Source organism: Plantactinospora soyae (genome assembly GCF_014874095.1).
GTDB classification, from domain to species: domain Bacteria; phylum Actinomycetota; class Actinomycetes; order Mycobacteriales; family Micromonosporaceae; genus Plantactinospora; species Plantactinospora soyae.
Genome location: NZ_JADBEB010000001.1, coordinates 7,458,685 through 7,689,370 on the forward strand (window position 1 = coordinate 7,458,685; position 230,686 = coordinate 7,689,370).

Below are 230,686 nucleotides of genomic sequence, written 5' to 3' on the forward strand. Positions count from 1 at the left end.
ACGGCTGCGGATCCTCGGCTACCAGGTGCGCTCCAGCACCGGCACGACCGGCGGGTACCGGCTCACCGCCGGGTCCGCGCTGCCGCCGCTGCTGCTCGACGAGGACGAGGCCGTCGCTGTCGCCGTGAGCCTCGCCGCCGCGGCCGCCGGCACCGTGGCCGGGATCGAGGAGCCCGCCGTACGAGCCCTGTCCAAGCTCGAGCAGACGCTCCCGTCCCGACTGCGGCACCGGGTGGACACGCTCCGGTCGGCGACCGTCTCCGCAGCCGGCGGTGGACCAACCGTCGACGCCGAGATCCTCACCACCATCGCCGCGGCGTCACACCACCACGAACAGCTCCGCTTCGACTACCTCAGTCACGACGGCGAAGCCACCACCCGCCGTGTCGAACCCCATCGACTCGTGTACACGGGACGTCGGTGGTACCTGATGGCCTGGGACACCGAACGAGAGGACTGGCGCACCTTCCGCGCCGACCGGATCCGTCTCCGCCCGCCGAACGGCCCGCGCTTCACGCCCCGCCAACCGCCCGTGGACGCCGCCACCCACGTCCTGCGGAGCGTCGGCTCACTCGCGTGGCAGCGCCAGGCGCGCGTACGGCTGTACGCGCCGGTCGAGACGATCGCCGAACGTATCCCCTCGACCGCCGGTCTGCTGACGGCCATCGACGAGCACACCTGCCTCCTGGAAACCGGCGGCGACTCGTTCCACGACCTCGCCGCGTTCCTGGGCACTCTCGACGTCGCGTTCACCGTCCTCGACCCTCCCGAGTTCCGCGACCTCCTGGGCCGGCTCGCCGACCGCTACCGGACCGCAGCCACCCTCCCATGACCGGGAAGGCCACCTGCCGGGATCGTGTCAGCAATGTCCAGGTCTCCGTTCACGTGGCCGTACTCACGTGTCTGCTGGGGGACCCGTGCGTGCGAGCGATGGTCACCACTGTCAGCACCGGTACCAGGAGCACCAGGACGCTCCAGGGAAGGACGTGGGCCCGAGGATGTCGAGAAGGATTCCGCCGACGACTCCGCCGCCGGCCATGGCCACGTTCCAGAGCGTGACGAGCATGGCTTCTGCCGCTGTGCTGCCGAGCGGCGTCGGTCGAGTCCGACCCGCCTCGCCCGCTCTGGCCCGGCGTCGATCATGACGGCACCGCCACCGGGTGGCGTAGCGCCAGCCGTTCGACAGTCTCCAAGATCACATTGTGTCAAGCCGCGTACGACACTCCGATCAGGCTGCCACATCTCGACGACATCGGGTTGCTCACCGGCACAACCTAACGGCCGGCCCACGGTAAGCGTCGCGGGCGGACATGCACAGCCGCCGCATGCTGCGCTTTGGGCGTGGGGATGCAGCCGTCGCACTGACATGCGCACGAAGATCACGTGCACGGATCTGGCCCCTCTTGAGCCACTCCCCGGGCGGTAGCCGGCGGGCGCATGCCAGATGAGAGTCACACCCTGGATGCGGATGGACCGCCGCGAAGGGAGCGATCCCACCGGCTACCTCGACCCAGCCTGGCCGGGCACGGGTCGTAGATCCAATTAAATAAGCAGCCGCTGAGCACGCGCGGCGGCCGGCTGCGCACGGGTCACAGAGCGTGGCGGCGTACGGCTGGTGCGCGGCGTCCAATCATGCCGATGTTGATGCGGCGTGGGAGGTCGATTGTCGACAGCATCACGTCGTCCCGGCAACGCCGTACGCGGCGAGCCATACCCGTACGGCTTCATCAGCCCAGCGGTGCAAATCGGCCTCGTCGTGGCGTTCGCGGACCGCGAACATCGCCTCGTTGAGCGGGATCGACAGGATCAGATAGTTCAGGTGCTGTGCCGCCATCAGCGGGTCCGGTGTGTGGACCAGTCCGCGCTCGGCGAGCCGGGCGATGGCGCGGGCCAGGGTCGCGGCGCCGCGTTCGGGTGCGCTCCGATGCCAGGTGCGGGCCAGTTCGGGGAACCGGCCGGCCTCGCCGACGATCATTCGCCGCAGGTGGATCAAGTGGGTTTGCGTGACGGTGCTGACATGTTCGCGGGCGAAAGCACGCAGGTCGCGGGCCAGGTCGCGGGACTCGGCCAGTGATTCGGTCAGCGGTGAACCTGAGCGCTCCGCTTCAGCGATCGCGTCGGTGAAGACGGCCTCGAAGAGCGCCTGCTTGTCGGCGAAGTGCGCATAGAGCGTGACTTTCGAGGCTGCTGCGCGAGCGGCGATCCGGTCCATGCTTGTACCCCGGTAGCCGTGCTCCAGGAACTCCGCCAGGGCAGCACCGAGAATCACCTGACGCTTCTGCTCTTTCCGCACCCCTCAACTGTACTATACCGTTCAGTTCATGGAGGCTGTCATTACGTCCCGGGACGGGACCCGCATCGCATACGAGCAGAAGGGTTCCGGCCCGACGCTCATCCTCATCGACGCCGCCGGACAATTCCGCGCCAACAGTCCGCTGGGTGAACTCGCCACCCTGCTGGCCAAGGACTTCACCGTCGTCCGATACGACCGCCGCGGCCGTGGCGCCAGCACCGACACCCCGCCGTACGCCCCCGCACGCGAGGTGGAAGACCTAGCGGCGCTGATCGACACGATCGGCGGACCGGCGACGCTCTACGGCTACTCGTCCGGCTGCCTCGTCGCGCTGCATGCGGCTGCAGCCGGCCTGGCCGTACGTCGTTTGGCCTTGCTTGAGCCGCCGATCGAGCCCGCAAGCGACAATCCAGAGCAACGAGCGTTCACCGCTCAACTGCGGCGCCTCACCGGCGCGGACGCGGTGGAGTTCTTCCTGACCAGCATCGGTGTGCCCGCCGAGGCCCTCGCCGACATGCGGGACACGCCGCACTGGTCCGCCATGGTCTCCGTCGCATCCACGCTGGCATACGACAGCATGCTCAGCGAAACCGTCGACGCAGACCTGCTTCGACACGTCACGACACCGACGCTGGTACTGGACAGCACGGGCAGCACCACCGATCTGACTCAGATGGCAACGGTCGTAACGGAGTTGCTTCCCCAGGCCGTCCACCGCAGCCTGCCCGGCGAGTGGCACGGCGTGCCTGCGGGGACCCTGGCCCCGGTGCTCAGCGAATTCCTTGGCTGAGCACCGGTCACGCCGACATCCTGCGAGAGCTTATCGACGAAGCCACCGGCCGATAGGAAATTCGAAGACCACCAACGGCCCGAAGGGTCGGCAAGGTGACGGTGAGGAACGCACGGATCTGCCGCAGCCCGCGCGTTACACGACGTCCGGCGCTCGGTCGGGTCGGCGTCCGGTCGTGCCGAGATCAGTGCGTTCATGGGGTCAGCCGAATCGCCAAGCGGCCGGGTCTACACCGCCGGCACCGACGCCGCCGAGTCGTAGGGATGCCGGGTGAAGACGAGGGTGCCGAGGTCGAGGTCTCCGGCGGCGTCGCGCTCGACCGCAGCCGCTCGTCTACGAAGTAGCCGCTGAACCCTCCCGCTGGCCCTCGCCCGTCGGGCACAGCCGGGTGCTGCGCCCGCCTCCGGACAGCGAGCCCAGCTCCAAGACGCCGTCGATCAGCCGTCGCCCCGTCCCGGTCTGCGGTGGTCTGCGCCACCGTGCTGGCCGGCCTCATCCGAGTGACAGCCCACCGACGACGTCGCCCTGCTGGCGATCGGCGCCGCCGAGGGCAACGCCGCGACCGGGTCCTGATCACAGCACCGGCCAGCGCTGTCAGCCGGGCTCGTGGTTCCGCTCCGGCTCAGACCTTTCTCTGCGTGGTGACCCGGGCTCGTCGTTCGGTCCCGGTCCGGCCCTGCCGGTCAGGTCCGGCCCACCCTGTTCGCCGGTCAGCTCCGCGTCGGGCTGATAGCGGTACGCCGCCTCCCGTACCGCGGAGTCGGACTCTAGTCCGGCGCCGAGCGCGCCGCCGACTGTCGCCAGCGAACTGGCCAGCCAGCCCAGCTTGACCTGGTGGGCGACGCCGGCTGGTCGGCCGGTGGATTCGGCGAGCAGGTCCCAGGGGACGAGGGCGATCGTCCCGATGATGGTCAGAGCGGCGAGCGCGGCGTACAGGGCGAGGACGCCGATGACGACGGTGAGCATGGTGACCACGTTGAAGAGGACGACCTGCTTCCGGGCGCCTGGGCCGCGCGGAACCCGTTCCCAGAGGCGCGCGCCGAGCACCATCGTCAGCACCACCGCCAGGACGGAGCCGGCTGCGAGCAGGGCGAGCCGCAGATTGCCCAGGGCCGCCGACAGCCGCCAAATATCGGCGCTCACCAGGGCGAGGACGGCGGTCGCGAAGGCACCGACCAGTACCCGGGAGAGCCGGACGGCCAGCCGCCACGGCCGGTTCGCCCGGAGCATGCCGAGCAGCAGCCGCAGGTTGCCGCCGATTACTCCGGTCAGCAGGCCGATGCCGGTCGCCTCGGGGTTCACGCGCGCGCCCAGTTTCCGGGCCCGTCGTCCGGTGGCCACGCGCCGACGGTGCGGGCCGGCCTGTACCGGGTCACCGACCGCGTCGGTATCGCCGAGCAGTGCCGCGAGGAGCCGGTCTCCGGCCTCGGCCATCCGCCGGGCCGCAGCGACGGGGCCGAGTGCGGGCATGGAAAGGACCGCGACGCCGTGGGTGGTGCTGGCGTGCGCGACCACGGGTCGCCGCGCGGTCTGCAATGGCAGGTCCGTCACGCAGAGGACCAGATTCCAGCCCTCGGCCAGCATCCGGCGCCGGGTTGCCTGGATGAGCCGGCCGAGGTCGGCGGGCCCTTCGACGAGCCGCGCCACCTGCAGGCGTACCGCCCAGTCGACCTGCGGGACCCGGCTGCGGAGCCGGTCGGCGAGCTCCGTGGCGGCCTCCCGTGCCAGGTCGGCCGCGGCCCCAGGGGCGGCCACGACACCTACGACGATGGACCCGCGCCCGGTCACCATGCTCTCGGCGCCGGCCCGGCCGCTCATCCGGGCGCGGCGCCGGTCTGTGGCGCCGTCGTCAACACTCAAGGCCGTCCTTCAGCTTGATCATCGCCGTCTTCAGCCGTTCGGTGTTGAGCGGCAGCAGGTTCCGGCCGGTGGTGACAGTGCTGGGCACGATCCCCGGCGAGTGTCCGGTTCTGGGGATGGCGTGGCTCAGGTCGAACGTCGGTGACGTACTCGAAGCCCTGGCCGATGGGAGTGTTGACGGTACGGGTGACCCGGGCGAAGTCGTCCCCCACCTCGGTTCGGTCCCTGTCGACGCTCATCGCCGCCTCCCGTCCCTGTCGACCTGGTCCAGCTAGTCCCCGGTAGGCGCCGATCCATTCGTCAGCGCCCGGGCGACCACCCCGGAACTGCCGGTCAGGGCTGGTACTCGCTGCGGGTGCGGGGTAGCCACTGGGGGTGCTGGTCGCGTAGGTAGCGGATCAGTCCCTCACGCAGGTCGCAGCGTAGGTCCCAGGCGCTGGCGCCGTCGGCGGCTGAGGCCTGCACCTGGATGACGACGGTTTGTGGGGTGGCGTCGACCATCTGGAGCACCCACCGGTCTCGATCCCACAGCGGTGAGGACTCGATTAGTCGGCGTGCCTCCTGACGCAGGTCGTCCAGGTCGGCGGTGTGGTCGACATGTAACTGGATCTTGCCGATCACCCGCGACTCGTTCCGGGTCCAGTTCTGGAACGGCCGGTCGGTGAAATACGTGGTCGGCAGGACGAGCATCCGGTCGTCCCAGAGCCGGATAACCACGTTGGTCAGCTTCACCTCCTCGACCCGGCCCCACTCGCCGTCCACCACCAGCACGTCGCCGACCTGCAGCCCGTCGGCGAAGGCGACCTGGATGCCGGCGAACGCGTTGCCGAGCGCGGTTCGGGCGGACAGACCGATCACCGCGCCGACAACCCCGGCCGAGGTCAGAATGGAGATGCCGAAGAGGCGTATCGGCCGGAAGGTGATCAGGATCAGGCCGACCGCGAGGATCGTGACAACGGCCACCGTGAGCCGCCGCATCGGACGGATCTGGGTCCGGGCCCGTCGAACCCGCCGGGTCGTGACCAGGTCGCTCGGCAGCCGGCTGAACACGACCGCTTCGGCGGCGTGCAATGCCTTGATCACCAGCCACGCACCGACGGCGACCAGGACCAGCAGGGTGGCGTGCCGCAGATCGCGCTGCCACCCGGCGGGTCCGGGCGGCAGCGCGTAGTACAGCGCCCCGACCAGCAGGACCACGGCCGCCGGGCGGCGGCAGGCGCGCCGCAGCGGCTCCAGCAGCCACTTGTAGCGGCCACGGGCAACCCGGCGGACCAGCACGCCGGAGACCAGGTCCACGACCACAGCCGCCGCCAGCGCGGCCAACACGATCAACGCGGTACGCATCAGAATTCGTCCACCGTGATCCCGATGCCGCCTCTCCCGGGCTCGCGACCGCATTCCCCGCGTTCAGGGTGCCATCAGATCCGGTGGCAAACCGCGAACATCGAGAAGGCCGGACGGCAGGAAGGTACAGGACGGTCTCGCCGAGAACCCGGCGCTGCCGGTGGGTCTGGTCTGCCGGTTGGTGCGCCATCGGCTGCGCCGGTTACGGAGCCGAAAGCCGCTGCTCGGCGCAAGCGGCGCCGTTCCGGTTGGCGGGACACCCGCCGGGCCGGGGCTCAGGGCCGGGCTGATCCGCCCGGCTCTGGGTCCCACCGGGTCAGGCTGTCGCCATCTGACGGATGTGTTTGCCCTCGGCGAACTCCTCGACCATTTTTGCGCAGAAGGCCGGAAGGTCGCTGGGGCTGCGGCTCGTGACCAGGCCGTTGTCGACCTGCACCTGTTGGTCCACCCAGTTCCCGCCCGCGTTGCGGATGTCGGTGCGCAGGCTGGGGAACGAGGTGACGGTCCGGCCGTTGACGATCCCGGTCTCGACCAACGACCAGGGGCCGTGGCAGATCGCCGCCACCGGCTTCTGTTGCTGGAAGAACGCCCGGACGAAGTCCATCGCCTGCGGGTTCATCCGGAGTCGGTCGGGGTTGACCGTCCCGCCGGGCAGCAACAGGGCATCGTAGTCGGCCGCATTGGCCTCGTTCACGGTCCGGTCCACTCGATAGCGGTTGGCCGGATTGATGTCCTGGTTCATCGACTGGATCTCGCCGGATTTCAACGAGATCAGGTGGACCTCGGCCCCCGCCTGCTCCGCGGCGGCCCGGGACTGGGTGTACTCCACGTCCTCCACCCCGTCTGCGGCGAGGCAAGCGACTCGCTTGCCGGTCAGTGGCTGCTGGCTCTGCCCCATTTCTGCGGCCTCCCTTCGCGGCGCCGCCCCGTCGCAGCGCATCGCTCGCTCGCTGTCGCCTTCCCGGTGCGGGCACCGGCAAACAAGCCAGCAAACACCACTCGACGGCGGACAATCCGGCCACATGTCCGCTGCGGGGCGACCGGGCCTGCGCGGAGAGGTCGCGCTACGAGGTGTGCTGCCGGTCGCCGCGGGTAACGCAGGGAAGAATTGGTACCGCAGACTCCCGGAAAGGCCCTCATGACCCGGACTGCCGACGCGATCGAGCTGCCGTCCGGCCAGACGATGCCCGTGCTCGGCCAGGGAACCTGGTACCTCGGCGAGCGCCCCGCGAGGCGGCGAGACGAGCTAGCCGCCCTACGCGCCGGGCTCGACCTGGGCATGACCATGGTCGACACCGCGGAGATGTACGGTGACGGCGCTTCCGAGGAACTCGTCGGCGAGGCGGTCATCGGACGACGCGCCGACGTCTTTCTGGTCGACAAGGTGCTGCCGTCCAACGCCAGCCGACGGGGGACAGTGCAGGCCTGCCGCCGCAGCCTGCAACGACTCGGCGTCGACCACATCGACCTCTACCTGCTGCACTGGCGTGGCACGCATCCACTCGATGAGACGGTCGAGGCGTTCGCAGAACTCGTCGGCGCCGGTGACATCGGGCAGTGGGGGGTGAGCAACTTCGATGTTTCCGACATGGCGGAGTTACTCGAGGCGGGCGGGAACTCCTGCGCGACCAATCAGATCCTGTACAACCTCACCCGCCGCGGTCCGGAGTACGACCTGCTGCCGTGGTTACGCGAGCACCGAATCCCGGTGATGGCGTACTCGCCGATCGAGCAGGGCCGACTGCTCGGCCACCCCCAGGTCGCGGAGGTCGCCGCCCGGCACGGGGCCACGCCCGCTCAGGTGGCGCTGGCCTGGCTGCTGCGGCAGGAGATGGTTGTGGCCATCCCCCGATCGTCCAAGCCCGAACACACCCGGGAGAACGCGGACGCGCGCAACCTGTATCTGGCTGAAGAGGACGTGGCGGCACTCGACACGGCTTTCCCACCGCCGGTCAGCCCGCAACCGCTGGAGATGTTGTAGCGTCACCGACCGTTTCGGTGGACGGCACCCGTCGAGGTCGGCGCCGTTTGCTCGGCGATCGGCAGTGGAGGGCGGTGAGCGGCGGCCTGACGGTGGTTATGGCGCTCCGCACTTGTCCGGGGAATCGTCCGAGCCGACCCGACCGCCGTCTTCGAGCCGGTCACCTGGCCGTCACCTCCCCGATGGCGGGGGGCGACGCGCACGCCGGTGAGTGAGAGGCACCTGGTACAGGCCGGCGCTGGTGACGGCGTAGAAGACCGGCAGTACGACGAAGATCACTAGACCGGCGAGCGGTGCGACCAGGTACCCGATGAGCCCTGCGGCGACATAGAGGATGACCCCGACGAGTGCCCGCAGCCGCTCGGTGGGAAAGTGCCGCTCACTCACCTCCTCCTTGAGCAGGTCTTTGCGCCGAGCCAGGTAGTGGAAGAACGCCAGCCAGCTCGCGCAGAGCAGCGCGCCGATCAGCGCATAGAAGGCGACGGCCACGCGTTGGTCCCGCTGGTCGTGCTCCTGAAGCGCGTGCGAGACGAGGGCGGTCGGAAACGGCAGCAGCGCGGTGCTGAACAGGACGAAAAGGTTCGCCCAGTGCAGGCCCCGATCACTTTCCTTCACCCGATTGAACGAGCCCTTGTGGTTCAGCCAGACGACGGCCACGTAGGCGTACGAGGCGAGATAGGCGACGTAACCCGGCCACTGCTCCAGCAGCCCCGACAGCAGGTGACCGGGGGGTACGTCCGGCACCCGGAGATCCAGCACGAGCAGCGTGATGATGATGGCGAAGACGGCGTCGCTGAACGCTATGGCACGGCTGGCGTCCGACCGGGTACCCATGTCGTCGGTTGGCCTGCTCACGGCGGGTGGCTACCCACCGGCGCCCACGCTAACCGGCTCGGCGCAACCGAACCAATAGCGCGAATCATGAGGTGGCGAAGCGGATTGCAGGAATTCGACTGCCGGACGGTCTCCGAGCCGCCGTGGGGGCGGAATCTTCAAACGGGGGAAGTTGACTGAAGGCAGTCGTGTACGACGGGCCACGGATACTCCGCCGTTCCGCGCCCGACGGCTGCCCTTACAGGAACTCCTCCGAAGTGCCAGAACCACGCATGTGAAGCCCGTCCTATATGAGATGGTTTGCATCTAAAGGACGCTGTTTATCGACGGCGCCCGCACGAGCAGGTCAAGCGACGGGGGCGGACATGAGGTGGCTGATCGGCGGAGCGGTCGCGTTGGCTGGCGGGATGGTCACCCGGCGGCTGCTCGGCGGGGCTGGCCGGGGCAACGACCACTGGCAACGGGGTCAGGCACGGCGGCGCGGGCCGCGGTGGCATGTGGCGACGGTGAACCGGCCGGCCAGTGACGTCGCTCCGGGCGGACAGTTCCCCGAGCCGCTGGCCGGGCTTGGTGACGCCGTCGAGGTCCAGGTCCGACCGGCTGCCGGCGGCCGGGGCACCGAGATCGCCGTACGGCTGCGCGACGGCGCCCGACTCCCTGTTGCCGCCGCCGCCCGGCGGGCCGTCGGCCGGGATCCTGAGCAGGCGATCCGGGCTGCGCTGCGGGAGTCGAAGCAGCTGATCGAGACCAGTGAGGTTCTCCACCCGGACTATCCGCCAACCACCGAGTCGACTCCGTTGAACAAACCACTGCAGATGGCCACCCGACAGGGTCGGCGGGAGGGACGGCTGTGAAGGCGCTGGTCTGGGAGGGAGCCAACGAACTCGCGGTGCGGCAGGTCCCGGACCCGCAGATCCGCAACGAGCAGGACGCCATCGTCCGGGTCCGTCGGACCGTGACCTGCGGGTCGGACCTGCACCTGCTCGGCGGGTACATCCCGTTCATGGAACGCGGCGACGTCCTCGGGCACGAGTTCCTCGGCGACATCGTCGAGGTCGGCCCGCAGGTACGCAACCACAAAGTAGGCGACAGGGTCGTCGTCTGCTCGTTCATCTCCTGCGGCAAGTGCTGGTACTGCCAGCAACAACAGTTCTCGCTGTGCGACAACGGGAACACGAATCCGATGATCACCGAGAACGTCTGGGGTTCCGCGCCCGGAGGCTGCTATGGCTACTCGCACGCACTTGGGGGCTTCGCCGGCAGCCACGCCGAGTACATCCGGGTTCCCTACGCCGACCAGGGCGCGTTCACTGTCCCGGACGCGGTGAGCGACGAGCGCGCGCTGTTCGCCTCCGACTCCGCCCCGACCGGCTGGATGGGCGCCGACCTCGCCGGGGTGAAACCGGGTGATGTCGTGGCGGTCTGGGGCGCCGGCGCGGTAGGGCAGATGGCGGCCCGGGCATCCGTGCTGCTCGGCGCCGATCGGGTGATCGTGATCGACCGACTCGACAACCGGCTCCAGATGGCCCAGACGCATCTCGGCGTGGAGACGCTGAACTACGAGCAGCAGGACGTCGGCGCCGAGTTGCTGGAGCGCAGTGGCGGTCGAGGCCCGGACGTCTGCATCGAGGCGGTCGGTATGGAGTCGCACAGCAGCGGCCCGCAACTCTGGTACGACCAGGTCAAGCAGCAGTTGCGGATCGAGTCCGACCGTCCGGTCGCCGCCCGGGAGGCGATCTACAACTGTCGCAAGGGCGGCAGTGTGTTCGTCCTGGGCGTGTTCGCCGGCCTGGTGGACAAGTTCCCGCTCGGGGCGCTGATGAACAAGGGGCTGACGCTGCGCGGCGCGCAGCAGCACGGACAGCGCTACATTCCCATGCTGCTGGACCGGATGGCCCGCGGCGAGCTGGTCACGGAGCATCTCGCGACGCACACCATGCCGCTGGACGAAGCTCCGCGCGGCTACGAGATGTTCAAACAGAAAATCGACGGATGCGTACGGGCCGTCTTCCAGCCCACCAGCTGACCGGCACCGCCGACGCCACCGTCACCTCTGCCGCCCGCACCGCCGGTAGCTCGACCTCACCGGGTGTCCCTCGCCCGGCCAGTCCGTTCGTCGATGGGATGAACAGCGATGCGGAAGCCGGTGACCACTGAGCCCGGACGTGATCCAGGCCGGCTGATTCTGGCCCCCGCCCGATCCGGCGGGTACCCCGGGCCGATCCGCAAGGCCGTACCCGGCAGCCAACTCCTGCGCCTACTGGCCACCACCGACGCCAAACAGATCGGACTGTTGTATCTGACCACGTCCTTCGGCTTCTTCCTGGTGGCCGGACTCGAGGCAATGCTGATGCGCGCCGAACTCGGCCGCCCGGGGATGCAGTTCCTCTCCCCGGAGCAGTACAACCAGCTGTTCACCTCGCACGGCACGATCATGATGCTGCTGTTCGCCACCCCGCTGGCGTTCGCGTTCGGCAACTACCTGGTGCCCCTGCAGATCGGCGCCCCGGACGTGTCATTCCCTCGACTGAACGCGCTGGCGTACTGGCTGTATCTGTTCGGTGGCCTGATGGTGCTCGGCGCCTTCCTCATTCCCGGCGGCGGGCCCGATTTCGGTTGGACGGCCTACCCGACGCTGAGCCGCTACGAACACACCCCCGGCATCGGCGGCAACCTGTGGGTCATCGGCCTCGTGCTCTCCGGACTGGGCACGATCCTCGGATCGGTCAACCTCATCACCACGATCCTGACCCTGCGGGCGCCGGGCATGACCATGTTCCGGATGCCGCTGTTCACCTGGGCCATGCTCGTCACCGCCCTGATGGCCGTCGTCGTCTTCCCGCTGCTGGCGGCCACCCTGCTGGCCCTGCTCGCCGACCGGGTACTCGGCGCCCACATCTACGCGGCCGAACACGGCGGCCCGCTGCTGTATCAGCACCTGTTCTGGTACTTCGGCCATCCCGAGGTCTACATCGTCGCGCTGCCGTTCTTCGGCATCATCAGTGAGATCATCCCGGTCTTCAGCCGAAAGCCCCTGTTCGGCTACAAGACCATGGTCGCCGCGCTCGTCGTGATCTTCCTCTACTCCCTGACCGTCTGGGCGCACCACATGTTCGCCACCGGCCAGGTTCTGCTGCCGTTCTTCTCCGCGTTCACCTTCATCATCGCCATACCGACCGGGATCAAGTTCTTCAACTGGATCGGCACCATGTGGAAGGGACAGCTCACCTTCGAGGCCCCGATGCTGTTCTCCATCGGCTTCCTCGTCACTTTCCTCTTCGGCGGCCTCACCGGCGTCCTGTTGGCCAGCCCACCGGTCGACTTTCACACCCACGACACGTACTTCGTGGTCGGCCACTTCCACTACGTACTCTTCGGCACCATCGTCTTCGCCGCCTTCGCTGGCGTCTACTTCTGGTTCCCCAAGATGACCGGCCGACTCCTCGACGAACGACTCGGCAAGGTCCACTTCTGGACCATGTTCCTCGGCTTCCACACCACCTTCCTGATCCACCACTGGCTCGGCAACGACGGCATGCCCCGCCGCTACGCCGACTACCTGCCGACCGACGGCTTCACCACCATGCACACAATCTCGACCATCGGCTCCTTCGTCCTCGGCGCCTCCACCCTGTTCTTCATCTACAACGTCTGGAAGTCCTGGCGGTTCGGACAGGCCGTGCAGGTCGACGACCCGTGGGGGTTCGGTAACTCCCTGGAATGGGCCACCAGCTGTCCACCGCCGCTGCGGAACTTCGACCGCATGCCCGCCATCCGCTCCGAACGGCCCGCCTTCGACGCCAAGTACGGTCCCCTCGTCGCCGACCTCGGCCGAAACCTGCCCCAGCGGGCCGCCAAACCACCCCAGCGGATGCGGGACGAGGTGCGTCCCGAGCATCAGGTGCCGGAGCCACCGACGGCGGAGGGCGCGCACGGCGCCGAGGCGGCCGTCGCGCACCATCCGCCGGAGCGGTCCGGCGCCCGTCCGGTGGAGGTGCCGGAGCCGGAACAGGTTCGCCGGCCGAGCTTCGAACACACCGACGAAGCCAGCGACAACCCGTTCGACGCAGACCGCACCGGGCCAAGTTCGGACCGGTGGCGAAACCCGAAGGGCAGTGAGGAAGAGAAGTAGCCGAGGGCCGGGCACTGGCTGGGCGCCGATCGACGGCCCGGAACGACCGAAGTAGGGGAATCAGTGTCGTGACGAGCCAAGAGTCGCGTCCGACCCCGGCGGACCCGATGCCGTCCGCCCGAACCGTGGGCGGCGCGCCCAGTGGCATGGAACGTGACCTGCCGCCGGTGCTCGGCCCGGACGCCGTCGGCATCCTCGAAGCGTCGACCTTCATGTTCTCCAACGCGGCCGGTGACGTCCCACCCCGATCGATCGGCGGTCTGGTCCACTACGACACGCGATACCTGAGCCGCTGGCAACTCACCATCAACGGCGCACCGCCGCTCGTCCTGTCCTCGTGCATCGTCGACCACTACTCCGCGGCGTTCTTCCTGGCCAACCCGGAACTGCCCGGCCCGGCCGCGAACACCATCGGGATACGCCGGCAACGGTTCGTGGGTGATGGGCTACACGAACGCATCGAGTTGCGGTGTTTCGGCCGCGAACCCAAGTCTTTCGAGCTACGTCTGGCGGTCGGTAACGACTTCGCCGACCTCTTCGAGATCAAGACCACGGTCCGCGACCGATCCGACCGGATCAGCCGGTCGCACTCCGCAGACGGCTCAGAACTGATGTTCGTCTACTCCAACGGCGCGTTCCAGGCCAGCACCGAAGTCCACGCACATCGCCAGCCAACCGTCTCGACGGTGACGATCTGGTGTGGGACCTGACCGTGGAGGCCGGCCGCCGATGGTCATGCGATCTGACCGTACCGCTACATTGCGGGCCCGACAGACCTGACACCCCGGCACCGCGACTTCGGGCCCGTCCATGCCGCAGGTGGTCGATGGGGGTGAGCTTGCGGTGCCGGGGTCCGGGACCCGAGGTTGCCGCCGGTCGACGGGACCAACAGCCGTGCCGGTCATACACGAAGTTGGACAGGCCCCAAGCTGGCTGCGCATCACAGCTAGTGGGGCCGCTCGTCCGTACCCGTCTCGACGGCCCGGCGGACCAGCCGGTTCGCCTCCATTCGCTCGATCCCACTGGCCCGGAGCAGGTCACTGGCGGTCGTGCGGACCTGCGCCACGACGACGGTGCCGGAGAAACCCACGCCGTCGGCATGCGCCCGGCCCGCCTCGCTCACCGCTCGGAGCGCCCGCTCGCGGGTCGCCTCCGGCTGCCGCCCGGCGCCGAGCTCACGGCGCAGCTCGCGCCCGGCGTCGGAGAGTCCGGCTACCGCCGATGGCAACGTCGGCGGAATCGGCTCCTCGTCCTCGATGGCGGTGACCGCGCGTCGAATCAGGGTTCCGCTGTTGGCGATGGCGTTGTTGATGTGTACAGCGCTCTCCACATACCGGGTCAGCGCCCCGCGGCGATTCCATCGCACCGGCGCGAGGGTCGCAGTCTCCCGCCCGCCCTCGAGCGCCTCCTGCAGCCCCTGCATCTGCTTCTCCATGACCTGCAGCCGGTCCAGCGCCCTCTGGGCGCGGTCGGGGTCCCGGTCGGCAAGCGCCGCCGCGGTCTCCGCCAACTGATCAGTCAGCGTCTTTGCCGCAGGACGGGCAGCCCGGTCCACGACCCGGAGCGGATCGAACGGCAGCAGCAACGCGACGGCCAGACTGACGAACCCACCGACCAGCGCATCGATCGCCCGGGTCAGCTCAAGGTTCGGCGTCTTCGGGGTCAGGGCCACCAGCAGCACGGCGGTCGCCGCCGCCTGGGTGACGACCGCGGGACCCCCGCCGAGGAAGATCGTCACGGTGATCGCCAGCAGGACGACCACAGCGAGCTGCCACGGGCCGCTGCCGAGGACGAAGACCAGCCCGCTGCCGACTCCGATGCCGACCGCGACTCCAATGATCAACTGAACCGTGCGGCGGATTCGCTGGCCGAAAGAGGCGGCGAGCGTGCCGACCGCCGCGATCGGCGCGAAGACCGGATCAGGGTTCCTGAGCAAGGCGCCAGCGACCCACCACGCCAACCCGGCTGCCAGGGCGGCCTGCATCGCAAGAATGAGACCGCAACGAACCCGGTACACCCGGTCGCGAAGCGTGGGACCCGACTCTCGACGTACATCGCCGACGGCTCCAGCCAGGCGGTGACCGTAAGGCCCGAGGTACAGACCGCCGACATCCCGCTCGGCCGGTCTGTCCCGCTTCGAGGCCATGGTCAGGGGTACCCACCGCGCGGGCGATGATTCATCTGCATAACGGAGCGTGATCTGCCGCCGGCGCTGAGGTGCGACCTTGTCCGCCGGGGGTTCGTGTCTTGGCCGTCAGTAGTGGTAGCGGCCTCCCTTGGCCCACAGGTCGTACTCGTAGCGGATCTTCGATTCGATCAGTTTGTGGTAGCTGTCGTCGCCTCGCTCCCACCGTGAGTGACCGCCCAGAGGCAGTAGTCGGCGGCTTGGAGGGCGACGTCGCTGGAGCACGGCCAGCCACAGGATGATCGACTGCATCGGCCGGACATCGGGCTGAAACTGACCAATCGAACACAATCACCAATGATCAACGGTGGTGTTCCCATGCCACCGGCAATCGCAGCGAAGATTAATTGACCTTGAGCCGCTAGGCGCGTGGCGACGCGCAAATTCCAGAAGGGACTCTCGGCACCACCGTAGCATCCTCGTAGGAGAATTCTCCGTGTGATCCCTCCGCAGCCGGACACCGACGAGCAGTACACGGTCTTGCAGGCTATTGGACGTTCCTTACCAACCACGGTAGGTGGCCGACATTCAACGACATCGACCATCGACACGATCGCTGGCACGATATCGTCGATGCCGGTGCCGCCCTCGCTGCTATCCCCCGGGGTCTTGTGAACGGCGTGACGCCTGGTCGGCCGGAGCGGCTGACGCCTACCCAGGAGATCGCGCTGACCGTTGCGGGTGCACTCGCCACCGACAAGGCCAGCGAGGAGTTGAGTTGTTCCGCCGCGCCGTCCGGCTTGCCGCCCAGTTAGAGCACGCCCATCAACCTGAACCTAACGGCGCTGGTGGGCTGAACCAGCCAGTGGTGCTGAGCGTGGAGGACTGGGCAGAGATCCGACGGCTGCGGCGGCGGAAGGCATGGCGATCCAGGCCATCACACGGCGGTTGAGGATGTCGCGCAACAGCGTGAACAAGGCCCTGGCCAGTGATGAGCCGCCCCGGTATCGGCGGGCGGCGGTTCCCACTGGTCGGGTTTTTATCTGTCGGGACGGCGGGATTCGAACCGACGGCCCCTTGATACCAACAGTGACAGTCTGATACTTGTCGCCAGTTGTCGATATCGCGCACTGACCTGCGAAGACGTCCTCTTGAGGTAAGAGCCCGTTGTCACTGGTTGTCGCTCTCGAGCAGGGGTTTTCGGGGGTAAACGGGGGGCGAGTTGATCACGTAAGCCGACGGAACGACCGTGACGCTGTTCGGAACGTGTCAGGTTGGCCGGGTAGCAGCAGCCCACTTCGGCTGCCCGGTCTAGTACGCACGGATGAACGGCTCGATCGTTCGGCGTCGTGCGATCGGGCCAAGTCTCCGACGAAGAGAAGGGGCCGGTGAACCCCGATTGAAGGGTGCCGGCCAGATCTCCGGCGGCTACGTTCCGTTACGGACATGCTCATCGGCCACCGTGATCAACTACCGGATCTGCCGAAATGAGGATGTTCGCCGGCGGGTGCTCGGGCACTATGACGGCATGTCATCGGACCATAGTGCGTACGTTCCCAACGAGTTGTTGGGTCGGCTCGTCGGGTTCCGTCTCTTCTCGGTCCAGTTCGTCATGGACTATGTTCAGCTGCGCTTCGATGGTCCGATGAAGGACATGCCGGTCCTCAACTGCGATGTGTTGCCGGTGGTGGAGATGCAGACGGGCCTGATCGCTCCCGGCCAGGTGGGCTACGCCGACGCCCTGCGAGGGTTCATTCCGGGCCACGTTGTTGCGACCCTGGAGCAGACAGGCCATGGCCTCAGGATCGAGTTCGACAAAGGGGCGATCGTGTTGCATCCCGACATCGAAGATGTTCTCCCCGGACCGGAGATCGCCTTGTTGGACGGCTTCGAAGACAGGCGTTGGATGTGCTGGCGCCCCGGAGAGGTGTCATTCGAAGACGTTGTCTGACGCACCCTCATGCCGCGGAGCGGCGCGTGCTCTTCTGCCGCGATCCGCGCGTCACGCAACGTGACGGCGAACGGCGCACCGCAGATGCCCGGATCTGTTTGATATGGAGGTGATCGTGAGGCTCCAAATTCTGGGCGCGCAGCGCCTCGAACACTCTACATATCAGGCGTTATGCGGCCCGCCAGGGCGAAGGTGATCGAAGATCACCCGCGTAGTATCGATGAGAGGATACCCGCAGGGTGCGGCCTCTGCGTACGATCCGTCAGTGATCAACGAGGACCGGGCGCTTCCAACCATGCTTGATCAGGCCCACCGGCTCTGGCTTTCGGTATTCCACCACTGGCACGACTTCGAACCAGGTGACATGTTCGAGTCCTCCGCCGAGACCACCGAGTGGTAGCGCGCAGAGACCAGTAATCAAGCTGCGGACGTGGCGCCGTTCAGGGTGTTCGGGCGTGATGGCACCGGCGGGATGACCGGTCTAAGATCGCTGAGGTGACGGCGGCCTTTGACTGGAGTGGGTTCGAGCAGGCTGTGACCGATGCCGTCGTGCGGACCGTTCACGGGTTGGTGGCCGAGCATTCGGAACAGCAGTTCTATGTCGCGGCGTTCGGTGAGATCTACCGCGAGCTAGATGGCCTGATTAGACTGCCGATGTTCGGGATGAACTCGCTGGAGGCGGTCCGCGAGTATCCGGCCGAGGACCGGGAGGATCTCCGCTGGAGTCTTGCGGACTGGGAGGACTGTGACCTCGACTGGCTGGCCGAGCAGGACCACCGGCGATGGCAGGAGGCGCTGACCGCCTTCGCCCGCCGCGGCAGCACCCGACAGTGGCAGGAGGCGTTCAGCCGGTACCTCACCGCCTTGGCGAAGGCGTGCCGGCAGGCTCGCAAGCAACTGCGGGCCGCGGGCGTCGTCGAGCGGGACTTCGTGGTTCTGGTGCTGGACCATGACGGGCAGGAGGCGCTGCTGCGTCGTGTCCTGCCTGAACGGGAACTGCACCGGCTGTTCCCCGAATACGACCGGCGACGCGCCGAGCTGGCGCGGCTCGCCGCACTGCCACAGGCCGAGCAGGCGCAGTACTACGTGTCTCGGCTCGGCGTGTTCGACGGTCCGGTCGACGCCGAGGAAGCCGCCCGAGCCCTCCTCACGCTCGGCCGGGCGGCTACCGCGGCGTTACTACCGCAGCTGCACAAACCCGAACGAGCGTGGGAGGCGGCCAAGCTTCTTGCCGACCTCGGACTGCCCGACGACAACGTGATCGACGAGTTGAGCGCGGCACTGCACCGGCTTGCCGGACCGGACCAACTCTGGACGGCGCGGGCGCTGTCCCGGCTCGGCCGGCTCGACGTGGTGCTCGCCCACGCGGACGAGCTTCCCGGTGAAGCCGTGGTTGTGGCCATTGCTGCCCCGTACGACAGTTTCCGCGATCACGGACAGCATCCACCGGCTTTGGACTACGGGCCGCTGGAGGAGGTGCTGACGCGCTGGCCGGCGTACGCCACGGCATTGGATGAGGAACTGAAACCAGGCGCCTCGCTGTGTTGCATCACCACCAATGAGGTCACCGAAGCCCTGCGGGGTCTGCAGTCCGAGCACGTCCTCATCCGCCGGCACGCGGTCACCGTCCTCGGCGAGCGCGGGCTCGGCCGAACCGCGGGCCGGCGGATACTGCCGGCACTCTGCCACACGATGGTGCACGACCCGGATCCGACTGTACGGCGGCTCGCGGTCCTGTCGCTGCAGTGGTGGCACCGTGATGCTCATCCATATGCGGACGCCGTCCGGTCAGTGCTGAACGACCCTGTCCGTGAGGTGCGCTCCGCGGCCACTGGCTGGCTCCAGGAACACAACGACTTGCTCACGGCCGCCACCGCACGCCCGGCCGCGGACCCTGTCGTCGACGTCGTATGAACCTGCGCAATGGCCGGGACGGTCGTTGGTCGCGTGCGCACATCTGGCACCCCTCTGTGTCAAGTGGTGATCAAGAGGGATGTTCTAGGCTGGGGTTCGGCGGGTCCGGGAAGTGACTTTTCCGAAGTGTCGATCTCGGGGTTCAGGTCGGCCGCGCTGGATTGCAGAGTCGCCCCCACGTGTCCTCCCGGACCCGTCCCGAGCTGCTTGGTGTCGGCGACCATCTGCCGGTAGACGATGTCGGACAGGCGCCGCTTGAGCGCCCGTAGGGCCTCCACCGGGTCTTGCCCGCGGCCAGTCTGCGCCGGTAGTAGCGGCGTCCTTCGGTGTCACGGCGCAGCTGGACGATGGCCATGATGTGTAGCGCCCGGTTTATGCGCCGGTTGCCGGCACGAGACAGACGATGGCGTTGCTGGTCGCCGGACGAGGCGTCGATCGGCGCGGTCCCGTTTCACGAGGCGAAGTGGGCACGGCTGGCGAACCGGGCGATGTCGCCGATGTCGCCGAGCAGGCGAGCCGCGCCGGACGGCCCGGTGCCGGTCAAATCCATCAGCCGGCTTCCGGTGCCGTCGACCAGGTCGGTGAGCTCCTGTTTCGCGATTTTGATCTTCTTGTCGATGACGACGAGCTCGCCGATCAACTCGGACGCCAGCCGCCGACGGGTCTTGCCGACCACATCGCGCGGACGCACGCTGCCCAGCACGGCGCGGGCCTGCTGGGCGGACAGGTCCTTCTTCGCGCCGCCGGGCACCAACTCCAACAGCAGGTGATGCAGCCGGGAAACCACTTCGGTGCGGGCCCGGCCGAGCTGGTCACGCCGGTCGACCAGCAGCCGCAACGCCACCGTCGTGTCATCGGTGACGACCTGCCGCAGACCCTCGGTGCGCAAGGCGACCACAGCGACGCTGCGGGCATCGACCGGATCGGTCTTGCGGCCCTGACCGGTGGCGAACACCCGGGCCCGGGCGGACAGCTTCGCGGGAACATCCACAACGGGTTCGCCGTCAGCGACCAGGCGTTGAGCGACGCGCCGGCCGATGCCGTTGCAACCCTCGATCGTCCAAAGGCGGTCCTTGTGTTTACGGCCGGCGCTCAGCATGGCCTGGTAGCCGTCGCGGTCGGTGCCGAACCGGCCCTGCCCAACCGTCTTCTCCCGCGCGTTGATGATCTCGATGGTGGCGGAACGCTTGTGCGGGTCCACGCCGATGATGACCTGAGCCATCGTTGCCTCCCTCGATCCGACAGTGTTCATCGACGGGAGGGCAGCGCTACCTTGAGCTGGGCAGTCCCCCTCTAATAGCTCTTGAACGGTCCGCCATAGCACGGAATGCCTACTCCATCGTCCTGAACTGCGCCGAGTCGATGCACTGGTTCTCCGACCGATGGGTGCACGGGCCGCACTGGCGCGAGGTCTTCACCCTCGGCACGCACGCCGCCGCCGCCCTCAACGACCCGGAACAGCAGGCCACCCAACTGAACTATCTCGCCTGGGTCCACCAGATACCGCCAGAAGACCCGGAGACCACGCTGCGGTACACAACCCAGGCGTTGGACCTCGCCACCCGCGCCGGTGCCACGGCGCAGATCGCCTGGGCCCACCAGTACGCCGCACATGCGCTTCGACGGCTGCAACGGCTCGACGTGGGCGCTGTGGCGGCAGCCGGGGCGGCGGAGATGTTCAAGGCCGACGGCGACATCGACGCGTACTGCCAGTGTATTGGCACCGTCGGCGACTGCCTTCGGGACGGCGGACGCTACGCCGAAGCACTGGACCAGTATCTCAAGATGAGCGACCTGGTGGACGACGAGGGGTCCGGTATCACACCGAGCATCGTGGAACTCACCCGGCCATCCCTACTGGTCCGGCTCGGTCTGTGCCTGGGAATGCTCGGCGACCGGGCCGAGGCGATCACCAAGCTCACCGAGGCGGTCAGGCTCATGGAGCTAGTGCAGTTGTCCGGCTCGGGCGCCCGCACCTTGGAGGCACTCGCGACCGTCCTGGCCGACGAGGGCCGGAACGAGGAGAGCCGCCGGACGTACGCACGGGCGGCCGAGGTGTTCGCGGCGACCGGTGACGCCGAGGGAAGTAGCCGCTGCCACGATCTGGCCACCGCCGCCAACTGACCCGCCGGCCGCGGAACCGCTGCCCGCTCGCCGGGCGCCCGGCGCGCCGGTGTCGGCGGTCGCGCGCCGTACGCGCCATCGACGCCGGCACCGAGCCGACCTTACGCGGGTTGCCGCCGTAACGCCGGTGGTGGGTCCGGGCGCACTGAAAGTCCGTGATCGACCGGTCCCGGCCGCCGCCATCCGGCCGTACGCCTCGCCGGGGCAGGCCCTGATCGAGCTGCCCGGCCCGGCCAGCAGCAGCCTGTGGGGCTCGAAAACACGCTCGGCGCCATGTCGCGATCAGCACCTCCACTATGCATCCTAGGAGGATAGGTAGTCGAGGACGCACTTGGTAAGCACGCCAGCCCGTTCTAGTCACCCACCGATCTCGGCATGCCCAAGCGCCGCGCCCTCCTTGCCGCGCCTACGCCCGCCGTTGCCCGCTGCCCGGACTTGGCATCTGGATACGTGTTGAACCTGCCGCCCGTCCGCCGGGGTATGCCGCAGCGGACGGGCAGACACCTTGGGACAACCCTTCGATGGGTGGCGTCGGCGAGGTCCGGCATTCAGCCGGGCAGAATACGACCATGATCGACAAGGTGTTGACGCTGCTCCCGGTCTGCGAACCGGAGTACGCGAGCGGCGTGGTGGGTCAAAACTACTTTCGGTCGGCAAACCGGACCGCGAGTCTGCGGCTGTTCGAGGCAAGCGTGGAGCAGCGGTCTGAGGAGGGCGATCGGGTGCGGGTGGCTGAGGTTGCACCCGCGATCGTCCCGGTCCTCGATAATGACTACAACAAACAGGCACTCGCGGTGGTCCTGCCGGAGGAGGACGGCTCTGTCCGGCTCGAGAACCAGGTCGGGTGGCTTCCCGACCGGCGATGCGCGACTCTTCAGCCACGTGTCGCATCGCTGATGCGCGCGACCAACGCCTACGTGGGCGCGGCTGGGACGGCCTCATACTGGTGGTCAGGCCGCAGATGGGACAAGTCGAACGCAGGGCTGCGTCTCCGCATCGCGCAGTGGGAGGACGTCCACAGGGCGGCCATCGAGATCGTCCATAGGGCCGAGCCCGACGTTGAGCAGCCGTGGGTGGGCCATTACGCGCCCCTGACCGACCTCGCCCGTAGGTTGTATTCGGAAGGGCGCGGGCGGAGCGAGGCGGACCTGCTGCACGTACGGTACGAAATCCTCGACGATGCGCTGGTCGCCACCGCGAACGAGGAGATCGTCACCGACATGACCAGAAGCGGTCGTGACTTCTTCGATCTGCTAAGGGCCCGGGTCGAGGAGCAGGGCGCTGTGTGGGGCTGGGTGCGCCTTTACCAGGGGGCGGTCGAGGTGCGGACCGAGGAACGACCGTGACCGTAGCTCGGCGGCTGGGCACGGCGTACTCACCAGGTAGCTGTGGCCAGGAACACCGAATGGCGATCTCAGCCACCCGGCGGCGGGATGTTGCGCCGGCTCACCGCCCCATGCCTCGGCCTGCCCGCCGCTGCGGGACCACTCGTTGTGTTGAGCACTCAACCACGGGTCTCCATGCACTGGGCGGGATGCGAGACTGAGCAGGTGATCCTCAACCGGCGCACCCCGGTTCAACACCAGACTCTCGTGGCGAACGAGGAGATTCGAATCAATGATCAGCCTGTTCAGCGGGCTGGAGTTCATCACGGACATACTGTTGGACCCATACCCGGCGCAGGACCTCGACCGCCGGGATCTGCCACAACCAGTCCGGAGTCCGTTTGCCGGTGAGGGTTCGTAGCAGCTGCCACCCGTCGTTGCCCATCTGGACCGCGAGGTCGCGGCGTTTGGTCTGCTCGCTGGGTAGTCGCCACTCATCGATCCGGGCCGCGTACCGTTTCGCCAGGTCGGCGTCGACCTGTCCGGCCAGCCAGCCCGGTGCCGCCGCAGCCAGCCCGGTGCCGCCGCAGCCAGGGCCTCCAACGCGGCTCGCAGGGTCTCGCCGACCATTTCCAGTCGGTTGAGGTCTCGCACCGCGGCCAGTACGTGGGTGGCGTCGGTACGTTGCCGCCCGCGAGCCTTGACCAGTCCCGTCTCGACGAGTCGCTCGAGGAGCATGTCCAGCGCCATCGGCTGCAGATGGTGAGCGACCAGCCGGGTACGGAACTGGGACAACACACTGAAGTCGAACCCCGGATCGGTCAACTCCAAACCGAGTAGATATTTCCAGTCGATCCGGCCGCGGACCGCGTCAGCGGCCTGCCGGTCGGTCAGGTTCTCCGCGAACTGCAACACGGTCACCATCGCCAACTGCCCAGGCGAGATTCCCGGCCTGCCCCGGATCCCGAACGCGTCCAGGAACGCGCCGACGAAGAACACCTCACCCAACTCGTCGCGGATCGCCAACGATCCGCTTCGAAACGCTGCCCCGGCGATCGTCGCCGTCTGTGTCGGGCACACCCGGCAGCGCACGCGGGCGCATCGACATCGAAAGCCCCGTCCGTCAGTCAGCTCAACGCTAGCGATCAACCGGAACGGCACCCTGCCAGGCCCAACGACCATTGTCACCCGACGACACCGACGCAACCAGAATTAGGCAACAGGGTCGTACAGGGCTCGAACCCCTAGCCTTCCAATCCGTAGCGTTCGAGGCGGCGGCGGGCCTCCTCGGCCCCGGGGTCGCCCACATCCTCGTAGATCCGCACGGCCTGGCGCCAGGCGGCAGAGGCAGCGGCCCGGTCGCCCATCCCTTCCCGGGTGTCCCCGAGCCGGATGAGGGTCTCCGCCTCGTGATACCGGTCGACGGATTCGCGAAAGAGTTGGACCGCCTGCTCGTAGCAGTCGGCCGCGCGGTCGCGTTCGCCGAGGCGGTCGTAGGCGAAGCCGAGGCTGTCCAGCGTTGCGGCCTGGCCGTTGCGGTCGTCGCTCCGTCGTTGCTGGGCGAGTGCTTCGGTGCAGCTCTCGATGGCCTGGACATAGTCGCCGGTGGTGGCCAGCAGCCAACCGATCGCGTTGAGCGTCCGGGCTTCCCCCGAGCGGTTACCGGCCAGCCGCTAGAGCCGCAGCGCCTCGCGACCGTGTGCGAGTGCCTCGTCGAGCCGGCCGTCCAGGTAGCAGAGCTCGCAGTAGTTGTGCAGCGTCTGGGCCTGGCCAGTCGGATCGCCGAGGCGTTCGTGTAGCTCGAGTGCGCGCTCCAGCCGGTACTCGGCGGCGTCGTGGTCGCCGAGTCGGGTCAGTGCGCGGGAGAGCAGCCGGTTGGCGGCGGCCTGGCCGGCGAGATCGCCGATCTTCTCGGCCGCGGCCAGCGCGACCCGCTGGGTGGCGAGTTGGTCCTGCCACAGGCCACGCGGTGCCAGGAAGGTGTTCAACGCCCAGGCGATCTGCCAGGCGTACGCTTCGAAGCCGTTCTCTGCGGCCTGCTGGACCACCCGGATCAGCACCCGGTGCTCCGCCGTGAACCAGGCGAGCGCGCCGTCGTGATCGGTCACCGGCCGCCTGGCGGGTAGGGGCAGCGGTGGCACCGGCTCGATCGGGGGCCATTGCGGCTGGAGCAGCAGGGCCGCCGGATAGGCGGCGTGCAGGTAGTGGTCGTACAGGTGCCCTCGGGCGGCCGCGCGTTCGTCAGCGCGCTCCGACGACTCCGCGAACTCGGCCGCATAGGCGCGCAGAAGATCGTGGAAGGCGTACCGGCCGGGCGTGTGCTCGGCCAGCAGATGGAGCCGGGTCAACTCCCGCAGTCGCGGCGTGACGGCCGCGGTTGAGACGCCAGCGAGCGCCGCGGCCGCGCCAGCGGTCAGGTCCGGGCCTGGGTGCAGCCCCAGCAGGGCGAACAGTCGGGCCGCGTCCTGCCCCAGGGCCAGGTACGACCAGGAGAAGACGCGTCGGACGTCGCCGTCGGCCAACGCGTCCAGCCTCGCCTCGGCCGAGTGCAGTTCGGCGGCGATGGCGCCGAGCGGGAACGTGGGATGGGTGGCGAGTCGTGCCGCCACTATCGACAGTGCCAGCGGGAGCCGGCCAGCCGCCTCGACGATGTCAGCCACCGTGGCCGGCTCGGAGGCGAGGCGACTGGCGCCGAGCCGGCTGGCGAGCAGGCTTATCGACTCCTCCGCGGTGAACACGCCCAGCGTCAACGGTGCGGCGCACTCGGCGGCGATCAGGCCGTCGAGCCGATCGCGACTGGTGACCACGACCATGCAGCCGCCGGCACCGGGCAGCAGGGCGCGAACCTGGGCCGAGTCGCGAGCGTTGTCGAGCACCACGAGCATCCGGCGGGAAGCCAGCAAGCTGCGGTAGAGCCCCGTCCGGGCCTCCGTGCCGGAGGGTATCCGGGCGTGGGATACGCCGAGCGCTTCGAGGAAGCCGGACAGGGCGTCGGGCGGGGACACCACGCCGGCTTCGTCGTACCCGCGAAGGTTCACATAGAGCTGGCCGTCGGGGAAGCGGTCAGCCGCCCGGTGCGCCCAGTGCAGCGCCAAGGCGGTCTTGCCGACTCCGGCCATGCCGGACACCGCAGAGATGACCACGGTCGTCGGCTCCTGCGCCCCGTCGTTCAGGAGCGCGTCGAGGCTGGCCAGTTCGGCTCTGCGGCCGACGAACTCCGGCACCGCACGCGGCAGCTGCTCGGGGCGCTGGACGAGTGGCCCCGACGCCGTGCCCGGCGCCGGCCCATCCGGCGCCGGTGGCGGGTGCGCTGCCAGTCCCAGGCGGTGATGCAGGATGTCGTCGTACAACCTGGTGAGTTCCGGCGCGGGATCGAGGCCAGTCTCCTCCGCCAGCACCTGCCGAGCCTGCCGGAAGGCATCCAGTGCGCCGGCCACGTCTCCGATGCGGTACAGGCCCACCATCAGCTGCCCCCACGCCCGCTGCCGTAGCGGATGCCGGTCGAGAAGGGCACGCAGCCGGCGCACCACGTCGGCCGGCGCGCCGAGCGCCAGCAGCGCCTCGGCGTAGTCCTCCTCGGCGAGCAGCCGGCGCTCCTCCAACTGCGCCACCCGCCGGGCCAGCGCCGGACGCAGCGGCAGGTCGGCCAGCGAGTCCCCACGCCACAGCCTCACCGCAGCGGAGAGTTCGGCCTCGGCCCGGTCCGCAGCTGAAGCGGCGAGAGCGTCGCGGCCCCGCGCCGCTGCGGCGTCGAACAGGTCCAGATCACGCTCGCCCGGCCCCACCCGCAGCAGGTAGCCGCCGGCCACCGAGATTATCCCCTCCCAGGGCGTTCCGCCGCCCAGCGACTGCCGCAGCCCGCGTATGTAGGTGCGCAGGTTCGCCGCGGCCGACGCCGGTTGTTCGTCGCCCCACAGCATGGCGGCCAACTCGTTGGTGCCGACGACCTCGTTCGGGCGCAGCAGCAGGGTGGCCAACAGGAGGCGTTGCTTCACCGAGCCCAGCGGAACTGGCTGGCCTTCGCGGTACACGTGGAGCGGGCCGAGGATATCGAAACGCACAGGCACCTCACAGTTGAGCGCTGTTACCTGTCCACCAGGTGCACCGCACCCGGATGACGGGGGCGGGTGGGTGAGCTATACGCCACTTGTGCGGCGAATGTACGGGGCCCACCGTACGGTTTTGCCGTCCACACTGCCCCCATCGGAGAGCGCCTCCATGCCCTGAATGCGCGACCACCCACGGGGCCCAGGCGGGACCGTCTACCCACACCCGCGCGGCCATCCCCGCCTCGTCCTGCCGGTCTCCGGCGGCGTGACCCGGCCCCGACCGGCCGACGTGCCTGGATCGTCCGATGCCATCGTGCCGACAACCTGACTCCGAAAGGGTCCAACTCACCATCATGATCAGCGGTTCGCGAAGGACGAGACGTCCGACGGCCGAACCTGCCCTTCCGAACTCGCCCTACCTGGAGGAACTCTCCCATGCACAAATTCATTGTGGCCGCCGCGAGGACGCTGACCGCTGTCGCGACCGGTCTCACCGTGACCGGAGTCGTCGTGCCCGCCCGGCCGGCGAGCGCGGCGCTCAGTGACGTTCCCTCGGACTGCCGTGTCTCCACAGCGGCGTACCGCTCCGATGGACAGCGTCTCACCTACGTGTACTCCGGCGGCGAGACCAGCACCAACGCCTACGCCAACGACATTCTGAGCTGGGTGCCGTCGGCGCATCAACAGATCGGCGCCTCCGGTGACGACACCAGCTTCCGCAGCACCGAATACGCCGCCCATCCAACCGACGGTCGGCTCTACAAGTTGAGCCGTCAGGGCGAGTTGATCGACGGCAACTGGCATGTGACGTCGTGGAGCACCAGCCACTTCGCGATCGGGTTTGCCAATACCCGCATCCTCGCGTCGGCGTCGCCGTACCTCTACCGGGTGGCGGGCAGATCGCTCTACCGCTACACGGAAACCTACGTGGACGGCGTGTTCACGCTCTCGCCGCCGGTACAGTTGGCCAGCACCGGCTGGGACGCGGTCAACACCCTGACCTACGAGCGCAGCGGCGGGACGGGCAGCGCCGCCGTGGACGTGCTGATCGGTACCAAGAGCAACGGGGAGCTCAAGGAGTGGCGCGTCAACCGGGCCACCCCGACAACGATCACCTCGAAGGTGTTGCGGACGAGCGGCTGGGCACCCTTCACCAGCCTCAGCACGGGCTACTGTGACGCCCACCCCAACGGCCGGCCGCTGCTCGCGATCACCGCCGCTGGCACGGCCTCCGTGCACTTCGACGCCAACAAGACGGACGGAGTCGGCACGGACATCAAGGGCGGCTCCCTCGGCTCGCTCGGCTGGACCGCGAAAGCCTACGGTCAGTAGCGGGAAGACCGCCGTGACTCCGTCCGAGACCAGCCGTACTCGGACGGACTCGTCCGGAGCTTGGTGCCGACGATCCCTGACCTGGGGTCGTCGGCACGGCGCCGTCGTGAGTTTGAGTGAAACGCCGTCCCACACATTTAGTCCGCGTCGATGGCTCAGGGATCGGGATCTGCTCGGGTACTCGACCACCCCGAACCTGGGGCCGATCCTCTTCGGGGCCGGTGCAGAAGCCGTGAGCCGGTTCGCCAGCGCCTTGGCGGGGGCGTCGACCCGGATCGGCGCGGCGGCTGCGGTCCGCACCGCTCCCACGGCCGGGGTGTGTTCGACGCGCACCGCGCGCTGGGCCGTCACGGACCCGATCATGGCGGTGCAGATGCCGGCGATCACGTCGAACGGAGTCGGGCGGCGTTGCCAGCGCGGCAGGTAGGACGCGACGAACAGGACCGCCATGGTTGCTCCCGGCAGGTATTCCTGCAGGTTCCGCCGGCGTTGAACTGGAACACCCCGACGTCCTTGGTTCCGTTGGTGTTCAGACCGACGGCGATGGGGTTGAACTCTGACTCGCACCGGGCGACCCTGACCGCCTTGTTCGCGATCGAGTCCGGGAACACGGCGTGGATCTGGCTCTCCACCGTCGAGTCGCAGCCTACGCTCAGCCCCTGGTCCGGGTTGGCGAGCTTCGAACGGGTCACCGACCCGACGTCCCCGGTCATCGTGATCCGGTTGCGTCCCTGAAACGCGAAGACCCGCATCCGGGTCGCCGCACCGAATGCGCCGTCGACACTGAGCTGATTGCCGCAGTCGGGGCCCAACTCGTTGAGCCGCCGCTGCAACCGCTCGACACAGCCTCCCGTTTCGCCGTATTCGGGGTCCACGTCGCACAATGCCGCCGCGCTTGTCTCTACGTCGGCGGAGGCGGACGACATCGGCCATAGCACGCTCGGAGCGAGCAACACGAGTGCCGCGCACATCACGGTCGTCACTCTTGCTCGAGACCGGCTATCTACCGGCTGCGGCGATCGCCGCACAAACGCCGCACTCATCTCATCCTCTGTCGCTCCGACAGTGCTCGCCCGGTTTTCCTGGCGGCTGCCGAAACGTAGCCATCGTCAGTGGCGGTGCCCTGCCCGTACTCCGCCCGTACCGCCGGGTACGCCTCCCGTACTGGACACGCGCCCACCGGAGACGGCGGAATCCTCTGCCGGCGTCACCTTTCGACCGGCGCAGATTGGCCAGGTCAGCGGCGCGTACGACGGCTTCTACGACTGCGGGCTGGTACGAGCTGCGCGGTCGTCGGAGAGCAGACGTTATACCGCACGGCGGCGGGAGCGACGCTGGCGGGCGTCCGTGACCGCAGGTACCGGGAGACCTCGTCCGTCCTGGCCGACCATCATGATCGCTTCAGTACGCCGGGCAGTCTTGAGCCCTTTCGGCCAAACGCCTGCCGGACGAACACCTCAGGGCGGCTCCCCACCCCAGCCACCACCTCCCGCAGGACGAACATCAGGAGACAGCCGTTCCGAGAACCGCCGGTAACCGACGGATTACACGATCAACCTTCACAAGACGAGGCACTAGGATCGTCTGGTGCCCCGAAGATCGCAGCTCAACGGTCTGGTCGCTCGGTGTAGGTACGAGTGACGGCGACAAGCTTCGGCGGACTGCTTCGAGCCTATCGCCGCCGAACCGGGATGACGCAACGGCAACTCGCCGGCCGGGCGGGCGTGAGCGCGGGCGCGATCCGCGATCTGGAGCAGGGCAGGACGAGAAGCCCGAAGCGGCACTCTGTCCAGGCCATCGCCACCGCACTCGGGCTGAGCGGGCGCGACGTCGAGCAACTTCACGCCGCCGCCGAGGCCCATCGTGCACAACGCGCCGAAGCCGGTCCGGTCCGTGGCGGCCCGCTGCGCATCCGTGTGCTCGGTCCGATCGAGGTCTGGCACGGCGACGTCCAGGCATCCCTCGGCTCCGACATACAACGCACGCTGCTCGCGCGGCTCGCGCTCGGCGTCGGCGCAGCCGTCGGCCAGGACGAACTCGTCGAACTTCTGTGGCAGCACAGCGAAACCCAGAACACGGCGAACCTGCTGCACACGCACGTCGCCAGGCTGCGGCGGCTGCTGGACGCCGACGGGCGAGCCGACAGCGTGCTCGTCAGCGGTCAGGCCGGGTACCGGCTCGCGGTCGGCGCCGATCACCTGGACCTGCTGACGTTCCGCGACCTCACCAGGCGGGCGGCGTACGAGGCGCCGGAGGATGCGTTGACCCGGCTCGCCCAGGCCGTCGCGCTTTGGCGCGGCGACATCGACGCGGAGCGGATGGTGTCAAGCCCGCTCTACACCGCGATAGCCACCGAGTACGCCACGACCGTCCAGACATTCGCCACGCTGGCGCGCGATCTCGGCAAGCCAGAACGGGCGCTTAAACCGGTGCGAGAGCTTGCGGATCGGCGCGAGCTGGACGAGCCGCTGCATGTCGAGCTGATCCTGAACCTGGCCGCAAGCGGCCGGCAGGCAGAGGCACTCGCGGCATACGACCGGATCCGGTCCGCACTCGCCGACCAGCTCGGCATCGATCCCGGCGAGCGGCTGCGGTCCGCCCAGTTCGCGGTGCTCCGGCAGCAGGATCGGCACGTCCGACGGACGATGGGGCGGACCGCGATCCAGCAGGCACCCGCCGCGCCACCGGACTTCGTCGGCAGGGCGGACGAAATAGCCAGGATCGAGGCTGCGCTCGCCAGGACGGGCCAGGAGTCCGGACCGACCTCGTCCCGAATCGTGCTGGTTGCTGGCATCGCCGGAGTCGGCAAGACCGCTCTCGCGCTCGCCGCTGCGCACCGGTTGCGCGCGAAGTATCCCGACGGTCAGCTCTACGCCGACCTGCGTGGCACCACCGCGACCGCACCAGAACCGATGAGGGTGCTCGGCCGGTTTCTGCGCGCGCTCGGCGTGCCGAGCAGGCAGATCGGGACCGACGAGAACGAGGCGGCCGCGTTGTTCCGCAGTGAGCTCGCCGACCGGCGGATGCTGGTGCTGCTGGACAACGCACATGACGCCGGCCAGGCCCGGCCTCTGCTGCCGGGAGCGGGTGGCAGCGACTCGATCGTTACCAGCCGACGCCGGATGCCTGGCCTTGCCGGTGCGAGCGTCGTCGACCTCGAACCGCTCAACCCGGAGGAGTCGATCGCCCTGATCGGCGCGACCGCAGGATCGCATCGGACCGACGCCGATCCCGACGCGGCTGCCGCGCTCGCCGAAGCATGCGCGCGGCTGCCGCTCGCGCTGCGCATCGCGAGCGCGAGGCTGGCCACTCGGCAGGCATGGACCATCGGCGACCTGACTCGCCGGCTGCAGGACGACAACCGCAGACTCACCGAACTGTCCACCGGTGAGTCGAGCATGCTCACCAGTTTTCAGCTCAGCTACGCCGACCTGAGTACTGTGGCCCAGCGCGCGTTCCGGTTGTGCAGCATGCACCCGGGTGACGACTTCGGCGCTAATGGCACCGGTATCCTGCTGGCGATGCCGGTGGCCGAGGCCGACCGCGTGCTGGAGGGCCTGCTCGAGGCGAACATGCTGATGCAGTACACGAGGGACCGCTACCGGTTCCATGACCTGCTCGGCCTGTACGCCCGCCGGCTGCTCGCCGACGATGCCGAGGGCGAACCGGCGCGCTCCCGGCTGTATACCTGGTACGCCGACGCGGTGACGGCCGCGATGGAATGGGTGTACCCGCAGCTCGTCCGGCTCGACACACATGCCGAGCGGGACACGTTCTTCGCCACCGAAGCCGCCGCGCTCGCCTGGCTGGACGTCGAGCTGCCCGCGTTGCTCGCCGTTGTCAGACAGACGGCTAGGTCCGCCGACCGTGCGCTGGCCTGGCGAATCACCGACCAACTCCGCGGCTACTTCCTGATCCACCGGCACATCGACGGCTGGCTGTCCGCGGCGGAGGCAGGTCTGGACGCGGCCGACAGAGCCAGCGATGACGTCGCGCGGACCGCGATGTTGATCAGCCGTGGCCAGGCGCTGTGGTCGGTCGGCCGGGACGAGGAGGCGCTGTCCGACTGCCTCGCCGGCGAACATCTCGCGGTCACCACCGGCTGGACGACGGCCGCGGCGTACCTGTCCCATCACATCGGGTGGCTCTATCTGGAGCAGGGCAAACTCACCGACGCGGCGGAGTGGCTGCACCGAGCGCTTGAATTGACCGAGGACGACCAGCTCGGCCACGTGCGGGCGGTCGCGCTCAACGGACTCGGGGTGATGCGGCTGTGCCAGGGCGAGCTGCGGGACGCCGTCGAACTCTTCAACGCGGCGCTGGAGATCAACGAGGCGACCGGCCGGGAGACGTCGGCGCTAGCCAATCGGGGCAACCTGGCGAGCGCGCTACGTCAGCTCGGTGCGGAGGCGCGTGCCTCCGAACTGCTCACCGAAGTGCTCGCGGCGTACCGGAACAGGTCGAACCTGCGCGGCGAGATGTCCACCTTGGACGAGTTGAGCCAGCTGCACCTCCAGCGCGGAGACGCCGCCACAGCCCTGGAGGTGGCGAGGCGGGCGCACGACATGGCGATCGCGGTCCACGACAGGAAGGCCACGGCACAGACCGCAGCCACCGCGGCACAGGCATACCTCGCGCTCGGAGACGCGACGGCCGCCGCCCAGTGGTTCGAGCATTGCATGACGATCGCGCACAACGCCTACCCGTTCGTGGAGGCACGGGCACTGGTCGGCTTCGCCACCGCCCGGCTCTCCGCCGGTGACTCGGCCTCGGCGAGCTACATCGCCGAGCAGGCCATTGCGATCGCCAGGTCCTGCGGTTTCCGCCTGCTCGAAGGGCGGGCATTGGCCGCGCTGCACGCGTCGAGACGATAAGCAGAACCAGTCGGCGGGTGGCGGAGATCTCCCGCCCCGGGATGAGCCCCTGCCCGAGGCTTGAATCGCCCCGGGCCGCCATCACCAGTTGCTGCTGCCCGAGGATCTGATCAAACACTTCAACGGTCAGCCTGATACTGAGCGTGGGGTGGTCCGACGCCGCGTCGCAGCTACCGACCCTGGCGCAGGAGTAGCGGCGGGTTCCGTACATGCCCGCTGACCCGGCCACCCTCGCCGCCGCCCGACACGTCCTGACCCAACTCGGCGTCACCTTCGCCGACCTCCAAGCCCACACCGATCTCGCAGCGAGACTGCCCACGATCGCCGAGTACCTCCCCCGCGTCACCGCCGCCGGCCAGGTATCCAACGCATCTACGGCACCTACTGGAACCGCATGGCCACCACCTGGCGCGACCGGCCCCTGGACACCATCACCGCCAGCGACATCGAAGCTCTCAATTGCTCTGTTAGTCAGGTAGCCGGTTGCAGGCCCGAGGCAGAGTTGGCACGTGAGGCAGTCGCGCCATCGTCGTCCGTGTCACCGCCGAGATCGGCGTTCGTCGGATTGCGGTTCCCAGCCGAGGTGATCATGGTCGCGGTCCGCTGGTACCCGCGTTACAGCCCTTCCTATCGCGACGTGGAGGAACTCTCGGTCGAGCGTGGTGTCGAGGTCGACCACGTCACCGCGTTCGGTCGTACCTCCAAGTGCTGTGGAGGTACGACCGTGTCCGCTCGAAACGTGCTCGCCGCCTGCCGGGGTCAGGGTGCCGCAGCGTCGGTGTTGTTCAGCGGAAGGTGCAGGGCCAGTCCGCTGGCCGGGGTGGTGTTGTTGGTGCGCAGCGCCTCGAGTTCGGCGGCTGACAGCGCCCGGGTGTAGATGTGCAACTCATCGAGGGCGCCGGTGAGCGTGTCGGTGCCGTCGAGTTGTTCGCCGAGGTGGATGCCCCGGACACCGTCCGTGTGACCTGCGGTCAGCGATCCCGTCGGGGCAGACGCAGTGCTGACGTCCTGCCCGTCGACGGACAGGATCAGTTGGCTGCCGGTGCGGCGCAGGGCGAGGAAGTGCCAGGCGTTGTCGGCGTACGTGTTGGCGGTGTTGACGCGGACGACGCCGTCGGGGGTTCTGGCCGATGCGGTGATGGTGTTACCTGCGGGGTCGGCCCGGATCCACAGCTGGCTGTTCGCCTCGTTGACGCCGTAGCCCCACAGCAGTGTCTGCCTGGCGGCCGCGCCGGAGTACCTGAACCAGGTGGTGATGGTGAACTGGGACGAGCCGAGGTTTGTCGCGTTGCTGTACGGGATGTGGATCCGGTCCTCGACGCCGTCGAAGGTCATCGCGTTGCCGAACTTGCCGGGCCCGGGCACCGCCTGCCGGACGAAACCGTCGTTGTCGTTGGCCGAGGCGTCGTCGGTGGTCTTGTAGTTCGGGTGGAACGGCAGCCGCAACAGCGCACCGGCGACGTCGACGGCGTTGGTGGCGTGGATGCGGTCGATCTCGGGCTCGGTGAGCGCCCTCTTGTAGAGCCGGACCTCATCCAGTGACCCGGCGAAGTGCTGGGCACCGTCGATTCGCTGTCCAATGCGCATCTGGAACGGCCGCGCAGGGCTGACCGTGCCGGTCGGACCGGTGGCGGTGCCGTCGAGGTTGCCGTCCACGAACATCCGCAAGGTGGTGCCCTGCCGCTGTAACGCGACGTGGTGCCACCTGCCGTCGTTGTGCGCCTTGCTCGACATCACCGAGCCGCCGTTGGCGCCACTCTGAACGCGCCCCTGGATGCGGTTGCTCCCCGGTTCGGCCCGCAGCCACATCTGGGATCGGTCCTCGCCGACGCCGTAAGCCCAGAAGATCGGCCGGTTGCCGGTGGTGGCGCTGTACTTCACCCACGCCATCACGGTGAAATCGGCGGCGTCGACCGCGAGCGACTCGGCGAACGGGACCTGAACGTAGTCGTCGACACCGTCGAGGGTCACGCCCCCGTCGAACCGGCCGTCGCCGCCGTGGGTCGTGCCCCGGATGCGGGCCGTGTTGCCCAGCCCTGAGGTGTCCGGGGTACCGGTGCCGCCGGAGTAGCTGTCGGGCAGGCCGAGGTCCGCCTCGGTGAACGTGGTGAACCGAACCTCGTGGTGGGACACCTGGCCCTCGTCGCCTGCTTCGAAGGCCAGGGCGATCCTGCCGTCGGGCAGCATCGCCATGCTGGAGTAACTGGCGGGGCCGGTGTGGATCGTCTGACTGTCGGAGTCGTTGACGCCCTGCCACGTGCGGCCCTCGGTGTAGCTCGACCGGATCACCATCCGGTGGCGGTCCATCGAGCTGCTCCCGGCCCGTTCCCGGTATTCGACAGGCGAGGAGAACAGCACGCGGTTGTACTGGTCGCCATCCAAGGTGGACCGCAGGCGCAGCACGGTGCCGTACACCTTCGGCGACACCAGGTTGTCGACGACCTGGAACGGGCCGCTGAACGTCTCTCCGCCGTCGGCGCTGATGCCATAGACCTTGGTGTCGCCAAGGTCCTCGGCGCCCTGGTTGCGCGCCATGACGTAGATGCTGCCGTCGTTGATGTCGCTGTCGGTGCGCTCGAAGATGCTCGGTTCACCCGCCCACACCGATCCGGTGGACGTGGCACCACGAGTCCAGCTCACGCCACCGTCGTCGCTGTAGATCAGCTGAATCGTCTGGGGTTTTGTGTCGAGCCACATGGCGACGACCAGCCGCCCGGCATGTGGTCCGTGCTCCAGTTGGATGCCATGACTGGGGCCGGGTCGGGTCACCCAGGGGTACCTGGCGGTCTCCGTCCATGACCGGCCGCTGTCGGTGCTCGTCAGCACGTATGACACAGACTCGTCGAAATCGGTGTCCGAACCATCCCGGACGAACAGCAGGATGTTGCCGGTGCGCTGGTCGACGACGGGAGTCGCGGAGAGCATCCTGCCATCGCCGACGGGGTTGGCGCGAATCTTCACCAGCGGACCCCAGGTGCCGTCCTGGGACCTCCGCCGCATCACGACGTCGGTGTGGGTCAGGTCCGGGCACTCCCCTGTGCTGTTCCGGTACTTCGCACTGCCGATGGCGATGAGAGTGCCGTCAGGGGCGGGCACCAGTTTGGCTCCCCGGATGCAGTCGTAACCCCCCATGCCCCGGGTGAACAGCACTGTCGGGTTGGGGATCGCCGCAGCGAGCGATGTCGGCGGTGGAACCACCAGTAACCCGGCGGCCATCAGTAGTAGTACGGACAATTTTATCCACAGCGAGCGGAACCTCACGGCAAGACCTTTCACAGCAGGGCGAAGCTTGCGAATCCGGCGCCGAGCACAGTTCTGAAGTCGTGTAAAGAACCGGTGTTCCCTACGTCGACGGCAGAGTAAGAATCGCCACTGGCACGGCACTGCCCGTACTCCGCCCGTACTGGTTTGCGCCTGTGCCGTGCTAGAAACTAGACGCTGCGGGTGCCGGAAACCTCGTCCGTCCTGCTCACCGGCCGTCTTGATCACGAGGGTGAGGTCGCGGGTGCATTGACGAGCGCCGTCCCGGACGCGGCGGTGATCGACACTTCGTACTGCGCGAGGATGGCTGGCTGTGCTGATGCGACTGGCCTACCTCGGTGTGACCAACGCTCTCGCCCTGCTACGGCTGTTGCCCATGAGCGATCGGGACAAGGATGCCGAGATTCTGGTGCTCCGGCACCAGGTCACGGTCCTCGAACGGCAACTGCGCGGCGAGCGAGTCCGGTTCACACGGGCTGACCGGGCGGGCTGGCAACTCTGCCGCACCGGCTACCCCGCGACATGCTACGCAACCCGCGGCTGCTGGTGCGCCCGGAGACCGTGACCCACCGATCCACCGACTCACCCACAGCGCGGATCTCGGCAACCGCCTCCCAGTAGTCTTCCAAACGACCCATGCCTCCCCTAATCCGCTATTGGCAGCGTCAATCCCTGATCAGCGGCCATGTGGGTCACCTCAGTGGCGAACCGCACCAACTCGGCCTCGTCGGAAGACCCGCTGCGGATCCCCGCGACCATGTGCACAAACCTGTCGTCCTTTGCCGCGAACACACTGGGCCTGACCCGGTTTGACGGACATCCGAGATCTGTGGGGCTGTGAGTCCCCGGGAGGACGTTCATCATGGAAGGCATGGGAAAGAAGCCGCGCCGGCCTCGTAGGGCGTTCACGCCGGAGTTCAAGGCGGAGATCGTCCAGGTGTGCCGGCGTGGGGACCGCACGGTCGGTCAGGTCGCGAAGGACTTCGATCTGACCGAGACCGCGGTGCGGAGCAAGCGCAGCAGGGCAACGTCAAGCGGGCCTGCGAGCTGTTGAAGGTCTCCCGGTCCGCCTACTATCAGCACCGCTCGGCCGGCCCCTCACGCCGGGATCGCGTCGATGCCGCCCTGACCGAGCGGATCATCGCCGTGTACGACGCCTCGACCGGCACCTACGGCTCCCCGAGAGTGCACGCCGAGCTCCAGGCCGCGGGGCGGCGGCACTCCCGCAAACGGATCGCCCGGCTGATGCGCACGGCGGGCCTGTGCGGCCGGACACCGAAACGGTGGCGTACCACCACCGTGCCCGACCCGGCCGCAGCGCACCGTCCGGACCTGATCAGGCGGGACTTCACCACCAGCGCGGTAGACGTGGACACCCGCTGGTGCGGCGATATCAGCTACATCAACACGTGGGAGGGCTGGCTGTACCTGGCCACCGTCATCGACCTGGCCTCACGCCGGGTGGTCGGCTGGGCCACCGCCGATCACCTGCGCACCGACCTCGTCACACAAGCCCTGGACAACGCGGTGGCATCATGCCACCCGACCGGGCCAGTGGTGTTCCACAGCGACAGGGGCTGCCAATACACCAGCGGCCAGTACGCCCGCCTGGCCGAGCAGCACGGCATCCGTCTGTCCATCGGCCGCAAGGGCCAGTGCTGGGACAACGCCGTCGCGGAATCGTTCTTCGCCACCATCAAGACCGAACTACTCGACCGCCACGCGTGGCCCATCCGCACCGCCGCCCGCACGGCGATCTTCGACTCGATCGAGGGCTGGTACAACACCCGACGCCGGCACTCCACGCTCGGCTACCTCAGCCCCGCCGCCTACGAGTCCACCGCGTACGCCGGAACACCATTCAGCAAGGTAGCGTGATCAACTTATCGACCCTGTCCGTCGAATCGGGTCAAGCCCACACCCGCTCGGGCGAGATCGCCGATCACCTCGACACAGCGTTTCAGCGCCAGGTAGCCGTCGCCGGCGGCGAAGGCGCTGGCCGCCGCACACTCCATGCTCCACCGACCACCGCCGGCAGACTGGACGACACCGCGTCGCACCTCGGCACGTCCGGGTGCTTCTCCCCCAGAGGACCCCACCGCAGCAAGCCGATCACCAGTACGGCGAGCAGGGCGACAACGCAGCCCCCGGCCCCGACCAACCATCGCGGGCCGCGGCGCGATCGCATCACCATCAGCCCACCTCGGCGGCGCGGCGCGCGCTGTCCACCTGATCCGCGCGGCGAACGTCCTCGGCATGCTGCAACGACGCTAGTGCCACCCGGACGGCGGCCCTGACCTGACCTGACGGGCCAGAGTGTCATCCGAATGTCGGTGCAGATCACGCACCTCGACCTCGACATTTCCACCGACCATCGCCATGATCCGTACAGACCGATCCGGCGAAAACACGTCCACATCCGCCCGCCGAGCCTCACCATGCGTCGTCCTCACACCCCCAAACAGTGAACACCCTAGCGACAACCGTCAACCTCTTCAGGAGCCCTCACGCTCACGCCGTCGCGCCGTGCTCCCCACGCCGGTGGGGGTGGTCCGACCTCACGTGGCGCCCGGTCGAGATTGATCGTGTGCTCACTGCGTAGCTCGCCGAGAGCCCCTCAGGCACGCTGCCGCCGGTTGTGATCACCGCGTCCAGGCTCGACAGCCCGAGGTGCACGTCACCGGCCCGCAGCATTCTGATGTTGTCGGTGGACGCTCCGCTCGGCACGGTGGTCACCGCGGCGCCCGGCACCTGCCTGGTGATGTGTTCGGCCAGCGCACCGCCGATGCGCCGGTACACCGCCCCGGCCGGGCCGGTGGCCAGTCGCAGCTGGACCTTGTCGACCTCGGGCTGCCGGGAGCAACCGACGAGCAGCCCGCCAGCGGCCAGGAGCACCGCCCGCCGGCTGAGCCGTGGCTCCAGGATCAGCACCATGCCGAGACGATACGGACGGCGGCGGCGGCGGCAAACCGTGGCGACCTACTCCGATGTACGGAATGCCGGCCCGAACCGCTCACCCCGCGGCCTCTGGCGTAGAAGTGCGGCGGGATCCCGTACGAAGCCGCTCTCTAGATCGCGACGTTTTCGGAGAGGATCGGGCTGGCCGTGCCGCTGCCGATGTTGAGGCCGGCACTGGTGGACCGCCAGCGGTTGCCGGTGACCGTCATGCCGGTGCCGCCGGTGATGTTGACGGCGTAGCGGGCGCCGCCGTAGATCGTGTTGTTGCGGATCAGAGCACGGTTGGAACCGTCGACGTTGATGCCGTCGGACTGCGCCGGGGTCGTGGTCCCGGCCTCGGCCTGACTGGCGTCCTGGATCATGTTGTTGCTGACCTCGACGATGTCGGTGCCGGTGAGCACGATGCCGTGCTTCTTGGCTCGGTAGATCCGGTTGCCGGCGATGCGGGAGCATTCGGCGTTGACGACGTGGATGCCGTAGTCGCCGGCGCGGGCGATGTGCAGGTCGTTGTCGGCGATGGTGACGCCGCTGAGCTGGTTCGAGGTGGTCTCACCGACGTAGATGCCCCCGATGCTGGGATTCGAGACGGTGTTGCCGGTGACCGTCACGCCGATGACGAGTTGATTCGTGTAGACGGTTCCCGCGGTGACGACGCGTACGCCGCGCTGTGGTGCCCGGAAGACGTTGCCGGCGATGGTGATGCTGCTGCTGTTGACGTCCCCGATGAACACACCGTCCTTGCCGCCGGAGGTGATGTTGCCGGTGATGGTCATGTTGTTGCAGCCCCAGCAGTCGATGCTGTTGTCGTTGAAGCCCACGATGGTGTTGTCCTGGATCCGGCTGTTACGACCCAGCCGATTCGAGATGCCCTGGCTACCCGCGAGGGTGTCGCTCAGGCAGGTGATCGTGTTGCCTCGGCAGGTGTAGAAACTGATCCCCGTGTCGTTCTCGGCGCGGAAGTACACGCCCCACATGCACTCAAGCAGCTCGTTGTCGAGCACCGAGCAGTGGTCGGCGGCGACCAACACGGAATTGCGGAGATTGGCCTGGCCTTCGGGTATGGCGGTGCCGTGTCCGCACCTGCGGAACCTGCAATTGGTGATCCGCACGCGGTTCGCGCCGTATTCCACGACGACGCCCGACCCGGCAACGTTGACAAAGGCGCACTCGTCGACCGAGGAGCCGGCCGCGCTGCCCCTGATCCGGATCGCGACTCCCCTGCCCTGGTTGTTGCCGTCGAAGACGACGCCGCTGACCGAGTGCCCGGCGTAGTAGAACTCCATCATGTCCGTGAGGGCGCCCGCCTTGATGCTGGCTCCATTGCCGATCAGCACCTGTGTGGCCGTCTTGTCGACCTTCAGCGACGTGGTGATCAGGTACGTGTTCTCCGGCCCGCCGAAGTCGATCACCCGGTTGGCATTCAGACACGCCTGTACCGCGGCCGTGTCGTCGACAACCCCGTTACCCACTGCGCCGTAATCCTTCGGCGACGCGGCTCCAGCGACCGCGACAGCCGCATCCACCCTTGAACCCGCGAGCAGGACCGAGCCCGCCGCCACCGCTGGCGCACCATAGAGCAACGCCCGCCGACCAGGATCCCTGACGCTCACATGCACCGTCCCCGTTAGCGATACCAAGCAACTCGCAGCACCGTACCGGTGTCTTTCCCGCCGTGGGGGGGGGTGGCTCCCCCCTCGGACACCGAGTTCTGTGGATATCCACGCGAGATTGCCGTGGCTCGCGTGGATATCTCTCTCAGTTTCCTGCATGCCTGTACGCAAACGACCCGGCAGCGCCTGACCATGCGCTGAATCGGTCGTGTTTCCGCTGCTGGTGGCGGTCGTGACCGGCGGTGGGTCGCCGTCGCGGTGGCCTGACGAGCAGCTCGTGGCCGCGCTGGTCCCCCGCCCGCTTCCCGCCGCACCCCCGCCCACGGCGCCGGTGCCGACCCTGCCCACTCCCCCGCCGCTGGACGGGGCGGACGCGACGCTGTTCGACGTCGCCCGGCCCGACGCCGCCGGCCGGGTCACCGCCCGCGGCCTGGTCCGCGCCCTGCGCTGGCCCCCCGGCCACCGCCTCCGCGTTGACGTCACCGACAGCACCGTCCTGATCACCAGCGCACCGGACGGCATCCACATGGTCGGCACCCGCGAGGAACTCCCCCTGCCCGCCGCCGCCCGGCACCTGACCGGCATCACCCCCGGCGAGACCGTCCTCCTCGTGGCCCTCCCGGCACACGACCTGCTCCTCGTGCACCCCTCGAACACCATCACCCGACTCCTGACCGGCTCTGGGGGTCTGTGGATCGAACGGCTCCGTCGCACATTCGGTGGTGACTGGACGTGGTCGATGTCGTTGAGATCGTGTGTGCAAGATCGGTGATCTGACGACGACGGTGTTCTCGGAGTTGTCTCCGCTGGTGATCGAGGATGTGGTGGATGAGGGAGAGCGCATTGTGGTGCGGGCCCGGACTCCGGAAGGGACGGTGGCGTGCCCGCGCTGTGCGGCGTTGTCGGGCAGAGTGCATGGGTACTGCCAGCGGACTGTCGCGGACGTTCCGCGGACTCGGCCTGGACCGCGACGCCGTCAACGCCGCCGTGACCCACCCCTTCCACAACGGCGGCACCGAAGGCGTCAACACCAAAACCAAACTGATCAAGCGACAAATATATGGACGGGCAGGCTTCGCCCTGCTGCGACACCGCATCCTGCTCGGCTAGCAAACACCCTCCGTCACCCCCGAATGTGAGACAGAGCCAATCGGTTGTCGACCTCATGCTCGCCACCGGCGCCCGCATCCGCGAGAACCTCACCCTGCGCTGGGAGGACCTAGACCTCGCCGCCGAACGTCCCACCCGACGATCTGCGGCACGCTGGTCTTCGTCAAGGGCAAAGGCTTCATCCGACAACCCTGGACCAAAAGCGACGCCGGCAATCGGATGGTCGTCTTGCCCCGGTTCGCAGTCGGCATGCTGCTGGCCCGCAAGCTCAACGCTGCCGACAACCCCCACGACGCGATCTTCGCCTCCCGACGCGGCACATGGCTGTCACCCAACAACGTCCGCCGTCAGTGGCGCCAAGCCCGCGCCGACACCGACCTCGCCTGGGTCACCCCACACACCTTCCGCAAGACCGTCGCCACCCTCACCAAGCACGAGGCGGACACCAAGCGCGCGTCGGCACAGCTTGGACACTCCAGCGACGAGGTCACCGACACCTACTACATCGCCAAGCCCGTCCAAGCACCCGACGTCTCCGAGATCCTCGAACGCCTCGGAACCGGCCTCGATGGCCAGCCCGAAGCTGTAGGGCAAACGATGCAAACGGATGACGAACCTGGTTGCCGACACCCATAAACGGGGGGTTTTCGGGGGAAGGTTCAAAACTCCATAGACAAGCCCTAAAGCCCTGACCAGCGTTTCTGCTGGTCAGGGCTTTAATGTTTGTCGAGACGGCGGGATTCGAACCGATGACCCCTTGGGGATGGAGCCTGACGGATGGCGGACATGGTCTGCGCCCCGTCAGGCTGTCGCTGTACGCCGTCCGACGCCACAGCACTACCAGGAGTTCCACGATCTGGGCCACGAACGGGCTGCAGCGACAAACATCGGCCGGGACCCGGCCGGCTTTCGCCGACCGGGTCCATGAACAACAGACCTGGTCCATGAGCAGTGGAACAGCCCAGAAACAGCCGATCGGATGCGATTGCCCCGATGTGGGTCAGGCGCAGGTCTGCCCGTTGAGGGTGAACGAAGCGGGGGTGTTGGGCGTGCCGGATGCGTTGAACCCGAAGGTGATCGCGCCGCCGGCCGGGATGGTCGCGTTGTAGGCCAGGTTGGACGCGGTCACCGTGGCACCGGACTGGTTGGTCGCGGCGTTCCACGGGATGGTGACGGTGCTGCCGGCGCCCAGGTCCCAGTTGAGCCGCCAGCCGTTGATCGCGGAGCCGGAGTTGTAGAGGGTCACGTTCACCGTGTAGCCGCCCGGCCACCTGTTGGCGACCTGGTAGGACACCCGGCAGGTGCTGGCGGTGCCCGAGTTGTCGACCGGCACGATGTCACCGAAGTCAGCGCGGGCCGTCGCGAAGTCCTGGAAGCCGATGCCCGGCCCGGCGCCGCTGGTGTGCGTACCGGCGGCCAACACCGAGCCGTCCGGGTTCACCATGTAGACCGGGCCGCCGCTGTCCCCGCCGTAACCGGACTCCAAACCGTCCAGCTGGGTGGCCTCGACCAGGTCCTGCCGGTCGGTGTAGTGGAACTGGACCTCGAGGTTGCAGATCGGGTGGCCGACCACCCAGGAAGTGGTGTAACCGGACTGGCAGAGTAGCTGCCCGGGGAAGACCTGCGTCCAGCCGACAACCGGCACCTTCGTCTCGTCGTACTGGCCGCCGACGTACATGTATTTACCCGCCGACTCGGCACTGATCAGTGCGGTGTCGTGGTCGACGTGCCGCTGCACCATCGTCCCGATCGGTTCGTTGACGCCGTCTGACCACAACGATCCGAGCTCACCGCAGTGCGCGGCGGTCAGCACGTACGGTGTGTTGGTGCCGGCGTGGCGAACCCCGAACCCGGCGGTGCAGTCGACGCCGGGTCCGTCCCGCGAGATGCCCGCGCCGCCGTTCCAGGGAGCCTCGTCGTCGTCGCGGGTGGCGTGCAGCTTCGGCTTCTTCGCCGCGACGCTGTGGGTCTTGACGCCGGTGTTCGGCAGAGCCGGCACTTTGGCACCGGCTGAGGTGTCGACCGCGACCTGCAGGCCGCTGCCGTCCGTCTTGATCCGTACGGTGTGTGCGGCGTCGGTCGGGTCGGAGGCGACGACGCGGCTCACCTTGGCTGCGGCGGTCTTCAGTTCGGTGCCGGAGTACGCGGCCGGTTCGACCTTGACCTCGGCGATCCGCCGGGCGCTGTCCACAGCCCGGGTGACGTCAGCTGGGACGGTGCCCTTCCACCACAGCGTGACGTGGCCTTTGACCAACCCGAGCCCGGCGTAGCCGCGCGGCTGGCCGGCCTCGACCACCGACCGGATGACGCTCGCCGCGTCGATCAGCGGCACCTGGGCCGCCATCCGGGCGCGAACCGCCGGTGACAGGCCGGCGGAGGTCACCGGCGGTGCGGCCGAGGCTGGCCCGCTGAACGCGACCGCGCCCACTGTGGACAGCCCGAGCAGGCCGGCAGCGACCACTCGGAGAGTGTCGCGAAAGATTGGCTTCATGCCCCCAGCCAACCGCCTGGTCGGACCCGCGAACAGGCAGAACAACCGGCAGCTTGATTGGTGCCGCCAGTCCTGCCGGTCTTGGTGCCACAACCTGTTTCGGCGGGCCTGTCTCGCTAAGGGTGTTTCCGGCGATCTTGGTTAGTAGGTTTCTGCGGCTGGGAATCGGTCGCTGAAGGTTATGGCGAAGGCGTTCAACGCGGGTTTCCAGCGCATCGTCCATCGGGTTCTTCCTGCTGGTGCTGTTGCATGACGGGCGCGGGGACGTGGTGCGCCCGGATTCTGGCTCCGGGTCAGATCGCTCGGGCGAGTTCGGTGAACGCTTCGGCGACACGGATCTTGGGTGGTGCGCCGTGTCCGAGTTCGTAGTGTCCGCGTCGCAGGTTCTGTATGAAGGCGTGTCCGGCGATGATCACCTGCGCGGTCCGGTCGGTGCGTAGCCCGCGCATCGGGCGTAACCGGTGTTTGAGCTGGCTGTGGTCGGCCTCAACCGGGTTGTTGGCGTACCGCTCGACGTGGTGCCAGGCCGATGGGACGAGGTCGTCGCGTACCGCCTGGTAGACCGGCGCGGCGTCGGTGACCACCTCGCAGGGTTCAACTTTCAGTGTCCGCAGGGCCCGTCGGAAGAAGCGGCGGGCCGCGGCGGCGTCCCGGCGGGCCGACACGAGGACGTCGATGACCTGCCCATGCTGGTCGACGGCACGGTAGACGTACCGCCATATGCCGTTGACCTTCACATAGGTCTCGTCGACAGACCACCGGTCACCAGGTGCGTGACGGGTGAACCTCGCGGCGTCGGCCAGCAGCGGGGTAAACCGTTGTACCCATCGGAAGATGGTGACGTGGTCGACCTCGATTCCGCGTTCAACCAGCAGTTCTTCCACATCGCGGTAGGACAGGTTGAACCGTAGGCACCAGCGGACCGCGACCACGATCGCCTCAGCCGGGAACCGGAGCCCGGCGAACGCCGACCTGGGCGGCGACCACGGACGACGATGGCCTGATTGCGTCGTCCCTCAACTCTGCCCGGACCTCCGACTGGCGACGCAACAGACCCCGGATGCAGCACAGGTTGCGGTCCTCACGACGAGCACGGTGCGGCCGTTAAGCCGCGAAGGCGGTTGATTGCCGCATGTCCCTCTTTATGGATCAAGCACCCAGGTCCAGCGCATTTCGGCCGCAGGTGTGCAGGGTGCTGGAGGCCAAGAAACCATCGATGATCGATGAGGAGTTGCTCGTACGCGCCGGCGGCGCCGCCCGGGCCGGCCCTCCGCGCCAGTACCAGCGCCAGGGCCTGGCTCGGTTGGTCCTGTTAGAATCCTCGTTATGGGTACGCTGGTTCTCTAGTACGGGACGCCGCGTTGAGTCTTCTCCGCGGCGGGTCCTACGCGCGCCCGGCGACAAGGCCGTTGTAGGCGCGAGGCCCCTGTACATCCGTGCGCCTCCTCAGGGATGCGTATGTGCCGCGACCGCTGGCGTTATCGCCCACGCATCGCGGAGAGGAACCCTGTGATGACTCATAGTTCTCGTTCCCCATCCCCGGCCCGGCTACTATCGAGCGCCACCGCAAGCCGCCCACACCGCGTCTGCGCGATCCGTGGCGGGGCCGTCCGCTTCGCCGAACGCACAGTACTCAGCGGTGTGGAGCTCGTCGTGGGTGCCGCTGAGCGTATTGCGGTGATCGGCGACAACGGCGCCGGCAAGTCGACACTTCTTCGCGCCATCGCGGGAACCGTCACCCTGGCGGCCGGCGAACGACTGGTCGAGTTGCCCGGTGGTTTCGCGCTCGCCGAACAACGACCCGACTTCGCGCCCGACGCGACGATCGCCGAAGCACTCGACGAACTGCTCGCTGACGTACACCGGATCGAGTCCGAGATACAGGAAACCGCCGAAAGAGTGGCGCACGCGGAGGTTGACGAGCAACCCGCCTTCCTCGATCGGCTGAGCGCGGTGATGGATCGTTTCGAGGCGAGAGACGGGTACCATCTCGACCAGAGAGTGGACGCGGCGCTCGACCAGCTCGGACTCGGCGGACTCGACCGTGCGCGGCCGGTCAGTGCTCTCTCCGGCGGCGAGCGTGCGCGGCTCGCCCTCGCGGCGGCGTTGTCGTCGGAGGCGGAGCTTCTGCTGCTCGACGAACCGACGAACGATCTTGATGACGCAGGCATCTCCTGGCTCGAAGAGCGCCTCTCGAGGCACCGAGGTGCCCTCGTGGTAGTGACACACGATCGCGTCTTCCTCGACAAGTTCGCCACGGCCCTCATCCGCGTCGAGAACGGCGTCCTACGGCGTTACGGCGACAGCTATCCGGGCTACCTCGCCGCCCGTGAAGCCGAGCGGCGGCGGTTACTGGAGGAGCACGAGGCATGGCGGCAGGATCTGGCGCGGAACGAAGCACTCATCGCCGCCAACGCGTTCCGCCTCGATGCGATCCCACAGAAGCGGGAACGGGCTATCTTCGGTCACGCCGCATTCCGCGCACGCAGCCGCGACCACGGCGCGACACGTCGGATCGGGATGGCGAAGGGACGCGTTGCGCGCCTCCGCGCCAACCCGGCACCGCGGCCAGCGGACCCGCTCCGCTTCCTGGCACCGTTCACCGGCGATCGGTCGCCGGAGGCTGGCGACGACTCCAGCACGGGTGCGCTTCTGCTCGCAGCAGACGCAGTGCGTCTCAGCGTCGACGGAACAGGACCGCGACTCGCACTCGACTCGATGGAAGTCCGCACGGGTGAGCGATGGCTCATCTCGGGGCCGAACGGCGCGGGCAAGACAACGCTACTCCGCCTGCTCGCAGGCGAACTCACCCCACTTCAAGGCACAGTCTGGCAGCGTCCCGACATCCGCATGGCGTGGTTGCGTCAGGATCTCGCGACCGGCTCCCGAAAAACTCTCCTCGATGCCTTCGCCAACGCCACCGACGCGTACCGCGACGACGCCGCGGAGTTGCTGCTCAGGCTCGGCCTGTTCCACCCCGACGAGCTGCCCCGGAGGCTCACCGACATGTCGATCGGGCAACGCAGACGGTTCGAGGTCGCCGTCGCGGTTACGGCGCCAAGTGACATTCTGCTGCTCGATGAGCCTACGAATCACCTGAACCCGGAGCTCGTCGAGCAATTGGAGCACGCTCTGCTCGACTATCCGGGTGCTGTGCTCACCGTGACTCATGACCGACGTTGGCGTGAACTCGCAACAACGGCCGGCCAGCTGCGCAGAATCCACGTGTCGCCCGGAGGGGAAGTCTCGGCGATGCCGTCACCAGGCTGAACCCGGACCGGGTACCACGGCATCGACCGAGGCGCCTGGCCGAACCTGTCCACGCTCGTCGCCCGACCCTGTACCGCTCGGAAAGTCGGTCGGGTCTGTGGACGCTTCCATGGACGGCGTGGCGTTCCACCCGGGAGAGATGGGTCGCCGCCCGGGTTCGGTGCTGGTGATCCTCACGTGACTCACGTTAGATCTGGCCGCGTCCGCGTGCCGTCGTGTGGACCTGTCCGTGGGATTGCCGGCGCCGGCCCGGCCCACCTGTTGGCCTGATCAGAAACCTGTCCGTGCATTGACGCGTGACTCATCACAGATATGTTGCCGGGTGCCCTCTTCCCAGGCCGACGCCCTACGAGTGTCGCCCAGCGAAGGGAAGCACCCGCAGTGCTGCTGGCAGAACAGGTTGAGTCGTCATCGGGGTCGACGCCCACACCGACACCCATACCGCCGCGGTGGTCAGCGCCGCCGGGGCGGTGCTGACCGAGCTGAAGGTGCCCGCCGACGACGACGGCGCGGCCGTGTTGCTGGTCTGGGCCAACGAGCATGCTGGTGCTCTGCGCCGACGGGCCAGCCGACCATGGTCTTGTACCTGATCATGTTCATCGTGGATCGCGGTGGCTCTGATTCGGCCAACTGGACCTGGTGGGTTGTGCGAACACGGTAGCGGGATTGTGGGGTGCCCAGATCGTCCGGTGGTCAGTCCGACGAGCCCGGATCGGATTCGGACTCATGCACCGCGATGGCCAGGCCCACCTCCTCCAGGACCTCCGCTGGAGTGTCGCCGCCACGGTTGGCGGCGAGCTGGGCAAGCAGGGAAGCCAGAGCTATCAGGCCACTTATGGAGGTGCCGGCCGTACGTTCGTTGATGAGGGGTGCGATACGGTCAGCGAGTGCTTCGCCATCGGCGCCGGCCTCGATTGCGAGGGTGACGAGGGCGATGGCGTGTTTGACTGCGTCGGCGGAGGTGGTCATCGGCCGATGCTACGGCTGATGTCAGGCGGCCAGGGCGGGGAATTGATGGATCGGGGCACCGGGATTAGCCGTCCTGAACGTCGAGGTCCTGCCCCCCGACGGTCCGCCGAGCGACCGGCGTGCCGACAGGCCGGCAAGTCGGGCCGGCAAGTCGGCTGGCCAACAGGCAGACGGCGACGGCGACGGCGACGGCGACGGCGACGGCGACGGCGCAGCGAATCACAGTGCGCCAGGTAATTCGATCGATGTTCCAACCGGGAGCCCCGATGCTGTCTTGCCCTGCCGCACCCGCACCGACCATCCCAGCGGCGACAAGGCGTACAGCTCCCGCCGTAGCCGCCGTTACCTCCGCAGACGCCAGATCAAGCACACCACTGCCGAACCGCGAAGCGAGCAGGTCAACCGACAACCCTGTGCATCGGGATCTACAGCGAACCGTGTGGACGAGTTGAGAGTGGCATGCGTCTATCGCTGCGCTTCGAAGTGCTCTTTCATCGCTGGGTAGTAGTCGTCGAAGTTCGGCGCCGGCCGGCCGTCGCGCGAGGCTACCAACGCGTCCAGGTAGTACTCCCAGCCCGGCCCGACGTCGCCGACGCCCTCGGTACCGGTCAAGTGCTGTGTGAACCGCAACTCGGTCACGCCCGCATTCTCCACCAGCACCATCTCCAGGTGCCAACTCCCCTGCTCGTCCACGGCGGAAACCGCCAGCCGACGTGGTGGCTCGCACGCGTCGATGGTCATGTCCATCGAGGGCTTGCCCTCCTCGTGCACCAACTGGACCTTGATCGTGCGTCCCGGCGCCGCGTCGCCCTGCCACGGGCCGAACCAGCGTTCCGTGCGCGCCGAATCAGTCAGGCTCGCCCAGACGTCAGCCATGGGCGCCCGGAACGTGCGGGTCAGCACGAGGTCTTTGCCGAACAGCCGGCCTGTGGGTGTCGGGCTCATGCGATCTCCTTCTGGGATGGGTGCCGCCCGGCGGCGGTGTGCCGCTCGCGGCGGGTGCGGTAGACCTCGGTCTCCAGTGCATCGAGGCGGTGCTGCCAGCCGGACGGGCGCATCAGCCGTCCCAGCCAACCGGTCAGTTCGTCGAGCGGCGCGGTGACCAGCGTGTAGACCCGTCGGCGTCCGTCAGCCGTATCGCGTACCAGACCCGCCTCGCGCAACACGCGAAGGTGACGACTGACGGCCGGCCTACTGATGACGAACCGGTCGGCGATCTGCCCGGCCGCGAGTGGTTCGTCGCGCAGCATCAGCAGGATTTCCCGCCGTACAGGGTCGGCGATCGCCTCCACCACTTCGTCCACGCCGGAAGCGTAACCTATAAGTTACGCTTCCGGCGTGGACACACTTGCTGTTCAGGACCCAGAGCCATGACCGGATGCACTGATCCGCCGCTGATCGTGTGCCTCGCACACCGGGGCCCTGGTCACTCTCCGTGCACTGTCGTTCGAGGTGTCGGACGCACGCCCCTGTCGATCAGCGATAGACGGTTCCGGAGGGTCACCCATCCCGCAGGAGCTATCGGCTTCCCCAGCGGCCGATCGGGCTACTGCGTCTGAACCGGTCGCGAAGGGACGCTGAGGATTACCTCGTACAGGTAGAGGTCGCCGTTGGTGCCTATCTGGCTGAACCCGGCACGTTCGAGGGTCCGCTGGGAAGCGACGTTGTCCCCGGTGGTGTCGGCGACAACTCGACACAATCCGTGATCGGCCGCCACGTTCAGCAGGGCGACGAGTGCCTCCGACGCATAGCCGTGACCACGGGCTGATGGGGCGAGGCCGTAGCCGACTCCGACACATCCGTCGTCCGGCTGACCCTTGAAACCGATTCCACCGATGGCTTTCCCGTCGGCGGTTCGGGTGATCCTGTAGTGCCCGAAGGGGCGCTGGAGCTGATCGCGCCCGGCCCGACGAAGCATCGAGCCGGGCGCGTCGAGTGAGCTATGCCACGAAGCGGGAACGGCGTCGGCGTCCGATCAGGTAGCCCGCGCCGCCGAGGAGCAGAAGCGCACCGCCAATGCTGGCGACGGTCGCGGTGTCGGCACCGGTCACGGCCAGCCCACCGCCCTCGCCGCCGGGGGCGCCCAGGCTGGCGGAGGAAGCAGGGGTCGGTGCAACGGTCGTCGTGGCGCTGGGCGTGGCGCTCGGTGTCGGTGTCGGTGTGGGCTGAGACGCGCAGTCAAGCGCACGTGCGGCGTACAGGCCGTCGTTCAGGTAGGCCAGGTAGGCATCGATGGTCCCCTCATCGAGCACCTTTTGCGTGGCCGCCTTCACGTTGGGACCAGCGCCCGTCAACGTCCGAACCACCGTGATCCGCAGATCCGTTGACCAGGCCTTCTGCACGTCCGCCTTGAGGAATGCGCGGAGATCGTCCGCGGTGCCTTTCAGCCGCTCCTGTATTGCGCGCGGCAGGACGGAGAACGAGTCGGCGTTTGCCGCGGCCAGGATCTGGGCGGCCAACACCCGCACCTGTACATCGGTGGCGGTATCCAGGTCGATGGTGACAAGCTCGCGGATATCCTTGTACACCTTGCGCTCGACCGTTTGGCAGGCCTCGTTCAGGCCGGGCGATTCGGTTTGAGCCGCCGCCGGTGTCGCCGGAATCAGAAAGGCCAGCGCCATTAGGACGCCGGCCGGGACCTTCCATCGCATGTAGGTCTTCCTCCCCGTTGCAGGCCAAAACATGGGGATACTACCGTCAGTGGGCGGAGAAGCAAGAAGGTATGGACGTCCTGGACTGTGCAATGAGCAAGACCGCGGCGCAGCAGCTGTTTATCAAGCCTGGCACGGCGGTCTGGGTCGCACCTGCAGCCGTGATGGTCCACACCAAGACCTTCTGCCATCGGCTGCATCGACTTACGCAGCCCGTCCAGAAGCAGACCACGCAGTTACGCCTCGCCTTCGTACGCTGGTCCGACCGGGCCGAGGGGCGGCGAATCCGTCGCCCACGCGCGGTCCCGCTTCGGCCGGGCGCTGCCGCAGCCGGTGAAGAACGGCGTCGGCGACGCCGCCCGGCGCGCCTGTACGACGAGCGGTCGCCGCTCGGATCCCTCCACAAGGGACAAAAGCAGGGCAGGCCCCGAAGTTTGGGAGAGCCGTCCCGCCGTGAGCGTGAAGGTCATCCAGGGTCTGTCGGCCGTCACCCATGACGTGCAGAATCGGCCGCATGACGGTCACCGTAGGCGAGCCGCCCACCCACAACACGCCCGTCGACCTCGCCCTGGGGTTCCTGACGGGCGGGGTGATCGGGGCGTCGCTGACCGCTTTCATCAGTGGGTGCGTCGTCGAGCGGGCGCCGTTGATCATCATGGGGCTGACCCTGCCCGCGGTCTACGGGTTCCTCTTCTTCCTCTCCACGCTGCCGCGTCGTGCCCGGGAGGCGGCCGTCGTGCCGCGCACGGCGCTCGCGGTGATCGAGAGTCTGGAGGCCGTCGGGGGCGAGACCAGCGACGTGCCGGTGCGCTTCGAGCTGTCCGTCGCGCCGGACGACGCGCCCCCGTTCCGGGTCCAGATACGGCAGGACATCAACCTCGTCGAGCTTCCCGACTACCGGGCGCGCGGGGTCGTGGTGGTGGAGTATCCGCCGGACCGGCCGTGGAAGACGCGGATCGTGAAGCGGCCAACGCCGGAGTGGGAGGAGCGGGCGGCCGTGGCCCGGGTGGATTCGGTGCCCGGTCCGGCTATGAAGAGCGATTCCCCGGTGGGCTGCGCCAGCGGTTTCCTCACGCTGTTCGGCCTGCTGCTCGGCGCGGCCGCCGTGCTCCTGCTGTTCCGTGCCGACCTGTTCGACTCCTACGCAGGCGAGAGCGGCCCCTCCGGAAGACCCTCCGTCTCCTCCTCGTCGTCCACGACCGCCGTGACGTCGGCGTTGGGCACGGTCACCCTCGGTCCGCGCCAGTCGATGCTCGACGAGGGTGAACTGCGCAAGGCCGTCGAGTCGTTGACACAGGGTACGAGCAAGCGCCTTGCTCTGACCGTCGTCGTGCAGGACCGCCTGCTGACGGTCGTCTTCGCCCCCACCGGCGTGGAGACCGCTGGGTTCGACCCGCGTTCCCTGCCCTACGATCGCGTCCCCGGTCTGGTCGAGGAGGCCAGGACCGGCCTCGGCTCGCCGCGGAGCTGGCAGCTGACCGCCGACGGCGTCACCGGCTCGCTCACGCTCACGGTCGTGGTGACCGGCGACGGGGAGGCGGGAACGCTGGAGGCGGACGGGCAGGGCAAAGTGCTGCGGCGCAGCGGCGGTTGACCGTACCCGGGGAGAGGAGTGCGCATGGGGTGGGACGAGTTTCTGGTGCTGTGGTGTGCGGTGTGGGGTGCGGTGGCGCTGGTCGGGTACGGCATGTCGCTGGCCGGGGTGACCAAGGCGCAGCGGACGGTGCGGCTCACGGGACGGATCAAGCGGGTGCGGGAGCCCCGGCACGGCGGGTCCCGCACAGGCGGGATATCGGTGGTCGTCTCCTACCGCGACCCGGCCTCCGGCCAGGAGGTCACCGTGACGAACGACGGTGAGCGCGGCGAGATAATCACCGCGGCGTGGGAGGGCCGGGAGATCGGGGTCAGCCACCCGCGGGGCAGACCGCACGCCTACCGGTTCTCCAACACTCCCGACGAGCCCGGCCGCGGGCTGTTCTGGCCCGGTTTCGCACTCTTCCTGGTCTACGTCGGGCTGGTGGTTCTCGCCGCGGTCGACCGGGGGTGGCCGTGGGCGCTGATCGGCTTCGGCGGGCCCTGGGCGATCGTCGCCGCCGCCCACCTGCCCCGGACGGTACGCGCCAAGAACGACCGCCTCGCCAGGCTGGCCGCGATGGACACTGTGCAGGGGCAGGTCGTCGCGGTCCTGAAGGACGTCAGCGTCGACCAGGACGATGGCCACACCCGGACCACCATTACCCCTGTCGTGTCGTTCACCACCCGCGAGGGCACAGCTGTCACGGCCCACTGCACGTCGCATCTCGCGGACCCCGCCGACGCCTACGGTCGTCACGTCACGGTCCACCACACGCCCGCTGATCCGGCCGACCTCACATTGGACCGCGCGGCCGAGCACCGCTCGGAGGGGCACGACGTGACGGTCAACGTCCTGGTGATCGTCGTGCTCGCGGCGACGGCCGTAGCGGGGGTGGCGTTCCTCTGAGGACCGAAAAGGTGCTGGCGAGGCCCAAGAGGAGGGCGCCGAGACGCCCGACAACCTGACCGACGTACGAACTGTTTCACCACTCGAAGGTCTTCCACTCTCGTTCAGGAATGCGGCCTTCGCTGGTGTCGTAGCAGCGGTCGGCCCATGCCGCTGCGACTATCACCGGGCGGCTCAGTACAACATCGCCTGCTCGCTGTGCCCGCAGCACCAACCCGAGTGGTGGCGAGCACAGATCGGCGCTCTGCGAGTACCAAGGTTCTCTGCTCTGGGCCGCGAGGTAGTCCCTGAACTCATCCTCCAGGCGTGAGGGCGTCTGCCCCACCAACCGCATCCCGTCCAGGGTCACCTGCGGGCCGCGTAGGGCGTTGACCGCAATGCCCGCCAGGCCGATCGAGTCGTCGTAATAGGTGGTGACCGCCGGCCCGGTGAACCTCGCGTCCATGCCTCGGTCAAGCCAGAATTCCGCCCACCCGTCGTTGCTTGAGGTGCCCTGGGAGACAGCGACGCTCATCGTGCCACGCACCGCTGCCGTGACCTGATCGTGCGTCATGCCGAATTCCAGTGGACCGACGCGCTGGAGAGGCGTGAACGCCCACGAGAGCCGCTGCGCCTCGACCACGACGTTCCAAACGTCAGTCGTCATGTTCCCCTCCGGGTGGAAGTGCCCTACCCCGCAGCCTGTGACGCGAAGATGGTAAAGGACAAATATCAGCTTCCTGGGCTACCCCGAGAGGTCTGAATCTGGCAGCCCGGTCAGTACTCCGGAACTGGCCGGGTTGAGGGTGTCGACCGTGCTCACTGACCAAGCGCTAACGCCCGGAGGCGCTCCAGTTGGCGTCGGGCTGTTGGATCGGGCCCGCTACCGGCTCGGGGCCCATGAAGGACAGGCACGAGCCGGTAGCGGGCCGCATGCCTACGCAGGGACGGAAGTGCCGAACTCCGCTTCGATGACCTTGAAGAGGAGGTCCCAGGTCTTCCATTCGGTGTTGGTGTGGAAGGCGATGGTGTGCTTGCCGTCGGAGGTGCCCACCGCGCAGAGGAAGGATCCCCAGAGGCTGCCACCCACGCCGCGCAGCGTCCGGCCGCCCGTGGCCTCCTTGTCGAACTCGAACAGGCCGAGGCCGTATCGAGCGTGCGGCATCCAGTAACTCCCCTCGGTGGAGACCGTGGTCCACATCTCGCGGTACTGGGCCGGCGGCAGCAGGCTGCCGCTCGCCATCGCGTTGATGAACCGGATCATGTCGCCGGTGGTGGAAACGACGTTACCGGCTGACCAGCCCGATGAGGTGTTGAACTCGGTGACGTCGAGGGGCTCGAGACCGGGTCCCTCGATCATCGATTCCCAGTTCTCCGGGGTGACCGTCGCCGGGTCGGCGCCGTCCTTGTAGAACAGGTTGGAGTACGCGCGCGGGTGCGGATGGGGGTATCCGGTGTCCTGCATGGGGCGGACGTAGGTGTTGGTCAGTCCGAGTGGCTGGATGACCCTGCGGTCGACCTCCTCGGCATAGCTGTTGCCGGTGACCTTCTCGATGATCGCCCCGGCGAGGTAGAAGCCGCCGTTGGCGTACTCGAAGCGTTCGCCGGGCTCGCCGACCGGCGGCTGGGAGACCGCCAGCCTGAGCAGATCTTCGGTGGTGAATTCGTCGAAGCGATGCGTGACGAACCCGGAGCGGGTGGCGTAGCGGTGGCTCAGCTCCGGTGCCAGGCCGGTGGAGAACAGGCCACTGGTGTTGTTGAGCAGGTGCCTGATGGTGATCTTGTTGCCGTCGTAGCCGTTGACGTTCAGCACGCCCGGTAGCCACTTCTCCACCGTGTCGTCGAGGCTGAGCCTGCCCTCGGCCTCGAGGCTCAGCATCGCGGCGGCGGTGAAGGCCTTGCCGCTGCTGCCGGTGTGCAGGTGCTCCCCCGGCTGACGCCGGGTACCGGTCTGGATGTTGGCTACTCCGGCGGTTGCGAACCAGTTTCCGTCCGCATCCCGGACCTCGGCCACGATGCCGGGTACGCCCACCTCGGCCACGGCCCAGTCGAGCACCCGCTGCAGCTTCTCGCGCCCCGCGTTGCCTTCATTGCCTGTCATGTTCATGCCTTTCGGAGGAAACCGGTCGCGTGTCCGTTGACGAACGGTCACGCGTTTCCGTACGTCCACAACGATGTCCACGGGCGCTGACAGGCCTCTTATAACGCTCTTACAGATGGCACGGCGCCACCATCGGGGCCTGTCACGTGCGCCGCACAGTGGCCCGTGCCCCATCGACACCCGGCCCTCATAGCCTGGTGAGTATGCGGATTGAAATGCTGGGGCCGGTCCGGGTCTATGCCGACGACGGCGCGCCGATCGACGTCGGCGGCGCCAGGGTTCGCGCGCTGCTGGCCCGGCTGGCACTGGCCACGGGGGAGGTGGTATCGCTCGAATCGCTCGTCGACGGTCTGTGGGGGGAGCACCCGCCCGGGGGAACCATCAACGCGTTGCATGCGCTGGTACATCGACTGCGCCGGGCTCTGGGCGGGGCCGGGGTCGTGGAGACGGCGGCCGGCGGGTACCGCCTGCACATCCGCGCCGAGGACGTCGACGCCTACCGGTTCGAGGAGCTGGCGAAGCGGGGCGACCGCGAACTCGCCGCAGGCGCCACGCAGCGGGCGGCCTCGCTGCTGGGCGAGGCACTGGCGCTGTGGCGGGGAGAAGCGCTGGCCGACGTACTCGATGTCCCCTTCGCCGGTACGGCTGGCGCGCGCCTGGCGGAGCTGCGCGTCGCGGCCGCCGAAGACCGGTTCGAGGCGGAGCTGCAACTGGGCCGCCACGACGAGATCCTGGCCGATATGGCGGCGCTGGCCGCTGGCCACCCGTTACGCGAACGGCTGGCCGGAATACGGATGCGAGCCCTGTCCGCGGCCGGCCGCCAGTCCGACGCGCTGGTCCTGTTCGAGGAGGTCCGCGGCACGCTCGCCGAGGAGCTGGGCATCGATCCCTGCGCGGAACTGCGGAAGACGCACCTCGCTGTGCTGCGGGGGAACCTCGACATCCCCGAGCCCCGGCAGGCATCGCCGGAAGCGGCGCCCGGACGTCTGCCGGCCCAGCTGACCAACTTCGTCGGTCGGGCGGACGAGCTGAGGTTACTGGCTGGGTTGCTGGAGACCTCTCGGCTGGTCACCGTCGTGGGGCCCGGGGGTGTGGGGAAGACCCGGCTGGCCGTGAAGGCGGTGAGCCGGCACCGCGCCCATCGCCGCGGCCGGGTCTGGCTCGTTCCCCTGGCCGGGGTGAGCACACCGGACGGGCTGCCCGAGGCGGTTCTGGGCACGCTCAACACCGCCGACGGCCGGCCTTCCAGTACACCCCTGGATCGAGTGGTCAACCTGCTCGCCGGCGGCGAAGGCGTACTGGTGCTGGACAACTGCGAACAGATCTCCGGACCGGCGGCGGAGTTCGCCCTGCACCTGCTCGAGCGCCGGCCGGACCTGACCATCCTGGCCACGAGCCGGGAGCCGCTTGAGGTCATGGGTGAGGCGCTGTGCCGGCTGGGTCCGCTCGACCTCCCCCCGGCACACGCGGATCCCGTCCGCGCCTCCGGATCGGCCGCGGTACGGCTGTTCCTCGATCGGGCGGCAGCCGTACGGCCCGACTTCGTACTGGACGCGACGACGACAGCCTCAGTCGTGGACATCGTGCGTCGGCTCGACGGGCTGCCGCTCGCCCTGGAACTGGCCGCGGCGCGGCTGCGGACCATGAGCGCCGACCAGGTCGCCCGGCGGTTGGATGACCGCTTCCGGCTGCTCAGCACCGGTAACCGGGCCGCCCAGCCCCGGCAGCAGACGCTGCATGCGGTCATCGAGTGGAGCTGGGATCTCCTCACCGAGCAAGAACGGACGCTGGCCCGCCGGATGTCGATATTCCCCGCGAGAACGGGTATCGCCGCGGTCGAGGCCGTCTGCTCGGATGAGACGCTCCCTGCGGGAGAGGTCCTGTACGTGCTCGAGTCCCTTGTCGACAAGTCCATGGTGGAGCCGGTCGGCGACGGGTACCGGATGCTGGAAACCATCCGAACCCACACGGCGGACAAACTCCAACTCGCGGGGGAAGACAGAACCGTTCTGCACAGACTCATCCGGCACTTCGCCGACCTGACCGAGGAACACGAGCCGCTGCTGCGCTCGGACAAGCAGGTGGAGTCGCTGCGGCTGTTCGAGGCCGAGTACGACAACCTGATGTTCGCCCTGCAAAAGGCCATCGACGGCGGCGACGCCGAGGCGGCGGCCCGGATCCTCGGCCCGCTGTACTGGTACTGGGTCATGCTCCGCTACGACAGTCGGGCCGACGCCTACCTGGCCAGAGTCCTCGAGCTCGGCGATGCGCTACCCGCGGACGCCCGGGCCGCGTTCACCGCGATCCACCTGGTGGCCGGTGAGAGAGGGCCGATCACAGATTCCGAGCGGCTGCGCGCGCTCATCGACGACTGCGCGCGCACGGGCGCACGGCGGCGGTATCCGATGCTGCTGACGATGCCACTGTTGATGGCGGCGATACTCGGGCTCGATGAGCTGGTCGATCGAGAGATCGCCCAGGTGCGGAGCGGCTCGGACCGCTGGGCGATCGCCTGCACCTTCGTGGTCGAAGCCATGCGATATCGCGAACGGGTCGACCAGGAGGGCTACGCGAGCGCGATGGCAGCGGCGTTGCACACGTTCGAGCAGGTGGGCGACCGATGGTGGACAGCGAAGATGCTGATCGGCATGGCGCAGATCCACGGCATCGGCGGTGACCACGACGAGGCGATCGCCGCCTACGAGCGCAGCGTCGCGATCGCCACCGACCTCGGCTCGCAGGACGAGGTCTCCACCCGGCTCGGCCTCGCCACCGAACGCATGCGCGGCGGCGACCTGACCGGCGCCCGGCACGACATCGACACCGCCGAACGAGCGGCCTGGGACCGCGGTCACCCCATGCTGGAGATCGAGGTCGTCGGCAACCTGGCCGAGCTGTACCGCCGCTCCGGCGACGTCGAACGGGCCGATCAAGAACTCGACCGGATGGAGACGCTCGCCCGTGAGCTGCTCGTTCCGGCCGAGACGATGCAGAACGCGCTGGTCCCCGCCAGGATGGCGAACCTCCTCACCGCCGGGGACGCCGCACGCGCACGCGAGCTGCTGCTCCGCACCGTCCAAGCGGCGCAGGCGCGCATGGACACCTCATCGGCCGCCCATCTCCTGGCCTGGCTGCTCCTGCTGGAAGGCGATCCGGCCGGCGCGGCCGGCGCGCTCGGCCTGAGCCAGGCCATCCGGGGCACCTTCGACCACGGCGACGTCGAACTACGCTCGCTCGTGGAGGCTCTCGTGGACCGGCTCGGCCGTACCGATTACGACAGGGCCTACCGCCGAGGCGCCGACATGACACGGCAAGAGGCCATCGACCGGCTGACGAATCCGCGCCTATGAGGCCAAAATTAGGATCACTAACAGTGGTGCCAGCACATTTGTCGTGACGGTGCAGAAGACCGGCATCCCCAGAACGATCGCCGAGGTCTACGAGGTCAGACGGTAAAGGTTGGCAAGGCCGAGGTTCGGGCCCGTCAGCGCGGCCGACGGAGTTTGTTCAATCGCCTGACTCGTTGTAGGCCACCGTCGTTGCCGGCGTGCACGGTGGCGCCGCGTGCTGGTCGCTCCGGCAGGCCCCGCCGCCGTCCCCGGCCCGGTGCGGACGGACCGACACCAGGAAGGTCACCGGGTCGGGGCGCAGCTCGTACTGCGCCAGCACGCCGGGTCCGCACGATCCGCTGCCCAACCCGTGCTGGGCGAGATCCAGGTTGACGTGGACCGCGTCGCGGGGCACCAAATCGATCGTGTGCCGGGCCGCGTCCAGATCCTCGCTGCTCCAGGGACGGGCGGTCAGCTGGAAGACCGGCCGGCCTTCGAAACGCAGGCCGGCGCCGTCCGGACCGGTCAGGGTCGCCCAGCGTACGTCGGCACGGCAGCCGTTCTCCTGCGGACGGACGTACGGCGTCTGCATCTGCTCCACGGTCATGGCGTACCGGCCGACCCGGGCGGCCTGCCAGGAGTCCGCGTACGCCTCACCCGGTCCACGCCCGTACCACTCGACGTCGCGCAGGGCGGCGGGCACCGCGAGACGCAGGCCGAGCCGGGGCACCGGGAAGGGCCACTCCCCCTCCGGCCGCACCTCGAGCCGCAGGAGCAGTCCGTCGTCGTCGGGCGCCCAACGGTAGGTGGCGAGGATGCCGAGATCGCGGCCGGCCGGGGCGACCCGGGTACGGACCACCAGCTGACCGTCGCCCGCATCGACACCGATGAGCCGGTGCCGTAGCCGATGCAGGCCGTACGCCCGCCACTGCTCGTGCAGGAAGCGGTCGTTGTCGACGGGTGCCCGCCACAGGTCCAGTTGTGGGCCGGTCAGGACGAGGTCGCCGAGTCTGCGCAGCCGGCCGGTGACCGCGTCGAACTCCGCCGCACCGAGGCGCGGGCCGGAGCCGGTGGTCGGCCCGAAGCTGGTGGTCGGCTCGGAGCCGGCTGGTGTATCCGGAACCCCGGCCGGCGGCACGGGCGGCGGGCACATCTGCGCCTGGCCCCAGGCGACCTCGTGCCCGGCCGGCGCCCACGGCTCGTCGCCGGCGAGCACGGCCGAGACGGTGAGGTACGCCTCCACGGCGCCGTGCGGCAGCGCCGGAGCGGCCACCAGCACCGTCTGCCCGGACAGCACCGCCGGCACGGGCAGCACTCCGGTGGCCACGGGTGTCCCCGCCTCGTCCCACCGCCACTGGAACTCCAGGTGGGACAGGTCCACCATGTCGTACCGGTTGGTGATCCGCACCTGCCCGGCGTCGACGTCGACGCGTACCGGCTCGATGACTTTCTTGTACTGGATCGCGCCGGGCGAGGGGGCGCGGTCGGGGAAGAAGAGCCCGTCCACGACGAAGTTGCCGTCGTGCAACTCCTCGCCGAAGTCACCGCCGTAGGCGAAGTACCCGCGCCCGTCCTCGTGCGTCCGGCGGATGCCGTGGTCGAGGTACTCCCAGACGAAACCGCCCTGACAACGGGGGTACGCGTCGAACAACGCCTGGTACTCGGCCAGGTTGCCCGGACCGTTGCCCATCGCGTGGGCGTACTCGACGAGGATGAACGGCAGCCCACGGCGGTGGGCGTCGGCGTCCGGATCGGACAGCGGCGGCTCGGCGCGCCGGCCGATCGCGTCGACCTCGTCCACCGGCAGGTACATCCGGCTGTAGACGTCGACGTAGCGGCTGTCGAGGTCGTGCTCGTAGTGGATCGGGCGGGACGGGTCGCGGCGGCGGGTCCACTCGGCCATCGCCCGCAGGTTGTCCCCGGAGCCCGACTCGTTGGCCAGCGACCAGATGATGACGCTGGGGTGGTTCTTGTCCCGCTCCACCATCCGGGCCATCCGGTCCAGGTACGCCTCCCGCCACCGCGGGTCGTCGCTGGGGTTGCCGCGCCAGCCGACCTCGCAGAAGCCGTGCGTCTCCAGGTCACACTCGTCCACCACCCACAGCCCCAACTCGTCGCAGAGCGCCAGGAACCGGGGGTGCGGCGGGTAGTGGCTGGTCCGGACGGCGTTCACGTTGTGCTGCTTGAGCAGCAGTACGTCGGCACGCATGTCGTCCTCGATCAGCGCACGACCCCGCTCGGGGTGCCACTCGTGCCGGTTGACCCCCCGGAAGACGATGCGGCGCCCGTTGACCGTGAGTATCCCGTCGACGACGGCTACCGTGCGGAACCCGACGGCGACCTCGACCCGCTCGGTGTCGGTACGCAGCGTGCCCCGGTACAGCCGGGGCCGCTCGGCCGACCACGGCTGCACGGCGTCGACCTCGTACGGCCCGGCGCCGGGGACGTCGACCAGGTTCAACTCGGGGATGCTGAGCAGGGCCGGTACCGGTGTGTCGACGCGCAGCAGCCCGCGTCCGGTCCGGTGGTCGTAGTCGGCCGTGACGGAGAAGTCCTCGATCCCACCGGCTGGCCGGGCGAGCAGGCTCACGTCGCGGAAGATGCCGGACAGCCACCACATGTCCTGGTCCTCCAGGTAGCTGCCGGCCGACCACTGGTGCACCCGTACCGCGAGCACGTTGCGGCCCGGGCGCAGGTGGGCGGTGACGTCGAACTCGGCGGGCAGTCGGCTGCCGGTGGACCAGCCCAGCGGCTCGCCGTTGAGCCAGGCGGCGAAGCAGGAGTCCACGCCGTCGAAGCGCAGTACCGCTGCCGACTCCGGCCAGGACGCCGGCACCTCGAAGACCAGGCGGTGGTCGCCGGTCGGGTTCTCGTCCGGCACGTACGGCGGATCCACCGGAAACGGGAACGTGCAGCAGGTGTAGATCGGCTTCCCATGGCCCTGTAGCTGCCAGTGCCCGGGTACGGTCAGCAGGTCCCAGTCCGAGTCGTCGAGGTCGACGGCGGCGGGGGGCGCCCCGGCAGCGGCCACGCTCGGCGAGAGCCGGAACCGCCACTGGCCGTTGAGGCTGAGCCTCGGGGCGTCGGAGGAGAAGACCGACCGTGCCGGCCGGCGGCCGAATCCCGGTGCGTACTGATGGTGGATTGGCGACACAGGGCTCCCCGTACTCACGTCGGTTGCGACCGGGCCGTCGCCGGCACCGATCCGGTCACCGCCGGCCTGTCCAGGTCCAGGAAGGCCAGCTCGCTCTGCAGTACCAGCACCGCGCCCCCGATCGCCGCGGCGTCCGACCCGCTCACCGACATCACCACCCGGACCGGGTGTGCCCGCCGGGCAAAGGTGCGCCGCCGCACCTCCGCCTCGATCACCGAGTGGTAGATCGTGCGGGCCACGGCCAGGCTCGGTCCGGCGAGCACGATCACGTCGAGGTCGAAGAGGTTGGTCATGGTGGTGGCGGCGGTACCGATGTAGCGCGCGGATCGTTCGATCAGGCGGCGGGCGGTCGGGTCACCGGCGCCGGCGGCGGTCGCGATGCGGCGGAACCCGGTCATGACGTCGGGGTCGTCCGGGTCGAGCCCCAGGCGTTGACCCAGCCCGGAGGCCTCCATCGCCTGCTTGACCAGCGCCGACGGGTCGGCGTAGTTGCCGAGGCAGCCGTGGTTGCCACAGTCGCAGGGGTCGCCGTCGATGTCGATGGTGATGTGGCCGATCGCGACGCCGTTGGAGGAGCTGCCCCGGTACACCTCGCCGTCGACGACGACACCGCCGCCGATCCCGCTGGCCATGTAGACGCATCCGAACGCCCGCTCCGCCACCGCCCCCAGCCAGTGCTCGCCGATCGCCGCGGCGACGGCATCATTGTCGAGCAGCACCGGCAGACCGAGGAGCCCGGACAGGAACGGCCCGACCGGGTAGCCGAACCACTCGTCCGTGGGCTGGTGGGTGAGCAGCACGCCCGCCTGCCGGTCCTGCGGACCATAGGTCGCCAGGCCCACCCCGAGCACCCGGTCCCGGTCGACCGCCGCCGTACCGAGCAGCGCGTCCACCCGCGCGGCGACCAGTGACAGCGCCTGCTGCGGCGGCATCAGCGCGGTGCTGGGAAACGACGTCCGGGCGACCTGCTGACCGGTCAGGTCGACGACGACGATGACACAGGTGTTGCGCTCGAACAGGATTCCCACGGCGTACCGGGCATCCGGGTTGACCTGTAGCAGCGTCGGCGGCTTGCCGCCGGTGGAGGCGCCGCGCCCCACCTCGACCACGAGTCCGTGGTCCATCAGCTCCCGCACGACACCGGTGATGGTGGCGGGCGTGAGCCCGGAGGTCGCGGCCAGCTCGATCCGGCTGACGGTGCGCGCCGACCGGATGTGGTTGAGCACGGTCCCGCGCGTCCTCGGCCTGCCGGCCCCGGTGGGGCTGGGCACCATCCGACCTCCCTCGCCGCCAACACGCCGTGGCGGCCGATCTCGTACGGCTGGGTCATCGGTCAACTGGCCGCTGATCCTCCCATCGATCGGTGTAGTGGTCGTAGCTGGCGGCCACGTCGGCGGGGGTGAGGGCGGTGCCGGGGTCGACCTCCGCTGGCCGGTGCCGGCGCTGCGGGTCGGGTGAGGCCGCGGCCAGCAACCGGGTGTAGGGGTGCCGGGGACGCAGGATCACCTCGTCGGCGGGACCGCGTTCCACCACCCGTCCCCGGTACAGCACCAGGACGTCGTCGGAGAAGTGCCGGGCGGTGGCCAGGTCATGGGTGATGTACAGGACCGCGAGACCCTCCTCGCGCTGCAGGCGGGCCAGCAGCCTGAGGATCTCCAACCGGATGGAGACGTCGAGCATCGACACGGGCTCGTCGGCGACGATGACCTTCGCGCCGGGGGCGAGCGCCCGGGCGATGGCGACCCGCTGGCGCTGCCCGCCGGAGAGCTCGTGTGGGCGTCGGTGCACCACCTCGTGAGCGGGCAGGGTCACCCGGTCGAGCAGTTCCAGCACCTGCCGCCAGGTCTCCGCCCGGCCCCGGGCTCGGCGGTGCAGCCGCAGTGGCCGGGCGAGATGATGCTCCACTGTGTGGTAGGGGTTCAGCGAGGCGAACGGGTCCTGGAACACCATCTGGACGTGGTCGCGGTGGGCGGCGGCCGATATCGGTGTGCCCTGCGGGCCGTGGAGCAGGACCTGGCCCGCCGTCGGCTTCTCCAGCCGGGCGATGATGCGGGCGATGGTGCTCTTGCCGGAGCCCGACTCGCCGACCAGCCCGAGAGTGCGACCGGGCGCGATGGTGAACGAGACGTGGTCGACCGCCCGTAGCCGGGATCGGCGCAGCCCGTCGCGAACGGAAAAGTCCTTGACCAGGTCCCGCACCCGCAACGTGGTGCTCACCGCGCACCCCCCGGCGACGTCGGTTCGCCCTCCGACCGGGCCGCCGGCTCCCCGGGACGGATCAGCTCGCCCCGCTCACCGGTCAGGCTGGGAAAGGAATCGAGCAGGTGCCGGGTGTACGGGTGGCTCGGCCGGGTCGAGATCTGCTCGGCCGTGGCGTGCTCGACGATCCGGCCGTCCCGCATGATCGCGATCCGGTCGCTCACCTCCAGCAGCAACGGCAGGTCGTGGGTGATGAACAGGACGGCGAAACGCAGCTCGTCGCGGAGCCGTCGGACCTCGCGGAGGATCTCCCGCTGCACCACCACGTCCAGGGCGGTGGTCGGCTCGTCCAGGACGACGATCTGGGGCTCCAGCAGCAGCGCCATGGCGATCATCACCCGCTGTCGCATGCCACCGGACAGCTCGTGCGGGTACGCCCGCAGCCACCGCAGGTCCACCCCGACCAGTGTCAGCGCCTCGCGGCAACGGGCGTACCGCTCCCGGCGGGACAGCCGTGGTCGGTGGGTGGTGAGCACGTCCGCCAGCTGGGCCCGGATCGTCATGACGGGATTCAGCGCGTTCATGGCGCCCTGGAACACCATGGACAGTTCGGCCCACCGGCTGGCCCGTAGCTGCCCCTCGGCCAGGGCCAGCACATCGGTGTCCCGCCCGGACCGGTCGTGCAGGGTCACCGCGCCGGCCGTGATCTCCGCCGGTGGGCGGAGCAACCGGCTGACCGCGTACGCGAGGGTGGTCTTGCCGCAGCCGGACTCGCCGGCCAGTCCGAGGATCTCGCCCCGGCCCAGCGTGAACGAGACGTCGCGCACGGCGCGCACCGGGCGTTCGACCTGGTACGTCACCGACAGGTCCCGCACCGACAGCACGGTGTCGGCGTCGGGGCGCGGAACGGGCAGGGGCGCCACCGGCCGATCCACCGGCTGGCGTCGACGGGGGATGTTCCGCAGCCGTGGATTGATGATCTCGTCGAGGCTGAAGTTCACCAGTGCCAGGCCGCAGCCGAACAGCGCGATGACCAGACCGGGCGGGACGAACCACCACCAGGCACCGCGCTGGAGCGCGAACCCGTTCTGGGCGTAGTTCAGCATGGTGCCGAGGGTCGCCGAGTTGGACGCGCCGAGGCCGAGGAAGGAGAGCCCGGCCTCGCTCAGGATCGCCGCGATCATGGCGAAGACCAACTGGGAGGCGAGCAACGGCAACAGGTTGGGCAGTATCTCCACCGCGACGACCCGCCACGGCCGCTCGCCGCCGAGCCGCGAGGCGAGCACGTAGTCGCGGTTGCGCAGGGACAGGGTCTGGGCCCGCAACACCCGCGCCGACCCGGCCCACCCGGTGACGGCCAGCACCACCGCGATGGTCCACGCGCCACGGGCGGACGCGGGCACGAACGCGGAGATCACGATCACCAGGGGAAGGCCGGGGATCACCAGCATCACGTTCGACAGCAGCGAGAATGCCTCGTCCACCAGGCCGCCGAGGTAGCTGCCGACGATGCCGAACAGCGCCGACAGGACGGTGGCCAGGACGCCGACCAGGACGCCGATGTACAGCGACCCGCGGGTGGCGTACGCGAGTTGCGCCAGCACGTCCTGACCGGTCTGGGTGGTGCCGAGCGGGTACGCCGCGCTGGGCCCGGTCAGGCCGATGTCGCTGATCGCCTCCGGGTCGCCGACGACGAGCGGACCGAGCAGGGCCCATCCGGTGATCGCGAGGATGAGACCACCGCCGACGAGCAGCTTCGGTGACCGGCGGGGTACCAGGTCCCGCCAGAAGACCCGCGGCCGGGCGACCACGAGGTCGGGGTTGAGGTTCGTCACCGTCGCCGCCTCAGCCGCCGGCCCGTACCCGCGGGTCGACCAGGCCGTACAGCAGGTCGACCAGCAGGTTCGCGCCGAGCACGGTGATCGTGATGACCAGGAAGATGCCCTGCATCAGGGCGTAGTCGTTGCTCTGCACGGCCTGCAGCAGCTTGGCGCCGATGCCCGGGTACGCGAACACCTGCTCGGTGACGATGGAGCCGGCGACCACGAACCCCAGTGAGATGGCGAAGCCGGCGGCGGTCGGCAGGACCGCGTTGCGGGCGGCGTACCAGGCCATGATGCGGCTGTCCCGCAGTCCCTTCGCCCGCGCGGTCAGCACGAAGTCCTCGGCCATCGTCGACACCATCATGTTGCGGGTACCCAGCAGCCACGCACCGGCCGAGGAGAGAACGATGGTGAGCGCGGGCAACACCCCGTGGTAGACGGCGGAGGACAGGAACGGCCCGTTCCACCCCGGCGTGAGGGTGACGTCGTACCCGCCCAGCAGCGGAAACCAGCCCAGCCCCGAGCCGAGGACCGCGACCAGGATCAGCGCCAGCCAGAAGTACGGCACGGCCGACAGCACGGTGGTCGCGGGCAGCAGGGAGTCCAGCCAGGTGCCGCGCCGCCATCCGACCAGCACACCGAGGCCGGTGCCGATCAGCACGGACAGCAGCGTGGCCAGGCCCACCAGTACGACGGTCCACGGCAGCGAGGTGGCGATGACCGACGAGACCGGCGCGGGAAAGTCGCTCACCGAGATGCCGAGCTGACCGCGTGCCAGGTTGCCCAGGTAGCCGACGTACTGGCGCGGCAGCGACTCGCCGCTGTCCGTACCGAGCAGCAGTTCGTACGCGCGACGGGTCGACGGGTCGACGGCGCCGCCGCGCTGCTGGAGCTTTGCCAGCAGGATGTCCACCGGGTCGCCGGGCAGCATTCGGGGAATGAGGAAGTTCAGGGTCAGCGCCGACCAGAGGGCGACCAGGTAGAACGTCAGCTTCCGCAGGTAGTAGCGCATGCCGTGGAGCCGCTCAGCTGCCCACGGGCTTGAGCCGCTTCATGACCTCCGCGTTGTCCGGCGACTGCCAGACCGCCGGCATGGCGTACGGGGCGTCCCCGGTCGGCCAGCCGGTGAACTTCGCGGCGTGGTACTCGGTCACCGTGCCCTGGGTCAGCACCGGGATGTACGCCATCGACTCCTCGACCCGGGTCTGGACGGTGTCGAGATGGCCCTGCCGCGCAGCCGTGTTCTTCGGGTCGAGCGTGGTCAGCGCGGCGAGCGCCCGGTCCACCTGCGGATCGGAGAAGCGGCTCCAGTTCGTGCTGGCCTTGCCGCCCACCTTGGCCGTGCCCTGCGTGCCGAAGAAGTAGCTGTACAGGTAGTAGGGGTCCGGCGCGGGGCCCTGGTTCAACGAGTCCATGATCAGTTGGAACCGGCCGCTCTGCCGCTGGGAGGTCCACTCGTTCCAGGACAACTGCTCGACGGTGAGCTTGATGCCGACCTGTTTGAGCTGCTGCGCCATCGTGCTCAGCGCGGTGATGTAGTCCGCCCAGCCGGCGACGGTCTTCACCGTGAGCGAAAGCTGACTGCCGCCCTTGGCGTAGACGCCGTCGCCGTTCCTGCGGTAGCCGGCATCCTCCAACAGCTGCCGCGCCCGGGCCGTGTCCGGCTGCATCGGCGCGACCCGGTTCCGCAGCCGGCTCGAGATCACGGCGTTGTCCCGGGCGAGCAGTCCGAAACCCGGCGAGATCTCGCTGGAGGTGCCCTCGAAGGCCAGCGTGTTGGTCTGGGTTCGGTGAAGGCCGTGGTAGATCGCCTGCCGCACCGCCGGATCGGTCTGCGGCCCGGCGCAACCCAGGGCCGGGTTGCTACAGGTGGCGAGCACCATCTGATTGAGTGGGGTGATCAGCGCCTTGTACCCGGGGTAGTTCTTCTCGATGTTCTTGACGTCCGGTACCGGTGCCGACTGCCAGTCGACCTGCCGGGCCCGCAGCGCCTGCTCGCCGGACTGGTTGCCCGACAGTGCCAGGAAGCGGACCTTCTTGACCGCGGGTGCACCACCCCAGTAGTTCGGGTTCGCAGCATAGGTGAACGCCTGCGGCTTGAACTCGGCCAGCGTGTACGGGCCGGTGCCGACCGGACTGCTGAGCGTGTCGGTCGCCGGGTTGTCGATGTCCTTCCATTTGTGCTCCGGCACGATGTAGATCCGGCCGAGGACCTGCGGGCCGCGTACGAAGGAAGGGCGGTCGAAGGTGACCACGACGTGGGTCTCGTCGGGAGCGGTGGCGTGGCCGTCGAAGCCGGCGCCGTTCATCTCCTTGTGCCGGGTCAGCAGGTCCAGGGTGAACAACACGTCCCGCGCGGTGAACTTCTGGCCGTCGGACCAGGCAACGTTCTCCCGCAGGGTGATGGACAGCTGCGTGCCGTCGGTGTTCCAGGAGTAGTTCGTGGCCAGGCGTGGTTCGGGTTCGGCGGCCCGCAGGATGTTGAAATAGAACAGCGGCTCGAAGATGGTCCCGATCCCGCCGATGCTGCTCGAATACGGATTGAAGTTGATCTGGTAGTCACTGGACTGGCCGGTGTACGCGACGAGGGTGGCGTCTGCGTCACCCGACCCGTCATCGTCGGACGACCCGCAGGCCGCAATGACCAGTGCCGCCGCGACCAGCACGGCCGAGGCACGTAGTCCCGACGCTCTTGTCCTGCACAGCATCGCCACGCCCTCCCGGGATATGGGACGAGGAGCCGACCAGCGTCCATCGATATCCGTCGTACTGACGGCGATGATTATTGAGCAAGTTAAATAAGTCCGTCAACAGCACCCGGCTCGGCACGCGAGCGCCCCGATCGAATTGTCACCTCATAGGCGTCTATGTCCATCCGATCGATGGCATCTCGGCCCCGAGGGGCGACGGGCCGGGCGGCCACCCATGGCCCCGACCCGGGCATATCAGGGTAAGACCGACACAGGCTCGCACAGTCTTTGCCTCGCGGACACGGGTATGGCACCGAGGATCGGCCGCCTGGGACGCTCCGACGACGGCAGCCCGGCCCTGAGCGAGACGACCTCTACGACTCAGCGTTCCCCGGAGATCCGGTGGGTGTGGTGGATCCTCGCCCTACCAGGAATCCAAGATCACGAGAATCCGGCGGCGGAAGGGCCACCCCACCGGCCGGTAGGATCGTCCGCGTGGATCTGGACGACACCGCCGCCCGGCTCGGGGTACCCGTCGAGGACATCGACCGCGTACACCGGCTCGCCGGCGACCGGCCGTCGGCCCCGCTGCCCGCCAAGGCCGACGCGCCCGCGATCCTCGAACGGCTCGCGGTACGGCCGGACGACGCCGCCGAGATCATGGCGGGCTGGCCCGACCCCGGCTCTCCACTCTGGACCATTGAGCTTCGCTGGCTGCTCGACCGCTCGATCGCCCTGGTCCGCGCCGATCTCGGCGGCCACGGCTGGCTGCCGCCCGGTCCGGAACTGCCCCGCGAACGGGGCCCGGCCTGGCGGCACCTCTACGTGTACGCGTACCTGGCCCTGGTCGACGTCGTCAGGAGCTATCACCGCGACCACGGCATCGCCGACGACGTGTCGTGGGCGACCCTCGCGGACCTGGGCCGCAACCTCGCGGTCGACCGGCGGATGAACCGTGAGGGCTGGCCGGTCATGCAGAGCTGGCTGACGCTGCACGCGCGCGGCGGCCTCTACGAGCTCGGCCGGCTGCAGCACCAGCGCGGCGGCACCGCCATCGACCTGCACATCTCCGAATCGGGGCCGCTGACCCCGGAGGCGATCACGGCATCGCTCGACCAGGCCCGGGCGTTCTTCCCACGCCACTTTCCCGACGAGCGCTACACGGCGTTCAGCTGCGGCTCGTGGCTGCTCGACCCGCAGCTGCTGGAGTACCTGCCCGGGGACTCCAACATCCTCCGGTTCCAGCGGAGGTTCGAGCTGGAGCCCTACCAGGAGCCGGACGGGCTGGACGCCGACGTCGAGGTACTGCGGTTCGTGTTCCGCACCCTGAGCACGCCGCTCGACCAGCTGCCGCGCCACACCGTGCTCCAGCGCGCGATCGTCGACCACCTGGCAGCCGGCCGCCACTGGCAGATCCGACGCGGCCGCTTCCCGGTCTGAGCCACCTCCCGCAACTCGACCGGGTGATGCCCGCGCTAGGTTCTCGGGGCCGGCCGGCCAGAGCGATGCCGAGAATTGCTCGATCCCGCCGGCAACGAGGTCTGCCTGGCCCGCGCCGAGCGGGAGCGGGAGCAGGACTCGTGGCCGGCGGAAGGCGAGCGCGTCAGTTCTGGATGGAGAACGTCGCGACGACACCGTTGTGGTCGGACCTGGTGTCGCCGACGATGTCGTAGCCGGTCATCCACATGAGCTGGTACTCCGGCAGCCGCTTCCAGAAGTAGACGTAGTCGATGTGCCGGTTGCCGTGCGTTCCGGTGCCCTTCTCGCCGAAGAGGTTGTAGTTGGAGCGCAGGTTCGGCAGCTCGTTGGCCTCGAAGACCTGCCACGGGAACTTCGCGTACCCGTAGCTCCGGTCGGCGCTGAAGTCGACGTTGAGGTCACCGCTGACGATGACCTGGCCCTCGCCCTGCTTGTCGACCGCCAGGTCCTTCAGGCCCTGGAACTGCGCCTCGGCGCACCTGGTGCGCGGCAGGTCCTCCGGCCGGCCGGCGCTTTCGATGCTGGCCACCGCGTGGGCGTTGATGTGTGTCACGTTGCGGCCACTGGCCTTGTGCCGGTACTTGACCCAGTTGTTGTACCGCGCGGGCGGCACCTCGCCCGGACCGTTGGTGTCACAAACGAAAATCGAGCCCTTGTCGAGTACGTCGAACATGCTCTTCTTGGCGATCAGCGCCTCGCCCGCCTGGTTGGTCCCGCCCGGCGCGTACAACCACCAGCCGTTGTCGGCGGCCCAGTTCTCCAGGAAGGCCTTGCGGTTGCCGACCTCGTTGAGACCGACGAGGTCCGCCTTGGACGCGATCAGATTCAGGTCGTGCACGAAGTCGGCCTGGTTCAGTCCGTTGTAGATGTTCAGTGCCGCCGCCTTGAAGGCCACGTTCGCCGCCGCCGCCGGAGTGGCCGGCAGCAGGGCCGTCACCAGCGCGACCGCGCCCGCGAGAGCGCCCAGGGCGCGGGCCGACCAGTGTGCTGTCTTGCGCATCGACTTCCCTTCGCACGAAACCGCCGTCAGTGGCGGCCACCGCACGCTACCGATTCGAGTCGACGCGGCACCGAACAACGGGGAACGAAAGATCGACAGGCTCGCGCCGACCGGCTCAGTCCGGCGGCCAACCTTCGACGAAGGCGGTGTACCGGCCCGGCGCGAGCTGGTGCGCCGTGAAACTGGCCATCGGCGTCTGGTTGCGGGCGAGACCGGCCAGCACGGCCGCGTACGCGGGAACGGCGGGACCGGTCAGGCGGCCGACGAGGGTCCCCCGGCCAGCTCGGACGGCGGCGTCCGGGCGGTCACCGCTTCCGGACAGGACGGGCACGACTCACTGACTCGTCGCGCCATGGCGAATCATTCCGAGTCCTTCATCACCGCCATGACCGCAGTGGCGATGGTGTACGAGTCGTCCCTGTGCAGGGTCCACTCGCGGTCTCCGGTGACGATCTGGACACGGCCGTCCGGGAGTACCCGGACGGTGAGGCCGAGTGTTTCCGCCTCACGCTCCGCGAAGACGGTGATGAGTGCGGTTGCGTCGGTCATGGTGTGCTGGCCTCCAGGCTAGCGAGCGTGCTGGACCACCGCCCGGGGTGCCCCGTCCCGCTACGCGGCGTACGGCGGTCACCCGTCTGCCGCGTGGGTGGTGGGCGACAGTTGCGTTCCACCAGCGACGATGCCAGGCCGACCTCAGTGCACCGAGTCTGGATGACCGGTCGTGGCGGCGCTACCACCGGTGCCGCCGGACGCGCCTCCGGCAACGCCCGAGTTGTCGTCCTCGGTGACGATGTCGGGTCGCTCGTCCGTACCCGATGGCGCCGGCACCGGGGTCTCGACGACCACCTGCGTCAACCTGGCCTGGCCGTCCTCGTCCTCAGCGTGGTCCGGATCGACCGGCTGCTCCCCCTGACGCGCCCGGTACCCCATGACCTGCCTCCCGATACGTTTTCGGACACAGCAGCTCGCCTGCTGTCGGCCCACCGCGGGCCCGCCCGTCCGGTGCGCTTACCCACGGCGGACCGCGAGTCACCCGCGTACCGGAAGGCACCGGACCGGCGGAACCGACGTGTGGCGTCAGACCTCGCGGCGAAGACGTTCCGGGTACGAATCGGTGCAGCCCGCCAGTCGCTGGGTCAGGTAACCGGCGGCGGGTCCGCCGAACACCGTTCAGCGGGTGGCGGAGGCCAGGAACATCGGGATGGCGACCAACAGCCGCCCGTGCTGGGCGCGGCGGGACTGCTCGCCGAGCCAACTCTCGGCCTGGTCGTCGCTGATGACCCCCGCCTCGCGTGCGGCGCCGGCCTGTCCGGTGAGGATCGGCAGCATCGTGGTGTCGGTGAACACTGCGGTGTGGACCTCGACCTCGACATCCTGGAAGCCCGCGTCGAGGAGCAGGGCGCGGTAGGCCCGTGCGATCCGGGGGTGGGCGAGGGTGTCGGCACGGGCATGCACGATGCTGCGGGTCAGTGCGGGTTGGTCGGAGTCGATCACCAAGGTGTCCCAGTCCTGGCCGAGCAGCACGATCCGCCCACCGGGGGCGAGGACCCGACGGGCTTCGGCCAGCGCGGCGTGCGGGTCAGGCAGGACGTGGTACACCTTGTCCGCCCGGTACCCGCGCGCCTGCCCGTCCGTCAGCGGCAGGTCGGCCGCGTCCGCGGCGCGTACGTCGAGGTCGGGGAACCGGGCGTGGGCGGCGGCCAGCATCGCCGGATCCAGGTCCACACCGATCGCGCTGGCGCCCCGTCCGGTCAGTTCGGCGACCGCCCGCCCGGCGCCGCAGCCGACGTCGACCACGGTCGCACCCGGCGCCAGCCGCAGCAGTTCATAGGTACGCGCGCGGAGTTCGGCGGCGCCGGGCATCGCGTCGGCGGCGTCGAGTACCCGGATCAGCGTCTCGGTGTCGGTGTAGGCGGTGTGCGTGTCGGCCATGGCCCGAGTGTGCGGCTTCAGGTTGACCTGAAGTCAACCCGCTCCGGTTAAGGTGAACCTGAACTGGGGTGATGGTGGGTGGAGTACACGATCGGGGAGTTGGCGGGCCGGTTCGGCCTGGCCACGCACGTGCTGCGGCACTGGGAGGACATGGGCTTGCTGTCCCCGGCCCGGCGGGTGGCCAACCGGCGGGTGTACGGGCCGGCGCACGTGACCCGGGTGGCGGAGATCCTGCTGGGCAAGGACGCCGGCTTCAGCCTCGGACAGTTGCGGGAGCTGTTCACCGCCCCGGACCGCGACCGGCGGCGGGAGGTGCTGCGCGGCCAACTGGCCCAGGTACGGGCCCGGATGGCCCGGCTGGCACTGTCACAGACGCTGCTGGAGCACGGGTTGCGCTGCCGGCACCCGGATTACCAGTCGTGTCCACACTTCCAGGCGATGGTGCTGGCCCAGCTGGACGGCGTGGACCTGGCCAGGGCCCTGGACCACCCCTGACCCCGGGGACCGCGGTCGCGGCACCCGACTCACGGGGCGGCACGGGACGCGGTCGGGGGGCGAGGTGCTTCAGCCCGATGGTCGCGACGTCCGCCGACATCGAAGTCGGGACCTTTTCCTACGGATAGCATGTGAGCGCTAACACTTATTCGTAGGACACTTCGCCGCATCCGTGAAGGCGGAAGTCAGGTACGCTCGGGTAGCCGTACGGCGCATTGCCAGACTATTTTTCGTCTTCGAGTGAGGCCGTCGGTGTCTTGCCAGAACCGACCGCGAACTACCTCGCTAATGCGCACTCTGACCCGACTGCGAATAGCAGCGGCCGATAACACTTTTCGCCGGAAGGACCGGTTGACCTACCAATAAAATCTCACATCATTTTTTTGTTATCGACACCGTCGCCGGACGGTCGCGACGCCAGGGTCGCCGGCTCGACGGTCCGCTGCCGCGCTGACGCCGGGTGGACGGCCGGCGACGCCCCCCGGGAGCGCGCCACCAAGGGCGACGGTTCAGTTGGCCAGCGGAGGCCGGGCCCGGAAGGACGCGTCGGCGCGGAATCCGGGGTTGGCCGTCAACTGGTCCACCCACAACTCGAGGTTGCGGTGGCGCAGGAACCAGCCGGGGTAGTTGGACGACTCCAGCGACACCGAGCCGGGTAGCGCACCCTCACGCACACAGAACGTCGCGTCGCCGCGGAACAGTTGGCTGCCCTCGTCCTCGGTCAACCGGAGCCGCCAGGACAAATGGCGCAGGTAGCGTCCGTCCTGGGAGCGGAAGGAGACACAGGTGCGGTCCGCCAGGCCCTGGACCGCCTCGAACGTCGCCTGCTGCCGGGCTGGCCCGTCGCTGCCCGCGCCGACCCGAACCAGCAGGCCGAGACCGCCGGCCGTCGTGACGAACAGGCCCACCTGGTTGATCGACTCCATCGACACGCTCCCCAGCGGGAACGGTCGCGGTCCGGCACTGGACGGGGAGACGCTGGTCGGTCTCGGGTTTCGCGGGACCGGCGCGGTCTGGCCGGGCGCCGATGTCGAGGGCACGGTCACCACAGCCGCCGATGTCGACACGGCCGCCGTGGGTGCCGAGGTCGGCGCGGTGATGACCACGGGTGGCCGTGGTTCCGGCGCCGGCCAGGTCGCCGTGGTCACCGTGGCACCGGCAACGACCGCGCCGGCAGCGACCGCGGCCGCGATGGGATGTGCCCCGATCACCTGGCCGAGCTGGCCGAGAAGCCCAGCCTTGAGGCCCGCGCCGAGGGCCCCGGAACCGCCGACCCCGAGCCCGCCCGCCCCGGACACCGCCGCCGCCGACCCCGCACCGAGGGTGGTACCCCAGATCGCGCCCTTACCCGTGAGCACCGCCGCCAGCGTCATGGGAACGGGTATCAGCGCGAGGCCGACGAGCAGTCGCTCGGGCGCGACCAGGCCCTGGCCGTGGCGGAGGCAGACCGGGCAGGACCGGGTGTGCCGCGTTATACGTTTACGCCACAGTGGGCTCGGCTCGCCGTTCCAGCCCGCCAGCACGGCCGGAAGTCGATCGCAGCCGGGTCGGGCGTCCAACGCGGCCACGAGCGTACGGCCGAGTTCCAGCTGGTTGCGCATCCGCTGGACCCGCACACCGGCGTGCGCCACCCCGACGCCAAGGGCTGCCGCCAGCTCTGTCCTGCTCAGCCGGCCGGCGGTTTCCAGCCACCACAGCGACAGCAGCGGCCGGTCCTCCGGGTCGAGCCAGCGACTGGCGCGTACCACCTGCCGACGTTGGTCGGACAGGTCCACCCGCAGCAACGTCAGATCCTCGAAGTCGGCGTCGGCATCCGGCTCCGCGGCCACCTCGTCCAGGGGCACGGCGCGGTCGGCGGCGACCTGCTGCCGGTGCAGATGCGTGCTGACCTGGCGCAACGCGATCGCCATCAGCCAGGGCCGGAAGCTCTCCGGCGTCCGCAGCATCCGCAGTTCCCGCAGGGCACGGAGCATGGTCTCCTGGACCACGTCGTCGGCGTCCGGATGGCCGCTCAGCGCCCTACGCACGATGGTGTACACGATCGGCAGGTACGCCACGGTGAGTTCGTCAAGCGCCTGACGGTCGCCAGCCTGTGCGGCGACGATCAGACTCGTCTCGTCTGTACGGGTAGCTCGCATGTCCCATCGCTGTCGCAGGTGCCCGGAGGGTGGTGGACCGGGGCCGGTGTCACCGGGCGCGGGACGACCCGGCGCGCGCCGGCACGACCGGTGTCGAGTCGTCGCACGCCGACCCCGCGCGTCCGGCGGAACGCAGGGGCCACGGTGTGGTGGTTGACTGTGATGGACGCCGGCGGCCGAGTCAAGAAGTAGCCGCGAATTCTCCGGCTACCGGCTCTGCGGGCGCCGACACCGAAGCAGCGCGGAAATGTCGGTGCCACTGGTTCGGATTGCCGCGAAGAATAGCGGGAGCTTCGTCGAACGACAGCGGAACGGGGTACCCGGGCGACGCGACCGGATGATTCTTTCGGATTACCCGTCCCCATTCTGGCCCAGATGCAAACGCACCTTTGCGATCCCCGACCTCGAAGCGACGTGTTCGCGCTCACATGGATGGTCGACCGCGCCCTAGCCGGTACCCGGATACCTCGCGTCCGCGTGGCCGAACGGCGGGCGAGGCTGCGCCGCAGGTGTCGCAGCAGCCGGTGGTGGCCGGGCCTGGACACGGCCCGGCCACCGCGGCGCTATCGGGCGGGGTACGTGATGTTCGGACGGGGCGGTGCGCTCATGCCGGCGCCGAGGAAGTAGTCGACGTGATGTGACTGCATGTAGCCCTTGAGGGTCATGGCGTTGCGGTAGGCCGGGTTGTGCGCCAGGGTGTACAGCCGGGTGTTGCTCGGCTGGTTGGTGGTGAAGATGATCAGCTCGTTGTAACTGGCGTTGGTGTAGACGGCCTCCTCGCGCCAGTCCCCGAGGATGTCGCCGACGAAGGTGGGCTGGACGCCCTGGCTGGCGTTGACCGCGCCGTAGTTCCACGTGCTGACCAGCCGGGGCACGCTGCCGCTGGCAGTCGGGCTGTTCGGATTCCACTTCTCGATCTTGCCGTCGTTGAGCAGTTCCATGGTGAGGTCGCCGTCCCACCAGAGTCCGAGCTGCGGCCACGGCTGCCGCGAGGTGTCGGGTTCGGCGAGGCGGTTGGTGGGTGCGTTGTAGAGGCCCGAGAAGGACCAGACCTCCATCCCGGGCACGCGTGGGTCGATGTCGCCGGCCATGCCGCGTCCGACGTCGCCGGTGCCGGACTCGACGTGCCGCCAGATGATGGAGCCGTTGGTCGCGTCGTAGTAGTACTGGCGCAGCCCGCTGGGATTGACCTGTTGGACGCCGTAGCCCTGCAGGCCCGGCCGGTTGGGGTCCAGCTTGGCGATGTGGAAGCGGTCACCGTGGATGACGCCCTGGGGTCCCAGCGAGTACTTCAGGGTGCCGTTGCCGTTCAGCACGAACCCGATCTCGGCAACCTCGTCCCCGCCGTCGCCGTCGACGTCGACGATCCGGGTGTTGTGCCCGTCGGGGGTGTTCTGGTTGCCGCGCAGCCACTTCCACTGCTGGGTCAGGGACTGGCCGGTGAACCGCCAGGCGACCATCATCAGGTTGAAGTCGCCGTTGCCGATCCGGTTCTTCAGGTAGGCCACCAGACTCGGGTTGACCCCGTCGAGGTGGCCGACGCCGAAGCGGGCGTACATGGGGCCGTCGGCGAGGTAGTCGGTCGGCACCGGTGCGGTCGCACGGGGCGCGCCGGTCATGCCGTCGAGGATGGCGATGAACTGGCGGTTGTTGTCGCTGTTGGTGAAGGTGGTGCCGTTGCCGAACCGGACGCCGTTGGCGATCCGCAGGGCGACCTCGGCGCGACCGTCGCTGTCGAGGTCGTAGACGGTGACACCGTCGTTGTGGCCGACGTCGATGGTGGCCGAGCCGCCCTCGATGTTGTCCTGGTCGGTGCTGTTCGGGCCCATGTTGACCGACCAGAGGAACTGGCCGTTGCTCCGGTAGGCCTCGACGGTCTGCGGGGAGGTCTGTCGGTCGAGCACGTAGTCGTACTCACCGTCGCCGTCGAGGTCGCCGACCCAGACGAACTTGACCGCGCCGCCGGCACGCAGCGGTACGCGGACCACCGGTTCGGTGGCGTGGTTGCCGGTCAGCGTGAATGCTCCGCTCGACGCCTGTTCCACACCGTTGATCACCGGCCGTACGTGGTAGGCGTTCGACTGGCCGAGGTTGGCGCTGGTGTCGGTGTAGTTCGTTCCGCCGGTCAGCACCGACGGGTTCAGCTTGACGGAGGCGCCGCCGCCGGTGGAGCGGTAGACGTTGAAACCGATGCCGGCGGGGTCGAGTCCGAGCAGCCGCCAGGCGACCAGCACCTGGGTGCCGCTCGATCGCACGGCCACCACACCGCGACCGAGACTCTCCATCCGCCGGGGGCCGGCGGCGTTCTCGGCCCCGTGCCGGGTCGTCGCGGCGGGCGTGCCGAGGGCGACCACCACCCCGGCGCCGGTCAGCAGGATCGTCACGGCGGCCACTACGGAGAGCTTCGTTCCTGGTCTCATCGACCCTCCTGTTCGGGTAGGTGGTCGCCGACCAGCGCCAGGCACTGGATCGCGGCCAGGCCGTACTGGGAACTCGCGTTGGTGGAGACGAAGGCGGCCTCGTCGACCGGCTTGAGCACGGCCGCCCCTTCGACTCGCGCGGAGCGCCAGTCGAGGCTCCGTGGATAGCCGGCGTGGCCGGTGTGGAACTCCTGCCAGGCGCGGGCGGCCAGCGTCGGGTTGCCGGTCCTGGCGGCGGCGTAGGCGGTGAGCCGGGCGTGGGCCTGGCGCAGGTTCAGGTTGCCGAACGACTGCCCGGTCTCGGCGATCTGCTCGGCGGCGGTGCCGTTGTAGAGCCGGCAATACTGCAGCCAGGCGTCGGTGAACTCCGGTAGGTCGAGCAGGTCGACGAGTTCGCTGCATATCTCGACGAGGCCGAACACGGCGCCGAGTGACCCGACGGACACCGCCGGTTCGGCGGCTGCGAACGCACCGGTGTCCAGGTCGTAGAGCCCGCTGCCCTGGATGAACCCGTTCGGCATGGCCGCGATGGTGCGGGCGCTGTTGACCAGCTTGCGTAGCGCGACCGGGTTGCCGCCGCGTTCCCACTCGGTCAGGAAGGCGGCGGCGAGCCCACTCCAGTCGGTGCCGGTGCCGACCGACAGCGCGTGCGGATCCGGCTCGTACGGCTCTGTGCGGATCTTGCGGATCGGGTCCAGCACCAGGAAGGTACGGTCGGCGTCGACCAGGTCCCGCATCAGGTCGCCGACCCGCTCGTCGGCGGTGAGGAAGTAGTAGAAGCGCCGGTACGCGGCGCTGCTGATCCGGAGCTGTTTGGCGCTGTCGGCCCAGTGCAGCACCCCGTGCCGGGTGCCGAGGTCGCGGTACCTGCCGAGGTGGTAGACGTCGACCTCGCCGGTGTGCCGGGTCATGGCCTCGGCGAAGCGGAACACGTCGGCGCGACCGGAGCGCAGGTACTGGTACCACAGCCACAGGTCCGGCGACAGCTCGGAGTTCGCCCAGGCGTACCCGCCGACGTCGTACCGCCACACGTGCCGGTCCGGGTCGTAGCTGTGCATGATGTCGCCGTAGTTCCAGAACCCGTACCAGGAACGCTGCTCCACCTGCTGGCGGTGGAAGTCGACGAGGAAGTCGAGCCGGTCCTCGATCTCCCGCCGCGCCGGGGTGCTCCGGTCGACCGGGCTCCAGTCACCGAAGACGCCGGCCGCGTGCAGGTGTGCCGGTGGGGCGACGACGAGCGGCGGATAGCGCACGGCGGCGGCGAGCTCGGCGAACCGCTCGGCGAACGGTGTGCCGTCGAGCGCCCAGAAGGACATCTCGGTGGTACGCGCTATCCCGTACGGGCTGCCGAAGCCGGGCTCGTAGTCCTCGTAGGTGATCTCGAGGCCCTCCAGCTGCTCCGGGTAGGTGTCCTGACCCATCCCGTCGTGGTAGAAGCGCAGGTCCATCGGGGTGGCGTCGGGCGACCAGAGCCAGACGGTGACCTCGGCGTTGTCCGTGGCAGCGCCCCGGACGTCGAGCTGGGTCGGGTGCAGCTGCCAGAAGTCCTTCATCCCGAACGCGAGACCGCCGGAGACGCCGCCGACATAGCCGAGGCCGGCGGCACGGCGGCCGGTGTCGACCTGCACCCAGCCGTGCCCCGAACCGGTGCGCTTGCGGATGTCGAAGCAGCCGTCGGTGAGCTGCCGCAGGCTGTAGTCGCCCCAGGCCGGCACGAGGTGCAGCCGGCCGCTCACCCGGGTGTCCCAGGTGGACAGCTCGGGCGTGCGTGCTCCGGCGACCTGCGCCTGCCGTACCGCCGGGCCGGGGTCACGGCGCAGGCCGGTGACGCCACGGACGGCCTCGCCGAGCACGCCGTCGCCGTCTCCGGCGAACCGTACGTGCCGGTCGTGCGGTTGGTCGGTCATCGGCACCTGGAATCGGACGCCCAGGCCGCTGATGAAGTCCTTGCGCTCGTTGCCGTCGAAGACGAAGGTGTGCACGACTCGGATGCCGTCGCTACCGGCGTAGAGGTACAGCCGGAGCGTGAACGGCAACCAGACGCGGCGGCCCCGGTCGGCGCGGTGCCGGCCCTCGACCCGGACCACCGCACGCACCGGGCCGCGCTGCTCGACCGTGACCGTCTGGATGTCGCTGGTGAACCGCTCCTGGCGCACGGTGCCCGCCTCCGGGTCTCCGGGGGCGTCCTTGCGCAGGCAGACCAGGGTGCCGTTCGCCGCGACGGTGCGGTCGCCCCGGATGATCGCGGGCACCAGCACGCGGCCCCGGCGGGCGATCCGGCAACGCACGACGCCGGTGTCCACCTCGATCGTCCTGGCGGTCTCGGTGACCCGCACCGGGCTCTCCGGTACGGCCGCCGGGCCGGGCCGGAGCAGGTAGTCCGCCGCGGGCGGGACGCTGGTGCCGATCGCGTGGGCGGTCCACTTGACCGTGCCGTCCGGCCAGAATCCGATCGGCCAGGACTGCACGGGTACGGCCGTGCCGGCGGCGGTGGTCAGGGAGAGCTCCTGGTCACGGCTCAGGGCGCCGCGCGGCCACGGCACGCCCCAGGTGGCGCCGATCAGGGCGCGGGGTGTGCCGCCGTCGAGCCAGCGCACCGGCACACCGGCGTCGAGGGCCGGGGCGGCACCGGCCCGCGCGTCGGCCGGGGCGACGGCGGCCTGCGCGGCAGCGGCCGTTCGGGCGCCGGGGAGCTGGGTCGCGACGCCGGCGATTGCGACACCCATCAGCAGGCTGCGTCTGGGCAGTTGAGGCATGGCGCACTCCACTTCGCGGGGGGATAACAGCCAGAGGCCGCTGTGGAAACGCTTACTATGTCGAGCAGGTAACCAGAGAGTTTCGTCGATGTCAATGGATGGGTTGCCGAATGATTCGGCTGGTCGAAGTGGATTGATCGTGACTGAAGCAGTGACCTATGCTGCGTCGCATTAGTACAAACGCTTTAACTACAGGCGCAACTGGCGATGGCTGGCACTCGCCCTACACCGGGTGGACCCGGGCGCACTGGGAGGCCGCCGCCGACCGCCTGCTGGACGCGGTGGTGCCCCACGCGGTGCCGGGCTTCGCCCAGGTCCGGCTACCCGGGCGGCCGAGCATCGCCGGGCTGTCCAGCGACGGCCTGGAGGGATACGCCCGCACGTTCCTGCTCGCCGCATTCCGGATCGCCGGCGCCGGCGGCGACGTACCGACGGCCCTCGTCGAGCGGTACGCCGACGGCATCGCCCACGGCACCGATCCCGGACACCGGTACGCCTGGCCGGCCCCGGCCGACTGCTCGCAGCAGCTCGTGGAGGCGGCCTCGATCGCCCTCGCCCTGCACGAGACCCGGCCGTGGCTGTTCGACCGGCTCGACCCGCAGGTGCAGGAACGGATCGTGGCCTGGCTGGCCGGTGTCGCCGGCAAGCGCACCTGGCAGAGCAACTGGGTGCTGTTTCCGGTGGTGGTCCAGCAGTTCCTGGCCAACGTCGGCGCGCCGCACGATCCGGCCGGGATCGACGACGGGCTGGACCGCATCGAGCAGTGGTACGTCGGACACGGCTGGTACACCGACGGCGCCGGTCGGTGCTTCGACTACTACGCGGGCTGGGCGATGCACCTCTATCCACTGATGTGGAGCCGGATGTCCGGCGACCGGGAGCGCGGCGACCGGTACCGGGAACGGCTGCGTACCTTTCTGGCGCAGTACCAGCACATGTTCGCCCGCGACGGTGCGCCGCTGCACCAGGGGCGGTCGCTCTGCTACCGGTTCGCCAGCGTCGCCCCGCTGTGGCTCGGCGAGCTGACCGAGGCCACACCGCTGCCGGCCGGCCGTACCCGGCGGATCGCCAGCGGCGTGCTGCGGCACTTCCACGAGCGGGGTGTACCGGACGAGCGGGGGCTGCTCGACCTCGGCTGGTACGAGCGGTTCCTGCCGTGCACCCAGCCCTACTCCGGCCCGGCGTCGCCGTACTGGGCCAGCAAGGCGTTCCTCGGACTGCTGCTGCCCGCCGGCCATCCCGTGTGGACGGTGCGCGAGGCGGCCGCCCCGATCGACGAGGCCGACCAGGTCGTCGCGATGCCCGGCCCCGGCTGGCTGCTGCACGCCACCCACCACGACGGGATCGTGCGGGTGGTCAACCACGGCAGCGACCGGGCCCGGCACCTCGCCGCGAGCGGGCTGGAGGACCCGCACTACACCCGTTTCGGGTACGCCTCCCACGCCGCCCCGGACACGGCCGAGCAGGCCCGTACCCGGGCGGTGGACGGCCACCTCGCCGTGGTCGCGCCGGACGGCACCATCTCCCGACGGCGCCGCATCGAGCCGCTCGGCGCGTACGACCGGTTCGCCGCCTCGGCGTACGAGGACGAACTGCCGGGCGGCCCGGTCCGGGTGGAGACGGCTTCGGTCGTACGCGGCCCGTGGGAGCTGCGGGTGCACCGGGTGACCGCGCCGCCGGGCTGCGGCGTACGCGACGGCGGGTACGCGCTGGCCGGTGCCCGCCCGCCGGCCGTGGACAGCGGGTCCGGGTGGGCCCGGGTGAGGCGGCCGGACGGACTGGCCAGCGTCGCGATCGCCCGGCACGGCCTGCGGGATGCCGCCGTGGCCCGCGCGCTGGACGCGAACGCCTACGGGGTCTGCTCCGCCACGCCGTACCTGACCGCGCCGGAGCATCCCGGTGGCAGCGCGGTCTACGTCTCGCTGGTCGCGCTCACCGGCGACCGGGTCGATCCGGTCGCGGTCGCCGAATCGGTCGACGTGACGGTCGACGGGGACCGGGTGGCGGTGACCTTCCCGGACGGAGAGCGGGTCGAGGTGGCGCTCGGCGCCGAGCCCGGGTACGTCCGCTTCCCCGCCGACGGCCGCGCGCCCGTGCGGTGGCCCCCGGATTGACGCGGTCCCGCGTTTCTGTAACCGTTTCCGGAACAGTTGCACAGGTCGGAGGACGATGGCGCGGCGGGCGGTTGAACCTGCGGGTGGTCGGCGGCGGTCCACGATCCGGGAAGTCGCCGATCGGGCCGGCGTGTCGGTCGCGACCGTCTCCCGGATCCTGAGCGGCAGCTACCCGGCGGCGCCGGCGACCCGGGCCCGGGTCATGCGCGCGGTCAAGGAGTTGGACTACGTTGCGAACGCGCACGCCCGGGCTCTGGCCGGCACACCCGGCAAGAGCATCGCCGTCGTGCTCAACTCGGTGATCTCCCCGCACTACGCCCACGTCGCGCAGGGCGTGGAGACCCAGGCCGCCGCCGAGGGTCGGCTGTGCCTGATCGGCACCACCGGCGGTGACCCGGAGCGCGAGTTGGCGATGGTGAAGTTCATGCGGGAGCAGCACGCCGAGGCGGTCATCCTGGTCGGCAACGTGGTGGCCGACGACAGGTACCGCGAACGGATGAGCCACTACGCGCACGCCCTCGCCGCGATCGGCTCCCGCCTGGTGCTCTGCGGTCGGCCTCCGCTCGGCCCCGACGTGCCGGCGGTGGTGGTCGAGTACGACAACGCCGGTGGCGCGTTCGCGGCCACCAGCCACCTGCTCTCGGCAGGCCACGAGCGGATCCTCTTCGTCGGCAGCCGTCCCGGCTACACCACCGCCGACGGGCGGCTGGCCGGGTATCGAGCGGCGTTGGACGCCCACCGCCTGCCGCACGACCCGGCGCTCGAGGTCGAGGGCACGATGGAGTGGCACGAGGGGTACCGGATGATGAAGGAGCGACTGGCCGCCGGCCCACCGGACTTCACCGCCGTCTTCTGCCTCAACGACCTGATCGCCGGCGGTGCGCACAAGGCGCTGGCCGAGCGGGGGCTGCGGGTGCCCGACGACGTGTCGATGGTCGGCTTCGACGATCTGCCACCATCGCTCGACCTCGACCTGACCACCGTGCACCTACCGCACGAGGAGGTGGGGCGCACCGCCGTGCGGCTCGCGCTGGAGCACGAGGCACGCGGCGGCATCCCGCCGCACGTCACCCTCGGCACGCACCTGGTCGTACGCGGCTCGGTCCGCCCGCGCTTCCGCTAACGCCGTCGGCCGTGGCCAGGGCTGATCCGCAGGTCGGTGGCCACCCGTGCGGGGTGGCCACCGACCCGGGCGTCAGCACCAGGTGAGCGTCGAGTTGGTACGGGTGACGTTGCTGACCGTGTTGTTGCTGCCGGTGCACGGGCTCCATCTGATGTTGGTGCCGCTGACCGTCAGGTTCTGGAACCGGATACCCGACGAGGGCGGGAACTCGGTCCGCGCGGCGATCCGCACCTCTCCCCCGCCACTGATCGTGCCGGAGGCACCGGCGAGGGTGACGTTGTAGCAGTTCTCGATCAACACCGAGTTGTTGCCGGTGTTCGCGATGTCGACCCGGTCGATGACGGCGCCACCGCTCTCGGAGACGCAGAAGATCCCCCGGCCGCCGCCCCGGGCCCGGACGGTGCCAACCCGGATGTTCGCCGGGTAGCTGCTGCCGACCCGACCGTTGCGGTTGGCCATCCGGAAGGCGGCGTAGCCGGTACCGGTGCCGGTGTTCTCGGCGTCGACGGTGCCGACCGTGGCGTTGATGGTGTCGTTGAGCAGGAGTCCGGACTCACCGACGTTTCGGGCGGTCACGGTGCCGACGGTGATCCCGTCGACGCCGTACGTCTCCACGCCCTGACTGGACGTGCCGGAGACGTACACGTTGTCGATGCGGATGTTGCGCACCTTCACCGCCCGGTCTCCGCCGTGGTTGTCGATGCGGACGCCGAGGCCGCCGCTCAGTTGCATGTTGATCTGACCGAGGACGAGGTTGTTGACGTTGCGCATGAAGATGCCGTACAGCGGTGCGCCGCGCAGGGTCAGGTAGCGCACCTCGATGTTGCTGGTACCCCGGGAGTAGATCGGGGCCTGGTCTCCGGACCCGCTGCCGTTCACGGTGATGGTGCCGCAGACGTCGAGGATCGTCTGGCTGGGCACCGAGATCCGGGATCCGGCGCTGATCGTCCCCGAGCCGCGTACCACGACCGCCTGCTTCGACGTGCGACCTGCCGTCAGGCTGTCCAGCGCGGCCTGGACGGCGGCCCGCATGTCCCCACCGGTGTAGACGGTGCGGCTGCCGTTCCGGGAGGTCCAGGTGCTGCCGCTGAGCACCGCCTCGGCGCTGAAGGAACCGTCGCCGCAGGCCGCGGCGGCGGGCGCCTGGTCGATGCCGACGACGGCGCCGGCCGCCAGGGTGAGGGCCACGGCCATGGTGGCCGCCCGTCTAAGACCTGGGGCCCAGCGGTGGGATGGTTCCTGGGTGGTGCTGGTCATCGCGCTCTCCTGGGTATCGGGACGGATCTGGTGGTGGTCGGCGTGGTTGACCGGAGTCAGCGGGCCCGGAGCGAGCGCTCGTGTTCGTCGAGCGGGCCGCGGTGGACGGTCTCGGCGACAGTGGCGCGCCAGGGACGCGGCGCGGGTGGGGCGAGTGGGAGCGTGCCGGCGACCCTACGACCCTGGGTCGGCCCCGGGTGGAAGGGGCGGCGGACGTGGGTGTGCGGACGCAGGACCGGTACGGTCGCGGCCTGCGGCATCAGGGCCGCCCGCACTTCCCCGGAAGTGGACGTTCACTCTGTCCTCCTGAATCTTCTCGCCGACGCGGAGGCTCGTCGGGCGATGGATGACAGGGATGGCGTTGTGAGCGCTAACACTAAGCCTTTCAGAGATTCATGTAAATATCTCTATGAAAGCGGTGCCCTCGGCTCCGGCAACGAACCCGAGCCACCGACGGCGCGGACCGGCCGCCGGTCCGTCAGATCGCCCGGGCCAGCTCGAGCCTCGGGGAACCGGCTGGTGGCCCGACGAGCCGGGCGCAGGTCGGGACCACCAGCCGGGGACCGTGGACGGGTGTCGTACCCCTGCCTCCTTCACTGCCAGATGGGGCGAGGATCGGCCAGCGCGGCGGCGTCCGGCTGAACGCCGAGCCCACCGTCGGCGCGAGCGTCGGCCCAGCCGGACCGGTCTCGCGGACGCTGGGTCGCCGCGGTGTTGGTATCGATGACAGTCATTCGCGAACGGCTTCCGAAAGCCTTTTCGGAAGGTAGCCGCGCCATCCCGGTGGCGTCAAGCCTTACCGGCCGGGACGGTGCGATCATCGCGGTCGAAAAATTTTCGAAATGCTTTCGACGAATGGACAGCACGGGACCGGGCCACGGTGAGCGGCGTGACCAAGGGTCGGCGGGCGGCGCGACGGGTACCCGGGGGCCGGGGCCCCCGGGTACCGGTGCGGTCAGCCTGTCGTCTCGCCGGACGGTACGGCGAGTTGGGCGCCCAGTGGCGCCGGTGTACCGAAGTTGGGTGTGCCGTCCGCGTTCCAGGTGAACTTCTGGGCCCGGGTGGAGCGGTTCATGTCGCAGCCGCCGCTGGCCGAACTGTTGGCGTGGTAGACGATCCAGTCCTCGGTGCCGTCGGGCGACTTGAAGAAGCCGTTGTGTCCCGGCCCGTACACGCCGTTGGCGTTGCTGCGCTGGAACACCGGCTGCGGTGACTTCACCCACGACGACGAGTTGAGCGGATCGCCACCGTTGTAGGTGAGCATGCCGAGCTTGTAGTCCGGCGTGGAACAGTGGCTGGCCGAGTAGACGATGAAGGTGCGGCCGTTGCGGTGCAACACCTCCGCGCCCTCGTTCACCGCACCACCGACCGTCTCCCAGCTCAGGGTCGGCGTGGACAGGATGCGCCGGGTGCCGCTGGCGGTCCACGGGTTGGAGAGCGGCCGGATGAACATCGGCTGCGAGCCGTTGTAGAACGTCCCCAGCAGGTACAGGTTGCCGTTGAGCTGCAGGATGCCCGGGTCCAGTTCCCAGGTGTTGTCCGCGGTCGGGTCGAGCATGTCGGCCTTGAACGTGTACGGCCCCATCGGATCCAGCCCCGCACTCTCCAGCACGTGGATCCGTTGGCTACCCAGATTGAAGGGCTCACGACCGGCGGTGTAGTAGAAGTACCACCGCCGTCCGCTCGGCCCATCCAGCAGATGGAACTCCGGTGCCCACATCGTTCCGGCACCGTTTGGCCGGGCCAGCGTGAACAGCAGGGTGTCCGGGGCGGTGGACAGGCCACCCAGCGTGCGCGACCGGCGCATCGTGACGGTGTTGTTCCAGGTCGTCGTGGCCAGGTAGTAATACCCCTCGTAGTACGTCAACCACGGATCCGGCCCACGCACCTTCAGCGGGTTGGTGAAGGTGGCGCGCGGCGGCGCGGTCGTCGGTGGTGCCGTGGTCGGCGTACCGGTCGTCGGTGGTGCGGTCGTCGGGGTGGTCGTGCCGGTGCAGGCGACGCCGTTGAGCGCGAAGTTGACCGGCGCCGGGTTGGTCGAGTTGTTCCACGAGGCGTTGAAGCCGATGCTGACTCCGGCGCCGGTACCGAGTCCGGCGTTCCAGGTCTGGTTGCGGGCGGTCACCTGGGTGCCGCTCTGGCTGACAATGGCGTTCCAGCCCTGGCTGACCTGCTGACCGGCGGCGAACGACCAGGTCAGGGACCAGCCGTTGAGCGGGTCACCGAGGTTCGTGAGGTCGGCGGTGCCGGTGAACCCACCGGACCACTGGGACCCGATCCGGTAGGTGACCGCGCATCCGGCGGCCGCGGCGGCCGAGCTGACGACGGTGATGGCACCGACCGCGCCGACGGCGCAGACGGCGACGGTGGCGAGGACGGAGCGCGGTTGGGTGAGGCGCATGGTGGCTCCCGAAGGCAGAGGATCCCGACGAAGACGGTCGCCCGGGAGCCGACTTCGCGCATCAACGTAGCCAGTCGGATTCATCGATGCAAGCCACTCCCCTGCATCGAGGACGATCGCTTGACAGCCCGACGCCCCCCGCTCAAAATGTGGTGGCTGGCCCCTCTACGCATCCTGATCCGGGCAGGGATCACGGCGGCCATACCCCGTACCTGCCGAAGACACGTAGGGATGCGACGATGAAATTCCGATCCGGATGGCGCCGCTGGCTGGCCGTGTTCGCGCTGGTCGTGCTCAGCACCGCGCCGGTGGTCGTACCACAGTCGACGCCGGCCGCGGCGGCAGCCGCCAAGACGGTCTGGATTCCGGAACGCTGGCAGAGCACCGGCGAGGTGCCCTGGGCGACGAACCGCACCAGGGAGTCGGCCAACTTCATCCTGCTCTGGGGCGAGAAGTCGGGCACCGACCCGAGGAGCGCGCCGAACGAGTTCCGCTTCGACCCCGACAACATCCTCAGCCAGCTCGAGACCCTGTACTCCTTCTACGTGAACACGATGAGATTCACGACGGAGACCGGGCTGCTGGCCCAACACAAGATCATCGTTATCGTCACGCGCACCTGGAACCGCACCGCGCTCGACGCCTGGGCCACCGGCGGCTCGACCGACGGCCGGGTCGGCGTCATCAACATCGCGCCCGCCGCCGCACAGCCCGGATCCTGGGGTCTGGCCCACGAACTGGGGCACGTCTTCCAGAACTACACCTTCCTCGGCCGCTCCGGCATGGGCTTCACGCACGCGTCATCCGGCACGTTCTGGGAGGCCAGCGCCGAGTTCATGGCGATGCAGGTCTATCCCAGGACGGCAGCCGGCGACCTCACCCGCTGGCTGCGCACGGAGAACCTGTACTACTCCTCGTCCCGGCACCACTACGGCGCCTGGATGCTGCCGCAGTACATCAAGGACCGCGACGGCATCGCGATGTTCAACCGGATCTGGAACGAGGCCCGGAACACCGAACATCCGCTGGAGGTGTACCGGCGGATCACCGGCATCACCCAGGCCGAGCTCAACCGGCGCATCGGCGAGTACGCCCAGCAGAACGTCACCTGGGACTACTCCAACCGCGCCGACTTCATGCCGTTCATCAACGGTGTGTACGGCGCCGGCTTCCTCAACGCGTACAAGGGCGTGCCGGTCGAAGCGGTCAACGCCGGCGCCCGGCACTACCGCATCTCCGACGCGATGGCGCCGTCCGACTACGGCTACAACAAGATCCAGCTCGTACCGGACAGCGACGGCGCGCTGATCCGCCTGCACCTGAAGGGGCACGCGGAAACCGGTGCCACCGGCTGGACCTTCGGGTTCGTCGCGGTGCGCAACGGCACACCCCGGTACGGACCGCTGACCCAGGGCACCTCCGGTCAGCTCAGCTTCCAGACCCAGCCTGGCGAACGGGAGGTGTTCCTGGTCGTCACCGGCACACCCGCCAGCGCCGTACCGAAGTACGCGTTCCTCGACGGCTGGCCGAAGAACCGCCGGTACCCGTACGAGTTCCGGATCTCCGGTGCGATCCCGTCCGGCCACGAGCCCGGGTACCAGAAGCCGGCCGCCACAAACGGCGGACGCTGGCACGCCAACGGCGGTGGCTGGGTCGCCGGCAACGCCAACGTCGCCGCGACGGCCTACGTCGGGCCGCGCGCCGCCGTCTACACCGGCACCGTCAGCGGCAACGCCCGCATCGAGGACCTCGCCTGGGTCAACGGAGGTACGGTCACCGGCAACGCGATCGTCAAGGGCAACGCGATCGTCCACGGCGGAGTCACCATCGGCGGCAGCGCGGTCGTCGGCGGCGACGCCGAGCCGCCGGCCGGGCCGACCGGAGGCAACTGCTCGTCGGGTACGTACCTGATGTTCAACCCGAGCCGGAGCTGCGACGGCGGCGGCGGTGAGGCGGACATCAACCCGTCACACGGCACCTTCACCTCCGACGAGCTCGCCATCACCGGCGGGACCGGCCCGACCACGCCGCCGCCCACCACCGGTCCGCCGACCACGCCGCCGCCCACCACTGCCCCGCCCACGACGCCGCCGCCGGGTGGCACCCTCTCCTGCCGGGTGCAGTACGCGGCCAACTCCTGGAACACCGGGTTCACCGGCGACGTGACCGTCACCAACACCGGCGCCAGCGCGGTCAACGGCTGGACGCTCGCCTTCTCGTTCACCAGCGGCCAGCAGGTGACCAGCGGTTGGAACGCCACGGTGACGCAGAGCGGATCGTCGGTTACCGCCCGGAACGCCGGTCACAACAGCACGATCGCCCCGAACGGCACCGCGTCGTTCGGTTTCCAGGGCAGCCACGGCGGCACCAACCAGCCGCCCACCGGCTGGACCCTCAACGGCTCTGCCTGCACCAGCTGACCCGCGTCGGGGTGGGCCGCGATCGCGCCCCACCCCGACGCCGTCCGGTGAACCGTCGGCAACTCGGCACCCACTCAGTGACCGCTGCCCGTCCGGCGGCGCCGACCTGGAAGGAAGCGACCATGCCTCGAAAGGCTCTCCTGTACGCGCTCCTCGCCACGCTCACCGCCGTGCTGGCCGTCATCGTGGCCAGACCCGCGCTCTCGGCCGCCGCCCCGGTCCGGATCATGCCGCTGGGTGACTCCATCACCGCCGGCCCCGGCTGCTGGCGTGCCCTGCTCTGGGACCGCCTCCAACGCACCGGATACACCAACATCGACTTCGTGGGTACCCAGAGCGGTGGCGGCTGCTCCGTGCCGCTGGACACCGACCACGAAGGGCACGGCGGCTTCTCGGCCACCGGCATCGCCGACCAGAACCAACTTCCGCCCTGGCTCGCGGCCACCAACCCGGACATCGTCCTCATGCACCTCGGCACGAACGACATGTGGGGCGGCTACATCCCCACCGACGCCAAGATGTCCGCACTCACCAAGCTGGTCGGCCAGATGCGGGCCAACAATCCGAGCGTGAAGATCATCGTGGCGCAGATCATCCCGATGGGCCAGAACGCCTGCGCCACCTGCCCGGCCGACGTGGTGGCGTTCAACAACCGGATACCGGGCTGGGCCGCCGGTCTGCGCACCGCCGGGTCGCCGATCGTCGTCGTGGACCAGTGGAGCGGCTTCAACCCGACCACGGACACCGGCGACGGGGTGCATCCGAACGCCGCCGGCTTCCAGAAGATGTCCGACCGCTGGTACCCGGCGCTCGCCCAGGTCCTCAACGGCGTCATCCCGCCACTGCCGACGGCGGGCCCGACCCGGACGCCCAGCCCCTCGGCCACGCCGTCGGCATCCCCGACCCCCGGCGGTGGCCGGTGCACCGCGAGCTACCAGGTGGTCTCCCAATGGAGTGGCGGCTTCCAGGGTGAGGTCACGGTGACCAACAGTTCCACCGCCACCGCCTCGGCGTGGACGGCGGCGTTCAGCCTCGCCAACGGTCAGCAGATCGCACAGGCCTGGAATGCCACCGTGACCCAGAACGCGGCGGCGGTCACCGCCCGGAACCTGAGCTGGAACGGCAGCCTGGCGGTCGGCGGCACGGCCAGCTTCGGCTTCCTGGCCTCCGGGAACGGCACCACCCCGGCGCCCGCCGTGAGCTGCACGCTCGCCTGACGGGTACGGGCCTGCCCGTGGCGGTACGAGCCAGCCGTCGGGCCGGGCCCGAGCGGCGGTCCCCTTGACAGGCAAGTGGCCACTTGCCTATAACTGTGCCCATGGACGCAGACCCAGACCTGTTCAAGGCCATCGGGGACGCGACGCGACGCATCATCCTCGACGAGCTGACCGACAGGGACGGACAGACGCTGTTCGAGATCTGCAGCCGGCTGACCATGAAGCACGGCCTGGCCTCCTCGCGCCAGGCCATCTCGCAGCATCTCGCCGTGCTCGAACAGGCCGGACTGGTGCACACCCGGCGGCAGGGCCGGTTCAAGTTCCACCACATCGACACGGGCCCGCTGCGCTCGATCGTCGAGCGGTGGCCCATCGACCGAGAGGAACCGGATCCATGATTCGCATCAGTATCACCAGCGTGCTCGTTGACGACCAGGCCAAGGCGCTCGCCTTCTACACCGAGAAGCTGGGGTTCATCAAGAAGACCGACGAGCCCGCTGGCGAAGCCCGCTGGCTCACCGTGGTCTCCGCTGCCAACCCCGACGGTGTCGAGCTGCTGCTGGAGCCGGACGGCCACCCGGCGGCGGGTCCGTTCAAGAGCGCCCTGGTCGCCGACGGCATCCCGTTCACCCAGTTCGCCGTCGACGACGTGTACGCCGAGGTCGAGCGGCTCAAGGGGCTCGGCGTCGAGTTCACCCAGGACGCGACCGACCTGGGGCCGGTGGTCACCGCCGTCTTCGACGACACCTGCGGCAATCTGATCCAGCTCGCCGCCATGAAGTAGTCGCGCTCCCCCACCGGCAGACATCGGGGTCGACGGCTCCGCCGTCACCCTGCCGCCTCCCAGCGCAGGTTCGGGCCATGCCGTCGACCCGGCCGCCGCGAACGTATCAGCGGCGCGGGCCGACGGCATGGGATCGAACGCTGACGGTCAGCCCGGTGTGGTCACCTGCGCCGGAGTCGACCGCTGGACGGAGGTGCCGTCGCCCAACTGTCCCGCCGCGTTGTTGCCCCAGCACCAAAGGCTGCCGTCGGTACGCACCGCGCAGTGGTGATAGCTGACGACAAAGCCGCTACTCCAGGTGGTGGCGTCGCCGACCCGGGTGGGGCTGTACCGGTGGGTGGTGGTGCCGTCGCCCAACTGTCCGGTGGTGTTGTTGCCCCAGCACCAGAGGCTGCCGTCGGTGCGGACCGCGCACGACGAGTCGTCACTTCCGTTGACCCTGGCCCAGGTGGTGGTCGTGCCGACCTGGACCGGTGAGCTCCGGTAGGTGCCGGTGACGCCCAACTGCCCGTACCCGTTCTCACCCCAGCACCACAGGGTCCGGTCGGCACGGACCGCGCAGGTGTGGGCGTAGCCGGCCGTCACGCCGGTCCACGTGGCGGTGCCGACCTGCGTCGGAGTCGTCTTGTAGCTCATGACGCCGACACCGAGCTGCCCGTTCGAACTGTCACCCCAGCACCACAGGGTGCCGTCGGTGCGGACCGCGCAGGTGTGCACGAACCCGGTCGTGACGCTCGCCCAGTTGGTCGCCGTGTCGACCCGTACCGGGGTGGTCGCGTCGTTGAGGGCGGCGCCGGTACCCAGTTGCGCATTACGGTTGCTGCCCCAGCACCACAGGGAGCCGTCGGTCCGGATGGCGCAGGTGTGGCTGTTGCCGGCACTGACACTGGCCCAGGTGGTGGCGTCGCCGACACGTACCGGGACGTTCCGGTTCGTGGTGGTGCCGTCACCAAGCTGGCTCCTGCGGTTGCTGCCCCAGCACCACAGCGTTCCGCCGGCCTGCACGGCACAGGTGTGACTGGTGCCAGCATCGATACTTGCCCAGGTGGTGGCCGTGCCGACGCGTACCGGGGTGTTCCGGCTCGTGTTGGTGCCGTCGCCAAGCTGACCACTGGCGTTCCCGCCCCAGCACCAGAGTGTTCCGTCGACCCGGACCGCACAGGTCTGCGAGTAGCCCGTGGCGATGCTGGACACCGCCGGGGCGGCAGCGGACGAGGCGCTCAGCGAGCCGCGCTCAGCGGGACTGACGCCTGCGGCAGCCGGGCCCGTCGTGACGCCAATGCCGAGCACGGCGATTCCGATGGATGTCGCCGCCGTGGCGATGACAGTCCTCGTTGAACGCCGCCATCGAGCCCACCGCCAACCAGCCAGATCTTCCTTCATGTACTTTTCTCCCCAAAAATTACGTCGATACCCAAACGGTGGAGGCGGCATTGCCCTGGTAGGTCGCCGGCGACCCACCAATTCATAGCATCGATCTTCGACATTGACTAGAGGCAATGTAAGACCGGACCGCGCAACGACTCCGCCGACGGGCAGGCCACGGACCTGAGCAGGCCGGCCCCGGGTACGGCCGACCGCGGGTAGGCGCGGACCAGGATCGGCGCGCCGTGCCGGTGGCCGTCGGAAACCTGCATGCGGGCCCGGTCGAGCACGGCGATGTGGTCGGCGGTGGTGTGCGACCCGGCCCGGTCTTCCCACGGCACCGGCGCGAGGCCTCCCGCGGGTGTTGTCCAGAAAACAGAAGGACGAATGGAAACCGAGGGCCTTTCTCCAGGAATTCTCTTTCGATAATCGGCCGCCCGATTCCTGCGGTAACGTGGCCAGGATTCGAATTCGGGACCTCTGGCCATGAATTCGGTAGGAGGTGTGGCAGCCTACACGCGAGTTCACGTTTGCCCAGCGCAACACATACGCGTCGGGTCGCCTCGGCCACGTCGCCACACCCGGCGGCGCTCCGTGCCACCGTGGTCGGCCCTGGCGTCCGAATGCGAGGATCAGGACCGTGCGGGATGTCTGGGACGTCGAAGGGCAAAGACACACGACGGCCGCCGAGCGGGACGTGATCACGCCGATACCGCTGCTCTTGCGGGACAACGCCCGGCGGTACGCGGATCGGACGGCGTACGCGGACGACCGGCGCGCCGTGACATGGGGCGAGTTGGAACGGCGTACCGGACGGCTCGGTGCCGGTCTCGGTGTCGAGCGCGGTGCCCGGGTGGCATTCTGCCTCGACGGCGGCGTCGACCTGGTGGAGGTGCTCCTCGCGGCGGTCCGGGCCACGGCTGTCGGCGTACCGCTGAGTCCACACTGCACCGAGGGCGAGTTGGCTGCCCTGCTCGCCGATTGCGAACCAGCGGTACTGGTGATCGACGAGCGACGCCTCGACCAGGTCGCCCGGGTGGTCGCGGGGCGTCGTCCGGTACGGCTGGTGGTCGCCGGGGCGGGTCCGCTGCCCGATGGTGCACGGCGGCTGAGCGACCTCACCGACGATGGCGACGACCCCGGGGAGCCCGTCGGGGACGCCCCGGACGACCTGAGCCTCGACGAGCCCGCCTTCATGCTCTACACGTCGGGAACGACCGGAGCGGCCAAGGGCGCCGTCTCGACCCAGCGGGCGGCCCTGTGGTCGGCGGTCAGTTGCTACGGGCCGGTGCTCCGCCTGACGTCCGACGACCGTCTGCTCTGGCCGCTACCGATGGCGCACAGCTTCGCGCACTCGTTCTGCGTGCTCGGTGTCACGGTGGCCGGCGCGAGCGCCCGGATCGTCTCCGAACCCGCTCCGGCGACGGTGGCCCGGCTCCTCGGCGAGGCGGCGCCGACAGTCGTCGCCGGGGTGCCGGTGACGTACCGCCAACTGCTGGACGCCGACCTGCCGGCGGTGTCGTCGCTGCGGATCTGTCTGACCGCCGGCGCGGTCAGCGACCCGAAGCTGCGGGCGGACGTCGAGGCCCGGCTCGGCGTACCACTGCTGGACTGTTACGGCAGTACCGAGACGTGCGGCATGATCGCGGTGGAGCCGGTCGCGGGACCCCGGACGCGCGGTACGAGCGGCCCGCCCGCTCCCGGCGTCGAACTGCGGCTGGTCGACCCCGCTACGGGCCGGGCAGCGGCACCGGACGCGGACGGCGAGGTCTGGGTCCGGGGCCCCAACCTCATGCTCGGCTATCACGGGCGGCCGCAGGCGACGGCGGAGGTGCTGCGGGACGGCTGGTACCGCACCGGTGACCTGGGCCGGATCGATCCGCACGGACATCTGAGCCTGGTCGGACGGGTCGGCGACCTGATCATCCGAGGCGGTACCAACGTGGACCCGGCCGAGATCGAACAGACGCTGCGGGGCCTGCCCGAGGTAGCTGACGCCGCCGTCGTCGCCCGGGCCCATCCGCTGCTCGGCGAGGTCCCGGTGGCCTTCGTCGTGTCGGCGGACCCGGCCGGGCTGACCGACCCGGCCGACCTGCTGCGGGCGTGTGCGCGGGCGTTGTCCGCGCACAAGGTGCCGGAGGAGATCGTCTTCACCCCGGTGATCCCGCGTACCACGTCCGGCAAACCCCGACGTCGGCTGCTGCGGGAGGCGCTCGCGGCCGGCACGTCCCCGGAGACGACCGCCCGGTTCGACGGCCTGACCGCCGGGGAACGCCGGGCCGCGCTGGCGGACCTGGTCCGCGCCGAGGTGGCCGCGATCTGTGGCCCGGTCGCCGACCTGGCCACGGCGTTTGCGGACCTCGGAATGACCTCGATGGCCGCCATGACGGTGTGGCACCGGCTCAGCCTGCGTACCGGGCTGCGACTGCCGACGACGGTGCTGTGGGATCAGCCCAGTCCCGCCGCCCTTGTGACCTATCTGGACGGTCGCTTCTCCGGCGGTGCGGCCGCCACCGTCGCTCGGCGCCCGAGAGCCGCCACCGAGCCGGTGGCGATCGTCGCCGTCGGCTGCCGGTACCCGGGCGGCGTGCGGTCACCCGAACAGCTGTGGCGGCTCGTCGACGACGGCGCGGACGCGACCAGTGAGTTCCCCACCGACCGCGGCTGGGACGTCGAGGCGCTGTACGACGCCGACCCGGACCGGATCGGTACGACGTACACCCGCCGGGGTGGGTTCCTGCACGACGCGGCGGACTTCGATCCGGCGTTCTTCGGCATCTCACCGCGCGAGGCCCTCGCCACGGATCCGCAGCACCGCCTGCTGCTCGAAGTGGCCTGGGAGGTGTTCGAGCGGGCCGGCATTCCCGCGCCGCGCCTGCGCGACAGCGACACCGGCGTCTTCGTCGGACTCATGCACGCCGACTACGCCAGCCGGTTGTCCGCCCACGAACTGGAGTCGCACCTGGGCATCGGCTCGGCCGGCAGTGTCGCGTCCGGGCGCATCGCCTACGTCTTCGGGCTGCGCGGCCCGACGATGACCATCGACACGGCCTGCTCGTCGTCGCTTGTCGCGATGGATCTCGCGGCGAAGTCGCTGCGATCGGGCGAGTGCTCGCTGGCCCTCGCCGGAGGGGTGACGGTGATGGCGACACCGGGGCCGTTCCTCGCGTTCAGCCGGCAGCGCGGCCTCGCCCCGGACGGTCGGTGCCGCTCCTTCGCCGCCGGCGCCGACGGTACGGCGTGGGCCGAGGGAACCGGGCTCGTCCTGCTGGAACGCCTGGCCGACGCGCGGCGTCACGGGCACCCGGTACTTGCCATCCTGCGCGGGTCGGCGGTGAACTCCGACGGCGCCTCGAACGGGCTCACCGCGCCGAACGGCGAGTCGCAGCGGGACCTCATCCGGCTGGCACTCGCCGACGCGGACCTCGAGGGAGCCGACGTGGACGTGGTGGAGGGGCACGGTACGGGCACCCGGCTGGGCGACCCGATCGAGGCGGCCGCGGTTCTCGACACCTACGGGCAGGACCGGCAGCAGCCCGTCTGGCTGGGTTCGGTGAAGTCGAACCTCGGGCACACCCAGGCGGCGGCGGGCGTGGCAGGCGTGATCAAGATGATCGAGGCGATGCGCCATCAGAAGCTCCCCCGGTCGCTGTACGCCGACGAGCCGTCGCCGTACGTCGACTGGACCGCCGGCGCGGTACGGCTGCTCGACACCGCCCGGCCGTGGCCCGCGCAGGGACGGCCACGACGGGCGGCGGTCTCCTCGTTCGGCATCGGCGGCACCAACGCGCACGTGATCATCGAGGAGCCGACCGCCGGGGTTGCCACGTCGGCCGTCGGGGCGGCGTCGGACGTCGACTCCGGCACCGAAGCCACCGGCGCGTCGCCGCCCGCCCGCGCCTCGGGTTGGGGCAGCCCACCCTGGCTGCTCAGCGGCGCCGACGAGGCCGGGCTGCGGGCGTACGCCGGGCGACTCGCGGGCGCGCTGCCGGACGCCTCCCCGCTGGACGTCGCGTACTCGCTGGCCACCGGGCGGACCGCGCTCGGACACCGGGCGGCGGTCCGGGCCGGGCACGTCGAGGCGGTACGCGACCTGGCTCGTGGAGTGCCGAACACCGGCGTACGTCGGGCGGTCGCCCGCCGCGATCCACGGTTGGCGTTCCTGTTCACCGGGCAGGGCGCACAGCGGCTCGGGATGGGCGACGAACTGGCGGCGGCCTTCCCCCGGTTCGCCGAGGCCTACGACGCGGTGTGCGCCGCGTTCACCCCGCACCTGGACCGGCCGCTCCGCAGCGTGGTCGACGGCACCGACGCCGAACTGCTGGACCGCACGGACTATGCCCAGCCAGCCCTGTTCGCGTACGAGGTGGCGCTGCACGCGCTGTACCAGGCGTGTGGGGTCCGGCCGGACCACCTCGCCGGACACTCGATCGGTGAGCTCGTCGCCGCGCACGTCGCGGGCGTACTCTCGCTGCCGGACGCGGCCCGGCTGGTCGCCGCGCGGGGGCGGTTGATGGCCGCCCTTCCCCCGGGCGGGGCGATGGTCGCGGTCCGGGCGACCGAGGGCGAGGTGGAGAAGCTCCTCGCCGACGGTGCCGGCCCGGTCGGGCTGGCCGCCGTGAACGGCCCGGACTCCGTCGTCCTCTCCGGCGCCGAGAACGCCGTGACGGAACTGGTCGCCCGGCTCGGGCGCCGGGCCAACCGGCTACGGGTGAGCCACGCGTTCCACTCGCCGCTGCTCGACCCGATGTTGGCCGACTTCCGGGCGGTGGCCGAGTCGGTGACCTACCACCGCCCGTCGGTGCCGGTGGTCTCCGGGTTGACCGGTCGGCCCGACCCGGACGCGCTGCGCAGCGCCGAATACTGGGTCCGGCACGCCCGCGAGACGGTCCGGTACGCCGACACGGTCGGCTGGCTCGACGGGGCCGGAACGTCCGCCTACCTCGAGGTCGGGCCGGACGCGGTCCTCGCCGTCCTCGCCGAGCGGTGCGTGGCGGCGGATTCGGACGCCGTCTTCGTACCCGGCCTCCGATCCGGGTCCACCGAGGTCACCGGCCTCCTCGACGCACTGACGACACTGCACCTGCACGGCGTGCCGGTGGACTGGCTGCCGGCGTACGCCGGCAGCGGCGCCCGGCGGTGCGACCTGCCGACGTACCCCTTCCAGCGGCAGCGTTACTGGCTGGACGCGACCCCGCCGGCCGTGGTGGCGTCCCACCCGATGCTCGGCGACCCGCAGCCCGCCGCCGACGGTCCACAGGTGCGGCACAGCGGGGTCCTCGCCGCCACCCGCCTGCCCTGGCTCACCGACCACGTGATCGGCGACGATGTCGTCGTGCCCGCCGCCGCGCTGGCCGAGCTGGCGTTCCAGGCGGCGGGTGCCGGCAGCGGCGCCGTCCGGCTGGCCGAGCTGACCATCTCCACCCCGCTGGTGCTGGCCGGTCCGGTGGACGTCCAGGTCGTCGTGGACGCGCCGGACCAGACCGGCGACCGCCCGCTGACCATCTGGGCCCGCCAGGACGGGTCCCGGGGTCCATGGTCCCGGCACGCCACCGCCACCGTCACGGCGCCGACCGGCCGCGCCCGGGCGACACCGACCGACTGGCCGCCGCCCGCCGCCCGGCCGGTCGCCGTCGACTACGCACGGCTGGGCGCGGCAGGATTCCGCTACGGTCCGGCGTTCCGCCTGGTCACCGGCTTGTGGCAGGATGCCGACACCGTCTACGCCGAGCTGACCCTGCCGGCGGACGGAGCCGGCGCCGGCCGGTACGGCCTGCACCCGGCATTGCTGGACGCGGCCCTGCACGCCAGCCTGCTGGCCGAACCACCGGACCGGCTACGGGTGCCGTTCACCTTCAGCGGAGTCGAGCTGCACACCCGCGGAGCCACCGCCGCCCGGGTGGTGCTCTCCCGGATCGGACCGGACGAGGTACGGCTCACCGTCGACGACCCGCTCGGTCGACCCGTCGCCACGATCGACTCGCTCGTCACCAGGGAGATCGACGCCGCGACCGCGGCCCGGACCACGGCCCGCCGGGCGCTGCACCGGCTCGACTGGGTACCGGCACCGACGGCCGGCAACGGCGGCCCGTACGAGCTGTACCGCCCGGCCGCGCCCGCCGACGGCGACCCGCCCGCCCGGGTACGCGCACTGCTCGGGAGCACCCTGCACCGGCTCACCGACTGGCTCGACGCCGACCGGCCGGGTCGCCTCGTCGTCGTCACCGAACGGGCCACCGGCGCCGACCCGGATCCGGCCATGGCGGCGGTCTGGGGGCTGGTCGGCAGCGCCCAGTCGGAACACCCGGGCCGGTACGGCGTCGTCGACCTGTGCGGCACGCCCGCGTCCGAGGCGGCCCTGGAGCGGGCGGCCGCGCTGGCCGAACCACGGCTCGCGGTCCACGGCGGCAGCATCGTCGCACCCCGGCTCGTTCCGTCCATCGCGGCCGACGGCCCCGCACCGGCCCTGGATCCGGACGGCACGGTACTGATCACGGGCGGCACCGGTGCCCTCGGCGCGATCCTGGCCCGCCACCTCGTCGCCGAGTACGGGGTCCGGCACCTGGTGCTCGCCAGCCGGCGGGGAGACCCGCCGTCCTGGGCCGACGAACTTCCGGCCCGGGTCAGCGTGGTCGGCTGCGACCTCGGCGACCGGTCGCAGGTCGACGCGCTGGTCGCCGCCTGCCGGCCGGGCCTGACCGCCGTGTTCCACCTCGCCGGTCTGCTCGACGACGGCGTACTCACCGCCATGTCGCCGGAGCGGATCGCCGCCGTACTCGCGCCGAAGGCAGATGCCGCCTGGCACCTGCACGAGGCCACCCGGGGGCTCGGGCTCGCGGCCTTCGTGACGTACTCCTCGGCGTCCGGGGTGCTCGGTCGGCCGGGTCAGGCCAACTACGCGGCCGCGAACGCGTTCCTGGACGCGCTGGCGCAGCATCGCACCGCCCGGGGATTGCCGGCGCAGTCGCTGGCCTGGGGCCTCTGGGAAACCGACGACGACACCGCCGGCATGGCCGGTAGGGCGGTGACCTACACGGCCCGTCGGCAGCTGACCGACGGCGGGATCCGGGCGCTCACCGTGGCACAGGGCACCGCGCTGCTCGACCGGGCGCTGCGCACCCCCGAGCCGGTGCTCGTCCCGCTCCTGCTGGACCTGCCGGCGTTGGCCGGCGCCGCCGTACCGCCGATCCTCAGCGCGCTGGTGCCGGCCGCCCCGGACGGCGCCACCACCGGAGCCGCCGACGACGCGCGTGCCGCGTGGCGTGCGACCCTGGCCGGAGTGCCGGCGGCGGACCGGAAGGCGACCCTGTCGACCCTGGTCCGGGCGGAGGTCGCCGCCGTGCTGGGCTTCGCGGACGCGGCGTCGTGGGACGCGGAGCGACACTTCACCGAGCTGGGCCTCGACTCACTCGCCGCGGTCCAGTTGCGCAACCGGCTCAGCACGTCCGCCGGGGTACGCCTGGAAGCGACGATCGCCCTCGATCATCCGACCCTGCCGGAACTCACCGCACACCTGTACCCGCTGCTGACCGAGGCGCTCTCCACCGGGGCGACGCCGATCGACGACGCGCCGACCGGGGCGACGGGCGAGGCGCCGCCGACCGGCGAGCGGATCGTGTCGGACCGGTTCACCGCGATCTACCACCGGGTCATCCGTGACCAGGGTGTGTCGGAGGCGATGGCGCTGCGGTACCTCGCCTCGTACGGGCTGCCGACGTTCACCGCCGCGCAGCGGGCGCGGCACGCCATCCCACCCGTACGCCTGGCCGAGGGTGACCCGCGCGGGCCGGTCCTGCTGTTCCTGCCCGGCTATCTCGCGCTCTCCGATCCGACCCCGGTCGGGCTGGTCCGGGCGCTCGCCGACGAATTCGACCTGCACATACTCGTCAATCCCGGCTTCGGTGCCCGCCGCGACGTCCCGGACAGCGTCGCCACGCTGGCCACCCTGCACGCCGACACGGTCCGTACCCTCGCCGGCGACCGGCCGGTGGTTCTCGTCGGCGAGTGCACCGGCGGCGGAGTCGCGCACGCCCTCGCCGGGCAGCTCGTGACCGACGGCGCCCCGCCGGTCGGCGTGATCCTCATCGACAGCCACCTCGGCCCGGCCGGCCGGGACGACAGGCGTGCGCTGGCGCTGGTGGCGGCGGATCGCAACCGCCCGGCGGAGCTGTTCCACGGCTTCTTCTCGGACGCCACGATGATCGCCGGCGGCGCGTACGTACGGATCTTCGACGGCTGGCAGCCGCAGGCGTCACCGGTACCCACGCTGCTGCTGCGCGCCGTTCCGACCCGGGAGATGCGGGACGCCGACCCCGGCGGGGACTGGTCGCCGCACTGGCCGCTACCGCACGAGGTCGTCGACATTCCCGGCGACCACTACACGATGGTCAGCGAGGACGCCGGGACGACCGCGACCGCCATCCGCGGCTGGATCCGCGACCTGCACGCGGCCCGGTAGCCGCCGGGCCGACCCCGGCGACCGAGTCCCACGAGCTCAGCTGGAGAGCGCCTCGGTCGGGGCCAGCCGGGCCGCGCGGCGGGCCGGGTAGAGCCCGGCGAGTGCACCGATGACGATCGACGCCAACACGCCACCCAGCAGCGCCTGCCCCGGCAGGGTTGTGGGCCAACCGCGACTGATCGCGTATCCAAGGCTGATGCCGACCCCCAGCAGCACGCCGACGGTACCGCCGAGCAGGGACAGGACGATGGACTCGGTGAGGAACTGCAGTCGTACCTGACGACGGCTGGCGCCGATCGCACGGCGTAGTCCGATCTCCTGGCGGCGCTCCAGAACGGAGATCACCATCGTGTTCGCCACCCCGACCCCGCCCACCAGCAGCGCGACCGCGCCGAGCCCGAGAAAGAGCCCGTTGAACGTCGATTTGGCGGCGAGTTGGGCGGTGAGCGCGTCCGACGGCCGGCTGACCGCGACATCCTGCGGGTTCTCGGGGTTGACTGTCCGGCCGAGGAGTTCCTGCACGGTCCGCACGTCCTCGTCGGCCGAGCGTTCGTACAGCCTCGACGGGTGGCCGTCGAAGTCGAACAGCCGCTGGGCGATGGGCCAGCCGATGAGCACGGCCCGGTCGATCTCCGGGGCGAAGGCGACCGGGTCGAGTACTCCGCTGACCACGAACCAGTGGCCGCCGACGTACACTCGGATGCCTGGCTGGTCCACGCCGAGCCGGAGCGCGGCGACGGCACCGAGCGCGACGGCCGGATATTCCGCCGTCGCCGGGGTGAGGAAATCTCCCGACCGCATCGTCCCGTCCAGCGTGCCCAGCAGGTCGAGCCGGGTGGCGAGCACCGCGATCCCGCCGGACTCCTGGGCCGGAATCCGGTCCGTTCGCCGAACGGTGGCGCCGGGTACGGTGCCGACCGCCGAGACCGAACGGACGGCGGGGATCCGGGCGACCATGGTGATCGACTCGGCGGGCAGCTGGGTGTTCTCGCCGAACAGCGTCTGGCCCGCCTGCACGGTCAGCAGGTTGGTGCCGAGCCGATCGATCTGTTCGAGCAGCTCGGCCCGGCTCGCCGCGCCGATGCCGAGGACCGCCACCATGGCGGCGACGCCGATGCTGATGCCGAGCGCGGACAGGGCCGCGCGCAGCGGCCGCCCCCGGACCCCGAGCAGACCTTCCCGGACGAGGTCCCGCCCGGCGAGTCGGGCCGGTGTGGGCAGTGCCGGCAGGTTCGGATCGCTCATCACCCTGCCTCCGATCGCCGCACGTCGGCCCTGATCCGCCCATCGAGGATCTCGACCCTGCGAGGCATACTCTCTGCCACCTCCCGATCGTGGGTGACGACGGCGATCGTCGTCCCCTGCGCGTTGAGGTCGCGCAGCAGCCGTAACACGCCGGCGCCGGAGACGCTGTCCAGGCTGCCGGTCGGCTCGTCGGCCAGGACGATCGAGGGCTGGCTGATCACCGCTCGGGCAATCGCCACCCGTTGACGCTCCCCGATGGACAGCTGGGTGGGGCGGTGGGTGAGTCGGTGTCCGAGCCCGACCCGGGTCAGTGCCGATGCGGCCCGCCGGAGCCGTTGCCCGACCGGCACACCGTGGTACAGCAGCCCGGTCGCCACGTTCTCGACCGCGCTCAGGTGCGGAGTCAGGAAGAACTGTTGGAAGACGAAGCCGATCCAGTTCGCCCGTACGGCGGCGAGCTGCCGGTCGTTGAGTCGGGCCGCGTCGTGCCCCAGTACCTGTACGGTGCCGGCGCTGGGCCGGTCCAGCGTGCCCATCAGGTGCAGGAGGGTGGTCTTGCCGGACCCCGAGGGGCCGACGATGGCGAGCAGCTCGCCTGGGGCGATACGCAGGGACGCGTCGGTCAGCGCCCGCACACCACCCCGATACGTCCGGCAGACTCCGGACAGGGCGAGGACGGGGATCACGGTGCGGGCACCTCGATCCTCATCCCCTCGACCAGGCCGTCGCCGCTCACTTCCACCTGGCCGTCGGCGAACGCACCGGGCCGAACCGGGAGCAGGCGCGGATCCGCGGTACCGTCGACGACCTCGACGGCGTACCCGCCCTCGGGATGGGCCACCAACGCGGTCACCGGTACGGCCAGCACGCCCCGGCGCATCGCGAGGGTGAAGCCGACGGTCACCGGAGCGTGGTCCAACCGGCCGGCGGCGGACGGGTCGCCCAGCCTTATCTCGACGGGGATCGTCGCGTTCTGTACGGCCTGACCGGGCTGCCCCTGACCGGCCGCACCGTCGGTGTCGGCATCCCCGCTGGAGGTGGCCACGGTACCGATGCCGGCGATCACCCCGCTCGTCGAGCCACCGGTCGGCAGCTCGACGACCACCTCGGCGCCCTCGACCGCGAGCTGCTGCTTCGCCGCGGGAAGGTCCACCGCGACCACTCGGCGGGTGCCGGTCGCCAGCAGCACGTTCCCCTGCGCGGGTCGGCCGAGCAGGCCGGGAACGCTGCCGACCCGGATCGCGTCCGGGGTGACGACGACCATCGCCGGGGTCACCACGCCGGTGCGGGGCAGCCGGGCGTCTTCCTGCCAGCGCCGCACGGCGGCCCGGGTCGCCTCGGTGAAGCGGTTGTCGACCGTCATGCCCCGGTAGCCGAGCGCCGCGAGGTTGCGTTCCACCGCCAGCACGTCCGCCCCGTTCGACACTCCGACCCGCAGGTCCCGCCAGAGCGGGGTCGGTCCGTAGAAGAGCCGGACGAGTCGGCCGTCGACCCCGTACACCTGTTGTCCCCGCCGGATCTCCCGCCCCGGCGCGGGTAGCCAGGTCAGTACGCCGCCGCTGCCGGCGATCGGGTACGACCCGGCGTACCGCAGCGTGCCGTCTACCCGCTCGCGCTCGATCAGGTCGGTGCGCTGCACGGTGGCGACGGCGCCGGGCGTGGCGGGCCGCTCAGCGGCCTGCCGTGGCGACTGCCGGACGACCAGGATGGCGGCGGTGGCGGCGACCACGGCCGCCGTACCGGCCGCCATCCACCAGCCCGTACGCCGGGACAACCGCGCCGACTGTCTCGACGTGTCCTCCCAGTCGGTGGAGGTGACCGGCTGCTCGGCCTGGTCCACGGCGTCGGGACCCTCCGCCGATACCTCTCGGCTCACCGTGGGGCGCCAGCGGGGCTGGAACCGTGGACGCCCGGCTTGCCCTTGCCCATCTGCGCCAGGCATTCGTTGGTGTCGCTCTTGAACTTGACCGGATCGCTGTTCACCCGGGGCGCGATCGCACGGTCCGGCTGCGGGTCCGGTACGTCGTAGCCACGGGCCCGCAGGCACTGCGCCAGCTTGAGCGCGTCGTCCATGGCCTGTGGGTTCTCCTGCTTGAGGTCCTGCTGCGGGGCGTGCTGCCGGCACGCCTCCTTGGCGGCCGTCATCTTCGCGTCGTCCTTGCCGCCATCGGTGTCCGCCCCGGCGGCGGGACTCTGGCCCGGGTCCGGAACGTTGACGCCCTGTTCCCGCATGCATTGCGCCCAGCGCAGCATCCGGTCGTCGACACTCGTGGTGACGGGCGCCCCGGCCGGGCCGCCCCCGCTGTTGTCGCTCCCGCCGCAGCCGGCAAGCACGAGCGTCGCCACGGACGCCAGCACGATCCCGGTCGTCGATGGAAGTCTCATCACCATCACGTCCTCTCGTTCGGGCGTTTCGGCCACCGTGGCCCGCCCAGACGCCAGGTGTAGCAAAGCGGACGTTGCGTCCCGGTTTCCTGCCGTGATAACTGGGACGAAACGTGCCGCGACATAGCATGACCACAGGTGTCATGGCGCATCGGAGGGTTTTTCATGCGGGTACTGGTGGCCGAGGACGAACGGGTACTTGCCGACTATGTGGCCGAGGGCCTGCGCCGCCGGTCGATGGCGGTCGACGTGGCCTACGACGGCATCGGTGCGCGGGATCGACTCGCGTACAACGACTACGACGTACTGGTGCTGGATCGCGACCTGCCGGGGATACACGGCGACGACGTCTGCCGTGAACTGGTCCGCGAGGGCGCCCGAACCCGGATCCTGATGCTCACCGCCGCCGGGGCGGTGCGGGATCGGGTGGAGGGGCTCGGGATCGGGGCCGACGACTACCTGGCCAAGCCGTTCGACTACGCGGAACTGGTGGCCCGGGTCCAGGCGCTGGGGCGCCGCGCCCAGCCGGCGGTACCGCCGGTGCTGCAACGGCAGGGAGTCATGCTCGACAGTGCCCGGATGCAGGCCTTTCGCGACGGGGTCTACCTGCCACTGTCCCGCAAGGAGTTCGCCGTCCTGGAGGTCCTGATGCGGGCGGGTGGAACGGTGGTCAGCACCAGCGAGCTGCTGGAACGCGCCTGGGACGAGAACGCGGACCCGTTCACCAGCGCGGTTCGGGTCACGATGAGCAAGTTGCGGGCGAAGCTGGGCGAGCCCAACGTCATCGAGACCGTCGCCGGCGCCGGCTATCGCATCTAGCGCCATGGCCAGACTCCTGCCGATCCTCCTGCGTCGCCCACGACCGACTGTCCGGGCACGCCTCGCCGCCCTGTACGGCGGGCTCTTCCTGGCCACCGGTACGACGCTGGTGGCGATCGTGTACCTGCTGCTGCGCAAGCTCGTCTACGCCAAGCACCACCGCATGATGCTGTCGGAGGAGGCGAAGCGCAGCCTGGCGGCCGAGAAGACGCCGGGCAAGACGCCGTCCACGAGTGGCGCCGAGGCCCAGCTGAATGACCTTGCCCAGGCCACCGCGGACGTCCGCGACGAGATGCTACGCAACCTGTTGATCGTCTCCGTGGTCTCACTGGCCGTGCTGGCGTTGCTGACGGTGCTGCTGAGCTGGTGGCTCGTCGGCCGGGCACTTCGGCCACTGCGCCGGATCGTCGCGACCGCCCGCCGGCTGTCCGTGGAGAACCTCGACGAGCGGATCGCGCTCTCCGGTCCCGACGACGAACTGAAGGAACTCGCCGACACCTTCGACGACATGCTGGCCAGGCTGGAGGACGCGTACGCCGGGCAGCGCCGGTTCGTCGCCAACGCGTCACACGAACTTCGCACGCCGCTGGCGATCCAGCGTGCCGCCATCCAGATCGGTCTCGCCGATCCCGCGCCGGAACCGATCGCCAAGGTCCGCGAGGAACTTCTCGTCGCCAACCGGCGCACCGAGCGGCTCATCGAGGGACTGCTCCTGCTCGCCCAGAGCGAACCCGAACTTACCCATCGGGAGCCGGTGGCTCTGGACCGGCTCGCGAGCGAGGTGGCCGAACGGCAGGCTGAGTACGCGCGGGCGGCCGGTGTCCGGATCGACGTCGATGTCCAACCGACCGAGGTCGCCGGTGATCCGGTTCTGCTCGCCCCGTTGATCGAGAACCTGGTCCAGAACGCGGTGCGGTACAACCGGTCGGGCGGCAGCGTACGGATCAGCGTCAGTCCGTACGACGGCGTACGGGTCCGCAACACCGGCCCGGCCGTACCCGAGGACGAGATACCCGAGTTGTTCGAGCCGTTCCGTCGGGGCGGGCTGCGGCGGACCCGCTCCGGCGACGGGGCCGGACTCGGACTGTCGATCGTGCGCGCGATCGCCAGGGCACACCACGGCACGGTGTCGGCTCGACCGAACCCGGGCGGCGGGCTGGAGGTCGAGGTACGGCTGCCGGTGTCGACGCCGGCCGCCGTCGAGTCGAAGGGAGTACTTCTTCGGTGATCGAATTCGTCGTGGTCCTCGCGGCGGGCGCCCGGTTCGCGGTCGGGTTCACCCTGCTCGCGTCCGGTGCCGCCAAGGCACGTGATCCGGTGGGCTTCATCCGGGGCGTCCGCGACTACCGGCTGGTACCCGACCGGCTCGGACCGGTGGTCGCGGTCGGCGTGCTCTGCGCCGAACTGGTGGTCGGGATGGCCCTGCTGGCCGGGATGATGCTGGCCTGGGCGGCAGCCGGAGCGGTGGCCCTGGGCCTGGTCTTCACGGCGGCGATAGCCGTCAACCTACGTCGTCGTCGACCCCTGCCGTGCTACTGCTTCGGGCCGGGCGAGTCCATCTCGGCGCGATCACTCGTCCGGGCCGCCGCTCTGGTCATCGCCGCCGCCGCCGTCCTGTCGGCCGGGTGGACCGGTGCCGATCTGACGGCACCGACGCTTCCCGCCACCCTGCTACAGGCCACGGTGGGGCTCGGCCTGTTGGCGATCATGAGCTGGCTGCTCGTCCTGCCCGAACTGCGGTCGCTGCGCGCGGCGCCCGGTCCGCTGGCCACCGCGGCAGCGTCGTCGTCCGAATCCCCTCGGTAGGAGGAACCTGAGATGCCGACCTCGACGCTCTTCTCAGTCAGCTACGGGGTGCTGTGGCTCATCGTGCTCGCGCAGACGTACGTACTGTTGAAGATCATCCGGGGCCGCGGCATCTCCGTCGGTGCGGCCGGCGGCGGTGCGGACCGGCCGGCCGAGCCGCTGCCGGCCGGATCTCCCGCACCCGACTTCAAGGCACCGCAGTTGGGCCAGGCAGAGTTCCTCAACAGCCACCGGTTGCGGGGCAACCGGGTACTGCTGGCGTTCGTCGGCCCGGACTGCTTCGTCTGCGCGAGGTCGACACCGGCGCTGCAAAAAATCTCCCACGTCACCGAGGCGAAGCTCATCCTCGTCTGCCTGGGGCCGGCCGACCGGTGTACCGACTTCGTCGCCCGCTATGCGCCAACCGCCGTCGCACTGCACGACGAGACCGGTGCGCTGGCCCAGCGGTTCCGCGCCTCGAAGACACCGGCCGCCGTACTGCTCGACGAGGCGTGGCGGATCCTCCAGTACGGCGCACCGGTCGACGCGGACGGCCAGTGGAAGTTCTCCACGCCGCCGAAGTCCACACCCGACCCTGTCGGTCAGCGTTGACCCGCGGGCGCCTGCGCGTACGCCGCCGCCTGCATGGTGAACAGTTCGGCGTACTCGCCGTCGTGCCGCATCAGCTCCTCGTGCGTACCCTCCTCGACCAATTGACCCCCGTCGAGCATCAGAATCCGGTCGGCTCGCCGGACCGTGGAGAAGCGGTGCGAGACGTAGACCGTCGTACGCCCCTCGGCCAGCTGCCCGAGCCGGTCGAACAGCTCGTGCTCGGCGCGGGCGTCGAGGGCCGATGTCGGTTCGTCGAGCAGCAGGACCGGTGTGTCCCGCATGAAGGCGCGGCTGAGAGCGACCTTCTGCCACTCCCCGCCGGAGAGTTCGACACCGCGCGCGAACCATTTGCCGAGCGGTGTGTCGAAGCCGTCCGGCAGATCGGCGAGCAGGTCGAGGGCGCCCGCCTTCCCGGCCGATGCCTCGATCCTGGCCCGGTCGTCCAGGTGCCGTACGTCGCCGAGCCCGATGTTCTCCGCGGCCGTGGCCTGGTACGCCACGAAGTCCTGCAGCATCACGCCGATGCTGCCCCGCAACTCGTCCGGATCCAGCTCACGCAGGTCGACCCCGTCGATGGTGATCCGCCCCGCGCTGGGGTCGTAGAGCCGGGCGACGAGCTTGACGACGGTCGACTTGCCCGCCCCGTTGCGGCCGACCAGGGCGACCGTCTGGCCCGACCGGATCTCGAAGCTCAGGTCGGTCAGTGCGGGGTGGTCCGAGCCCGGATAGCTGAAGCTGACGTTCTCGAACACGACATGGCCGCGCAGCGGGCTGGGCAGCGGGCGCGGATGCGCGGGCCGGGTCGCCACCGGGGTGGCCAGCAGGTGGTAGAGCGTGTCGAGGTAGAGGTTGTTCTCGTACACGCTGGTCAGGCCGCCGAACAGGCTCTGGACCGCCGTCTGCAGCGCGGTGGCGGCGGCGGTGTAGAGGATCAGGTCGCCGAGGGTGAGCCGACCGGACACCGCGCCCAGCGCCACGTACAGGAAGGTGAGCGAACCGGCCAGAACCGCGACCATGCTCCACGCGCAGCCGATCAGATATCGGGCGGTGACCAGCCGACGCTGCCGGGCGTAGAAGATCCCGCCGAGGAGGCGGAATCGGTCCACCAGGTACCCGCCCAAGCCGAACAGTTGCGTTTCCTTCGCGTACCTGTCCGTGGTGACCAGGCTCGACAGATACTCCATCCGCCGCCGGATCGGTGAGGCCCACAAGGTGACGAGAAATCCGCGTTGCCCGTAGCGGGCATCGGAAATGAACGCGGGAACCGGCGCCAGCAACGCGACGAGCGCGAGCCACGGACTCAGGCCGACAAGGAGTGCGACCATGCTGGCAAATGTCAGTGCGGCCTGACAGAGCCCGAATACGCTACCGACCATCGCCACCGGCCGGGTGGTCGCCTCCTGTTGAGCCTGGCGGAGCAGATCGTACGACTTCGAGCCTTCGAAGAATGCCAGGTCCAGTTTGCTGGCATGGGTCATCACCTTGAGCCGGATCGACAGTGTCATACGCTCCTGGAGCAATTGCCGCGTCATTGCGTTGACCGCCGTGGCGAGCGAACTCGTCCCGAAGACGAGGAACTGGGCCAGGGTGAGCACGACGATCGCCTCGGTCCCGGTCAGTTCCGGCGAGCGCAGCGTCAGTCCTGGCAGTGACACGCTGAGTACCTGCAGGTCAGGAAGTTGATCGGCGCGGGCCTGAAGGGTCCGCACGACGGTGTCGACCAGCATCCGCACCAGGTACGCGGCGGCCGCCGGCACCAGACCCGCCACCACCGTGCCGGCGGCCAGACCGAGAGTCAGCCGCGGGCTGGCCTGCCAGACCAGCGCGAGTACTCGCGGCACCCCACGCAGCGTCCCGCCGATCGTGGCGCCGAGCCGACGCAGTCGGGAACGGATGTCGCGGCGAGCCGGCTGAGGTGGCGATTCGGGTGCGTCGGATTCGCCGGTGAAGCCGCTCCAGGGAGAAGCCGAGGGCTCGTCCTTGCGGATGAAAAACTGCATCGACTTCATGTTGCCTCCACTGTGGTGAGCGTCGTACGTCGATGTGCAGCATTCGCAAAAGCTGCCCGGACAGGAACTCCACCGGAGGGTCGCCGGACGTCTGGCGAGACGGTAATGTGAAAGTCACTATGAAGCCTCCGGACCTCATTCCGCGTAGCGTCCTGTTCGCTAATCCCGCCCGACTCAGTCCGGCACTGTCGCCCTCCGGAAAACACATCGCCTATCTGGCGCCCGTCAACGGTGTACTCAACATCTGGGTGGGCGAATCCGATGGTGTCGACTACCGTCCGGTCACCGAGGACTCCGACCGTGGCATCAACGCCTTCTTCTGGGCGCACGACGGGCGGCACCTCATGTACCTCCAGGACCGCAATGGCGACGAGAACATGCACCTCTACGCCGTCGACATCGATTCGGGACAGGCCCGGGAACTCACCCCGTTCCCCGGGGTGAAGGCGGGTCTGGCCGGTCTCAGCCGGCGGGTCCCCGGGCACGTGCTCGTGACGATGAATCGCCGCACCCGGCACCGCTACGACGTGTACCGGATCGAGATCGCCACCGGCGAACTCGTCCTGGTCGCGGAGAACGAAGGCTTCGCCGGCTGGCTGACCGACCGCGACCTGCGGGTCCGCGGCGCCCTGGTCTGGGACGGCGACGGTGCCCGGTTGATGGTCCGGGACGACGAGCGGACACCCTGGCGTCCCCTGCACGGGGTCGGGCTCGAAGACGCGATGAAGATGCGCCCCCTCGGCTTCACCGCGGACGGAGAGAGTGTGCTGCTGCTCTCCTCGGCGGATGCCAACGCGATCCGGCTGCTGCGGCTGGGCCTCGCCGGCGAGGTCGAGGTGGTGTACGCCGACCCACGGCATGACGTGGTGAACGTGCACGTCCGGCCCGACACCGGCCAGCCGGACCTGGTCGTCGTCCGCCGCGAGCGTTCCCACCTGGAGGTGCTGGACCCGAGGGCCGCCGACGACGTCGCGCGGCTGCGGGACATCTGTCGTGGTGACGTGACACTGCTCGGCCGCGACGACACCGACCGGTGGTGGCTGACGCAGGACAACATCGACGACGGCCCCGCCGGCTACCACCTCTTCGACCGGACCAGCGGCAAGGCCCGTTTTCTCTTCAGCCACCAGCCGGAGTTGGAGCGGTACGAGCTGGCCCGGATGGAGCCGTTCTCGTTCCTCGCCCGGGACGGTCTGACCATCCACGGCTATCTCACGTTTCCACCGGGGCACCTCCGTCGAGGACTGCCGACCGTGCTGACCGTGCACGGCGGCCCGTGGGCCAGGGACGTGTGGGGCTTCCGAGCCGAGCCGCAGTGGTTGGCGAACCGGGGCTACCTCTGTATCCAGGTCAACTATCGGGGCTCGACCGGGTACGGGAAGGACTTCACCGACGCTGGCGACCGGGAGTGGGGCGGGCGGATGCAGGACGACCTGACCGATGCCGTGCACTGGGCGGTCCAACGCGGCTACGCCGATCCGGACCGGGTCGCCATCTACGGCGCCTCGTACGGCGGCTACGCGGCGCTGGCGGGCGCCGCTTTCACCCCGGAGCTGTTCCGGTGCGCGGTGTCCGCCGCCGGTCCATCGGATCTGCGTACCTTCATCGGCGCCGGCTCGTACGCCAGGGTCATCGCGGCGCAGATGCGTCGACGGGTCGGCGACCCGGACCTCGATGCTGACTTCCTCTGGCTGCGGTCGCCGCTGTCGAGGGTGGATGAGATCCGGATTCCTCTGCTGATCGCGCAGGGCGCCAACGATCCGCGGGTACGGCGCGAGCAGTCGGAGCAGCTCGTCGCGGCCCTGCGCGAAAAGGAAATCCCCCACCAGTACCTTCTCTTTCCGGACGAAGGTCATGCGCTGGTCAGGCCCCGTAACCGGCTCGCCTTCTACACGGCGGTCGAACGCTTTCTGGCCGAACACCTCGGTGGGCGCTGCGAAGCAACGCCCACCGAGGATGAAGGTCCGTCATGACAGGGTGAGGAAACCCTCCCGGACCAGCGTTCCGATGAGCACGAGCCGGCCGTGCTCATCGAGGCCGCCGGGGATGTCCTTGCCGACGAACTCTTCGGTCTCCGTGACGAAGTGCAGTTCCTCGGTCAGATCCGCGGGCAGGCGGACGGACTTGCCGTGGAAGTCCAGCCGCGCCTGACCGTCTTCAATGGTCAGCCGTGCCAGCAGCCCGGGCCGCTGCCGTACTCGCGTCTCGAGGTCGAGCGACCGCAACGCCTCGATGTCGAGCAGGTGCCCCTGGAGCACGGGCTGGCGTTCCAGCCGTGCCCGGCGAGCCGCCTCGGCGACCATGTCCGCCGGCGAGGCGGTGGCATGGAGCAGTTCCAGCAGTTCCGACGCCCGACCACGGGCGGATTCCTGGAGACTTTCATCCGAGGCGAAGCCGAGCGGGAGGGCCTGCCGGAAGCGGTGGTCGTCCATCACCATCTTCTCGACGGCGTCCTTGATAACGGTCGCCCACAGGACCGGAAGCACCCCGATCGTCACGTGCAGCGATGCCGTCTCCTCCGACGTCGCCGCATGCACGATTCCACGGGGCAGGTAGAGCATGTCGCCCGGGCGCAGGTCGAATTCCCGCACGGGCGTTCCGTGATCTGCCGCGGAGGCGCCGTGTACGTGTTCGTGCACGGGCAGTTGGATCGGTGAGTCGTACAGGCACCAGTGCTTGGTGCCGTACACCTGTATCACGAACACATCGTGCGTGTCGAAATGTGGTTTCAGCCCCTGCGCGTGGCCGCCGGGTGTCAGGTAGACATTTGTCTGGAAGCCCGCGCTGAGTTCTGCGGCGAGCGACTGACAGAGGTCACGGAGCGGCTTCCAACGGTCCTGCACGAACAACAGGTTCAGGGTGGCGCCTTGTCGATAGCGGTCGTACAGCACCTCCAGCCCGTTCATCAGGTTTCCCGACCCGGCGGAGGCGAGTTCGGAGATCGGGATCTCCTTGCCGTTGTCGAGGACGCGCAGGTCGGAGCCACGGGGTCGCGAGGTCGACAGGATGTGGTCGACATCTGCCAGAGTGAACAGGTCCCGGTAATGGTCTGGGTCCGCACGTTGGATGACCAGCGGCTGCTTCTCCCAGTAATCGGTCGCGAAGGTGGCGGGCTCGACGGGGTGAATCAGTCGGGAGAGGTTGAAAAGAGGCTGCGTACGGGACGCAGCCTCTTTCAGACCTCCTGGCGAGGCCTCGTCCATCGTCAGTGATCGCAGCAGTCGGTCGGGTCGGTGTCGTGACCGATGTGCGCCGGGTCCGAGGGGTCGTGGTCGTAGTGCATCGCGCCCGGCTTGGTGACCTCCGCCCTGACGACCTCGACGTCTTCGAGGCGTAGGGTCTTCTGCGTTTCCGGCATGTCCGGTCCTCCTCCGTGTAAGTGGCGTCCGGCAGCGACGCCACTGTTCTTCCAGACATCTAGAAACTACTGAGTAAGGAGTAGGCCGTCTTCAATGCAGTGATGGATTTCCGCGATCAACGTTTGTGGAAGATCACTCACTGGCCGCCATCAGCGATCGGGGTACACCCACAGCCCGAGGAGCGGAACATGCATTCGTGGCGCCGGACGAGACCATGCTGATAGGCGAAGACGACGGCCTGGACCCGGTCCCGCAATCCGAGCTTGGTCAGCAGATGGTGCACGTGTGAACGCACCGTAGCCGCAGAGACGCAGAGAATGCCGGCGATCTCCGCGTTCGACCAGCCCTGGGCGAGCAGGTCCAGCACACGGCTCTCCCGCTTGCTCAGCCGACGGACCTCCGGGGGAACCTCGGCGACCGCCGGCGGGCCCTTCGTCGCCCAGTCCAGGACGGCCCGGGTGGTGGCCGGCGTGAGGACCGCATCACCGGCCGCCACGGTCCGCACCACCCGAAGTACGTCCTCAGGAGGGCTGTCCTTGCGCACCTCGCCGCGTGCCCCGACCCGGATGGCCCCCAGCACGAGGCTCGCCTCGTCGAGTCCGGTCAGGAGGATGACTTTGACAAAGGAACCAAGGTCCTGGATCGCCGAGGACATCTGGGGCATCTTCGGTTGGATCCCCAGCAGCGCGATGTCGGGCAAGGTACGGCGAGCCAGGACGAGCGCCTCCTGGGCGTCCTTCGCTTCGCCGACGATCACCATGTCGGCCTCTGGCTCAAGGATCGCCCGTGCACCCGCTCGAACGAAGGTCTGATCATCGCAAATGAGCACACGGATCCTCACCGCCCCGTACCCCCGGTTTGCTCGCATCACGGAACGAATGACTCGGGAGAACGCTTGCTGACCTTGGCAAGCTGAACACGAATCTCCCACACCGTATGGGTATTAGCAAATGCCAATTCTTCAGCAGATCGTTAACAACGCCCTCTTTGCGACAAATCCGAACTGTGATGAATTACAGGTACGGAATAGCGGCCGCTAATGGGCGATCGATAGCCTGCCGAGCCCGGCGCAGCGGGCTGGCGCCGACCTACCCGCTTATCTGGTCGGCGCCCTCGGCGTCGGCGCGACCACGCACGGCGTGGCACTACGTCCGCATCAACACCAACAGGTGGTCCCAGAACCTTACACACGCCGTCGGGGGCCGGCGCGAGGACGGAGGTGTCAGCCTGCGGCGAGGCGGGCGTTGACGGCGGCACCGGTGAGCGTGCTGCCGACGCCGTCGACGAAGCCGCCCGACGTGCAGTGCAGGGTCACCCCGTATCCGCCCGAGACGGTGTACGTGCTCCGGCCGTCGCAGGTGTTGCCGGTGGCGGCACGCAGCAGGACGAGTTGCCGGGCCTCCTCGGCCGCGTCGGTCAGGGTACTGCCGAAGCCGACGATGAAACCGCCGCCGGAGCAGTGGATGGTCACGGCGTACCCACCGGTCGTGGTGCTGGTGGACCGGCCGTCGCAGGTGTTGCCGGTCCGGCCGCGCGTATCGGCGAGGAGCCGGGCGTTCTCGGCGGCGTCGGTGAGGATACTGCCGAAGCCGACGATGAAACCGCCGCCGGAGCAGTGGATGGTCACGGCGTACCCGCCGGTCGTGGTGCTGGTGGACCGGCCGTCGCAGCTGTTGCCGTAGTTGACGTACAGCTGGTTGAGCAGCAGCGCGTTGGTGTTCGCGGCGGTGAGCGTGCTGCCATAGCCGTCGATGAAGCCGGGGCCGGAGCAGTAGATGGTCACGTAGTACCCGCCCCTGGCAGTTCCCGAGGAGCGGGTGTCGCAGGCGGCGGCGGAGGCGGGCGCGGCGATGAAGGCCAGGCCCGTCAGGGTCAGCAGCAGGGCGGTCGCGGTGGCTCGTAGGGCGCGGGTCATGGCTCTCCCTCTGCGGGCGGGGCGACCCGGTCACGGCCGGCCATCCGCTCGGTGTCGGCCGCGCGGCGCCGCGGCCCGGTCACGGTCAGCAAACCCCATTCATCTCGCTTTGGCCAGACATCGCCATCGATACGATCTCAGGGAGTGGCCAGGCCGGGGCTCACCACTTCGGCTGCCACCTCGGCGGCCGGATCAACCGCGACGGCCGCCGTCGGATCTCGGATTGGGATAGTGGCCGCTGTGACGATCAAGGCGCTCATCTTCGACTTTGACGGCCTGCTGATGGACACGGAGACCGCGCTGCTGGAGAGCTGGCGCTGGGAGTGGCGGCGGCACGGCCTGGAACTCGATCCGGTCGGCTTCTTCGCCGACCACGGCGGCGACGCGAACGAGCCGCGTTACGCCGCGCTCGCCGCAGCGGTCGGACCGGCATACGACCGCGAGTCCAGCCACGCGCTGCGGATGGCGCAGCGGGCGAAGCTGAATGCGGCGTTGGAGCCGGCGCCCGGCATCGTCGGCTGGCTGGACCGGGCCACGGAGTTGGGGCTGCGGCTCGCGGTGGCGAGCAGTTCCCCGATCACCCACGTGGGCGCGATGCTGGATCAGGCCGGGCTGCGGGCGCGGTTCGAGGTGTTGGCGACCGGCGAGGAGGTGACCGCGCACAAGCCGGATCCGGCCGTCTACCTGCTGGCGCTGGAGCGGCTCGGGCTGCCGGCGGCGGAGGCGGTCGCGTTCGAGGACACGGCGCACGGCGTGGCAGCGGCACACGCGGCCGGGCTGCGCTGCGTGGCGGTGCCCAACCCACATGCGGACAACGTCCGATTCACGGCTGCGGACCTGCTGCTGCCCAACGCCGCGGACCTGTCCCTGGACGCGGTCCTGGCCGGACTTGCCCGGCGCGCGGGCCGTCTCCGCTGAGCGGAGGCCGGCGCACGCCGTCCGCGTTCCCCGTTGGGCCATGCTCAACTCGATGGCCGGACGCCCCACCCCGACGACAGACGCCGTCCGAACTCATGGCCCTCTCTCGACGGAGACTCGCGATCGGCGCCGCTGAGCGAGCCAGCCCGCACTGATCAGGAGCAGCGCCCAAGCCGCGCTGCTGATCAGCATCGTGAGGGTGAGGGCGCCACCGTGGTCGTCAACGGCGGAACGCTGCACGGCGGACGTGACCGCCGTCAGCGGCAGGAGACCGAGCGTGCCGAAGAGTGCAACCGGCTCGTCGTCAACGGCAGCGGCGAACCAACCGAAGATCGCGGCGAATGCGCCGTACGGCACCGCGACCATGACTGCCAGGGGCAGCACGGCGACAGCGGGCAGGCGGAGCAGGTACACGAACAGGGCGCCGAGGCCGACTCCGGCGATTGCCGCGAGCGGGTACGCCGCCAGCCCGGCGCCCACCACGTGTTGGAACCGGTCGTCGGCGAGCAGGTTGGCCGGGACGGATGCCGGATACCACGCGGATCCCCGACGGGTGTCAGCGGACAACTGCCAGGCGACCGCGAAGTTGACCCCCGCGAGGAGTACGCCGGCCGGCACGGCCACGCCCAGTGCCTGCGGCACGCCGCGCAGGCGTGAGGCGAGAAAGACACCGAGGAGCAGCGCGATGATCGGCCCCCAGAAGAAGCCGGAGGTGTGCGCCATGAACAGGTCGATCACGAACTGCTCGTACTGCTCTTCGCTGGTCTGCGGATCGTTGTAGACCCAGACCTCGTAGTAGTTGCTGTTGTGGGACACCAGGGCCGCCGAGATGGCCGCCACGAGGACGGCCGCGACGAGCACCGCCACCCACGACGACGACGTCCGCCACCGACGGGATGCCCGGTCGAGGGTCGCCGGTGGACCGGTCTGCTGCTCGGATGCCCTCACTTCCTCGCATGCTACGGCTTCGCCTCGACATCGAAGACCGCTCGGATCTTCCGGCCAGAGGCTGGACAGGAACTGTTAATAGTCCTAATAATTAACCATCCTGTCGACGGCCGTGGATGCCCAGTGACCCTCCGGAGGTCCCCGTGAAACGCTCCAGAACACTGCTGCTCGCCGCCGTCGCCGCGGTGCTGGCGACCAGCGGCGCCGTCGCCGTCGCGCTGCCCGCGTACGCCGCCGGGCCCACCGCCACGTTCGTCAAGACCGCCGACTGGGGAGCCGGCTGGGAGGGGAAGTACACCGTCAGCAACGGCGGCACCACCACCCTGACCTCATGGTCCGTCGCGTTCGACCTGCCGGCGGGCAGCGCCGTCGGCACCTATTGGGACGCCCTGCTGACCTCCTCCGGCCGGCGGTACACCTTCACCAACCGATCCTGGAACGGCACCGTCGCTCCGGGCGCGTCCGTCTCGTTCGGCTTCGTCGTGACCGGCGCCGGCACGCCGGCCAACTGCACCCTCAACGGGGCCTCCTGCGGCGGGACCGGCACGCCGCCCACCACCGCGCCACCCACGAGCACCCCGCCCAGCACGCCACCACCGACGACCACGCCGCCACCGACGACCACGCCGCCGCCCACCACCCCACCCACCGGCGGGCTACCGAAACGCGCGCTGATCGGGTACCTGCACGCGAGCTTCGCCAACGGCTCCGGATACGTGCGGATGGCGGACGTACCCGCCGAGTGGGACATCATCAACCTGGCCTTCGGCGAACCGACCTCCGTGACCTCCGGTGACATCCGCTTCCAACTCTGCCCGGCCGGCGAATGCCCCGGCGTGGAGACCGAGGCCGCGTTCATCGCCGCGATCCGGGCCAAGCAGCAGCAGGGTAAGAAGGTGCTCATCTCGATCGGCGGGCAGAACGGCCAGGTGCAGTTGACGACCTCGGCGGCCCGGGACCGGTTCGTCAGTTCGGTCAGCGCCATCATCGACCGGTACGGGCTCGACGGGCTGGACATCGACTTCGAGGGCCACTCCCTGTCGCTGAACACCGGGGACACCGACTTCCGGAACCCGACCACCCCGGTGATCGTGAACCTGATCTCGGCTGTCCGGGCCCTCAAGCAGCGCTACGGCGCCGGCTTCGTGCTCACCATGGCACCGGAGACCTTCTTCGTGCAGCTCGGCTACCAGTACTACGGGTCCGGCCCCTGGGGCGGGCAGGACCCGCGCGCCGGGTCGTACCTGCCGGTGATCCACGCGCTGCGCAACGACATCACGGTGCTGCACGTGCAGGACTACAACTCCGGACCGATCATGGGCCTGGACAACCAGTACCACACCATGGGCGGCGCGGATTTCCACATCGCCATGACCGACATGCTGCTGGCCGGCTTCCCCGTCGCTGGGAACACCGCCAACGCCTTCCCACCGCTGCGCGAGGACCAGGTCGCGTTCGGTACGCCGGCCGCCACCAGCGCCGGCAACGGGTACGTGGCCCCGGCCGGCGTACAACAGGCGGTGACCTGCCTGGTACGCGGCACCTCCTGCGGCGGCTACACCCCACGCAGCGGCACCAACCCGAACCTCCGTGGCCTGATGACCTGGTCGATCAACTGGGACCGCTACTACGGCTGGGAGTTCAAGAACGCCCACGAGCCGTTCCTCAACTCCCTTCCCTGAGCTGTCCCCGGCCGGCGGCACACTGCCGTCACCGCCGTTTCGAGGTCGAGTCGGGGCGCGTCCGAGCGGTTCGCGCGCCCCGACTCCTCGACCCGGTCCCACCGGTCCGGTGCGAGGCGACCCTCGGGGTCAGACGCGCGAGGTGGGGAAACGTTCCCACGACCGGTGTCCGGCCATCAGCTGCTGCAGGTCGCCGAAGACCTCGGCTCCGGAGTCGCCGGTGACGACCCCGGGCGTACCGGTCACGTCCGCCCGCCGGAGCACGTTGCCGCCGACGCCCCACCCGCCGATCGCCTTCGCGTGCCGCCAGCACTCCTCGATCAGGAGCAGGACGCGCGGATCCACGCTCAGCGAATCGGCCGAGGCCGCCCTGCCGTCGCGGGCCGGCAGGGCGTCCGGTGCCGGTGCCGGCGCTCCGGCCACCAGGACGGCGTCGAACTCGACCGACCGCGCGGTGGCGAAGGTCCGCTGCACCGGCATGCCGGCGACCGTCCCGCCGTGCGGGCCGATCAGCAGCGGCACCATGCCGGCGGCGAACACCGCTTCGCGGAGCTCGCTGACGCCGTCGAGGTCGCCGTCGGGGTCGATGACGATGCCGACGGTCCGGCCGTCGGTCGGCCACCTCTGGCCGAGTTGCGACAGCGCGGCGCTGGGAGTGACGTCGGACAGCGGAGTCGTCGGCTCCGGTGCGGGCAGCCCCAGGCCGTTGGCGACCTGCGTGCACAGCACCGGGTCGATGTTGGCCAGGCACTGGAGTTGTCGTTCCTTGATCGCCTGGTGGTAGCACTTGCCGAGTTCGAAGGCATAGGAACGGATGATGTGTTCCCGCTCCACCGGGGACATGCTCAGCCAGAAGAGCCGGACCTGGCTGAAGTGATCGGCGAACGAGACCGGGTTCGCCCGTACCTTGGGCGCCTCGGCGACCCGTACCGGCACGTCGAGAAAGGCGTTTTCGTCGTCGCCGGCCCGGAAGGGGTTGCCGCCGTCGAGCGAGTTCGGCCGGTACGGCGCGACGCCCGCGTGCACGGCCTGCTGGTGGAAGCCGTCGCGGAGCATGTCGTTGACCGGGGCATGCGGGCGGTTGACCGGGATCTGCGAGAAGTTCGGCCCGCCGAGCCGGGTGAGTTGCGTGTCGACGTACGAGAAGAGCCGGCCCTGCAACAGCGGATCGTTCGTGACGTCGATTCCCGGCGGCAGGTGCCCGACGTGGAACGCGACCTGCTCGGTCTCGGCGAAGAAGTTGGTCGGCGTCCGGTTGAGGGTCAGCCTTCCCACCCGCTGTACCGGGGCGAGTTCCTCCGGCACGATCTTCGTCGGGTCGAGCAGATCGATGCCGGCGAAGGTCTCCTCGGGGGTGTCCGGAAAGATCTGGATGCCGAGCTCCCATTCGGGAAACGCACCGGCCTCGATCGCGTCGTACAGGTCCCGGCGGTGGAAGTCCGGGTCCATCCCACCCAGTAGCTGAGCCTCCTCCCAGGTCAGCGAATGCACGCCCAGTTTGGGCTTCCAGTGGAACTTGACCAACACGGTCTCCCCGGCGTCGTTGACCAGCCGGAAGGTGTGTACACCGAAGCCCTCCATCATCCGGAACGAGCGCGGGATGCCCCGGTCGGACATGTTCCACATGGTGTGGTGCTGCGCCTCGGTGTGCAGGGAGACGAAATCCCAGAAGGTGTCGTGCGCGCTCTGCGCCTGCGGAATCTCGCGGTCGGGGTGCGGCTTCCCGGCGTGGATGATGTCGGGGAACTTGATCGCGTCCTGGATGAAGAAGACCGGCATGTTGTTGCCGACGAGGTCGAACGTGCCCTCGTCGGTATAGAACTTCGTCGCGAAGCCACGGGTGTCGCGGACGGTGTCCGCCGATCCCCGCGAGCCGAGCACCGTGGAGAACCGGACGAAGACGTCCGTCTTCCTGCCCTTTTTCAGGAAGCCGGCGCTCGTGATCGCTTCGGCGGTGCCGTAGCTGATGAACTCGCCGTGGGCTCCGGCACCACGGGCGTGCACCACCCGCTCGGGGATGCGTTCGTGATCGAAGTGGGTGATCTTCTCGCGCAGGTGGTGGTCCTGGAGCAGGACCGGACCACGGCGCCCCGCCTTGAGCGAGTGGTCGGTGTCCCGCAGCCGCGCGCCCTGCGACGTCGTCAGGTAGGCGCCCTGCTGGCCCATGCTGGCGGCGGGCGCGCCGGTCGGGGCGCCGGTGGGTGTGCGGGTGTCGGGAGCCCCCTGGTCCCGCTTCGGCGGCAGCGGCTCCTGCGGAACCGTCGGCTCCGGCACCGGCGGCGGGGCACTCCCCGGCGCGCCGGGCAGTTCCGTCGCCGGGCCGTCGGTCAGAGTCTCCGCGGCCGTCTCCACGACGTCCTTGACTTTCCTGGCGGGCTTGCTGGCATCCATCTGGGCGGGTCCTCCGTTGGGCGACTGGGGGGTGCCCTGAAGGCGGTACCCTCGGCTGAACAGGCGAAACACGCCGATCTCCGGTGCCGCGCCGGTACCACGCCGCACCGGGCGCTCCGGCGCCGGCCTCCTGTTCAGCGGTGGCCGGGTCGGTCAGACCTGCGGTGGGCGGGGACCGCCGACGCACGTCCGTCAGCGCCCAACCGAAGAATGCCACCTCCAGCACGGCGATGATGCCGAAAAGGACGATTCCCGCAATCTCTACCACCATCCTCGTCATCCGTCGCACCTCCGGCTGCTCGGCGACAGCCGTCCCGGCCTCCGCCCGGCCGGTACGGCTGACCGACGTTCACGATCCCGGATCGAGGAGCCGACCGACGCCCTCGAGATGGGGCCAGGAGGGCATCGATCGTGCCCTCGCTATACTTCCTACGCGCCCCACGGGGCGCGGCCCGGATCGAGAGGCGCTGCGACGGATCTCATCCGCCACGCTCGATCTGCGGCCTGACGTAAGGGCGCCTCCGTGCAGGAGGTGCCCTTTTCGGCATCTTCTGCCGCGCTGCGGATCACAACCGCCGCTGCGCCGTACCGGTCGGACCTCGTCCGACCGACCTCCATGCACCGCGGAGTACGGAAGAGGAACCATGGACGCAAGACTGCAAAAGATCAACAGTGTCGAATTCGCGGTGGCGGACCTGTCGCTCGCCACGGCGGGACGCCACCAGATGCGCCTGGCCGAACACGAGATGCCCGGTCTGATGGCGATCCGTCGCGAGTTCGCACCGTCCCAGCCACTGCGCGGGGCGCGCGTCGCCGGATCGCTGCACATGACGATCCAGACCGCCGTGCTCATCGAGACCCTCGTCGCGCTCGGCGCACAGGTCCGGTGGGTGTCCTGCAACATCTTCTCGACCCAGGACGAGGCCGCCGCCGCGGTCGTCGTCGGCCCCGACGGCACGGTCGACCAGCCCAGCGGTACGCCGGTGTTCGCCTGGAAGGGTGAGACCCTGGAGGAGTACTGGTGGTGCACCATGCAGCTCTTCGACTTCGGCGACGGGCAGGGCCCGAACATGATCGTCGACGACGGCGGTGACGCCACCCTGCTCGTACACAAGGGTTTCGAGTACGAGAAGACCGGCTCCGTGCCGCTTCCCGACGAGGGCGACCACGTCGAGTACAAGCTCATCCTGCAGACGTTGGCCGCGAGCCTGGCCACCGACGACCAGCGTTTCACCCGGATCGTCGGCGGGATGCGTGGCGTCACCGAGGAGACCACCAACGGCGTCGCCCGGCTCTACCGGCTGGCCCGCGGCGGCGAACTGCTCTTCCCTGCCATCAACGTCAACGACTCGGTGACCAAGTCGAAGTTCGACAACAAGTACGGCATCCGGCACTCGCTCGCCGACGGCCTCAACCGGGCCACCGACGTGATGCTCGGCGGCAAGCTCGCCGTCGTCTGCGGCTACGGCGACGTGGGCAAGGGCGCCGCCGAGTCGCTGCGCGGCCAGGGCGCCCGGGTCGTGGTCACCGAGATCGACCCGATCTGCGCCCTACAGGCGGCGATGGAGGGTCTCCAGGTCGTCGAGCTGGACGACGTGGTGTCCAGCGGGGACATCTTCATCACCACCACCGGTGGCACCGACATCATCATGGCCGAGCACATGGCCCGGATGAAGCACAACGCGATCGTCGGCAACGTCGGCCACTTCGACCTCGAAATCGACATGGCCGGCCTGGCCCAGACTCCCGGCATCGAGCGGGTGGAGATCAAGCCCCAGGTGCACGAGTGGCGCTTCCCGGACGGGCACTCGATCATCGTCCTGTCCGAGGGGCGGCTGATGAACCTCGGCAACGCCACCGGCCACCCGAGCTTCGTCATGTCGAACTCGTTCACCAACCAGGCGATGGCGCAGATCGAGCTCTTCACCAAGCCGGGCGAGTACGCCAAGGACGTCTACGTACTGCCGAAGCACCTGGACGAGAAGGTCGCCCGGCTGCACCTGGACGCGCTCGGCGTACGCCTCACCACCCTGAGCAAGAAGCAGGCCGAGTACCTCAGCGTCGACGTCGCGGGCCCGTACAAGGCGGACCACTACCGCTACTGACACCAACCGAAACCGCCCCGGGAGCCCTCAAAGACGGCTTCCGGGGCGACCGGCCGTCACCGGACACGAGCGGGCGTCCGGTCCGGGCGCGGTGGGACGCGGTCGCCGGCGGGGCCTGGCGTGCCGGCGGCGGCGAACGCGGCCCGTGGGTGCTGCACGGCCGCCATCGAGACGGTGTCGCGGCCGAAGAGCAACGCGCTGAGCCAGACCAGGAGTACCCGGATCTTGCGTTCCCAGGTCGGCACGGCGAGCACGTGGTACCCCCGGTGCATGAGCCAGGCCGGCAGGCCCTTGACGACCAGGCGGCGGTACTGGAAGACCCCGTGACCGAGACCGAGCGTCGCGACGACCCCGAGGCTGTGGTGCCGGTAGGGCTTGACTCGCCTGCCGTTCAGGTCGGCGACGATGTTCGCCGCGAGGCGCTTGCCCTGGCGGACGGCGTGTTGCGCGTTCGGCATCGTGCGAGTGCCGGAGACGGGCGAGGTGAGATCGGGGACGGCGGCGTTGTCACCGGCGGCCCAGGCGTCGGGGATCGGGGCGTCGTCCGTTCCGATCCGCAGATCGGCCCGGACCCGCAGTTGGCCCTGGTCGTCGCTGGGCAGGTCGGTGTGGGTGGCCACGATCGGGTTGGCCGCGTTGCCCGCGGTCCAGATCAGTAGTTCGTTGTCGTACTTCTCCCCGGTCGAGAGCACGATGTGCCCGTCGACGGCGGAGACGAGTTGGGTGTCGAGGTGGACGTGGGCGCCCCGCCGTTCGAGGTGGCGTACGACCCACCGGGCCACGTCGTCGGTGACCTCGGGAAGTACGCGTCCGTCTGCTTCGACGAGGTGGAAGGCGAGGTCCGGCAGGGTCAGTTCGGGGTACGACGCGAGCAGAGCCGTGGCGAGCGACAGCAGTTCGCCGAAGCCCTCGACTCCGGTGAACCCGCCACCGACGACCGTCACGGTCAGCAGTCGTCGGCGGTCGGGGCCGGGTGGAAGGGCGGCGGCGCGCTCGAACGCGGTCAGGAGCCGGTCCCGGATCGCGACGGCCTCTTCGACGTGTTTGAGTCCGATCGCGTCCTCGGCGACGCCGGGAATGGCGAAGGTGCGGGTGACGGCCCCGGCGGTGACGACGATGGTGTCGTAGTCGATCCGTCGATCGGGGCCGCCCGGCAAACGGACGGTCGCCGTCCGGTGTGCGTGGTCGATGGAGGTCACGCTGCCGGCGATGATGCTGGTACGGCGCAGGTGGCCGCGCAGCGACACGGCGACGTGCCGTGCCTCGACGGAGCCGGCCGCGACCTCGGGCAGGAACGGCTGGTAGGTCATGTACGGCCGGGGGTCGACGAGCGTGACCTCGGCGCTGCTCCGGCGAAGCTTCTTCTCCAGCCGCCAAGCGGTGTAGAAGCCGGCGTACCCACCACCCACGATCAGGATCCTGCGCATGACAACCTCCAGGAAGAGTCATCAACAAGGACCCGACAGCCCACCGGTTCGTGACTGACAGCCAGCAGATCGTGACCGGCATCATGACCGGGTCGGGTGGTTTCGCACCCGATGGTGGCTTCCCTGACCGATGGCGTCATTCCACGAGCTTGCCGGCGGTCGACATCTCCTCCGGCCGAGCGAGCCCCGTCACACCCGTCCCGGGTCACCGATCGCGGCGACTGTCGTTGCTCGGACGCACCAGTCAGGTCGGGCGTTCGCGCCGCGCGGCTGCGGCTACTTCCGTCGCGCGTTGCGGAACCCGATGCCGAGCGTCGCCACGAGCATGCCGAGAAAGCTCAGGAGCAGCGCCACACTGCTGATCTTCTGGTCCGGCCCACCGGTCAACAGTGCGATGAGGGCGACGACGGCCAGTGCGGCCGACACGGCGCCGAGAACGACGATCGTTCGCGTACCCACGGCTCGGGCTCCCTCCGTCGGAGCGGCTGGCCCCGGCGTACCTACCGGCCGCTCGCGCGCTGCCGCACGTCGAAGCGCGGTCGCCGACAGGTGCCGAACGCGTCGGTGCCGGACCGATCGCCGACGTCCACAGGGGAAACCTACCCGGGCCGGTCGACCTTGGCGGCCAGCTTCTTCGGCGCCAGTACGCAGTAGCTCTCGGTCAGCAGCTCGGCGACCTCTGCCCAGTCGACGCCGTCGTCGAGCACCATGCCCACGACATCGGCACCCCAGCCGGGCTTGTAGAACGGGTGGCCACTCTTGACGAGTCCGTCCAACTCGTCGCCGGGCGACCGGAACGTCAGTACACAGACCGGATCGTCGGTTCCGATCGCCCGGGTGTACGCCATCTGGTGATCGGCGTCGACGGTGAGCACATGGGCAAAGGTCCGGCTGCGGATCCGCCAGCGCACGCCCACCCACGCGGGCTCCTCGTACGTCTCCGGAAAGCCGAGGCAGACCGGTCGGAGCTGGTCGAGGATCTTGGGTGGGACGTCTCCAGGTGCGGTCACGGACCGGAGATTACCGATCCCGTCTGACAATCTCGCCGGCGCGAAACCCTTGTTACCCTCGGCGAATGTCAGAGATCGAACTCCGTCCGGCCGAGGCGGCCGACGCCGACGCGACGCCGGATGCCGGCCCGCACGCGGCGGATAAACCGCTCGACCCGGTGCCTGCGGTGCTGCGAAGATCGCGCAGGTGTCGGTATCCCGTACAGAGTTACTGCGTTGGCAGTTCGACCTGACCTGGGCGTTGTTCGAGTACCACCTCGAACGGCTGAAGCCGGAACATCTGCGCTGGGAGCCCGCCGCATCCTGTTGGACCATGCGGCTGGACAACGCCGGGAACTGGGTGCCGGACTGGGCCGATACCGAGCCCGACCCGATTCCGGCCCCCACGATCGGCTGGATCACCTGGCACATCGGCTGGTGGTGGCGGGTGGCCACCGACCACCTCGCCGGGCGGACACCTCCGGAGCGTACCGAGATCGGGTGGCCGGGCGACAACGAGGCGACGATTGCCTGGTTGCGTGACCTGCGCGGCGATTGGCTGGCGGTGCTCGACCGGCTGACCGAAGCTGACCTCGACAGGGTCGCGCCGTTTCCGTGGCCCAACGATCCGGCGCACACCGTCGCGCACATGCTCGGCTGGGTCAACGCCGAGCTGATGAAGAACGTCGCCGAGATCGGGCAACTCCGGCTGCTGCACGACGCGGGTTAGCCCCGGGTGCCGTACCCCGGCACCGGGTTCGCCCGGGTCGTGCCGACGGTCGGTGGTCCGATCAGGACGACGACCGACCCGACGGCGGGCAGAACCGAAGTCCTGGTCATCCCTTCCATGCCTACCGCCCGGTCTCCATCTGGTTCTTCAGAGCGGTGTTGAGCAACTGGAAGCTCTCGGCGGTGCTCTCGATCATCTTGCCCAGGAAGGGCACCAGCAGCCCGGTGAACTTCTCGCTCTGGACGAGCCGGGTACCGTCGTCGTGCGGCGTGAGCACGAAGCGGTGCTCGCCGTTGAAGACGCCCGGAAGAACGAACCTGCCGAGCCAGCGCAGCTCGACGCCGGCCTCCGCGACCAGCACCTGTGGGGTGAACGTTCTCGGGCGGCCGTTGGCGGGAAACATCCGGAGCGTCAGGATCTCCCCGACCCGGGCCTGCCCGGAGGCCTCCCGGATGAACGGATTCCACTCCGGGTACCGCGAGAAGTCGACCAGGACGGCCCACACCTGCGCCGGAGTCGCGTCGATGTCTATCTGTGTGGAGATCTGACGCATGTCTCCCCCGTCCCAGCCAGCCCGATCGCCCGACCGGATCGGCTCGGGCCCCTCAGGGGATCCTGACACACCTCGGGTCAGGTCAGCCCGACGACCTGGCAGGATCCGGCCCGGCGACCTGGCAGGATCCGGTACGACGATCGGGTTGCCCGGTCCACCGGGCGGCGGCTTGCCCGAGGCCGTGAGCGTCGCCGCCCCCGTCTGAACCCGGACGGCCGAGCCTTCTCCCACCCGCTTGCCGACGATTAGGCTTCGGCGCATGTCGGCGTGGGGTTGGCACGGCCGGGCCGCGAACACGGCCCTGGTGCCCGTGGTCGGCCTGGTCGCCGTCACCGGGCTCGTGGTGCAGGCGGGTGGCATCGACACCGCCGCCGAATGGGCCGCGCTGCTGGCCGTGCTGGCCTCCTCCGCCGCGCTGTACCTCCGCCGCTGCCATCCGGTGGCGGTCGGTGTGGTGGCGCTGGCCGCCGTCGGCAGTTACGGAGCCCTGCTGCACCGGCCGGGGCCGATAATGCTCGTCTTCGTCGTGGCCCTCTACACCGTCGTCGACGAGGGGCACCTCGCCGTCGCCATCGGGCTCGGTCTCGCCTCGGTGGTCGCCTTCGCCCTCGCGGACAGCTACAACAGAACCGAGAACACCGCGAACGGGGCGACGCTGTTGCACGCCGGTTGGCTCGTCGCCGTCATCGTCGGAGTGACCCGCAACCGCCGGGCCTACCTCGCCGAGGCGCGGGCCCGGGCGCTCGTCGCGGACCAGCGCACGGAGGAGGAGGCCCGGCGCCGGGCCACCGAGGAGCGCCTGCGCATCGCCCGCGAGCTGCACGACGTGCTCGGCCATCACCTTTCGCTGATCAACGTGCAGGCCAGCGCCGCGCTGCACCGCCCGGATCCCACCCGCTCCGAGCAGGCGCTGATCGCGATCAAGCAGACGAGCAAGGAGACGTTGCGGGAGTTGCGTACGACGCTGGGCATCCTGCGGCAGCCCGGCGAGTCGCCGACCGCTCCCACGCCCGGCCTGAACCGCCTCGACGAGCTGGTCACGTTGGCCGTCCGGTCCGGGTTGGAGATCCACACCGAGCTGACCGAGACCCGGCCGCTGCCGCCGGAGGTCGACCTGGCGGCGTACCGGATCGTCCAGGAGGCACTCACCAACGTCACCCGGCACGCCGGCGCGACCACCGCGGTGATCCGGGTCCGGCCCGACCACGACGATGTACTGGTGGAGGTCGAAGACGACGGCAGCGGCGCGGTGGGCCCGCCCGGCAACGGCATCGTCGGCATGGGCGAACGGGCCCGCGCGCTGGGCGGATCGCTGACCACGGGTCCAGGGCCGGACGGCGGCTTCCGGGTACGCGCCCGCCTGCGGCTGCCGCCCGGCCCGCTACCGACGGGAGCGCCAGCGTGATCCGGATGCTGCTCGCCGACGACCAGAACCTGGTACGTGCCGGTTTCCGGTCCATCCTGGACGGTGAGGACGACATCGAGGTGGTCGGCGAGGCCGCCGACGGTGCCGCGGCGGTACGGCTCGCCCGGCAACTGCGCCCGGACGTCGTCCTCATGGACATCCGGATGCCCGGGCTGGACGGCCTGGCCGCCACCCGGGAAATCGCCACGCATCCCGACGTCCGCGTGATCATCCTGACCACGTTCGACCTCGACGACTACGTCTACGGCGCCCTACGGGCGGGCGCGAGCGGCTTTCTGGTCAAGGACACCGAGCCGGCGGAACTGATCCACGGCGTGCGGGTGGTGGCGCGCGGTGACGCGCTGATCGCGCCGTCGATCACCCGCCGGCTGATCGCCGAGTTCGCCGCCCGGGTCCCGCATCCGGACCCGGGCCCACGGCTCCGCGCGCTCACCGGGCGGGAGCGCGAGGTGATGGCACTGGTGGCCGCCGGCCTGTCCAACGACGAGATCGCGGCGCGGCTGGTGTTGAGCCCGGCCACCGCCAAGACGCACGTGAGTCGGATCATGACAAAGACCCAGGTCCGGGACCGGGCCCAGCTGGTCATCCTCGCGTACGAGTCCGGCCTGACCGTTCCCGGCTGGCTCGCCCGCTCCTGACCACCTCAGGGTCAGCCGGTCAGCCGGTCAGCCGGTGGCGCGGGAGCGGGCCAGGGCCAGCCCACCGAGGACGAGGGCGACCAGCCCCACCACCAGGGCCACGTAGGCACCGGCCCGTCCGTTGCCGGTGCCGATACCGCTGTCGGAGGTGGCCACGACCAGCCCACCGAGGGCCATTCCGATAAGCCCCGTCACCAGGGCCACGGTGGCGCCGAGCCGGCCGGAGCCGGTACCGATACGGCTGCCGGGGCGGGCCAGCGCCAACCCGCCGACGACCACGCCGATCAGCCCCAGTACGCCGGCGGAACTCGCCCCGAGTCGCCCGGAACTCATGGTGGGGACATCGGCGGCGGCGGTGAGCAGATGACGGACGTACATGGAGATTCCCCTTTGCTCGCATGACGAGTACACGCGGCAGCGTATGTACGGGGACGGTCGCGGGTCGTCATGCCGGAGTTGCCGATCGGGCTACCACCCGGGTTGCGCGCGCTCGGGGCGTCGTACCACCGCGGTTGTTCTCCGACGGGCTATCGGGCCGGAACGGGTGCCACCGCGTACCGGAGGATGGTCCGCAGCTTCTCCGGCGCCGCGCGCCTCGGGTCCGAGAGGTAGATCTCGTGGTGTTCTCCGGAGAGCCGGTCCCCGGACTCGTTGATGAAGGCCATCAGCCGGTCACGCGTCGCCGGCTCCTCCCGGTACGGCCCGACGTGCAGCACCTGCGCGCTCCGTCCCTCGGTGAGGTGCCGCAGTTCGAGCCGCTCCAGCGAGCCGGACGGTTTCTTCCGCGCCGCCGCGGCGACGAACTCCGCGACCAGGTCGACGTCCACCTGCGGCGGCTGCATGATCAGCATGGTCCAGTTCCAGGTCGACCGGTCCTGTTCGGGTAGGTTCCGCTGCCCCTCCGCGCCCCACCAGAGTCCCTCCAGCGGCATCACCGAGTAGTCCAGCACGCCGGCCTTCTTCAGCCCGAACCGCAGGCCGTACGCGACGCCGTACAGCGCCTCCACCGCCTCCCGGTACGCGGGTCCGTCGGGATCGCCCACCCCGTCGACGGCCAGGAACGCCAGCTCGGGTACGTCCACCAGCGCGGGTGCGGCGCTGGCCGTGTACAGGTTCCGGTGGACCTTCTTGAAGTCGGTCTTCGGGATGCTCGTCAACTCAGCTCCTCGTCATCGACCGGTACGACGATCCGGGTCACCAACTGGGCCGGATCGCTCGTACCGGGGTCGGTCAGGTACGCCTCGAGCACGCTTCCGCACGGTCGCAGGCCGCGCTCGTGGATCCAGGCGAAGACCGCCTGGTACGTCAGTGCCAGGTGCTCGTACGGGCCGACGTGCACCGCCGCCGCGGCCGGTCCCGACGGCAGATACACGATCTCGGTACCCCCGACCGTTCCGTCGGCGGAGGTCGGCTCGGCGCTCTCCACGCCGACCGCCACCGCTACGTGTGCGCCGAGGTCGACCGGGAACAGCCCGTACAGCGGTGGTGTCCACCTGATCGCCACCACCGCGCCCATCAGCTCCCCGACGCAGCGCGTGATGGCCATGCCGATCTCCTCGGGGGCGCACACGGCCCGGCGCACCAGTAACCGACGGGCCGGCTCCCGGCTCAGGCTGACCTCCTGCTGGAGCAGTCCGTCGGCCAGCAGCCCGCCGGTCAACAGCCGGTCCAGGAGTTGCCAGCTGCGTCGCTGTGCCGCGATCCGCTCTTCCAACCGGCCCTGCTCCGCCCGCAGCACCTCGGCGCGAACGCCGTCATCGCCGACGAGCACCTGGCCGATCGCCGCGAGCGGTACGTCGAGCCGGCGTAACAGGGCGATCGCCATGGCATCGCGCACCTGGTCGCGGTCGTAGTACCGGTAGCCGGTGGCCGGGTCGACGGTGGCCGGACGGAGCAGACCCGACTCGTCGTAGTGCCGAAGCTGCTTGACGCTGAGCCGGCAGAGCCGGGCGAAGGTCCCGATCGGCAGTAGATCCCTGGTCACGGACCCATCCTGGACCCTCCCACCCGGGGAGAGTCCAACCGGGGAGAGTCCAGCCGGGCAGAGCGTCTGCGGTAGCTGCCACCGAGCCGACGGAAATCGCCGGCGGCGGGATGTCGAGACCGTGGCCTCCGCTCCGACCTCTGCGCAGGCGTCCGTCCGGGGCGCCACGACACGTCGCCGAACGATCGGCGCGGGAGGGATCAGTCATGGGACAGACCGTGGTGCACTTCGAGATCATCGGAACCGACCCGGCAAAGCTCCGCGGTTACTACGCAGACCTGTTCGGCTGGGAGTTCCACGTCGGTGACGCCGCCACCGAGGCGGTTTCCCAGCCGGGCAACTACGGGTTCGTGGCCGGGACCACGACCGGTAACGGTACCGGCATCAACGGTGGGATCGGCGGCGGTCCGGGCTACGATCGCCGCGTCCTGTTCTACGTGGGCGTACCGGACGTCGAGGCCGCACTCCGCAAGGCCGAGAGCCTCGGCGGTACCCGCCGGATGGGCCCCGAGCCGGCATCCGGTGGAGATCTCGCGGTCGGACAGTTCACCGACCCCGAGGGCAACCTGATCGGCGTCGCCGGGCCACCGGCGTAGCCGACGGTGCCGGGGCGGGCGGACGGCGGGGCAACCGTGTCATGGAACCGGAAGGGGTCCAGGTGAAGTACCTGCTCTTGATCTACAGCAACCCGGAGAACTGGGAGCATCCGATGTTCCTGCGCAGTGCCGAGGCGCTGGCGATGTCGCAGGATGACCGCGACGAGCTGAGCAGGCAGGCCGAGAGTCTGTACAGGGAGATCACCGAGGCCGGGGAGCTGGTCAGCGGCACGGCCCTGGCCGACTCGGTCAACACCAGGACCGTGCGGGTACGCAACGGGGTCCCGGCGACGACGGACGGCCCCTTCGTCGAGGCCAAGGAGCAGTTGGCCGGGTTCTTCGTGCTCGACTGCGACAGCCTGGAGCGGGCGACCGAGATCGCGGCACGGTTCCCCGACGCCCGGTTCGGCGCCGTGGAGGTACGTCCGATCATGGATATGTCCGGCCCCGGGCTGTGACCCCGCGCGGCCCCGGCGCGGAGCGTCCGGTCAGCCCGACACCACCCGCAGTACGGGCTGCCGGCGACGGTGGAGGCCGTCGAGCGCGTCGGAGGTCGTGGCGTCGGCCGGCAGGTAGACGACCAGACGTTGGTCGTCGTCGGCGGGCAGGTCGAGCGTCTCGTACGCCAGCCGCAGCTCGCCCGCCTCCGGATGGACGAGCCGGAGGACGCCGTTGGCCCTCGGCAGTCCGGGCAGGGTCTCGACCCGCCGGGTGAACTCGCTGCCAGCGGCGACGGTCAACTGGTCGGCGAGCATCGCCGAGTGCGCGTCGGACCCGAACGGGCCCTGCTTGAGCGCGGCCACCTGCTCGTCGGCGACCTGGTGCCAGTCGGGATAGGCGATCCGCGCCCGGCTGTCGGTGAAGACGAACCAGGCGAGGTTCGCCGGCGTTCCGTCCAGCAGCCCGATCGGTCCCGCCAGGCGTTCGAACCCGGCCGTGTGGGCGACCACCTCGCTGAGCCGGTTGAGCAGCACGGCCGGGGCCGGATCGAGCCGGTCGAGCAGCGCCCGCACGCCGGGTCGTACGACGCGTCCGGGCGTCACGTCGCCCATGCAGGTGAAACTGCCGTCGGCGCCCTTGGTGAGCCGGTACGCGTGGATCCGTTCGGTCGCGGTCATCCGCAGCGCGTCGGCCAGGGCGGAGAGCACCTGCGGGGACGGCCGCCGGTCCCGACCCTGCTCCAGGCGGGTCAGATACTCCACGCTGACCCCGGCCAGCATCGCCACCTCGGACCGGCGCAACCCCGACGTACGACGACGGGATCCGGCGGGAAGTCCGACCTGCGCGGGTGTGACAGCCTCACGGCGGGTACGGAGGAACACACCCAGCTCGTTGTCGCTCACCTTCGGAACGGTACACATCGACACGGTCGGCAGGGTGGCCCTGCCCCTACCAGCATCGGCCGGACCCGACGTACGTCATCCGCCGACAGCCGCGACGTCTAGCCTGCTCCGTGGGTCGATTCCGCCGGCCCGTCCGGGGCGGAACCGTCGGGTGGGCACGGCGGCACGGCTTGTCAGACGGGGAGCGCGCCCGTTAACTTACTGAGCCGGTCCACCAGGCCAAACCGCTGGTAGTCGGCCGGACACACTTCGGCGCCGCCGATCCCGTACGGGGACGCCAACCGGCGTTCGTGGCGGTGATCCAGCCTCGGCGGACTTCGTACGGAAGGGCCTTTGGTTTGTCGTTCTTCACGCGCTCTCGTCAGTTGCCGGACCAGGAACGGGCGGCGGCGGAGGAGGGCCCGACCGGGGAGGGTGTCCCCGCGAGCACGCCGGGTGAGGACACCGGAGACACCCGGGACAGTTCCCCGCACGGTGCCGGTGCCGCCCCCGCCGACGACCACCGGGTACCGGAGAACGGCGCACCGGATGACGACGTCCCGAAGGACGTACTGGTGGACGGGCGTCGACGGGGCCGGGCGGTCGCGGCGGGGCTGACCACCGCCCTGGCCTGCCTGCTCGTCCTGTTCGCCCTGCTGGCGCCGAACCGGATCAGTCAGCTCACGCCCGGGGAGTTCCTGCGCGTCCCGGTGGAGGGACTCCTCGCTGTCGCTCTCGTTCTCGTCCTGCCGCCGCGCGCGCGGCGGATCGTGGCGGTGCCGATCGGCGTGCTGCTCGGCGTGCTGACCATCATGAAGCTCATCGACATGGGCTTCTACGCCGCGCTCGCCCGGCCGTTCAACCCGGTGCTCGACTGGATCTCGATCGAGGCCGCCGTGGGGTTCCTCACCGACTCCGTCGGCCGGGTCGGTGCGATCGCCGCGCTGATCGGCGCCGCCCTGCTCGCGATCGCCGTACCCATCCTCATGACGCTCGCGGTCCTGCGCCTGACCCGGTTCGTGGTCCGGCACCGGACGGCGACGACCCATACCGTCACGGCGCTCGGGGTCGCCTGCGTCGCCTGCACCCTGCTCGGGGTGCAGATCGTCCCGGAGGTGCCGGTCGGCACCCTCGCCTACGACCGTATCCTCCAGGCCCGCGACGGCTTCCAGGACCAGAAGGTGTTCGCCTCGGAGGCCGACGTCGACACCTTCCGCGACGTACCGGGCGACAAGCTGCTGACCGCGCTGCGTGGCAAGGACGTCGTCGTCGCCTTCATCGAGAGCTACGGGCGGGACGCCGTCGACGATCCGGAGTTCGCGTCGCAGGTGGGCGCGGTGCTCGAGGCCGGGAACAGCCGTCTCAACGCCGCCGGTTACACCGCGAAGAGCGGTTGGCTCACCTCACCGACGGTGGGCGGCGGCAGTTGGCTGGCCCACGCCACGCTGCTCTCCGGGCTGTGGATCGACAACCAGCAGCGCTACAACAACCTCGTGGCGAGCGACCGGCTGACCCTCAACGGCGCGTTCCAGCGTGCGCAGTGGCGCACCGTCGGCGTCATGCCGGCCATCAACCAGGCCTGGCCGGAGGGAGCGTTCTTCCGGTACGACCAGATCTATTCCGGCCCGGAGCTCGGGTACCGCGGCCCGAAGTTCAGCTACGCCCCGATGCCCGACCAGTACACCCTGACGGCGTTCGAACGCGCCGAGCGCGCCAAGCCGGACCGGGCCCCGCTGATGGCGACGATCCCCCTCGTCTCGAGCCACGCCCCGTGGGCGCCCATCCCCCAACTCGTCGACTGGAAGGACGTCGGTGACGGCTCGGTCTTCGACCCCATCGCCGCGGCCGGCGAGTCGCCGGACGACGTGTGGCGGGACACCGGCCGGGTACGGACCGAGTACCGGCGTTCCGTCGAGTACAGCCTGAACACCCTGGTGTCGTACGTCGAGACGTACGGCGATGACGACCTGGTGCTGGTCTTCCTCGGTGACCACCAGGCCACCCCGCTCGTCACCGGCGAGAACGCCAGCCGGGACGTGCCGATCACGATCGTCGCGCACGATCGGGCAGTGCTCGACCGGATCTCCGGCTGGGGCTGGCAGGACGGCCTGCGGCCCGGTCCACAGACCCCGGTGTGGCCGATGAACGACTTCCGGGACCGGTTCCTGACCGCCTTCGGCCCGTAGCCACGGGCCACCGGCGTCAGGATCGGAACAGGCCGACCGGGACGGCGTCGGCGAGCAGTCGGTAGCCGGCGGGATTGAGGTGCAGGTGGTCGCCGGTGTCGGCGGTGGGCAGCAGTTGGCGGGGGTTCGCCGGGTTCCGGGCAGCCCGGTCGAAGTCGATTACGGCGTCGAACCGGCCACCGGTGCGGATCCACTCGTTGACCGCCTGCCGGCTGGCCTCACGGGTTCCCTGCGGGTCGTCGTAGCCGCTGCCGCCGAACGGGGTCAGCGTCGCTCCGTACACCTTGATGCCCTGGGCGTGGGCGCGGGTGACGATCTGGTCGTAGGCGGTGATCAGGTCGTCGGTGACGGCCTTCTGGACGGCTTCGGTGGCCCCGGCGGTGCCGATGTCGTTGACGCCCTCGAACACCACCAGCCAGCCGACCCCGCTCTGGGCCAGGACGTCCCGGTCGAGCCGGGCCAGCGCGCTGGGACCCAACCCGTCGTTGAGGACCCGGTTGCCGCCGGCGGCCTGGTTGAGTACGGCGATGTCGGTGCTCGGGCGGCGCTGCGCGTGCAGCCGGTCGAGAAACTGGTCGGGCCAGCGGTCGTTGCCGTTGGTCGTCGAACCACGTCCGTCGGTGAGCGAGTCACCGAGCATGACCACCGCCGAGACGGGGTGCCTGGTCGACACCTCCAGGCCGCTGAGGAAGTACCAGTGCTCGACCGGCGTCGCACCGGGCATCGTGGCGTCGGTGAGGTGGTTGCCGGCGAGCAGGTACGAGGTGGTCCGGGAGCCGGGGTGCGAGGTGATGTTGTTCGACGCCTGTCCCTGGGCCAGGTAGAGCGTCACGGTGAGATTGGACCGCGCCGGCACCGGAAGGGCGATCGGATCGGAGACCATCTGCGCGCCGATCGGGATGACCACGGCGGATCGGCCACTGAACGTCACCGGCCGGGAGGTGCCGGCCCGGATCGCGCTGACCCCGGCCTGTCCCTGCGCGGGCAGTGCCACCGAGACCGCGGTGACCGGCAGCGGTGCACCGCCGAAGGCGTTGGACAGCCGCAGCCGGATCCGCTGGCCACCCACCGAGACCCGGACGGTCTGCCGCAGCGTGCTGTCGGCCAGGACCAGATTCTGCTGGGTGAACGGTGCCGGGGGCATGTTGTGCGGCTCGGTCAGCTGCGGCATCGAGGTCCAGCTCGTCACCCAGCGCCCACCCGGTCCGACCGGGATCGTGCCGGGCTCGCCGGATCCCTGGGGCCCGTACCTCAGGGTCGCAAGTCCGGACGAGCCGACGACAGCCGCTAGCGTAAGCATCCCCACCGCGGCCAAGGCTAACAGCGACCGTCTTCCGCTCATGGCGCGTCCTCCTCTCGGGCGCCCGTCGGCGCAGCTGTGAGCAGCCACTGGACCCGGCGGGACATCCGGAAGGCGACGCCGCCGCCCACCAATCGTCATTTGTCGATGGAACGTTACTGACCCGGCGTCGAAACGTAAAGACGGCGCGCCGTCGACCTTCCATCGGATCGGTGCCACCGGGGCCATCCGGGGGCCGCCGGGCCCGGTGCGGGGAGGGGCTGCGACACGTCGCCCCTCCCCAGCGACGGCGTCAGGAGAGGTACGTCTTCACGTCGAACAGACCGACCGGATGGATCGCGCGCTCACGGCTGGAACGCCATCCACTCGAGGACACCGGTCGAGAAGCCGGAGCGGGCGGTGATGGACAGCCGCAGTCGGGTCGTACTGACCGTGTTGAACGTCGTCACGTTGTAGGTGTTCGCCGCCACGCCGCACGTCGACTGGCCGGGCACGTTCACGTACGCCGTGCCGTTCCAGTACTGGACATGACAGGAGGCGGGTACGTCGATGCCCTGGTCGTCGTCGAACCAGTACGCCGCCGTCCGGTTGACGCTCCGGGCCGAGGGCCAGGTGTACTCGATCCACTGGGTGCCCTGCTCGGGCCAGTTGCCGTACGCCTGGTTGCTCCGGTCCGCCGAACTGGTCGGCACCCCGCCGTTGTTGATCGCGGCGAGCGTCTCCCACGAGGAGACGTACGACGTCGAGCCGGTGGCGGCGGGCGCGAGGTTCGTACCGGCCGGGGGCTGGACCCCACCACCGCCGCCACCGGGGTTGGCCGGCGGTCCGGTGGTCGTCTGCACCACCGGCTGGATCGTGCCGTCGGCGTTGAAGTACATCCGGTCCACGGCCACCGAGCGGCGGAAGTTGCCGCCGCCCGGCGCGTTGGCGTTGTGGTAGACCATGTACCACTGGCCGTTGAACTCCACCGCCCCGGCGTGGTTGGTCGTGGAGGAGACCTGGCCGAGCACGACACCGCGGTGGGTCCACGGGCCCATCGGGTTGGTCGCGGTGGCGTACCGCTGGCAGGCGTAGCTGGACGAGGTGACGCAGCCCTGGGTGTCGTTCGCCGCGTAGAGCATGTAGTAGAGGCCGTTGCGCTTGAACATGAACGGCGCCTCCCAGTAGTTGGTCAACCCCTGCGGGGTCACCACCGAGCCGACGGTGTCGATCATGTTGCTGGCCAGCCGGACCGCGCGCACTCCCCAGTACCCGCCCCAGTACATGTACGTCTGACCGTCGTCGTCGACGAAGACCGTGGGGTCGATGTTGAGGCCGGACGAGTTGGCGGTGCTGTCGCTGATCAGCGGGCCGCCCTTGGCGTCGGTGAAGGGGCCGAGCGGGCTGTCGCCGACGGCGACGCCGATGTTCATCCAGCCGGCGCCGTTGCCGTTGACGGAGGTGTACCAGTAGTACCGGCCGTTGCGGGGTTCGACCTCGCTGGCCCAGGCGTCGGCGCCGGCCCAGGGGAAGGTCGCGATGTTGGCTCTGGCGCCCTGATCGGTCCAGGTGGCGGCGTTCGTGGACGACAACACCCGCCACTCCCGCATGACGAAGTTGTTGTTCCCGGCCGCCGCCTCGTCACGGCCCGCGTAGATGTACATCGTGTTGCCGACGACCAGCGGCGCGGGGTCGGCGGTGTAGACGCTGGTGATGATCGGGTTCGCGGCCGAAGCCGGACCGGTCGCCACCACCAGGGCTGACGCCACCCCGACGACGGCGACAACGGCCGCGCCGAGCAATCGTCCTCGCATAACCGCTCCTCTCAGGTTGGGAACTGACATCGCGGACGGGAATGCTGGCGACCCCTCGGATCATTGATCGACTAAGATCTATATATCCGCCCGCAGAACGGCCCACAGAGCAGCTGACGAGCAGGGTCGCGCAGCCTGTCCCCGGCGGCGCTCCCGTCTCGGCGAGGACCGCCCCGACTCGAAGCGATCGATCGCGCTCGACGTCCGCCTCCACGTCACGATGACTTACGAAAACCTTTTCGGCAAGGTTTCCGGGATGTCACCAACCCAGGTGATTCCGCAACGCTGACTACAGCCATCTTTCCCAGGGCGTTCCGAAACGTTTTCGGCGGGCTCCTCGGCCAGGAGTGCCGGCGACGTACCCGGTCGAGCAGGCCCACCCGGTCAGCGGAGGCTGGCGAAGAACCTCCGCATGTCGCCGACGAGCAGCTCCGGTGCCTCGTGCGCGGCGTAGTGACCGCCCGCGTCACGCGACCCGCCCGGCCGGCGCGGCGGGTCGTAGGCATTCCAACTCACGATGTTGGCGTGGTCCCGCTCGGCGAGTGGCCGGATCGACTGGAAGTCGCCAGCGAACATGGCCAGGGCGGTCGGCGCGGTCGTGGGCCCCGGTGGGGTTGCCGGCGGCGCCACGTGCGCGTCCTCGTAGTAGAGCCGGATCGCCGAGCCGGCCGTACGGGTCAGCCAGTAGATGGCCACGTTCGCGATGACGAACTCCGGATCGAGGCTCTCCCCCATCAACTGGGCGTTCCACGCCAGCAGCCCGACCGGGGAGTCCGCCAGCGCGAAGGCCAGTGTCTGCGGTTGCTGGCTGTGCAGGGTGTTGAAGGAGAACATGTTCTCGTAGAACCACTGCAGGTGCGCCAGCGCGGCGTGGTCGGTCGGGGTGAACCGCTCGAACTCGGCCGGATCGCCGGACGGGAACGAGAAGAGTTGCGTGACGTGCACCCCGATCACGCCCTCGGGGTCGAGCCGGCCCATCTCGGGCGCGATCATCGAACCCGCGTCGTTGCCGGCCGTGCCGTACCGCCGGTAGCCGAGTCGGCGCATCAGTTCCACCCAGGCGTGGACGATGCGGTCCCGGTGCCAACCCGCGCTCCGGGTCGGCCCCGAGAAGCCGTACCCGGGAAGCGACGGAATCACCAGGTGGAAGGCGGGAGCGTCGGCGTCCCCGGGGTTGGTGAGCGGCTCGATCAGGTCGAGGAACTCGACGACGGAGCCGGGCCAGCCGTGGGTGAGCAGCAGCGGGACCGCGTCCTCGCGCGCCGACCGGACGTGCAGGAAGTGGATCGTCTCGCCGTCGATCTCGGTGACGAACTGCGGATATCCGTTGAGCCGGGCTTCGAGTGCCCGCCAGTCGAACTCCTCCAGCCAATAGCCGGCGAGCGCGCGGACCCGGGCGTTCGTCATCCCGTACGCACCGTCGGTGTCCGGCAGCTCGTCGGGCCAGCGGGTCCGACCGAGCCGGGCGGCCAGGTCGTCCAGCTCGGCCTGCGGGACGTCGATCCGGTACGGGCGGATCTCGGTGTTCGACATGACAGCTCCTTCGGATCGGAACGCTTCGTTCCGGTTCAGCATAGCAGAGCGGAACGATCTGTTCCGGTGATACTCTCGTCACATGTCCACTGGAAGCGGAACTCCCGCCGCCGGAAGCCGAAATCCCGCCGCCGAACCGGCCGGCCCCGCCCTCTCCGGCCGCCGGGCCCAGGCCGCCCGCAACGACCAGGTCATCCTGGCGGCCGCCCGCGAGGTCTTCCTCGCCGATCCGAAGGCCCCGATCGGCGCCGTCGCGGAACGGGCCGGAGTCGGCATCAGCGCCCTCTACCGCCGCTACCCCGGCAAGGAGGACCTGCTTCGCCAGCTCTGCCACGACGGGCTGCGCCACTACGTCGCGACGGCCCGGCAGGCGGCCGAGAAGCCCGACGGGTGGCAGGCACTGGTCACCTTCCTCGACGAGCTCGTCGCGGCGGACGTCCACTCCCTGACCGTCCGGCTCGCCGGTACGTTCACGCCGACGGCGGAGATGGGCGCCGACGCCGTGCTGGCCAACGAACTCGCCGCCGCGCTGGTGGACCGGGCCCACGCGAGCGGGCGACTGCGCCCCGACGTCGTCGTCGCCGACGTCGCCTTCATCCTGGAGGCGTGCGCGGCCATCCGGCTGCCGGATCCGATCCGCACCGACGAACTGCGCCGCCGCTACCTGGCGCTGCTGGTGGACGGAATGCGCGACGGCGACGGCCCGACACTGCCCGGACCGGCGCCGGCCGGCGACGAGATGACGTGGCGGTGGCGGCGAACCGGGTCGGGGGCCGACACCCCGCCGCCCGGCAACTGATCGATCCCGGTAGCACGCCGCGGGCAAACCCGCAGCGTACCGATGATGGTGGGTGATGGCGCACCTGACGCAGATCCACTCGGTGCCGACCCGGTCGCAGCCCGGGGCCTGCGAAACGGTCACCGCGCTGCCACCGCCACGACTGCGGCCCTACGTGCTGGGGTACTCCGGATTCCGTTCGGCCACGGGGGCGCAGGTCCGGCACCGGATCCTGCCGTTGAACGTCACCACCCTGATCGTCGACTTCAGCGCTCCGGGTGGGCTGGTCACCGGGCCCCGCAGCACCTCGACGGTGTCCGGGCGCACCTGCTGGGGACACGGCGTCGCCGTCGGTCTCACCCCCGCCGGAGTCTCCGCGCTACTGGGCGTACCGATGCCGGCGCTGACCGAGGGAACCGTTCCGTTGGCGGAGTTTCTCGGCCAGCACGACGCCGAACTGACCGAGCGGCTCGGCGACGCGCCGGACTGGTCGAGCCGGTTCGCGGTGCTGGACGACCGACTGGCGGCCTGGTCCGCCACGGAGCGACAGCCGGACGGACCGGTCCTCGAAGCCTGGTGGCGACTCCAGCGGCCCGGGGGTCGGCTCCGGATCGGCACCCTCGCCAAGGAACTCGGCGTCAGCCGCCGCTACCTCGAACTCGGATTCCGGCGCCAGATCGGGCTGTCACCGGGAACCGTCGCCCGCATCGCCCGCTTCCAGCACGCCGTGTACCTACTCGGCCGGGGCGCGGGCCTGCCGCGGACGGCGGTCGACAGCGGGTACGCCGACCAGCCGCATCTCAACCGCCAGATGCGGGCGATGGCCGGGGTCACGCCGGCCGAACTGTGCGCGATTCTTCAATACCTCCGGCCCGTACCCGGATAGCGTCCCGACGCATGGCATCGCTCACCGGCAGGACGGCACTCGTGACAGGCGGTTCCCGGGGAATCGGCCGGGCCATCGTGCGGCGGTTCGCCGAGTCCGGTGCCCGGGTCGTGTTCACGTACCGGAGCAACCGGGCGGCGGCCGACGAACTCGTCGACCAGTTCGACGGCACCATCGCCGTCCGCGCCGACCAGGCGGACCTCACCAGTCTCGCGGCGATGTTCTCGCCGGTACGCGGCGGACTCGACATCCTCGTCAACAACGCCGCCATCAACCCGCGTACGTCGATCGCCGACATCACCGCGGCGGAGTTCGACCGGGTGATGACCGTCAACACGAAGTTTCCCCTGTTGGCGATGCGCGAGGCGGCGACACTACTGCGCGACGGTGGTCGGATCGTCAATCTCTCCACCCTCAGCACCGTGCTGCCGGCGGCCGGGCACGCGCTCTACGGCGCCAGCAAGGCCGCGCTGGAACAGTTCACCGCGGTGGCCGCCCGAGAACTCGGCAGCCGGGGCATCACCGTCAACACGGTCTCGCCCGGTGCCACCGACACCGACCTGCTACGGGCGGTGAACCCGGCCGAGGCCCTGGCCCAGACCGCCGCCCTCACCGCCCTGCGCCGGCTCGGCCAGCCGGAGGACATCGCCGCCGTCGTCGCCTTCCTGGCCGGACCGGACGCAGGGTGGATCACGGGCCAGAACATCCGCGCGACGGGCGGCCTGCTCGTCTGACTGTGCCGATGGCGGGGCCCAGCCAGGAGTTTCTGTCGCGGCGGCGCCTGGGCCGGGCTAACCGACCGGGCCCGCGTACTGGTCCGCGAGGTAGGCCTGGCGGGCGGCATCGTCCCGGGTGGAGCGCAGGTAGCGGATCCAGGCCTGCTGCTCGTGCAGCACCGCGGCCAACTCCCAGACGCAGAACGTGCCCCGGTGCGTCCCCGGCTGCGGGAACGGCTGGAACGGGCCGCCGTCCCGGGCGTAGACCGTCTCCCACAGCTCGTTGTTGCCACGCCAGGTGGAGACGAGCAGGAAGTGGAACGACTCGCCACACCGGTGCAGGATCACGAATCCGAGCTCGTTCCGCAGGTCGAGTCCGGTCCCCTCGGCCTCGGCCCGGAGGAAGTCCCGAGCCTCGGCGCGTACCCCGTCGGCGATCGTCTGGTCGGTCCCGTGGATGTCGTACCACTTCAGCGCGGCACCGGGCAGGCTCAGGCCGGCGGCCGGCGCGACCACCTTGGTCTGCTGCCGGTAGCTCGCGGAGACGCTGCCCGCGTCGGGCAGTGCGACGGTCGACTCGGTCATGCGGCGCAGCATACGGACGGCGTCCGACAACCTCATCCGGAACCTGCAACCTAGGGGTTGCAGGTTGCTTCTCCACCTGCAACCATACGGTGACAGTAGACGCGACCTCTCCGGGAGCCGAAATGCCTGACGACCAGGACGACCAGGACGACCAGGACAGTGTGACGCGGGAGATCGTCATCGCCGCGCCCATCGCGCGGGTCTGGGAACTGCTGACCCGACCCGAGCACCTCAAGGTCTGGTACGCCTTCGACGGAGCCGTGCTGGATCTGCGTCCCGGTGGAGTGCTCGAGCACCACTGGAAGGAGCACGGGCGGTACCGGGGCGTACTCGACGAGGTGTCCCCGCCGACCCTGCTGTCGTACCGCTACGCAAGCCTGCCCGACGCCGATCCGGAGCCGGGCCGGCAGACCCGGGTGGTGTTCCGGCTGGAGCCGACGCCGACCAACGGAACGCGGGTACAGGTCACCGAGAGCGGATTCGCGGAGCTCACCCTTTCGGCCGAGGAACGACGAGCGCACCGGGACGCGACCATCCAGGGCTGGTCGGGCGGGCTGGCGGGGCTCTCCGCCCACGCCGGTGACCCGGTCGGCTGACGCCGTGCCGTCCGCCGACCCGCCGACCGCCGTACTGGCCGCGTTGGCGGACCCGACGAGGTGGCAGATGCTCGCGCTGCTGGCCGACGAGGCGAGGAGCGCCTCGGCGCTGTCGAGGGCACTGCCGATCAGTCGGGCCGCCGTCCTCAAGCACCTCGGCGTGCTCGAACGGACCGACCTCGTCCGACGGAACCGGGTCGGCCGGGAGGTGCGGTTCTCGGTAGATCCGCAACGGCTGAGCACGACCGCGCGCTGGCTGTCGGAAACGGCCCACGCCTGGGACGTCCGGCTCGCCGCCCTCCAGCGCCTGGCCGAGTTCCCGCCGTCCGTTGAGGAATAACCCGACAGGACGAGGCTTTCCGTCGGGGACGACCCTGACTCGGCGGTGACACCTCCGGCCGACCGGGTACCACCGCCACCGGCGTCACCCGGTCGGCATCCAGACCCGCATCGTCGCCGGGCCACGGCTGGCCCGCAGGTGGTAGGCCACCAGCGCCAGGGGTCGCGCGGCCATCGACGAGAGGGCGAACGACCCGGGTGCCAGGCAGGCCCGGAGAACAGGTTTCGAAAACCTTTTCGGAAGATGGCGAGCGGGTTATATCGATGTCAACCCCGCACATGAGGGGGTAAGTTGCGGCACACCCGCCTAGACTAGGATTCGCTTGGCTCGACCGTTTTCGAAAGACAGTCCGAAAGGATTTCGGTGGTCAGACAACGATCTCAGTCAGTGACCCTGACCGACGTGGCGCGGCGGGCCGGAGTCTCGGTGGCCACCGCGTCCAAGGCCCTCAACGCCCGCGACGAGGTCGCACCGGCCACCCGACGCCGGGTGCTGGAGGCGGCGGAGGAACTCGCCTTCCACCCCAACGCGCTGGCCAAGGGGCTGATCTCCGGGCGGACCCGGACGATCGGGCTGCTCACCGACGAGCTGGGAGAACGGTTCGCCTTCCCCGTACTGCTCGGAATCGAGAACGCACTCGGCAACGAGCAGATGTGTGTGTTGCTCTGCGACGCCCGGGGTGACGTCATCCGGCGCCGACACTACATCCGGACGCTGCTGGCCCGTCAGGTGGACGGGTTCATCATCCTCGGCGACTCCAACGACATCCGCCCGTCGCTCACCCGGGACATCCCGGTCCCGGTCGTCTACGTGTACGGCGAGTCGGACGATCCCGCCGACCTCTCCGTACTCGCCGACGACACCGGCGGAGCGCGGCTTGCGGTGGAACACCTGGTCTCGCTCGGCCGGCGGCGGATCGGTCACATCACCGGCCCGGAGACCTACCGCGCCGCCCGGGACCGGGTGACCGGTCTGCACTCGGTACTGACCGAGGCCGGCCTGCCGCTGGCCGGGGGCGATCCGCTCTACGGCGAATGGTCCCAGCGCTGGGGTCGGCACGCCGGACGGATGCTGCTCACCGCCGACCCGGAGATCGATGCCGTGTTCTGCGGCAACGACCAGATCGCCACCGGCGTCGCCGAGACACTGCTCGACCTGGGTCGACGGATCCCGGACGACGTCGCGATCGTCGGGTACGACAACTGGGAGGTCTTCGCCGCCGACTGCCGGCCGCCGCTGACCACGGTGGACCTGAACCTGCAACAACTGGGCGCGACCGCGGTGAAGCAGCTCTTCGCGGCCCTCGACGGCGAACGGACCTCCGGCGTGATCCGCCAGCCCTGTCGGCTCGTGGTCCGGGAGTCGACCGGCCCGGTCGCCTCGCTCGGCGGCGGCCGGACCGGCCCGGCGCTCACCCGGGCCGAGCGCGACTAGGCGACCCGGACGGCCGTGGCCTGGCCGGCAGGGCAGATGACGAGCAGGCAGCTCTCGACCCGTACGTCGTCGATGACCGGACCGAAGGCGCCCACCGTGGTGCTGGCGAACTGCAGGACCGTCGCGGCGGACAGGATGTTGGTGAAATAGAACGTCCGGTACACGTACCCCATGGCGGCCGGCGTGTGGCCGGTGGTGTCGAAGGAGAAACTGTCGACGGTCTGGCCGTTGGCCGTGACCCTGCCCACCGCGAGCAGGGGTCCGTTGTCGGGGTTGCCGGCAAGGGCGTAGCTCACCCGATAGGTGGTGAGCAGCTTCGTGGGCAGCGTACGGGCGACCGCACCCGGGCTGAACCCGTTGAGGTCGAGGGACTGGTTACCTTCCGCGGCCTGCCAGTCGCGGGTCAGGCCGACGGTGCCGGTGGTGACGGTCCACGGGCCGAACTGCTGGCCGGCGGCAAACTCCACGAAGTCGTTGGCGATGGCAGGGCTCTCGAAACCGTCGGCGAAGACGGGGGCCGCCACGGCCGGACTCGCCGTCAGGGCGGCCAGTACGGCGGAGAGCGCCACCGCCAGCGCCACTCCGATGGCCGCGCGATGGGTAAGCGGACGCGTCGTTGCCATGGTTGTCCTTCCGACGTAGGTACTCGGCGGGGCGGGGCCGGGACTCCGTGTCGCGGATCGGCCACCGAAGACTGAAAGATCGATGCCTGTCAGTGACGCTACGGTGACGCCGCAAAGCCCGGCAAGGTCGTTCACTTCCCGATAGTCGGCCAGAATCCGACAACAGGTTGAGCATCGGAGGGTCTTGACATCCACCGGCCCCAGCGGCGAACACCGTCGGGCTACCGGCCGTTTCGCCCCGCGGCCGCAACTGAACCGCGTGCCGACTGGCACTCCGGTCGAGCGCGGTCGGGTCGACCGAATGTGATCGGTCTTGCGGAGTCGCGCCCCGGTCGGGACTCCACCGTCGGCGTGTCGCGGGGAACCCGGCCGGGGGAAAGTGCCTCCGGGGTAGAAAGGTGACGCCGGGTCACCACCCCCGGCGCCAACCCGCCGCCCCCGGGCCGGCCGTTTCCGCCGACCGGCTCCGACCCGGTCCGCCTCGGGGCATGCTCAGGTGGTGGACGGCGAAGGAGGTACGGCGTGAAGAACTACGACGACGACTGGACCGAGGACCAGCGCGCGCTGTACGACGAGTGCTACGACCTCGGCGAGGGCTGGGCCGGGGACCCGGAGACCGACGCCGACCAGCTACAGGACGTGCTGAACCTGACCGAGGTGGACGAGGACGAACTCGCCGACGTGGACCTCACCTATCCCCCGCTGGTGGACGCGGTGGCCGAGGCGACCGGGGAACTGGTCACCAGCGTGACCGCCGACCGGGACGACCCGGCGTTCCGGGGCTTCGTCGACGGCGTACGGCAGGGCGCCGAGGAGGACGTCTTCGGCCTCTGAGCACCCGTGGGCCCGCCTGCGGGAACCAGCGACGCCCAGGAGCCCTGCCGAACCGGGCGGTCCGGAACCTCAACGGGCCAGCCGGGCCGGTACGCCGAGCACCGCCATCGCCCGCCGGTACCGCCGGTACGCCTCGTCCGCCTCGCCGTACCGGCCGGCCGAGGTCAGCACCGAGATCAGCTCCTCGTGTGTCCGCTCGTCGTACGGCTCGACCTCCAGCGCCCGTCGCAACTGGTGGGCCGCCTGCTCCTGGTCGCCCCGGTGCCGGGCCAGCTCGGCCAGGGCCCGGATCACCCGCAGGTAGAGCCGGCGCATCTCGTCCCGCACCGGGACCGCCCAGTCGTCGTACGGGTCGTCCACCAGGAAGTCGCCCTGGTAGCGCTGCTCGGCAAGGCACAGGATGTCCTGCGCGGGACTGGTTTCGCCGCGTTCGAACCGGCGCAGCCCGAGCAGCGCTTCGGCCTGGAACAGTTCCACGTCGAGTTCCACCTGTTCGACATCCAGTGCCACGCTGGTCCGCTCCGCCACCACGTACCGGTCCACCGGGCCCCGGCGGTGCGGATCCAGGACACCACGCAACAGGGAGAGCAGCACGGAGAGTCGGTGGCCGACCCGGCCCGGCTCCTCGTCGGGCCAGAGCAGCTCGGCGAGCTGTTCCCGGGACACCGGTCGGCCCCGGCGGGCGGCCAGGATCCGGAGCAGATCCCGTGCCTTGCGGGACTGCCAGGCCGAGGTCGGCACGGGGTGCCCGTCGACGCGTACCTCGAACCGGCCCAGGGTGCGTACCGCGACCGTCGCCGGCAGCCCCGGCTGACCGGCCGGCGCGGGGACGACGACGTCCGCCTCGGCGAGCCGGGCGGCGGCGACCCGGGCGTCGATCCGGTCCACCGCACCGGCCCCGGGCAACCGGCCGATCAGCACGCACACCCGATCGGCCTCGATCTGCGCCCCGATCTCGCGCAGGATCGCGCCGGCCTCCAGCAACGCCGGCCGGGCGAACCGCGGCTCGGCAGCGGCCCGCAACCGCAGCGCCTCGGCGAGCCCGGCCCGGTCCTGGTGCAGCCGTGCCTGCTCCTCCACCTCGGCGGCGAGTCGGGCCGCCCGGGGGAGATCCGGTACGGCCATCGCGACCCAGCCCAGCGCGGACCTGGCCACGATCGCGTGCGGGCCCCGGGCCAGTTCGACGGCGCGTTCGGCCAGGGCGGTGGCGGCCGACAGGTTCTCCCGGGCGATGACCATCGCCAGGCCGGCCAGCGCGGGAACCAGGGCGAAGACGTTCCCGCACGGTTCGCTGACCCGTACCGCCTCCTCATAGGCGGCGCGGGCGAGGCTGTCCCGGCCGCGCAGCAGGTGCAGTTGTCCGAGACCGATCAGTGGCGCGGCGATGTTCCCCGAACCGATCCGCTGCTGCACCGCCACTGACCGTTCGTAGTCGGCCGTCGCCTCGTCGAGCCGGCCGAGCCGGGCCAGCCCGGCGCCTCGAACGGCCAGCGCCAGCGCCAGCATCGGTGGTTGTCCCGAGACCTCGGCCAGTTCGACCGCCTCGGCCGCCTCGGTCACCGCCTCCCGGTACCCGGCCACCCCGGCTCGGGCCGCCGCGAGGTTGATCCGGGCCCACGCGGCCAGTCCGAGGTCGCCGACGGTGTCTGCCAGCCGTACCGCCTCGGTGAGTTGGCCGAAAACGGCCGACCGGTCGCCGGTCAACCGCGCCGTCAGTCCCGCCGCCACCCCGGCGGTCACCGACGCCTGGACGACTGTCAGGTCCGAGCCGGAGATCGGCGTCGGTTGCCCCGGGGAGGTCGGAGTCCGGCCCGAACCGGGCGGCACCGCCGCCGTCCCCCGCCTGGACGACGACGCCGGGCCGGGCGGGCGGACCGGCGTGCCCGGCACCGGGGCGGCGGCGACCGCCAGCGCCTGGCGTGCCCGGTCCCGGGCCGTGCCGACGTTCCCGGCGAGCGCGTACGCGCAGCCGGCCCAGCCGAGCAGCAGCGCCTCGTCGACCGTCCGCCCGGTGCCGGTCGACGCCTGCTCGAAGACCCCGATCGCGGCGAGCGGCTCGCCGCGCAACAGGTACACCAGCCCGTACCGCCAGGCGAGTGCCGGCGGCAGTCCGGCCCGCCGACCAGCCAGCGCCCGGTAGATCTCGAGCGCCGAGTCCGCCTCGCCGACCATTCGCAACGCGTCCGCGCGCAACTGGCGCAGTGGCGCGCGCAGGGCCGCCGGCAGCGCCTCGACCGCGGCGGCCACCACCGCGCTCTCGCCGTCGGCGAGCAGCCGCACGCCGGAGCCCCGCAACACCTGGGCCACCGAGTCGACGCGGCCGGCTTCCTGGTAACCGCGCAGTGCCGCCGCCGGCAGGCCATGACCGGCGTACCAGTCGGCCGCCCGGACCCGCAGGACGGTGACCTGTGCCGGCGGCATCGGCAGGTGCCGGTGCACCGCGCCGGCGACCACCGGGATCGCCGGATATCCGGTTCCGTCCGGCCGCTCCCGCCCGAACAGCCCGACGGCGGCCAGCCAGCGCAGCAGCCGCCCGGTCCGCCGGGGATCCGCCCCGGCGACCAGTTCGGGATGCGCCGGGTCGAGTCGGGCGGCCTGCCGCAGCAGCCGGGCGGCGCCCGCCGGCAACTCCGGAAAGACCTCACTGACCAGGTACGCCTCGGCCCAGGCGACGGCACCGGGCAGCGAGGACGGGGCGCCGTCGTGGCCCCCGCCGTCCCGGTGGCACTGGGCGAGCAGGTGGACCAGGGCCGGCCAGCCGGCCGTCGCCCGGTGCACGGTCCGGGCCAGCGCCGGATCCGCCAGGTCGTACTGCTCGCGCAGCAGGTCCGTCACCTCCGGGCAGGACAGCGCCAGGTCCACCGGCCCCAGCACGCCCAGCTCGCCTCGTCGGCACCCGCCACCGATCAGGGCGGACGCCGGCGGACTGCGGGTGAGGATCATCAGCCGGACCCGCTCGGGCAGCCGACGCGCCGCAGCCAGTACGGCGCGCAGCCGCGCGCCGGGCAGCTGGCCGATGTCGTCGAGTACGAGCCACAGATCGTGCCCGGGGTCGTCGCCCGTGGACCGCAGCAGTTCGGCCAGGTGCACGTCCGGTTCCTCGACGGCGTCGACGTCGAAGATCGCGCTGGATTCGGCCGGCGTGCACCATCGGCTGCTGGCCCGGGCCAACAGTCGCCGTACCGTGGTCGTCTTGCCGTAGCCGGCCGCGGCCACCACGAAGGTACAGCGCCGGCCCGGGATCGCCGACCACTGCCTGCGCTCGGGCCGTGGCCGGACGGGCGATCCCGGGCGGATCGACGGCGGCAGGGATGACGTGCGCAACCTGAAGCTCCTCCCCCGGTGACCGGTACCGACACGGTGGGGGGCGCCGGGCGTCAGCATGTCGGCACAAGCCGGGCATTTGCCAGCGAGAGTCGGAACGCCGACACAGCGTCTCCACCAGGAAGTTCCACCGCCGGTCCGGCGGCGTCCCTGATCCGGCCCTGACCGCGTCCTGATCCGACCCGGACCGCACCGTGACGGCCCTGACCAGGCTAAACCGTGCGCCACCGCAAGTTCCTGCGGCGGGCGACGAAGGGAGATCTGCAGCGATGGCTGTCAAGAAGATCAGGGAGTGGCGCGGAACGGCGCCGGTCCTCGTGTTGGTCATGGCGATCGGCACGATCGGCGCCGGCGGGCCCGCCCGGGCCACCGGTGTGGGCGCCCAGAGTGACTCCGGCACCCGGGTCGCCGCTCCGGTACGGGTCACCGCCACCAGCGCGTCGAACTCGCTCGCGAGCAAGAGCATCGTGGCCACCTGCCCGGCGGGGCAGCGGGTCTACGGCGCCGGCGGCGAGATCAACGGTGCCGGGGGCAATGTGACCATGGACGACGTCACCCCGAGCCTCGCCCTCAACAACGTGCTCGTGACGGGGGTCGAGAACGGCGCGTTCGCCGGCAACTGGACCATCACCGCGTACGCCATCTGCGGCGTCAACACGCTCAACCTGCAACGCATCCAGTTCACCAGCGTGACCAACTCCGTCACGCCCAAGTCGGTCTTCGTCGGATGTCCCTCCGGCCTCCGGCTCTACGGCCTCGGCGGCGAACTCAACGGTGCCGGCGGCAACGTCTTCCTCGACGACCTCACCCCGAACGTGGGGCTGACCGGGGCGACGGTCACCGGGTACGAGAACGGCGCGTTCGCCAACAACTGGAACATCACCGGGTACGCGATCTGCGGCAACCCCTCGGCGAACATGGTGCGACGGGTGCTGACCAGTGCCGTCGCCTCACCCCTGGCGGCCTCGGCCACCACGGCCGCCTGTCCGGCCGGTACCCGGGTGCACGGGGTGGGCGCCGAACTCAACGGGGCGCTCGGTGCGGTCGTCATCGACGATCTGCGCCCCAACGTGGGTCTGCTCACCGCCACCGCGACCGGCGCCGAGAACGGCGCGTTCGCCGGCAACTGGAGCGTCACCTCGTACGCGATCTGCTCCGCGTAGCCGCCGACGGGTACGCGCCCCCGCCGTCCCCGGCTTCGAGACCGGGGGCGGCGGGGCCGGCCAGCCCGGCGGACGGACGGGACAGCCAAAGTCGACGCCGACCGGTAGACATGCGGGCATGCGGTACGCCATCTCCATTCCACCCGCTGGCCCACCGGCAGACCTGATCGCCTGCGCCGTCGCCGCCGAGCACGCCGGATGGGACGCCTTCTTTCTCTGGGACCACGTCTACATCGCCGACGGCATGCCACTGCACGATCCGTGGGTGCTGCTCGGCGCGATCGGGACCGCCACCGAGCGGCTCCGGCTCGGCGCGATGGTCACGCCACTGGCCCGGCGCCGGCCGTGGAAAGTGGCCAAGGAGGTGATCACGCTGGATCAGCTCACCGGTGGCCGGGTCGTGGTCGGCGTCGGGCTCGGCGTCCCGGACAGCGACTTCACCGCCTTCGGCGAGTCGGCCGACCCGCGAACCCGGGCCGCGACCCTCGACGAGGCACTGGTGGTGCTGGACGGTCTGCTGCGCGGCGATGTGGTGGACCACGCCGGTCCGCGGTTCCGGGTGCGGGCCCGGCTCACCCCCGGCAGCGTGCAGCGGCCACGGCCGCCGATCTGGGTCGCCGCGACCTGGCCCCACCGGCGCCCGCTGGCCCGGGCCGCCCGCTACGACGGGGTGTTCGCGCTGGGCCGCGACGCGGTCGGCGGCCTGACGCCGGCACAGGTGGCCGAGGTACGCGCCGTTCTCGGACCCGACCAGGACATCGTCCTGCCGTACGACCCGGCGGTGCCGATCGACGAACACGCCGCCGCCGGGGTCACCTGGTCGGTACTCGGTCCCGACGAGCCCTCCGGGGACTGGCTGGCGGTGCTGCGTCGACGGATCGAGGCCGGCCCGCCCGGCTGAACCGGACACCGACCTCAGGCCGCCGGCCGTGGCTCCCGGGCGAGGGTCGTGGCGGAGAACTCCGCCTGGGTGATCCGGACCGGCGCGCTGGTGAGTACGGCGACCGCCGCCGCATAGCCCGGCCCCGCCTCGAGGTCGTACAGCCGCGCCGGCCCGTCCAGCGGACGGTCGCCCGACCAGTCGACAAGTTGGGCCGGCCCGTCGGGCGGGGTGAGGGTGATCGTCCTCATCGGCACGGCGAGCCCGTGCCCGGTCGCCTTCAACAGGGCCTCCTTGCGGGCCCAGTAGCCGAAGAACGCCGTCCGGGCGGTCTCCGCCGGCTGCCTCGCCCACCAGCGCAGTTCGGCGGGTGCGAGCACCGTGTCGCTCAGCGCCACCACGTCCGTACCCTCCGCCAACTCCTGGACGTCGAGACCGACCGGCTCCGCCGCCACCGCCAGACCGACCCAGTCGCCGGAGTGGGTGAGCGAGAAGTCCAGTGTGGTCGCCGGCCACTCGACCACCGGCTTGCCGTGTCCGGCGCCGCAGTGCCGGCAGTGCCGGGAGAACTTCAGCCGCGCCGGGGGTACGTCGAGATAGTGACCGAGCAGGAGCCGTACGCCGACGTGCGCGGCCTGGTACCGGTCCCGGTCGGCGGGCCGGAGGAAACGTTTGTGCCGCTCGCGTTCCTCGTCGTCGAGCACGTCGAACCCGTCCCAGTGACCGGAACCCATCGGCAGGCGCCACACCTGACACTCGCCGGTCGTCGGCGCCACCGGCCCGACCTGCTCCCCGATCGAGGTCGCCGGCGGCGGCACCGGCGACGACGGCTCGGGCCTCGGTGCCGGCAGCCTGGGCGGCTCGCCGGACGGGCCAGGGGATCCGGTCAACGGTCACCACCATCGGTCGCGGAGCGGACGGGCGGACGCGGGCAGCCACCCACGGGTCGGGCGTACGCGAGCATGCCAGAGGCGGCGACCGGCGCACCACCCCCGGGGGGGTCTGCCACGCCGACCGCCGCCCCAGCGTCACCGCTGGCCGTAAACCCCCTGGTAGCGCTCGTAGAGGGCATCGATGTGCTCCGGCTCGATCGGCACCAGCGCGCCACCGGACCGGGCGATGTGCACCGTACGGGCCACGTCCTCGCACATCACCGCCGCCTTCACCGCCGCCTTCGCGCTGGCGCCGATCGTGAAGACGCCGTGGTTGCGCATCAGCACCGCCGGGGAGCGGTGACCGGCGAGCGTCGCCACGATCCCCTTGCCGATGTCGTCGCCGCCGATCAGCGCGAACGGACCGATCGGGATCTCCCCACCGAACTCGTCGGCCATCGCGGTGAGGACACACGGGATCGACTCGCCCCGGGCCGACCAGGCGGTGGCGTACGCGCTGTGCGTGTGCACCACCCCGTTGACGTGCGGCATCGCCCGGTAGACGTACGCGTGCGCGTCCGTGTCACTCGACGGCGAGTGGTTGCCGTCGACGACGTTCCCGTCCAGGGTCGTCACCACCATCGACTCCGGCGTCAACTCGTCGTACGACACGCCGCTGGGCTTGATCACCAGCAGGTCGGCGCCCGGCACCCGGGCACTGACGTTCCCGCTGGTCCAGGTGACCAGTTCCCAGCGGGTCAACTGCTCGTGCAGTTGGCACACCTCGCGGCGCAACCGGGCGATGGTGTCGCTGACCGTGTCGCTCATGCCCGTCCTCCGCCTCGCTCGCTCCGGCCGGTCATGCCCGTACCTCCCCGCGTAGCGCGTGCAACCGGTGCAGGACGTCGTTGCCGCCCCGACCGAAGTAGTCGTGCAGCCGCTCGTACTCCGCGTACAACCGGTCGTAGACGTCGGCGCTGGCCGGATCCGGCTGGTAGACCGCCCGGCGGACCTTGCCCATCGCGGCGGCCGCGACCGTGATGTCCGGATAGGCCCCGGCGGCCACCGCCGCGTGGATCGCGGAGCCGAGCGCCGGCCCCTGCTCGGAGTCGATGACACTCAACGGCCGGCGCAGCACGTCGGCGTAGACCTGCATCAGGAACTGGTTCTTCAGCAGGCCGCCGGCGACGATGAACTCGGTCACCGGCACCCCGGAGGTGTCGAACGCCGAGACGATGGTGCGGGTACCGAACGCGGTGGCCTCGATCAGCGCCCGGTACTGGTCCTCGGGACGGGTGGCCAGGGTCTGCCCGACGATGACGCCGGACAGGTCGTGGTCGACCAGCACCGAACGGTTGCCGTTGTGCCAGTCCAGCGCGACCAGGCCGTGCTGGCCCGGACGTTGGGCGGCGGCCAGCGCGGTCAGGTGCTCGTGCACGCCGATGCCGCGTCGGGCGGCCTCCTCGGCGTAGTCGGCCGGCACGCAGTGCTCGACGAACCAGCCGAAGATGTCTCCCACGCCGCTCTGTCCGGCCTCGTATCCCCATCGACCGGGCACGATGCCGTCCCGGACCACCCCGCACATCCCCGGCACGTCGGCCAGGACGTCCGAGACCATGACATGGCAGGTCGACGTACCCATGATGGCGAGCATCTGGCCCGGCTCGACGGCGTTCGCGGCGGCGGCGGTGACGTGGGCGTCGACGTTGCCGACCGCGACCGCGATCCCGGCCGGCAGCCCGGTCCAGGCTGCGGCCCGGGGAGTCAACTGGCCGGCCAGTCCGCCGAGCGGGGCGAGCGGGTGGGCGAGCCGGGTCTCGACGAAGTCGGCGAACTCGGGGTCCAGGGCGGCCAGGTAGTCCCGCGACGGATACTTCCCGTCGGAGTGGATCCCCTTGTAACCGGCGGTGCAGACGTTGCGGGTCTCGACGCCGCACAGTTGCCAGATGATCCAGTCTGCCGCCTCGATCCACCGCTCGGTACGGGCGTAGATCTCCGGATCCTCGGTCAGCACCTGCAGTGCCTTGGCGAACTGCCACTCCGCCGAGATCCGGCCGCCGTAGCGGGGCAGCCAGGGCTCGCCGCGCTCCTGGGCGAGCCCGTTGATCCGGTCGGCGTGCCGCTGGGCGGCGTGGTGCTTCCAGAGCTTCGGATAGGCGTGCGGCCGGTCGGCGAGCCCGGGTACCTCGTTCAGCGGCGTGCCGTCGGCGAGCGTCGGCAGCACCGTGCAGGCGGTGAAGTCCGTTCCGATGCCGATCACCGATCCGGGATCGACCTCGGCGGCCGAGAGTGCCTTGGGCACCGCCTCACGCAGCACGCAGCGCCAGTCCTCCGGCATCTGCAGCGCCCAGCCGCCGGGCAACGGCGCCCCCGTCTCCGGCAGGCGGTCGTCGATCACCCCGTGCCGGTACTCGTGCACCGCCGAACCGACCTCGGCCCCGTCCGAGACCCGGACCACCACCGCCCGACCGGACAGCGTGCCGAAGTCGACCCCGACGACGTACCGGTCACCGTTAGCGCTCACTCGTATTCCTCCTGGACTTCCACTCTGTCTTGCCGTTCCGACCGTTACCGGCCCGTCGATCCGCCGTCTGGTCACGCCGATGCCCCACCACAGTGTTACCGCTACCACCGGCCCACTGCTAGGGCTGCCGCCTCGCCACGGTGCGCTGCAACACGATGAAGGCGAACAGCAGCACGCCGATGACGATCTTCGTCCACCAGGAGCTCAGATCGCCCTGGAAGGTGATGATGGTCTGGATGAGGCCCAGCACGATGACGCCGAGCACGGTGCCGATCAGGTAGCCGGAGCCACCGGTCAGCAGGGTGCCGCCGATGACCACGGCCGCGATCGCATCGAGTTCCATGCCGACCGCGTGCAGGCTGTTCCCGGAGAGCATGTAGAAGCTGAGCAGCACGCCGCCGAGCGCCGAGCAGAATCCGCTGATCGTGTAGACCGCGATCCGGGTACGGGCCACCGGCAGCCCCATCAGCAACGCCGACTGCGGGTTGCCGCCGATGGCGTACGTGTTGCGGCCGAGTCGGGTGTAACCGAGCACGTAGATGCCGATCGCGACCACCGCCAGGGCGATCAGGACGCTGACCGAGATGAAGAATCCGCCGAACCGGATCCGCTGCTGCGCGATCGAGGTCCAGAGCGGGTCATTGATCGGGATCGACGAGGTGTTGATCGTGTAGCAGAGCCCGCGGGCCAGGAACATCCCGGCCAGGGTCACGATGAACGGCTGGATCTCGAAGTAGTGGATGATGCAGCCCATGCCCAGTCCCAGCAGGGCGCCGATCAACAGCACCAACGGCAGGACCAGGTACGGCGACCAGCCCTGCTCCTGGAGCAGTGAGGCGGAGAGCATCGTGGTCAGGGCCACCACGGCACCGACCGAGAGGTCGATCCCGCCGGTCAGGATGACGAAGGTCATACCGACCGCGACGACCAGCAGGAACGCGTTGTCGACGAAGACGTTCAACACGACCTGGGTGTCGGAGAAGCCGTCGTAACGCAGCACCCCGGCGCCGTACATCAGGACCAGCAGCACTCCGGTGGCGAACAGCGGCAGGTACTTCTGCTGCGGTTGCAGGGCACGTGGTCGGCCGGTAGCCACCGTTCCCGGTACGGCGCTCATGCCCCCTCCTCGCTGCGCTCGTCGGATCCATGAGCTTTAACCGCCCTGAGCCAACCGACTCGCTCGCTGCGCTCGCTCATGCCGGCACCTCCACCTTCGGCTGCTGCTGCCGGTCCGGTTGCGCGGGTGGCGGCCTGCGTCTGCGGCGGAACACCTTCGCCCGGAAGGCCGGCGACTGCAACAGGCAGACCACGGTCACCACCAGGGCCTTGAAGAGCAGTGTCGTCTCCGGCGGGATCCCGATGGTGTAGATGGTGGTGGTCAGGGTCTGGATGATCAGTGCGCCCAGCACCGTGCCGCCCAGCGAGAACCGTCCGCCGGCCAACGACGTACCGCCGATGACGACCGCGAGGATGGCGTCCAGTTCGATCCAGAGTCCGGCGTTGTTGCCGTCGGCGCTGGACACGTTGGAACTGATCATCAGTCCGGCGATGCCGGCGCAGAGACCGCAGAAGACGTAGCTGGTGAAGATGATCCGTTTGGCGTGGATCCCGGCCAACCGGCTCGCCTCGGCGTTGCCGCCGACCGACTCGATCAGCAGGCCGAGTGCGGTACGCCGGGTGAGCAGCAGCGCGAAGCCGAACACCACCAGCGCGACCAGGATCGAGAACGGCACGGTCAGCCAGTAGCCGCCGCCGATCAACTTGTACGGCGAACTGTTGATCGTGATGATCTGGCCGTCGGTGATGAGCTGGGCCAGACCCCGCCCGGCGACCATCAGGATCAGCGTGGCGATGATCGGCTGGATGCCGGCCTGGGCGACCAGGAGGCCGTTCCAGGCGCCGAGCAGCAGGGCCAGCCCGAGGGCGAGTCCCACCGCGAGCAGGACACCGACCACACTGTTCTGGTCACTGAGCCCGCTGATCTGAAGGCACGCGAGGGCGCCGCAGATGGCGACCACCGAACCCACCGAGAGGTCGATCCCACCGGTGGCGATCACCAGGGTCATGCCGAGCGACACCAGGATCAGCGGTGCGCCGAACCGTACGATGTCGATCAGGCTGCCGTACAGGTGCCCCTGACGTACGTCGACGGCGAAGAAGTCGGGGCTGAAGAACAGGTTGCTCGCCAGCAGGATCAGCAGGGTCGCCACCGGCCAGAAGAACCGGTGCCGGAGTACGCCGGCCATCACACCTCCTCCCGGATCACGGCCATGCCAGGATCTGGCGGCGGAGGATCGTCCTCCGATGGGGCTGAGCCGTTGCCGCTCGCGATGATCGCCATGATCCGCTCTGCGGTGACCTCGTCGTCGTTGGCCAGTTCGTCGACCATCCGCCGGTCCCGCAGTACGGCGATCTTGTGACTCAGCCGGAGCACCTCCTCCAGTTCGGCGGAGATGAAGAGCACCGCCATTCCGCCGTCGGAGAGCGTGACCACCAGCCGCTGGATCTCGGCCTTGGCGCCGACGTCGATGCCCCGGGTCGGCTCGTCGAGGATCAACAGCCGGGGCTCGGTGATCAGCCAGCGTGCGAGCAGCACCTTCTGCTGGTTGCCGCCGCTGAGCTGGCTGACCAACGCCTCCGGATTGGCCGGCACGATCCGGAGCGCCTGGACGTACCGGTCGACGAGTTCGTCCTGCCGGCGCCGGGGCAGCGGGCGGGACCAGCCCCGGGCGGCCTGCACGGCCAGGATGATGTTCTCCCGGACGGTGAGGTCCGCCACCAGTCCCTCGGTACGTCGGTTCTCCGAGCAGAAGGCGATGTCGTGGGACATCGCCGCCCGGGGTCCGCGCAACGCGACCGGTTCGCCGTCCACCCGGAGCTGACCGTGGTCGGCCCGGTCCGCTCCGAAGAGCAGCCGGGCCACCTCGGTACGGCCGGAGCCGAGCAGGCCGGCCAGCCCGACCACCTCGCCCCGGTGGATGCTCAGGTTGAACGGGGCCACCGCACCCTTGCGCCCGAGATCGGCCGCCTCGACCACCGGCCGGTCCCGTTCCAACGTGGCCAGCGACCGCCGGGGCTGCTCCTCCAGTTCCTCCAGGACCGCGAGTTCCTTGCCGATCATCGCGCTGACCAGGTCGAGCTGGCTCAGTTCGCGGGTGGCGTACTCGCCGACCCGGCGGCCGTTGCGCAGCACTGTCATCCGGTCGGAGATCTCGTAGACCTGGTCGAGGAAGTGGGTCACGAACAGGATCGCCATCCCCTCCCCCTTCAGCTGCCGCATCACCCGGAAGAGCTGGTCGACCTCGCCGGCGTCGAGGCTCGAGGTCGGCTCGTCGAGGATGAGCACCTTGGCGGAGATGTCGATCGCCCGGGCGATGGCGACCATCTGTTGCACGGCGAGGGAGTGGGTGCCGAGCGGGGCTGAGACGTCGATGTCCAGCCCCAGCCCGTCGAGCAGTCGCCGGGACCGGCGCCGCAGCTCGCCCCACCGGATCGCCCCGTACCGACGCGGTTCCCGGCCGATGTGGATGTTCTCCGCGACGGACAGGTTGGCGCAGAGGTTGACCTCCTGGTAGACGGTGCTCACGCCGGCCTGTTGCGCCTGCAACGGGCCGGCGAAGCGCACCGGCGTGCCGTCGAGGGCGATGTCGCCCTCGTCGACGTCGTACACCCCGGTCAACACCTTGATCAGCGTCGACTTGCCGGCGCCGTTCTCCCCCATCAGCGCGTGCACCTCGCCGGAGAAGAGCCGGAAGTCGACGCCGTCGAGGGCCCTGACGCCGGGGAACCGCTTGCTGATGCCCGTCATCGTCAGGATCGCTCCGGGCTCCCCCACCATGGCCATCCGCCTGCCTCCGTCCATCGTCCCGACTCGCCCGCGCCGCTGACCGCGCCGCTCAGTACTGGCGGTTCGGCAGTGCCGCCTTCGCCTGCTCCTGGGTGAACGTGGTCTCCTCGGTCAGCACCCGCTCCGGCACCGACTCGCCGGCGACGACCTTCTTTACCAGATCCATCAGCTGTGGCCCGAGCAGCGGGCTGCACTCGACGATGTAGTTGATCTTTCCGTCGGCCAGCGCCTGCATCCCGTCCTTCACCGCGTCCACGGTGATGATTCTGATGTCCACGCCCGGCTTCAGGCCAGCCCCCTCGATCGCCTCGATGGCGCCGAGACCCATGTCGTCGTTGTGCGCGTAGAGCACGTCGATGTCCTTGTTGGCCTTCAGGAAGGCCTCCATGACCTCCTTGCCCTTGGCCCGGGTGAAGTCGCCGGTCTGGGAGGCGACGATCTTGAACTTCGGGTCGGCCTTGATGACGTCGGCGAAGCCGGACTTGCGGTCGTTGGCCGGCGCCGAACCGGTGGTGCCCTGCAGCTCCACGATGTTCACCGGCTCGGGCTTGCCCTGGTACTGGCCGACCAGCCACTCGCCGGCCTTCTTGCCCTCCAGCACGAAGTCCGACCCGATGAAGGTCTCGTAGAGCGTGGTGTCCTTGGAGTCGACCGCCCGGTCGGTCAGGATGACCGGAATCTTGGCGTCCTTCGCCTCCAGGAGCACCGTGTCCCAACCGGACTCCACCACCGGGGAGAAGGCGATGACATCGACCTTCTGGGTGATGTACGACCGGATCGCCTTGATCTGGTTCTCCTGCTTCTGCTGCGCGTCGGAGAACTGCAGATCGATGCCGGCCTCCTTGGCCGAATCCTGGATGGACTTGGTGTTGGCGGTACGCCAGCCGCTCTCGGCTCCCACCTGGGCGAAGCCCAGGGTGATCTTGCCGTCGTCAGGCTGGCTTCCGCCCGCACCGTTGTCGCCCCCGCAGGCGGCCAATGCGGTCACCATCAGTCCGCCGAGTACAACGGCGGAGATCTTTTTCAGCACCGTTTCCTCCTCGCCTTGGGAACATCGTCAACTGTCGTGGTTACCGTTCACACTGGGAGCCCGGTAGGGCCGGCGCACCGCCACCTCCACGACACCCGGGTTCGCTGTCGCCGGCCTACATTTCCACCTGAAACACCAGCACTGAGGGCATGCCAGACGTTCTGTGGGGCTTCCTGTGTCGAGAATGTTAACGTTCTCATGCTGCCCGTCAAGAGGTACCTCCGGCGACGGTATGCATCCGTGATTTAGCGACACCTTCGTCGCCCGTACCCGGGCGGCTGGTCGGAACGAGGGAGCGGCCGTTGACTGCTGACCGGATCGACGCCGATGACCAGCCGACCGGTGTGCCGCAGCGAACCCGGGGCTCGGTGATGCGCGATGTCGCGCGACTGGCCGGCGTCTCGCACCAGACCGTCTCCCGGGTGCTCAACGACCATCCGAACGTACGGCCGGAGACCCGGGACCGGGTGCTGGCCGCGATGCGGGCGTTGAACTACCGGCGTAATTCCGCCGCCCGTACCCTGGTCACCCGCAGATCCCGCACCCTGGGACTGGTGGCCTTCGAGACGACGCTGTTCGGCCCGGCCTCCACGCTGTACGGAATCGAACAGGCGGCCCGGGCCGCGGGCTACTTCGTCAGCGTCGCCAGCATCCGGTCGCTGGACCGTGAGTCGGTGCTGGAGGCGATCGACCGGCTCTGCGAGCAGTCGGTCGAGGGGATCGTGGCGATCGCGCCCAAGAACACCGTGGTCACCGCGCTCTCCCAGGCCCCGGCCGAGCTGGCCGTGGTGGGTGTCGGCGGTGGCGGCGAATCCGTCCCCACGGTCTGCATCGACAACGCCACCGGCGCCGCGATGGCCACCCGGCACCTGCTGGCCCTCGGCCACGCCACCGTGCACCACATCGCGGGCCCGCCGGACTGGCCGGAGGCACGGGACCGGATCGACGGCTGGCGTGAGGCGCTGTACGCCGTCGCCGCCCCCGTGCCCGCTCCCCGGCTCGGCGACTGGAGCGCCCGGTCCGGGTACGAGCAGGCCCGGCTGCTGGCCACCGACCCGTCGGTCACGGCGGTGTTCTGCGGCAGCGACCAGATCGCCCTCGGCGCGCTACGCGCCCTGCACGAGGCCGGCCGGCGGGTGCCGGACGAGGTCAGCGTGGTGGGCTTCGACGACGTACCGGAATCCGGCTACTTCCTGCCTCCGCTGACCACCGTTCGACAGGACTTCGCCGAACTCGGCCGGCGCAGTCTGGACCTGCTGATCGAACAGCTCAACGGCGGCTCCCGGACCAACCGCCGGGTCTCGTTGACCCCCACGTTCGTCGTCCGGACCAGTTCGGGACCGCCCTCGACCTGACCTGAGAATCCTTGCCGGGACTGCCGCAGCGATCCCGGCTCGGAGCACCGGAAACGCGGCGCCGACAGGGGATCCGATCGGTCGCCGCGATCCGAAATGCCTACCGCGCGATTTCGCCGGATGCGCTGGCCCACCCGGTAATCCGGTCCTTGCCGGCTGGCCTCGCGCCGTCCGTACGGGTCGGTGCGGGCAGATACGGGGATCGTGATACCCCGAGCGCCAACACGCGGAACAGAAGTCCGCAGAGCTTGTGGTTTTCGCCCAGGAAATGTCCAATGTCTTGCAGAATTCCCTCCCGATCAGTCAAACTCAACCCCTAGCAATAAATGTTCACGAGGAGTAATCGACCATGGCGAAGCAGGTAATCACACTTCTGACCGACGACCTCGACGGCGGCGAAGCCGACCGCACTGTCGAGTTCGGTCTGGACGGGGTCAACTACACGATTGACCTGTCGGATAAGAACGCCGGCAAGCTCCGCAAGGCGTTGGACGCCTACATCCACGCGGGTAGCCGGGTGGGACGCGGCTCGGTGGAAAGCCGTCGATCCGCCCGGCGCGGTCCCGCTACGAGCCCGACTCGAAGTGACCGCGACCTGAACCGCGCCATCCGGGAATGGGCCACGCAGAACGGCCACGAGGTTTCCGAGCGCGGACGCATTCCGTCGTCCGTGGTGCAGGCGTACAACAGCCAGCACTGAAGGCGCGGGAGGCCGGTGGTGCCCGGTTTCCTGATCTGCCCCGGCCGTCCCCCGGCCGGAGCGGGCCCCGACGGACACACCTGGAACGCGAAGGTGCCACCGGCGACAGTTGTCGCCGGTGGCACCAGTGTGTCGCGGACGCCCAGGCGGTTCCGCTTCCTCCCGGGCGGCTACCGGCCGCCGCTACTCGACGTCGGTGTCGGTGCCGCCGGCTTGTCGGCGGCGGGCGGACCGCCGCTCGCCGGGCCACCCGGTGCCGGCGGTGCGGGCGGCGCCGGCGGTGCGGGCTTGAGGTCGGCGGGCACCGGCAGCGCGCTGCCCTTGACGAACTCGTCCCAGCTCACGTTCCAGGCCGTCCAGCCGTTGCCCTGGTCGAGGGCCACCTCGGTGCCCTTGATCGTGACCAGGTCACCGATCCGGGTGGTCTCCATCAGCCAGGCCGCGTTGGCGTCCGACACGTTGGTGCAGCCGTGTGAGACGTTGGCCTCCCCCTGGGCCCCGACGGACCACGGGGCCGCGTGGATGAATTCGCCACCCCAGGTCAGTCGCTGCGCGTTCTGCACCGTGACCACGTAGGGGTCCGGGGAACCCGTGGTGTCGAAGACCGTCGAGTCGTGCTTCTCCATGATCACCATCTTGCCGCTCGACGTCGGGGTGCTGCTCTTACCAAGACTGACCGGAATCTTCTTCACCAGGGCGTCGTCCTTGAACACCGACATCTGCTTGGTCGCGTTGTCGATCTCCAGGAAGATCCGGCTGCTGCCGATCTTCGCGGCGCCCGCCCGGTCGGTGTCACCGAAGCTGCCACCGCCCATCGGCACCCCGTCGAGGGCCGCCCGAACACTGATCGTGGTCCCCGGTCGCCAGAAATCGGGCGCCCGGTAGGAAACCTGGCGACCGTTCTCCTCCCAGGCCCAGGCGCCCGGCTGCGGCGGATCGGTGTTGACCAGCAACCGCCGTTGGATCCCGGCCCGGGCATCCTTCGGGATGTCCGAGTCGAATGCGACCGTTAACGGCATCGCCACCCCGTAGGTCTGGTCACTCTGCAGATTAAGGTTGGTCACGGTCCGTTTGGTCGGCTTGTCCATCGTGGTGAAGCTGGTCTTTTGGGTGACCGTCTTCCCGGCGTCATTCTTCGCCGTTACCTGGGCGGTATACGCCTGCTTGTTCGCCAGCGCCTTGCCCGGCATCCAACCGGAACCGTCCGGACGCAGGGCACCATCGACCCGTACACCGTTGGGATCGGTCACGACGACCTCGGTCACCTTCCCACCCGTCACCGTCGTACCGATCTCGACACTGGTCGGCAGATCCTTACTGTCCGGCGCCGGGGTAATCGCCAGCTTGGGTGGTGCCGGTGCCGGCCGCGAGGCCCGTTTGATGGGATTGCCCGTGCAGCCCGCCAGGACCAACGGCACAGCGGTCAACAGCAGCATCACCAACAACACCGCTCGACGCCTCAGTATCATGCTCCCCCCACCCCATTTCCCCCTGCTCCTGGTCGCATTCGTTGGCGCACCCGATCCGCCGGGAGCGCGTTGCGGCGAGAACCGCCATTACCCCCGGAATCGCCGCTGAACCTGGGGGTAAACCCGTGACGGGCCGGCGGTTCCCCCGGTCGCCGGGCACGGGGGACGGCACGGCGGACCTGGTTCTGGCATCCTGCTCGGATGCGGATCGACATCGGATTGCCAATGGAGCTGGACTGGGAGATCGCGCCGACCCAGTGCCGGCGCGAGGACGACGGGGCGCTCGTCGTGGTCGCACCGGCCCGCACCGACATGTTCGTGGATCCGGCCGGCGGCGAGCCGGTGGTGACCGCGCCCCGACTGCTCGGTCCGGCGCCCGAGGGCGACTTCCAGTTCTCCGCCCGGGTCAGGGTCGACTTCGCCGACAGCTTCGACGCCGGATGTCTCCTGGTCTACGCCGGTCCCCGGCACTGGGCGAAGCTCGCCTACGAACGCTCGCCCCAGGGTGCCGGAATGGCGGTCTCGGTCATCACCCGCGAGTTCTCCGACGACGCGAACGGCTTCGTCGTCGCCGATGGCGCCGCGCTCTGGTTGCGGATCGCCCGACTCGGCCCGGCCTGGGCATTCCACGCCAGCACCGACGGCAAATGGTGGGAATTCGTCCGGCACTTCCGACTCGACCAGGGCGAGGAACCGGTACGGATCGGGCTGGAGGCGCAGGCGCCGATCGGCTCGGGTTGCTCGGTGACATTCGACCGGATCGCCTTCACCGACAGCCGGCTGGCCGATCTGCGCGACGGCCGGTAGCCGCGGACTTACCGGACCTGTCCGCCGCGCAGGTCCTCCTCGATCCGTTTCGCGGCGCCGAGCAGGGGTGGCAGCAGTTCCCGGCGGATCACGTCCGAACTGCCCCGACTCGCGTGCGCCGAGACATTGAGGGCGGCGATCACCGAACCGTCGGCATCGCGGATCGGGGCGGCAAGCGAGCGCAGCCCCTCCTCCAACTCCTGGTCGACGATCGCGTAGCCCTGGCTGGAGATCCGGGTCAGGATGGTCCGCAGCTTCGTCGGATCGGTGACCGTACGCCGGGTCAGTGCCCGAAGTTCCGCCTTACCGAAGTAGTCGTCCAGCCACTGCTGCGGCTGGGCGGCCAGCAGTACCCGCCCCATCGAGGTGGCGTACGCCGGAAATCGGGTGCCGACGCTGATCGCCACCGTCATGATCCGTTTGGTGGGTACCCGGGCGACGTAGACCACCTCGTCGCCGTCAAGGACCGACAACGAACAGGACTCGTGCACCTGCGCGACGAGGCTCTCCATGTGCGGCTGGGCGACCTCGGGCAGGCTCAGGCTGGACAGGTAGGCGTAGCCGAGCTCCAGGATCCGGGCCCGCAACGAGAAGAGCCGGCCGTCGGTACGCATGTAACCCAGCTCGACCAGGGTGAGCAGGAACCGCCGGGCCGCCGCCCGGGTGAGGCCGGTCGCGCGGGCGACCTCGCTCAGGGTCAGTTGGGAGTGATCCGCGTCGAATGCCCGGATGACCGCGAGTCCTCGTTCCAACGACTGGACGAACTCGCCGGTCCGTGCCGTCTCCTCGGTCACCCGTCCTCCTGCCGCAGGGTCTCCTGGGCGACCTTGAACGCCCGGTTCGCCGCTGGAACGCCAGCGTAGACGCTCACCTGAAGCAACACTTCCCGGACCTCCTCGCGGGTCAGCCCGTTGCGCAACGCGGCCCGCACGTGCATCGCCAGTTCCTCGTCGTGGTGCAGTGTGGCCAGCACCGCGAGAGTGATGCAACTGCGGGTACGCCGGTCCAGCCCCGGTCGGGTCCAGATGTCGCCCCAGGCGTACCGGGTGATCAGGTCCTGGAAGTCCGCCGTGAACTCGTCGGTGTTCGCGACCGCGCGGTCGACGTGCGCGTCACCGAGCACCTCACGCCGCACCGCCATGCCGGCCTCGTGCCGTTGCCGGTCATCCATCCACCCGCTCCTTCCGTAGGTCGTCGCCCGGCCGGTGTTCCGGCCCGGGACCGTCGGCGCCGACCAGATGGTCGAGCAGCAGCCGGCTGACCCGATCCGGTTGCTCCACACTGGCCAGGTGGGCGGCGTCGCCGACCACCCGCAGTCCGGCTCCGGGAATGCCGTCGACCAGTACCCGGGCGTGTTCGATCGGGATCGCCGGATCGTTGGCGCCGGCGATGACGAGGGTCGGGGCGACGATCCGGGCCAGGTCGGCCCGCAGGTCCATCCCGGCGATGGCCTCGCAGCAACCGGCGTACCCCTGGGCCGGGGTGGCGGTCAGCATCGACCGGTACTCGGCGACCTCCGACGGCCGGGCGGCGGCGAACCCCTTCGTGAACCAGCGCGCCAGCACCACGTCGGCGACCGCCTCGACGCCACCGGCCCGGGTCGCGGCGGCGCGGTCCCGCCAGCCCTGGGCCGGCGGGAGGAAGGCCGAGGTGCAGAGCAGGACCAGCCGGTCGACCCGATCGGGCGCATTGGCGGCGAGCCACATCCCGACCATCCCGCCGAGGGAGAGCCCGGCGTACGACGCCCGGCGTACCCGCAGGTCGTCGAGGAGGCGCAGCACCGCCGTACCGAGTTCGGCGATGGTGTACGGACCGTCGGGTACGTCGGAGTCGCCGTGCCCGAGGTGGTCGTACCGGACCACCCGGAAGTGCTCGGTGAGCGCGGCCAACTGCGGCTGCCACATCGCCCCGGAGGTGCCCAGCGAACTGCCGAGTACGAGTACCGGGGCGTCGGTCGGCCCGTCGACATTGGCGTGCAGGCGAGATGTCATGCCCCGTCCTCCGGTGCTGTGGGGGTCGACGGGTCCGTTGCGACCGCCCGGTCCGCCCCGCTCCCCCGGTACGCGGCGGACTCCCGGAAGGCGGCGAGTGCCCGGTCGACGAAGGTGCCCGCCGAACCGAGCCAGTTCGCCGGGTCGAGTGCCTGGTCGAGGTCGCCCTCGCTCAGGTGTGTCCGGACCGCCGGGTCGGCGAGCAGCCCGGCCCGGAAGTCCGGGGCGGCGACCGCCCGGGCCACCACGTCGTGCGCCTCCGCCCGCCCCAGTACCGGGGCGAGCCGGGCGGCCACCGCCTCGGCCAGTACCCGGCCGCCGAGCGCGTCGAGGTTCGCCCGCATCCGCTGTGGACGTACCTCGAGGTCGGCCAGCATCCGGGCGGTCCGCGCGCAGGCGCCGCCAGCCAGTCGCAGCAGGTCGAGCAGCGGTTCCCACTCGGCGTGCCAGCCGCCGGTGGCCCGCTCGTGTTCCTGCACCGCGGCGGCGTACAGCGTGGCCAGCAGGCCCGGACCGCGCCGGGCCGCCGCACCGACCAGGACGGCGTCCACCGGGTTGCGCTTGTTCGGCATCGCCGACGACCCACCCCGGCCCGGACCGCCGCCCTCGGCCACCTCCGCCACCTCGGACTGGGCGAGCAGCCCGACGTCGAGGCCGAGCTTGCCGGTCGCGGCGAGCAGTCCGCCGAGCGCCGCTCCGAGGTCGAGCAGGGGTTGCCGCCGGGTGTGCCAGGGCAGCAGGGGCGTGCCGAGGCCGAGCCGGGCGGCCAGCCGCTCGGCGACCTGCGGTCCGGCCGGTCCCAGCGCGGCCAGGGTGCCGACCGCCCCGCCGAGCTGTACCGGCAGCGCCGTCCGGGCCGCCACCAGCCGGTCCCGGGCGTCGAGGAGGCCGACCAGCCATCCGGCGGCCTTGAGCCCGAACGTGGTCGGGGCCGCCGCCTGGCCGAGCGTGCGGGCCAGCATCACGGTGTCCCGGTGCCGGCCGGTGTGTGCGGCGGCGGCGTCGATCGCGGCGTCGAGGTGGCTCAGCATCGGTCCGGTGGCCCGGACCGCGACCAGCACGAGCGCGGTGTCGAGCACGTCCTGGCTGGTCGCGCCGTGGTGCACCCAGGGGCGGGCCTCGACCGGTACTGCGGCGGTCAGCTGGCGGACCAGCGGAACCACCGGGTTGCCGGCGGAGTCGGCCGCCGCACCGAGGGCGGCGAGGTCGAACCGCTCGACCCGGCACTGCGCCGCGATCGCCTCGGCGGCGGCCACCGGCAGCACACCACACTCGGCGGCGGCCTCGGCGAGGGCGCGTTCCATGTCGAGCATCGCCCGCAGCAACGCCGGGTCGGCGAGTTCCGCGTCCACCTCGGCGGTGCCGAACAGCCCGGAGAGGAGTCCGCCGGCCGCCGGACCCGCCGTGCTGCCCGGCGGCGGCAGGTCCTCGGACCGCGACGGGTCCTCAGACCGCGAAGAAGACGGTCTCATCCGTACCCTGCAGGTGAATGTCGAACTGGAACCCGTCGGATGCCGGGCTTGCCACGAGGGTGGCCCGGCGGGCCGGGTCGATGGTGCCGAGCACCGGGTCGGCGGCGTTGGCGGTCTCCTCGTCCGGGAAGTAGAGCCGGGTCACCAGCCGGTGCAGCAGGCCACGGGCGAAGACCGACAGGTTGAGGTGCGGCGCCTCGGTCTCGCCGTCCGCTCCGGGCAGGGCCCCGGGCTTCACCGTCCGGATCTCGTACCGGCCCTCGGCGTCGGTGGCGCTGCGGCCGAAGCCACGGAAGCCGGGTACGTCCGACCGGTGGGCGCCGCGCGGGTCGTCGGGATGGTCGAACCGGCCCTCCGGATCCGCCTGCCAGGTCTCCACCAGCGCGTCCGGCACCAGTGCACCGGCACCGTCGAAGATCTGGCCACGAATCCAGATCGCCCCCGGCGTGCCGTCCGGTACGACCTCCGGCCCGTCCGGCCAGAGCAGCCCGATGTGCAGGTACGGCCCCACCGTCTGTGCGGGGGTGGAGCCGAGCGTCGGCGTCGCTCCCCGGGTGGGCGCCGCGGCCGGGGTCGGGGTGAGCGCCGGTACGGAGCCGTCGGCCGGGCTCGACGCGAAGGCCGGGGTCAGGTCGGGGCGTTCAGTCATCGTCGTCGCCGTCCTCGAATGGGGTGGCCTCCCGGCCGCGCAGCACAATGTCGAACTCGAAGCCGAGCGCCCACTCCGGCTCGGTCACGGCGTGGTCGTAGCGGGAGACCAGCCGCTCCCTCGCCAGCGGGTCACGGATCGAGTTGAAGATCGGGTCCTGGAAGAAGAGCGGGTCGCCGGGGAAGTACATCTGGGTGACCAGCCGCTGGGTGAACGCCTGACCGAAGAGGGAGAAGTGGATGTGCGCCGGCCGCCAGGCGTTGGGGTGGTTCCGCCACGGGTACGCACCCGGCTGCACGGTGAGGAAGCGGTAGTGTCCGTCGCCGTCGGTCAACGCCCGCCCGACGCCGGTGAAGTTGGGGTCCAGCGGCGCCGGCCAGTTGTCGCCGGCGTGCCGGTACCGGCCGGCGGCGTTCGGCTGCCAGATCTCCACCAGCGTTTTCGGCACCGGTCGGCCGGTCCCGTCGAGCACCCGGCCGTGCACGATGATCCGCTGTCCGAGCGGCTCACCGGCGTGCTGCCGGGTCAGGTCGTGGTCCAGATCGCCGAGCCGGCCCTCGCCGAGCAGCGGTCCGGTGATCTCGGTCAGCCGGTGCGGCAGCAGGGCCAGCGGCTGCCGGGGTGCCCGCAGGTTGGTCGACCCGTAGTCGGGGTGCAGCATCGGCGGGTGGGTGTCCGGATCGTCGTGCCGGTACCGGGGCAGCACGAGCCCGCTGGGCGTGGCCGAGCCGGCGGAACCGTTCCCGGACCCGGTGGATCGGATGTGGTCGGTGGTCATGGCCGTCCTTCCCGTCAGGCTTCCAGAACGACGGCCAGGCCCTGGCCGACGCCGATACAGATCGCGGCGAGACCCAGCCCACCACCCCGGCGGTGCAGTTGCCAGGCCAGCGAGCCGAGAATGCGCGATCCGGACGAGCCGAGCGGGTGGCCGAGGGCGATCGCGCCGCCGTGCGGATTGACGATCTCCGGATCAAGATCCTTCCACTCGGCGAGGCAGGCCAGCGACTGGGCCGCGAACGCCTCGTTGAGTTCCACCACGGCCAGGTCCGACCAGCCGACACCGGCCCGGCGCAACGCCTCCTCGGCGGCCCGTACCGGGCCGATTCCGAACAGTTGTGGTTCGATGCCGACGACCGCCCGGGAGACGATCCGGGCCAACGGGGTACGCCCGGCGGCCTCGGCACCGGCCCGGTCGGCGAGCAGCACCGCGCTCGCCCCGTCGTTGAGCGGCGAGGAATTGCCGGCGGTCACCGTGCCGTTCGGGCGGAACACCGGCTTGAGTCGGGCCAGCGCCTCGACGGTGGTGGTCGGCCGTACGCTCTCGTCGGTTTCCAGGTCGGTGCCGGGGACGGCGCTGACCTCGTCGGCGTACACCCCGTCGGCCCAGGCCCGGGCCGCGCGCCGCTGGCTGCGGGCGGCGAACGCGTCCTGCTCGGCCCGGGAGATGCCGTACCGGTCCACCAGGATCTCGGTGCACTCGCCCAGCGGCACGGTCCACTCGGCCGGCATCGCCGGGTTGACCATGCGCCAGCCGAGCGTGGTGGAGTGCAGGGTCTCATGCCCGCGTGGGAAGCCGGCCTCCGGTTTCGGCAGCACCCAGGGAGCCCGGCTCATCGACTCCACGCCGCCTGCGACACAGATCGAGGCGTCACCGAGCGCGATCGCCCGGGCCGCGCCGATCACCGCTTCCAGGCCGGAGCCGCAGAGCCGGTTCACGGTCGCGCCGGGCACCGACGGCGGCAGGCCGGCCAGGAGTACGGCCATCCGCGCCACGTCCCGGTTCTCCTCCCCCGCGCCGTTGGCGTTGCCGAGCAGCACGTCGTCGATCCGGGCCGGGTCGAGGTCGGGGCTACGCCGGACGACCTCCCGCAGCACGTGCGCGGCGAGGTCGTCGGGGCGTACCCCGGACAGGCCGCCGCCGTACCGCCCCATCGGGGTTCGGACGGCGTCGAGGACGTAGACGTCGTTCGTCACCATTTCTCCTTACTGCCTGGATCATCCTGCCGGTCCGCCGATCCGGTCGATCGGGCCGGCTCGGGGTGGCCGGCAGCGACCGGGGTGGCGCAGCCGACGGCGGACGGTGACCGGCGGCAGTTGGCAGCCGGGTGGCCGGACTGGTATGCCGGAGGGAGGCTCGGGCCGGACGGGCGACCACGGGCGAGCGACGAAACGATCTTCGTCATACGCCCCCTCGTCGCGTCCGGTCCGCCGACCACGATCCGTTCGATATGCGGACTACCGTACTTATGTCGAACGTAATCCCCGGCCCCCCGATCCGTCAACGAGACCTCGGCCCGCTCGCCCCGGCATTCCGGGACGTTGCCGAGAAGTTGCGGGGCGCTTGTTGACGTGAACTCGGTCACTGTGCCAACGTTCCAAATGAGAACATTCGTTCGGCTAGCGACCACCAACACCACCCCCCAAGGCTCCAACGGAGCCGCCAAGCCCGGTCCCGACAGGACCGCCGGACGCCGGGAGACCCCATGCGCCGTCTCGCCGCCACCACCACCGCCTTCGTCACCCTCTTCGCCGTCGCCGCCTGCGGCTCCTCCGACGACTCGCCCGAGGGCGGATCCGGCGGCGTCGACCGGGTGAAGGTCGGCGCGATACCCATCGTCGACGTCGCCCCGCTGCACCTGGGCAACGCGAAGGGCTTCTTCCGGGAACAGAACATCGAGATCGAGGTGGTCAACACGACCGGTGGCTCCATCGCCGTCACCGGCGTGGTCAGCGGCCAGTTCGACTTCGCCTTCGGCAACGTCGTTTCGCTCATCCAGGCCCGTTCGCAGAACATCCCGGTCAAGGCGGTCACCGTCGGCAACTCCTCCACCGGCAAGCCGGGCGCGGACTTCGGCGGCGTCGTGGTGCCACCGGACAGCCCGATCAAGGACGCGGCGGGGCTGGCCGGCAAGAACATCGCGATCAACAACCTGAACAACATCACCGACACCACCACCCGGGCATCGATCCGCAAGGCCGGCGGCGACCCGTCGAACATCAAGTGGACCGAGCTGCCCTTCCCGGAGATGCCGGCCGCGGTGATGGGCAAACGGGTCGACGCGGCCATGGTCGTCGAGCCGTTCTTCACCATCGCCCAGAACCAGGGTGCCCGGGTCGTCGCCTACAACTTCGCCGAGGCGATCCCGAACATGACGGTGGCCGCGTACTTCGCCACCGAGCAGACCATCAGCCAGAAGGCCGACCTCACCGGTCGGTTCAAGACCGCGATGGACAAGTCGCTGAAGTACGCCCAGGAGCACCCGGAGGAGGCCCGCCAGGTGCTCCAGACCTACACCAAGATCGATCCTGCCGTGGCCGCGAAGATCGTCCTGCCGGCCTGGCCCGCCGAGATCAACCGCGAATCGGTGCAGACCCTGGCCGACCTGATGGTGACCGACGGCCTGATCAAAGAGAAGGTTGACGTGTCGGAAATTCTGCCGTGACGCCAACCGCCACCGTTCCACCGCCCGCCGCGACCGCACCGGTATCCACCGGTCGGTCCGGCGGGACCGGGCCGCGCGGCGGCAACGCGCTGCTCGGACTGCTCGGCTTCGCCACCTTCCTGGCGCTGCTCGAGGTGGTGCCGCGCACCGGGCTCGTCTCGGCGAACTACCTTCCGCCGACCAGCCGGATCGCCGGGGCCCTGGCCGAACTGCTCGGCGAGGGCCGGTTCTGGGTCGCCGTCACCGACACGCTGCAGGGCTGGTTTCTCGGTCTGGCGATCGCGGTCGCCCTCGGCGTCGTGGTCGGCTTCGTCATCGGCACCGTACCGGTGCTGCGCGAGTTCACCGCCTCGACGATCGAGTTCCTCCGGCCGATCCCCTCGGTGGCGCTGATCCCGCTCGCCGTGCTGCTGTTCGGCAGCGAGCTGAACTCCGTACTGCTGCTGGTGGTCTACGCCGCGTTCTGGCAGGTCCTCGTCCAGGTGCTGTACGGCGTACGGGACGTCGACCCGGTCGCCCGGGACACCGCGTACACCTTCGGGTTCAGCCGCTGGACCCGGATTCGGCACCTGCTCTGGCCGACCGCCCTGCCGTACCTGCTCACCGGGATCCGGCTCGCCGCCGCCGTGGCCCTGATCCTGGCCATCACCGCCGAGCTGATCATCGGCGCCCCCGGGTTGGGCAACGAGATCAACCGCGCACAGTCCGGTGGCGCCGTCGACTCGATGTACGCCCTGATCATCGTCACCGGGCTGCTCGGAGTCGCGGTCAACGTGCTCGCCCGGCGACTCGAACGCGCGGTGCTCTCCTGGCATCCGTCGGTCCGCGGCGAGGAGTCACCGTGAGTGCGAGGAGTGAGCCGGGTTTGCGAGCCCCGCAGTCGCGAACGAAAGACGGCACCGTGAGTGCGAGGAGTGAGCCGGGTTTGCGAGCCCCGCAGTCGCGAACGAAGGGTGACTCATGAGCGCGAGCCCAGCGACACAAACGGGACGTAAGTCCATGGGCGCGATCGCCGGGACGGTGGGGCGAGGGCTGCGCTGGGTCGCCGCGGTGCTGGGCCTGCCGGTCGCGCTGCTCGTCCTCTGGTGGGTGCTCTCCGCCGACAGCGAGACCTTCTACCTGCCGCCGCTGTCGGAGATCCTGGCCGCCTTCGACGATGTCTGGCTGCGCAGCGACCGGCTACAGGCCGACGTACTGCCGAGCCTGCTCCGGCTCTCCGCCGGCTTCATCCTCGCGGTCGTCCTCGGCGTCGGGCTGGGCGTACTGATCGGATCGTTCCGGCGGGTACGCGCGTTCTTCGAACCGGTACTGGAGTTCCTCCGGGCGGTCCCGCCGCCGGTACTGGTACCGGTGCTGATGCTCTTCGCCGGGTTCGGCAACACGATGAAGGTGCTGGTCGTCCTCTCCGGCTGCGTCTGGCCGATCCTGCTCAACACCGTCGAAGGGGTGCGGGCGGTCGACGAGGTGTTGACCGAGACCTGCCGCTGTTACGGCATCCGCGGCCCGGCCCGGGTCTGGCACCTGGTCATCCGGTCCGCCTCCCCGCAGATCCTCACCGGCCTCCGACAGGCCCTCTCGGTGGGCATCATCCTCATGGTGATCAGCGAGATGTTCGCCGCGAACAACGGGCTGGGCTTCAGCATCATCCAGTTCCAGCGGACCTTCGCGGTCACCAACATGTGGACCGGCATCCTGCTGCTGGGCCTGCTCGGTTTCCTGCTCGCCGTACTGCTGCGACTCTTCGAGCGGCGGGCCCTGCACTGGTACTTCGGCCTACGGCAGTCACAACGAGACGATGGGCACCGATGAACGCGACAGGTAACTCCCCCGAGGCCGCCGGACCACTGCTCGACGTCCGCGCGCTGCGCAAGGTGTACACCGGGCGCAACCGGTCGGTCGAGGCGGTCCGTGACCTCACCTTCTCCGTCGGCACCGGTGACCTCGTCTGCGTCGTCGGCCCGTCCGGCGCCGGCAAGACCACCCTGCTCAAGTGCATCTCCGGGCTGCTCGCGCCGACCTCCGGCGAGGTCTTCCTGGAGGGTGCCGCCGTGCAGGGGCCAGCACCGGGCATGGCCGTGGTCTTCCAGGAGTACGGTCGCAGCCTGTTCCCGTGGATGACGGTGCAGCAGAACGTGGAGCTGCCGCTGAAGCAGAAGAAGCTGCCCCGCACCCGCCGCCAGGAGCTGGTCCGCAACTCGCTGGAGGCGGTCGGCCTCGGCGACGTGCCGGGTGCCTATCCCTGGCAGCTCTCCGGCGGCATGCAGCAGCGGGTGGCGCTGGCTCGTGCGGTCGCGTACGAACCGCACATCCTGTTGATGGACGAGCCGTTCGCCGCGGTCGACGCGCAGACCCGGGCGGACCTCGAAGACCTGGTCCGGTCGCTGTGGCAGCGGCTCGGCGTGACGATCCTGTTCGTCACCCACGACATCGACGAGGCGGTCTACCTCGGCCAGCGGGTACTGGTGCTCTCCTCCTCGCCGACCGTGGTGCTGGACGACGTCGCGATCGACCTGCCCGCCGAGCGTGACCAGCTCAGCACCCGGTCGTCGACGCGGTTCGCCGAGCTGCGGGCCCAGGTGTTCGGGCAGATCCAGCGCGCCAAGCACCAGTCCGGCGAGCCGGGGCCGGCCGCCGGATCGGAAACGGACGCCGGATCGGAAACGGACGCCGGGGCTGTGCCGCCGGCAGAGCCCCGGGACACCGACACCGGGCCGGAGACGACGGAGGAGCGGCAGCCGACCGACGCGGGCACCCGATGACCACGGTCCGGGACGCCACCCTGGGCGTACTGCGGCAATGCGGGGTGGACCGGGTGTTCGGCAATCCCGGCTCGACCGAGATCCCGTTCCTCGCCCACCTGCCCGACGACCTGACGTTCGTCCTCGCCCTGCACGAGGGCTCCGTGGTCGGGATGGCCACCGGGTACGCGCTGGCCACCGGAGCGCCGGCAGTGGTCAACCTGCACACCACGGCGGGGCTCGGCAACGCCGTCGGGGCCCTGGCCACCGCTCGGGTCAACCGGGCGCCGCTGGTCGTACTGGTCGGGCAGCAGGATCGCCGGCATCTGGCCGAGGAGCCGTTCCTCGCCGGGCGGCTGGACCAGCTCGCCGGCCCGTACCCGGTCTGGGTGGACCAGCCGGTGCGGGCCCAGGACGTCCCGGCGGCGGTACGCCGGGCCTGGCACGAGGCCGCCCTGCACGGCGGGCCGGCGATCGTGGTGGTGCCGATGGACGACTGGGCCGTCGAGATCGATCCCTCCCTCGGCCTGGCCGCGCCGGTCACGGTCCGGCAGGCGGCTCCCGCGCCCGGCCCGGCCGTCGACGAGGTGGCCGGGCTGCTCGACGCGGCCACCTCCCCGGTGCTGGTGGTCGGGGCCGGCGCGGACGACCGGGCCAGCTGGGACGCGCTGGTCGACCTGGTGGACCGGATCGGGGCACCGGTCTGGCAGGAGGCGTTCGGCGCCCGGGCCGGCTTCCCGCAGGACCATCCCCGGTTCGCCGGCCACCTGCCGGTGAACCGGACCAGACTGCGCTCGGTACTGGCCGGGCACGACCTGGCCCTGGTCGTCGGGACCGCCGCCTTCCGGCAGTACGTCTACGAGCCCGGCCCACTGCTTCCGGACGGGCTGGCCGTGGCGGTCGTCTCGGCAGACCCGGCCGAGTTGCACCGCAGCCACGCCGACCTCGCGGTACGCGCCGATCCGGCGACGTTCTGCGCCGCGCTCGCCGGCCGGGTCGCAGCACGGGACCGGCCGGCACCCGCCCGACCTGTCGCGCCGGCCCCGGTCCCACCGCCGGTAACCGGGGAGCCGATGTGGGCGACGCAGGTCTTCGCCGCGCTCGCCGAGCGGCTGCCCGCCGACGTCGTACTGGTCGAGGAGAGCCCCTCGTCGCGGCCTGACCTGCACCGGCTGCTGCCGGCCCGCGCGCCCCGCGGTTTCGTCTCGGCGGCAATGGGCGGCCTCGGCTTCGGCCTGCCCGCCGCGGCCGGGCTGCGCCTCGGCGATCCCAGCCGGCCGGTGGTCGCGTTGCTCGGCGACGGTTCCTCGCTCTATGCGATCCAGGGACTGTGGAGCGCCGCCCGGTACGGCTGCGGCGTGCTGTACATCGTGCTGTCCAACGGCCGCTACGCGGTGATGAACCAGCTCACCGAGCGGTACGGCGGCACCGCGCCCTGGCCGGCGTTCGAGGAGGTCGACGTGCACGGGCTGGCCCGCTCCCTCGGCTGCCCGTCGCGTCGGATCCGGAGCCATGCCGAACTGGTCGCCGTGCTGGACGAGGTGGTCCCGACCCTCGCCGACCGGACCGAACCCCTGCTGCTCGACGTGCCGGTGAGTGCCGAGCCGTACCCCAAGGCCTGACCCGCTCGGCGTCGCCCCCGCGACGCACCACCACCCCAAGGAGGATTCCGTGGCTCTTCTCGATTCGACGACCTGGCACGGCAGGGTCTACAGCGACGGCTGGGTCCGGGCCGACGGTGGCGACGCGGCCGTACTCGAACCGGCCACCGGCGAGGAGATCGGCCGCACCGGGATCGCCAACGCCGCCGACATCGCCCGGGCCGCCGCCCGCGCCGCGCAGGCTCAGCGCGACTGGGCCGCCACCAGCTACGACAAGCGGGCCGCGGTGCTGCGCCGGGCCGGACAACTGTGGGAGGAGCACGCGGCCGAGGTCGGCGACTGGATCATCCGGGAGACCGGCTCGGTGCCGCCCAAGGCGACCCTGGAGACCGATACCGCCGCCCAGGAGTGCTACGAGGCGGCCTCACTCGCCTCGCACCCGCTCGGCGAGATCATCCAGAGTGCACAGCCCCGGCTCAGCCTGGCCCGCCGGCTGCCGGTCGGGGTGGTCGGGGTGATCTCCCCGTTCAACGTGCCGATCATCCTCGGCATCCGTTCGGTCGCCCCGGCGCTGGCCCTGGGCAACGCGGTGGTGCTCAAGCCCGATCCCCGGACCGCCGTCGCCGGCGGGGTCGCGATCGCCCGGATCTTCGAGGAGGCCGGGCTGCCGCCGGGCGTGCTGCACGTGCTGCCCGGCGGACCCGACGCGGGTGCGGCACTGGTCGCGGACCCGCACGTCCGCCTGATCAGCTTCACCGGTTCCACCGCCGCCGGCCGGCAGGTCGGACAGGCCGCCGCCCGGCACCTCAAGCGGGTGCTCCTGGAACTCGGCGGCAACTCCGCGCTGGTCGTGCTCGACGACGCCGACCTGGACCTGGCCGTCTCGGCCGGCGCCTGGGGCTCGTTCCTGCACCAGGGGCAGATCTGCATGACCACCGGCCGGCACCTGGTGCACGAGTCGCTGGCCGAGGAGTACATCGGCCGGCTGGCCGAGAAGGCCGACCACCTGCCGGTCGGCAACCCGGCCCGGGAGCACGTGGCGCTCGGCCCGATCATCGACGAGCAGCAGCGGGACAAGATCCACGCGCTGGTCACCAGCAGCGTCGACGCCGGAGCGACCCTGGTCGCCGGTGGGACCTACGAGAACCTGTTCTACCGGCCGACCGTGCTCTCCGGGATCACCCCGGCCACCCCGGCGTACGCGCACGAGGTCTTCGGCCCGGTCGCGCCGGTGCTCAGTTTCGCCGACCTGGACGAGGCGGCGAAGCTGGCCGCGGACAGCGAGTACGGCCTGTCGCTGGGCATCCTCAGCCGCGACGTGATGAAGGCGATGGCGTTCGCCGAGCGGGTCCCGAGCGGCATCGTGCACATCAACGACCAGACGGTCAGCGACGAGGCGGTCGCCCCGTTCGGCGGGGTCTCCGGTTCCGGCAACGGGCCCCGGCTCGGCGGTCCGGCGGCCAACCTCGCCGCGTTCACCGAGACCCAGTGGGTCACCGTGCAGGGCGACATCACGAGGTACCCGTTCTGAGCCGCGAACCCCGGCTTCCCGGTGCGACGCCGGCCGACCGTGCCCCCGTGGCCGGCGCCGCCGACGTCGCACCGGAGGGCCGCCCCGGGTCCGCCCGGGTTGGCTGGCTGACGCTGCTCGGCATCGTCCTACTGGCGCTGAACCTGCGCGCGGCGATCGCCGCGGTGCCGCCACTGCTGCCCGACATCCAGCTCGACCTCGATCTCGGCCGTGGTGCGGCCGGCCTGCTCACCACCCTTCCGGTCCTCTGCTTCGGCCTGCTCTCCCCGCTGGCCGCACTGCTCGGCCACCGGATCGGCATCGAACTGGCACTGCTCGGCGCGATGCTCGGCATCGTCGTCGGCAGCCTGACCCGGACCCTGCCGCACACCGGATGGCTGTTCGCCGGTACCGCGATCATCGGAGCCGGGATCACCGTCGGCAACGTGCTCGTGCCCAGCGCGGTCAAGCAGCACTTTCCCGGGCGGCCGGGGCTCGCCACCGGGCTCAGCACCGCGTCGCTGACCACCGGGGCGACGCTGGCCGCGGCGGTCAGCGCCCCGCTGGCGTACAGCGTCGGGCTGGGCTGGCGGGGCTCGCTGCTCGCGTTGGGTGGCCTCGCCACGATCGCGGCACTCGGCTGGCTGCCGCAGCTACGCCGTCGCCATCGCGCCGTGGCACCGGACACCGGCGGCGACGGTCGGGGCAGCATCCTGCGCTCCCCCGTGACCTGGCAGTTGGCCGTCTTCATGGGCACCCAGTCGATGCTCTACTACGCGATGCTGACCTGGTTGCCCAGCCTGCTGCGGGACCAGGGCGTCGACCCGACCCGCGCGGGTGGGGCACTGGCCCTGTTCAACCTGCTCGGCATCGGCACCGCGTTGCTGGTGCCCACGCTCGCGGTGCGACGCCACGACCAGCGCGGGCTGGCGCTGGTGATCTGCGCGGGCTGGGCGGTCGGGCTGCTCGGGCTGCTCACCGTGCCGTCGCTCTACCCGCTCTGGACCTCGGTCGCCGGACTCGCCCAGGGTGCCTCGATCAGCCTGACCCTGACCCTGCTCGTGCTGCGGGCCCGGACGCCCGCGTCGGCACGCGCGCTGTCCGGCGCCGTACAGTCGGTCGGCTACCTGCTGGGCGCCACCGGTCCGGTGCTGGTCGGCGGGTTGCGTGACCTGTCCACCGGCTGGGGCCTGCCGCTGGCCGCGTTGACGGTCGTGACGGGAGCGATGGCGCTGAGCGCGCTCGGCGCGGGCCAGAACCGGCAGGTGTGACGGGCCGACGGCGACGATTCGTGGAAGTCGGAGCCTGATTCGTGGAAGTCGGAACCTCAGAGAGGGGAACGATGCGTACCCAGGTCGGGATCATCGGGGCGGGGCCGGCCGGCCTGCTGCTGTCGCACCTGCTGCACCGCAGCGGCATCGACTCGGTGGTGCTGGAGCGTCGCAGCCGGGACTACGTGGAGCACCGGGTCCGGGCCGGCGTACTGGAACAGGGCTCTGTCGACCTGCTCCGGCGTACCGGGCTCGGGGATCGACTGGACCGTGAGGGGCTGCGGCACGAAGGCATCGAGTTGCGCTTCGGCGGTACGGCGCACCGGATCGCGATGACCGAGCTGACCGGGCGGGCGATCACCGTCTACGGGCAGCAGGAGGTGGTGAAGGACCTGATCGCCGCCCGTACCGCCGTGGGTGGTGAACTGCGGTTCGAGGTCGAGGACGTACGCCTGTCCGGGCTCGACTCGACCTCGCCGGTGATCCGGTTCCGGCACCAGGGGCGCGAGGAGGAGTTGCACTGCGACTTCGTCGCCGGCTGCGACGGCTCGCACGGGGTGAGCCGCGACGCGGTGCCGGCCGGCGTGCTGACCGAGTACGAGCGGCAGTACCCCTTCGCCTGGCTGGGCGTACTCGCCGCCGCCGCACCCGCGGCCTCAGAACTCATCTACGCGCACCATGACCGGGGGTTCGCGCTGCACAGCATGCGCTCGCCGGAGATCTCCCGGCTCTACCTACAGGTCGCACCGGACACCGACATCGCGGACTGGCCCGACGACCGGATCTGGTCGGAGCTGCGGACCCGGCTGGAGACGGTGCCGGGCTGGTCGCTGAACACCGGACCGATCCTGGAGAAGAGCGTCACCGGGATGCGGAGTCTCGTGGTGGAGCCGATGCGGTGGGAGCGGCTGTTCCTGGCCGGCGATGCGGTGCACATCGTGCCGCCGACCGGCGCGAAGGGGATGAACCTGGCGCTGGCCGACGTCGCGCTGCTCGGCGACGCGTTCGCCGCCTGGTACGACGAGGGCCGCGACGATCTGCTGACCGGTTACTCCGACACCGCGCTGCGCCGGGTCTGGCGGGTCCAGCACTTCTCCTGGTGGATGACCTCGCTGCTGCACCGGCTGGCGACGGACGACCCGTACGAGGCGAAGTTGCAGCTCTCCACCCTGCACTACGTCACCTCGTCCCGGGCGTACGCCACCAGCCTGGCGGAGAACTACGTCGGACTCGCCGAGGTCTGACGCACTTCGTGGCACACCGGGTCCCGTCCGATCTGCGCCGATCAGCGGACGGGGCCCGGTGCGGACCAGTGGGCCCGGTCGGCTATCCCGCGGGCGCGGCGACCCGGCCGGTGCTCTCGGCCACGGTGCGGCCCCGACGACGGGTGAGCGTGGCGTCCAGCGACCAGCGACCGGCGCCGAGTACGGCGACCAGCAGGAAGGACCAGCAGAACAGCGCCGCCGTCTCGCCGCCGTTGTTCAGTGGCAGCAGCCCGTCCGGCTGGTGCACCACGAAGTACGCGTACGCCATGGAGCCGGAACAGATCACGGCCGCGATCCGGGTGCTCAGGCCGACCAGCACGAGCAGCCCGCCCACGAACTGGATGACGGCGGCGTACCATCCGGGCCAGGTGCCGAGCGGGATCGCCTCACCGCTGCCGCGATTGCCGCCGAAGATCCCGAACAGGGAGGCGGCGCCGTGCAGCGCGAACAACAGCCCGAGTACCACTCGGAACAGTGTCGTGACGAGGTCGGTGAGTTTGGCATTGGTCATGGGACACTCCTTGCGACTGGCAGGGGTAGCTATTGGCGTCCCACGGCAACGCCACGTTATCCAGTGACATTGATGGATGTCAATAGACTCCCATTCCTGCCCGACAGGTGCCCCCTACCGGTCACGCCCGGAGCTAATCCCCAGCCACGAGGATCGCCACCTCGAACCGCCGGGTCGCCGGCTCCCCCGCCTCCCAGCCCCGCCGCAGCCCGAGCCGTACGCTGGTCCGCCCGGGGCCGACGACGGTGAACCGCAGCTGCCGGATTCCCGCGGCCCCCAACCCGTCCCGGTCCGGCCGGAAGCTGTCCCCAGCCGGAGCGAGCACGCCCACGTCGATCTCATCGAGCTGCCAGCGGAAACCCGAACTCGGCGTTTCGGGAAGCTGGACCACCACGAGGTCACCGGGCGACGGGCTGTACGATCGTCCGGCGTCGGACTCGGTCAGCTCAAGCTGAGCCATACCGGATCCCACCCCGCGACCCGCCGACCGGGAACGACCGATCCGGTCAGTGCGGCAACTCGACCGCGCAGCACGCCTCCCCCTGTTCCTGAAGCAGTCCATCGAAGTCGCCGCGCTTCATCTTGAACCGACCGCCGTGACCCCAGCCCGGACCCCAGGAATTCTGGAACAGATAGGCGTCCTCGTCCGCGATCCGATCGAGCATCAGATAGCAGTGTCCGCCGGATCCCGCGCCGGTCGGCGTGACGAAGCCATTCTCGTCCGGGTTGAACATGTCCTTCGTCCACGGGGTGCCCACCACGATCGAGCCCTGACTGTCGATCCATTCGTCGATCTCGGCGAGGGTGTGCGCGAACGCGAAGGCCGCGAGCCGGCCCCGCTCCCGCACCGCCAACGCCCCGGACCGTACGGTCGAGCCGTTCTCCTTGCCCGGCTCGCCGTCGATCACCTTGCACTCGTAGTAGAGCGCGTGCCCGTCGGCGTTCTGGTACGTGCCCGCGACCGGCATGGCGTCCACCCAGCCCGCCCAGCCGAACCCCACGCAGTGCCCGGTCTGCCCCTGGTCGAGCTGGGTGGTCAGCTCCCAGGCCGGTGCCGCGTCGCTGGTCGCCACGGGCTCGCGCTGGGTCCGCAGCCAGCGCCAGAAGACCAGGTACGCCCGCCAGTCCGAGAAGTACGGCGTGTCGGCGAGCACCTGTTCGATGGTCATCTGACGGATCGACTCGGATGGCTCCGCGATCTCCAGCAGGCGCGGGATGTCCCAGTCTCGCGCATCCGGCCGGTACAGCCGGCCGAGCAGCTCCGGCCCGGGTGTCTCGCCCGCGCTCGTCTCCGGTGGATCCACCGCGAAACGTCTCTCCTGCTCCATCGACTCGCCTTCGACCGGGCCCTGGCGGGCGGGGTGGGAAGCGGCCGCTGCGCGTCAAACCCGGGCTGCGCGTCAAACCCGGGCGATGCCCGGAGCGGCCCGTCCCATCCCACTTTCGCAGGTCGGAAACGGGCCGTTCCGCGTCAAGGCCGCCGCGTCACCCATTGTGCGCCCCCGGGCCGATCCCCCGGGTCCGATCCGTCGAGCGGGTCGAGACGCATTCACGACAGGAACCGGAACCGCAGCCGGGCCGGACGTCAGTCGACCGGCAGGTCGGCGCAGCCCGCCTCGTCGGGCAGCAGCGGACGCAGGCTGACCTGCCACCGCTTGCCGCCGGAGGTCCACGGGGTACGGGCGTTCGCCTTGGCGGCCGCACCGAGCAGCGCCGTCGCCTCGGCACCGCGTACGTCGACACAACCCTGGTCGAGGCCGGTTGCCGGCGGCGACCCCGGCAGGGCCGGGCCGGGCCAGGCAACCTCCGGCGGAGCGGCGATCCCGTTGTCGTCGGCCTGCCACGGGATCGCCACTGCGGCCACCGCCTCGGCCTGGTACGGCTTCGCCGCCTCGACCTTGTCCGGCCCCAGTGTCCCGGCCAGGTCGGTGAGTACGGTGATCAGCTTCTGGAGTTCCGTCCGCGCCGTACGCTGCGCCTCGGTCAGCCCGCCCGCGCCCTGGCTGCCCTCGGACAGCGCGTACACCTCCAGCACCTCAGTGCCGGTCTTGGACGACACGGTGAACCGGGTCGACGGCATGTCCGTGACGGACGGCCGGCCGAGATCGGCGGCGGAGCCGACACCGGCGGCCTGGGCCTGCGCGATCAGCCGGTCGACCTCGTCGAGCGGAATACGCTGCTGCTGAAGGCTCGGCAGTGCCGGGCCGGGGTAGATGGCGATCTGCGGGCCCTCGGTGATGACCCGCCCGTCCGCGTAAATCGTCACGATCGGCACCCGGGTCAGCCGGGTGGCCGGCGCCACATACCCGCCGACGTGCTCCACCCGGAGCACCACACCATTCGGGTCGGCCGGGCCGGGATCGCCGCCCGAACCGCCCGGCCCGTCGTCGCCCGCCCCACTGCCCTCCCGGGCACAGGCCGCGGCCAGCAGAAGCACCACGCCGATACAGGTTATCCGGACACCTCGCCACGTTCTCATGCCAATCAGACGGACCAGAGCCCCGGTCGGTTCCGTGTCACCGAGCATCACGCGATCGGGCGAGTGCGCCGTCGAGGTCGGCATGGTCGCCGGCAAACGGGCCCGGACCGGGTCAGCCCCGGCTGGCAGCCTGGCCGACGAAGGCTCGCCACGCCGCCGGCCCGAAGTTCAGCACCGGTCCGGTCGGGTCCTTGCTGTCGCGTACGGCAACCACGCCGGGCAGGTTGTCGGCCACCTCGACACAGTTGCCGCCGTTGGTGCCGCTGCGGGTCGACTTCCGCCATCGGGCGTCACTGAGGTGCATGCTGGCTCTCCACTTCCTTCAGCAGGGCGAGCGACAGGTTCTGCGGCAAGGCTACGCCGCGCACACCCTCCCACCGCCCGAGCAGCGTGGCGATCCCATCCTCGTCACCGACGACAAAATCGGCCAGCTGGTTCTCCAGGGTCCCCACCCAGTTGCCGTCGGCGGACCTGGCCAGGGCGAGCTGCCCGGAGAGACCGACGTACAGGCCGGCGTCGGCGGGGACCAGGTGCAACTGGACGTAGGGCAGCTCGGCCATCCGTATCAGGTGTCTGAACTGCTCGGCCATGATGGCGTCCCGGCGGCGCAGGGCCGACTCGTCGAGGACGAATATCGCCAGGGGCGGGTGGTCCCGGGTCAGGATTTCCTGCCGTTCGAGCCGGGATGCCACCAACTTCTCGACCTCCTCCTCTGGACGGGTGGCGTCGAAGCGCAGCACCGCGCGGGCGTAGTTCTCGGTCTGGAGCAGCCCGGGGATCAGGGTCGGGTGGTAATTCCGGAGCTGCGTGGCGGCCCGCTCGGCGTCCAGCCAGCGCTTGAACCAGATGGGCTCGCTGTCCCGCTGCGCCGCCTTGAGCAGCGACACGAACAGGCCGCCGGTCTCCAGGATCTCGTCGGCCCGCTTGGCGTACGGCATGTCGATCGGCCGCGTGCCGGTCTCCACAGCGGACACCGTCGAGGCCGAGTAGTTCGCCCGCTTGCCGAACTCCTCCTGTGACATGCCGCGCAGGGCTCGCTGCCTGCGGAGCTGGTCTCGGATGAAGGCGAACGCGTCCTCGTGTCCCATCGGACCTCCAGAAGTTTTGTCTTGATCACCAAGAGTCGCCAGTCGCCGCCGATGGCCCACCAGACCAGCGCCGTGACCTGCTCGATCGCCTTACGAGCCTAGTGCCGTCCATATCAGAGTGTCACCAAGCGGAACTGCTCGGTGACCGCCAAACGCCCGGATGGAACCTGCCTCGGGAGCCGGTCTCGACCCCCACCGAGACCGGCTCCCTCCAACTCCCCGAGGAGGTAACGATGACGCGGCTTCTCCGGCATCTGACCGGACCACGGCCCTACCCCCGCCGGAACTGGCGCCGGCTCTGGCGGTACTGCCGCTGCGGTTGGCCCTGGCGCTGCCCGGATTCCATCGAACTGGTGCCCGCGCCCTACCAGCCGCCGCCCCCACCCCGGTTGACGGAGACGGAACAGGCCGAGATCCGCGCCCTGGCGGCCACGCCATCACCCGTCACCCCGGACCCGCCTCCGCCGCCGGCCCGGGTTCGGGCGAGCAACCGTGGCCCCGGATGGGACCGGCCCACCCGCCCGCATCTGGCGAACGGCCGGCCGGGTAGGCAGGCGCCCGCGCAGGAGTACCGCACCCGGCCCGGTACGCGGACGTGACCGGTGATCGGCCCGCAGGAACGCTGGCGTAAGCACCTTCCGACGTACCCGTTGTATCGCTGCCGGGGGTGCGCCGATCCCTGGCCCTGCCATTCCGCCCGGCTGGCACTGGCTGTCGCGTACCGCAACGACCGGACGGGGCTGATGGTGTACCTCGGCGCGCACCTCGCCCATGCGCTGCAAGCGCTGCCCAACACACATCCCGCACTGCTCGCGGGGCAGATCCTCTACTGGGTGCCCCGCCGCCGCTGACCGCCTCGTCACCCGACCGGCCCGCACTCCGCAAGGATCGGGCGCGGTGGTCCGGCGGTCGACCGGAGCGCTCCGGTCGACCGCCGGACCGGCCGGTCGGGTCGGCGGGCCCTGCGGCCTGCCGCCGGGGATGTCCCTACGGGTTTCGTCATGCGGCGAGTGCGTGACCGGTCCCGATGAAGGTGTGGTTGCGGCGCGTGGCGCGGAGGACGTCAACGCGGCGTCGGGCCAAGCTGTCGGCGTACCGACCCCAGTGCAGAGACAGGTACGGCTTGACGTTCAGCGCTGCATCGGTGGTGGGCGGCTTCTCGGTGACCGGCTGCCGTGACGGCTGCGAGATCGACCAGCAGGCTCAGCCGGAACGTTGCGTGACGGGCGACCGCACAACACGGCGCGGCACTTGGCTTCCGCTTCTGCCGAGGTGAGTGCGTTGGCTGACGAAGGCAGACGGAGAGATTCTTGTTCATCCTTCGTTGAAAAAAGCGGCGTAAAACCGGCACGCTCGCCGTGCAAGTCCGCCTGAGCGCCGTTTCTAACGGTCGTTTCAGGTTCGCTCGGTATGAACTGGGCATCGCCGGGCGACGCGGGTCTCGACCCTGAAGGGCAGCCATTCGTGATTTCTGTGCTCGTGGTGGACGCCCAGCCGCTGCAGCGCCTCGGGTTTCGTGTGCTGCTGGAGTGCACCCCCGACACCGAGATCGTCGGCGAGGCCGGCAACGGCGCCGAGGCCGTTCGGCAGATCATCGAGCTGCGCCCCGACGTGGTGCTGATGGACATCCGTATGCCGGGCGTCAACGGGATCGAGGCGACCCGGCGCATCGTCGCAGCCGGTGGGCGTTCGCGGATCCTGGTGCTGACGACGTTCGACGTGGAACGGTACGCGTTCGCCGCGCTGCGGGCCGGGGCGAGTGGTTTCCTGCTCAAGGACATCGGCCCGGAGGAGCTGCTCGCCGGCATCCGGGCCGTTGCCGCTGGGGACGCGGTGATCGCGCCGACGCTGACTCGGCGGCTGCTCGACGCGTTCGCCGACCGGCTCGACGATGACCTCTGCGGACCCGTGCGGAAGGATCCCCGGCTGAGATTCCTGACCCACCGCGAGCGCGAGGTCCTCGTCGCCATCGGCCAGGGCCTCACCAACGGCGAGATCGCGCAACGGTTCACGCTGTCGGAGTCGACGGTGAAGACCCACGTCGGGCGGGTCCTCGCCAAGATCGGCGCACGGGACCGGATCCAGGCGGTCATCCTCGCCTACAACCTGAGACTCACCCGGCCGGTCTAGCATTTCATCTCGCGCGTCAGTCGAGGGCGCGACCGTAGTTCCCAGCCGCTCCACTGCCGGGTCCGCCTGCAGCCCTCCACGTCACCGCCCGTTCAGTGCGGAAGTGTGTGAGCTCAGAGTCGTTTCTCGGCTCGTCGACCTCGGTGAGCTCACACACGTTCGACGCTTCCTCAGGACTTGCGGGGGGAGACCGTCATGATGCCCGTGCACATCTCGTCGCTGGTGCCGTCGCCCCACACCACGTAGCGGGGCGGCAGCTTCTTCAGCTGCGGCAGCTGTCTGCGCAGCCTCGCGTCGTGCGTACACGTCACCCGCAGCGTGTCCCCCGGACCGATCTCCACCGGCGACGGCAACTTCATCAGCCGCTGGTTGTCGAAGTCGAACTGCGGCACGTCGAGCACGACCTTGGCGTTCGGCGTGCCCGGGTTGAGTTCGACCTTGATGGCCCGCCCGAGCAGGTGCATGTGGCCGAAACCGGCGAACAGCGTCATCGGCGCCGGCACCTTCTGGTCGCAGGTCTGGGTGTTACCGGGCTTCGGCACGCCGCCCGGGTTGCATTCCTCCACCTGACGGTCCGCCGACTCGCCGACATCCGGTCCGAACCGCTTCGTCACGTCCGCGATCGAGGCCGCCCGGTCACAGAGCGGACCCGACTCGTCGGCGGCGCAGGGCAGGTCGGTCGGCGCGTCGAGCGACCACGTTTCGAGTTCCCGAGTTTGGGGCGTGCCGTCCGTCAGCCGCAGCCGCACCGCCGAGCGGTCCGACCCGGCCGGTTTGCCGTCGGTCGCGAGCAGGTTGTAGTGGATCTGGAGGATGATCAGGCTGCCCGGCCCCAGCTTGAAGCCGATGTCCTGGTCGAGCAGCGTCTCCGTGGCGCCCGGCGCCCAGGTGTCCACCCACGTCGCGCCCTGGTCGTCGCCCTCCACGTCGGCGCCGGGCACGCCGGTCCCGCCGAAACACTGCCAGCCGAGGCCGGGCGTCTTCGCGTCCTGCTTGCGCACCAGGGCAGCGCGGTCCGGCGGCACCGCGTACACGATGGCGTGGTGCGCGATGGCGACGTTCTCCGGTGCGAATTGGGTCCCGGTCACGAACGCCGTCTTGGTCAGGTCCGGATCGATCACCTGGCACCGGTACTCGTCCGTGCCCCCGCCCTCCGGCGCCGTAGGCGTGTAGGCCTCGGCCATCTTCAGGTCCAGGAACCGCTCGCCGGCGCGCAGCGACTGCGGTGGAGCCGGCGACGCGCCCGCGTGCATGCTGTGCGGGCCGGCAGCTGGGCGCGCCGCACTGTTGTCGGCGTCCGACCCGCAAGCGGCGACAGCAGCGAACGCTGTCACCAGCGTCATGGCGCCCGCCGCGAACTTCCACCGTGGACTGTCAGATTTCCTCATAGCCCGGACGCTAGGACAGATTCCGTCTTGTTTCGTCGTACCGCGGTCGTCATCGTCGGGAGGGAGGTGGTACCGCGGTACTACTCCCGGAGCGCCGTTCGGCACCCGCACGAGAGCCGTGCCGCGTTGCTCATCCGGTCCGACGGCTGTGTCGCCTGGGCCTTGCCAACCGGTCTGATCACCGGATTAACGGTCGTCTCAGATTCGCTCGGTACGAAGTTGGCCTCAGATAAGCGATGCAGCCCGTCAGGAGGCTATTGATGTCAGTCAACGCAGTGCCGCCCAGGGAAGCGCCGCCCGGTCGGTTGGCAGGCCGATGGGTGCCGTGGCTGGTGATCGGCTTGTGGCTGGCGCTGGCGGCGGTCATGGTGCCGTTGAGCGGAAAGTTGAGCTCGGTCACCACCGACAAAGCGGTGGACACCCTGCCGGCCAGCGCCGAGTCCACCAAGGTGGCGGTGCTGGAGGACAGTCTCCCCGGCGGCGAGGACAACACGTTCGTCTTCGTGTACCACCGTGCCGGCGGCATGACCGACGCCGACCGCGCGACGGTCGAGCGCCACTACAACACCCTTGCCGAGCGGTACCCGCCGAAGGCGGCGGCCGGCGAGGACGACGAGGGCCCGGCGACAAGACTCTCCACCGACGGCAAGGCGATGATGTTCACCCTCGACGTGAGCACGACCTACGGCGCACCGGAGGCCATCGTCGGCCCGTTGCGTGACGCCGCGAAGGACCGCCCCGCCGGCCTGGAACTCGACGTGACCGGCCCGGCCGCGATCGACGGCGACATGGACGCTGTCTTCGACGGTATCGACCTGCAGGTCTTCCTCACCACGGTCGTCGTCGTCACGGTCCTGCTTATCCTCACCTACCGCAGCCCGGTGTTGTGGTTCATCCCGCTCGTGGTCGTCGGCGCGGCCGCACTGACTGCGATGGCGACCGTCTACCTGCTCGTCAAGGGCTTCGGCATCGTGGTCAACGACCAGAACTCGGCGCTGCTGACGATCCTGGTGTTCGGCGTCGGCACGGACTACGCGCTGTTGCTCATCGCTCGATATCGGGAGACACTGCGCCACCACGAGAACGTCCGGGTCGCGATGGTCCACGCGCTACGCGGCGCGGCGCCGGCCATCGTCGCGTCCGCGGCCACCGTGGTCGCCGGCCTGCTCTGCCTGCTCGTCGCGGACCTGAACAGTACCAGCGGGTTGGGCCCGATCGGCGCCGCCGGCATCCTGTGCGCGCTGGTGGCCATGCTGACGCTGTTCCCGGCGGTGCTCGTGGTGCTCGGCAGGCGAGTCTTCTGGCCGGCCATCCCGCGGCTCAGCACGGCCGTGCAGGACAAGCCGGGGCTGTGGGGACGGCTCGGCACCGGCATCAGCCGCCGACGGTGGGTGGCCACGCTCGGCGCGCTCGGAGTCCTCGGCGTGCTCGCCATCGGTCTGACGGGTAACACCGGCGCCCTGCGGGAGCAGGACCAGTTCCTGTCCGCGCCGGAGTCCGTCACCGGCTTCACCGTTCTCCGCCAGCACTTCCCGGAGCTCGGCGGCCAGCCGATGACGATCTATACGCGGCCGGCGTACCAGGAGCGGGTGGTCGACATCGTCAAGCGCACTCCCGGCGTGGCAGAGGCCGTCCCGGGCCAGACCGTCGGAGGCTGGGCCGACATCTCCGTGTTCCCGACCGACGCGCCGGACACCGCCGCGGAGTACGACACGATCAAGCGGGTGCGCACCGCCGTGCACGCGGTGAACGGGGCGGAGGCGATCGTCGGCGGGCCGAGCGCGGAGAACCTCGACACCGAGGTGACCACCACCCGCGACGAGAAGCGGGTGATCCCGCTGGTGCTCGCCGTCGTCCTGATCGTCCTCGGGCTGCTGCTGCGCGCGATCGTGGCCCCGCTGGTCCTGATGGCGACTGTGATCGTCTCGTTCGCGGCGGCCTTCGGCGGCAGCGTGTTCGTCTTCGACACGATCCTCGGGTTCAAAGGTATCGACTATTCGGTGCCGCTGCTGGCATTCCTGTTCCTGGTGGCGCTCGGCGTCGACTACAACATCTTCCTGGCCAGCCGGGCCCGGGAGGAGACCGTGCGTCTCGGCACCCGAGAGGGCATGCTAAAGGCCCTGTCGGCCACCGGTGGCGTCATCACCTCGGCAGGGCTGGTCCTGGCGGCCACGTTCGCGGTCCTCGCCACACTTCCGCTGGTGATGCTGATCGAGGTCGGGTTCCTGGTCGCCTTCGGCGTGCTGCTCGACGCCCTGCTGGTGCGGTCGGTCCTGGTGCCCGCCCTCACCCTCCTGATCGGCCGGCGGATCTGGTGGCCGAGCCGGCTGTCCCGTCCAGCGGCAGGGCCGCCGATCGGTCGACACACGCTCGCCGACGAGGAGGAGCCCGCGCTGCAACGGTGAGCGCGGCGGCACGGACGAGATCCGGGACGGGCATCCAGCCCGTCCCGTGTCCTTTCGTGGGCCCGACGGCCGCCGCCCTCCGGTCCTGCGCGACGCGCCGGGCCTGGGGTCGGCGCACCGCGGTGTCCGGCCCCGAAGGTGAACGGCACGGGGTCATGCCCGAAGGCGGCCGTCTCTTGTCCTGCGCCACACCGCCGGGACGGGGTCAGCGCACCGCGGTGTCCTCCCCGGCGGCGCGGCGCGCGATCGGGGCGGGCGGGGCCGCGGCCGGAAGGTCGACCCGAAGCAGCGCGCCACCGCGTGTGGAACGGGCGACAGCGGCCCGGCCGCCGTGGGCGTCGACGACCCGCTGCACGATCGACAGCCCCAGACCGGATCCCGGCAACCCCCGGGCACTGTCGGCACGGTAGAACCGGTCGAACACCCGCGGTACGTCGACGGCGTCGATGCCCGACCCGGCATCGTCAACCTCGAGCACCGCCGACGCGCCCTCGGCACGCAGCCGGACCTGGACCGGCTGGTCCGCGGGGGACCACTTGCCGGCGTTGTCGATGAGGTTGAGCACCGCCCGCTGGAGCGCAGCGGGACGCCCGCTCACCCACACGGAGGTCACGTCGAGCGCGACCTCGATGTCAGGCACGCGGGAACGCGCCCGGGTCGCGGCGGTCACCACCACGTCGGCGAGGTCGAGCACCTCGGTGCTCTCGTCGCTGACGTCACCGCGTGCCACCTCGGTCAGCTCGGCGGCAAGGGTGCTCAACTCGGCCACCTGCGCGCCGAGATCGTTGAGCAACCGGGTCCGGCTCTCCGCCGACAGTGCGCTGTCCAGGGTGCCGCGCCGATCGAGCCGGATCAGCAGCTCGACGTTGAGGCGCAGGCTGGTGAGCGGGGTCTTGAGCTCGTGGGCGGCATCCTCGGCGAGCAGCCGCTGGGCCCGCCGCGAGTCCCGGAGCGCGGCGAGCATCTCGTTGATCGCCTGGATCAGCCGCCGGATCTCCCCACCGCCCTCATCCGGGATGTCGGCGTCGAGAACCCGGGTGTGCGCGACACGTACCGCGGCGGCGGTCAGCCGGTCGATCGGTGCCAGCCCGGCCCGCGCCACGGTCCGCCCGACAAGGGCGCCGCCAACCACGCAGAGCAGCCCGATCAGCAGCATCCCGAACCCGAACCGGTTGATCGGGCTGTCGTCGGCGACGCGGGCCACCTGGACCGCGCCGTCGCCCGCCCGCAGCGTGTAAATGCGGTAGCCGTCCTCGTCGCTGTCGTTCGACTCCATCAGGTCGGCCGACGCGCCCTGCGCCACGCGCCCGGCGCGCCCGCTGACCGGAGGCAGCGCGGGTTGGCCGACCGGCGTCCGGGTCGAGCCGTCGGGCAGGATGACCCGCACCAGCCGACCGGACCCGGGATACGGCGGTAGCTGGACCTGCGCCACACTGGCGTGCTCCGCGTCCGTCGCCAGGACGCGGGAGTCGGCGCGCAGCTGATCCTCGGCGGCGTCCTGCAGCTCCCAGTCCATTAGCTCGCTGGCCACCTGGAAGGCCACGAACACGCTGACCGCGATGGCCGTCGCCGCGATCACCGTCAGCCTGGTCCGCAGGGACCGCCGGCGCCACCATCGGGTCAGCCGGCGCGGTTCCCGGCCGGCGGGCCTGCTCACGGAGGAGTCTCCCGCAACGTGTAACCCAGGCCGCGCAGCGTGTAGATCAATCGCGGCTCACCCTCGGCCTCCATCTTGCGGCGCAGGTAGCTCACGTATACCTGGAGGTTGTTGGCGGTGGCGCTCATGTCGAAGCCCCAGATCGCCTCGAACAGCGCGTCGCGGGTCAAGACCCGGGTCGCGTTGCGCACGAGAACCTCCAGCAGGGAGAACTCGGTCCGGGTCAAGCGCAGCGGCCGCCCGCCACGCCACGCCTCGAACCTGTCGGGATCGACCCGGACGTCGGCGAACGACAGGATCTGCGACTCCCCGTCGGCCGGCGTGCGCCGGCGCAGCAGGGCCCGCACCCGGGCCAGCAACTCCTCGGTGGCGAACGGCTTGGGCAGGTAGTCGTCAGCGCCCGCGTCGAGCCCCGCGACTCGGTCGGAGACCTGGTCACGGGCAGTCAGCATCAACACCGGCAGATCCCGACCCGCGGCCCGCAACCGCCGGCAGGTCTCCAACCCGCCGAGGCGAGGCATCATCACGTCGATGATCAGCAGATCCAGCCCGTCACCGCCCGCCCCGCCGACCCCGTCGAGCACGGCGAGACCGTTGGCGACGGTGCTGGTGTCGTAACCCTCGACCTGGAGCACCCGCTCCAGCGACTCACGGATGGCCCCGTCATCATCCGCGATCAGGATCCGCACGCTGGCCCGCCCCCTTCCAGTCGATGCTTTGCCGCTCATCCTCCCCGATCAACCTGGGGCCAGGATTAGAACCGTCGCCTCTGTGGTGCCCGCGGACGGTGCTCTTACGGATGCCTGAGCTCAGACTTGACCACTGACGGGACGGCAACGAACCGTGGGACCGCCGGCACGGATATTTGCGAGAACGGAGTGCCGGCGCGCCAGGCGCACTACCAGGCCCGCAGGCCGGCGGCGAACTCCGCGCACTGTCATGCCGCCGACCGTGCGCGCCATCCAGCCGGAGCCGTCACGCTCCGTAAGCGACCTGCCGTATCGGTGGACGTTCGGAACTGTCGAGTTCAGTGCGTCAACGCTCTCAGCGAAAACTCTGTCCTTTCTGTTGCCCCGCCAGCAGACTCACGACATGGGACTGGGATTCAAGGGAGACGTTGTCGATTTCTATCAGCGATATCGACGTGGTTATCCGGCGCCGGTCGTCGACGCGCTGACTGCGGCTCTTCGTCTCGACGCAGCCGATGTCGTGCTCGACCTCGGCTGTGGCACCGGTCAGTTGACGCTGCCTCTCGCCCAGCGTGTCCGCGGAGCTATCGGCATGGATCCTGAGCCCGACATGCTCGAACGGGCTCGCGACGTCGCACGGGAAAGGCAAACCGCCAATGTGACCTGGATGCTCGGCGCCGACACCGACGTCCCCGCCATGGGTGCTGTCCTGGGCAACGAATCACTCGGCGCGGTCACCATCGGGCAAGCGCTGCATTGGATGAATCCGGATCCCCTATTCACCAACCTCCTTCCGTACCTTCGTCCCGGCGGTGCCGTGGCCGTCGTGACGAACGGAAGGCCCGCCTGGATGCATGACAGCACCTGGTCTCACGCACTCCGCACCTTCCTGGAGCGATGGCTGGGCGAACCGTTGACCTACGCCTGTGGTACGGATGCCGCCAGCCAGCAGCGCTACGCCGCAAACCTGCGGGCAGCCGGCCTCACTGTGTCGGAAAAGAGTCATGAGTACATGGATACGATCGATCTCGAGCACCTAATAGGCGGCGTGTACTCAGCGTTTTCCGCCGATCGGCTTCCCGCGCGGGGGACCGTGCTGATTTCGGCGAGCAACTTCGAGCGGCCTTGCCCTCCGCCGAGACCTATGACGAGCCTGTACGCGTCAAGATGCTGATCGGCACGAAAGAATAGGCGGGAAGCACCGCCGCATTGTCATGCCGCCGTCCGCGCGCCTCGTATCTGCCAGAGTCGTCACGCTCTGTGGTCGCCTCTGGTGTCGGTTGACGTCTGGACATGACGATGCTCGTCACTGCAACTCTCGCGGTCACAGCTCACATGCGATCGACCTCACCAGTACGCCCGAGGCGATCTTCACAACACCAGATCAACGCACTAACCGGGATTCGGGCACACCACAACCTCGCCGGATGTCTGATCGCCCGTATGTCGGTCTGGGCCGGCTTACCGGCTCTCACCCGACAAGACATATCTCGATATGGGATGCGATATCCCTCGGCAAGATACTGGAGCAGCAGTCCGGCCGTCGGGGCGGCTGGCGGCGATGAGCCGAAATCGAAACCCGGGGCCTTAACTGCGGCGGCGACTTCGCTACCACTCGGCCGCCGCATTCGGTACGAGTACCACCTCTCCCCCGCGGGCGAGGAACTGCGGATCGTCCTCGGCGCGCTTCAGCAGCGGGGCGATCAGCACTGCGCACCGGCGGCCGGGCCCAGCGCGCAGCGTCGCAGCCGCAGCACGGGCGCGCGGCTCGATGTGGCGTTCACCGATGAAAGCGGCAGGGTCGTCGCCCTCGACGAGGTGACTTTCGTAGCCGTGTAGCCGGCCAGGCAGCGGTTCCGGGTTTCGTCAACGGCCCGCTAAACGTCACCCATACTGCCGCTGGCGATCAGGTCGGCCAGGCGGTAACGGTCTCCGACGAGCTGCCACACTCGACACAAGGGTCCGATGCCCCGCACTCGCCCATCCCAAGCACCGCAGCAGCGCCGTTCGGGGGATCATCCGTACCTGGCGATCGCTCGAATGAGTACGGCTGGCACCGGGTCGTCTCGTAACGGGTAGACAACCGATTGGGCTGTTGTGGACCCCCGAGTCGGGACCGTGTAATCAGTCTCTGACCCTCAGTACGAGCTTGCCCTTATTGTGTCCCTGTTCGCCTTGGACGTGCGCTGCGGGGGCATGGGTGAGCGGCAGTATCTTCTGCACCTCGACGTGGAGTTCTCCAGCGTCGATGATCCGTGCGAGGTTAGCCAACGCAGCACCGTCCGGTTCCACCAGGAATGGTGTCACGGTGAGCCCGCGGTGGCCTGCTTCGGTGATGAGTTCGGCGGACGCTCCCGGAATGGGGATGATCAGTCCACCCGGGCGCAGCGTGTCGAGCGATCGAGTACTGGTTCTGTCGGCGGCGTCACCAACAAGGTCGAGAACGACGTCGATGTCGCTCACGGCTTCCTCAAAGGGTTCCTTGGTGTAGTCGATGAGTTCGTCGGCACCGAGGTCACGTAGCCAGTCGTGGTTCGCGGCACGTGCGGCGGCGATGACGTGGGCACCCATGCGTTTGGCGATCTGAACCGCAAGGTGGCCTACGCCGCCAGCAGCCGCGTGTACAAGTACCCGGTGGCCGGGTGTGATGCGGGCGGCGTCGGCGAGGGCTTGCCATGCGGTAAGGGCGGCGAGTGGCACAGCCGCCGCGTGTTCGTGGTCGAGCTTGGTGGGTTTGGCGGCGAACTGGCGTGCCGGAGCGGTGACGTACTCGGCGTAGCCGCCGGCTTGGCGCGGGAACCACGGCATGCCGTACACCTCGTCACCGACGCGTAGGGTGTGCACACCGAAGCCCACCTCTTCGACGACGCCGGAGACGTCCCAGCCCAGGATGAACGGTGGCTCGCCGATGCCAGGAAGGCCGTGCCCGGCTCGTGTCTTCCAGTCGATGGGATTCACACCGGCTGCGTGGACCCGTACGAGTACTTCGGTGGGAAGCGGCTGGGGCCGCGGAATGTCGCTGATCTGAAGGACGTCCGGTGGACCGTACACGTTCTGGGTGATGGCCTTCATGTGAAGGAGTGCCATTTATTTCCTCGCTCTGATCTGTGGATGTGCCGGTGTCGTTCGGAATGAAGCCGTACTCGATTTTGCATATGTCAATGGGCAATGTCGGCGTTGGTTACGCCGACCTCGCCGGTTCCCTGGCCGCCGCTGGGCTGCTCGCTTCGGTGTCGTGCTGGCGTTCGTCCTCGTTGTCCGGGGCCACCCGCCCGACGACGAGGACGACGAGGGCGGCTAGTGCCAGCGCCGCCGCGCCGAGCCACATCGAACTGTGAAGGCTGATGAGGTCGACCGTCACCGCACCGAGGAGCGAGCCGAGGGCGATCGACAGTTGAAAGACGCCGGTGTTCATCGCCTGCGCCGCCTCGACGAACCGGGTCGTGTTCGCGTACAGCCACAGCTGGGTGCAGACGGGCGCCATACCGATTGCGAGAGCCCACGCCAGTACGGCGGGCGTCGTGACCACGGCGTCATGCGCGAAAGCCGCCACAATGGTCATCGAGAGGAGAAATACGCCCGTGGTTATCAGGACGGCGCGGTGCCGGTGGCGTGCAGCTAGGACTCCACCGATGAAGGTACCGACGACGGTGACCACGCCGTAGACAAGTAGGAGAATACTCAGTGAGTTCGTCTGGAGTCCGGTGAGCTGTTCCAGGTACGGGGTGACGAAGGTGTATCCCGCGTAGTGGCCGCCGACGATGAGCACCACGGTGAGCAGGATCGCCCGAACCTTGGGCATCGCTAGCAGCTGACGGAAGTGGCCCGCCACCACCGCCCGGTGCATGGGAATCCTCGGGAGCAACACAAGCTGGATGAGGAACACGACGACCGCGAGTGCGGTGGCCGCCCCGTAGGCAATCCGCCAGTCGTAGTGGGCGCTGATGAAGGAGGCGGCTGGGACGCTGACCACGGCGCCGACGGAGATGCCTCCGAGGACCAGCGACGACGCGGTGTGCACCCGGTCGTGCGGCACCAGCCTTGCCGCCGCGGCGAGGGAGACCGCCCAGAAGCCTCCCACCGCTACGCCGAGCAGAACCCGACCGGCGATGAGGACTGCGAAATGTTGCGCGAACGCCGAGATCGCCCCGGCAACGACGAGGAGACCCGTCAAGCTGAGCAGGACCGTCCTGCGGTCGAGCCGGCCGATGACGATGGTGGTGAGTGGTGCGGCGATGGCGCCCAACAGGGCTGTGGCGGTGATCGCAAGCCCAGCGGTGCCTTCGGAGACGCCGAATTCCCGGGTCATGTCGGGAAGCAGCCCGACCGGTAGGAACTCGGTGACGACGAGCGCGAACGCACCGAGGGCGATGCCCACGACGGCGGCCCAGGACCCCCTGGTCGGGGGTGGTGCGAGATATGGGTCGGCCCGTGTCATGACGGACTCCTCCTTTGGTCAGCAGATCACGCACCATCGGTCGTTGACGGAGCGCACTCACAATTTGGGAACGATCGGTGCGGAATATGGCCAAAAAAAATTAGTCGAGCATGGTCAGCATGCCCTCGACCATTTGCTGCAATTGTGCGCGCGGCACGCCGGTGCGGACCCTGACCCGTAGACCAACCCAGGCATTGAACAGCGACAACGCCAGACTGCGCGGATCATGCCTCCCAGTGATCTCGCCCGCGTCCTGGCCGCGCCGGACGAGGTCGAACACGAGTTGCTGCTCGCGCGCGAAACCCTTCCCCACCCGTGCCGCCGCGTCGGGATCGCGCATCGCGAGTTCCGTGGCGCAGTTGACCGACAGGCAGCCGGCGGGCCGCTGCCCGACGTCCGCCACCGCCGACTCGAACAGCCCTCGAAGCGCGGCCCGGGCACTCACCTCTCGCTCGGCGGCCTCGCGGTTGTCCCGCTCCACCGTGTCTGCGTACCGGTCCAGGGCCTTCAGGTACAAGGCCCGCTTGTCACCGAAGGTGTCGTACATGCTGCGCTTGTGAATGCCCATCCGGGCGACAAGCTCCTGCATCGAAGTCTTCTCGTAGCCCTGCTCCCAGAACAGGGTCATCGCACGATCAAGGACGAGCTCCGGGTCGAACTCCTTCTGTCGAGCCACGGCCAGCTCCCCTCGTGAGATCGCGTCGCCTTTTGGGAACGAACGGTACAGTACCCTAGCCGCCCGCCGATCGCAATAGATGTGTTCCATCATCTATACTCCCAGAGGAGGTGCACCATGGGGCGGGTATCGCAGGCGCAGGCGCAGGAGAACCGCAGGCAGGTGGTCGCCGCCGCGGCCCGGCTGTTCCGCGAACGAGGCGTCCAGGCAGTCAGCGTCGCCGATCTTATGGCCGAGGCCGGCCTCACGCATGGGGGTTTCTACCGGCAGTTCGCCTCCAAGGAGGCGTTGCTCACCGAAGCCACCGTGCAGGCGTTCGCCGATCTCGCCGCGCTGCTAACGGAATTCGACGCCAAGCGTCCGGGCGACCACGATGCGGCCCGTAAGGATCTGATCGACTACTACCTGTCGACGGAACATCGGGACGACCTTGGGCAGGGCTGTCCCACCACCGGCCTGTCTTCGGACATCGCGGGCGAGGATATCGGGGGTTCCGCCCGAGCGGCCTACGCCGACGGCGTGGGCCTGTTCGCCCAATGGCTGTCCACGGACGGCAACGAGGATCTTGCCACCCTCTCGATGCTCGTCGGTGCACTGACACTCGCCCGCGCGACCGCCGGATCCGACCTGTCCGAACAGATCTTGGCCGCGGCCCACGAGGCGCTTGCCCGATACGGCCGCAACCCATGAGGCGCCCTCGCGCGGAGGACTAAACAAGCCGCCACCCTGACCCAGGCGCCGCCCGCCGGAGCAACCGACGGGCGGCGCTTCGTGTCAACCTGCCCCTCTTTGACCGCTCCGGCAGCCTCGGCTTGTAGCATTTAGATGATGGGGGTAATCTAATTAGGCAACGCGGTGCCCATCGGGCAACCGCTTCCGATCCCAAAGGAATCGCCTCCATGTCTGACACGAACGCACAAGGCATCGCCGTGATCACCGGGGCCTCTACCGGCCTGGGGGCCGTGTACGCCGACCGGCTCGCCCGCCGCGGTCACGACCTGCTGCTGGTCGCCCGCAACAAGAGCCGGCTCGACACCGTCGCGGCGAAGATCGCCGAGAACACCGGACGGACGGTCGAGGTACTGGCCGCGGACCTCGCCGACCCCACCCAACTCGCGACGGTGGAAACCCGCCTACGCACCGACGAGTCGATCTCGCTGCTGGTGAACAACGCCGGCGGCACCGTCTTCGGTCCACTCTCCCAGGCCGATCCGTCCCAGATGGAAGACCTGATCACGCTGAACGTCACCTCGCTGACCCGGCTAACCACCGCGGTGCTCGCGGGCTTCACCCGGCGCGGCAGCGGCACGATCATCAACCTGTCGTCCGCGCTGGCGCTCAACGTGCTGCCGGTCAGCGCTGTCTACAGCGGAACGAAGAGCTACGTGGTGGCGTTCACCCAGGCGTTGCAGCAGGAGCTCGCGGAGTCCGAAATCCGTGTACAGGCGGTTTTCCCGGGCGCGGTCCGTACCGAGTTCTGGGACGGTTCCGGTATCGAGGTCTCAGCGTTCCCAGAGGAGTGGGTCATGTCCGCCGACGACGCGGTCGACGCCGCCCTTGCGGGCTTGGACGCGGGCGAGCCCATGACCCTGCTGTCCCTGCCGGACATCACCGACTGGGACACGTTCGACGCCGCCCGCCAAGCCATGATCCCGAACCTGTCTCGGTCGGTCCCGGCCGACCGTTACCAGAGCTGATCCAGCCCGCACGAAAAGCCCTCTCCGGATTGGCCTCGATCACCTCCGGACGAGGGCCACGCGGGCAGATGAGACTCCGGCCCTCAGTCGAAGGCGATTCGCATCAGCCTGCTGGCGGCCCAGTCATCTAGTCGGGTCGGCCTGATGGTGCCGGGGTCGTGGGGCTGGTTGAGGTCGTCGACGATGGCTGCGATCACTGCGGCCCGTTCGGTCGGATCGGTGACCGTTGTTGCGTGCGCCGGCAGGTCTGCTCTAGTGCCGTTCTTGAGGTGGAAGGTGAAAGCGGGGTTCGCTCGTAAGTTTGCGTACCAGCCGGTCGCGCCGCCGCCCGCTCCGCTGCAAAGATAGGTCGCGCCGTCGGCGCGATAGAAGAAGATTTCAATGCGGCGGGGTCGTCCGGTACGCCGCCCAGTGGTGGTGATGTCCACGATTCGTTCGCGGGTTCCGGCCGCGGGTGTGATCTCGATGGCGCGCCTGATCTCGTGCGGCAGGTGCGCAAGTGGATCAGGCGCGCCGCGCTCACCGCGCTGGTCTGCGATCCTCATGCGGCTTCCTTCTGCAAGGCGGGGCCGAGGAGCAGTCCCCCGTCGATGACATACTCGGCGCCGGTGATGAAGGCCGCGTGCGGCGAGGTGAGGAACAACAGCAGCGCAGTGATGTCGGCGGGCTGCCCGAGTCGCGGGACGGCGAACGGCTCGGGCGAGTAGAAGTCGGCGATCGGGGCGTCGCTGCCGGCCGCTGGCTCGGTGATGAACGGAGTGGCGACAACGCCGGGGTGGATGACATTGACGCGGATGTTGTCACGGCCCAACTCGAGGGCAGCGGTCTGAGTGAGCCCTCGAATCGCCCACTTGCTGGCGACATAGGGCGCGTAGAAGGCAGTACCGCCGAGGCTCATGGTGGAGGCGATGTTGACGATTACTCCTCCCCCCGCGCGCCGCAGCGCCGGTGCGGCCGCCTTGATACCGAGAAAGGTGCCGGTGAGATTGATGTCGAGGATGCGAGCCCACGTAGCCCGGTGGGTGGACTCGATGAGGGCCGGCGGGTTCTGCACCCCGGCGTTGTTGACCAGGACCGTGAGCGCACCGAAGGCCGTCTCGGTTTCCGCGATGGCGGCGGCCCACGACTCCTCCCGGGAGACGTCGAGGCGGACGAAATGTGCCCCGTCTCCCAACTCTGCAGCGAGGCCGGCGCCACGCTCGGCATTGATGTCACCGATGACGACGTTGGCGCCTTCGGCATGCAGGGCGCGAACGTGGCTGGCGCCCTGCCCACCGGTGCCGCCGGTCACAAGAACGGTCTGATGGGCGAAGCGGGACATTCGATCCTCCGAGTGCGAGAGACGGCAACCCGCAGAACCGGGTGGTGAGTCGCGCGACTCACCACACCGAAGCTACGCCGCCGAGAGTGGTGAGTCAACCCACTCACCTCGCTATGATGGGCGCATGACCCCAGCACCGTCGGCCTATCACCAGCGCGTGGCGGAGGAGAAGCGGGCGCTCATCGTGCAAGCCGCTACTGAGCTTTTCCTTGAGTTGGGCTACGACCGAGCATCCCTGGCGCGTGTTGCCGACAGCGCTGGTGTCTCGAAAGCGACGCTGTTCAAGCAGTTTCCGACAAAGGCAGCGTTATTCGATGCCATCGTCATCGACTCGTGGGCCAAGAACGACGTCGCCGACGTGCCGCCCGCCGGCGACCTGACGGCCGGCCTGACGGTTCTCGGACGGCGCTACGCGGCGCTGTTGAGCCAGCCGGAGATGACTGACCTGTTCCGCATCGTCATCGCCGAACTGCCACGCTTTCCCGAACTGGCCAAGGCACATTTCTCACAAGGCAAACTGCCGTACTTCGAGTCCGTCCGGATCTACCTTTCAACCGAGCGCGACGCGGGAGCCGCAGACATCGCTGATCCGGAGATGGCCGCAACGCAGTTCCTCGGGATGATCTCCAACTACCTATTCTGGCCGAGTCTGGTGCTCCCCGACTGGACGGTGACCCCTGCCCGCATGACCGCGGTGGTGGACGAAGCCGTCCGCACCATGGTTGCGCGGTACGGCGCCGAGGTTGACCGCCCGGGCTTGTGAAGTCCTTGCCGCATCTGCCGCCGACCGTGCGCGCCACCACCAGCCGGAGCCATCACGCTCCGTGGCCGACCTCCGGCGTCGACCGACGTCCGGAACTGCCGATGACAGGAGGTCGCGACCGTCCAGAGTCAGGGGGACAATCGAGCGGTGACTGTTCGCTCGCATTGGGGTCTCACTCCGCGCCAGAGCGTCGAGGCAGAGTGCACTCGCCGGGGGCGCCAGGCGGTGGTAGGGGGATGCGTCCGGTTGATCACTGGCGCCGATACCGATGTTGCCTTGATCGTCGCATTGGGGGGTCCACACGCACGACGACTCCTTGCTGATCATCCGGCCACCGATCAGCGGTACTGGCTGCGGGTATGGGCAGCCCGGGGGCTGTTGTGGGCGTGGGACGACAACGGTCTGGACGGGGTGCGCATGGCACTGAGAGATCCGCAGTGGCGGGTGCGGGAGATGGCGGCGAAGGTTGTGGCTCGACAGCTCCTCGGTGATCTGCTTCCGGCCGTGGCCAAGCTTCGCGGTGATCCGGTGCTGAGGGTTCACGCGGCGGCTACCCGAGCAGTCGCCATGCTCACCAGTGCTGGTGCCTGAGTCGGGAGTCGACGCGAGGGTCATGCCGCCGTGAACGTCCTCAACTGCCGCAGAGCACGCGCGGCGGCTGGTGACCGTCCGTAACCCTCTGTAGGTCCGACCCAGTCGTCTGCCGGGCCGCTCGGAGCACCATCATGCCGATGACCGAGTACGTGACCTTGGTCGAATGTCCCGGTCGACCTAGCCTGGGCCGTCTCCCGAGATTGCCAGGCGACCTGGTTGGGGGCTTGTATCTCAAGCCGCTTGAGATCGCATAGTGGACGTCGTGGACATGAACGAGCTGTACGCCATCGGGGATGTCGCCCGGCGGACCGGACTGAGCGTCAGCGCCGTCCGGTACTACGCGGACGCCGGTGTCGTCACGCCGGCCGCCAGCACCCCGGCCGGCCATCGACTGTACGACGTGTCGGCCATCGCCCGGCTGGAACTGGTCCGGACGCTACGGGAACTCGACGCCGGCCTGGACGAGATCCGGCGGGTGCTGGCCGGCGAGGCGACCCTGCGCGAGCTGGCCGCCACCCACCTGGCCCTGCTGGCACAGCAGGAGGCACGGCTGCGCAGCCGTCGCGCGGTGTTGTCGGCCATCCTGCGACAGGACTCCACGGCCGAGCAGGTCACGCTGATGCACAAGCTGGTTGGCATGCCCGACGAGGAGCGCGACCGGCTGATCGATGAGTTCTGGACCGAGGTCTCCACCGGCTGGGACCCACCGGAGCGGATGGTCGAGTGGTGGCGGGCGGCCCGGCCGGAGCTGCCCGACCATCCCACCGCGGCCCAGCTGGAGGCGTGGATCGAGCTGGCCGAGCTGGTCCGCGACACCGAGGTCCGGCAGGCCGTACGCCGTGAGCTGTACGAGGTGTGCAGCACCGGCGCCGGGCCGCTGATGACCTCGTCACCGATGCTGGACAGCCTGGAGGCGGCAACGCCGATCGGCGAGGCGGCGATGGACGCGGCGCGGGAGCGGGTGCCGCCGGACTCGCCGCGGGCGCGTGAGATCGCCGACCGGTGGATCGGGTGGCTGACCGGCATCTTCCCGACACCAGACAGCCCCGGGATGTCGGACACGCCCGAGATCCGGATCCAAGTGGCCGACCACATGCTGGCGGGCGCGGAATGGGACCGCACCCCGCCGGAGCCGGAGGGACCGTACGACCGGTACATGGCCCTGGTCACCGCCGTGAACAACGTGCCGCCGGAGCGGTTCCCGTACGAGTGGCTGGCCGCGGCACTGCGCGCGTCCGCCCTACCGACTCCCTGAGCTGGAGGCACGGGATTATCGGCCGCTTGCAACATCGCCGTTGCTGACATGGACCACCCAGTCCTCGTAATACCAGCTGGGATCGCACGCGCAGTCGGTGAACCTGAACCGGAAGTTGGCCCTATACCGACCGACCTGCCCGTGGTCGAGCTGTCCGATCGAATCGCCGACACCCCATACGCCGCCACGTCACGGGGGTCCGGACACAACCCCCGTGACGTTCCCTCATGCGGCGTCGAGGGCTGCGGTGATCTTGCGAATCATGTCCGCCAGAGTGGGGCTGGGCTGACCCTGGTGGGTCCGGGCGGCTGCCTCGACGGCGACGAGGACTGTGCTGCGGAAGTTGTCGGCCTCGGCCGGATCCTGCTGCTTGAGCAGGCTCATGCCTGCCGTCAGGGCCGGCAGCACGTTGTCGGCGATTGTGGCTACGGACTTGTTGTCCAGCTTCATGTCCTTTGGATACTCGGCGAGCACGTGCCCGACCAGCCCGGTGGCGGAGGATAGGGCAATGGAGCCGTCGGTGGCGGCCTTGTGGGGCTTGCCGGCGATATCGGCGGCGGACATCAGCGTCACGGCGCCGTAGGCGGCGGTACGCAGGGTGAACTTGTCCTGATCGGTAAGGGTGACGGACATCGTCGTGAGCTCCTTCGAATCTGTTCTAGGGTTTGAACGGACGGATGGCGAAATGCCGTCCTGGTGGCAGGGGTATCTCGATTGCTGAGGTCGGGCTGCCCGAGGGGATCTCACCCTCGGGAGGCCCGACTTCAGACAGACAGGGGCCAAGCCCAACCCTGCGCGGAAACGTCGACGGTTCGACCGCACGGGGAGACCGTCGGGTGCCGCGGGTTGAGGAAGGGCATGCCGGGGCGCGGGCTCGGTGTCAGTCGTCGATTGCCTGGTAGAGCGTGGTCCAGAAATCGTGGAAAGCGTGCGCCGAGTACGGGGCGGACGTACCGACCTGGGTCAGCAGGATTCCGGTGAGCCGGTTCTGCGGGTCGGCGTAGGTCGAGGTGCCGCTTCCGCCGTCCCAGCCGAACTGGCCGATGGGCGCGTAGTCGCCACGGTAGGTGCGTGCCGCCATCCCGAAGCCCCAGCCACCGTGCTGCCCCTGCCCGAACGAGATGTGGACGTTGTTGACGGCCAGTTCGTGCCGGGCGGCCTGCTGCTCGGCCCCGAGGCGGTTGGTGGTCATCAGCTCGACGGCTGCCTTGGACAGGATCCGCTCGTCGCCGTGCATCCCGCCGTTGAGCAGCATCTGAAAGTAGGCGTTGTAGTCATCGACGGTGGAGGACAGTCCGCCACCACCACCCTGGAACGCGGGGGGCCTGCTGTGGCGTCCCCCTCCGGCCTCGTCCCACACGTGGAACTCCCCGGTCTGCGGATCGGGGGCGTAGAGGGGCGGTAGCCGGTCCATCTTTTCGGCGGGCACGTGGAAACCGGTGTCCTTCATCCCCAGGGGTTCGAAGACGCGTTCGCGCAGGAACGACTCGTACGACTGGCCCGTGACCCTGGCGACGAGCACGCCGACCAGATCGCTGGCAATGTGGTACTGCCAGCGCTGTCCGGGCTGGTGCATCAACGGAAGCGTGCCGAGGCGGCGCATCCACTCGTCCAGCTCCGGCTGCTGCTCTGGCATGTTGGGCGTGAGCCCCTGCTCGAGGACCGCGTTCATGATCGGGGTGCCCAGCGCCGTGAAATCCAGACCGAGCCCGAAGGTGGAGGTCAGCACGTCGCGTACGGTGACCGGCCGCCGCGCCGGCACGGTGTCGTCGATAGGGCCGTCAACCTGCTTGAGCACCCGACGGTCAGCGAGTTCAGGCAGCCACGGGTCCACCGGGTCGTCCAGCCGCAGCCTGCACTCGTCGAGCAGGACCATCGCCGCCGCCATCGTGACCGGCTTGGACGTCGACGCCATTCGGAAGATCGTGTCCCGACGCATCGGCGCGCCACCGTCATGGCGCATCGTCCCGAGCGCCTCGACGTGCGTCTCCTCGCCCCGACTGACCAGAGCGACGAGCCCAGGAATCTTCCCGGACTCGACATGCCCGGCCAGCACGTCGCTGAGTCTGCCCAGCCCCGCTTTGGAGAAGCCGCCGCTGCCAGTTCCCATCATGAATCTCCCTACAGACAGTGTTCGATCTTGCGTGACCCACCCCGGCCTGGCGCTCATGGCTTCACGAGCGAAGAACGAGGTCGTGCGTGGCCCAGTTCGCAGCCCCCAAAGCCGCAATCGCCGAACCGCTCCTGGCACCCACCATCGCCAACCGCGCTGACACCAGGCAGTCGCCGCCCTGACGCCGCCGCTGACACAACAGCGCCTGGTCGGCGACCGGTGACGGTGACGGTGACGGTGTGAACGACACGATCAGATCGGCCCGGTGAAACCGGCCCGTGGCGCGCGCCGACCGCCGACCGCGGGGCGTATGTACCTGGTCAGCGTGCCGGGAGCGCTTGTACAGGCTGGCCTGACGGCCACCGCCGACCAACGGCGATGTCGGCAAGGCAGCGTTGCCCGACGGGTCATCGTTGCGCGTTTGGTCAACGCAGCGATGACCAGTATGTTCACGATCAAGGGAGGGGTCATGGAACTTCGGGACATCGAGATCTTCTTGGCGTTGGCCGAGGAACTGCACTTCGGCCGGACCGCCGAACGCCTGCGCGTGACCCCGTCCCGGGTCAGCCACGTCATCAAGAAGGCCGAACGCCGCATCGGCGGGCCGCTGTTCGAGCGCACCTCCCGCACCGTCCGCCTCACCCCGCTGGGCAAGCTGCTCCGTGACGACCTGCTGCCCGCCCATCTGCAGATCCAGCAGGCCGTCGACCGGGCCGTCGCCGAGGCACGCGGCATCACCGGCACACTGCGGGTCGGCTACAGCACCCCCTGGTGCGCCGACCTGGCCCTCCAAGCGGCCAAGCTGCTCCGGACCAGGTACCCAGACTGCATCGTGCGGACCCAGGAGATCCAGTTCAACGAGCCTCTCGGGCCGCTGCGTCGTGGCGAACTGGACCTCCAGATCAGCGAATTCCCCGTACAGATCCCCGGCGTCACCGACGGCCCGGTCCTGCTCCGCGAGCCCCGGGCGTTGATGGTCCCGGCCGACCATCCCCTGGCCCGCCGCGACAGCGTGTCAATGGAAGACCTGGCCGAGGTACCGCTGATCAGGGCGGACGGGGATTTCCCGAAGTCCTTGCTGGATCTCCACATGCCGGTCCGCACTCCGATGGGTCGTCCGATCCCCCACGGACCGTCCTACACCTTCTGGCCCGAGACTCCCGCCCTGGTCGCCGCCGGCCTCGGCGCCTCGATCGTGGCGGCCCGCGCCGCCCGCTACCACAACCGGCCCGGCATCGCCTTCATCCCCTTCCAGGACGGTCCGACCCTCGACTACGGCGTCCTGTGGCCCGCCACCGGGCAGACACAACTCGCCATGACATTCGTCGACCTACTCGCCGACCTCACCGAAACGACCACCGACGACGAATGAGTACGTATCACTCGACGCCGGTCGACCTCGATGCGAATCAAATTTAGATACCTAGTTGACGGCCTCAGGGAGTTCGTCGATGGTATGGAACAGGGGCGGGCCGATGCTGGCATTCATCTCGTTGCCTGCCAATTCGACCTGCCAGATGACCTAATCCTTAGCCCTCGCGTTCCGGATGCAGGTTCGGCGGCGAACGGGCGCGTAACTATCCCGGACGCGGGGGGCGTGCAGGGCTATTCGGACTCTCCGTTCGCCTGCCGGCGCCAGGTACGCCGCAGCTCCTTTGCTTTGTTGGAGTCGGGCCACATCACGACGTACCGCTGGTCGTTGGCCCGTTTGACCGCTTCTGCGACACCAGGCCCGCCGATCCAGGCCAGCACGGTCGGCAGCGTGCTTCGCCAGCCCACCCCCACGGGCAACTGCTCGGGCAACGGCGAGCTCGGAATGTCGGCGCACTCGGGGAAACAGTCTGCGTAGTCGAGGTTACGGCTCGCTGCGCTCAACAGGTCGTACTGCATCCGTGCCGCCCGGAACCGGGGCGATGTCCATGGGCCACCGAGAACGGTCACCGACGATCATCACTTCCGCCTCAGCGGTGAAGACCAACGCCGCCGCAAAGGTGCTCTCAGCATCAGACGGCGCCGAGGTGGAGCAAACGTCCTTGGTGGCATAACGTTGTAGGAAGTCGTTGACCGCAGGCTGGACCACGCGGTCTGACCCGTGGTCGTGGGTTCACCTCACGCTTCCATCCGCTAAGAGTCCCGCGTGCCCGTGCCGCCGCCGAGTTCGAAGTTCCGGCAGTGCTTTTCAACGTCACCCGCAGCGAACTCGCCGACATCTTCGGCGGGGACCAGCTCGCAACCCTGCCCGCCACCGCTTTCCCGCCCTCCACCGCCGACACCGAGGGCGCCCGCCTCCTGCAGACCGTCGGCATCCCCACCGGGACGCTCTGGCTACGTGAGCCCGACGAGGACTCCGGTCGGCTGCCCCTCGTTCAGGACGTCGTCGACGCGGAGGACTTCGAGGACGCCTCGGAGGACGCGGGCGAATGGCCCGTCATCGGCTGGCTGCTCAACGCCCACCTCGCCCTCGACCCCAGTTCCGGCAAAGTGCACGCCTTCGACGCCGACGAGAAGACCGTGCAGGAACTCCACACGGACGTCTCCTCCCTCGTCCAGGTCACCCTCCGGTTCCAGCGCCTGCTCGAGGAGTTCACCTTCAGCGGCGACGACGGCGACGACGAAGCTGACTTCGAGCGCCTGGAGCGCGAGGTTGCGCGTATCCGTCAGGAGGCGAGCAGCATTGACCAGCTCCCCTTCCAGGACGACGAGACCGTCTGGTCGATGCTCGGCGAGGAGATCGCCGCGGGCCAGCGCTTCAAGGGCAACAGCCCGGGAGCCCGCTCGCTCTACGGGTGATCGCCGGCCGCCGGACTCCGCAAGGTAAGTCCGGACTCCGCAAGCTTCGGGCGGACGAGATAACGAAGCCGGGGCCGTGGAGGTGTTGTCCACAGACTCCACACCCACCGACTACAGGAGAACGGTTCGGCATCCGGTCGGTAGCTGCCCGCTGAGTCGGGCGGCGCGCGGACATGTCGATGAGCGAACGTCCGCGTGCGCTGGCATCGCTGTTGACTCCGACCGGGCGTGGATCCACACCGGCCCTGCCTGGCGCGGCAGGCCATGGTCGCTACTCCTATGCTCGGACGCGGCCAGAACGGGATCAAGGGCGGTCAGGTTTGAACATCTTCGAAGCGGTGCTGCTCGGTGCGGTGGAGGGTTTCACCGAGTTCCTGCCTGTGTCGAGCACAGGGCACCTGACGATCTTGGAAAAATTGCTCGGGTACGAGCTGGACGATCCTGACATCACCGCGTTCACGGTAATCATCCAGTCGGGCGCCGTGCTGGCAACGATCCTGTTTCTACGTAGGGACATCGCGCGGATCGTGCCAGCCTGGTGCCGAGGGCTGTTCTCGGCGTCGGCCCGGGCCAATCCGGACTACCGGTTCGGGTGGGCGGTGATTCTGGGCTCGCTGCCGATCGTGATCGTGGCGCTGCTGTTCAAGGACACGATTGAGACGTCGCTGCGGAGCCTGTGGGTCGTGGCCGGGGCGCTGATCGTGTGGAGCGGAGCGATGGCGTTCGCCGATCATGCGGCCACGCAGACGCGGCACGAAAACGACGTGACCTGGAAGGACTCGCTGATCATCGGAACGGTGCAGTGTCTGGCGCTGATCCCGGGGGTGTCGCGGTCAGGGGCGACGATGTCGGCGGGCCTGTTGCTTGACCTGGACCGGGTGACGGTGACGAAGTTGTCGTTCTTCCTGTCCATCCCGGCGCTGCTGGGCGCGTCGCTACTGCAGGGCGTGGAGGAGGCGGGCAACATCGCCGAAGGGGTGGGGTGGACAAACACACTCTTGGCAACGGCGGTCAGCTTCGTGGTGGCGTACTTCTCGGTGTCCTGGCTGCTGCGGTTCATCGCCCAGCACTCGTACAGCATCTTCATCTTCTACCGGGTGGCGCTGGGCCTGCTACTGATCGTGCTGCTGGCAACGGGCACGATCGAGGCCCAGTGATCGGGGTGCGGTGAGCCGGCGGAAGAGCCGGCTTGGGGATGCGAGCCGGTCACGCTGGAGCTAGTTGCCGTTCCCCGTTGTCCTCCCGGGCCCGCTGCCATGGCGGCTGTGGTGTCGTTGATCATGCACCGGTGGACGATGTCGGACAGGCGTCGTTTCAGCGCCCGCATCGCTTCCATCGACGTCTTGCCAGTGGCCTTCTTGCGGTCGAAGTAGGCGCGTCCTTCGGTGGGGTTGCCTAGCTGGACGGTGGCCATGATCGATTGATCTGCCGGTCCCCGGCCCGGGAGAGCCGATGTCGTACCTGTTCGCCGGAGGACGCGTCGATGGGGGCGGTGCCGTTCCAGGAGGCGAAGTGGGCCCGGTCCGGGAACCGGGTGATGTGGCCGACCTCGACCAGCAACCGGGCAGTGCCGGACGGTCCGATGCCGTGCAGGTTCATCAGCGTGGTCCCGTTGGAAGCCACCAGTTCGGTTAGTTCCTTGTCGGCTTCCTTGGAACACCGGTAGACGCGTTCGAGGTCACCGATCAACTCCGCGGCGACCCGACGACGGGCCTTGCCGAACGCGTCACGGGGCCGGACCGTGGCCAGCAGTGCCTTGACCTGGGCGGCGGACAGGCTCTTCTTCGCCCTACCCGGAATGAGTTCCAGCGGGACGGTTCGCCGGCACGACGTCGTTCACAGATCCTAATCCCGTGCTGCGCACCTTGACGATCGGCTACACCTGGCTCGGACGGCTGTGGTGGGGTACGGGCGCGAACGCCGAAGCGAAACTACTGATGCTCACCTTCGCCTTCGAGACCCTCGGCGCGGTCCGGGTAGCGCTGGGCACCGACATCCGTAACCAGCGGGCGCAGGCCGCCATCGAGCGGCTGAGCGCCACCCAGGAAGAGATACTGCGCAAGCATCGCCGCCGCGCGGACGGGTCGTGGCGCGACACCGTTGTCCACGCGATCACCGACGACGACTGGCCGCAGGTGAAGGAGGACCTGAACAGCCGGCTGCAAACCTATCCCTCGGCCGGACGGGGAATGCCCAACTGACCGTCGTCCTGACGCGCTCGCGGATGGACAGCCTCGTGGATGTGGGGCAGGTACTTAAATCTTGCGCGAGGATTGCGCGCACCGGTCGCCGCTGCGCATCCGTACGGACCTTCCCGGCCCGGGTACCGCGACCTGCCTGATGCCGGGGGCCAGGCCGGCGTAGCACGGGCGACCGCGACCGGCAGGGCGCCGATCGAGGCGGGCTGGTCCACGACCACGAGGATCAGCGGTCCCCCGACGCCACCCGACCCGGCGACAACACCCCCGGATCATGCGTACGACAGGGGCAGTAGGTCACACCGGGCCGGGCGACCGAGGGTCCCCGGCTGGGGACGATCAGGAGGCAACGGGAGGAGGGACGGCCGCCGATCGGCCCGACCCGCCGATCGCCGTCCCGGAATGGTCAGTTCACGCTGCCCCGGCCGGGCCGGCGGCCCCGGGTCGAGACGAACTGGTACGACAGCGACGCGAACGCCGGGTCGTTGGCTAGCTCACGGAAGCCCTCCAACTGGTTCGGCGACAGGCCGGTGGCGAGCAGTCGTGGTTCGAGCTGACGGGAGTTCGTCTCGTGCAGCGAAGCTCCCGCCGATCCGCCGGGCCAGCTCTGCGAGTGGGTAATGGTGTCTACATCGGTCAGTCCGGCCAGCACCATCTCGGTGTGCACGTCCTGCGCCCACGCCAGGTCGGCGCCACGGTCCTGGAGGATGCCCAACGTCGCCTCCATCACCTGCTGGAAGAGCTTCGCCGCGTCGTCGGTCGGTGCGGCCAGTACCCGCAGTCCGGCCGTACAGTCGAACTCCTCGACGACCAGCCAGCCGCCGGGCGCCAGCGCACCGATCAGCTCGGCCAGTACCCGTCGGCGCTCCGGCAGGTGCAGCAGGACGAGCCGGGCGTGGATCACGTCGAACGGGCCGCCCTCCGGCGCGCCGGTCCGGACGTCGTGCTGGCGTACGTCGAGGTTGCCCGCCGGGGCCAGGCGCGACGGTTCGATGTCGGTGGCGATGACCCGGCCGCCGGGGCCGACCACCCGCGACATCATCCGGGCGATCGAGCCCCCGCCGGCACCCAGCTCCCAGCAGGTGGCGCCCGGTGCCAGGATCGACGCCAGCCGGTCGGCTGTTATCGGATCAAGAAACGTCTCCAGCGCACGCATCTGCGCCTCGGCCTCCGGCGAACGGTTGTCGAACGCGTAGTTGGACTTCACAGGGGTGGTAGTCACGTTCGGTTACCTCCTTGATGTGATCGGTGACGACGATCCGGCCACGCGTCATCGCGCGTCGGCACCGGGAGAAAACGCGGGGGGCCACTGGTGCGACGCGGGGTCAGACTGCGACGAGAAACGTCAGGGTGCGGATGAGGAAGGGGATGCGGATGGGGAGGTTGAGGAGTGCGCGTCTGGCGGAGGGTCAGCGAAAAGGGCGGGCCGCTCCGTACCTCCCGTTGGTACTGAGCGGGCGGAGCCGGACCCGATCGGGGTCGACTCCTGGCCGGACGGAACCGATCCGGTCCGGTCCGGGATGGCCGCGCCCGCCACACTGAGAACCGCCTCCACCGGGGCGGGGTTGGCGCGCACGGCGGCCGTCGAGTCGGCGAAGACCAGTCGGCCGTAGTCCAGCACGGCGATCCGGTCGGCAACCTCGACCGCGTGCTGCAGTTGTTGTTCGACGAGCAGGACACTCAGCCCTGCCGAGGCCAGCCCGGTGATGACCTCCCGGACCCGGGCCGCGAGCTCCGGCGCGAGTCCTTCGCCCGGTTCATCCAGGAGCAGCACCCGGGGTTGGGTCAGCAACGCGCGGGCGATCGCCAGCATCTGCTGCTCGCCGCCGGAGAGCTGGTTGCCACGGTGCCGCAACCGCTCCGCCAGTCGGGGCAGCAGCTCCAGCACCCCGGGCACCGTCCAGTTCGGACCGGACCCGGTCGCGTCACGCCGCCGGAGCGACGCGGCGAGGCTCAGGTGCTCGGCCACGGTCAGCCGGGGAAACACCCGACGTCCCTGCGGCACCAGCCCGACACCGGCCCGGGCCACCCGGTGCGCCGGCCTACCGGCCAGGTCCCGTCCATCGACCGAGACCACTCCCCGGTACGGACGCAGCAGACCCGCGATGGCGTGCACCAGCGTGCTCTTGCCGGCACCGTTGCGCCCGACCAGTGCGTGCACCCGGCCAGCGGCCACCTCGAGGTCGATGTCGTGCAGTACGGTGCCGCCGTCGTACCCGGCGAACAGCCCGCTCACCCGCAGCATCACCGCACCGCCTCGGCGTACGCCCGTCGCACGGCCGGCGCGTTGCGGATCTCGTCCGGTACGCCGCTGGCTACCAGCCGACCGTCGTGCAGCACGGTGACGGTGTCGGCCAACGCGTACACCAGATCCAGCCGGTGCTCGACCAGCAGCACCGACATCTCGCGCGGCAGCGCCGCCAGCAGTTCGACCAACCGGTGCACCTCCACACCGGAGAGTCCGGCGGCCGGCTCGTCGAGCAGCAGCAGCCGGGGACGACCGGCCAGGGCCATCGCGATCTCCAGTTGCCGGCGCTCGCCGTGCGACAGGTGCGCGGCGGTCGTGGGTGCCGAGCCGGCGAGCCCGACCCGGTCGAGCAGTTCGGCCGCGGGTTCAGCCAGCCGACGGCGGAACCGTCCCCGGCTGCCGACACCACGGAATCCGCCGGCCTGCCGCCAGCCGGCCACCACGACGTTCTCCAGCACGCTCAGGGTCGGCCAGACCGCCGGCCGCTGGTGGATCCGGCCGATGCCGTTGCGGGCCCGGCGGGCCGGGCCGAGCCGGGTGACGTCCCGCCCGGCGAAGACGATCCGGCCCTCGTCCGCCCTGCTCGCCCCACCGATCAGGTCGAGCAGGGTGGTCTTGCCGGCCCCGTTGGGTCCGATCAGGGCGTGCCGCTCCCCCTCGCCGACCCGCAGGTCCACCCGGTTCACCGCGACCAGTGAACCGTAGCGCCGGGTCACCGCCTCGGCGGTCAGCAGCGCGCTCACGCGTCGACCCCCGAGCCGCTGACCGGTGGACCGGCGGCGCCCACCCCGGCCGGCGGCGCCCCACCCCGGTGGTCGTACCCGTCCCGGCCCGCGCGTCCGTTCCGCTCCCCCGAACGGGACCGGAGCAGCCCGGCCACGTCGGTGGAGAAACCGGCCACGCCACGCGGGAACAGATAGGCGGTCAGCACGAACAACCCGCCGAGCAGCAGGGGTGCGTAGCCGGGCAGCAGCCCGGAGAGCCAGTCCCGGACCGCGATGACCAGGGCGGTGCCGGCGATCGCACCACCGATCGAGGTCGCGCCGCCGATCACCACGCCGAGGAGCAGCAGGGCGGAGACGTCGAAGCCGAAGTCGGCCGGAGAGACGTACTGCTGGGCGGTGACCAGCAGGGATCCGGCGATTCCCGCCACCACTCCGGCGGCGGTGAACGCCACCGCCAGGTAACCGGTGACCCGGTGCCCGGAGGCGCGCATCCGCCCCTCGTCGTCCCGACTGGCCCGCAGCAGCAGACCCGCGGGCGTACGTAACACCATCACCATGGCCGCTATCACCACCCCGACCACGACCAGCGTATACAGATAGCGTGCCTGGTCACCGTCGAGTGCGGCCATGCCCCAGACGGGCTGGATCGGCGGAATCCCGGCGAGGCCGTCGGTCCCTCCGGTGACGGAGCTCCACCGACTGGCGGCGGTCACCGTCAGTTCGCCGATGGCCAGGGTAATCATCAGGACGACGACGCCTCGGGCGTACACCACCAGCGGCACGGTGAGGAGCGCGAACAGCCCGCCGGCCAGCGCCCCGGTCAGCACCTGCACCACCCCGACCGACGAGACGTGCACGGCGACGAGGGCACTGGCGTAGGCACCGGCCGCGAACGGGCCGGTCTGACCGAGGGTGGGCAGCCCGGCGAGGCCGGTCAGCAGCGCCACGCTCACCCCGACCAGTGCGAGCACCAGGGTGCGGGCGAAGACCGAGGTGGTGTACGTGTCCACCAGCCAGGGCACGGCCACCGCGAGGACGAGCAGCCCGACGACCCCGGCCCGGAGCAGCCAGCGCCGGCCGGCCGGGGTCACGCCGTACCTCCGAGCCGGGGCCGGAGCCGCAGCCATCGCCCGGACAGGCCCCGGGCCCGGACGGCGAGCACCACGGCCATCGCCGCGAACAGCAGGAACGGCGCGGCCGTCGGCGCCAGCGCGACGCCGAGACTCTGGATCTCGCCGACCGCGAGGGCGGCCAGCAGGGTCCCCCGGACCGAACCGAGACCGCCGAGCACCACCACCACGAGGGAGAGCAGCAGGACGTTGTCGGCGGTGGTGGGCGCGGGTCCGATGATCGGCGCGCCGAGGACCCCGGCCGCACCGGCCAGCGCGCCGGCCGCGGTGAGCACGCCGAGCCGGATCCGGGCCGGATTCACCCCCAGGCAGGCCACCATGTCGGCGTCGTCGACGGCGGCCCGGACCAGCATCCCGGCCCGGGTCCGGGCCACCGCCAGGTAGAGCAGCAGCGCGAGCAGGGCCGCCACACCGATGAACACCAGCCGGTACGCGGCGTAGCGGTGGCCGGCCAGCACCACCGTCCCGTCCAGCGCGGCGGGGATCCGTACCGGCAGACTGTCCGGGCCGAACGCGGTGACCAGCAGGCTGCCGCCGGCCAGCGCGACGCCGAAGGTCAACAGCGCCTGGGTGAGATGGTCCCGCCGGGCGACCGGCGCGAGCAGGCCCGCGAGCAGGCCCCCCGCCCCGGCCGACGCGACCACTCCGACGCCGAGTGCGACCAGCAGCATCGCCCAGCCACCGTCGAGCAACGCCGCCGCGGTGTACGCGCCGATCGCGTACAACGTGCCGTGCGCCAGGTTGAGGATGTTCGCCACGCCGAAGCAGAACACCAGCCCGGACGCCGCCACGAACAGCAGCAGCCCGTAGGCGACTCCGTCCAGAGCCGGGATCAGGTACGGATCGACCGGACCGAGCACCGGCGCCGCATTGACCATCATCCGCCCACGGTCGCCAGGTCACCGACAACGGTGTTGGAGAGCGCCCGACCGTCCTGCCGGACCTGTCGCAGATACCACTTCTGCACCGGTGAGTGCGTCTCCTTGGAGAACTGCCAGGTGCCACGCGGGCTGTTGATCTGGCCGAGTTCGGAGATCGCCTTGTTGATCTGGTCCGGCGTCGGGTTGTCCCCCGCCGCGCCGATCGCCTTGTCCAGCACCGCCGCCGCGTCGTACGAGGCCATCGCGTAGGTGGTTGGCGAACCGTCGTGGTCCTCCTTCCAGGCCGCGACGAACGACCGGTTCTCCGCGTTGTCGAGGTCGGGCGAGTAGTTGAGTACGGAGTAGATGTTCCGGGCCGCCTCGCCCTGGGCGTTGAGCACCCCGCCCTCGGTCAGGAACCCGGCCGCGTACAACGGCAGGTCCTTGATCTCGGACTGGGCGTACTGCTTGACGAAGTCGACCGCCGCGGTGCCGGCGTAGAACGTGTAGACGGCCTCGGCCCCGGACGCCTTGATCTGCGCGAAGTACGGCAGGAAGTTGGTGGTCTGCGGGAACGGGGTCCAGAGGGTCTTGCCGTCCTCGTTGGCGAGCTTGCCGCCGATCTCCTTGAAGGTGTCGGTGAACCCGCGCAGCTGATCGTAGCCGCCCTGGTAGTTCGGGCCGATGGTGAAGACCTCGCCCTTGACGTTGTCCCGGACGTACTCGGCGATCGCCGCGCCGGTCTCGTCGGAGAGGTAGGAGGTGGTCCAGATCCGGGACACGTCCTTGAGTTCGGGGCGACCGTTCGAGCCGACGAACGGGATCTTCGCCTCGGCGAGCACCGGGGCGACCGCCGCCACCGAGCCACCACCGACGATGCCGGTCAGGGCGTGCACCCGGTCCTGCTTGAGCAACTTGGTCGCGGCGGGTACGGCGGTGGGGGCGCCGTTGCCCTCGTCGGCGACGATCAGATCGATCTTGTGACCGCCGAGTTTGTTGTCGTGGGTCCGCAGGTACAGCTCGAAGCCGTCGCGGATCTCGGTGCCGACGGCCTCGTAGGTGCCGGACAGTGAGGCGAGCAGACCGATCTTTATCGTGCCCGGTGTGCCGCCCGTTTCACTGCCGCTGTTGCAGCCGCTGCTGGCCACGGTCAACCCGAGGGCGAGCAGCGCGGCGGTCAGGAAACGACGCCGGCTGGTACCGGTGGGGAAAGGCATGACTTCTCCAGTAGAGGGGGTGAGGAAGGGGGTTGGGGAAGGTCGGTCCGGTCCACGGCAATGGCCCGGTACCGAGGGTCAGCGCCGCTGCGCCACCACGGCCCGCGCCGCGGGGGTCAGTACGTCTCCAATCCGATTCGCCAGTTCGGTCATCTCGTAGGAGACTTTGCCGACGTCGCAGGAGGGTGCCGCGAGAACCAGCAGCGAGGCCCCGTCGTTGAACGCCATCGAGAACATGAAGCCGCCCTCGAGCTGGGTGACGTTGGAGATCACCGCACCCGCCTCGAAGAAGCCGGCCGCCCCGCGCAGCAGGCTGACCAGACCGCTGCCGGTCGCCGCCAGCTGATCGGCCCGGTCCGGTGGCAGGTTCCGGGTCGACGCCACCATCAGGCCGTCGCTGGAGATCGCGATGGCGTGGCTGACCTCCGGGGCCCGCTCGACGAAGCTGTCCAGCATCCAGCCGAGATCTCGTTGGTTGGTCACGTAGCACTCCCTGTCGCGTCGCTTGTCGCCGAGGCGTTCACCAGCTTGGGACGGCGGGCGGCCACGCCGCGGGCGTAGGCGGCCATCGCGTTGGCCACCTCGGCCGGGTCGCGGTGCTCCGAGACGGGCTGCTGCTCCCGGGCCGGCGGTGCGACGCCGCCCGGCACGAGATGCCGCTGCGGTTGGCGGATCGGGAGCCCGGACGGGGTGGTTCCGACGATGTCGGGGTTGACCAGTTCGGTGGCGGCCCGCCAGCCCTCGTCGGCCCGGGTCTGCCAACCCGTCGCGGCATAGCCGCCGGCCCCGTTGGACGTGCCGTTGGGAGGACCGCCACCGACCTCCGGTGTGGCCACCGGCGTCGGAGTACCCGCCCCGCCCGGGACGCCCGCGCCGACCGGGGTGCCCGACCCGACCGGGGTGCCCGACCCGTTGGCCGGGACCGTCGGGGCCGGGACGCCCGCCCGGTCGGTACGGAACCAGTTGTTGACCTGCTCGAAGATGACAAGCTCCTGGGTCGGGTCGTCGCCCCTGCCCGGATGCGTGGGGGCCGGCCGGAAGACCGATCCGACCGGCAGGGCCCGGTCGGTCGCCGTCTTGCGGGCCGGGCCGTTCGCGGTGACCGGAGCGGGTGGGGCGAGTGTGGCGGTGCCCCGGACCCGGCTCTCCGGAATGCTGGCCAGGCGTCCGGGTGCCAACAGTTGGGACTCGGGCGGTATCGGCCGGATCAGCGACGCGGGCAGCGACACCTCGGCGATCGTGCCGAGCTTGGGTCCCGGACGCAGTTCGACCGCGACCCCGAGGCGGCCGGCGAGCTGACCGACCACCACCAGGCCCATCGCACGGACCGCCGCGACGTCCGTCGCCGGTGGCCTGGCCAGCAGTTCGTTGAGTTGGGCCAGCCGTTGCAACGACAGTCCGACTCCCTCGTCGCTGACCTGGACGATGACCCGGTCGCCCAGGCTGCGGGCGGTCACCCAGGCCTCGGTCTCCGGCGGCGAGTAGGCGGTCGCGTTGTCCATCAGCTCGGCGAGCAGGTGCACCACCTCGTCCACCTTGTCGGCGGCCACCGCCACGTCCGGGTCGACGACGCCGATCCGGACCCTGGTGTAGTGCTCGATCTGGGACAGCGCCGCCTGTACGACCTTCTGCATCGGCACGTCCTCGTGCCGGACCCGCCCGACGCCCACACCGCCGAGCACCAGAAGGCTGGCGTTGATCCGTCCCATCCGGGTCGCCAGGCTGTCCAGGGTGTAGAGCTGTTGCAGCCGTTCCGGATCGGTCTCGTCCCGCTCGACCCGGTCCACCTGGGCGAGTACGGCATCGACGAGCCGCTGCTCGCGGCGACTGAGGTGGACGAAGATGTCGGCCGTGTTGGCCCGCATGACCGCCTGCTCGGCGGCGGTGCGTACGGCCGCCTGGTGCACGGCGCTGAACGCCTGGCCGACCTCACCGATCTCGTCGCCGCTGGACGCCTCCAGCGCCGACGACGACTGCCGGGCGAGCGCCTCGGGCTGGATCCCGGCGCTGTCGATGTTGCGCAGGTCCGCGACCATGGCCGGCAGTTCGGTGAAGGCGACGACGTGCGCGGCGTCCCGCAGCCGCCGCAGCCGTCGGGTGATCTGCCGGGCGACCGCCCAGGTCACCAGGACGGTCAACCCGAGCGCCACCGCCATCGCGGCGCCCTCGGCGAACGCCCGCCAGCGCTGCTCGACCCGGGCCGCGTCGACGTCGGCCAGCACGGCCGCGTCGACCCGCTGCTGCACCTCGAACAGCCGCGCCGCCCAGCCCTGGGTGGCGCCGATCCAGGCGTTGGTGGCGACCTCGAGCGGGGCGCCGATCTCGGCGCGGGAGACCTGGTCCTGGAGGCGTTGCAGGACCAGTGCCTCCTTGCCGCTGCCCGCCTGCTCCCACCACACCTTCCAGTCCGACGGGGCGAGGCTGAGGAAGGCGAGGCTGGACTCGGTGAAGCCGGTCCGGGCGGCGGTGATGTCCTGCTGCATCGCCGGGGTCAGCTGCCCGGCGGCGATCGCCCGGAGCACCGCGACCTGCTGCTGGCCGAGCGCCTCGGCGGTCTTCGACAGCGCGGCGGCGGCCCGGATCCCGTCGGCGACCTCGGCCGAGACGACCCCCTGGGCGATGGACTCCCGGTATGCGAGCAGGTCCGCGATGATGATCCGGTAGCTGAACGTGGTGGCGGAGACGGCGGCGTGGGCCGCGGTGCGTACCTGGGTACGCAGTGGCGGCAGCGCGGCGAGCGCATTGTCGATCCGTCCGAGCACCACGGCCGCGCCGGACGACGCATCCGAGGCGAGCGCCCGTTGCCGGTGGTAGCGCGCGACTATCTCGTCCGTGTCGCCGGCCTGCCGGGCGTAGGTGTCCTGCTGCCGCGGACTGGCCGAGGTCAACAGGTCGGCCGCGGCGGCCCGTTCCCGTTGCAGCTGGTAGGCGAGCCGGCCGGCCTCCGCGCCCAACTGGGCGAGCACACCGAGATCGCTGGCCTGCCCGGCCTGCCGGGCGCTGTCGGCCAGCGCCAGCCCGGCGAAGCCGACGACCGCCACCAGGGGGGCGGCCACGATGATGCGCATCCGAGAGGCGATCTTCCAACCCCGTCGACGTACGGGCTGAGGCCGGGCCGCGTGGGATCTAGTGGTCGAGGCCAAGGCTGACTCCCACGGCTCGTCATCGAGGGGATCTGCATCTTGCAGTTAGCAAATCCCATTGCGCCGGACAAGAACGACGGATAACAGGGTTAGCAGTGGTACAAACAGCTCGTACCACTATCTGTACCCGCCGATGAACAGGCAGTTACATCCACAGCCAGTGACGTCCGCCCGGTTCCCGGGACGTCGGTCGTAGCGGCTTCCATCGACCGCCATGGCCGCCTCGAACTCAGCGGCGGCGGCCCAGCGCGCCGACCCGACCACGCCGGTGGGACTCGGTGTACGGCCGATGTGGCTCTCCGGCCGGCCGACGAGGCTCCGCCGGCTGTGGTGCTGGCTCGGCCGCCGGATCGCCGGCCGCCAGCGGCTGCTGGTGCGGGTGGTCCGCTTCCGGATGCTGATGCTGGTCGGTTGGGAAGTGGATCCGCAGCATCTGGTCGATCAGCTCCCGCAGCTCGTCGATCGCCTCCACCACGGACTGTGGATCGTGGCGGGCCGGGTCCGAGGCGAACTCCGCCAACCGCTCGGCTTCGCTGCCGCGTGGTCCACGACGCCCGTCGGCGGCGATCTGCTCGCGCGCCACCCGGGGCCAGAGCGCGGTGAGCAGACCTCCGGTACCGAGCGCCTCGTCACAGCGGACGGCCAGTTCCTGACTGCCGTAGCGGCGGCCCGCCTCCACCGCCGCCACCGTCTCCCGGCTGAACCGGACCCGGTCGGCGAGGGCACGCTGGGTCAGCCCCTTGCGGGTACGCCAGCGGCGCAGTTCCCGTTGAAACTGTCGCGTGGCCATCGAGTCCGCAGTACCTGACGAGAACGCAGCGTCCATTTGCTCACCTTCGTTGGTCAGCGATTCGAGCAGTCGAGCCAGATCATGAGACCTGCGCCACAGATCATGAGCCGGCATTTGCCGGGGCCAATTCTTACCGCCCGCGGGACGGGTGTGAAGACGTACGCGGCACCTGTCGTTTCCGGTAACTGAAAACCTCGTTGGCAGATCTACTTGACGGTACGGAAATGATCTCGGCCGCACCCCCTGATCGCCACCTGTTGCCCGGATTCATCCCTTCCGCCGTGAGCGGCGAATGGCGACACTCCGCAATGGTCGACGAAGATCGGGACCCGGGACCGGGCGGGTCCGGGCGATGCGGTCCGGTCCGGCACGGGCCCGGCAGCAGGGCCGAGAGCCGGACACCGCCGGAGCGCGCCGGCTCGACGAGCGGAGATCAGCGCCGGGCCCGACGGGCCTCGACCGACCGGAACGCCCGGGTACGCGCGGCGGATACCGCCGGGACAGACACCGGGCGAACCATCAACCGAATTGGTTATCCGACACGGGATTGGCTACGCAGCGCGTGCGGGTACCGCCTCCGGTGGATCATCGTACCGTTCCCTGGGAACGCTGCTGACATTGATGACAGCGGGCAGGACCCGATGCGCCCGGAACGCGACATTGGGCTTGTAGACACTCACGTGGCCGGGCGCCAGACGAAGCCCCGGAATTGTCTCCGCGAGCCGGACGAGCGCGATCCGCGCCTCCAGCCGGGCCAGCGCGGCACCGATGCAAAAATGCGGACCGTAACCAAAGGACAGATGATCCTTGGCGTCCCTACGGTCCGGATCGAAGTTGTCCGGGTGGGCGAACATCGCCGGATCGCGGTTGGCGGCACCGATGACCAGCAGGCAGCGCGCGCCGGCCGGAATGGTCACTCCACCGATCGTCACCGGTCGCAGCGTCACCCGCAGCCAGCCGTCGATGGCCGGACCGAACCGCAACGACTCCTCCAGGAACGCCGGCACACTCTCCGGCTCCTCGGCCATCCGTCGCCACCGGCCGGGAACCGACAGAGCCTGCTCCAGACCGTGGGCCAGCAACCCGGCCGTGGTCTCGTGCCCCGCCACCAGCAGGTTGAACGCCATGCTGGCCACCTCGGCAGGGGTCAGCACGCTGTCGTCGCCGTCGCGGTACCGCAGCGCCCGGCTGATGAAGTCGTCACCGGTCAGGTCGCCGTCCACCCGCCGCGCCACCAGGTCCTGGCAGTAGTGCCAGAACTCCAGCAGGCCCTGGGCCAGCCGCACCTGCTCCGCCGGATCGGGCTGCCCCCAGATCAGCGCGATCTGACCATCGGCCCACCTTCTGATCCGGGCGACGTCCCGGTCGGGCACGCCGAGGATGTCGACCACCACCAGCAGCGGCAGCAGGGCCGCGAACTCGGGGATCAGGTCGACCACCTCGCCCTTGCGGTCGACGAGCCCGTCGACAAGCTCGTCGACCCGGCGGCGCACGATCGGGCCGTACTGGGCCGAGACCCGGGGCGCGGTGTTGGCGAAGGTGGCCCGCAACGCCTGGCGGGTCCGGGTGTGCACCGGCGAGTCCGCCGCGGCCGTGGTGGCCGGTACGTCGAGTTGCATCACCACCGCCAGCGCCTCCGGACACATCTCGTACACCGGGGCGAGGGTCAGCGCGTTGCCGAAGCTCTCCGGGTCGCCGAACGCCTGCCGGACGTGCTCGTGCCGAGTGATCAGCCACATCCCCAGGTCGTCGGCGTGGTGCACCTCCTCTGGGCGATTCAGGAGGTCCCGCCAGACGGCGGCCGGATCGGTGAGATAGCTACCAGCGAACGGGCTGAGTTCCATGGCCGCCTCCTGGCCCACGCTACGGCGCGGTGTCGCAGAAGCAGCGGGCAATACTTCACCCCATCGAGAATGTGCCGCCCCGCAACTTCTACGACGACTGGAATCTCACGATGCGCTGCGCCCGACGGTAAGTCAAGGCATTGGTTTGTGCCATTGTATTGGGCCACCGGCGGGGGGTTCGCAGAGCCGGCCGGGCGCGCGTGTCAAGCCCCGCTGCAAGTTGCGTACTGCACTTGCTTCCTGGTCACGCCCACTGGCCCGGCTGCCGACCGGTCCCGGGGCACCGTACACTGCGGACGGGTCGCCCCGGGTGCCGGCCGACACCGCGTCCGCGCCCGGACCGATGACGGAAACGGATAAGCGCCAGGAAACCGGCACCGGTCCGGCAAGGGCATTCGTAGATCAACGACAATACTAATCGGGTCTCGGAGGGGCCGATCCGACGTCCCACGGAAACGCAATCGATCCATGCCGCTCGTCCGGCGTACACCGGGACGAGCCACAGTGTCCGGCCGGCGAAGGCTTGACATGTGTCGATCAACGGGCTGGTCTGATAGCCACGTACCTCGATGACCGTCAGGAGGTCCCTGTTGACCAGACGATGGTGGACGGCCACCGCCGCCACGCTCGTGCTGACCACGGCGGCGCTCGCGCACCCAGGAACGGGTGTGGCCGCGCCCGACGCCGTACCCGCCCGAGCATCCGCCCCGGTGACACTCGCCGCCGACGACACCGCGCTGATCCGCGTCGAACTCCGCGACGAGGCGCACTTCCGACAACTTCTCGCCGACGGAGCCGACATCGCGAACCGGCCACGGCAGCAGGACGGACGGATCCTCGCCGACCTGGTACTCACCGGCCGGCAACTGGCCGCGCTCACCGCCCAGGGCGCGGTGGCCCGCCAGGTCGTACAGCGGGCGGGCGACGCCGCCCAGCGGTACACCGACAGTGTGCGTGCCGCACAGGCCCGGAACAGCGCCGGACTGCGGGCGCCGGCAGAGGGTCGCGGCGTCACTGCGGCCGCCGTCGACACACTGCACTTCCTCCAGGCGTACTGGTGGACCTCCAACGGAAAGACGTTCGTGCAGACCCAGGTGGCGACCACCGCGGCCGAGGACCCGGACGTCGAGATCACGGTGACCTGGCGGACCGCCGACGGTACGACCGGCTCGTTCCCGCTGGTCAGGTTCTCCGATGCCGGCGAGTACCAATACCACTTCTCGGTGCCGCAGGCGGTTCCGGCCCAGCCGACACAGGTCACCGCGACCTCCAGCCTCGGCGGCACCGCCCGGCCGAACACCCCGGCGAGGTGGCCCAACGCGACGCCGCCGGCACTGCCGGAGGGCTACCAGAAGGACTTCATCGACGCGTACCTGACCCCGGTCGACGTGCAGTCCCGGATCCGCCGGCTGGCCCGGCAGTACCCGGAACTGGTCGACGTGATCGACCTGCCACACCAGACGCAGGGCTACCGGCGCACCGCCGCCGGCTACCTCGGTGATCCGGCGGCGGCCGCCGTCGTGGTCGAGTCGGTCAGGTTCGGCGCGCAGCAGATGAACGGCGTACAGGTCCGGACCGTCGACCCGGGCCGGGCGAACCGTCCGCTGTCGGCCAGCTACCGGGACCGGGTGCTGACCATCTCGCTCGCCACCGACGGCGCCGGCAAAACCATCAGCACCACCGACCAGGTGGCCGCATTCGTCTCCGCCCGCTATCCGCAACAGTTCTCGGCGTTCGTGGAGGACGGTTCCGCCGGGCTGCCGATGCCGATCGCCGGGCCGGTACGCCTGGACGACGGGCTCAACGGCAGCGAGGTGCCGAAGAAGCCGTGGACGGTGCAGGCGCTGCGGATCGGTACCCACCGGGACGGCTCCCGGATCGGGGTGCTCGCCTACTCGCAGGAACACGCCCGGGAGTGGGCCACCCCGCTGGTCACCCTGGAGTTCGCGGAGCGGCTGCTGGCCAACGCCGACACCGACCCGGCGACCCGGGAGCTGCTCGACGCGGTGGACGTCTTCGTCATCCCGACCGTCAATCCGGACGGGGCGAACTACTCGTTCCACGACGCCAACTTCCAGCGCAAGAACCTGGTCAACCACTGCACCGGGGCGCAACGCGATCCGGCCAACCGGGACTCGTGGGGAGTCGACGTCAACCGGAACTACACCGTCGGGTCGCTCTTCGACGGCTACACCGGCGCCAGCACCAACTGCCTGTCCGGCACCTACGCCGGCACGTCGGAACTGTCGGAGGCGGAGAGCCGCAACGTCATCGACCTGGCGAAGGCGCACCCGAACATCAAGTTCGCGATGAACGTACACAGCTACGGCGGTTACTTCATGTGGCCGCCGGGCGCGTACCAGGCGGACGGGCGGATCACGCTGCCCCGGCCCTCGATCGACGAGTCGAAGATGTTTCTCGACAGCGCCCGGCGGATCGTCGGGGCGATCTCCACCGAGCGGGGCACGGTGACCTGGCCGTCCCAGACCGGCCCGGTCGCCGACGTGCTCTACTCGGCCGCCGGCAACTCCGCCGACCAGCTCTACTACGAGTTGGGCATCCTCGCCTGGGACTTCGAGGTCGGCAACGACCGGTGGAACGACGCCACCGGCGAGTGGGAGGGCGTCGGCTTCCAGCCGCCGTTCGACGAGGCCCACGCCGAGTCCCAGGAGTACGCCGCCGGCCTGGTCGAACTGCTCCGGGTCGCCAAGGACCATCAGATGTAAGGAAGGGCCCCTTGTTATCGCTTTTTGTATAACAAGGGGCCCTTCCTAACCCCCCGGCGGCGCGTGTGAGGATGTCTCGCGTGCGGGCGGTGGTGTTCGAGGAGTTCGGCGGCCAACCGGAGGTACGTGAGGTGCCGGATCCGGTACCCACGCCGACCGGGGTCGTCGTCAAGGTGGCGTCGACCGGGCTCTGCCGTAGCGACTGGCACGGTTGGCAGGGCCACGATCCCGACATCCGACTGCCACACGTGCCCGGTCACGAGTTCGCCGGAGAGGTGACGGCGGTCGGATCCGCGGTACGGGGCTGGCGAACCGGTGACCGGGTGACCGCGCCCTTCGTCTGCGCCTGCGGCGACTGCCCGTCCTGCCTTGCCGGCGCCCAACAGGTCTGCGAGCGGCAGACTCAGCCGGGCTTCACCCACTGGGGCTCGTACGCCGATCTCGTCGCCATCGACCACGCGGACGTCAACCTGGTCCGGCTGCCGGACGAGCTGAGCTTCGCCGGCGCCGCCGCCCTCGGCTGCCGCTTCGCCACCGCCTTCCGCGCGGTCGTCACCCAGGGGCGGCTGTCCCCGGGCGAGTGGGTGGCCGTGCACGGCTGCGGCGGCGTCGGGCTCTCCGCCCTGATGATCGCGGCCGCCTGCGGCGCGCGGGTGGTGGCGGTGGACGTCACACCGGCCGCGCTGGAACTGGCCCGCCGGTTCGGTGCCACGGTCTGCCTGGACGGCTCGGCCCTGTCCGACCCCGGTGCGGTGGCCGCCGCGATACGGGAGGTCACCGGCGGGGGCGCACACCTGTCCCTCGACGCGCTGGGCAGCGAGCCGACCTGCGTCGGGTCGATCGAGAGCCTCCGGCGCCGGGGGCGGCACGTCCAGGTCGGCCTGCTGCCCGCCGTGGGCGGCCGGACCGCCCTGCCGATGGACCGGGTCATCGCGTACGAGTTGGAGCTGCGTGGCAGCCACGGGATGGCCGCGCACGCGTACCCGGAGATGCTGGCGCTGGTCAGCGCCGGCGTTCTCCGCCCGGCGGACCTGATCACCCAGACGATCGCCCTCGCCGACGCGCCCGAGGCGCTGGTCGGGCTGGACCGGCCACCCATCGGCGGCATCCGGCTCGTCCAACCGGACCACCCCGGTTAGGAAGGGGCCCTTCTTCTACAGGAAACGATAAGAAGGGGCCCTTCCTTGCACTTCGGCGTTCGGGTGCTTTCATTGGTGCCATGGCGAACCCGGTGGTCTTGACGGTCGACGACGACCCCGCGGTGTCGCGTGCGGTGGCGCGTGACGTGCGGCGACGGTACGGCGACCGGTACCGGGTGGTCCGGGCGTCCTCCGGTGAGGAGGCGCTGACCGCCCTGCGGGAGGTCAAACTTCGCGGCGACCAGGTCGCGGTGCTGCTCGCCGACTACCGGATGCCACAGATGAACGGCATCCAGTTCCTGGAAGCGGCGATGGACCTCTTTCCGGCGGCCCGTCGAGTGCTGCTCACCGCCTACGCGGACACCGACGCGGCGATCGACGCGATCAACGTCGTGGATCTCGACCACTACCTCCTCAAGCCGTGGCACCCCCCGGAGGAGAAGCTCTACCCGGTGCTCGATGCCCTGCTCGACGCCTGGGCGGCGGCCCCGGAGACCACGACGAACGAGGTCCGGGTCATCGGTCACCGGTGGTCCGCGCCGTCGTTCACGGTCCGCGACTTCCTGGCCCGCAACCTTGTGCCCTACCGCTGGCTGCTGGCCGACGAGCCCGAGGGCGGACGGCTGCTGGCCGCCGCCGAGGCCTGCGCCGAGGACGTGCCGGTGGTGATCACCACCGACGGCACCACGCTGGTCAAGCCCACCGAGGCCGAGCTGGCCACGCACGTCGGACTCTCCACGACGCCGGCCGCCGACTTCTACGACCTGGTGGTGGTCGGAGCCGGCCCGGCCGGGCTCGGTGCGGCCGTGTACGGCGCCTCCGAAGGGCTCCGTACGGTGCTGGTCGAGCGGCAGGCGACCGGGGGCCAGGCCGGCCAGAGCAGTCGGATCGAAAACTATCTCGGCTTTCCCGACGGGGTGTCCGGCGCGCAGCTCGCCGACCGGGCCCGTCGGCAGGCCCTGAAGTTCGGCGCCGAGCTGCTGACCGCCCGGGACGTCGTCGGGCTGGAGGCGGCCGGCGCCACCCGGCTGCTCCGGTTCAGCGACGGTACGTCGATCGCCGCCCACACGGTGGTGCTCGCCACCGGGGTCTCCTACCGCCAGTTGACCGCCCCCGGCCTGGCGGAACTGACCGGGCGCGGGGTCTTCTACGGCTCCGCCTCCACCGAGGCACCGAGCTGCGCCGGGCAGGACGTCTACATCGTCGGTGGGGCAAACTCGGCGGGGCAGGCCGCGGTGTACTTCGCCCGGCACGCCCGCCGGGTGCACCTGCTGGTACGCGGCCCCGACCTGCGCCGCTCGATGTCGCACTACCTGATCGAGCAGATCGAGCGGATCGACAACGTCGAGGTGCATCCGCACTCGGAGGTGGTCGGCGGCGACGGCACGGACCATCTGGAGCAGCTCACCATCTGCGACAACCGGATCGGCGAGCGGCGCAGCGTGAAGGCCTCCTGGCTGTTCGTCTTCATCGGCGCGGAACCCCGGACGGACTGGCTCGCCGACGTGGTGGCCCGGGACGCCCGGGGGTACGTGCTCACCGGCCCCGACCTGGCCAGCGACGGCCGGCGACCGGCCGGCTGGGCGCTGCCCCGCGAGCCGTACCTGCTGGAGTCGAGCCTGCCCGGGGTCTTCGCGGCCGGCGACGTACGGGCCGACTCGGTCAAGCGGGTCGCCTCGGCCGTCGGCGAGGGTGCGATGGTCGTCTCACTGGCCCACCAGTACCTGGCGGCGCAGTGACCGGCCGGAGTACCAAGAATCTGCCGGGAACACCGCGACGAGTTCCGGATCGGATGACGAGATGACCGACGAGGGCGAACGGCTGACGACCGAGGATCTACGGACGCTGTTCCTGTTCGAGTCGCTGGACGACGACAAGCTGGCGTACGTCCACGAGCACGGGCGGGTCAAGCGGCTGCCGGCCGGCACCGGCGTCTTCGTCGAGGGCGAACCGGCGCAGTGCTTCTACGTCCTGCTCGACGGCACCGTGGCGCTGACCCGACTGGTGCACGGCGACCAGGTCGAGATCATCCGTACCAGCCATCGCGGCTCGTACGGCGGGGCGACCCAGCCGTACCTCAACGAGGAGCGGGTGCAGACCTACCTGAACAGCATGCGGGCGGTCACCGACGTCACGCTCTTCTCCCTGCCCGCGGAGGTGATCAGCACCGCGATGCGGCGTTGGTTCCCGATGGCGATGCACCTGCTGGACGGGCTGTTCCTCGGCATGCGTACCACGCAGACCGTGGTCGGCGAGCGGGAGCGTCTGCTGGCGCTCGGCTCGCTGTCGGCCGGGTTGACCCACGAGTTGAACAATCCGGCGGCCGCCGCCGTACGGGCCACCTCGGTGCTGCGGGACCGGGTGGCCGGGATGCGGCACAAGCTCGCGATGATCGCCGACGGCCGGCTCGACGGCGAGCGGCTGCATCGCCTGGTGGAACTCCAGGAGGCAGCCGTCAAGAAGGCCGCCTCGGCACCCATCCTCTCGCCACTGGAGACCAGCGACGCCGAGGACGTCCTGACCGACTGGCTGGACGAGCACGACGTCACGGCCGGCTGGGACCTGGCGCCGACGCTGACCGCCGGTGGGATCGACGTACCGTGGCTGGAGCAGGTCACGGCGGCGGTCCGGCAGGACGACCTGGAGCCGGCGATCCGGTGGCTGACGTACACCGTCGAGACCGAACTGCTGCTGGGCGAGGTCGACGACGCCCTCGGCCGGATCACCGGACTGGTCGGGGCGGCGAAGCAGTACTCCCAGATCGACCGGGCGCCGAACCAGACGGCCGACGTGCACGACCTGCTGGACGCCACGCTCGCGATGTTCAACTCCAAGATCAAGCCCGGGGTCCGGGTCGTCCGGGAGTACGACCGCAGCCTGCCGGCGATCCCGGTCTACGCCGCCGAACTCAACCAGGTGTGGACCAATCTGATCGACAACGCGCTCTACGCGATC

Annotated in this window: 191 protein-coding genes and 9 pseudogenes (2 of these 200 running past the window's edge); 89 read left to right on the forward strand and 111 right to left on the reverse strand. The window is 69.8% G+C overall.

Annotated features, from left to right (window positions below; translation table 11 throughout):
• Positions 1-832, forward strand: partial view of a helix-turn-helix transcriptional regulator gene (locus H4W31_RS32775; protein ID WP_192770156.1) — the 3' portion only. The gene continues 125 nt to the left of window position 1, outside the view; the window shows 832 of its 957 coding nt (coding positions 126-957); the start codon falls outside the window, past its left edge; it ends in the stop codon at positions 830-832.
• Between the two features lie 843 nt (positions 833-1,675).
• Here H4W31_RS32775 and H4W31_RS32780 read toward each other — a convergent pair.
• Positions 1,676-2,293 carry a TetR/AcrR family transcriptional regulator gene (locus H4W31_RS32780; RefSeq protein WP_192770157.1) on the reverse strand — a complete coding sequence of 206 codons (618 nt, stop codon included), beginning with the start codon at positions 2,291-2,293 and terminating at the stop codon, positions 1,676-1,678.
• A gap of 28 nt (positions 2,294-2,321) precedes the next feature.
• Between H4W31_RS32780 and H4W31_RS32785 the strand changes: the two genes are divergently transcribed.
• Positions 2,322-3,083, forward strand: coding sequence for an alpha/beta fold hydrolase (locus H4W31_RS32785; protein ID WP_192770158.1), 762 nt, complete (start codon positions 2,322-2,324; stop codon positions 3,081-3,083).
• A 594-nt stretch (positions 3,084-3,677) separates the two neighbouring features.
• Here the strand turns inward: H4W31_RS32785 and H4W31_RS32790 are convergent.
• The 3 genes from H4W31_RS32790 to H4W31_RS32800 form a co-directional block, all read right to left on the reverse strand.
• The gene (locus tag H4W31_RS32790) at positions 3,678-4,943 is read right to left on the reverse strand and encodes a hypothetical protein (RefSeq protein WP_192770159.1); all 1,266 of its coding nucleotides are present in this window, start codon (positions 4,941-4,943) and stop codon (positions 3,678-3,680) included.
• A 333-nt stretch (positions 4,944-5,276) separates the two neighbouring features.
• On the reverse strand, positions 5,277-6,287 hold the full coding sequence (locus H4W31_RS32795) for a mechanosensitive ion channel family protein (RefSeq protein WP_192770160.1): 1,011 nt from the start codon (positions 6,285-6,287) through the stop codon (positions 5,277-5,279).
• A 316-nt stretch (positions 6,288-6,603) separates the two neighbouring features.
• Positions 6,604-7,185 carry a type 1 glutamine amidotransferase domain-containing protein gene (locus tag H4W31_RS32800; RefSeq protein ID WP_192770161.1) on the reverse strand — a complete coding sequence of 194 codons (582 nt, stop codon included), beginning with the start codon at positions 7,183-7,185 and terminating at the stop codon, positions 6,604-6,606.
• A 240-nt stretch (positions 7,186-7,425) separates the two neighbouring features.
• Here H4W31_RS32800 and H4W31_RS32805 point away from each other — a divergent pair, with 240 nt between their 5' ends.
• The gene (locus H4W31_RS32805; protein WP_192770162.1) at positions 7,426-8,268 is read left to right on the forward strand and encodes an aldo/keto reductase; all 843 of its coding nucleotides are present in this window, start codon (positions 7,426-7,428) and stop codon (positions 8,266-8,268) included.
• Between the two features lie 171 nt (positions 8,269-8,439).
• On the opposite strand, the gene H4W31_RS32810 is transcribed toward H4W31_RS32805, so the two are convergent.
• The gene (locus H4W31_RS32810) at positions 8,440-9,123 is read right to left on the reverse strand and encodes a TMEM175 family protein (RefSeq protein ID WP_318783537.1); all 684 of its coding nucleotides are present in this window, start codon (positions 9,121-9,123) and stop codon (positions 8,440-8,442) included.
• Between the two features lie 344 nt (positions 9,124-9,467).
• Here H4W31_RS32810 and H4W31_RS32815 point away from each other — a divergent pair, with 344 nt between their 5' ends.
• The 4 genes from H4W31_RS32815 to H4W31_RS32830 all read left to right on the forward strand — a co-directional run bounded on the left by H4W31_RS32815 (position 9,468) and on the right by H4W31_RS32830 (position 13,944).
• Positions 9,468-9,956 (forward strand): hypothetical protein, encoded by a 489-nt coding sequence (locus tag H4W31_RS32815; protein ID WP_225945790.1) that lies wholly within the window; start codon positions 9,468-9,470, stop codon positions 9,954-9,956.
• Positions 9,953-11,128 carry a zinc-dependent alcohol dehydrogenase gene (locus tag H4W31_RS32820; protein ID WP_192770163.1) on the forward strand — a complete coding sequence of 392 codons (1,176 nt, stop codon included), beginning with the start codon at positions 9,953-9,955 and terminating at the stop codon, positions 11,126-11,128. Before H4W31_RS32815 ends, H4W31_RS32820 begins: the two co-directional genes overlap by 4 nt.
• A 108-nt stretch (positions 11,129-11,236) precedes the next feature.
• The gene (gene ctaD, locus H4W31_RS32825) at positions 11,237-13,234 is read left to right on the forward strand and encodes an aa3-type cytochrome oxidase subunit I (RefSeq protein WP_192770164.1); all 1,998 of its coding nucleotides are present in this window, start codon (positions 11,237-11,239) and stop codon (positions 13,232-13,234) included.
• Between the two features lie 68 nt (positions 13,235-13,302).
• Positions 13,303-13,944 (forward strand): glycogen debranching N-terminal domain-containing protein, encoded by a 642-nt coding sequence (locus H4W31_RS32830; RefSeq protein WP_192770165.1) that lies wholly within the window; start codon positions 13,303-13,305, stop codon positions 13,942-13,944.
• Positions 13,945-14,180: 236 nt separating this feature from the next.
• Here the strand turns inward: H4W31_RS32830 and H4W31_RS32835 are convergent, their stop codons facing one another.
• On the reverse strand, positions 14,181-15,218 hold the full coding sequence (locus H4W31_RS32835; RefSeq protein ID WP_225945791.1) for an FUSC family protein: 1,038 nt from the start codon (positions 15,216-15,218) through the stop codon (positions 14,181-14,183).
• Positions 15,219-16,039: 821 nt separating this feature from the next.
• Between H4W31_RS32835 and H4W31_RS43965 the strand changes: the two genes are divergently transcribed.
• From H4W31_RS43965 to H4W31_RS32845, 5 genes and pseudogenes are all read left to right on the forward strand, one after another.
• The gene (locus H4W31_RS43965) at positions 16,040-16,174 is read left to right on the forward strand and encodes a hypothetical protein (protein WP_264084280.1); all 135 of its coding nucleotides are present in this window, start codon (positions 16,040-16,042) and stop codon (positions 16,172-16,174) included.
• Positions 16,175-16,236: 62 nt separating this feature from the next.
• Positions 16,237-16,388, forward strand: a pseudogene (locus tag H4W31_RS43340) (IS21 family transposase); the annotation flags it as partial.
• A 433-nt stretch (positions 16,389-16,821) separates the two neighbouring features.
• Positions 16,822-17,310: a hypothetical protein gene (locus H4W31_RS32840; protein ID WP_225945792.1), complete on the forward strand. Its 489-nt coding sequence runs from the start codon at positions 16,822-16,824 to the stop codon at positions 17,308-17,310.
• A 265-nt stretch (positions 17,311-17,575) separates the two neighbouring features.
• Entirely contained in the window at positions 17,576-17,710 is a 135-nt protein-coding gene (locus H4W31_RS43970) for a hypothetical protein (RefSeq protein WP_264084102.1), read from the forward strand.
• Positions 17,711-17,805: 95 nt separating this feature from the next.
• Positions 17,806-19,224 carry a DUF4303 domain-containing protein gene (locus tag H4W31_RS32845; RefSeq protein ID WP_192770167.1) on the forward strand — a complete coding sequence of 473 codons (1,419 nt, stop codon included), beginning with the start codon at positions 17,806-17,808 and terminating at the stop codon, positions 19,222-19,224.
• A 142-nt stretch (positions 19,225-19,366) separates the two neighbouring features.
• On the opposite strand, the gene H4W31_RS43345 is transcribed toward H4W31_RS32845, so the two are convergent.
• On the reverse strand, positions 19,367-19,660 hold the full coding sequence (locus H4W31_RS43345; RefSeq protein ID WP_318783762.1) for a transposase: 294 nt from the start codon (positions 19,658-19,660) through the stop codon (positions 19,367-19,369).
• A 15-nt stretch (positions 19,661-19,675) separates the two neighbouring features.
• The gene (locus tag H4W31_RS32850) at positions 19,676-20,446 is read right to left on the reverse strand and encodes an IS110 family transposase (RefSeq protein WP_225945793.1); all 771 of its coding nucleotides are present in this window, start codon (positions 20,444-20,446) and stop codon (positions 19,676-19,678) included.
• A gap of 140 nt (positions 20,447-20,586) precedes the next feature.
• On the opposite strand from H4W31_RS32850, the gene H4W31_RS32855 reads away from it, so the two are divergent.
• Together H4W31_RS32855 and H4W31_RS32860 are read left to right on the forward strand one after the other, a co-directional pair.
• A complete protein-coding gene (locus H4W31_RS32855) occupies positions 20,587-21,348 on the forward strand; it encodes a tetratricopeptide repeat protein (protein ID WP_192770168.1) in 762 nt (253 codons plus the stop codon).
• Between the two features lie 569 nt (positions 21,349-21,917).
• Positions 21,918-22,694, forward strand: a complete 777-nt coding sequence (locus H4W31_RS32860) for a hypothetical protein (protein WP_192770169.1) — start codon at positions 21,918-21,920, stop codon at positions 22,692-22,694.
• Here H4W31_RS32860 and H4W31_RS32865 read toward each other — a convergent pair.
• The 3 genes from H4W31_RS32865 to H4W31_RS32870 all read right to left on the reverse strand — a co-directional run bounded on the left by H4W31_RS32865 (position 22,602) and on the right by H4W31_RS32870 (position 26,668).
• Positions 22,602-23,855 (reverse strand): transposase, encoded by a 1,254-nt coding sequence (locus H4W31_RS32865; protein WP_225947415.1) that lies wholly within the window; start codon positions 23,853-23,855, stop codon positions 22,602-22,604. The genes H4W31_RS32860 and H4W31_RS32865 overlap by 93 nt on opposite strands.
• Before the next feature lie 62 nt (positions 23,856-23,917).
• Complete coding sequence (locus H4W31_RS43350; protein WP_225947416.1) at positions 23,918-24,343, reverse strand: tetratricopeptide repeat protein; 426 nt, start codon at positions 24,341-24,343, stop codon at positions 23,918-23,920.
• Positions 24,344-24,346: 3 nt separating this feature from the next.
• On the reverse strand, positions 24,347-26,668 hold the full coding sequence (locus H4W31_RS32870; protein ID WP_404825642.1) for an AfsR/SARP family transcriptional regulator: 2,322 nt from the start codon (positions 26,666-26,668) through the stop codon (positions 24,347-24,349).
• A gap of 489 nt (positions 26,669-27,157) precedes the next feature.
• Here H4W31_RS32870 and H4W31_RS32875 point away from each other — a divergent pair, with 489 nt between their 5' ends.
• The gene (locus H4W31_RS32875; RefSeq protein WP_192770171.1) at positions 27,158-28,054 is read left to right on the forward strand and encodes a hypothetical protein; all 897 of its coding nucleotides are present in this window, start codon (positions 27,158-27,160) and stop codon (positions 28,052-28,054) included.
• A 383-nt stretch (positions 28,055-28,437) separates the two neighbouring features.
• On the opposite strand, the gene H4W31_RS32880 is transcribed toward H4W31_RS32875, so the two are convergent.
• Entirely contained in the window at positions 28,438-29,037 is a 600-nt protein-coding gene (locus H4W31_RS32880) for a peptidoglycan-binding protein (RefSeq protein WP_318783539.1), read from the reverse strand.
• A 654-nt stretch (positions 29,038-29,691) separates the two neighbouring features.
• Between H4W31_RS32880 and H4W31_RS32885 the strand changes: the two genes are divergently transcribed.
• Both H4W31_RS32885 and H4W31_RS43355 read left to right on the forward strand, forming a co-directional pair.
• Positions 29,692-32,928 (forward strand): BTAD domain-containing putative transcriptional regulator, encoded by a 3,237-nt coding sequence (locus H4W31_RS32885; protein WP_318783540.1) that lies wholly within the window; start codon positions 29,692-29,694, stop codon positions 32,926-32,928.
• Between the two features lie 586 nt (positions 32,929-33,514).
• Positions 33,515-33,613 (forward strand): annotated as a pseudogene (locus H4W31_RS43355) (IS6 family transposase); the annotation flags it as partial.
• A 74-nt stretch (positions 33,614-33,687) separates the two neighbouring features.
• Here the strand turns inward: H4W31_RS43355 and H4W31_RS32890 are convergent.
• A complete protein-coding gene (locus H4W31_RS32890) occupies positions 33,688-36,189 on the reverse strand; it encodes a LamG-like jellyroll fold domain-containing protein (protein ID WP_192770173.1) in 2,502 nt (833 codons plus the stop codon).
• Between the two features lie 939 nt (positions 36,190-37,128).
• Here H4W31_RS32890 and H4W31_RS32900 point away from each other — a divergent pair.
• Positions 37,129-38,067 carry an IS3 family transposase gene (locus H4W31_RS32900; protein WP_318783541.1) on the forward strand — a complete coding sequence of 313 codons (939 nt, stop codon included), beginning with the start codon at positions 37,129-37,131 and terminating at the stop codon, positions 38,065-38,067.
• Between the two features lie 633 nt (positions 38,068-38,700).
• Here H4W31_RS32900 and H4W31_RS32905 read toward each other — a convergent pair.
• A complete protein-coding gene (locus H4W31_RS32905) occupies positions 38,701-39,123 on the reverse strand; it encodes a TAXI family TRAP transporter solute-binding subunit (protein WP_192770176.1) in 423 nt (140 codons plus the stop codon).
• Positions 39,124-39,257: 134 nt separating this feature from the next.
• On the reverse strand, positions 39,258-40,916 hold the full coding sequence (locus H4W31_RS32910; RefSeq protein ID WP_192770177.1) for a right-handed parallel beta-helix repeat-containing protein: 1,659 nt from the start codon (positions 40,914-40,916) through the stop codon (positions 39,258-39,260).
• Positions 40,917-40,965: 49 nt separating this feature from the next.
• Here H4W31_RS32910 and H4W31_RS32915 point away from each other — a divergent pair, with 49 nt between their 5' ends.
• The 3 genes and pseudogenes from H4W31_RS32915 to H4W31_RS32925 form a co-directional block, all read left to right on the forward strand.
• Entirely contained in the window at positions 40,966-41,529 is a 564-nt protein-coding gene (locus H4W31_RS32915; RefSeq protein WP_192770178.1) for a hypothetical protein, read from the forward strand.
• Positions 41,530-41,705: 176 nt separating this feature from the next.
• A pseudogene (locus tag H4W31_RS32920) lies at positions 41,706-41,867 on the forward strand (transposase); the annotation flags it as partial.
• 43 nt (positions 41,868-41,910) lie between these two features.
• A pseudogene (locus H4W31_RS32925) lies at positions 41,911-42,503 on the forward strand (tyrosine-type recombinase/integrase); the annotation flags it as partial.
• A 364-nt stretch (positions 42,504-42,867) separates the two neighbouring features.
• On the opposite strand, the gene H4W31_RS32930 reads toward H4W31_RS32925, so the two are convergent.
• Together H4W31_RS32930 and H4W31_RS32935 are read right to left on the reverse strand one after the other, a co-directional pair.
• The gene (locus tag H4W31_RS32930; protein WP_318783542.1) at positions 42,868-44,328 is read right to left on the reverse strand and encodes a cellulose binding domain-containing protein; all 1,461 of its coding nucleotides are present in this window, start codon (positions 44,326-44,328) and stop codon (positions 42,868-42,870) included.
• A gap of 323 nt (positions 44,329-44,651) precedes the next feature.
• A pseudogene (locus H4W31_RS32935) lies at positions 44,652-45,329 on the reverse strand (IS6 family transposase); the annotation flags it as partial.
• A 622-nt stretch (positions 45,330-45,951) separates the two neighbouring features.
• On the opposite strand from H4W31_RS32935, the gene H4W31_RS32940 reads away from it, so the two are divergent.
• A complete protein-coding gene (locus tag H4W31_RS32940) occupies positions 45,952-47,628 on the forward strand; it encodes an ABC-F family ATP-binding cassette domain-containing protein (protein WP_404825739.1) in 1,677 nt (558 codons plus the stop codon).
• A gap of 449 nt (positions 47,629-48,077) precedes the next feature.
• Entirely contained in the window at positions 48,078-48,218 is a 141-nt protein-coding gene (locus H4W31_RS32945; protein WP_192770181.1) for a hypothetical protein, read from the forward strand.
• Positions 48,219-48,321: 103 nt separating this feature from the next.
• On the opposite strand, the gene H4W31_RS32950 is transcribed toward H4W31_RS32945, so the two are convergent.
• Positions 48,322-48,597, reverse strand: a complete 276-nt coding sequence (locus H4W31_RS32950; RefSeq protein ID WP_192770182.1) for a hypothetical protein — start codon at positions 48,595-48,597, stop codon at positions 48,322-48,324.
• Positions 48,598-48,880: 283 nt separating this feature from the next.
• On the opposite strand from H4W31_RS32950, the pseudogene H4W31_RS32955 reads away from it, so the two are divergent.
• Positions 48,881-49,006, forward strand: a pseudogene (locus tag H4W31_RS32955) (IS5/IS1182 family transposase); the annotation flags it as partial.
• 56 nt (positions 49,007-49,062) lie between these two features.
• Here H4W31_RS32955 and H4W31_RS32960 read toward each other — a convergent pair.
• The 4 genes from H4W31_RS32960 to H4W31_RS32975 form a co-directional block, all read right to left on the reverse strand.
• The gene (locus H4W31_RS32960) at positions 49,063-49,542 is read right to left on the reverse strand and encodes an SRPBCC family protein (protein WP_192770183.1); all 480 of its coding nucleotides are present in this window, start codon (positions 49,540-49,542) and stop codon (positions 49,063-49,065) included.
• Positions 49,539-49,901, reverse strand: a complete 363-nt coding sequence (locus H4W31_RS32965; protein WP_192770184.1) for a metalloregulator ArsR/SmtB family transcription factor — start codon at positions 49,899-49,901, stop codon at positions 49,539-49,541. The genes H4W31_RS32960 and H4W31_RS32965 overlap by 4 nt, the downstream gene beginning before the upstream one ends.
• Before the next feature lie 242 nt (positions 49,902-50,143).
• A complete protein-coding gene (locus tag H4W31_RS44935; protein WP_192770185.1) occupies positions 50,144-50,515 on the reverse strand; it encodes a GNAT family N-acetyltransferase in 372 nt (123 codons plus the stop codon).
• 22 nt (positions 50,516-50,537) lie between these two features.
• Entirely contained in the window at positions 50,538-51,248 is a 711-nt protein-coding gene (locus H4W31_RS32975; protein ID WP_192770186.1) for an LPXTG cell wall anchor domain-containing protein, read from the reverse strand.
• Positions 51,249-51,762: 514 nt separating this feature from the next.
• Between H4W31_RS32975 and H4W31_RS32980 the strand changes: the two genes are divergently transcribed.
• Together H4W31_RS32980 and H4W31_RS32985 are read left to right on the forward strand one after the other, a co-directional pair.
• Complete coding sequence (locus H4W31_RS32980) at positions 51,763-52,842, forward strand: hypothetical protein (protein WP_192770187.1); 1,080 nt, start codon at positions 51,763-51,765, stop codon at positions 52,840-52,842.
• Positions 52,843-52,866: 24 nt separating this feature from the next.
• Positions 52,867-53,730: a DUF3592 domain-containing protein gene (locus H4W31_RS32985; protein ID WP_192770188.1), complete on the forward strand. Its 864-nt coding sequence runs from the start codon at positions 52,867-52,869 to the stop codon at positions 53,728-53,730.
• A gap of 76 nt (positions 53,731-53,806) precedes the next feature.
• On the opposite strand, the gene H4W31_RS43365 is transcribed toward H4W31_RS32985, so the two are convergent.
• Together H4W31_RS43365 and H4W31_RS32995 are read right to left on the reverse strand one after the other, a co-directional pair.
• Entirely contained in the window at positions 53,807-54,376 is a 570-nt protein-coding gene (locus H4W31_RS43365) for a hypothetical protein (protein ID WP_225945794.1), read from the reverse strand.
• A gap of 270 nt (positions 54,377-54,646) precedes the next feature.
• A complete protein-coding gene (locus H4W31_RS32995) occupies positions 54,647-55,810 on the reverse strand; it encodes a serine hydrolase domain-containing protein (protein ID WP_225945795.1) in 1,164 nt (387 codons plus the stop codon).
• Between the two features lie 146 nt (positions 55,811-55,956).
• On the opposite strand from H4W31_RS32995, the gene H4W31_RS33000 reads away from it, so the two are divergent.
• The gene (locus tag H4W31_RS33000; RefSeq protein WP_318783544.1) at positions 55,957-59,160 is read left to right on the forward strand and encodes a BTAD domain-containing putative transcriptional regulator; all 3,204 of its coding nucleotides are present in this window, start codon (positions 55,957-55,959) and stop codon (positions 59,158-59,160) included.
• Between the two features lie 157 nt (positions 59,161-59,317).
• On the opposite strand, the gene H4W31_RS44515 is transcribed toward H4W31_RS33000, so the two are convergent.
• The 6 genes from H4W31_RS44515 to H4W31_RS33030 are packed head-to-tail and all read right to left on the reverse strand — an operon-like array spanning position 59,318 to position 69,023.
• Complete coding sequence (locus H4W31_RS44515) at positions 59,318-62,293, reverse strand: glycoside hydrolase family 2 TIM barrel-domain containing protein (protein WP_318783545.1); 2,976 nt, start codon at positions 62,291-62,293, stop codon at positions 59,318-59,320.
• 14 nt (positions 62,294-62,307) lie between these two features.
• Positions 62,308-63,567: an ROK family transcriptional regulator gene (locus H4W31_RS33010; protein WP_192770189.1), complete on the reverse strand. Its 1,260-nt coding sequence runs from the start codon at positions 63,565-63,567 to the stop codon at positions 62,308-62,310.
• Positions 63,568-63,619: 52 nt separating this feature from the next.
• Positions 63,620-64,510 carry an ABC transporter ATP-binding protein gene (locus H4W31_RS33015; protein ID WP_192770190.1) on the reverse strand — a complete coding sequence of 297 codons (891 nt, stop codon included), beginning with the start codon at positions 64,508-64,510 and terminating at the stop codon, positions 63,620-63,622.
• A complete protein-coding gene (locus tag H4W31_RS33020) occupies positions 64,507-66,327 on the reverse strand; it encodes a dipeptide/oligopeptide/nickel ABC transporter permease/ATP-binding protein (RefSeq protein ID WP_192770191.1) in 1,821 nt (606 codons plus the stop codon). Before H4W31_RS33020 ends, H4W31_RS33015 begins: the two co-directional genes overlap by 4 nt.
• A 10-nt stretch (positions 66,328-66,337) precedes the next feature.
• Positions 66,338-67,327, reverse strand: a complete 990-nt coding sequence (locus H4W31_RS33025; RefSeq protein WP_192770192.1) for an ABC transporter permease — start codon at positions 67,325-67,327, stop codon at positions 66,338-66,340.
• Between the two features lie 13 nt (positions 67,328-67,340).
• Positions 67,341-69,023 (reverse strand): ABC transporter substrate-binding protein, encoded by a 1,683-nt coding sequence (locus H4W31_RS33030; protein ID WP_192772579.1) that lies wholly within the window; start codon positions 69,021-69,023, stop codon positions 67,341-67,343.
• A gap of 477 nt (positions 69,024-69,500) precedes the next feature.
• On the opposite strand from H4W31_RS33030, the gene H4W31_RS33035 reads away from it, so the two are divergent.
• Positions 69,501-70,445 carry an acyltransferase domain-containing protein gene (locus H4W31_RS33035; protein WP_192770193.1) on the forward strand — a complete coding sequence of 315 codons (945 nt, stop codon included), beginning with the start codon at positions 69,501-69,503 and terminating at the stop codon, positions 70,443-70,445.
• A gap of 163 nt (positions 70,446-70,608) precedes the next feature.
• On the opposite strand, the gene H4W31_RS33040 is transcribed toward H4W31_RS33035, so the two are convergent.
• From H4W31_RS33040 to H4W31_RS33060, 5 genes are all read right to left on the reverse strand, one after another.
• The gene (locus H4W31_RS33040; protein WP_192770194.1) at positions 70,609-71,484 is read right to left on the reverse strand and encodes an endonuclease/exonuclease/phosphatase family protein; all 876 of its coding nucleotides are present in this window, start codon (positions 71,482-71,484) and stop codon (positions 70,609-70,611) included.
• 115 nt (positions 71,485-71,599) lie between these two features.
• Positions 71,600-71,815 carry a hypothetical protein gene (locus tag H4W31_RS33045; protein ID WP_192770195.1) on the reverse strand — a complete coding sequence of 72 codons (216 nt, stop codon included), beginning with the start codon at positions 71,813-71,815 and terminating at the stop codon, positions 71,600-71,602.
• 29 nt (positions 71,816-71,844) lie between these two features.
• Complete coding sequence (locus H4W31_RS33050) at positions 71,845-72,033, reverse strand: hypothetical protein (RefSeq protein WP_192770196.1); 189 nt, start codon at positions 72,031-72,033, stop codon at positions 71,845-71,847.
• 144 nt (positions 72,034-72,177) lie between these two features.
• Entirely contained in the window at positions 72,178-72,414 is a 237-nt protein-coding gene (locus H4W31_RS33055) for a preprotein translocase YidC (protein WP_192770197.1), read from the reverse strand.
• A 240-nt stretch (positions 72,415-72,654) separates the two neighbouring features.
• A complete protein-coding gene (locus tag H4W31_RS33060) occupies positions 72,655-73,416 on the reverse strand; it encodes a methyltransferase domain-containing protein (RefSeq protein ID WP_192770198.1) in 762 nt (253 codons plus the stop codon).
• Between the two features lie 78 nt (positions 73,417-73,494).
• Here H4W31_RS33060 and H4W31_RS33065 point away from each other — a divergent pair, with 78 nt between their 5' ends.
• A complete protein-coding gene (locus H4W31_RS33065) occupies positions 73,495-73,911 on the forward strand; it encodes a MerR family transcriptional regulator (RefSeq protein WP_192770199.1) in 417 nt (138 codons plus the stop codon).
• 509 nt (positions 73,912-74,420) lie between these two features.
• On the opposite strand, the gene H4W31_RS33070 is transcribed toward H4W31_RS33065, so the two are convergent.
• From H4W31_RS33070 to H4W31_RS33080, 3 genes are all read right to left on the reverse strand, one after another.
• Positions 74,421-76,049 (reverse strand): sigma-70 family RNA polymerase sigma factor, encoded by a 1,629-nt coding sequence (locus tag H4W31_RS33070; RefSeq protein WP_192770200.1) that lies wholly within the window; start codon positions 76,047-76,049, stop codon positions 74,421-74,423.
• Positions 76,050-76,612: 563 nt separating this feature from the next.
• Positions 76,613-78,469 carry a rhamnogalacturonan lyase family protein gene (locus H4W31_RS33075; RefSeq protein ID WP_225945796.1) on the reverse strand — a complete coding sequence of 619 codons (1,857 nt, stop codon included), beginning with the start codon at positions 78,467-78,469 and terminating at the stop codon, positions 76,613-76,615.
• Positions 78,466-81,225: an exo-rhamnogalacturonan lyase family protein gene (locus tag H4W31_RS33080; protein WP_192770201.1), complete on the reverse strand. Its 2,760-nt coding sequence runs from the start codon at positions 81,223-81,225 to the stop codon at positions 78,466-78,468. Before H4W31_RS33080 ends, H4W31_RS33075 begins: the two co-directional genes overlap by 4 nt.
• 158 nt (positions 81,226-81,383) lie before the next feature.
• On the opposite strand from H4W31_RS33080, the gene H4W31_RS33085 reads away from it, so the two are divergent.
• Together H4W31_RS33085 and H4W31_RS33090 are read left to right on the forward strand one after the other, a co-directional pair.
• Positions 81,384-83,339 carry a DUF2264 domain-containing protein gene (locus H4W31_RS33085; RefSeq protein ID WP_192770202.1) on the forward strand — a complete coding sequence of 652 codons (1,956 nt, stop codon included), beginning with the start codon at positions 81,384-81,386 and terminating at the stop codon, positions 83,337-83,339.
• Positions 83,340-83,394: 55 nt separating this feature from the next.
• Complete coding sequence (locus H4W31_RS33090) at positions 83,395-84,462, forward strand: LacI family DNA-binding transcriptional regulator (protein WP_192770203.1); 1,068 nt, start codon at positions 83,395-83,397, stop codon at positions 84,460-84,462.
• Between the two features lie 72 nt (positions 84,463-84,534).
• On the opposite strand, the gene H4W31_RS33095 is transcribed toward H4W31_RS33090, so the two are convergent.
• From H4W31_RS33095 to H4W31_RS33105, 3 genes are all read right to left on the reverse strand, one after another.
• Positions 84,535-85,719: a hypothetical protein gene (locus H4W31_RS33095; protein WP_225945797.1), complete on the reverse strand. Its 1,185-nt coding sequence runs from the start codon at positions 85,717-85,719 to the stop codon at positions 84,535-84,537.
• A 593-nt stretch (positions 85,720-86,312) separates the two neighbouring features.
• The gene (locus tag H4W31_RS33100; RefSeq protein ID WP_192770204.1) at positions 86,313-86,453 is read right to left on the reverse strand and encodes a hypothetical protein; all 141 of its coding nucleotides are present in this window, start codon (positions 86,451-86,453) and stop codon (positions 86,313-86,315) included.
• Positions 86,454-86,674: 221 nt separating this feature from the next.
• On the reverse strand, positions 86,675-88,120 hold the full coding sequence (locus H4W31_RS33105; protein ID WP_192770205.1) for a family 43 glycosylhydrolase: 1,446 nt from the start codon (positions 88,118-88,120) through the stop codon (positions 86,675-86,677).
• A gap of 239 nt (positions 88,121-88,359) precedes the next feature.
• Here H4W31_RS33105 and H4W31_RS45045 point away from each other — a divergent pair.
• The 5 genes and pseudogenes from H4W31_RS45045 to H4W31_RS33125 all read left to right on the forward strand — a co-directional run.
• Positions 88,360-89,688: pseudogene (locus H4W31_RS45045) on the forward strand (DUF6055 domain-containing protein); the annotation flags it as partial.
• A gap of 477 nt (positions 89,689-90,165) precedes the next feature.
• Positions 90,166-90,540: pseudogene (locus H4W31_RS45050) on the forward strand (cellulose binding domain-containing protein); the annotation flags it as partial.
• 122 nt (positions 90,541-90,662) lie between these two features.
• On the forward strand, positions 90,663-91,757 hold the full coding sequence (locus H4W31_RS33115; RefSeq protein WP_192770206.1) for a cellulose binding domain-containing protein: 1,095 nt from the start codon (positions 90,663-90,665) through the stop codon (positions 91,755-91,757).
• 101 nt (positions 91,758-91,858) lie between these two features.
• Positions 91,859-92,155 carry an ArsR/SmtB family transcription factor gene (locus tag H4W31_RS33120; RefSeq protein WP_192770207.1) on the forward strand — a complete coding sequence of 99 codons (297 nt, stop codon included), beginning with the start codon at positions 91,859-91,861 and terminating at the stop codon, positions 92,153-92,155.
• A complete protein-coding gene (locus H4W31_RS33125) occupies positions 92,155-92,541 on the forward strand; it encodes a VOC family protein (RefSeq protein WP_318783763.1) in 387 nt (128 codons plus the stop codon). The genes H4W31_RS33120 and H4W31_RS33125 overlap by 1 nt, the downstream gene beginning before the upstream one ends.
• A gap of 147 nt (positions 92,542-92,688) precedes the next feature.
• Here H4W31_RS33125 and H4W31_RS33130 read toward each other — a convergent pair whose 3' ends face one another.
• Together H4W31_RS33130 and H4W31_RS33135 are read right to left on the reverse strand one after the other, a co-directional pair.
• Positions 92,689-93,831, reverse strand: a complete 1,143-nt coding sequence (locus H4W31_RS33130) for a hypothetical protein (RefSeq protein ID WP_318783547.1) — start codon at positions 93,829-93,831, stop codon at positions 92,689-92,691.
• Between the two features lie 200 nt (positions 93,832-94,031).
• The gene (locus H4W31_RS33135; protein WP_192770210.1) at positions 94,032-94,247 is read right to left on the reverse strand and encodes a hypothetical protein; all 216 of its coding nucleotides are present in this window, start codon (positions 94,245-94,247) and stop codon (positions 94,032-94,034) included.
• Between the two features lie 299 nt (positions 94,248-94,546).
• On the opposite strand from H4W31_RS33135, the gene H4W31_RS33140 reads away from it, so the two are divergent.
• Positions 94,547-102,364, forward strand: a complete 7,818-nt coding sequence (locus H4W31_RS33140; RefSeq protein ID WP_318783548.1) for a type I polyketide synthase — start codon at positions 94,547-94,549, stop codon at positions 102,362-102,364.
• A 36-nt stretch (positions 102,365-102,400) separates the two neighbouring features.
• Here the strand turns inward: H4W31_RS33140 and H4W31_RS33145 are convergent, their stop codons facing one another.
• From H4W31_RS33145 to H4W31_RS33160, 4 genes are read right to left on the reverse strand one after another with little or no spacing between them, the layout of a single operon-like run.
• On the reverse strand, positions 102,401-103,609 hold the full coding sequence (locus H4W31_RS33145; RefSeq protein ID WP_192770211.1) for an ABC transporter permease: 1,209 nt from the start codon (positions 103,607-103,609) through the stop codon (positions 102,401-102,403).
• On the reverse strand, positions 103,609-104,295 hold the full coding sequence (locus H4W31_RS33150; RefSeq protein ID WP_192770212.1) for an ABC transporter ATP-binding protein: 687 nt from the start codon (positions 104,293-104,295) through the stop codon (positions 103,609-103,611). Before H4W31_RS33150 ends, H4W31_RS33145 begins: the two co-directional genes overlap by 1 nt.
• Positions 104,292-105,485 (reverse strand): peptidoglycan-binding domain-containing protein, encoded by a 1,194-nt coding sequence (locus tag H4W31_RS33155; protein ID WP_318783549.1) that lies wholly within the window; start codon positions 105,483-105,485, stop codon positions 104,292-104,294. The genes H4W31_RS33150 and H4W31_RS33155 overlap by 4 nt, the downstream gene beginning before the upstream one ends.
• The gene (locus H4W31_RS33160; RefSeq protein WP_192770213.1) at positions 105,482-105,994 is read right to left on the reverse strand and encodes a hypothetical protein; all 513 of its coding nucleotides are present in this window, start codon (positions 105,992-105,994) and stop codon (positions 105,482-105,484) included. Before H4W31_RS33160 ends, H4W31_RS33155 begins: the two co-directional genes overlap by 4 nt.
• 165 nt (positions 105,995-106,159) lie before the next feature.
• On the opposite strand from H4W31_RS33160, the gene H4W31_RS33165 reads away from it, so the two are divergent.
• Genes H4W31_RS33165 through H4W31_RS33180 form a run of 4 tightly spaced genes read left to right on the forward strand, consistent with a single transcriptional unit; the run spans position 106,160 to position 109,210 of the window.
• Positions 106,160-106,813 carry a response regulator transcription factor gene (locus tag H4W31_RS33165; protein ID WP_192770214.1) on the forward strand — a complete coding sequence of 218 codons (654 nt, stop codon included), beginning with the start codon at positions 106,160-106,162 and terminating at the stop codon, positions 106,811-106,813.
• 4 nt (positions 106,814-106,817) lie between these two features.
• A complete protein-coding gene (locus tag H4W31_RS33170) occupies positions 106,818-108,041 on the forward strand; it encodes a sensor histidine kinase (RefSeq protein WP_192770215.1) in 1,224 nt (407 codons plus the stop codon).
• The gene (locus tag H4W31_RS33175) at positions 108,038-108,619 is read left to right on the forward strand and encodes a MauE/DoxX family redox-associated membrane protein (RefSeq protein ID WP_192770216.1); all 582 of its coding nucleotides are present in this window, start codon (positions 108,038-108,040) and stop codon (positions 108,617-108,619) included. The genes H4W31_RS33170 and H4W31_RS33175 overlap by 4 nt, the downstream gene beginning before the upstream one ends.
• A gap of 12 nt (positions 108,620-108,631) precedes the next feature.
• The gene (locus H4W31_RS33180; RefSeq protein WP_192770217.1) at positions 108,632-109,210 is read left to right on the forward strand and encodes a peroxiredoxin family protein; all 579 of its coding nucleotides are present in this window, start codon (positions 108,632-108,634) and stop codon (positions 109,208-109,210) included.
• Here the strand turns inward: H4W31_RS33180 and H4W31_RS33185 are convergent.
• Positions 109,201-111,210, reverse strand: a complete 2,010-nt coding sequence (locus tag H4W31_RS33185) for an ABC transporter ATP-binding protein (protein WP_225945798.1) — start codon at positions 111,208-111,210, stop codon at positions 109,201-109,203. The two genes, H4W31_RS33180 and H4W31_RS33185, sit on opposite strands and share 10 nt — an antisense overlap.
• A gap of 128 nt (positions 111,211-111,338) precedes the next feature.
• Here H4W31_RS33185 and H4W31_RS33190 point away from each other — a divergent pair, with 128 nt between their 5' ends.
• Positions 111,339-113,192, forward strand: coding sequence for a S9 family peptidase (locus tag H4W31_RS33190; protein WP_192770219.1), 1,854 nt, complete (start codon positions 111,339-111,341; stop codon positions 113,190-113,192).
• Here H4W31_RS33190 and H4W31_RS33195 read toward each other — a convergent pair.
• The 4 genes from H4W31_RS33195 to H4W31_RS33210 form a co-directional block, all read right to left on the reverse strand.
• A complete protein-coding gene (locus H4W31_RS33195; protein ID WP_192770220.1) occupies positions 113,187-114,422 on the reverse strand; it encodes a cupin domain-containing protein in 1,236 nt (411 codons plus the stop codon). The two genes, H4W31_RS33190 and H4W31_RS33195, sit on opposite strands and share 6 nt — an antisense overlap.
• 2 nt (positions 114,423-114,424) lie before the next feature.
• Positions 114,425-114,577, reverse strand: a complete 153-nt coding sequence (locus H4W31_RS33200; RefSeq protein ID WP_192770221.1) for a hypothetical protein — start codon at positions 114,575-114,577, stop codon at positions 114,425-114,427.
• A 137-nt stretch (positions 114,578-114,714) separates the two neighbouring features.
• Positions 114,715-115,419 (reverse strand): response regulator transcription factor, encoded by a 705-nt coding sequence (locus H4W31_RS33205; protein ID WP_318783550.1) that lies wholly within the window; start codon positions 115,417-115,419, stop codon positions 114,715-114,717.
• Positions 115,420-115,800: 381 nt separating this feature from the next.
• Positions 115,801-116,493: a hypothetical protein gene (locus tag H4W31_RS33210; protein ID WP_192770222.1), complete on the reverse strand. Its 693-nt coding sequence runs from the start codon at positions 116,491-116,493 to the stop codon at positions 115,801-115,803.
• Between the two features lie 240 nt (positions 116,494-116,733).
• On the opposite strand from H4W31_RS33210, the gene H4W31_RS33215 reads away from it, so the two are divergent.
• Entirely contained in the window at positions 116,734-117,411 is a 678-nt protein-coding gene (locus tag H4W31_RS33215; RefSeq protein ID WP_192770223.1) for an HAD family hydrolase, read from the forward strand.
• A gap of 93 nt (positions 117,412-117,504) precedes the next feature.
• Here the strand turns inward: H4W31_RS33215 and H4W31_RS33220 are convergent, their stop codons facing one another.
• Complete coding sequence (locus H4W31_RS33220) at positions 117,505-118,359, reverse strand: hypothetical protein (RefSeq protein WP_192770224.1); 855 nt, start codon at positions 118,357-118,359, stop codon at positions 117,505-117,507.
• Positions 118,360-118,520: 161 nt separating this feature from the next.
• Between H4W31_RS33220 and H4W31_RS33225 the strand changes: the two genes are divergently transcribed.
• Positions 118,521-120,041: a chitinase gene (locus H4W31_RS33225; protein ID WP_192772585.1), complete on the forward strand. Its 1,521-nt coding sequence runs from the start codon at positions 118,521-118,523 to the stop codon at positions 120,039-120,041.
• 129 nt (positions 120,042-120,170) lie between these two features.
• Here H4W31_RS33225 and H4W31_RS33230 read toward each other — a convergent pair whose 3' ends face one another.
• Positions 120,171-122,432 carry a catalase gene (locus H4W31_RS33230; protein ID WP_192770225.1) on the reverse strand — a complete coding sequence of 754 codons (2,262 nt, stop codon included), beginning with the start codon at positions 122,430-122,432 and terminating at the stop codon, positions 120,171-120,173.
• Positions 122,433-123,076: 644 nt separating this feature from the next.
• Between H4W31_RS33230 and ahcY the strand changes: the two genes are divergently transcribed.
• Positions 123,077-124,537, forward strand: coding sequence for an adenosylhomocysteinase (gene ahcY, locus H4W31_RS33235; protein WP_192770226.1), 1,461 nt, complete (start codon positions 123,077-123,079; stop codon positions 124,535-124,537).
• Between the two features lie 56 nt (positions 124,538-124,593).
• On the opposite strand, the gene H4W31_RS33240 is transcribed toward ahcY, so the two are convergent.
• The 3 genes from H4W31_RS33240 to H4W31_RS33250 all read right to left on the reverse strand — a co-directional run bounded on the left by H4W31_RS33240 (position 124,594) and on the right by H4W31_RS33250 (position 126,974).
• The gene (locus H4W31_RS33240; protein ID WP_192770227.1) at positions 124,594-125,964 is read right to left on the reverse strand and encodes an NAD(P)/FAD-dependent oxidoreductase; all 1,371 of its coding nucleotides are present in this window, start codon (positions 125,962-125,964) and stop codon (positions 124,594-124,596) included.
• A gap of 276 nt (positions 125,965-126,240) precedes the next feature.
• On the reverse strand, positions 126,241-126,423 hold the full coding sequence (locus H4W31_RS33245; protein ID WP_192770228.1) for a hypothetical protein: 183 nt from the start codon (positions 126,421-126,423) through the stop codon (positions 126,241-126,243).
• Between the two features lie 140 nt (positions 126,424-126,563).
• Complete coding sequence (locus H4W31_RS33250) at positions 126,564-126,974, reverse strand: MmcQ/YjbR family DNA-binding protein (RefSeq protein ID WP_192770229.1); 411 nt, start codon at positions 126,972-126,974, stop codon at positions 126,564-126,566.
• A gap of 187 nt (positions 126,975-127,161) precedes the next feature.
• On the opposite strand from H4W31_RS33250, the gene H4W31_RS33255 reads away from it, so the two are divergent.
• Positions 127,162-127,683, forward strand: coding sequence for a DinB family protein (locus H4W31_RS33255; RefSeq protein ID WP_192770230.1), 522 nt, complete (start codon positions 127,162-127,164; stop codon positions 127,681-127,683).
• A 121-nt stretch (positions 127,684-127,804) separates the two neighbouring features.
• On the opposite strand, the gene H4W31_RS33260 is transcribed toward H4W31_RS33255, so the two are convergent.
• Entirely contained in the window at positions 127,805-128,236 is a 432-nt protein-coding gene (locus H4W31_RS33260; protein ID WP_192770231.1) for an SRPBCC domain-containing protein, read from the reverse strand.
• 259 nt (positions 128,237-128,495) lie between these two features.
• On the opposite strand from H4W31_RS33260, the gene H4W31_RS33265 reads away from it, so the two are divergent.
• Entirely contained in the window at positions 128,496-129,641 is a 1,146-nt protein-coding gene (locus H4W31_RS33265) for a sensor histidine kinase (protein WP_192770232.1), read from the forward strand.
• The gene (locus H4W31_RS33270; RefSeq protein ID WP_192770233.1) at positions 129,638-130,300 is read left to right on the forward strand and encodes a response regulator transcription factor; all 663 of its coding nucleotides are present in this window, start codon (positions 129,638-129,640) and stop codon (positions 130,298-130,300) included. The genes H4W31_RS33265 and H4W31_RS33270 overlap by 4 nt, the downstream gene beginning before the upstream one ends.
• Positions 130,301-130,327: 27 nt before the next feature.
• Here H4W31_RS33270 and H4W31_RS33275 read toward each other — a convergent pair whose 3' ends face one another.
• The 3 genes from H4W31_RS33275 to H4W31_RS33285 all read right to left on the reverse strand — a co-directional run bounded on the left by H4W31_RS33275 (position 130,328) and on the right by H4W31_RS33285 (position 132,284).
• On the reverse strand, positions 130,328-130,678 hold the full coding sequence (locus H4W31_RS33275; protein WP_192770234.1) for a DUF6223 family protein: 351 nt from the start codon (positions 130,676-130,678) through the stop codon (positions 130,328-130,330).
• A 149-nt stretch (positions 130,679-130,827) separates the two neighbouring features.
• Positions 130,828-131,457 (reverse strand): GyrI-like domain-containing protein, encoded by a 630-nt coding sequence (locus H4W31_RS33280; protein ID WP_225945800.1) that lies wholly within the window; start codon positions 131,455-131,457, stop codon positions 130,828-130,830.
• Positions 131,454-132,284: a MerR family transcriptional regulator gene (locus H4W31_RS33285; RefSeq protein WP_192770235.1), complete on the reverse strand. Its 831-nt coding sequence runs from the start codon at positions 132,282-132,284 to the stop codon at positions 131,454-131,456. Before H4W31_RS33285 ends, H4W31_RS33280 begins: the two co-directional genes overlap by 4 nt.
• Positions 132,285-132,490: 206 nt before the next feature.
• Between H4W31_RS33285 and H4W31_RS33290 the strand changes: the two genes are divergently transcribed.
• Positions 132,491-132,880: a VOC family protein gene (locus H4W31_RS33290; protein ID WP_192770236.1), complete on the forward strand. Its 390-nt coding sequence runs from the start codon at positions 132,491-132,493 to the stop codon at positions 132,878-132,880.
• Positions 132,881-132,942: 62 nt separating this feature from the next.
• Positions 132,943-133,338, forward strand: coding sequence for a YciI family protein (locus H4W31_RS33295; RefSeq protein ID WP_192770237.1), 396 nt, complete (start codon positions 132,943-132,945; stop codon positions 133,336-133,338).
• 30 nt (positions 133,339-133,368) lie between these two features.
• Here H4W31_RS33295 and H4W31_RS33300 read toward each other — a convergent pair whose 3' ends face one another.
• Entirely contained in the window at positions 133,369-134,223 is an 855-nt protein-coding gene (locus tag H4W31_RS33300) for a helix-turn-helix domain-containing protein (RefSeq protein ID WP_192770238.1), read from the reverse strand.
• Between the two features lie 365 nt (positions 134,224-134,588).
• Here H4W31_RS33300 and H4W31_RS33305 point away from each other — a divergent pair, with 365 nt between their 5' ends.
• Positions 134,589-136,388, forward strand: coding sequence for an alkaline phosphatase family protein (locus H4W31_RS33305; RefSeq protein WP_225945801.1), 1,800 nt, complete (start codon positions 134,589-134,591; stop codon positions 136,386-136,388).
• Between the two features lie 16 nt (positions 136,389-136,404).
• Here the strand turns inward: H4W31_RS33305 and H4W31_RS44525 are convergent, their stop codons facing one another.
• The 3 genes from H4W31_RS44525 to H4W31_RS33320 form a co-directional block, all read right to left on the reverse strand.
• Entirely contained in the window at positions 136,405-137,577 is a 1,173-nt protein-coding gene (locus H4W31_RS44525) for an SGNH/GDSL hydrolase family protein (protein ID WP_318783551.1), read from the reverse strand.
• Positions 137,578-138,032: 455 nt separating this feature from the next.
• The gene (locus H4W31_RS33315; protein ID WP_192770241.1) at positions 138,033-139,481 is read right to left on the reverse strand and encodes a family 43 glycosylhydrolase; all 1,449 of its coding nucleotides are present in this window, start codon (positions 139,479-139,481) and stop codon (positions 138,033-138,035) included.
• A 384-nt stretch (positions 139,482-139,865) separates the two neighbouring features.
• A complete protein-coding gene (locus H4W31_RS33320; RefSeq protein ID WP_192770242.1) occupies positions 139,866-141,014 on the reverse strand; it encodes an epoxide hydrolase family protein in 1,149 nt (382 codons plus the stop codon).
• 82 nt (positions 141,015-141,096) lie between these two features.
• Between H4W31_RS33320 and H4W31_RS33325 the strand changes: the two genes are divergently transcribed.
• Genes H4W31_RS33325 through H4W31_RS33335 form a run of 3 tightly spaced genes read left to right on the forward strand, consistent with a single transcriptional unit; the run spans position 141,097 to position 143,412 of the window.
• Positions 141,097-141,813: a TetR/AcrR family transcriptional regulator gene (locus tag H4W31_RS33325; RefSeq protein WP_192770243.1), complete on the forward strand. Its 717-nt coding sequence runs from the start codon at positions 141,097-141,099 to the stop codon at positions 141,811-141,813.
• Positions 141,814-141,868: 55 nt separating this feature from the next.
• Positions 141,869-142,678: an AraC family transcriptional regulator gene (locus H4W31_RS33330; protein ID WP_192770244.1), complete on the forward strand. Its 810-nt coding sequence runs from the start codon at positions 141,869-141,871 to the stop codon at positions 142,676-142,678.
• Between the two features lie 11 nt (positions 142,679-142,689).
• Positions 142,690-143,412, forward strand: coding sequence for an SDR family oxidoreductase (locus H4W31_RS33335; RefSeq protein ID WP_192770245.1), 723 nt, complete (start codon positions 142,690-142,692; stop codon positions 143,410-143,412).
• 57 nt (positions 143,413-143,469) lie between these two features.
• On the opposite strand, the gene H4W31_RS33340 is transcribed toward H4W31_RS33335, so the two are convergent.
• Complete coding sequence (locus H4W31_RS33340) at positions 143,470-143,979, reverse strand: hypothetical protein (protein WP_192770246.1); 510 nt, start codon at positions 143,977-143,979, stop codon at positions 143,470-143,472.
• 122 nt (positions 143,980-144,101) lie between these two features.
• On the opposite strand from H4W31_RS33340, the gene H4W31_RS33345 reads away from it, so the two are divergent.
• The 3 genes from H4W31_RS33345 (at position 144,102) to H4W31_RS33355 (ending at position 146,349) form a co-directional block, all read left to right on the forward strand.
• Positions 144,102-144,575, forward strand: coding sequence for an SRPBCC domain-containing protein (locus H4W31_RS33345; RefSeq protein WP_192770247.1), 474 nt, complete (start codon positions 144,102-144,104; stop codon positions 144,573-144,575).
• Positions 144,576-144,579: 4 nt separating this feature from the next.
• Positions 144,580-144,915 (forward strand): ArsR/SmtB family transcription factor, encoded by a 336-nt coding sequence (locus H4W31_RS33350; RefSeq protein ID WP_192770248.1) that lies wholly within the window; start codon positions 144,580-144,582, stop codon positions 144,913-144,915.
• Positions 144,916-145,278: 363 nt separating this feature from the next.
• A complete protein-coding gene (locus tag H4W31_RS33355; protein ID WP_192770249.1) occupies positions 145,279-146,349 on the forward strand; it encodes a LacI family DNA-binding transcriptional regulator in 1,071 nt (356 codons plus the stop codon).
• Here the strand turns inward: H4W31_RS33355 and H4W31_RS33360 are convergent.
• A complete protein-coding gene (locus tag H4W31_RS33360; protein WP_192770250.1) occupies positions 146,346-146,972 on the reverse strand; it encodes a DUF642 domain-containing protein in 627 nt (208 codons plus the stop codon). The genes H4W31_RS33355 and H4W31_RS33360 overlap by 4 nt on opposite strands.
• Before the next feature lie 522 nt (positions 146,973-147,494).
• Here H4W31_RS33360 and H4W31_RS33365 point away from each other — a divergent pair.
• Positions 147,495-147,806: a hypothetical protein gene (locus H4W31_RS33365; protein WP_192770251.1), complete on the forward strand. Its 312-nt coding sequence runs from the start codon at positions 147,495-147,497 to the stop codon at positions 147,804-147,806.
• 69 nt (positions 147,807-147,875) lie between these two features.
• Here the strand turns inward: H4W31_RS33365 and H4W31_RS33370 are convergent, their stop codons facing one another.
• Complete coding sequence (locus tag H4W31_RS33370; RefSeq protein WP_192770252.1) at positions 147,876-151,130, reverse strand: BTAD domain-containing putative transcriptional regulator; 3,255 nt, start codon at positions 151,128-151,130, stop codon at positions 147,876-147,878.
• A 269-nt stretch (positions 151,131-151,399) separates the two neighbouring features.
• On the opposite strand from H4W31_RS33370, the gene H4W31_RS33375 reads away from it, so the two are divergent.
• Together H4W31_RS33375 and H4W31_RS33380 are read left to right on the forward strand one after the other, a co-directional pair.
• Positions 151,400-152,293: a hypothetical protein gene (locus H4W31_RS33375; protein ID WP_192770253.1), complete on the forward strand. Its 894-nt coding sequence runs from the start codon at positions 151,400-151,402 to the stop codon at positions 152,291-152,293.
• 118 nt (positions 152,294-152,411) lie between these two features.
• Positions 152,412-153,194, forward strand: a complete 783-nt coding sequence (locus H4W31_RS33380; protein ID WP_192770254.1) for an LLM class flavin-dependent oxidoreductase — start codon at positions 152,412-152,414, stop codon at positions 153,192-153,194.
• Positions 153,195-153,208: 14 nt separating this feature from the next.
• Here the strand turns inward: H4W31_RS33380 and H4W31_RS33385 are convergent, their stop codons facing one another.
• The 7 genes from H4W31_RS33385 to H4W31_RS33415 all read right to left on the reverse strand — a co-directional run bounded on the left by H4W31_RS33385 (position 153,209) and on the right by H4W31_RS33415 (position 161,407).
• Positions 153,209-154,063, reverse strand: a complete 855-nt coding sequence (locus H4W31_RS33385; protein WP_192770255.1) for a 4'-phosphopantetheinyl transferase family protein — start codon at positions 154,061-154,063, stop codon at positions 153,209-153,211.
• A gap of 138 nt (positions 154,064-154,201) precedes the next feature.
• Positions 154,202-154,873: an L-ribulose-5-phosphate 4-epimerase gene (locus tag H4W31_RS33390; RefSeq protein ID WP_192770256.1), complete on the reverse strand. Its 672-nt coding sequence runs from the start codon at positions 154,871-154,873 to the stop codon at positions 154,202-154,204.
• A 31-nt stretch (positions 154,874-154,904) separates the two neighbouring features.
• Positions 154,905-156,575 (reverse strand): ribulokinase, encoded by a 1,671-nt coding sequence (gene araB / locus H4W31_RS33395; protein WP_404825740.1) that lies wholly within the window; start codon positions 156,573-156,575, stop codon positions 154,905-154,907.
• Positions 156,576-156,687: 112 nt separating this feature from the next.
• Positions 156,688-157,686 (reverse strand): galactofuranose ABC transporter, permease protein YjfF, encoded by a 999-nt coding sequence (gene yjfF, locus H4W31_RS33400; protein ID WP_192770258.1) that lies wholly within the window; start codon positions 157,684-157,686, stop codon positions 156,688-156,690.
• Between the two features lie 76 nt (positions 157,687-157,762).
• Positions 157,763-158,815, reverse strand: a complete 1,053-nt coding sequence (locus tag H4W31_RS33405) for an ABC transporter permease (RefSeq protein WP_192770259.1) — start codon at positions 158,813-158,815, stop codon at positions 157,763-157,765.
• Positions 158,815-160,407: a sugar ABC transporter ATP-binding protein gene (locus H4W31_RS33410; RefSeq protein ID WP_225947443.1), complete on the reverse strand. Its 1,593-nt coding sequence runs from the start codon at positions 160,405-160,407 to the stop codon at positions 158,815-158,817. The genes H4W31_RS33405 and H4W31_RS33410 overlap by 1 nt, the downstream gene beginning before the upstream one ends.
• Positions 160,408-160,465: 58 nt before the next feature.
• Positions 160,466-161,407, reverse strand: a complete 942-nt coding sequence (locus H4W31_RS33415) for an ABC transporter substrate-binding protein (protein ID WP_192772588.1) — start codon at positions 161,405-161,407, stop codon at positions 160,466-160,468.
• Positions 161,408-161,817: 410 nt separating this feature from the next.
• Between H4W31_RS33415 and H4W31_RS33420 the strand changes: the two genes are divergently transcribed.
• Both H4W31_RS33420 and H4W31_RS33425 read left to right on the forward strand, forming a co-directional pair.
• Positions 161,818-162,801, forward strand: a complete 984-nt coding sequence (locus H4W31_RS33420; RefSeq protein WP_192772589.1) for a LacI family DNA-binding transcriptional regulator — start codon at positions 161,818-161,820, stop codon at positions 162,799-162,801.
• A 349-nt stretch (positions 162,802-163,150) separates the two neighbouring features.
• Positions 163,151-163,501: a histone-like nucleoid-structuring protein Lsr2 gene (locus H4W31_RS33425; protein ID WP_192770260.1), complete on the forward strand. Its 351-nt coding sequence runs from the start codon at positions 163,151-163,153 to the stop codon at positions 163,499-163,501.
• 170 nt (positions 163,502-163,671) lie between these two features.
• Here H4W31_RS33425 and H4W31_RS33430 read toward each other — a convergent pair whose 3' ends face one another.
• Complete coding sequence (locus tag H4W31_RS33430; RefSeq protein ID WP_192770261.1) at positions 163,672-164,970, reverse strand: L,D-transpeptidase; 1,299 nt, start codon at positions 164,968-164,970, stop codon at positions 163,672-163,674.
• A 201-nt stretch (positions 164,971-165,171) separates the two neighbouring features.
• Between H4W31_RS33430 and H4W31_RS33435 the strand changes: the two genes are divergently transcribed.
• Positions 165,172-165,777 carry a DUF1349 domain-containing protein gene (locus tag H4W31_RS33435; protein WP_225945802.1) on the forward strand — a complete coding sequence of 202 codons (606 nt, stop codon included), beginning with the start codon at positions 165,172-165,174 and terminating at the stop codon, positions 165,775-165,777.
• Between the two features lie 8 nt (positions 165,778-165,785).
• Here H4W31_RS33435 and H4W31_RS33440 read toward each other — a convergent pair whose 3' ends face one another.
• From H4W31_RS33440 to H4W31_RS33470, 7 genes are read right to left on the reverse strand one after another with little or no spacing between them, the layout of a single operon-like run.
• Positions 165,786-166,571, reverse strand: coding sequence for an IclR family transcriptional regulator (locus tag H4W31_RS33440; protein WP_192770262.1), 786 nt, complete (start codon positions 166,569-166,571; stop codon positions 165,786-165,788).
• Positions 166,568-166,948, reverse strand: coding sequence for a 4-carboxymuconolactone decarboxylase (pcaC, locus tag H4W31_RS33445; protein ID WP_192770263.1), 381 nt, complete (start codon positions 166,946-166,948; stop codon positions 166,568-166,570). The genes H4W31_RS33440 and pcaC overlap by 4 nt, the downstream gene beginning before the upstream one ends.
• Positions 166,941-167,768: a 3-oxoadipate enol-lactonase gene (pcaD, locus tag H4W31_RS33450; RefSeq protein WP_192770264.1), complete on the reverse strand. Its 828-nt coding sequence runs from the start codon at positions 167,766-167,768 to the stop codon at positions 166,941-166,943. The genes pcaC and pcaD overlap by 8 nt, the downstream gene beginning before the upstream one ends.
• Positions 167,765-169,240: a 3-carboxy-cis,cis-muconate cycloisomerase gene (gene pcaB, locus H4W31_RS33455; protein WP_192770265.1), complete on the reverse strand. Its 1,476-nt coding sequence runs from the start codon at positions 169,238-169,240 to the stop codon at positions 167,765-167,767. The genes pcaD and pcaB overlap by 4 nt, the downstream gene beginning before the upstream one ends.
• Positions 169,215-169,889, reverse strand: coding sequence for a protocatechuate 3,4-dioxygenase subunit alpha (gene pcaG / locus H4W31_RS33460; protein WP_192770266.1), 675 nt, complete (start codon positions 169,887-169,889; stop codon positions 169,215-169,217). Before pcaG ends, pcaB begins: the two co-directional genes overlap by 26 nt.
• On the reverse strand, positions 169,882-170,667 hold the full coding sequence (gene pcaH / locus H4W31_RS33465) for a protocatechuate 3,4-dioxygenase subunit beta (protein WP_192770267.1): 786 nt from the start codon (positions 170,665-170,667) through the stop codon (positions 169,882-169,884). Before pcaH ends, pcaG begins: the two co-directional genes overlap by 8 nt.
• 14 nt (positions 170,668-170,681) lie before the next feature.
• On the reverse strand, positions 170,682-171,866 hold the full coding sequence (locus tag H4W31_RS33470; protein WP_192770268.1) for a thiolase family protein: 1,185 nt from the start codon (positions 171,864-171,866) through the stop codon (positions 170,682-170,684).
• Positions 171,867-172,372: 506 nt separating this feature from the next.
• Here H4W31_RS33470 and H4W31_RS33475 point away from each other — a divergent pair.
• From H4W31_RS33475 to H4W31_RS33510, 8 genes are all read left to right on the forward strand, one after another.
• On the forward strand, positions 172,373-173,332 hold the full coding sequence (locus H4W31_RS33475) for an ABC transporter substrate-binding protein (protein WP_192770269.1): 960 nt from the start codon (positions 172,373-172,375) through the stop codon (positions 173,330-173,332).
• Complete coding sequence (locus H4W31_RS33480; protein ID WP_192770270.1) at positions 173,329-174,177, forward strand: ABC transporter permease; 849 nt, start codon at positions 173,329-173,331, stop codon at positions 174,175-174,177. Before H4W31_RS33475 ends, H4W31_RS33480 begins: the two co-directional genes overlap by 4 nt.
• Before the next feature lie 154 nt (positions 174,178-174,331).
• Positions 174,332-175,141, forward strand: coding sequence for an ABC transporter permease (locus tag H4W31_RS33485; protein ID WP_192770271.1), 810 nt, complete (start codon positions 174,332-174,334; stop codon positions 175,139-175,141).
• Positions 175,138-176,091, forward strand: coding sequence for an ABC transporter ATP-binding protein (locus H4W31_RS33490; RefSeq protein WP_225945803.1), 954 nt, complete (start codon positions 175,138-175,140; stop codon positions 176,089-176,091). Before H4W31_RS33485 ends, H4W31_RS33490 begins: the two co-directional genes overlap by 4 nt.
• Complete coding sequence (locus H4W31_RS33495; protein ID WP_192770272.1) at positions 176,088-177,692, forward strand: thiamine pyrophosphate-binding protein; 1,605 nt, start codon at positions 176,088-176,090, stop codon at positions 177,690-177,692. The genes H4W31_RS33490 and H4W31_RS33495 overlap by 4 nt, the downstream gene beginning before the upstream one ends.
• A 49-nt stretch (positions 177,693-177,741) precedes the next feature.
• Positions 177,742-179,202 carry a benzaldehyde dehydrogenase gene (locus H4W31_RS33500; protein WP_192770273.1) on the forward strand — a complete coding sequence of 487 codons (1,461 nt, stop codon included), beginning with the start codon at positions 177,742-177,744 and terminating at the stop codon, positions 179,200-179,202.
• Between the two features lie 47 nt (positions 179,203-179,249).
• Entirely contained in the window at positions 179,250-180,452 is a 1,203-nt protein-coding gene (locus H4W31_RS33505) for a CynX/NimT family MFS transporter (protein ID WP_192770274.1), read from the forward strand.
• A 71-nt stretch (positions 180,453-180,523) separates the two neighbouring features.
• Complete coding sequence (locus tag H4W31_RS33510; protein ID WP_192770275.1) at positions 180,524-181,696, forward strand: 4-hydroxybenzoate 3-monooxygenase; 1,173 nt, start codon at positions 180,524-180,526, stop codon at positions 181,694-181,696.
• 82 nt (positions 181,697-181,778) lie between these two features.
• On the opposite strand, the gene H4W31_RS33515 is transcribed toward H4W31_RS33510, so the two are convergent.
• The 6 genes from H4W31_RS33515 to H4W31_RS33540 all read right to left on the reverse strand — a co-directional run bounded on the left by H4W31_RS33515 (position 181,779) and on the right by H4W31_RS33540 (position 185,795).
• A complete protein-coding gene (locus H4W31_RS33515) occupies positions 181,779-182,228 on the reverse strand; it encodes a DoxX family protein (protein WP_192770276.1) in 450 nt (149 codons plus the stop codon).
• Positions 182,229-182,361: 133 nt separating this feature from the next.
• Positions 182,362-182,688 carry a protease inhibitor I42 family protein gene (locus tag H4W31_RS33520; RefSeq protein ID WP_192770277.1) on the reverse strand — a complete coding sequence of 109 codons (327 nt, stop codon included), beginning with the start codon at positions 182,686-182,688 and terminating at the stop codon, positions 182,362-182,364.
• A 46-nt stretch (positions 182,689-182,734) separates the two neighbouring features.
• Positions 182,735-183,556 carry a C1 family peptidase gene (locus tag H4W31_RS33525; protein ID WP_192770278.1) on the reverse strand — a complete coding sequence of 274 codons (822 nt, stop codon included), beginning with the start codon at positions 183,554-183,556 and terminating at the stop codon, positions 182,735-182,737.
• 257 nt (positions 183,557-183,813) lie between these two features.
• The gene (locus H4W31_RS33530) at positions 183,814-184,668 is read right to left on the reverse strand and encodes a hypothetical protein (RefSeq protein WP_318783552.1); all 855 of its coding nucleotides are present in this window, start codon (positions 184,666-184,668) and stop codon (positions 183,814-183,816) included.
• Positions 184,669-184,819: 151 nt separating this feature from the next.
• Entirely contained in the window at positions 184,820-185,011 is a 192-nt protein-coding gene (locus H4W31_RS33535) for a DUF397 domain-containing protein (RefSeq protein WP_192770279.1), read from the reverse strand.
• Entirely contained in the window at positions 184,998-185,795 is a 798-nt protein-coding gene (locus H4W31_RS33540) for a helix-turn-helix domain-containing protein (RefSeq protein WP_192770280.1), read from the reverse strand. The genes H4W31_RS33535 and H4W31_RS33540 overlap by 14 nt, the downstream gene beginning before the upstream one ends.
• A 233-nt stretch (positions 185,796-186,028) precedes the next feature.
• Between H4W31_RS33540 and H4W31_RS33545 the strand changes: the two genes are divergently transcribed.
• From H4W31_RS33545 to H4W31_RS33555, 3 genes are all read left to right on the forward strand, one after another.
• Positions 186,029-186,394: a hypothetical protein gene (locus H4W31_RS33545; RefSeq protein ID WP_192770281.1), complete on the forward strand. Its 366-nt coding sequence runs from the start codon at positions 186,029-186,031 to the stop codon at positions 186,392-186,394.
• 3 nt (positions 186,395-186,397) lie between these two features.
• Positions 186,398-186,646 carry a flavin reductase gene (locus H4W31_RS33550; protein ID WP_192770282.1) on the forward strand — a complete coding sequence of 83 codons (249 nt, stop codon included), beginning with the start codon at positions 186,398-186,400 and terminating at the stop codon, positions 186,644-186,646.
• A 613-nt stretch (positions 186,647-187,259) separates the two neighbouring features.
• Positions 187,260-187,925, forward strand: a complete 666-nt coding sequence (locus tag H4W31_RS33555; protein ID WP_192770283.1) for a response regulator — start codon at positions 187,260-187,262, stop codon at positions 187,923-187,925.
• 170 nt (positions 187,926-188,095) lie between these two features.
• On the opposite strand, the gene H4W31_RS33560 is transcribed toward H4W31_RS33555, so the two are convergent.
• Positions 188,096-189,313 (reverse strand): monooxygenase, encoded by a 1,218-nt coding sequence (locus tag H4W31_RS33560; RefSeq protein ID WP_225945805.1) that lies wholly within the window; start codon positions 189,311-189,313, stop codon positions 188,096-188,098.
• A 260-nt stretch (positions 189,314-189,573) separates the two neighbouring features.
• Here H4W31_RS33560 and H4W31_RS33565 point away from each other — a divergent pair, with 260 nt between their 5' ends.
• On the forward strand, positions 189,574-191,718 hold the full coding sequence (locus tag H4W31_RS33565; RefSeq protein ID WP_192770284.1) for an MMPL family transporter: 2,145 nt from the start codon (positions 189,574-189,576) through the stop codon (positions 191,716-191,718).
• 205 nt (positions 191,719-191,923) lie between these two features.
• On the opposite strand, the gene H4W31_RS33570 is transcribed toward H4W31_RS33565, so the two are convergent.
• Positions 191,924-193,375 (reverse strand): HAMP domain-containing sensor histidine kinase, encoded by a 1,452-nt coding sequence (locus tag H4W31_RS33570; protein WP_192770285.1) that lies wholly within the window; start codon positions 193,373-193,375, stop codon positions 191,924-191,926.
• Positions 193,372-194,064, reverse strand: coding sequence for a response regulator transcription factor (locus tag H4W31_RS33575; protein WP_318783553.1), 693 nt, complete (start codon positions 194,062-194,064; stop codon positions 193,372-193,374). Before H4W31_RS33575 ends, H4W31_RS33570 begins: the two co-directional genes overlap by 4 nt.
• Before the next feature lie 403 nt (positions 194,065-194,467).
• Between H4W31_RS33575 and H4W31_RS33580 the strand changes: the two genes are divergently transcribed.
• Complete coding sequence (locus H4W31_RS33580) at positions 194,468-195,238, forward strand: class I SAM-dependent methyltransferase (RefSeq protein WP_225945806.1); 771 nt, start codon at positions 194,468-194,470, stop codon at positions 195,236-195,238.
• A 950-nt stretch (positions 195,239-196,188) separates the two neighbouring features.
• On the opposite strand, the gene H4W31_RS33585 is transcribed toward H4W31_RS33580, so the two are convergent.
• The 3 genes from H4W31_RS33585 to H4W31_RS33595 form a co-directional block, all read right to left on the reverse strand.
• Positions 196,189-197,151, reverse strand: coding sequence for an NADP-dependent oxidoreductase (locus H4W31_RS33585; protein WP_225945807.1), 963 nt, complete (start codon positions 197,149-197,151; stop codon positions 196,189-196,191).
• 94 nt (positions 197,152-197,245) lie between these two features.
• Positions 197,246-198,502 carry an MFS transporter gene (locus tag H4W31_RS33590; RefSeq protein ID WP_192770287.1) on the reverse strand — a complete coding sequence of 419 codons (1,257 nt, stop codon included), beginning with the start codon at positions 198,500-198,502 and terminating at the stop codon, positions 197,246-197,248.
• Between the two features lie 100 nt (positions 198,503-198,602).
• Positions 198,603-199,178 carry a TetR/AcrR family transcriptional regulator gene (locus tag H4W31_RS33595; protein ID WP_192770288.1) on the reverse strand — a complete coding sequence of 192 codons (576 nt, stop codon included), beginning with the start codon at positions 199,176-199,178 and terminating at the stop codon, positions 198,603-198,605.
• A gap of 117 nt (positions 199,179-199,295) precedes the next feature.
• On the opposite strand from H4W31_RS33595, the gene H4W31_RS33600 reads away from it, so the two are divergent.
• The gene (locus H4W31_RS33600) at positions 199,296-199,868 is read left to right on the forward strand and encodes a TetR family transcriptional regulator (RefSeq protein ID WP_192770289.1); all 573 of its coding nucleotides are present in this window, start codon (positions 199,296-199,298) and stop codon (positions 199,866-199,868) included.
• A gap of 209 nt (positions 199,869-200,077) precedes the next feature.
• Entirely contained in the window at positions 200,078-200,875 is a 798-nt protein-coding gene (locus H4W31_RS33605; protein ID WP_192770290.1) for an SDR family NAD(P)-dependent oxidoreductase, read from the forward strand.
• A gap of 83 nt (positions 200,876-200,958) precedes the next feature.
• Here H4W31_RS33605 and H4W31_RS33610 read toward each other — a convergent pair whose 3' ends face one another.
• Complete coding sequence (locus H4W31_RS33610; RefSeq protein WP_192770291.1) at positions 200,959-201,420, reverse strand: nitroreductase family deazaflavin-dependent oxidoreductase; 462 nt, start codon at positions 201,418-201,420, stop codon at positions 200,959-200,961.
• The gene (locus tag H4W31_RS33615) at positions 201,417-202,196 is read right to left on the reverse strand and encodes an SDR family NAD(P)-dependent oxidoreductase (RefSeq protein ID WP_192770292.1); all 780 of its coding nucleotides are present in this window, start codon (positions 202,194-202,196) and stop codon (positions 201,417-201,419) included. Before H4W31_RS33615 ends, H4W31_RS33610 begins: the two co-directional genes overlap by 4 nt.
• Before the next feature lie 124 nt (positions 202,197-202,320).
• Between H4W31_RS33615 and H4W31_RS33620 the strand changes: the two genes are divergently transcribed.
• The 3 genes from H4W31_RS33620 (at position 202,321) to H4W31_RS33630 (ending at position 204,808) form a co-directional block, all read left to right on the forward strand.
• Positions 202,321-202,959, forward strand: a complete 639-nt coding sequence (locus H4W31_RS33620; RefSeq protein ID WP_192770293.1) for a TetR/AcrR family transcriptional regulator — start codon at positions 202,321-202,323, stop codon at positions 202,957-202,959.
• A gap of 246 nt (positions 202,960-203,205) precedes the next feature.
• Positions 203,206-203,550: a hypothetical protein gene (locus tag H4W31_RS33625; protein ID WP_192770294.1), complete on the forward strand. Its 345-nt coding sequence runs from the start codon at positions 203,206-203,208 to the stop codon at positions 203,548-203,550.
• Positions 203,551-203,815: 265 nt separating this feature from the next.
• On the forward strand, positions 203,816-204,808 hold the full coding sequence (locus H4W31_RS33630) for a MerR family transcriptional regulator (RefSeq protein WP_192770295.1): 993 nt from the start codon (positions 203,816-203,818) through the stop codon (positions 204,806-204,808).
• A 225-nt stretch (positions 204,809-205,033) separates the two neighbouring features.
• Here the strand turns inward: H4W31_RS33630 and H4W31_RS33635 are convergent, their stop codons facing one another.
• Positions 205,034-205,441, reverse strand: coding sequence for a hypothetical protein (locus tag H4W31_RS33635; protein WP_192770296.1), 408 nt, complete (start codon positions 205,439-205,441; stop codon positions 205,034-205,036).
• Positions 205,442-205,688: 247 nt separating this feature from the next.
• A complete protein-coding gene (locus H4W31_RS33640; RefSeq protein ID WP_225945808.1) occupies positions 205,689-206,921 on the reverse strand; it encodes a serine hydrolase domain-containing protein in 1,233 nt (410 codons plus the stop codon).
• A gap of 469 nt (positions 206,922-207,390) precedes the next feature.
• Between H4W31_RS33640 and H4W31_RS33645 the strand changes: the two genes are divergently transcribed.
• Positions 207,391-208,293 (forward strand): LysR family transcriptional regulator, encoded by a 903-nt coding sequence (locus H4W31_RS33645; protein WP_225945809.1) that lies wholly within the window; start codon positions 207,391-207,393, stop codon positions 208,291-208,293.
• A 233-nt stretch (positions 208,294-208,526) separates the two neighbouring features.
• Here the strand turns inward: H4W31_RS33645 and H4W31_RS33650 are convergent, their stop codons facing one another.
• A complete protein-coding gene (locus H4W31_RS33650; protein ID WP_192770297.1) occupies positions 208,527-208,811 on the reverse strand; it encodes a hypothetical protein in 285 nt (94 codons plus the stop codon).
• 282 nt (positions 208,812-209,093) lie between these two features.
• On the opposite strand from H4W31_RS33650, the gene H4W31_RS33655 reads away from it, so the two are divergent.
• Together H4W31_RS33655 and H4W31_RS33660 are read left to right on the forward strand one after the other, a co-directional pair.
• On the forward strand, positions 209,094-209,711 hold the full coding sequence (locus H4W31_RS33655) for an SUKH-4 family immunity protein (protein ID WP_192770298.1): 618 nt from the start codon (positions 209,094-209,096) through the stop codon (positions 209,709-209,711).
• 320 nt (positions 209,712-210,031) lie between these two features.
• Positions 210,032-210,868 (forward strand): undecaprenyl-diphosphate phosphatase, encoded by an 837-nt coding sequence (locus H4W31_RS33660; RefSeq protein WP_192770299.1) that lies wholly within the window; start codon positions 210,032-210,034, stop codon positions 210,866-210,868.
• A gap of 238 nt (positions 210,869-211,106) precedes the next feature.
• Here the strand turns inward: H4W31_RS33660 and H4W31_RS43390 are convergent, their stop codons facing one another.
• Positions 211,107-211,400 (reverse strand): IS110 family transposase, encoded by a 294-nt coding sequence (locus H4W31_RS43390; protein ID WP_225945810.1) that lies wholly within the window; start codon positions 211,398-211,400, stop codon positions 211,107-211,109.
• Between the two features lie 140 nt (positions 211,401-211,540).
• Between H4W31_RS43390 and H4W31_RS33670 the strand changes: the two are divergent.
• Positions 211,541-211,912, forward strand: a pseudogene (locus H4W31_RS33670) (GNAT family N-acetyltransferase); the annotation flags it as partial.
• 403 nt (positions 211,913-212,315) lie between these two features.
• On the opposite strand, the gene H4W31_RS33675 reads toward H4W31_RS33670, so the two are convergent.
• From H4W31_RS33675 to H4W31_RS33720, 10 genes are all read right to left on the reverse strand, one after another.
• The gene (locus H4W31_RS33675) at positions 212,316-213,131 is read right to left on the reverse strand and encodes a class I SAM-dependent methyltransferase (RefSeq protein ID WP_192770301.1); all 816 of its coding nucleotides are present in this window, start codon (positions 213,129-213,131) and stop codon (positions 212,316-212,318) included.
• 123 nt (positions 213,132-213,254) lie between these two features.
• Positions 213,255-214,154, reverse strand: coding sequence for an ABC transporter ATP-binding protein (locus H4W31_RS33680; RefSeq protein ID WP_192772597.1), 900 nt, complete (start codon positions 214,152-214,154; stop codon positions 213,255-213,257).
• Positions 214,154-214,900: an ABC transporter ATP-binding protein gene (locus H4W31_RS33685; RefSeq protein ID WP_192770302.1), complete on the reverse strand. Its 747-nt coding sequence runs from the start codon at positions 214,898-214,900 to the stop codon at positions 214,154-214,156. The genes H4W31_RS33680 and H4W31_RS33685 overlap by 1 nt, the downstream gene beginning before the upstream one ends.
• Positions 214,897-215,973: a branched-chain amino acid ABC transporter permease gene (locus tag H4W31_RS33690; RefSeq protein ID WP_192770303.1), complete on the reverse strand. Its 1,077-nt coding sequence runs from the start codon at positions 215,971-215,973 to the stop codon at positions 214,897-214,899. Before H4W31_RS33690 ends, H4W31_RS33685 begins: the two co-directional genes overlap by 4 nt.
• Positions 215,970-216,893 carry a branched-chain amino acid ABC transporter permease gene (locus H4W31_RS33695; RefSeq protein ID WP_225945812.1) on the reverse strand — a complete coding sequence of 308 codons (924 nt, stop codon included), beginning with the start codon at positions 216,891-216,893 and terminating at the stop codon, positions 215,970-215,972. The genes H4W31_RS33690 and H4W31_RS33695 overlap by 4 nt, the downstream gene beginning before the upstream one ends.
• The gene (locus tag H4W31_RS33700; protein WP_192770304.1) at positions 216,890-218,089 is read right to left on the reverse strand and encodes an ABC transporter substrate-binding protein; all 1,200 of its coding nucleotides are present in this window, start codon (positions 218,087-218,089) and stop codon (positions 216,890-216,892) included. The genes H4W31_RS33695 and H4W31_RS33700 overlap by 4 nt, the downstream gene beginning before the upstream one ends.
• 78 nt (positions 218,090-218,167) lie before the next feature.
• Positions 218,168-218,572: a roadblock/LC7 domain-containing protein gene (locus H4W31_RS33705; RefSeq protein ID WP_192770305.1), complete on the reverse strand. Its 405-nt coding sequence runs from the start codon at positions 218,570-218,572 to the stop codon at positions 218,168-218,170.
• Positions 218,569-221,157 (reverse strand): sensor histidine kinase, encoded by a 2,589-nt coding sequence (locus H4W31_RS33710; protein ID WP_192770306.1) that lies wholly within the window; start codon positions 221,155-221,157, stop codon positions 218,569-218,571. Before H4W31_RS33710 ends, H4W31_RS33705 begins: the two co-directional genes overlap by 4 nt.
• Positions 221,158-221,461: 304 nt before the next feature.
• Positions 221,462-222,022 (reverse strand): helix-turn-helix transcriptional regulator, encoded by a 561-nt coding sequence (locus H4W31_RS33715; RefSeq protein ID WP_192770307.1) that lies wholly within the window; start codon positions 222,020-222,022, stop codon positions 221,462-221,464.
• A gap of 551 nt (positions 222,023-222,573) precedes the next feature.
• Positions 222,574-223,866, reverse strand: coding sequence for a cytochrome P450 (locus H4W31_RS33720; RefSeq protein ID WP_192770308.1), 1,293 nt, complete (start codon positions 223,864-223,866; stop codon positions 222,574-222,576).
• Between the two features lie 587 nt (positions 223,867-224,453).
• Between H4W31_RS33720 and H4W31_RS33725 the strand changes: the two genes are divergently transcribed.
• The 4 genes from H4W31_RS33725 to H4W31_RS44530 all read left to right on the forward strand — a co-directional run.
• On the forward strand, positions 224,454-226,592 hold the full coding sequence (locus tag H4W31_RS33725; protein WP_192772599.1) for a M14 family zinc carboxypeptidase: 2,139 nt from the start codon (positions 224,454-224,456) through the stop codon (positions 226,590-226,592).
• Between the two features lie 71 nt (positions 226,593-226,663).
• Positions 226,664-227,731, forward strand: a complete 1,068-nt coding sequence (locus tag H4W31_RS33730; RefSeq protein WP_225945813.1) for a zinc-dependent alcohol dehydrogenase family protein — start codon at positions 226,664-226,666, stop codon at positions 227,729-227,731.
• Positions 227,732-227,811: 80 nt separating this feature from the next.
• Positions 227,812-229,470: an FAD-dependent oxidoreductase gene (locus H4W31_RS33735; RefSeq protein WP_192770310.1), complete on the forward strand. Its 1,659-nt coding sequence runs from the start codon at positions 227,812-227,814 to the stop codon at positions 229,468-229,470.
• A 61-nt stretch (positions 229,471-229,531) separates the two neighbouring features.
• Positions 229,532-230,686 carry the 5' portion of an ATP-binding protein gene (locus H4W31_RS44530; RefSeq protein ID WP_192770311.1) on the forward strand. Its footprint extends 300 nt past the window's final position, so the window shows 1,155 of its 1,455 coding nt (coding positions 1-1,155); it begins with the start codon at positions 229,532-229,534; its stop codon lies off the right edge, out of view.

Coding starts and splice junctions, on each gene's coding strand:
- H4W31_RS32785 (WP_192770158.1), top strand. CDS start 2,322: ATGGAGGCTGTCATTACGTCCCGGGACGGGACCCGCATCGCATACGAG.
- H4W31_RS32795 (WP_192770160.1), bottom strand. CDS start 6,287: ATGCGTACCGCGTTGATCGTGTTGGCCGCGCTGGCGGCGGCTGTGGTC.
- H4W31_RS32800 (WP_192770161.1), bottom strand. CDS start 7,185: ATGGGGCAGAGCCAGCAGCCACTGACCGGCAAGCGAGTCGCTTGCCTC.
- H4W31_RS32805 (WP_192770162.1), top strand. CDS start 7,426: ATGACCCGGACTGCCGACGCGATCGAGCTGCCGTCCGGCCAGACGATG.
- H4W31_RS32815 (WP_225945790.1), top strand. CDS start 9,468: ATGAGGTGGCTGATCGGCGGAGCGGTCGCGTTGGCTGGCGGGATGGTC.
- ctaD (WP_192770164.1), top strand. CDS start 11,237: ATGCGGAAGCCGGTGACCACTGAGCCCGGACGTGATCCAGGCCGGCTG.
- H4W31_RS32835 (WP_225945791.1), bottom strand. CDS start 15,218: ATGCAGGCCGCCCTGGCAGCCGGGTTGGCGTGGTGGGTCGCTGGCGCC.
- H4W31_RS32850 (WP_225945793.1), bottom strand. CDS start 20,446: ATGGCTCAGGTCATCATCGGCGTGGACCCGCACAAGCGTTCCGCCACC.
- H4W31_RS32855 (WP_192770168.1), top strand. CDS start 20,587: ATGCACTGGTTCTCCGACCGATGGGTGCACGGGCCGCACTGGCGCGAG.
- H4W31_RS32860 (WP_192770169.1), top strand. CDS start 21,918: ATGATCGACAAGGTGTTGACGCTGCTCCCGGTCTGCGAACCGGAGTAC.
- H4W31_RS32865 (WP_225947415.1), bottom strand. CDS start 23,855: ATGGTCGTTGGGCCTGGCAGGGTGCCGTTCCGGTTGATCGCTAGCGTT.
- H4W31_RS32875 (WP_192770171.1), top strand. CDS start 27,158: ATGCACAAATTCATTGTGGCCGCCGCGAGGACGCTGACCGCTGTCGCG.
- H4W31_RS32905 (WP_192770176.1), bottom strand. CDS start 39,123: ATGGTGCTGATCCTGGAGCCACGGCTCAGCCGGCGGGCGGTGCTCCTG.
- H4W31_RS32910 (WP_192770177.1), bottom strand. CDS start 40,916: ATGCAGGAAACTGAGAGAGATATCCACGCGAGCCACGGCAATCTCGCG.
- H4W31_RS32950 (WP_192770182.1), bottom strand. CDS start 48,597: ATGACCACCTCCGCCGACGCAGTCAAACACGCCATCGCCCTCGTCACC.
- H4W31_RS32960 (WP_192770183.1), bottom strand. CDS start 49,542: ATGAGCCCGACACCCACAGGCCGGCTGTTCGGCAAAGACCTCGTGCTG.
- H4W31_RS44935 (WP_192770185.1), bottom strand. CDS start 50,515: ATGCTTCGTCGGGCCGGGCGCGATCAGCTCCAGCGCCCCTTCGGGCAC.
- H4W31_RS32975 (WP_192770186.1), bottom strand. CDS start 51,248: ATGCGATGGAAGGTCCCGGCCGGCGTCCTAATGGCGCTGGCCTTTCTG.
- H4W31_RS32980 (WP_192770187.1), top strand. CDS start 51,763: ATGACGGTCACCGTAGGCGAGCCGCCCACCCACAACACGCCCGTCGAC.
- H4W31_RS32985 (WP_192770188.1), top strand. CDS start 52,867: ATGGGGTGGGACGAGTTTCTGGTGCTGTGGTGTGCGGTGTGGGGTGCG.
- H4W31_RS43365 (WP_225945794.1), bottom strand. CDS start 54,376: ATGACGACTGACGTTTGGAACGTCGTGGTCGAGGCGCAGCGGCTCTCG.
- H4W31_RS32995 (WP_225945795.1), bottom strand. CDS start 55,810: ATGACAGGCAATGAAGGCAACGCGGGGCGCGAGAAGCTGCAGCGGGTG.
- H4W31_RS33010 (WP_192770189.1), bottom strand. CDS start 63,567: ATGGTGCCCAGCCCCACCGGGGCCGGCAGGCCGAGGACGCGCGGGACC.
- H4W31_RS33025 (WP_192770192.1), bottom strand. CDS start 67,327: ATGCGCTACTACCTGCGGAAGCTGACGTTCTACCTGGTCGCCCTCTGG.
- H4W31_RS33030 (WP_192772579.1), bottom strand. CDS start 69,023: ATGCTGTGCAGGACAAGAGCGTCGGGACTACGTGCCTCGGCCGTGCTG.
- H4W31_RS33040 (WP_192770194.1), bottom strand. CDS start 71,484: ATGCGCAAGACAGCACACTGGTCGGCCCGCGCCCTGGGCGCTCTCGCG.
- H4W31_RS33050 (WP_192770196.1), bottom strand. CDS start 72,033: ATGACCGACGCAACCGCACTCATCACCGTCTTCGCGGAGCGTGAGGCG.
- H4W31_RS33055 (WP_192770197.1), bottom strand. CDS start 72,414: ATGGGGTACCGGGCGCGTCAGGGGGAGCAGCCGGTCGATCCGGACCAC.
- H4W31_RS33060 (WP_192770198.1), bottom strand. CDS start 73,416: ATGGCCGACACGCACACCGCCTACACCGACACCGAGACGCTGATCCGG.
- H4W31_RS33070 (WP_192770200.1), bottom strand. CDS start 76,049: ATGCGAGCTACCCGTACAGACGAGACGAGTCTGATCGTCGCCGCACAG.
- H4W31_RS33075 (WP_225945796.1), bottom strand. CDS start 78,469: ATGAGACCAGGAACGAAGCTCTCCGTAGTGGCCGCCGTGACGATCCTG.
- H4W31_RS33080 (WP_192770201.1), bottom strand. CDS start 81,225: ATGCCTCAACTGCCCAGACGCAGCCTGCTGATGGGTGTCGCAATCGCC.
- H4W31_RS33085 (WP_192770202.1), top strand. CDS start 81,384: ATGCTGCGTCGCATTAGTACAAACGCTTTAACTACAGGCGCAACTGGC.
- H4W31_RS33090 (WP_192770203.1), top strand. CDS start 83,395: ATGGCGCGGCGGGCGGTTGAACCTGCGGGTGGTCGGCGGCGGTCCACG.
- H4W31_RS33095 (WP_225945797.1), bottom strand. CDS start 85,719: ATGACCAGCACCACCCAGGAACCATCCCACCGCTGGGCCCCAGGTCTT.
- H4W31_RS33100 (WP_192770204.1), bottom strand. CDS start 86,453: ATGACTGTCATCGATACCAACACCGCGGCGACCCAGCGTCCGCGAGAC.
- H4W31_RS33105 (WP_192770205.1), bottom strand. CDS start 88,120: ATGCGCCTCACCCAACCGCGCTCCGTCCTCGCCACCGTCGCCGTCTGC.
- H4W31_RS33115 (WP_192770206.1), top strand. CDS start 90,663: ATGCCTCGAAAGGCTCTCCTGTACGCGCTCCTCGCCACGCTCACCGCC.
- H4W31_RS33120 (WP_192770207.1), top strand. CDS start 91,859: ATGGACGCAGACCCAGACCTGTTCAAGGCCATCGGGGACGCGACGCGA.
- H4W31_RS33145 (WP_192770211.1), bottom strand. CDS start 103,609: ATGAGCGATCCGAACCTGCCGGCACTGCCCACACCGGCCCGACTCGCC.
- H4W31_RS33160 (WP_192770213.1), bottom strand. CDS start 105,994: ATGAGACTTCCATCGACGACCGGGATCGTGCTGGCGTCCGTGGCGACG.
- H4W31_RS33165 (WP_192770214.1), top strand. CDS start 106,160: ATGCGGGTACTGGTGGCCGAGGACGAACGGGTACTTGCCGACTATGTG.
- H4W31_RS33170 (WP_192770215.1), top strand. CDS start 106,818: ATGGCCAGACTCCTGCCGATCCTCCTGCGTCGCCCACGACCGACTGTC.
- H4W31_RS33180 (WP_192770217.1), top strand. CDS start 108,632: ATGCCGACCTCGACGCTCTTCTCAGTCAGCTACGGGGTGCTGTGGCTC.
- H4W31_RS33185 (WP_225945798.1), bottom strand. CDS start 111,210: ATGCAGTTTTTCATCCGCAAGGACGAGCCCTCGGCTTCTCCCTGGAGC.
- H4W31_RS33190 (WP_192770219.1), top strand. CDS start 111,339: ATGAAGCCTCCGGACCTCATTCCGCGTAGCGTCCTGTTCGCTAATCCC.
- H4W31_RS33195 (WP_192770220.1), bottom strand. CDS start 114,422: ATGGACGAGGCCTCGCCAGGAGGTCTGAAAGAGGCTGCGTCCCGTACG.
- H4W31_RS33200 (WP_192770221.1), bottom strand. CDS start 114,577: ATGCCGGAAACGCAGAAGACCCTACGCCTCGAAGACGTCGAGGTCGTC.
- H4W31_RS33210 (WP_192770222.1), bottom strand. CDS start 116,493: ATGACCCGCGCCCTACGAGCCACCGCGACCGCCCTGCTGCTGACCCTG.
- H4W31_RS33230 (WP_192770225.1), bottom strand. CDS start 122,432: ATGGATGCCAGCAAGCCCGCCAGGAAAGTCAAGGACGTCGTGGAGACG.
- ahcY (WP_192770226.1), top strand. CDS start 123,077: ATGGACGCAAGACTGCAAAAGATCAACAGTGTCGAATTCGCGGTGGCG.
- H4W31_RS33240 (WP_192770227.1), bottom strand. CDS start 125,964: ATGCGCAGGATCCTGATCGTGGGTGGTGGGTACGCCGGCTTCTACACC.
- H4W31_RS33260 (WP_192770231.1), bottom strand. CDS start 128,236: ATGCGTCAGATCTCCACACAGATAGACATCGACGCGACTCCGGCGCAG.
- H4W31_RS33265 (WP_192770232.1), top strand. CDS start 128,496: ATGTCGGCGTGGGGTTGGCACGGCCGGGCCGCGAACACGGCCCTGGTG.
- H4W31_RS33275 (WP_192770234.1), bottom strand. CDS start 130,678: ATGTACGTCCGTCATCTGCTCACCGCCGCCGCCGATGTCCCCACCATG.
- H4W31_RS33290 (WP_192770236.1), top strand. CDS start 132,491: ATGGGACAGACCGTGGTGCACTTCGAGATCATCGGAACCGACCCGGCA.
- H4W31_RS33315 (WP_192770241.1), bottom strand. CDS start 139,481: ATGCGAGGACGATTGCTCGGCGCGGCCGTTGTCGCCGTCGTCGGGGTG.
- H4W31_RS33320 (WP_192770242.1), bottom strand. CDS start 141,014: ATGTCGAACACCGAGATCCGCCCGTACCGGATCGACGTCCCGCAGGCC.
- H4W31_RS33325 (WP_192770243.1), top strand. CDS start 141,097: ATGTCCACTGGAAGCGGAACTCCCGCCGCCGGAAGCCGAAATCCCGCC.
- H4W31_RS33330 (WP_192770244.1), top strand. CDS start 141,869: ATGGCGCACCTGACGCAGATCCACTCGGTGCCGACCCGGTCGCAGCCC.
- H4W31_RS33335 (WP_192770245.1), top strand. CDS start 142,690: ATGGCATCGCTCACCGGCAGGACGGCACTCGTGACAGGCGGTTCCCGG.
- H4W31_RS33340 (WP_192770246.1), bottom strand. CDS start 143,979: ATGACCGAGTCGACCGTCGCACTGCCCGACGCGGGCAGCGTCTCCGCG.
- H4W31_RS33345 (WP_192770247.1), top strand. CDS start 144,102: ATGCCTGACGACCAGGACGACCAGGACGACCAGGACAGTGTGACGCGG.
- H4W31_RS33360 (WP_192770250.1), bottom strand. CDS start 146,972: ATGGCAACGACGCGTCCGCTTACCCATCGCGCGGCCATCGGAGTGGCG.
- H4W31_RS33375 (WP_192770253.1), top strand. CDS start 151,400: ATGGCTGTCAAGAAGATCAGGGAGTGGCGCGGAACGGCGCCGGTCCTC.
- H4W31_RS33380 (WP_192770254.1), top strand. CDS start 152,412: ATGCGGTACGCCATCTCCATTCCACCCGCTGGCCCACCGGCAGACCTG.
- H4W31_RS33390 (WP_192770256.1), bottom strand. CDS start 154,873: ATGAGCGACACGGTCAGCGACACCATCGCCCGGTTGCGCCGCGAGGTG.
- yjfF (WP_192770258.1), bottom strand. CDS start 157,686: ATGAGCGCCGTACCGGGAACGGTGGCTACCGGCCGACCACGTGCCCTG.
- H4W31_RS33405 (WP_192770259.1), bottom strand. CDS start 158,815: ATGGCCGGCGTACTCCGGCACCGGTTCTTCTGGCCGGTGGCGACCCTG.
- H4W31_RS33410 (WP_225947443.1), bottom strand. CDS start 160,407: ATGGTGGGGGAGCCCGGAGCGATCCTGACGATGACGGGCATCAGCAAG.
- H4W31_RS33415 (WP_192772588.1), bottom strand. CDS start 161,407: ATGGTGACCGCATTGGCCGCCTGCGGGGGCGACAACGGTGCGGGCGGA.
- H4W31_RS33420 (WP_192772589.1), top strand. CDS start 161,818: ATGCGCGATGTCGCGCGACTGGCCGGCGTCTCGCACCAGACCGTCTCC.
- H4W31_RS33425 (WP_192770260.1), top strand. CDS start 163,151: ATGGCGAAGCAGGTAATCACACTTCTGACCGACGACCTCGACGGCGGC.
- H4W31_RS33430 (WP_192770261.1), bottom strand. CDS start 164,970: ATGATACTGAGGCGTCGAGCGGTGTTGTTGGTGATGCTGCTGTTGACC.
- H4W31_RS33435 (WP_225945802.1), top strand. CDS start 165,172: ATGCGGATCGACATCGGATTGCCAATGGAGCTGGACTGGGAGATCGCG.
- pcaC (WP_192770263.1), bottom strand. CDS start 166,948: ATGGATGACCGGCAACGGCACGAGGCCGGCATGGCGGTGCGGCGTGAG.
- pcaD (WP_192770264.1), bottom strand. CDS start 167,768: ATGACATCTCGCCTGCACGCCAATGTCGACGGGCCGACCGACGCCCCG.
- pcaB (WP_192770265.1), bottom strand. CDS start 169,240: ATGAGACCGTCTTCTTCGCGGTCTGAGGACCCGTCGCGGTCCGAGGAC.
- pcaG (WP_192770266.1), bottom strand. CDS start 169,889: ATGACTGAACGCCCCGACCTGACCCCGGCCTTCGCGTCGAGCCCGGCC.
- pcaH (WP_192770267.1), bottom strand. CDS start 170,667: ATGACCACCGACCACATCCGATCCACCGGGTCCGGGAACGGTTCCGCC.
- H4W31_RS33470 (WP_192770268.1), bottom strand. CDS start 171,866: ATGGTGACGAACGACGTCTACGTCCTCGACGCCGTCCGAACCCCGATG.
- H4W31_RS33475 (WP_192770269.1), top strand. CDS start 172,373: ATGCGCCGTCTCGCCGCCACCACCACCGCCTTCGTCACCCTCTTCGCC.
- H4W31_RS33485 (WP_192770271.1), top strand. CDS start 174,332: ATGGGCGCGATCGCCGGGACGGTGGGGCGAGGGCTGCGCTGGGTCGCC.
- H4W31_RS33490 (WP_225945803.1), top strand. CDS start 175,138: ATGAACGCGACAGGTAACTCCCCCGAGGCCGCCGGACCACTGCTCGAC.
- H4W31_RS33495 (WP_192770272.1), top strand. CDS start 176,088: ATGACCACGGTCCGGGACGCCACCCTGGGCGTACTGCGGCAATGCGGG.
- H4W31_RS33510 (WP_192770275.1), top strand. CDS start 180,524: ATGCGTACCCAGGTCGGGATCATCGGGGCGGGGCCGGCCGGCCTGCTG.
- H4W31_RS33515 (WP_192770276.1), bottom strand. CDS start 182,228: ATGACCAATGCCAAACTCACCGACCTCGTCACGACACTGTTCCGAGTG.
- H4W31_RS33520 (WP_192770277.1), bottom strand. CDS start 182,688: ATGGCTCAGCTTGAGCTGACCGAGTCCGACGCCGGACGATCGTACAGC.
- H4W31_RS33525 (WP_192770278.1), bottom strand. CDS start 183,556: ATGGAGCAGGAGAGACGTTTCGCGGTGGATCCACCGGAGACGAGCGCG.
- H4W31_RS33535 (WP_192770279.1), bottom strand. CDS start 185,011: ATGCACCTCAGTGACGCCCGATGGCGGAAGTCGACCCGCAGCGGCACC.
- H4W31_RS33540 (WP_192770280.1), bottom strand. CDS start 185,795: ATGGGACACGAGGACGCGTTCGCCTTCATCCGAGACCAGCTCCGCAGG.
- H4W31_RS33545 (WP_192770281.1), top strand. CDS start 186,029: ATGACGCGGCTTCTCCGGCATCTGACCGGACCACGGCCCTACCCCCGC.
- H4W31_RS33560 (WP_225945805.1), bottom strand. CDS start 189,313: ATGAGGAAATCTGACAGTCCACGGTGGAAGTTCGCGGCGGGCGCCATG.
- H4W31_RS33565 (WP_192770284.1), top strand. CDS start 189,574: ATGTCAGTCAACGCAGTGCCGCCCAGGGAAGCGCCGCCCGGTCGGTTG.
- H4W31_RS33580 (WP_225945806.1), top strand. CDS start 194,468: ATGGGACTGGGATTCAAGGGAGACGTTGTCGATTTCTATCAGCGATAT.
- H4W31_RS33585 (WP_225945807.1), bottom strand. CDS start 197,151: ATGGCACTCCTTCACATGAAGGCCATCACCCAGAACGTGTACGGTCCA.
- H4W31_RS33590 (WP_192770287.1), bottom strand. CDS start 198,502: ATGACACGGGCCGACCCATATCTCGCACCACCCCCGACCAGGGGGTCC.
- H4W31_RS33600 (WP_192770289.1), top strand. CDS start 199,296: ATGGGGCGGGTATCGCAGGCGCAGGCGCAGGAGAACCGCAGGCAGGTG.
- H4W31_RS33605 (WP_192770290.1), top strand. CDS start 200,078: ATGTCTGACACGAACGCACAAGGCATCGCCGTGATCACCGGGGCCTCT.
- H4W31_RS33610 (WP_192770291.1), bottom strand. CDS start 201,420: ATGAGGATCGCAGACCAGCGCGGTGAGCGCGGCGCGCCTGATCCACTT.
- H4W31_RS33615 (WP_192770292.1), bottom strand. CDS start 202,196: ATGTCCCGCTTCGCCCATCAGACCGTTCTTGTGACCGGCGGCACCGGT.
- H4W31_RS33620 (WP_192770293.1), top strand. CDS start 202,321: ATGACCCCAGCACCGTCGGCCTATCACCAGCGCGTGGCGGAGGAGAAG.
- H4W31_RS33635 (WP_192770296.1), bottom strand. CDS start 205,441: ATGTCCGTCACCCTTACCGATCAGGACAAGTTCACCCTGCGTACCGCC.
- H4W31_RS33640 (WP_225945808.1), bottom strand. CDS start 206,921: ATGATGGGAACTGGCAGCGGCGGCTTCTCCAAAGCGGGGCTGGGCAGA.
- H4W31_RS33645 (WP_225945809.1), top strand. CDS start 207,391: ATGGAACTTCGGGACATCGAGATCTTCTTGGCGTTGGCCGAGGAACTG.
- H4W31_RS33650 (WP_192770297.1), bottom strand. CDS start 208,811: ATGCAGTACGACCTGTTGAGCGCAGCGAGCCGTAACCTCGACTACGCA.
- H4W31_RS33680 (WP_192772597.1), bottom strand. CDS start 214,154: ATGCTGCGGGTGAGCGGGCTGTTCGCCGGGTACGACGGCGGCACCGTA.
- H4W31_RS33695 (WP_225945812.1), bottom strand. CDS start 216,893: ATGATGGTCAATGCGGCGCCGGTGCTCGGTCCGGTCGATCCGTACCTG.
- H4W31_RS33700 (WP_192770304.1), bottom strand. CDS start 218,089: ATGCCTTTCCCCACCGGTACCAGCCGGCGTCGTTTCCTGACCGCCGCG.
- H4W31_RS33710 (WP_192770306.1), bottom strand. CDS start 221,157: ATGCGCATCATCGTGGCCGCCCCCCTGGTGGCGGTCGTCGGCTTCGCC.
- H4W31_RS33715 (WP_192770307.1), bottom strand. CDS start 222,022: ATGGCCACGCGACAGTTTCAACGGGAACTGCGCCGCTGGCGTACCCGC.
- H4W31_RS33720 (WP_192770308.1), bottom strand. CDS start 223,866: ATGGAACTCAGCCCGTTCGCTGGTAGCTATCTCACCGATCCGGCCGCC.
- H4W31_RS33730 (WP_225945813.1), top strand. CDS start 226,664: ATGTCTCGCGTGCGGGCGGTGGTGTTCGAGGAGTTCGGCGGCCAACCG.
- H4W31_RS33735 (WP_192770310.1), top strand. CDS start 227,812: ATGGCGAACCCGGTGGTCTTGACGGTCGACGACGACCCCGCGGTGTCG.